Raw genomic sequence first — 230686 nt, 5'->3', positions numbered from 1 at the left:
CCGTCGCGACGAGCGAGATGCGCGCGACCGACGAGACGCGCCGCTCGATTCACGCGATCCGTCACGCGCTCGCCGCGCGCGACTACGCGGAAACGGTCAACTTCAGCTTCGTCGATGCCGAGTGGGAGCGCGACTTCGCCGGCAACGACAATCCGGTGCGTCTGCTGAACCCGATCGCGAGCCAGTTGTCGGTGATGCGCACGACGCTGTTCGGCAGCCTCGTCGGCGTGCTGCGCCACAACCTGAACCGCCGCGCCGATCGCGTGCGCGTGTTCGAGACGGGCCGCGTGTTCATCGCCGATCCGTCGGTGAAGGCGGGTGAACTCGCGGTCGAGGGCTATGCGCAGCCGAAGCGCTTCGGCGCGCTCGCGTACGGGCCGGTCATCGAAGAGCAATGGGGCGCGGCGACGCGCCAGGTCGACTACTTCGACGTGAAGGGCGATCTCGAGGCGCTGCTCGCGCCCGTCGTCGCGCGCTTCGTGAAGGCCGAGCACGCGGCGCTGCATCCGGGCCGCAGCGCGCGGATCGAAGTCGACGGCCGCGCGGTCGGCTGGATCGGCGAGCTGCATCCGCGCCTGATGCAGAAGTACGAGCTGCCGCATGCGCCCGTGATGTTCGAGATCGACGCGGACGCGCTCGTCGCGCGCACGCTGCCGGTTCCGTCGGAGGTGTCGAAGTTCCCGCCGGTGCGTCGCGACATCGCGGTCGTCGTCGATCAGAAGGTCGAAGTGCAGGCGCTTTTCGACGAAATGAAGAAGGCGCTCGCGGAAGACGCGTGCAAGTTCGTCCAGAAAGTTGCGCTCTTCGACGAATTTCGTGCAAAATCAAATACTTCCAGTGGGTTGTCAGCCCATGAGAAAAGCCTTGCGTTCCGCGTCACGTTGCAGGACCCGGCTGGAACCCTGCAGGACGAGATGGTCGACCAGGCGATTCAGACCCTCGTGGACCGCATGGCTCGAGTCTATGGCGCGCGTTTGCGCGGATAGGGCGCGAAAGTGGCGGATACCGCCGCTTTCGTCAGTGTTTTTGTCCAAGTTTGACGCGCTAGTTTTGCAGATATGAACGACATGAACTCGAGTGAATTCGAAGCCCTCCTGACGGCGCAACGCAGCGCCATGTCACGCGACGTTCCGGCGTCGCCGCCCGCCGGCGATACGCCGACGCTGACGAAGGCCGAGCTGGCCGAACTGCTGTTCGACAGCGTCGGCCTCAACAAGCGCGAGGCGAAGGACATGGTCGAGGCGTTTTTCGAGGTGATCCGCGATGCCCTCGAAAACGGCGAGAGCGTGAAGCTGTCGGGCTTCGGCAATTTCCAGCTGCGCGACAAGCCGCAGCGGCCGGGGCGCAATCCGAAGACGGGCGAGGCGATTCCGATCGCCGCGCGCCGTGTCGTGACGTTCCACGCGAGCCAGAAGCTGAAGGCGCTCGTCGAAAACGGCGACGAATCGGATCTCGTGCGTTAAACCGGCGCTTCGCCCCTGCGCGCGGCGCCCGCGCCCCTTACCGACGGTTAACTGACGATGACGTCGACGGTTGAGAAAGTCGTGTTGCCCCCGATCCCCGCGAAGCGCTACTTCACGATCGGGGAAGTGAGCGAATTGTGCGGCGTGAAGCCTCATGTGCTGCGGTATTGGGAACAGGAGTTCACGCAGTTGCGCCCGGTGAAACGGCGAGGGAACCGCCGCTACTATCAGCACCACGAGGTGCTGCTGATCCGGCGGATTCGCGAGCTGCTGTACGAGCAGGGGTTCACGATCAACGGCGCCCGCAACCGGCTCGACGCGGTCGGCAGCGAGCGGGGCGCGCCTCCGACGGCCGACGAGCTCGAACCGCACGCCGCGGAGCCGGTGCCGCGCGAGACGGTGGATGTCGCGCAGTTGCGCGGGGCGCTTCTCGACGTGATCGACGGTCTCAAGCGTAGCTGAACGCAGCGCCCCGGGCCGCGCCGAGCCGCGCGTTTTCCGGCGGACAGACAGTCGGAAAACGAAGACAAGCCCGTGCGAACGCCGGTTCGCGCGGGCTTTTTTCCGGGCGGTCCCGCCGGCGGCCGTGCTGCGCGTGCGGCGCGAATCACGGCGTGAGCGGATCCTTCTTGCCGACGTCGACGTCCAGTGTGCCGTCGTGCGCCATCCGCACCGAGCCGTGCGCGACCACGTCGCGGTAGTCGTAGAGATCGAAACGCACCCGCTGCTTCGACGTGTCTTGAACGAGAATGCGCATGTTCAGCACGAGCACGTTGAACATCTTCGTGTCGCCGCTTTCGAGCCACAGGTAGCTCTTCGGGATGTTTGCGGGCGGCCGCTGCACGGGCGCGTTCGGCGCCGAACGGAAGGTCAGGCGCAGACCGTCCGGCTCGACCGTCGCTTGCGACATGCGGCCGATCAGCATGGGCGGCGGGAACACCGTGTACTGGTCGAGCACGAGCGCATTGCCGCGCAGCTCGGCGCCGCGGCGCTTGAGCGGTGCGAGCGACGACAGCTCGATGCCGAGCGCGCGAAGCAGCTTTGCCTGCGGCACGCCGAGTACCGACACCTTCGTCGGCGTGAACGCGAGATGGCGTTCGTCGAGCAGCGTCAGCGTGCCTTTCATGTCGGCCGGCAGCCAGACGCCGGGCGGCACCTGGTTCCACAGTTTGAGGCCGCCCTGCACGTGCAGCTGGTCGCCGTCGGCACTCAGCTTCAGGTCGTTCAGCGAGCGCGGCGAATAGTCGAGCAGATGCCGGTTGAAGAGATCGGACATCGCGTCCCACGGCGCGAGCACCGAGCCGCTCAGGATGCGGATGTCGTACTGATTCGGATCGTCGAGGTCGACGGGCTCGCCCGCGCGTTTCGCGACGAGCTGAACGACGAGGTCGTCGACGCGAAAGCCGATGTTACCGGCGATGTAGAAGTCCGCGTTGTGCAGGTGGATCGTCGTCGTGCCGTTCGATATGTGGCGCGGGCCGAACGCCGTCACGTCGCCGCCGTGCTTCGCGGCCACCTTGCGGAAGTCGGATCGCGGCGCGCCGTCGCTCGGCGCGACCGCAAACGCCTCCCATTGGCGGCGTGCTTCGTTCAGACTCGACTGCTGCGCCGCGATCAGGCTGTCGTTCAACCGTGCGGACGCGCTGCCGACGCTCGGCGCGGCGGGGCGCGCGACCTGCGAATATGACGGCATCAGGATCGACAGCGCGCCGCTCGGCTCGAAGTTGAAATAGCCGGCGACGAGCTGGTCGCGATAGTGATACATGTCGAACACGAACGCGTCATCCGGCGCGGACTCGCGCGGCGGATAGATCACGATGTCCGCGTTCATCGGCATCGCGCGCATGAATTTCACGTCGCCGCCGCGCAGATAAATCGCGTGCTTCGGCGCGTTCTCGGGCATCGTGAAGCCCGCCTTCGTGCCGTCGTCGAGCACGAGGTCGAGACCGGCGCGCGTCAACTTCAGCGCGACGATGTTGATCTTCAGATGGGGCGGCGGCAGCAGCTTGTCGACATTCAGCACGAGATCGTTGCCGTTCAGCCGCACGATCGGCGTGTCGATCTTCAGCAGATCCGATACCTGCACCTTCGCGGCACGCATCACGGGACCCGCGTCGATGCCCGATACGTGCACGTCGACCGGACGGAAGACGAGCGTCGAGCCGTCGCGAACCTCAAGCTTGCCCTTCAGCAAGAACGGCACCCAGCCGTCGCGCTGCATTTCGCCTTGGATGTCGAGGACGCCGTCGCCCGCCGTCACGCGCACGTGCCGCAGCGGCGCGTTGTGGTAGCCGAAGATGTAGCCGCCGAAGAGCGCGTTGAGCTTCGTGTTGTCGAGCGTCACGGTGCCGCGGTGCACGGCGATGTCGAAGCTCGTCGGGTCGTCGAAGACGGTGGGCGCGCCGGGATGCGTCGGCACGAGCGTCGCCGATAGCTCATGGACGAGGAAGCCGAGGTCGCCGACGATGCGGAAGTCGACTTCGCGCAGGAACGCGAGCGTGCCGTTCTGCCCGGAGTCGCGCAGCGTGAGCGGGCGCGGCTGCGTGAGCTTGATCGACGCGAGCGCCGGCACGGTCCGCGCGATCTGCTGCTCGCGCGCGAGGCGGTCGGCCTTCGTGCGTTCGATCGTCGTCGATGCGGCACCGTCGCTGCCGACCTTCGGCGTCGATTCCGCGCATCCCGCGCTCAGGACGGCGAGCGTGACCGCCGTTCCCGCGCACGAGCGCAGGAACCAGCGCGAAGCCGAAACGGCGGTGCGTATGGCGTGCCACGCGTCAGGCGCGCGATGAAATGGCGTGCGATGGACGTGCTGGACCGGTGTCCGCATCGTTGATGTCTCCCTATCTTTGTCGTGACTGGCGCGCGAGCGCGCGCGTCGGCTGGCGCCGATGATTTGGCGCAGTTTGGCATAGCCGCGCTAGAGGAGCGGCACCAAACGTCGGCGCGTCGTGCTGCGGTGCAAGGAGGCGCATTGCAGCGGGAAGGACGCGACGACGATGATACGAATCAAACGCCCGTATAAACGCTCGTATAACGTGCGCATGGCGGTCCGGTCGGCGAGAAGCGGGGCGTGCGTTCGGCGAGAAGCGCCGTTTCAGGGGATACCCGGGCGGTATCGGGCGGATCGTGCGCGCTGCGGCAAACGCTCGGCGGGTGCGGGAGAGCGGCGGAACGGCGCCGCTGCCCGCGACGGCCGGATCGCGCGCCGTTCACCGGGGGCACGCGATGCGATCGACGTTCGAGCATTGGGATCGCCGCGGGAACGGGCGATGCGCGCTCGGCGTCCCGCCGCGGAGCGGGCCGGGCGAGACAACTGCCGGCTCCGTCGTCCGCGGCTGCGTCGTTCGCGCAATCGGTTTCCGCGATGGCGCGTTTTGCTTGCGCCGGGCGCTCGGCGAGGCGCTACGATCGTCCTGTTAATCGTCTCGATCGATCGGAGAATTCGCATGACAACGCACGCATCCGGCAAAAGGGTCGCGCTCGTGACGGGCGCGTCGTCGGGGATGGGCAAGGCGTTCGCAAAGGCGTTGCTCGCCGAGGGGATGACGGTCTATGCGGCAGCGCGCCGAGTCGAGCAGATGGCCGATCTGGCCGCGCTCGGCGCGACCGTCCTGAAGATGGACGTCACGCGCGAAGCGGACTTGCGGGCGGCCGTCGAGCGAATCGAGCGAGAGACGAACGGCGCCGACGTGCTGATCAACAACGCCGGATTCGGAATGTTCGGCGCGATGGAGGAGACGAGGATCGACGACGCGCGCTACCAGTTCGAAGTCAACCTGTTCGGCATGGCGCGGCTGACACAGCTCGTGCTGCCGTCGATGCGTGCGAAGCGTGCGGGGCGCATCGTCAACATCTCGTCGATGGGCGGCAAGATTTATTCGCCGCTCGGCAGTTGGTATCACGCGACGAAGCACGCGATCGAGGGCTGGTCCGATTGTCTGCGGCTCGAACTGCAGCCGTTCGGCATCGACGTCGTGATCGTCGAGCCGGGCGCGATCGTCACCGAGTTCGGCGACGTGATGCTCGCGCCGATGCTCGAGCGTTCGGGCAACGGGCCGTACGCGAAGATGGCAGCCGCGGTTGCCGCTGCGACGAAGATGCTCTATCAGGACGGCCGCGGCTCCGATCCGCAAGTGATCGTCGATGTGATCGTTCGTGCGGTGCGCGCCCGGCGGCCGAAGACGCGCTACGTCGCCGGCAGGTTCGCGAGGCCGACGATGTTTGCGCGCACGTGGCTCGGCGATCGCATCTTCGACAAGCTGGTGATGCTGGCGATGAAGCGGGCGTGAGCGATGAACGAATACGAATGCATCGGTGCACGATCGTGGTGGCATGGCATCGAATGGAATTTGCATCTCGACAGTTCTATTTGCTCAAAGTGTCTGTTATACTTTCACGCTTTCGGGGCGTAGCGCAGCCTGGTAGCGTACCTGCATGGGGTGCAGGTGGTCGGAGGTTCAAATCCTCTCGCCCCGACCAGGATCGAACCCGCGTCAGTCTAGGCTGGCGCGGGTTTTTCTTTTGCGCGTGAGTTTTCAGGGCAAGCCTGGCGCCGTCGACGTCCGATATCGCGTGACGACGTGATTCACATGCGGCGTGTCGAATGCCGCGCAACGTCTCTTGTCAAAGCCGAGCCGAATGTCACGATCGGGGCGCACGTCGTTTCCAACGAGCGCCGTCGTCCAGACCTTTCACGCGCTTCTTCAGTTTCCGGTCCTATGCGATGAATGCGATGAGCACGCGGCTGGCGCGACGAGCAGGATGGCGGGAATGACCATGTGCGAGCGCCCGCGCTAGAACGCATAGTATGGCCCGGGTCCCGCAGGCGTCGGCCGCGTTTCGATCGCGGCATAGACGCTGCGTCCATAGAAGAACGGCAGTCCCAGATCGACGACGTTGCCGATCGGACCGGCAAGATCGTCGAACGCGAAATTGAACGTCGAGAACAGCACTTGCGAGCTGGCGACCTGGAACGTCGTCGCTTTCGTCGACGCGCCGTTGCCGCTGCTGAGCGCGATGCCGAAGGTCTGCGTGCTGCCCGGACAAAACCACGATCCGCATTGCGGCAGCGACGCATCCGCGAAGAAGATCCCGTTCGAGCCGCTGTCGAAGAACGTGCGCATGTTGGTGTTGCCGTTCAGTACGCTCGTCACGTAGGCGCCCGACGAGATCGTCGCGAGCGGCGTCGCCGAGCCGAGTCCGTTGTTCGCCTGCGTGCCGATGCCGAAGATCAGCGAGCCGTTGACCGTCGCCGAGCCGGTTGCCGGAATCGCCGGCAGCACGATCACCGAGCCGTTGTTGTCGCTCGTGAACGCGCCGACCGGATTCGCGATCTGCTGCGCAATCGGCTGCGCCGCGTTCGAGCATGCGCCGCTCGTCGTGCACGCGTAATACCAGCCGGACAACGCGGTATTCGCACACGCGGACCCGCAGTCGGTGACGAAGAGGCCGATGCCGAGAATGCCGTTCGCACGCAGCGTTCCTTGCGTTTGCATCGGCCCGGCGCTTTGCGTGCAGTCTGCAGGCGTGTTCGGCGTGCTTGGATCGGCGATCACCTGGATCGGAACGTTCGGCGCGACTTCGCCTGCGATCTTCACGTCGGCGCGGCGCACGGCGCCCCACGTGAAGCCGGTGCCGAACACCGCGCATGCGCCCGTGATCGGCGCGCCCGCGGCCGGCACGATCGGCAGCGCGACGCTCGACGGCAGTGCCGACGCGAGGATGCGCAAGCCATCCGAGCCGGTGTCGACCTGCACGTTGTCGATCGTCTGACATTGGCTCGTGTTCGGCACGCAGACGGTGACGGTCGTCATCAGCATGTTCGCGGCGCCCGTGACGCCCGCCGACACGGTGACGGGCTGCACGTTCGCCGCGGTGGACGGCGCGACCCCGTTTCCGTTCGTGTTCGGCGTCGTCGAGCCGCCGTCGCCGCCGCCGCCGCATCCGGCGAGCATTGCCGCGAGTGCGGCGATGCACCTCGCGATCTTGATGGTCATGGCCGCCTCCTTACTGCAGATCGTCGATCGACACGCCGGACGGCACCGCGCCGGGCAGCCACGCACGGCCGACGTACGCGCGCATGCGACCGCCGGCTTCGACGACGAAATCCGATTGCGCGACGCGCCCGGCATGGAGTCCCGTGCGGGCGCGCGCGTCCGTCGAGACGGCGTGGCTTTGGTAGGTCGCGAAGCGTTCGCCGAGAAGCTGCCGCAGGTTGGGCGACGTCGGGCCGTCCCACGTGTACGCGAAGACCAGTCCGGTGCGCGTCGCGTACTCGCGAATCGTCGTGCCGCCCGCGTCGACGTGGCTGCGCATCGTGACGGCGCCGCTGAACAGCGGGGGCGACGTTTGCGCGAACGTGCGGGCGGACGAGTTCGGGGCAGTGCTGCCGAGTTGCGATTGCGCGGCGGCGGGCGCGAGCGCGACGGCGGCGGCAACGAGAAGGACGCGCGCCAGGCGGCGCCGCGTGGGGGGGAACGACTTCTTGTTGTTCATGCGACTGCCCTCCGCAGGTGGATACGGTTGGGGTCACTGTCCAATCAATGATAGTGAGTCCCCGTGCGCGCAGAGGCTCGATTTTCGGAAATCGGATGCTCGTTATCCCTAGTCGGCAACGTGAATCGTCGCGGATCGATTCGACGTCGGCATGCGTGGCAGGGCGCGCGCGAGCAAGCGAAGAACGCGGCCGCACAAATAAGACCGTGCGCTTTTTGCACGGTCTGCCGCCGGACCGGTAAAATAGAAAGTTGACTCACGGAAAAGTCGCCGTGACCTAGTGGAAGGATTCCCTGAACATGACTGATCTTCGTCTTACCAAGCGGTTCGCAGCACTGCTTGCAACCGGCGTGTTCGTCGCCGGCTGCAGTTCGCCGTCGCCTACGAAAATCGACTACAAGAGCGATTCGAAATCGAAGGAGGTGTCGCTCGCGGTGCCGCCCAACATGCTCGACGAGACGCCGGATCAGCGTTCGCTGCCGCCGCAGGGCGGAGCGACCTCGCTTTCCAGCCTGCAGCAGGTCCAGCAGGCCGCGCCGCCCGCCGAGGCGGTCGCGCCCGCCGTGCCCGGCATGCGCATCCAGCGCGACGGCACCGAAAGCTGGCTCGTGATCGACGACAAGGTGCCTGCGCAAGTCTGGCCCCAGGTGCGTCGTTTCTGGCAGGAGCAGGGCTTCCTGCTCGTCGTCGAGCAGCGCGACAAGGGCGTGATGGAAACCGACTGGAACGAAACGCATCCGCAGATCAACGACGGCCTGATCCGCGGCGTGATTTCGAAGGCGATGGGCAACTCGTACGTGACGGCGGAGCGCAACAAGTACCGCACGCGCCTCGACGCGGCGCCGAACGGCGGCACGTACATCTTCATCAGCCAGAAGGGGATGCGCGAGGCGCTGACGGGCGCGAACAACGATTCGAGCAAGTGGGAGCCGAAGCCGAACGATCCCGGTCTCGAAACCGAATACCTGAAGCGCCTGATGGCCGTGCTCGCGCAGAACGATGCGCGCGTGAAGGCGGGCGGCGTGCCGATCACGGACGATGCGGCGCCCGCGAGCGGCGCGAAGGCGTCGAGCAGCAAGAGCAGGGATGCGGCGGCGGCGATCGCTGCGCAGAACGTCGCAAGCGCGTCGACGTCGCGCGGTCCGAGCGAAGCGGCGGTGCCCGACGTGCCGCCCGAAGTGACGCTTGCCGAGCCGTACGACCGTTCGTGGCTGCACGTCGGCCTCGCGCTCGATCGCGCGAACTTCACGGTCGACGATCGCGACCGCACGAAGGGCGTGTACTACGTCCGCTACGTCGATCCGAAGGATCTGAGCGTCGAGGAGCAGGGCTTCTGGAGCCAGTTGTTCCACGGCAAGAAGGAAAAGAAGGCGAAGCAGTACCTCGTCAACGTGAAGGCCGTGACCGAGGATCAGACTCGCGTCGCGATCGTCGACGACAAGGGCAATGTCGATGCGTCGGCACCCGCGCGGCAGATCATGTCGCTCCTCGTCAATCAGCTGCGCTGACGCTGCTGCCCGCGGCATTCGCCGCCCAGCCTGCGAAGCCCGCCTTTCGGCGGGCTTTTTTTCGCCCGCGCGGCCCGTTGCCGCAGATTCGAGCGTATGTGCGCGCACCTGTCGCACGCCCTGCGTGTTACGTAACGTCACCCCGTAACGAACGGAAGGAATGCGCGTTTTTGCCGAGTATTTGAGAATTAATCGTTAAAAATCAAATGCTTGCGGATTTGTTCTCGCTTGGCACGGAAGCTGCTCTGTCTATCGTCAACCAAGCAATCAGGGAGGACGCCGGAAAACAGCCCGGTTCGACTACGCGTGCCTCCCACCTAGTGTGGATGTCGACGTTTCAGGCAGTCGCCGTTACCGGCGAGCCGCCGTACTGGACGATGACCCGTGCATTCGCGCGGGTCTCGGTGGCCCCGTCGCCTATCCTCGTAGGGCGACGGTTTTGCCCGCGCTTCTCGTGAAGCGCGGGCTATTTTTTTTGCGGCGGTCGAGCGGGGATTCGCGGAAGCTCGTCTGCGCCGATTCGCGTATGCTGAGCCCTTTGTCACGCAGCAAAGGATGTCTGTATGTCCGAAGTCGCCGTCGTCGCGATCATCGTCGCAAAGCCGGGTGCGGAAGCGAAGCTGTTGGAACAGCTCGAGGGAATCGTCGGACCGACGCGCAAAGAAGCGGGCGCGTTGCAGTACGATCTGCACCGCGATCTTCAGGAGCCACGCCGTTTCATCTTCATCGAGCGCTGGACGAGCGAAGCCGCGCTCGCTGCCCATGCGCGATCCGCGCATATCGACGCGTACAAGCGTGCTGCGGCGGACTGGATCGAGAGTGCGGAGATTCGCGTCGCGTCGAAGATTGCGTAGCGAAGAGGGCGGGCCGCGCGACGCGCGGCCCGGCGACAAGCATCGGCGATCAGTGCGATGCGTTCGGGACGTCGAGGATCAGGATGATCGTCCAGTCGGCGTCGCCGTCGTGGTGGTACTGTCGCTCCGCGACGATGAACGGCTGCTGCTTGCCTTGCGGACCGAGGAAAAGCACGTCGCCTTCCATCGGCAGGCATTCGATCGGCGGCAGCGCGAGGAACGCGTCATCGGAGGCGCGCGGCATCAATTGCTTGATCTTGCGGGTCGCGGCCTCGGTCCATTCGATGTCCAGTTGGATGTTGCTCATTCGGTCCTCCGCACCGGAGTGCGCACGGTTGGAAAAGTTCGGTGCGCGACTTTAGCACAATGCGCGGCGCGCTCATTGCGGCGCGCCAATGAAAAAGCCGAACCCGGCAGATCCGGATTCGGCTTTCGCGCAAGCGGGGCGTGCCGCGCTTATTCGCTGGCGGCGCTCGCCGGAGCTGCCTTGGCGGCCTTCTTCGCGCCTTTGTGAGCAGCCTTCTTCGGGTGATGCTTGTGTTCGTGCATCGGCTTCGCTTCGGCGGCCGGCTCGGCAGCCTGTTGCTGCTGCAGCGCTTGTGCGCGTTGCTCGATTTCGGCGATCTTCGCCGGATCGGTGATCGTCTTGATTTCCGTGCTCTCTTGCGCATGGGCCGCGCCAGCCAGAGCCGACACCGAAACCAGGATAGCCATGGTCATCTTCTTCATTGCTTACCTCCGCTAAGTGGTGATGGACCCGAGTGTTGCCGATTTGTCTGGCGTCTGCAATCGAGTGAGCCGAGTTTATCAAAAGTGACGGATCAGTGCATTCGATTGCGTCATGGCGGTTGGCCGCGTGGATCGAGCGCAACAGTGAGGCAATCCGTCATCCTTGCGCAATCCACGTGCGCGGAACCGGTATCGGCGGCGGGGAGGCCGCGACGATCGGGCGCGCCGAAAACCGCGTGCGCCGCTAGAACCAGCCGAGACGGCGATACACATGGAATTGCGCAATGCCGAGGATTTCGTGCAGCGCCTGCTCGGCGTTGACAAGGTTGCCGGTGCGCGGCAGCCAGCCGAGCTGCGCGACCCGGCGGTTCGCGTAGACGGGCTGCGGCGCGATCCCGAACCGCGCGAAATCGAGGAGCGCGCGCCGCATCTGGTAAGACGAAGTGACGAGAATCAGATCATCGTAATGTTGGGCGCGTAATATGGCAGCAGTGAAGCGCGCGTTTTCGTAGGTCGTGTGGCTGCGCTGCTCGCGGATCAGGTCGCCGTTCGCAACGCCGCGTGCGAGCAGATAGCGCGCATACGTGTCTGCTTCGGTGATGCCGCGGAACTGCGGATCGCCGCCCGACACGACGACCGTGCAGCGCGCCGCCGTTCGTTGGCATGCCGAATAGAGTTCGGCGGTCTTGTCGATGCGGGCGAGCGCGTCGTGCGTCGGCGCCGCGACGCCGTCGCGGCGCTTGATGCCCGCGCCGAGCATCACGATTGCGGTGTTGCCCGTCATCGTCGGACGGGCGACCGGCCGTACGCCCGATTCCGCGAGCGCGACGAGCGGCGCGGCGAGCCAGCCGGACGCGATCAGCCACAAGAGCGCGACGCCCGCGACGAGTATCGCGATCGCGCCGCGGCGTTTGCGGCAGAGCAGAAAAACGACGAAGAGAAGTCCAAATGTGTTAAACAGAATCAATTTGATTGGGGTAAGGTAGCTTTTTGGGCACGGTTGACGATCTGTCCCCGCGTTGCGCGAACGAAGCGTCGGGGAGCGGGTCGGAAGGAGTGGAGGGATTATAAGGACCCCTCTTGAGCTGCGTGGCGGCGCCGGCGGGCGGAGACCCAGGCCGGCGGGGCCGCTTTGCAATGTCGCCGCACTTTAAGAAAGAATCGAGATGGCCACGTATTCCAACGAAGCAGTGCTCGACGCGCTGAGGCGTGTCCAGTACCGTCAGGTTCCTTGGGCGAGGCGTCCGGGTGTGTTCGAATACCTGCGTGCGCTCGGCTTGATGGATACGGTTCGGCAGAAGACTGTCGCACCTGCGCCCGGTTTCCACGCACCCGTCGATATCGCCGTTTTGACGGACAACGGCCGAGTCGAATTTGCACGGCTCGAGCGAGACGAGAGGCAGCCCGATTGGGATGCGCGTCGGACCGAAGATTACGCGCTTAGCGAAGCGAGCGCCGTGTCGATTCTCGAAAGTCGCTTGTAGCGCCGCGCGCGGCGCCGCATCCTCCGCACGAAAAAAAGCCCGTATCGCGAGGATACGGGCGGTACCGGGTACATTGCTGCTGCCACGCTGTGCTCATGGCAAAACTCTGACTCGGCGAGTGCCGAGCAGTTCCCGAGCATGCGGATTTTTCCCTTTGCCGCTTCAGTGATGGTTCGAATAGCTCGGCGGACGCTGCGCGTCATTGCGCGCGCGCGCATTGCTGGCGATGTCGCCGCGCAGGTCGCCGCGCGGCACGTTCGGTCGTGCGCCGGGTGCGGTTGCGCCCGCTTGCGAACGGGCGACTCGTTCCCGCTGTTCGTGCTGCTTCGGAGGAAATTGGTCGGCGTGCGAAGGAGCGGCGAGCGCCAGCGAAACGACAATGCCGCATGCCTTGAGAAGTGACATGGGTTTCATCGTTGGGAGCTCCCTTTTCAAGCCGTCGGACGGCTCGTTGATATATACCGGTAAGGTAAGCGGGGGAGCGAAGGCGCGCTGTAAATATTAGTAAATAGATGTATCGCTTGATCGCATCGTCAGGAGTCCGTGCGAAAAGACGGCCGTGCGCCGCGGCGGCGGGCGCCGAAAATGATTCTGGGCGGTCGGTGCCGCCCAGAAATCGAATTCATGCCATCTTGACGGGAGCGCGCCAGGATTCCGGATTGGTCCAGAACGCGCCGCGCAGACGATCGCGGCTCGGCGGTGCGGGCGGTTTCACCGCGCTCGCGCCGATGCGTCCGCGCAGCGAGATCTGGCGGCCGCTCGAGCCGAGGCGCTTCACCACTTCGGCGAGCGTGCCGTCGGCCTGCCATTCGTCGAAGCGTCGACGGCAGGTCGGCGGCGACGGATAGCGGCCGGGCAGCTTCGACCAGCCTTCGCCCGTCGACAGCACCCAAAGAACGGCGTTCACCACCGAGCGCGCTTCCACGCGGGGACGACCGCGGCGCTCACTGCGTGCGGGCTCGGAGCAGAAGAGTCCCTCGAGCAGCGCCCATTCGTTGTCTCTCAAATCGTCGAACAGCATCATGTCCTCACCTCAGCGAAGCTAACTCCGGTGCGCCGCCCTGCGCCGCGCACTCGTCGAGCACTCGATGCAACGAGTGCCGGGGGAGGCATCGGCTCCATGCAGCGGCGGACGTTGCGCGATCCGCCGCGAGAAGCCCGAAAGCCCGCAGCCCTGTGCGCCTGCTAATGCATGAAGCGTGCCACGTTGGCGACGACCACCCCAAAGCCGCCTGGCAGCGAGCTGACAGCCGCGTCAGCTAGGGGCGTATAAGACGCCAAAAAGACCGTCGAGCAAATAAGGACAATCACCAATCTTGTGCAGTCTGGCCCGTGAGACGTGCGTTTCAACCGTGTGCTGCACCGCACCGACACACGGCACGACATCGCGAGGACGCAATACAATCGCGCATCGATGCGTCCGATTGATGAGGGAATCCCATGAATATCACGCTCAGGCAGTTGCGCGTGTTCATCGAAGTCGCGCGGCTCAAGAGCTTCAGTCGGGCCGGCGACGAGATCGGTCTCACGCAGTCGGCCGTGAGCCGGTCCGTGCGCGAGCTGGAAGGCGAGATCGGGCTCAAGCTGATCGACCGCACGACGCGCGACGTGCAGCTGACCGACGTCGGCACGAATTTGATCGCGAGCGTGTCGCGCCTGCTCGGCGACCTCGACGACACCTTGCGCGAGATCCGCGAGATCGGCGAGCAGCGTCGCGGGCGCGTGATCGTCGCGGCGAGCCCGACGATCGCGTGTCGGCTGATGCCGCGCGTCGTCGCCGCGTGCGAGCAGCGCTTTCCGTTCGTCGCGCTCGGCCTGCGCGACGACGTGCAGAGCGACGTGCTGCGCAAGGTAAAGTCGGGGGAGGTCGATTTCGGCGTCGTGATCGGGCCGCTTGCGACGAACGACTTGATCGACGAACCGTTGATGACCGATTCGTTCTGCCTCGTCGTGCGCGCCGATCATCCGCTTGCCGCGCGCGATCGCGTGCCGTGGACGGCGCTCGCGGGTGAGCGGCTGGTGCTGCTCGACTACGCGTCGGGCAGCCGGCCGCTGATCGACGCGGCGCTCGCGACGCATCGGGTCGCGGCGAGCGTCGTGCAGGAGCTCGGCCATTCGGCGACGGTGTTCGGCCTCATCGAGGCGGGCGTCGGCGTGAGCGTGCTGCCGTGGCTGTCGTTGCCGTTGCCGGCCGGCTCGTCGCTCGTCGCGCGGCCGTTGACGCCGCGCGCGGAGCGTACCGTCGAGCTCGTGCGGCGGCGCGACCGCTCGCTGTCGCCGGCGGCGGACGCGGTCTGGGGGCTCGTGAAGGAGATGCCGGCGCGCGTCGAGGATCTGAACTGACGGTGCGCCGCGCTGCCGATTCGGCGTCTGGCGGGGGCCGGTCGTCGCAACGTTCGCCGCTGAGTCTGGATTGGGGGCGGATCGCCGTTCTCGCGCGCGGGCGCTCCGTCGGCGACTGTTTTCGCCGCCGCCGCCGCGCCGGAGATATGTCTTTTGCCGTACGTTCTTTGTCTTTACGCACCGGGTAATTTTGCGTAAGATGGCGCTCAGTCACGCGGTTCCCACTTGGTGCCGCGCTGTTCCGTCCGGTTTGGGTTGGGCTTGAGAGTAGGTTCGCCGCCCCCGGTTCGTGCTCCCATCAATATGACCGATCAGAATCGGGCGAGCGCGTCTTCCGTTCCTTTCGTCTGTTCGATTGATCCGGTTCGCTTGACCACAGGGTCTGACCTAGCTGCATGAATACCCAAGAGGCGAAAATCGTCCTCGAGACTGCTTTGATCTGCGCGCAGGAACCGCTGAAGCTCGGCGATTTGCGCAAGCTCTTTGCCGACGGCATGTCGGCGGACACAGTCCGAACACTGCTCGAAGATCTGAAACAGGAATGGACCGGGCGCGGCGTCGAACTCATCGCGCTCGCGTCGGGCTGGCGCTTCCAGAGCAAGCCGGCGATGCGTGCGTACCTCGACCGGCTGCATCCGGAGAAGCCGCCGAAGTATTCGCGGGCCGTGCTGGAGACGCTCGCGATCATCGCGTACCGGCAGCCGGTCACGCGTGGCGACATCGAGGAAATCCGCGGCGTCACGGTGAACACGCAGGTCGTCAAGCAGCTCGAGGACCGCGGCTGGATCGAGGTGATCGGCCATCGCGACGTGCCGGGCCGTCCGGCGCTCTACGCGACGACGAAGCAGTTCCTCGACGATCTCGGGCTGAAGGCGCTCGACGATCTGCCAGCGCTCGAGGAGCCGGCCGCGCATCTGGAGGCAAGCCTTCTCGCGCAGCAGGCGATCGACTTTCCCGACGATGCGCGGGGCGACGGCGGAGCGGTGGCGGGCGCATCCGATGTGGATGCGGGCGAGGCGGCCGCGCATGCTGCGGATCCGGCGGTTCGGCCGGACGAAGCCGTGGCGCCGGCTGACGTCGAGGCGGTGGACGCCGCGGCACGCGCGCCCGACGCGTCGTCCGAAGGCGTTGACGGCTCGACGGCACGGATTGCCGATCCGACCGATAATGACGAACGAGCCGATGTCGATGCGAGCGGCGATGCGGCGCAAGCTTCCGACGATGCCGATGCGTCGCAGCGAGTCGGCGGCGATGGCGGTGCATCCGAGCACGCTGCCGGCCGCATCGAAGCCGGCAAAGCCGTCGATTCGGCATCGGTCGCTGACGAAGACGTACCCGCGTCGCATGAGCATGTGGCGGCGCATGGCAATGCGCAGGATGCAGCGGACGCCGCCACGGCGCCGCATGCCGAGTCGGCCGGCCACGCCGTCGGCGAGCGCGCCGAATCGCCCGTGCCGGCGAACGAATACGCACACCCTGTCGCGCGGGCGGACGCAGCTCCGGCCGACGCGGCAAATGCAGCAAGCCGCGAGGCGGCCACCGATCCGGCGGCGGACCGAGCGATGAAGGAAGGCCAACGCGCGATCGGCGGCATCCCGCACGATGCCGAGCCGGTCCCAGCGCAGGCGGAGGAGGCGTTGGACGACACGTCCGACAGTCTCGCCGACGCCGTGCGCAGTGCAAGCGAGGCGGCCCCCGAGCGCGAGCTGCAGGACGACGACGAAGAGCCTGCGAAGCGTCGCGCCTGAGACGGGCGACCGAACCCTAGCCGTGCCCGCGACGGGCGCGAGACCTGACATTTGAGGTTGTTTTGACTGATACCCACGACATCGATTCGTCCGAATCCGCGCATGCCGTCGCGACGGCGCGCGCCGACGGCGCACCCGAGCAGTCCGCTCAGGATGCGGGCGGCGAAGACCGCCCGCGCCGCGGCTTGCGGCGCGGCCCGCGCAGCTTGATCGCACGCCGCCGCGCGGCAGCGAAGTCGAAGAACACCGACAACGCGGAGAGCGCCGAGGCGGCCGCGACCGGCGACGCCGATGCGGGCGCCGATGCCGCGAAGGCGCCGACGCGCGCGCCGCGCGGCAAGGACGCCGCGGCGAAGACGCCCCGCAAGCCGGCGGCCGGCAAGCGCGAGGGCGCGGCGCGGCAAGGCCAGGCGAAGCGCGGCGCGGCGGCTCCGGCGGCCGAGGCGGCTGCGCCCGCCGAGACCGGCCAGGACGATCTGTTCGCTTATGTGATTTCGCCGGCGTTCGACGCCGACAACAATGCGTCGGGCGGCGGCGTGCGCGCGCCGATGCTGCGCCGTGGCCGCCAGGCCCAGCCGAAGCGCGTGCTGTCGCCGGACGACGACGCGCCGAAGCTGCACAAGGTGCTCGCCGAAGCCGGGATGGGCTCGCGGCGCGAGATGGAGGAGCTGATCATCGCCGGCCGCGTGTCGGTGAACGGCGAGCCGGCGCACATCGGCCAGCGGATCATGCCGACCGATCAGGTCCGGATCAACGGCAAGCCGGTCAAGCGCAAGCTGCCGAACAAGCCGCCGCGCGTGCTGCTGTATCACAAGCCGACGGGCGAGATCGTGAGCCACGCGGATCCGGAGGGCCGCCCGTCGGTGTTCGACCGGCTGCCGACGATGAAGACCGCGAAGTGGCTCGCGGTCGGCCGGCTCGACTTCAACACCGAAGGCCTGCTGATGCTGACGACGTCGGGCGACCTCGCGAACCGCTTCATGCATCCGCGCTACAGCGTCGAGCGCGAGTACGCGGTGCGCGTCGTCGGCGAGCTCCCCGAGGCGTCGCGCCAGAAGCTGCTGCACGGCGTCGAGCTCGACGACGGTCCGGCGAACTTCCTGCGCATCCGCGACGGCGGGGGCGAGGGCACGAATCACTGGTATCACGTTGCGCTCGCCGAAGGGCGCAACCGCGAAGTGCGGCGGATGTTCGAGGCGGTCGGCCTGATGGTGAGCCGCCTGATCCGCACGCGCCACGGCCCGATCCCGCTGCCGCGCGGCCTGAAGCGCGGCCGCTGGGAGGAGCTCGACGAAGCTCAGGTGCGTCGTCTGATGGCGGCCGTCGGCCTGAAGGCGCCGACCGAGGAGAAGGGCAAGCGCGGCGGCGTGACCGAGCGCCGCCAGCCCGATCCGATGCAGACGTCGATGGGCTTCATCAATCGCGAGCCGGTGCTGACGACCCACGGCCAGCTCGACCAGCCGCGGCGCGGCCGTCGCGGTCCGGCGGGCGGCGGCTTCGGCGCCGGCGCGGGCGGCTACGCCGGCCTGCCGGGCTACGGTGGCGGCGGCGCGCGCCAGGGCGGCCGCGACGTCGACGGCAATCGCGCGTCCTACGGCGCGGGCGGCAACAAGCGCGGCGCCGGCAAGGGCGGCCGCAGCGGCAGTGGCAACGGCAATCGCGCCGAAGGCAACGCGGGCGGCGCACGCGGCGGCCAGCGCACGCCGCCGCAGCGCAATCGTACGCGGGGCCGCTGAGCGACGCGAAACGGCATTCGCAACTGCGCTCGCGTGTTGCGAATGCCCCGCGAAATCGCCGTTTCGGGCCGATTTCGCGGGGTGAAGCTTTGCGTTCGGGCCAAAAATCGCTATAATCGCGAAGTCGCTGGGCGTACGGATTCGATGTGTAGCTCAGGTGCGACCACCGGTAACAAGATGGGCGTTGCGCCCATTTTTTTTTGCCGAAACGGTTGGGCATCTCGGGTAGCGCTTCCTGCGCCGGCTAAGGCGCGCGTCTGCGGGTGAATCGCGAGGGGCGGGCGCGGACACCTGAGAGGACACTGTGCAACTGACGGAACTGATAGAAACAACGGTCACTGGGCTCGGCTACGAGCTCGTCGATCTCGAGCGCACCGGGCGCGGCATGGTCTGCGTCTATATCGATCAGCCCGCCGGCATTACGATCGACGATTGCGAGAAGGTCACGCGTCAGCTCCAGCACGTACTGACGGTCGAAAACATCGATTATGAACGGCTCGAGGTTTCGTCACCGGGGCTCGACCGGCCGTTGAAGAAGCTGGCTGACTTCACGCGTTTCGCGGGCAGCGAGGCCGTCATCACCCTGAAAAAGCCGCTGGACGGGCGCAAGACGTACCGGGGCATTCTGTACGCGCCGAACGGCGAGACGATCGGTTTGGAATTTGAGAGGAAGAAGGGCGAGGCGGCCATGCTGGATTTCACGCTGGCTGACATCGACAAGGCCCGCCTGATTCCGCACGTTGACTTTAGGAGCCGCAAACAATGAGTCGCGAAGTGTTGATGTTGGTGGATGCGCTGGCGCGCGAGAAGAACGTCGACAAGGACGTCGTGCTGGGCGCGCTCGAAGCAGCCCTCGCGTCGGCATCCAAGAAGCTGTTCGACGAAGGCGCCGAGATCCGCGTACATATCGATCGCGAGAGCGGTGAACACGAGACGTTCCGTCGCTGGCTCGTCGTGCCCGACGAAGCCGGCCTGCAGGAGCCGGATCGCGAGATCCTGCTGTTCGAGGCGCGCGAGCAGAAGCCGGATGTCGAGATCGGCGACTATATCGAGGAGCCGGTGCCGTCGATCGAGTTCGGCCGGATCGGCGCACAGGCGGCGAAGCAGGTGATCCTGCAGAAGGTCCGCGACGCGGAGCGCGAGCAGATCCTGAACGACTACCTCGAGCGCGGCGAGAAGATCATGACCGGCACGGTGAAGCGCCTCGACAAGGGCAACTTCATCGTCGAATCGGGCCGTGTCGAGGCGCTGCTGCGCCGCGATCAACTGGTTCCGAAGGAAAACCTGCGTGTCGGCGACCGCGTGCGCGCGTACATCGCGAAGGTCGACCGCACCGCGCGCGGCCCGCAGATCGAGCTGTCGCGCACGGCGCCCGAGTTCCTGATGAAGCTCTTCGAGATGGAAGTGCCGGAGATCGAGCAGGGCCTCCTCGAGATCAAGGCGGCTGCGCGCGATCCCGGCGTGCGCGCGAAGATCGGCGTCGTCGCGTACGACAAGCGGATCGACCCGATCGGCACCTGCGTCGGCATCCGCGGTTCGCGCGTGCAGGCCGTGCGCAACGAGCTCGGTGGCGAAAACATCGACATCGTGCTATGGTCGGAAGATCCCGCACAGTTCGTGATCGGCGCGCTCGCGCCGGCGGCCGTTCAGTCGATCGTCGTCGATGAAGAAAAGCATTCGATGGACGTCGTCGTCGACGAGAACGAGCTGGCTGTCGCGATCGGCCGCAGCGGCCAGAACGTTCGTTTGGCCAGCGAACTGACCGGCTGGCAGATCAACATCATGACGCCGGACGAATCCGCCCTGAAGCAGAACGAAGAGCGCGATGCGCTGCGCGGTCTCTTCATTGCGCGCCTCGACGTCGACGAGGAAGTCGCGGACATCCTGATCGACGAGGGCTTCACGAGCCTCGAAGAGATCGCCTACGTGCCGCTGAACGAAATGCTCGAGATCGAGGCGTTCGACGAAGACACCGTCCACGAGCTGCGCAACCGCTCGCGCGACGCGCTGCTCACGATGGCGATCGCGAACGAGGAGAAGGTCGAGACGGCCGCACTCGATCTGAAGAGCCTCGACGGCGTCACGTCCGAACTGCTCGCGAAGCTCGCGGAGCAGGGCGTGCAGACGCGCGACGATCTCGCGGAGCTTGCCGTGGACGAGCTGGTCGACATGACCGGCATGGACGAGGAATCCGCGAAGGCGCTGATCATGAAGGCGCGCGAACACTGGTTCCAGTGAGAAATGACCATGGCGCAATGATTTGCTGGCGGCCGGAAGGCCTGACCCGATGCTAACCGCAAGGAATTGGTCCTTGCACTAAGAGGAATGAATGGCGAGTAACAACGTAGCCCAATTTGCCGCGGAACTGAAAATGCCTGCTGGTGTGCTGCTCGAACAGCTGCAGGCGGCGGGCGTCCAGAAAGCGAGCGAGGACGATGCGCTGTCGGAGACGGACAAGGCGCGTCTGCTCGATCATTTGCGCAAGTCGCACGGCGCGACCGATGGCGACAAGCGCAAGATCACGCTGACTCGCCGGCACACGTCGGAGATCAAGCAGGCCGACGCGACGGGTAAGGCTCGCACCATTCAGGTCGAGGTGCGCAAGAAGCGCACGTTCGTCAAGCGTGACGACGTGAGCGAGACGGGCACCGACCAAGCACAGGCGCAGGCCGACGAGCAAGCCGATGCGGATCTGAAGCGGCGTGAGGAAGAAGCGCGCCGCGAGGCCGAGCTGCTCGAGAAGCAGGCTCAGGAGCTGCGCGAGCGTCAGGAGCGCCTCGAGCGCGAGGAAGCCGAGCGCCGTGCGCGCGAAGAGGCTGCCGAAGCCGAGCGTCGCCGCGCGGAAGAGGACGCCGCGACGAAGCGCGCGGCGGCCGCCGCGCAGGCCGAGGCCGTGCAGCAGGCCGCGGCCGCGCGCGAGGAAGCGCAGCGCGCGCAGACCCAGACCGAGCAGTCGACTCAGGAAGAGGCGCGCGCGGCCGCCGAGCGTGCCGCGCAGCGCGAAGCGGCGAAGAAGGCCGAGGATGCCGCACGCGAAGCCGCCGACAAGGCGCGCGCCGAGCAGGAAGAGATCCGCAAGCGCCGCGAAGCCGCCGAGGCGGAAGCGCGCGCGATCCGCGAAATGATGAACACGCCGCGCCGGGCGCAGGTGAAGGCGGTCGAACCGCCGAAGCCCGCGGAACAGCCGGCTGCGAAGGCGGCCGAGGCGAAGGGCACGCTGCACAAGCCGGCGAAGCCTGCCGGCGAGGCGGCGGCCCGTCCCGCGCCGAAGAAGCCGGCGGGCGCCGCACCGGCGCCCGCCGCTGCGCCCGCGGGCGATCGCGCCAAGAAGCCGGGCACCGGCAAGAGCGGCTGGCAGGACGACGCAGCGAAGCGCCGCGGAATCAAGACGCGCGGCGATTCGAGCGGCGGCGTCGATCGCGGCTGGCGCGGCGGGCCGAAGGGTCGCGGCAAGCATCAGGATAGCGCGTCGTCGTTCCAGGCGCCGACCGAGCCGATCGTGCGTGAAGTGCACGTGCCGGAGACCGTCTCCGTCGCGGATCTCGCGCACAAGATGGCGGTGAAGGCTTCGGAAGTCATCAAGGTGATGATGAAGCTCGGCCAGATGGTCACGATCAACCAGGTGCTCGACCAGGAAACCGCGATGATCGTCGTCGAGGAGCTCGGCCACCGTGCGGTCGCCGCGAAGCTCGACGATCCAGAAGCGCTGCTCGTCGAAGGCGAGACCAGCAGCGATGCGGAGCAACTGCCGCGTCCGCCCGTCGTCACCGTCATGGGTCACGTCGACCACGGCAAGACGTCGCTCCTCGACCACATCCGTCGCGCGAAGGTTGCGGCGGGCGAGGCGGGCGGCATTACGCAGCATATCGGCGCATACCACGTCGAAACGCCGCGCGGCGTCGTCACGTTCCTCGATACCCCGGGTCATGAGGCGTTCACGGCCATGCGTGCGCGCGGCGCGAAGGCGACCGACATCGTCATTCTGGTGGTGGCGGCCGACGACGGCGTCATGCCGCAGACGAAGGAAGCGATCTCGCACGCGAAGGCGGGCGGGGTGCCGATCGTCGTCGCGATCAACAAGATCGACAAGCCGGAAGCGAATCCGGATCGCGTCAAGCAGGAGCTCGTCGCGGAAGGCGTCGTGCCGGAAGAGTACGGCGGCGATTCGCCGTTCGTGCCGGTGTCGGCGAAGACGGGCGTCGGCATCGACGACCTGCTCGAGAACGTGCTGCTGCAGGCGGAAGTGCTGGAGCTGAAAGCACCCGTCGACGCGCCGGCGAAGGGCATCGTGATCGAAGCGAAGCTCGACAAGGGCAAGGGGCCGGTCGCGACGGTGCTCGTGCAGTCCGGTACGCTGAATCGCGGCGACGTGGTGCTCGCAGGCTCCGCCTACGGCCGCGTGCGCGCGATGCTCGACGAGAACGGCAAGCCGACGAAGGAAGCCGGCCCGTCGATCCCGGTCGAGATCCAGGGCCTGTCCGAAGTGCCGGGCGCGGGCGAGGAAGTCATCGTGCTGCCGGACGAGCGCAAGGCGCGCGAAATCGCGCTGTTCCGTCAAGGCAAGTTCCGCGACGTCAAGCTCGCGAAGCAGCAGGCGGCGAAGCTCGAAAGCATGCTCGAACAGATGGGCGAAGGCGAAGTGCAGAACCTGCCGCTCATCATCAAGGCGGACGTGCAGGGCTCGCAGGAAGCGCTCGTGCAGTCGCTGCTCAAGCTGTCGACCGATGAAGTGCGCGTGCAGATCGTGCACAGCGCGGTGGGCGGCATCAGCGAAAGCGACGTCAACCTCGCGACCGCGTCGAAGGCCGTCATCATCGGCTTCAACACGCGTGCGGACGCTCAGGCTCGCAAGCTCGCCGAGGCGAACGGCATCGACATTCGCTACTACAACATCATCTACGACGCAGTGGATGAGGTGAAGGCGGCGATGTCGGGCATGCTCGCGCCGGAGAAGCGCGAAGTCGTGACGGGCATGGTCGAGGTGCGCCAGGTGTTCAAGGTGCCGAAGGTCGGCGCGGTCGCGGGCTGTATGGTCACGGACGGCGTCGTCAAGCGCACGTCGTCGGTGCGCGTGCTGCGCAACAACGTCGTGATCTTCACGGGCGAGCTCGATTCGCTGAAGCGCTTCAAGGACGACGTGAAGGAAGTGAAGCAGGGCTTCGAATGCGGTATGTCGATCAAGAACTTCAACGATATCGTCGAAGGCGATCAGTTCGAAGTGTTCGAGGTCACGGAAGTCGCGCGTACGCTGTAACGTCAGCGTGACGGCTTGAATGGGCGGGTCGGGCTTGGGCCCGTCCCGCCCATTTTCATGAACGGTGTCGCGCGCAGCGCCGATCAACCGGATGACGGAATTACCATGTCTAAAAAACGCAGTTCTCCCAATCGCAACGTGCAGATCGCCGATCAGATCCAGCGTGATCTGTCGGAGCTCATCATGCGCGAGGTCAAGGACCCGCGCATCGGGATCGTGACGATCCAGTCGGTCGAGCTCACGCCCGACTATGCGCACGCGAAGGTCTATTTCACCGCGCTCACGGGCAATCCCGCGGACACGCAGGACGCGCTCAATCACGCGGCCGGCCATCTGCACAATCTGCTCTTCAAGCGCCTGCACATTCATACGGTGCCGACGCTCCATTTCCATTACGACCAGACGATCGAGAAGGCCGTCGCGATGTCGCGCCTCATCGACGAGGCAAACGCGACGCGCGCGAAGGACGACTGAGCATCGCACGAGCTTTTGCGCGCAGACCACATGACGACTGTTTCGCCTCGCCCCCGGATTCCGCGCCGCACGCTCGACGGCGTGCTGCTGCTCGACAAGCCGATCGGGCTTTCGAGCAACGACGCGCTGATGCGCGCCAAGCGCCTGTATCTTGCGAAGAAAGCGGGCCACACGGGCACGCTCGATCCGCTCGCATCGGGACTGCTGCCGATTTGCTTCGGCGAAGCGACGAAGTTCTCGCAGGATCTGCTCGACGCCGACAAGACCTATGAAGCGACGATGCGCGTCGGCGTGCGCACGACGACGGGCGACGCCGAAGGCGACGTGCTCGACACGCGCGACGTGGCCTGCGACGAGGCCGCGGTCGCTGCGGCGCTCGCGCGCTTCATCGGCGATATCGTGCAGGTGCCGCCGATGTATTCGGCATTGAAGCGCGACGGCAAGCCGCTTTACGAATATGCGCGCGCCGGCCAGACGGTCGAGCGCGAAGGGCGCACGGTGACGATTCGCTCGCTCGAGTGCCTGTCGTGCGCGCTGCCAGACGTGACGTTTCGCGTCACGTGCAGCAAGGGCACCTATGTGCGCACGCTCGCCGAGGACATCGGCGAAGTGCTCGGCTGCGGTGCGCATCTGACGATGCTGCGTCGTACCGGCGTCGGTTCGCTGACGCTCGAGCATGCGGTGACGCTCGATGCGCTCGATGCCGCGACGCAGGACGAGCGCGACGCACGGCTTGCGCCCGTCGACGCGCTGCTGTCGACGTTCCCGCTCGTGAAGCTCGATGCGGCGCTCACGAAGCGTTTCCTGCACGGCCAGCGCCTGAAGCTATCCGAGCTGGTCGCGCGGCCCGAGACGGACGAAGGCGCGCGCGTGCGCGTCTACGACGGCGGCGACCGGCTGCTCGGCGTCGCGCGTGCGATGGAAGGCGTGCTCGCGCCGGAACGGCTCGTCGTGACGGGCGCGTAGGCGCTAGGCGTGTAAGCGGTGGGGCCGGCCAGCGCCGCCCCGCACGCAAGGCGATGTGCGATACCGCGGGCGGACGACGGATACGCCGCCGCGCCACGCCGCATACGGGGACATGGCGCGCGATGTCAGCGAGATCGATGCATCGATACGACATCGGCCAAACGAAACGCCCGGCTCGAAGGCCGGGCGTTCCGTCTGGTGCGGCGCAAGCGGCGCGAGGCGCCGCTCAGTGCGCGGCCGACGCCGCCGCGCTCGAATCGCCGCCGCCCGCACGCTCGGGCTTCGTGATCCAGATGAGCGCGATCAGCAGCACGAAGATCGCGGCCGAGATGTAGAACAGGTCGTTCACGCCCAGCTGCGCGGCCTGCTGCGTCGCGAGGTTGTTGATGAGCCCGTGCGCCTGATCCGGCGTGAGGCCGAGCTGGCCCATCTGCGTGACCGCTTGATTGAACGTTGGGTTGTACGGATTCGCCTGTTCGACGAGCTGCGCGTGGTGGAAGTTGTTCCGGTGGTCCCACGCGGTCTGGAAGATCGACGTCCCGATGCCGCCGCACATGATCCGCACGAAGTTCGACAGGCCCGACGCCGCCGGAATCCGGTGGGCGGGCAGGCCGGACAGCGTGATCGACACGAGCGGAATGAAGAAGCCCGCCATCGCGATGCCTTGCACGAATGTCGGCGCCATCAGCGACCATTCGTCGACGCCCGTCGTATAGCGCGAGCGCATCCAGAAGCACAGTGCGAACGTCAGGAACGCGGCCGTCGCGATGTAGCGCGGATCGGTGCGCGACAGGAACTTGCCCGTGAGCGGCGACAGCAGGATCGCGAAGAAGCCGACGGGCGCCATCACGAGCCCCGCGTCGGTCGCCGTGTAGCCGATCTGCGTCTGCAGCCACAGCGGCAGCAGCACGAGATTGCCGAAGTAGAGCCCGTAACCGACCGACAGCGCGATCGTGCCGCCCGTGAAGTTGCGCATCTTGAACAGCGACAGGTCGACGACCGGGTGCTCGGCCGTCAATTCCCAGACGACGAAGAACGCGAACGCGATCAGCGCGGTGAGCGCGAGCACGACGATCGTCGTGGACGCGAACCAGTCGAGGTCCTTGCCCTTGTCGAGCATGACCTGCAGCGAGCCGACCCAGATCACGAGGAGCGCGAGCCCGACGCCGTCGATCGGCGCCTTGCGGACCGCCGACTCGCGACTGCGATAGATCATCCACGTGACGGCCGCGGCGGCGAAGCCGACCGGAATGTTCACGTAGAAGATCCACGGCCACGAGTAGTTGTCCGAGATCCAGCCGCCGAGGATCGGGCCGGCCACGGGCGCGATCAGTGTCGTCATCGACCACAGCGCGAGCGCCATCGGCGCTTTCGCGCGCGGATAGCTCGACAGCAGCAGCGCTTGCGACAGCGGGATCATCGGCCCGGCGACCGCGCCTTGCAGCACCCGCGACGCGAGCAGGAACGGCAGCGTCGGCGCGAGGCCGCACATCCACGACGAGATCACGAACAGGATGATCGACGCGAGGAAGAGGCGAACCTGGCCGATGCGCTCGGTGAGCCAGCCCGTGAGCGGCACCGAGATCGCGTTCGCGACCGCGAACGACGTGATGACCCAGGTGCCCTGGTCGGACGACACGCCGAGGTCGCCCGAGATCGTCGGGATCGCGACGTTGGCAATCGACGTGTCGAGCACGTTCATGAACACGGCGAGCGATACCGCGATCGTGCCGAGTATGAGCTGTCCGCCGGTGAGCGGAGGAAGGGGAGCTTGTGGCTGTGCCATGCTTCGTGGTCCGGCCGAATGGCGCTTACATCAGGTTCGACGTGCGGCCGGCGACCTTCGCGGCCGGCGTCGATCCGCTCGGGCCCCCCGAGTTCGCCGCGATGATGCGTGCGATTTCCGCAGTCGCTTCGTCGCCGTACTTCGCGAACACGTCGGTCTCGTAGACGGTGTTCCGCACGTTGCCGAGCTGGTTGCCGCTTTCGTCCTTGATGTCGACGTCGACTTGCATCGACAGGCCGATCCGCAGCGGATGGTCCTTCAGATCCTTCGGATCGATCTCGACGCGCACGGGCAGACGCTGGACGACCTTGATCCAGTTGCCCGTCGCGTTCTGCGCCGGCAGCAGCGAGAACGCGGCGCCCGTGCCGGCCGAGAAGCCGATCACCTTGCCGTGATACTTGATCGACGAGCCGTAGATGTCGGCCGTCAGCTCGACCGGCTGGCCGATCCGCATGTGCTTGAGCTGCACTTCCTTGAAATTCGCGTCGACCCACACGGCGGAGAGCGGCACGACCGACATCAGCGGCGTGCCCGGCGACACGCGCTGTCCGACCTGCACCGAGCGCTTCGCGACGTAGCCGGTGACAGGCGCGGGCAGCGTGTTGCGCGCGTTGCTCAGGTACGCGTCGCGGACCTTCGCGGCGGCGGCGAGCACATTCGGATGATCGGCGATCGTCGTGTTCGCGGTGAGCGCGCGATTCGACGCGAGCTGCTGCTTGGCGGTGTCGAGCGACGCCTGCGCGGCCTTCACCGCGTCGCGCGCATGCGAGATCTCTTCCTGCGACACGGCGCCCGTCTGCGCGACGGCGAGCCGGCGGCGCAGGTCGTCCTGCGCTTTCGACAGGTCCGACTGGCGCAGCGCGACCTGCGCGCGGTACTGGTCGTCGTTGACATAGAGGCCGCGCACCTGGCGCACCGTCTGAGCGAGGTTCGCCTCGGCCTGCTGCAGCGCGACCTGCGAATCGGCCGGATCGAGCACGACGAGCGGGTCGCCCGCCTTCACGGTCTGCGTGTCGTCCGCCTTCACCGCGATCACGGTGCCCGTCACCTGCGGCGTGATCTGCACGACGTTGCCGTTCACATATGCGTCGTCGGTGGATTCGTGGAAGCGTGCGACGAGCAGGTAATAGAGGCCGTACGCGATCGCGGCGATCGCGATCACCGCGACGAGCAGCGTCATCATCCGTTTGCGCTTGCCGTTGCTCTGCGGCTGCGCGGCCGCTGCGTTTTGTTGAGGGTCGCTCATGGCGAGTTTCTCCGTCTGCTATCTAAGGCGATTAAAGCAAGGGTCCGGATGTGTCCGGGAATTCAGTTCGACGCGTGCTGCGCGGAGGCGTCCGGCGCCGACGCGGGAGCCGGCGCGGCGAGCCGCGTGCCGGTCGCGTCGAAGCCGCCGCCGAGCGCCTTCACGAGGCCGATCTGCAGGTCGCGGCGGCGCATCTTCAGGTTCGTCACCGTCTGCTCGGCGACGAGCCGGTTGCTGTCCGCATTCAGTACCTGCAGTTGCGGCGACAGGCCCGCCTTGTAGCGGATCACCGCGAGCTCGTACGCGCGCGTCGACGCGTCGAGCGCGCGCTGCGCGTCGCCCATCTGCGTGTCGATCGAGCGGATCGACGCGACTTGCGTCGCGACGTCGTTCAGCGCATTGATCAGCGCCTGGTTGTAGTTCGCGACGGACAGGTCGAAGTCGGCGTAGCGGCCCTTCAACTGCGCGCGCAACGCGCCGCCGTCGAAGATCGGCAGATGGATCGCCGGGCCGAATTGCGCCTGGCGGCTCGCGAAGTTCAGGAATTTGCCCCAGCCGAACGCATCGAAGCCGAAGCCCGCCGCGAGGTTGATGTCCGGGAAGAACTCGGCTTTCGCTTCCTTCACGTCGTGCATCGCCGCCTCGACCTGCCAGCGCGCGGCGACGATATCCGGGCGGCGCGACACGAGATCGGCGGGCAGGTTCTCCGGCAGCGCGACCGCGGCGCCCGGGCTCAGCACGGGCGCCGCGATCCGCAGCCCGCGGTCGGGGCCCTTGCCGAGCAGCGCGGCGAGCTGATAGCGCACGTTCGTGATCTGGCCGTCGAGGTCGGACAGCGTCGACTGGCTCGTCGCGATGTTGCCGCGCGCGGTCTGGCGCTCGACGTTGGTGTCGAGACCCGCGCCGACGCGGCCGTCGGTGATCTTGCCGACCGTCTGCCGGTTCGAGATCTCGCGCTCGGCGATGTCGCGCAGCGCGTAGAGCTGCGCGAGCTGGTTGTAGGTGCGCGCGACCGACGTCGCGAGCGTCACGCGCGCCTGCTGCATGTCGGCTTCGGCGGCCTTTTCCTGCGACACGGCCGCATGGAGGCGCGCGCGGTTCTTGCCCCACAGGTCGAGCTCCCACGACGCGCTCGCGAGCGCGTTGTTCTCGCTGTACCACTGGCCGCCGAACGGCGGCGGGAAGAGGGCGTTGCCCGAATACAGCTCGCGGGTCCACGAATACTTCGCGTCCGCCTGCGGCAGGAGCGTCGAGCGCGACGATTCGATGTACGACGATGCCTTCGCGATCCGCGCCTGCGCCTGCGCGATCGTCGGATTGCCCTCGAGCGCCTCGTCGATCAGCTTCGGCAACTGCGGGTCGCCGAACTGGTTCGCCCAGTCGAGCGACGGCCACTGGCCGCCTTGCGCCGGCAGGCTCTGCGCGCTTTCGAACTGCGTCGCGGGCGCCATCGCCTTGTCGCTCTTGATGCCGAAATAGTTCGCGCATCCCGCGAGCGCGAGCGCGGCGACCGCGACGGCCGTGGCGGTCCGGCAGGCGGACAACGGGAAGGTTTTCATCGCTGGGTATCCTGACTCGGAATCTGACTCGGAATGAATAGTGGACACTGCAAGGATTTCCTTACATTTATCTGTCTAAATTACTTGTTGTGGCAATATTTACGATGAGCTGCCGCTCGCACCCGGACATTCGCCCGAATTGACGAGAATGCGACGCAGCATGCTCTTGAGGAAGCCGACTTCCTCGGGCGTGAAGCCGTCGAGCACCTGATCGAGCACGCTGCGGAAGATGGCCGGCATGCGCCTCGTGAGGTCGCGTCCCTCGTCGGTCAGCTCGAGCCGCACGACGCGCCGGTCCTCGCTGCTGCGCACCCGCTGCAACAGGCCGCGCTTCTCGACGCGATCGAGCAGGCGCGTGATCGCGCTCGCGTCGATGCCGTATTCGCGCGCGAGCTCGGCCGCCGTCGAGCATTTGCCGACGGCGAGCATGAACAGCATGGTCGCCTGCGTGCCGGTGATGCCGAGCTCCGTCTGCGTGCGCTGCGTGACCATGTTCGTCATCAGCGATTTCACGCGCGACATCAGATAGCCGACGCTGTCGTTGATCTGGTACAGGGACAGATCCAGATCATGCTGCGAAGAAGAGGGATCCGACATAAATTCTCTGAGGCTGCAATAGTTGACTAGGCAGCAGTATAGGCGCGATTAGTTGCTGCGGCAAATGTTAATTGAAGCTCGATTTGAATGCAGAACTGCAAAAATGGCCCTGACGCGAGTGGGCCCATCGGCGGCCGGGCGCATGGTGGCGCCGATGCCGCGCTGCAACGGAAGGCCCAGCCCGCGACATCTTGACGTGCTATAATTTGAGGCTTTCCAAGCTGCAAACTGCGCGCGCATCGGGCAACGGTGCGCGCGCGTTTGCGCGTTCCATCCGTTTTCAGGTTTCTATGACCCGCGCCCTTCGCAACATCGCCATCATCGCCCACGTCGACCACGGCAAGACGACGCTCGTCGACCAACTGCTTCGCCAGTCCGGCACCTTCCGCGAGAACCAGCAGGTCGCCGAGCGGGTGATGGATTCGAACGACATCGAAAAGGAGCGCGGGATCACGATTCTCGCGAAGAACTGCGCGGTCGAGTACGAAGGCACGCACATCAACATCGTCGACACGCCGGGACACGCGGACTTCGGCGGTGAAGTGGAGCGCGTGCTGTCGATGGTCGACTCGGTGCTGCTCCTCGTCGACGCGGTCGAAGGCCCGATGCCGCAGACCCGCTTCGTGACGAAGAAGGCGCTCGCGCTCGGTCTCAAGCCGATCGTCGTCGTCAACAAGATCGACCGTCCGGGCGCGCGGATCGACTGGGTGATCAACCAGACGTTCGACCTGTTCGACAAGCTCGGCGCGACCGAGGAGCAGCTCGACTTCCCGATCGTCTACGCGTCGGGCCTGAACGGCTACGCATCGCTCGATCCGGCCGCGCGCGACGGCGACATGCGCCCGCTGTTCGAGGCGATCCTCGAGCACGTGCCGGTGCGTCCGGCCGATCCGGAGGCGCCGCTGCAGCTGCAGATCACGTCGCTCGACTATTCGACGTACGTCGGCCGGATCGGCGTCGGCCGCATCACGCGCGGGCGCATCAAGCCCGGCATGCCGGTCGTGATGCGCTTCGGCCCGGAAGGCGACGTGCTGAGCCGCAAGATCAACCAGGTGCTGTCGTTCGAGGGCCTCGAGCGCGTGCAGGTCGAGTCGGCCGAGGCGGGCGACATCGTGCTCATCAACGGCATCGAGGACGTCGGCATCGGCGCGACGATCTGCGCGGCCGACACGCCTGAAGCGCTGCCGATGATCACCGTCGATGAGCCGACGCTGACGATGAACTTCCTCGTCAATTCGTCGCCGCTCGCTGGCCGCGAAGGCAAGTTCGTGACGAGCCGCCAGATCCGCGACCGCCTGATGAAGGAACTGAATCACAACGTCGCGCTGCGCGTGAAGGACACGGGCGACGAAACGGTGTTCGAAGTGTCGGGCCGCGGCGAGCTGCACCTGACGATCCTGGTCGAGAACATGCGCCGCGAAGGCTACGAGCTCGCGGTGTCGCGTCCGCGCGTCGTGATGCAGGAAATCGACGGCGTCAAGCACGAGCCGTACGAACTCCTGACGGTCGACCTCGAGGACGAGCACCAGGGCGGCGTGATGGAGGAGCTCGGCCGCCGCAAGGGCGAGATGCTCGACATGGTGTCGGACGGGCGCGGCCGCACGCGTCTCGAATACCGGATTCCGGCGCGCGGCCTGATCGGCTTCCAGGGCGAATTCCTGACGCTCACGCGCGGCACGGGCCTGATGAGCCACATCTTCGATGCGTACGCGCCGGTCAGGGAAGGCTCGGTCGGCGAGCGCCGCAACGGCGTGCTGATCTCGCAGGACGACGGCGCGGCGGTTGCCTATGCGCTGTGGAAGCTGCAGGATCGCGGCCGCATGTTCGTGAAGCCGGGCGACGCGCTCTATGAGGGCATGATCATCGGCATTCACAGCCGCGACAACGACCTGGTCGTCAACCCGATCAAGGGCAAGCAGCTGACCAACGTGCGCGCGTCGGGCACCGACGAAGCGGTGCGCCTCGTGCCGCCGATCCAGATGTCGCTCGAATACGCGGTCGAGTTCATCGATGACGACGAGCTCGTCGAAGTGACGCCGCAGTCGATCCGCCTGCGCAAGCGTCACCTGAAGGAGCACGAGCGTCGCCGCGCGAGCCGCGAGGCCGAGGCCGGCTGAGCGTTCGCCGGGCGTTGCCCGCGCGTCGCGCCGCCTTCCGCGACGCATCGAAAAGCCGCCTTCGGGCGGCTTTTTCACATGCGCGGAAAGAGGGTGGGCGCGCCGTTTGAAAAACAGTGTTGCAAGCCGCCGCAGGAATGATCGCGAACCGCGCGAAAGCCCGCCGGGACGGGCTTTCAGGGCGCTATCGCCGCGCTCGCCGCAGGGCTTTCTGTGATATGCTGCGCGCACGCAAGTTTTAGGTCCTTCCAAGCAAGACTTGATTCGCGCAATCCGCTAAACGGTCAGGCCGTGTCGCGGAAGGTTGAGCAACCCGCTATTTCTCGAGAAGCTCGAAGAAAGGTGAGCGTCAAATGTCAGATGTAATGAAGCAGTTCCAGCTGAACTCGTATTTGTTCGGCGGCAACGCTTCGTATGTTGAAGAACTATACGAAGCCTATTTGGATAATCCGGCGTCGGTGCCGGAAAACTGGCGCGAATATTTCGACGCACTGCAGAACGTTCCCGCGACCGACGGTTCCAACGCGAGCGACGTGGCCCACAATCCGATCGTCGAGTCGTTCGCGCAGCGCGCGAAAGCCAACGCTTTCATCCCGCGCGAAAGCGGCAGCAACCTCGCTACCGCCCGCAAGCAAGTTCACGTTCAGTCGCTCATCAGCGCTTATCGCTTCCTCGGCTCGCAATGGGCCAATCTCGATCCCCTGAAGCGCCGCGAGCGTCCCGCGATTCCCGAGCTGGAACCCGCGTTCTACGATTTCTCCGAAGCCGACCTCGACCAGACGTTCAGCGCGAGCAACCTGTATTTCGGTTTCGAGCAGGCATCGCTGCGCGACATCGTCAAGGGTCTGCGCGACACGTATTGCGGCACGATCGGCGCCGAGTTCATGTACATCGGCGATCCGGAGCAGAAGCGCTGGTGGCAGGATCGTCTCGAGACGATCCGCGCGACGCCGAATTTCTCGGCCGACAAGAAGAAGCACATCCTGAACCGCCTGACGGCCGCCGAAGGCCTCGAGCGCTACCTGCACACGAAGTACGTCGGCCAGAAGCGCTTCTCGCTCGAAGGCGGCGAGAGCTTCATCGCGTCGATGGACGAAGTCGTCCAGCACGCGGGCTCGAAGGGCGTGCAGGAAATCGTCATCGGCATGGCGCACCGCGGCCGTCTGAACGTGCTCGTGAACACGCTCGGCAAGATGCCGGCCGATCTCTTCGCCGAATTCGAAGGCAAGCACGTCGACGACCTGCCGGCAGGCGACGTGAAGTATCACAAGGGCTTCTCGTCGGACGTCTCGACGGAAGGCGGCCCGGTCCACCTGTCGCTCGCGTTCAACCCGTCGCACCTCGAAATCGTCAACCCGGTGGTCGAGGGTTCCGCGAAGGCGCGGATGGACCGCCGCGGCGACGCAGACGGCCTGCAGGTGCTGCCCGTGCAGATCCACGGCGACGCGGCGTTCGCGGGCCAGGGCGTCGTGATGGAAACGCTGAACCTCGCGCAGACGCGCGGCTACGGCACGCACGGCACGCTGCACATCGTCATCAACAACCAGATCGGCTTCACGACGTCGGACCCGCGCGACTCGCGCTCGACGCTGTACTGTACCGACGTCGTCAAGATGATCGAGGCGCCGGTGCTGCACGTGAACGGCGACGATCCGGAAGCGGTCGTGCTCGCGACGCAGATCGCGATCGACTACCGGATGCAGTTCCACAAGGATGTCGTGATCGACATCGTCTGCTTCCGCAAGCTCGGCCACAACGAGCAGGACACGCCGGCCGTCACGCAGCCGCTGATGTACAAGAAGATCGCGCAGCACCCGGGCACCCGTGCGCTGTATGCGGAGAAGCTCGTCCAGCAGGGCGTGATCACGGCTGAAGAAGGCGACGGCTTCGTGAAGGCGTACCGCAAGGCGATGGACGACGGCCATCACACGGTCGATCCGGTGCTGTCGAACTACAAGAGCAAGTACGCGGTCGACTGGATGCCGTTCCTGAACCGCAAGTGGACCGACGCGGCCGACACCGCGGTGCCGCTCGCCGAGCTGAAGCGCCTCGGCGAGCGCATCACGACGGTGCCCGAGAACTTCAAGGTCCACCCGCTCGTCGAGCGCGTGATCAACGACCGTCGCGCGATGGCGCGCGGCGATCAGCCGCTCGACTGGGGCATGGGCGAGCACCTCGCGTTCGCATCGCTCGTCGCGTCGGGCTACGCCGTGCGACTGACCGGCCAGGACTCGGGCCGCGGCACGTTCACGCACCGTCACGCGGTGCTGCACGACCAGAACCGCGAGCGCTGGAACGACGGCACCTACGTGCCGCTGCAGAACATCGCCGAAGGCCAGGCGAAGTTCACGGTGATCGACTCGGTGCTGTCGGAAGAGGCGGTGCTGGGCTTCGAATACGGCTACTCGACCGCCGAGCCGAACACGCTCGTCGCGTGGGAAGCGCAGTTCGGCGACTTCGTCAACGGCGCGCAGGTCGTGATCGACCAGTTCATCTCGTCGGGCGAAGTGAAGTGGGGCCGCGTGTCGGGCCTGACGATGCTGCTGCCGCACGGCTACGAAGGCCAGGGTCCGGAGCACTCGTCGACTCGCATCGAGCGTTTCCTGCAGCTCTGCGCGGATCACAACATGCAAGTGGTGCAGCCGACGACGCCGGCACAGATTTTCCATCTGCTGCGCCGTCAGATGATCCGCCTGTTCCGCAAGCCGCTCGTCGTGGCGACGCCGAAGTCGCTGCTGCGCCACAAGGAGGCGGTGTCGGACCTGTCGGAGCTGGCGAAGGGTTCGTTCCAGCCGGTGCTGGGCGAAGTCGACGGCGGCATCGACGCGAAGAAGGTCAAGCGCGTGCTGGTCTGCTCGGGCCGCGTGTACTACGACCTCGTTGCGCATCGCCGCGAAGCGAAGGCGAACGATGTCGCGATCGTCCGGATCGAGCAGCTCTATCCGTTCGCGCACAAGCAGTTCGAAGCGGAGATGAAGAAGTTCGAGAACGCGACGGAAGTGGTCTGGGTGCAGGACGAGCCGCAAAATCAGGGGCCGTGGTTCTACGTCGAACACCACCTGAAGGAAGGCATGAAGGAAGGGCAGAAGCTCGCGTACAGCGGCCGCCCGGCTTCCGCCTCGCCGGCCGTCGGCTATTACGCGAAGCACTACGAGCAGCAGAAGGCCCTCATCGAAGGCGCATTCGGCCGCTTGAAGAGCGCATCGATCGCGAAATAAAGAGACGTAGCGAAGCGGGAAGGCGCGGTGCGCTTTCCCGCGCGCGTTCGATCGCAGGCGCCGCGCGCCGCGATTCCCGACCGCGCATGCAGACGTCTCGTCGTTACCCAGATTAAGCATCCAGGAAATTCAAATGGCTATCGTAGAAGTCAAAGTCCCCCAGCTCTCCGAATCGGTTTCGGAAGCGACCATGCTGCAGTGGAAGAAGAAGCCCGGCGAAGCCGTCGCGCAAGACGAAATCCTGATCGAGCTCGAGACCGACAAGGTCGTCCTCGAAGTGCCGGCGCCCGCCGCGGGCGTGCTCGCGCAAGTGCTGCAGAACGACGGTGACACGGTCGTCGCCGACCAGCTGATCGCGACGATCGACACCGAAGCGAAGGCGGGCGCCGCCGCCGCCGCGGCAGGCGCCGCCGAAGTCCAGCCGGCCGCCGCGCCCGCGCCCGCCGCGCAACCCGCCGCTGCCGCTGCGTCGAGCGCGGCTTCCGCCTCGCCCGCCGCGTCGAAGCTGATGGCGGAGAAGGGTCTCGCCGCCGGCGACGTCGCCGGCTCGGGCCGCGACGGCCGCATCACGAAGGGCGACGTGCTGTCCGCGGGCGGCGCGCCGAAGGCCGCGCCGGCCGCCGCGCCGGCGAAGGCCGCCGCGAAGCCGGCGCTGCCGGAGGTTAAGGTGCCGGCGTCGGCGACGACGTGGCTCAACGACCGTCCGGAACAGCGCGTGCCGATGTCGCGTCTGCGTGCGCGCATCGCCGAGCGTCTGCTCGAGTCGCAGCAGACGAACGCGATCCTGACGACGTTCAACGAAGTGAACATGCAGCCCGTCATGGACCTGCGTGCGAAGTACAAGGACAAGTTCGAGAAGGAGCACGGCGTGAAGCTCGGCTTCATGTCGTTCTTCGTGAAGGCCGCGGTCCACGCGCTGAAGAAGTTCCCGCTCGTGAACGCGTCGATCGACGGCAACGACATCGTCTACCACGGCTACTTCGACATCGGCATCGCGGTCGGTTCGCCGCGCGGCCTCGTCGTGCCGATCCTGCGCAACGCGGATCAGCTGAGCCTCGCCGAGATCGAGAAGAAGATCGCCGAATTCGGCCAGAAGGCGAAGGACGGCAAGCTGTCGATCGACGAAATGACGGGCGGTACGTTCTCGATCTCGAACGGCGGCGTGTTCGGCTCGATGCTGTCGACCCCGATCATCAACCCGCCGCAGTCGGCCATCCTCGGCGTGCATGCGACGAAGGAGCGCCCGGTCGTCGAGAACGGCCAGATCGTGATCCGTCCGATCAACTATCTCGCGCTGTCGTACGACCACCGGATCATCGATGGCCGCGAAGCGGTGCTGTCGCTCGTCGCGATGAAGGACGCGCTCGAAGATCCGGCGCGCCTGCTGCTCGACCTGTAAGCACGCTTTTCCCGCATCGAACCGCTGCGGCGGGCCGCGCGGGCGCTCCTTTCCGGGCGCCCGTTCGGCGCGCCGCAGCCAAATCAAAGGATTGTCATGTCGAAGGAATTTGACGTCGTCGTGATCGGCGCCGGCCCTGGCGGCTACATCGCCGCGATCCGCGCCGCTCAGTTGGGCAAAACGGTTGCCTGTATCGAAAAATGGAAGAACCCGGCGGGCGCGCTGAAGTTGGGCGGCACGTGCCTGAACGTCGGCTGCATCCCGTCGAAGGCGCTCCTCGCCTCGTCGGAAGAGTTCGAGAAGGCGTCGCATCACCTCGCCGACCACGGCATCAGCGTCGGCGACGTGAAGATGGACGTCGCGAAGATGATCGGCCGCAAGGATGCGATCGTCGAGAAGATGACGGGCGGGATCGAATTCCTGTTCAAGAAGAACAAGATCACGTGGCTGAAGGGCCACGGCAAGTTCACCGGCAAGACCGACGCCGGCGTGCAGATCGAAGTGAGCGGCGAAGGCGAAACCGAAGTCGTCACCGCGAAGAACGTGATCATCGCGACGGGCTCGAAGGCGCGCCATCTGCCGAACGTGCCGGTCGACAACAAGATCGTCGCGGACAACGAAGGCGCGCTGACGTTCGACACGGTGCCGAAGAAGCTCGCCGTGATCGGCGCGGGCGTGATCGGCCTCGAGCTCGGCTCGGTGTGGCGCCGCCTCGGCGCCGAAGTGACGGTGCTCGAAGCGCTGCCGGCGTTCCTCGGCGCGGCCGACGAAGCGCTCGCGAAGGAAGCGGCGAAGCTGTTCAAGAAGCAAGGCCTCGACATCAACCTCGGTGTGAAGATCGCCGAAGTGAAGACGGGCGCGAACGGCGTGTCGATCGCATACACCGACAAGGACGGCAACGCGAAGACGCTCGAAGCGGATCGCCTGATCGTATCGATCGGCCGCATGCCGAACACCGACAATCTCGGCCTCGAGGCGATCGGCCTGAAGGCGAACGAGCGCGGCTTCATCGACGTCGACGACCACTGCCGCACCGCGGTGCCGAACGTCTACGCGATCGGCGACGTCGTGCGCGGCCCGATGCTCGCGCACAAGGCGGAAGACGAAGGCGTGCTCGTCGCGGAAGTGATCGACGGCCAGAAGCCGCACATCGACTACAACTGCATTCCGTGGGTGATCTACACCGAGCCGGAAATCGCGTGGGTCGGCAAGACCGAGCAGCAGCTGAAGGCGGAAGGCCGCGAGATCAAGTCGGGCAAGTTCCCGTTCTCGATCAACGGCCGCGCGCTCGGCATGGGCCGTTCGGACGGTTTCGTGAAGATGATCGCCGACGCGAAGACGGACGAGCTGCTCGGCGTGCACGTGATCTCGCCGAATGCGTCGGACCTGATCGCCGAAGCCGTGGTCGCGATGGAATTCAAGGCGGCGTCGGAAGACATCGCCCGAATCTGCCATCCGCATCCGTCGTTGTCCGAAGTGATGCGCGAAGCGGCGCTCGCCGTCGACAAGCGCTCGCTCAACAGCTAAGCGCGAAAACGCAGCACCGCGCGCCGGCCTTCGCGGCCGGCGCCGCAGTTTCTCGGCGAAGGCGGGCGGGTTTTCCCGCTCGCCTTCGTTTTTGCCGGTTTGCATGATGAACGTCACCGAATACTACGAGCACGAGCTGAAGACGCGCGGCTATCAGTCCGATGCCGCGCAGCGCGCCGCGGTCGAACGCCTGCAGCGCTGTTATGGCGAATGGGCTGCCTACAAGGCGCGTCGCTCGAATGCGTTCAAGAAACTCGTCATTCGCCCGGATCTGCCGCGCGGCGTCTATATGTGGGGCGGCGTCGGGCGCGGCAAGAGTTTCCTGATGGACAGCTTCTATGCGGTCGTGCCGGTGCAGCGCAAGACGCGGCTGCATTTCCACGAGTTCATGCGCGAAGTGCATCGCGAGCTCGAGGAGCTGAAAGGGCAGGCCGATCCGCTCGACGAACTCGCGCGCCGCATCGCGAAGCGCTATCGGCTCATCTGCTTCGACGAATTCCACGTGTCGGACATCGCCGACGCGATGATCCTGTATCGGCTGCTCGACCGGCTGTTCTCGAACGGCGTGCAGTTCGTGATGACGTCCAATTACGATCCGGACGATCTGTACCCCGACGGATTGCATCGCGACCGCATGCTGCCCGCGATCGCGCTCCTGAAGGACAAGCTCGACGTGCTGAACGTCGACGCAGGCGTCGACTACCGGCAGCGCACGCTCACGCAGGTGCGGATGTATCACACGCCGCTCGGCGCGGAAGCCGATCGCGCGCTGCGCCATGCGTTCGCGCAGCTCGCCGCGGTGCCCGACGAGAGCCCGATCCTGCACATCGAAAAGCGCGAGATCAAGGCGCTGCGCCGCGCGGACGGCGTCGTCTGGTTCGATTTCGCGACGCTCTGCGGCGGCCCGCGCTCGCAGAACGACTACCTCGAGCTCGCGAGCCGCTTCCATGCGATCGTGCTGTCGGAGGTGCCGCAGATGTCGCCGCGGATGGCGTCCGAGGCGCGCCGCTTCACGTGGCTCATCGACGTGCTGTACGACCACAAGGTGAAGCTGCTGATGTCGGCCGCGGTGCCCGCGGAAGATCTGTACGTCGAAGGGCCGATGGCGAACGAATTCAGCCGGACGGTCTCGCGCATCGTCGAGATGCAGTCGAAGGAGTATCTCGAGACGCCGCGGCGCCTGATCGACACGTCGCTGACCTGATCCGACCCGACGGGCCGGCGGCCGCGTATTGCGCGGTGCGAACCCCTAACGACCCGACCCGAATTCGAAAAAGCGCGCCAGACGGTTAACTTCGGTTAATTCGGTATTAACTATTCTTAAATCGGCGCGCGCGTCGTATCCAATGCCGATTCGTCTCGATATCGTTGCGTCATGTTCTTCACGAACGGAGAGACACATGACGCCGTATCGCGATATTAATGACGAGGAGTGGCAGCGCGTCGCTCCGCTGCTGCCCGAGCTGCGTCCGCGCAAGGAATTGCGCGGCAGACCGCTCGCGGATACGCGCGCGGTGCTGAACGGCGTGCTGTGGGTGATCTACAGCGGTGCGAACTGGTCGGCGATGCCGCGCCGTTTTCCCGCGTATCAGACGTGTCACCGACGCTTCAAGGCGTGGCACGAGTCCGGCGCGTTGAAGCGCGTGCTGGTCGAGCTGTTCGGCGCGGAGAGCGACGATCTGTGCGAGCTGATGGCGATGCGCATGCGCACGCATACGCGCTCGAAAGCGGCGGAAGCGCGCAGCGGCGGAGCATCGACGACGTCGACCGCGCCTTGTCACGATCACGCGCTCGAGCACGTGATCTGACGCGACGCGCGCGGCGTATCGCGCGCATGAAAAAACCGGCCTGGCGCAAACGCACAGGCCGGTTTTGTTTTGCCGCCGGCGTTCGCGAAACGCGCAACGCGAGCGGCGGCAAGCCGCGCCAGTCGACGTCAAACGGGCTTATTGCGCGGCACGCATCCAGGTCTGCGAGCGACCGAGCAGCGACACGCCGATGTAGCCGCGCACGACGAGCTTCTGGCCGCCTTCCTCGAGCTTCATCTTGCACTTGTAGACCTTGCCGTTTTCCGGGTCGAGGATGTTGCCGCCGTCCCAGCCGTCGCCTTCCTTCTTCATCGCCTTGATGATCGTCATGCCCTTGATCAGCTGATCCTTGCGTTCGTCGGTGCACGCGGTGCAGCGGCGATCCGGCGTGTCGTTCTCGCCGAGGCCCTTGAGGACCTTGCCCGACAGTTCGCCGCTCGAGTCTGCGCTGATTTGCACGAGCGCCTTCGGCTTGCCCGTGTGGTCGTCGATCGTCTGCCACGTGCCGATCGGGCTGTCCGCTTGAGCGAATGCGCTCGCAGCGCATGCGAGGAGCGCGCCTGCAACGGTGATCGAGCGCAGTGAACGGGTCATTTGAAACATGTCTTCCTCCGTGGATCGCACAATGTCTTTTTCATCGGGCTCGCGGGCCGTTTGCGTCGAACGGCGATGCATGCGAGCTTTGCGCAGAATACGTGAATCTGCGCGCCGCGTTTGATACAAGTGCTTCTAATCGAAGTGACGATGTGAAGTGAAAACAGAAGCGGCCCGTCGCATGACGGGCCGCGTGCGTGAAGCGAAGCGGGGAAGGACGCGAACGCGTCAGTAGAGCTGATAGGAGAACGACGCATTCACGCGCGGGCTGCGCGACGCGCTCTCGATTGGTGAGTCGCCGACGGGCTTCGCGATCGACACGTCGAGGTTGTAGAAGCGGCTGTCGGTCAACCGCACGCCGAGCCCGACCGACGACAGCCGGCGCGGCACCGGCGTGCCCGAATGCAGATACACGCGCGCCATGTCGTACAGGACGTACGGCGTGATGTTCTTCAGATACGTGAAGCCCGGCGCGAATGCGCGATTGAGCTCGAGCGACGCGCCCCAGCCCGAATCACCCGACGTCTCGCCCGGCTGATAGCCGAGCGCGAAGCGCTGTGCGCCGAACGAGATCTGCTCGGTGGTCGGCAGCGAATCGGGGCTGTACTGGCCGGTGAGCTGCACGGTCGAGCCGATCTTGAACGGCCACTCGTTCGTCTGCACGAACGTCGCGCCCGTGCGCACGAACGTCGTCGATGCGGGATTCGTCGCCGTGACGCCCGGAATGTTCGTGAAGCCCGACTTCGATGCGCCGAGAATGTCGAACGCCTTTGCGACGTTGAAGCTCAGCTTCTGCACCTGTTTCGGCTGCACGCGCGTGTAGTCGAGCTGCATCTGCAGCACGCGCACCTGCGAGCGCATGCCGATCAGCGCGCCCGTGCTCTGGTTCTGATAGCGATCCTCGCTGTGCGACGCGTAGCCCGACACCGTGCCGAGCAGGCTGCGCTGGTTGCTCAGCATCAGCGGATAGGACGCGGACAAGCCGAGCTTGTCGTTGATGACGGTGCGCTGGACGTTCGGCAGCGCGGTCTGGTCGACGGACGGATTGCCGCGATAATGGCTCGCGTCGAGACGCGTGACGAGGCCGTTGCTGCCGATCGGCACGGCGCCGCTGAACGACACGTACGTCTGGTTGTTCGGGCCTTTCGGGAAGAGGGCGGAGATGCTCATCTGCTCGCCGAGCGACGTGAGGCCGTTCTCTGTCACCGTGAAGAGCCCCTGCAAGCCCGGGTTGTTCGTGTTGAGCCCCGCGCTCACGTTGAACGGCTTGCGGTCGACGTTGAGTTCGAGCGTCGTCGCGCCGTCGGTGTTCTGCGGCGGCGGCACGTTCGCCTTCACCGCCACGCCGGGCAGCAGGCCGAACGTGTTCACGTAGCGCTCGAACGTCGCGCGGCGCAGCGGCCGATCGTCCATGATGTGCGCGGCGATCGCGCGAACCTTCGGTTCCATCGCGCCGGGCCGGCCGGTGATCTTCACGTTCGCGACGTAGCCCTCGACGACCGTCACGCGCACGACGCCGCCCTCGAACGTCTGCGCGGGGATGAACGCGAACGACAACGCGTAGCCGCGCTCCTGATACAGCTTCGTCACGCCGTTCGCCATTTCGATCAACTGGCCGATCGTGATGTCCTTGCCGACGAGCGGCGTGAAGCGCTGCGAGATCTCTTCGAACGGAATCGACTTGACGCCTTCGACCTGGAACGAGGTCGGCGTCAGATGGCGGGCGAGCAGCGCCTGCACCTGGACTTCCTGCGGCGCGACCTGCACGGTCACGCTCGGCCGCTGCGGCGTGTTGATCTGCGGCAGCGCCTCGAGCGGGTTGCCGCCCGAACGGCTTTGCGCATGGGCGGCACCGGCGGCCGCGACGAGCGCGAGCAACAGCATCCAAGATTCGTGTCTGGATTTCATTGTGATTCCTCGTGGGCCTCTTTGTGCTTCTGATCTTCTAATGTCGATGCGCGGCGTTATCGTGCGCCGCGCATCGTGGTCTTCGGTTGTTCTAATCCGACTGCCGCCGCGCCGCGCGCTCCTCGCCGGAAGGAGCGCGCGGTGCTTCGCATCACTTACCAAAGCTGCCCAGCGTGCCGAGCGTGTTCGTCACCGGAGCGAGGAGTCCCGTCGAGCCGCTCGCGGTCGACGACGACGTCGCGCCGGAGAGCGTGCCCGTGACAGTATTCAGCAAACCGGTGATGGGCGCGAGCGGGTTTGTACTAGCCCCCGTGCCGCCGCTCGCGAGGCTCGTGACCGGTGCAAGCGGATTGCTCGCGCCGCCCGACACCGCGCTGCCGCCGAGCGCGCCGGTGGGCAGCGCGCCGCCGCCGAGGCTCGATAGCAGGCCGTTCAGCGGGCTGCCGAGCGTCGATCCCGAGCTCGAGCCGGTGGCGACCGTCGCCGTCGAACCGCCGACGAGACTCGTGATGAGGCCGGGGATCGGCGCCGCGCCGTTCGGTGCGGCCGGATTGACGAGGCCGCCCGTGTTCGTCACGGTGTTGCCGACCGCGGACACGAGCTGGCCGACGTCGCCGACGAGCGGCTGCGACGACGTGCCCGCGATCTGCCGGCCGGCCGAGCTGATCGCGCCGCCGACTTGCTGCAGCAGGCCCGACACCGGCTGGCCGACGCCCGTCGTCGTGCCGACCGTCTGGGTGACCTGGCCCGCGGTGATGACGAGCGGCGTCACGGCCGAGCTGATCGGCTGCGTGATTTGCTGGACGGGGCCCGTCGACAGCGCGTTGCCGAGCATCGTGCCGGCCGCGTTCACGCCGTTCGCCGCCGTCGCGAGCGCGCCTGCGACGGGCGTCGTGACGGGAGAGAGCGGTGCGAGCGGGCCGGTGCCGAGCGCCTGCACGGTCTGGCTCAAGCCCTGCACGGTGTTGCTCGTCGCGCTCACGACGTTGCCGAGGCCGGCGACCGTCGTGCCGACCGGATTCTGCGTCGAGCCGATCTGGCCGAGACCGTTGCTCAACGCGTCCGCCGCGGCGTTGATGATGCCGCCCGTGCTGCCGACCGTCGCGCCGACGCCTTGCGTGACGCCGCTGCCGAGGCCCGGCACGCTCGTCGAGCCGATCGTGTTGCCGAGATCGGTCGCGGTCTTGCCGAGCGTGTTGACGACGCCGGACGTGCCGGTCGTGGTCGTCTGCGGGGTGTTCGGGTTGGTCGGCGTCGTGTTCCCGCCGTTGCCGCTGTTGCCGGCGGACGGCGGCGCGGCGATGTCGCTGCCGCCGCACGCGGCGAGCACGCATGCGGTCGCGAGCGCGGTGAGCGGAACGCGCCACGCCTTGAGCGCGGGCGACCGGACGAAACGTTGCTGATTCATGATGCTGCTCCTCGCTGTCTTTTCTGATGCTGGACGGGCGCCGGCCCTGTTTACTTCTTGATGCCGCCGAGCAGGCCGCCGACGAGCGACGTGATGGGCGACAGCAGGTTGGTCGACCCGCTCGTGCCGCTGCTCGTGCCGGTCAGCGGTGCGGTGAGGCTCGCGACCGGGTTCGTTGCGGTGGTCGTGGAGCTCGTGGCCGGCGCCGTCGTCGCGCCGCCGAGCGCGCCCGTCGCGGTCGACACGAGGTTCGTGACGGGGGCGAGCGGGCTGGTCGACGTCGCGCCGCCGGTAGCGCCCGTGAGCGCGCCCGTGACGGTCGACACGAGGCCCGTGACGGGGGCGAGCGGGTTGCTCGTCGACGTGCCGCCCGCCGCGCCCGTCAGTGCGCCCGTCACCGTCGACACGATGTTCGTGAGCGGCGCGAGCGGCGTCCCTGCGGTCGAGCCGCTGACGCCGCTCAGCGTGCCCGTCAGGCCGCCGACCGCGGCCGTGATCGGCGCAAGCGGATTCGTCGAGCCGGTGCTGCCCGTCAGCAGGCCGCCGACCGACGTGATCGTGTTGCCGGTTGCCGACACGGTCTGGCCGAGGCCCGTCGTGACCGGGTTGTTGCCCGTCTTCGTGATCAGCGCGCCGGCCTGGTTGAGACCGCCGCCGATCGTGCCGAGCAGCGTGTTGACGGGCGCGCCGAGGCCCGTCACGGTGCCGACCGTCTGCGTCGTGCCCGTGACCATCGACGTGATCGGCGTGATCGCCGAGCTGACCGTCTGCGTCAATTGCTGGACGGGGCCCGTCGACAGCGCGGTGGTGAGCGTCGTGCCGCCCGCGGTGATCGTGTTGCCGAGCGTGCTGACCGCGCCGCCGAGCGGCGACGTGAGGGGCGACAGCGGCGCGAGCGGGCCGGTGCCGAGACTCGTGACGAGGTTGCCCGTCTGCGTGACGGCGCCACCCAGTTCGCTGACCACGTTGCCCGTGCTCGCGACGGTCGTGCCGATCGGGTTCGTCGACGCGCCGAGCTGGCCGATGCCGCTCGTGATGCCGGAACCGAGTGCGGTGACGGCGCCGCCGAGGTCCTGGACGATGCCGCCGAGCGCTTGCGTCGTCTGCGAGTTCACGCCGGGCAGCGTCTGGCTGCCGACGACCGTGCCGAGGCCCGACACGGTCGAGCCGGCGCCGCCGATGATGCCGCCCGTGTTGCCGGCGATCGTGCCGAGTGCGTTGATGCTCGACGAGGTCGACGTGCCGCCGCCCGACGTGGAACCGCCGCCGGAGGTCGAGCCGCCGCCGGAGGTCGAGCCGCCGCCCGACAGGCCGCCCGTCGAGCCGGAGCCGCCGCCCGAACCCGAGCCGTCGCCCGTCGTGGAAATCGCGTTGCCGCTACCGGAGCCCGAGCCGTCGAGCCCCTTGCTGATCGAGCCGGAGCCGCCGCAAGCGGAGAGGGAGAGCATGGCTGCCACGGTGGCCGCGATCAAAGTCGTCCGGAGCGTGCCATGGGAAATCGTCTGGGTGTTCATATCGTCCTCGCATTGGTGTGTTGTCTGATGATTGGTGTGCTGCACTTGCGGACGATTACTCTGCAACTGGCGTGCCATTTTGCTGGACGATCTTTTCGATGCGCGCGATGACATCCCGCAAACCCTTGTCGGAAAAGGGTTGGCGGGAAGCGGGACGTTGCTCGAAAAGGGGCGGAAGATACGCGCGGCGGCCGAGTTTTTATGCGTTCGTAACGTAACGCCGCGCGCTTTGCGTTACGCGTGCGGCGTAACGTGCGATCCATCCGCGGGATGGATCATCGATATTTGAATCGATCGTTTTACTGATGGATTAGGTATGTAGATCTAACCTATCGTAAGTCCTTATGTGTAAGGCCTACCGGTAAGTCGTAAAAATAAGCGTGCGCGCGGTCATAATGTCTGAGCAAAATTAACAAAAATGTGGAACAAAAAAAGGTTCGGATATAAGATTCGCTCGTGCGCTATTTGTATGGTCTGGTACATCAGGGAATACGAGGAGGACGCCGCCGACATGAATGTTAACTTGTATCAAATTGTTAGAAGCTCTTGAAAAAAGAGTTATAACGAAACCGCCCGATCCGGCATTAAGGTCGAATGGCGGGGCAAGGTCGGCCGATAGCGAAAAGCAAGGCCAATGAAGACTCAAGGCACGAGGATCAACATGAAACAACTGATGAATCGCTTCCTCACGGAGGAGGCAGGGGTAACCGCGATCGAATACGGGTTGATCGCGGGTCTCATCGCGGTGGCCATCGCGACGACGGTCGGCACGCTCGGTACCGACCTGAGTAACCTGTTCAGCACGATCGCCGGTAAATTGCCGGCGGCATAACGTTTACTTCCAATTACGCGTTACCACGAATTGCGGATTGCTTCGGCAATCCGCAACACGTCGCCGGGCGGCTGGGGCTGAAATGATTCATTTATTCAGTATTGGGTTCTTTTTCGCCTGGACTGCGGCTGTTGCAATTGCTGATTGTCGCGATCGCCGTATTCCCAACGAATTGGTACTCGCTGGTCTTGCTGCCGTTATCATTTTTACAGTCTGCCGACAAAACCCATTCGAAACGACATTGGCCGGCGCATTGATCGGCGGGATAGTCGGTCTCGTTTCTCTTTTTCCGTTTTTCGCACTGCGCGTGATGGGCGCCGCCGACGTCAAAGTATTCGCGGTGCTCGGCGCCTGGTGCGGCCTGTCGGCGCTGCCTTGGCTGTGGATCGTCGCGAGTATCGCGGCGGGCATTCACGCGCTCGGCCTCATGCTGCTGAGCCGCACGTCGTTCGGCTCGCTCGGGCGCCACGGCGCGCCCGCGTTCGCGCTCGGCGCGCGCCGCTCCGCGCCTTATGCGGCGTTTCTCGCCGCGCCCGCCGCGGCATGGCTCGCCTATCTGATTCATACCGGAGGCACGCGATGAAGCGCGCGCTCGGACGGTTGCGGCCGCGGCGCTTCCAGCGCGGCGCGACCGCGATCGAATTCGCGATCCTGTTCCCCGTCTTCTTCATGGTCCTCTACGGAATCGTCACGTACGGCATGATCTTCGCCGCGCAGCAGAGCCTGACGCTCGCCGCGACCGAGGGCGCGCGCGCGGCGCTCAACTACCAGGTCGCGCAGACGCAGTCGGCGGCGCTCGGCCTGCGCGCCGCGGCAGCATGCACGGCCGCGAGCAATCTGACGGGCTGGCTGACGGGCGCGACGTGCTCGACCTCGCAGAATTTCACGTGCTCGTACGATTCGACGATGTACTGCATCCAGGTGACGGTCACGTATCCGTATGCGGCCAATCCGCTCGTGCCGACGGTCGCGCTCTTCAACGCCGTGCTGCCGACGACGCTGACGAGCCAGGCGACGGTGCAGATCAACCCGACGAACATCATATGAACGTGATCGACTAGGCCGGGCCGCCGCGCCGCCAGCCGGCGCGGCTTTCTTCCACGACTTCTTTCGCCGCTGCACTGATAACAACCATGGCCAATCATCTGACCAAGATCATCGCGGGGTTGCTGATCGGGATCGCGATCCTGCTCGGCATTTACGCGTGGCTGCTCGGGCGCAAGCCGGCGCCCGCCGCGCCGAGCGCCGCGACCGCCGTCGCGACGGCGGTGGTGCCCGTCGTCGTCGCGACGCGCGCGCTGCCGACGGGGCAGCCGATTCCAGCCGACGCGCTGAAGGTGCAGCAGATGCCGGCGTCGATCGCCGGCGCGTTCTCGAATCCGGCGCTCGTCACGGGCCGCATCCCGGCGAGCGACATCGTCGCGCAGGCGCCTGTGCTCGAAAACGAACTGATGTCGGGGCTCGCCGACCAGATCGCGCCGGGCGAGCGCGCGGTCGCGATCAAGGTCGACGACACGAACGCGGTCGGCAACCGGCTGCGTCCCGGCAACTTCGTCGACGTGTTCGTGAACATGAAGCGCGAAAGCAGCTTCGGCACGACCGGCTCGGAAATCTCGCAATCGCAGGCGCGGCTGCTGCTGTCGCGGGTGCGCGTGCTGTCGTTCGGCGACGCGACGGCCGATCGCGACGGCACGCCGGGCCCGACGGGCGCGGGCGCGCGCACCGCGGTGCTGGCGGTGCCGACCGCGCAGGTCGACGCGCTGACGCTCGCCGAAGCGAGCGGACGGCTCGTGCTCGCGCTGCGCAGCCCGCGCGACGAAGACGTCGCCGCGCAGACGGTCGCCGTGCGCGCATCCGGCGGCGCGGGGCCGTCGAACCAGGCGGCGGCGGGGCTCGTGCTGAGCGAGCTGTCGGGCAGCGGCGGCGCGCCGGCGCCGGGGCCGCGTGCGGCCGCGCCGCGGGGCGCGCAGGTGGCGGCCGCGCCGCGCGCAGGAGGCAGCATCGAAGTGATCCGGGGCGGGCGAGCCGAAACGGTCGCCTATTGACCGACAAGTTGATTCGAACAATGACGGCAGGGAGAGGGCCGGCTCGCGCCGGTTTCCGACACGATGAAAAATAGACTGATTGCATTGGCGATGGCGTTCGGCGTGTTGCTGTCGTTCGCCGCGCGGGCGGCGGAGATGGGGACGATCGAGCTCGCGACGGGCGCGCAGCGGCAGGTTTCGGTCGGCCGCAACGTGCAGCGGGTCGCGGTCGGCGATCCGAACGTCGCCGACGTGCTCGTCGTGAAGGGCGGGCGCGGAAGCGTGCTGCTCGTCGCGAAGGCGGCCGGCTCGACGAGCCTGATGGTGTGGGAGCGCGGCCGCGACGAGCCGGCCGTCTACACGGTCAACGTCGTGAGCGGCGCCGCGCGCGCGCTGCTCGACGGCGGCTCGCCGAGCGTGAAGGCGTACGGCGGCACGGCGGTCGTGTCCGGCTCGGCCGCGACGCTCGACGCGCATGCGCGCGCGCTCGCGCTCGGCAAGGGGATGGCGGGCAAGGACGGCGGCGTCGTCGACGCGTCGACGGTCGGCGGCAAGAACGTCGTGCAGGTCGACGTGCGCGTCGTCGAATTCAGCCGCTCGGTGCTCAAGCAGGCGGGCCTCAACTTCTTCAAGCAGAACAACGGCTTCACGTTCGGCGCGTTCGCGCCGAGCGGCCTCGCGTCGGTGACGGGCGGAGCGACGCCGTCGATGTCGGTGTCGGCGAACATCCCGATCTCGTCCGCGTTCAATCTCGTCGTCGGCTCGGCGACGCGCGGCCTCTTCGCCGACCTGTCGATCCTCGAGGCGAACAACCTCGCGCGCGTGCTCGCGCAGCCGACGCTCGTCGCGCTGTCCGGGCAGAGCGCGAGCTTCCTCGCGGGCGGCGAGATTCCTGTGCCGGTGCCGCAGTCGCTCGGCACGATCTCGATCGACTGGAAGCCGTACGGCGTCGGCCTCACGCTGACGCCGACCGTGCTGAGCCCGCGCCGGATCGCGCTCAAGGTCGCGCCGGAATCGAGTCAGCTCGACTTCGTCCATTCGATCACGATCAACGGCGTGACGGTGCCCGCGCTCACGACGCGCCGCGCGGACACGACGGTCGAGCTCGGCGACGGCGAGAGCTTCGTGATCGGCGGCCTGATCGATCGCGAGACGACGTCGAACGTCGACAAGGTGCCGTTCCTCGGCGATCTGCCGATCATCGGCACGTTCTTCAAGCACCTCAGTTATCAGCAGAACGACAAGGAGCTCGTGATCATCGTGACGCCGCATCTCGTCGCGCCGATCGCGAAGAACGCGTCGCTGCCCGCGACGCCCGGCGAGCTGTCCGAGCAGCGCGACGGGCCCGTATGGCGGTCGTATCTCGGCGGCGCGCTGTCGCCGGACGCGGGACCGGGGTTCTCGAAATGAGCGTGTGCCGCATCGACAGCGCGAGCGCCGCGACGCGGCGCGCAACCGGAACGCTTCAATATGAACGCGAGAACACAATCTTTGGCTGAGCCCGCCGTCACCGACTACTTCGTCTGCGCGTCGCCTCTCGGCGAACACGTGGGCTGGCTCGCGCAGACGCTCGTCTCGGCGGGCGCCGTCGAGGCCGCGCCGCTCGAACCGACCGCGCTCGCGCAGCGGATCGCCGGGCTCAATCCGGTGCTCGTCTTCGTCGACTTCTCGGGCGGCCACGCGCAGGCGGCGAGCGCCGCGGCGGCCGCGGTGCGCCTGTCGCATCCCGGGCTGCCGATCGTCGCGCTCGGCTCGATCGCGGAGCCGGAGAGCGCGCTCGCCGCGCTGCGCGCGGGCGTGCGCGACTTCATCGACTTTTCCGCGCCCGCCGAGGACGCGCTGCGGATCACGCGCGGGCTCCTCGATCACGTCGGCGAGCAGCCGAGCCGCCACGGCAAGCTGATCGCGCTCCTCGGCGCGCGCGCCGGGATGGGCGCGAGCACGCTCGCCGCGAACCTGTCGGTGCTGCTGCAGAAGCGCTCGGCCACGCAGGGACGGCAGACGGCGCTCGTCGATCTCGGGCTGCCGGCGGGCGACGGCGCGCTGTACCTGAACACGCGCTGCGAAGTCGATTTCGTCGAGGCGGTGCGCAACCTGCGCCGCTTCGACCGGACCTTCGTCAACACGGCGCTCGCGCGCCATTCGAGCGGCGTCGCGCTGACGTCGCTGCCGCCGAATCTCGCCGGGCTGCGCGACGTGTCGTACGCGTCTTGCGTTGGTCTGCTGAACCGCCTGCGCGCGTTCTTCGACTATCAGATCATCGACCTGGGCGGCTTCTCGAACCGCGACTTCGTCGCGCAGACCGCGTGCGCGGCCGACGAATCGTGGCTCCTGTGCGACCAGGGCGTCGCGTCCGTCGTGTCGGCGGTCGAGCTGCTCGAGTCGCTGCGCGACGCGGGCGTCGACACGGGCAACGTGCGTCTCGTCGTCAACCAATACGATCCGGCGCTCGGCTTGTCGCCCGCGCAGATCGCCGAGCGCCTCGGCCTCGGGCTCGCCGCGACGTTGCCGTCGCGGCGCGTGCCGATCGGGCATGCGGCCAATCAGGGCAAGCTGATCGTGGACGTTGCCGAGCGCGACCCGTACGTGCGCGCGCTCGAGCCGCTCGTCGAACGCGTGTCGGGCGGCACGGGGGCCGCCGGGTCGCGCGCGGCGGGCGGTCTTTCCGCGCTCAGGCGCTTCATTCAACCCACCTCCAAGCGGTCGTAAGAGATGGCACACGACATTCAATTTGCCGACGGGGCGACGCCGTTCTCGCAAACGCAGCAGTTTCACGACATCAAGAACGCTGCGCACGAGCATCTTCTGACGCGCATCGAGGAGCTGGGCGCGGAGTTCGGGCGCTGGTCGCGGCAGGCGATCAACCAGTTCGTCGATCTCGAGATCGACAGCTTCGTGCGGCTGCGCCGCATTCCGCTCAACGAAAACGAAGTGCGGGCGATCGCGGAGGCGCTGACGAAGGAGCTCGCGGGCTTCGGGCCGATCGAGGACCTGCTTGCCGATCCGCACGTCGAGGACATCCTGATCAACGGCTACAGCGACGTATACGTGTCGAAGCACGGGATCCTGACGAAGCTGCCGGTGCGCTTCACCGACAACGCGCATCTGCTGCGGATCGTGCGGCGCATTCTCGCGCCGATCGGCCGCCGTCTCGACGAGTCGAATCCGATGGTCGACGCGCGGCTGCCGGACGGCGGGCGCGTGAACGTCGTGATCGAGCCGCTGTCGATCGACGGCCCGGTCGTGTCGATCCGCAAGTTCCGCAAGGACCCGCTCAAGCCCGCCGACCTGCTCGCGAACGGCACGTTCAGCGAGGAGGTCGGCACGCTGCTCGAGGCCGCGGTCGCCGCGCGCTGCAACATCCTCGTGTCGGGCGGCACGAGCTCCGGCAAGACGTCGCTCCTCAACGCGCTCGCGTTCCACATTCCCGAAATCGAGCGCGTCGTCACGATCGAGGACACGGCCGAGCTGTCGCTCAACCATCCGCACGTCGTGCGGCTCGAGAGCCGGCCGGGCGGCTTCGACGGCACGGGCGTCGTGTCGATCCGCGACCTGCTGCGCAACACGCTGCGGATGCGGCCGGACCGGATCATCGTCGGCGAAGTGCGCGGCGGCGAAGTGCTCGAGATGATGCAGGCGATGAACACCGGCCACGACGGTTCGATGGGCACGATTCACGCGAGCTCGCCGCGCGAATGCCTGTATCGCCTCGAAATGCTGGCCGGCTTCGCGGGCTTCCAGGGCACCGAATCGAGCCTGCGCCGGCAGATCTCCAACGCGGTCGACTTCATCGTGCAGATCGGGCGGCTGTCGAACGGGCGGCGGCGAATCCTGTCGGTCACCGAAGTGACGGGACTGTCGGACAACATCATCGCGACGCAGGAGCTCTATCGCTACGAGCCGCGCGTGAACGCGGACGGCGAAGAGATCGACGCGTGGGAATCGCTCGGCATCCATCCGCATTCGCCGAAGCTCGCGCGCTTCAGGCAGACGCTCGCAGGCGGCGGCTTCGGCGGCGAGCCGTTCGGCCGCGGCGGGGGCTTCAATGTCTAGCGCGGCGCTCTGGGCGCTCGCTCTCGCGCTCTTGTGCGCGGCGGCGGCGCTCGCGCTGTGGCGGCGCGGCGAGGCGACCCGGGAGCGCGTGCACGCGGCGCGCTACATCGACAGCCGGCTCGAGCCCGGCGCGCGCCCGGGCGCGCAGCCGAAGGCGCCGCTCGCGGGCGAGTCGACGCGCGCGGCCGCGTCTGCGTCCGCCGCGGGCACGGCAGGCGGCGCGCCGGGCGCGAAGCCTGCCGATCGTTTCGCGCGGTGGCGCGAGCGCGCGGCCGACGCGTGGCTCAACATATCGAACCGCGCGGGCGTGCCCGAGATTCGCACCCCGCTGATCCTGCTCGCCGCGGCGACGTTCGTCGCGACGCTGTGGACGGGCCTGCGCGGCGGCATGCTCGCCGCCGTCGCGACGCTCGTCGCGGGGGCGACGCTCGCGCTGTTCTGGCTCGCGTCGCGGACGCAGAAGCGGCGCCTGCAGATCGTCCGGCAACTGCCGTCGTTCCTCGACGGCATCGTGCGGCTCGTCACGCTCGGCAACAGCGTGCCCGCCGCGTTCCAGGCGACGCTGCAGACGACCGAGGCGCCGCTGCGCGGCTGCCTCGATCACGTGTCGCGGATGCTGCGCTCGGGCGTCGAGATCGATCGCGCGATGGTCTACATCGCGGAGCTCTACCGGATCAAGGAATTCGAGCTCGTCGGCTCGGTGCTGCGGCTGTCGGTCAAGTACGGCGGCCGTGCGGACGTGATGCTCGACCGGATGGCCGTCTTCATGCGCGACCTCGAGCAGGCGGAGCGCGAGCTCGCCGCGATGTCGGCGGAGACGCGGCTGTCGGCATGGGTGCTCGGCGCGCTGCCCGTCGGCATCGGCAGCTTCGTGATCGCGACGAATCCGAAGTACTTCAGCGCGATGTGGCTCGACCCGACGGGGCGCCAGCTCGTGTATCTCGCGTTCATTCTGCAAGTCGCCGGCGGCTACTGGCTGTACCGGCTCGCCCGATTGAGGTGACGACGATGGATCCCAGCCGCCTCGGCGCAATCGCGCTCGCACTCGGCGCACTCGGCGTGCTGATGCTCGCCGTGCTCGCGATCATGCGGATCGTGCTCGCGCAGCGCACCGGCCGCACGCTCGCCGACGCGCTCGACCAGCGCGCGGCCGCGCTGGAAGCGGCCGCCGCGCGGGCGACGGCGGGCGCCGCGGCCGCGACCGGCGCGGCGCGTCCGCCCGCCGCGGATGCGGCGCCCGCCGAGCGCCGGCCGCGCTTCGCCACGTTGCTCGACCGCGCGGGCAAGCTCGGGATGCGATTGCTGGATACGCGGCTCGGCAAGCAGATCGTCGCCGACGAGGACCGGATGCTGCTCGAGCAGTGCGGGTACGTCGACGCGCACACGCGCGGCATTTTCCTGAGCGCGCGGATCGCGTGCGGGATCGCGCTGCCGGCCGCCGTCGCGATCGTCGGCGACGAGACGGTCGCCACGCATCTGAGCGCGTGGGTCGCGCTGTCCGTCATCGTCGGCTTCATGCTGCCGAAGATCTACGTGCGCCGCCGCGCGGCCGCGCGCCGCCAGTCCGTCGTCGACGAGATGCCGCTCCTCGTCGACATGCTGCGGCTCTTGCAGGGCGTCGGGCTGTCGCTCGACCAGAGCATCCAGGTCGTCACGAACGACTTCAAGGGGATGCTGCCCGTGCTGTCGTCGGAACTCGGGATCGCGCAGCGGCAGTTCGTCGCGGGCCGCACGCGCGAGCAGTCGCTGCAGCGCCTCGCGACGAGCTTCGACAACGAGGATCTGCGCGCGATCGTGCGCCTGCTGATCCAGGTCGACAAGCACGGCGGCGCGGTGCAGGAGCCGCTCAAGCAGTTCGGCGACCGGCTGCGCGAAGTGCGGCGCGCGATGCTGCGCGAGCGGATCGGCCGCCTCACCGTGAAGATGACGGGCGTGATGATCGTCACGCTGCTGCCCGCGCTCTTCATCGTGACGGCGGGGCCGGGAATGCTCGCCGTGGCGCACGCGCTCACGGCCGCGCGCCGTTAGCCGGCGCGCAACGAAGGAAGGAACGACATGAGACGAAGCAGCTTTTCTCCGATGACGGCGGCGGCGCTCGCGATGCTTGCGCTGTCGCTTGCCGCGTGCGGCTCGTTCAAGGAGTCGGGATACGGAATCGGCGCGCAGGCCGAGCGCGCGGCGCTGATGCAGGCCGCGGCCGACAAGAACGCGCCGCCCGACACGCCCGGCATGTATCTCGGGCTGATCGGCCGGATGCAGTCGCAAGGGCTCTATTACGCATCGCTCGCGCACATCGATGCGTACGAGAAGCAGTACGGCGCGTCGCCGGACACGATCCTGCTGCGTGCGGACGCGCTGCGCGCGACCGATCAGGCGGCTGCGAGCACGGTTGCGTACAGGCAGTTGCTGAACACGCCGCTCGCCGCGCGCGGCTATCGCGGGCTCGGCCTGCTGTCCGGCGCGTCGGGCGATTTCGACGCCGCGTCGCAGGCGCTCACGCAGGCGACGGCGCTTGCGCCGACCGATTCGCTGACGCTGTCCGATCTCGCCTATGCGCGGATGCGCAGCGGCGACGTCGCGGGCGCGCGCGTGCCGCTGATGAAGGCGGCCGAGCTCGACCAGAACAATCCGAAGATCCTGAGCAACCTCGCGCTCTTCCTGCTCGCGACGGGGCAGACGCGCGACGCGCTCGGCCTGATGAATCAGCTGAAGCTCGCGCCCGCGGTGCGCACGGAAATTCGCAACGACGCGACGAAGATCGCGGCCGCGTCGCGCGTGCGGCAGCGCGCGCTCGCGCGTCCGGGCGCGCCGAACGCGACCGGCCCGGCGAGCGCGGCGGGCGGCGCCAATATGGCGGGGATCGGCGCCGGGACGTTGGGCGCGACAAGTGCGACAAGTGCGACAAGTGCGACAAGTGCGACAAGTTCGATTGGCGCGGCCGGCGGCAAGGGCGCAACGGCCGTCGCGGGGACGCCCGCGCCCGTGGCGTCCGCATCCGCGTCGAGCTTCGAGCCGACGGTGCCGCTCTTGCAGCGATTCTCGCAATGACAGATGTGACACGGAGCCGACATGACGACGCATGACCACACCAAGACCGCCGCGGCCCGACCTGGACGCAGCCGCGCGCTTTGCGCAACGCTCGCGCTGGCGGGGGCGCTCGCGGGCGCGGCGGGGGCCGCCCGCGCGCAATCGCCGCAAGGCGCGACGCCCCCCGCATCGGAAATCGGCCATGCGACGCACACGTGGCTCGAATGGCAGGCGAGCAACCGCGACGCGGGGCCGTCGCAGCCGATGATCGGCGAGGCGGCGTCGATCGCGTACGCGCGCTATCTCGATTCGTTCAAGACGAAGATCCCGGCGTTCTATGGATCGGCGGCGAGCATGAGCGGCGGCGGCAGCGGCGGGGCGGACTTCCTCCTCACGCCGGCGTCGCGTTCTCAGTGAGGCTCGCATGCCGTTAGCTCGCCGTTGCGCCGATCGCCGACCGTTCGCGCGCGAACGCCGGACGATCGCGCGCGAACGCGGTTCGTTCGCCGTCGTCGCGGCGATCTGGATGCTCGTCGCGATCGCCGCGCTCGGCGCGGTCGACATCGGCAACGTGTTCTTCGCGCGCCGCGACTTGCAGCGGGTCGCCGACATGGCGGCGCTCGCCGCCGCGCAGAAGATGGACGACCAGTGCACGCAGCCTGCCGCCGCCGCGAACGCGAACGCGCGCTCGAACGGCTTCGATCCGGCGAAGAGCGGCAACACGCTCACGCTTTCGTGCGGGCGCTGGGACACGCAGAGCAACGCGGGGCCGAGCTATTTCAACACGGCGTCGACGCCGCTGAACGCGGTGCAGGTGACGGCGACGCAGAGCGTGCCGTACTTCTTCCTCGGCCCGTCGCGCACGGTGAGCGCGACGTCGACCGCGAAGGCGACCAACATCGATCAGTTCACGGTCGGCACGACGCTCGCGAGCCTGCAGGGCGGCCTCGTGAACAACGTGCTGAACGCGCTGCTCGGCGCGAATCTGAGCTTGAGCGTGCTGTCGTACCAGGCGCTCGCGTCGACGCAGATCAAGCTCGGCGACCTGATGGCGGCCGCGAACGTGCTGACGGTCAACGAACTGCTGTCGACGCAGGTGACGGCGGGTCAGTTCGCGCAACTGACGCTGACCGCGCTGTCGCGCACCCAGGTCGTGAACGCGAACCTTCAGGCGAGCGTCGCCGCGCTGCAGACGATCGTCGGCGCGAATCTGGGCGGCGGGAAATTCAGCATCGGCAGCCAGTCGGGCGGGCCCGGCGTGTTCGCGCTCGGCTTGTCCGACACGCAGGCGGCCGCCGACGCGAAGATCAACGTGTTCGACGCGCTGATGGTCGCGGCGGAAGTCGCGGCGGCCGGCAAGCCCGCGGTGGATGTCGCGACGGGCCTGCAGCTCGCCGGGCAGGGCGCGACGCTCAAGTTGCAGATCATCGAGCCGCCGTCGATCGCGATCGGCGAGTCGGGCATGGATCCGAAGACGGGGGCGTGGCGCACGCAGGCTAACAATGCGCAGATTCGCTTGTATGTGAATGTGAGTCTCGGCACGGCAAATCTGTCGCCCACCGGCGTGCTGTTTCCGCTAGCGCCACTCGTGAGCCTCATCAACGGCCTCATCCAGGTCAATCTGAACTTGCCGCTCACGCTGCAGGTCGCGACGGGCTCCGCGTGGCTGCAATCGACGAGCTGCGCGGCGACCGCCGCGTCGAGCCGCGCGGCGATCGTCGTGCAGCCGGGCCTCGCGAACCTGTGCGTCGGTGACGTGCCGACGGATCTCCCCGCGCAGCAGACGTTCGCGTGCAACGTGCCCGCTACGCTCGCGACGGTCGGCGTGCTGAGCGCGCCGCTGCTGCAGATCAAGTCGGCGCTCGCGCTGCCCGTCGTGGTGCCGCAGTCCAATGCGGCGACGCTGACGTTCAACGGCGTGACGGGCGACGCCGACGACTATCAGACGACGAATTCGAACGCGGTGGGCTCGGTGCTCGCGAACGCGCTGTCGGGCGCCGCGCAATCGCTGACGGGGCCGAACGGCCTCACGCTCTACGTGCTTGGCGTGTCGGTGTCGGTCGGCAGCACGCTCAATCCGGTGGTGACGGTTCTCCTGAACCTGCTCGGCCCCGTGCTGAGCTCGCTCGACCAGGTCGTCGTGCCGCTTTTGAATCTGCTCGGCGTGCAGGTCGGCGCGGCCACGGTCCACAACGAGGCGCTGACCTGCGGCACCGCGCAAACGGTTTATTGAAGAAGTCACGATAACGATGAGAAACACGAACGCAATCGAAGGACTCGACCTGTACGTCTGGGAGGGCAAGGCCGACATCGTCGACCGGGTCGCGCGCTGCATGTCGAGCTTCGAAGTCGAGGTGATCCGCGCCGACAACGAGGTGCTGTCGCCCGAGCGGACCGCGATGCGGCCGTCGCTCGCGATCATCAGCGTCACGATGATCGAAAGCGGCGCGGCGTTCCTTCGCAGCTGGCAGTCGGACTTCGGCATGCCGGTCGTCTGGGTCGGCGCGGCGCGCGATCACGATCCGTCGCTGTACCCGCCCGAGTATTCGCATGTCCTGCCGCTCGACTTCACGTGCGCGGAGTTGCGCGGGATGATCTCGAAGCTCGCGGTCCAACTGCGCGCGCATGCGGCGAAGACGCTCGAGTCGAGCGCGCTCGTCGCGCATTCCGAGTGCATGCAGGCGCTGCTGCAGGAAGTCGACACGTTCGCCGACTGCGACACGAACGTGCTGCTGCACGGCGAGACGGGCGTCGGCAAGGAGCGGATCGCGCAGCTGCTGCACGAGAAGCACTCGCGCTACTGCATGGGCGAATTCGTGCCGGTCAACTGCGGCGCGATTCCGGACGGCCTGTTCGAATCGCTGTTCTTCGGGCACGCGAAGGGCTCGTTTACGGGCGCGGTCGGCACGCACAAGGGCTATTTCGAGCAGGCCGCGGGCGGCACGCTCTTTCTCGACGAAGTCGGCGACCTGCCGCTCTATCAGCAGGTCAAGCTGCTGCGCGTGCTCGAGGACGGCGCGGTGCTGCGGGTCGGCGCAACGGCGTCCGTCAAGGTCGACTTCCGGCTCGTCGCGGCGAGCAACAAGAAACTGCCGCAGCTCGTCAAGGACGGCCTCTTTCGCGCGGACCTATACTACCGGCTCGCGGTGATCGAGCTCAGCATCCCGTCGCTCGAGGAGCGCGGTCCCGTCGACAAGATCGCGCTCTTCAAGTCGTTCGTCGCGTCGGTCGTCGGCGAGGATCGACTCGCGGCGCTGCCGGAGCTGCCTTACTGGCTCGCCGAAGCGGTCGCCGATTCGTACTTCCCCGGCAACGTGCGCGAATTGCGCAATCTGGCCGAACGGGTCGGCGTGACGGTCAGGCAGACGGGCGGCTGGGACACGGCGCGGCTGCAGCGGCTCGTTGCGCACGCGCGCAGCGCCGCGCAGCCGGTGCCGGCCGAGAGCGCGCCCGACGTGTTCGTCGATCGCAGCAAGTGGGACATGGCCGAGCGCAGCCGCGTGATCGCCGCGCTTGACGCAAACGGTTGGCGTCGGCAGGATACCGCGCAGCATCTCGGGATCAGCCGCAAGGTGCTGTGGGAAAAGATGCGTAAATACCAGATTTTCGACGAGGAGCCTGAAGCACGGGAAAGCGAGTGAAGAGCGGCTGCGAAGCGGCCGGCAAACATGCATTCGAAAAACTACAACACATCGAAGCAGGAAAAACACAATGAGCCACATACGGGGAATGGGGCGCGTCTTCGTCGCGATCGCGGCGGCGGGCGGCCTCTGCGGCGCGCATGCGCAGGCATTGGATGGCGACGGCGGCGCGTTGACGGCGTCCGCCGCGCCGGCGGCATCGGCCGTTTCGGCGCCGGCCGTCGTCAATCTGTCGGCGCCGAGCGCGCCGACGGCCGCGAGTGTCGACGCGAACGGGCAGAGCACGATCGACGAACTGCAGCGGCAGATCCAGGCGCGCGAGCTGACCGAAATGCGCACGACGTACAACGGCAGCTACGGCGCGAGCCTGCTGCTCAATGTCAAGGAAGGCACGTACTTCGTCGCGCTGTTCCAGCAGAAGGCATTCTGGCGCGTGATCAAGACGGCGAACGATGCGCGCGCGGAAGCGGTCTACCGCGATTTCGCGAAGCAGTCCGAGAATCTCGCCGTGAGCGAGCTTCAGGCGGCGAAGCTCGAGTCGCAGAAGGCGCAGACGGACCGGCAGATCGCTGCCGCGCAGGAGCGGGCGAACCGGCTGCAGGCGGATCTGAACATTGCGCGCGAGCAGCGGGCGGCCGTCGCGAGCCGGCAGAAGGACAAGCTCGACGAGGCCGCCGCGCTGCAGGCGCAGAAGAACGAGCTGCAGGATCAGCTGCGCAAGCTGCAGCATCAGGTGCGCTCGCTGCAAAGGCAGGCTGACGCCGGATTGCCGAGAGTACGGTGATCACAAATGGGGCGGGGCGGGACCGGACGGCCCCGCTACGGGCAAGCGCCGGCTTGCGCCGCGACGCGCGCGCTCCCGAAGCGCGATGAGAAAAGGGCAAGCCGTTCACCGGCTTGCCCTTTTCGTATGGACGGAGGCGCTTATTGGCCGTCGGTCGGACCGAGCGAGCGGCGGCGGCGCGTGACGATCACGGGGCCGTTGCCGTTGCGCTCCTGCGTGCCGGACGGCGTCGACACACCGTCTTGCGGCTCGCGCGGCGCGCCGTACGATTCACGGGGCTCGCGCGGTTCACGCGGCTCGCGCGCGCCGTAGCCATCGCCGCGGGGTTCGCGGGAGCCATAGCCGCCGCCGTCGCGGGATTCGCGGGAGCCATAGCCGCCGCCGTCGCCGCGCGGCTCCCGCGAGCCGCCGTGCGAGCCGTACGGACCGTGGCCGCCGCCTTCGCGCCCGCCGGAGCGGCCGCCGCCGCCGTGCGGGCCGCCCGGACGCGGACCGCGCGGGCCGCCCGGACGGGAGCCGCCCGTGTCGAGCTGGATTGTCGAGATGGCGCGTTTATAGATGCCTTGCAGGCCGACGGGCGTGCGCAGCATCACCAGGTACTGGTCGAACGACTCAATGCACCCCGTCAGGCGAATACCGTTGACGAGATAGATTTCGACGCGCTTGCGTTCCTTGCGCGCGGCATTGATGAAGTCGTTTTGCGGATGGGATTCTGCAGGATTGGCCATTAAAAAGCGGCAGGTGCCGGCGTCAATTAAGAGTTATGCGTTTCGCCGCATGCGAACTTACACAGCGTTTTGCGGGATTTTACCCTGTTCGAACCCGATGCGCGCGCGAGCGTTTGTGTCCAACCGTTACCCACTATAGACGCTCTCGTGCATTTGCGCGATCCGTCCGATCGGCTAAAGCGCGTTTGGCCGCACTTTCGTTACGTCGGGTTACAGCTCTCGCACGGCCGTTGCACCTGCTGCCGCGCAGGTCCGCTAGAGTGCGTTCACGAAGCCGGCCGGGCCGGCGAAACGAGGTGACGAACATGAAAAAAATGCTGACGATCACGATGCTGGGCGTCGCGGCGCTCGCCGCATCGGGCGCCGCGACGGCGGGCGGCGTCGACCTGTCGATCGGGCTCGGCGTGCCGGTCGCGCCTGTCTATGTGGCGCCGCAGCCCGTCTACGTCGCGCCCCAACCGGCGATCGTCGGGTATCCGGCGTACGGTGGATACGAATGGCGCGGCGACGACGATGAAGACCGCTGGGAGCGCCACCGGCACGAGCGACGGTGGCGCCGCCATCACGACGACGACTGATCGAGTCGATTGCGTGACGGTTGGCCGCCTCGGCCGGCCGAAGCGCCGCCGCAGCGAAATGCCGCGCGAGCCGGAAGGCCGCGCGGCTTTTTTTGCGTCGATTGCTCGTCGCCGTTCATGACGAAACGATGACGGATCAGAACTTGTAATCGGGATTCTTCGGATCGAACGCCGTTTCGTCGAACGACTTCGGCGTGATCTTCTCGAACACGATCCGCTCGAACACGCGCCCGTCGTTGTCGAACGATTCGACGGTGCGGAAGTACGGCTGCCGCAGATCGAGCCCGAGCGTTTCCTTCTTCGCGTAGAACTGCGGCCGGCCGCCGGGCGTTTCGTAGGTGAGCGCGACGACGCGCACGCCCTTGATCGTCTTCGCCTCGACGTGCGCCGGCTTCAGCACGCCGGCCTCGCGGTATTTCTTCGCTTCGCTCAGATAGAGGTTCGCGATGAACTCGGTGCCGAGATCGCGCGCCTGATGGTTCGACTGCGCGCGGGCGAGGGCGCCGTCGAGCGACGTCCACATCGGCACCTTGCCGAGCAGGCCGCCCAGGTGGCCGTACATCTCGTCGGCGCGCTTCGTCGAGTCGTAGATCACCTCCTGGCCCGAATGCGCGCCGTCCGGCAGCCACTTCGCGTAGACGCGCAGCGGCCCGCGCGTCACCTTGATGAACATGTGGTCGGGCGTATCCGACCATTTGCCGCTGATGCGCTCCTGGCGCAGCATCGTGAATTCGTACGACGGATAGCCGATCGGTCCCGCCGCGACGTAATCGGGCACCGTCTGCGGATCGAGCGACTTGAAGAGCGCGGTGAGCGTCGCATCGTCGAGCTTCTCGAGCGCGCCCTGGCGCGCGCTCGCGCGCAACCAGCGTACCTGCTGGTCGACGGGCAGCTTCGCGACCTTCGCGAGCTCGGGCGGAAGCGCGGCATCCGCCGCGCCGGATTCGACGGCGGCGGGCGCTTCGGCGTTGGCCTGCGCGTGCGCGGCGCCGTTGGCGAGCACGAGCGCGAGCGCGCCCAAGGCCGAGGCGGTGGCGAGGCAGCGCCGCGCGAACCGTGTTCGCGAAGACGAGGGCTGGTATTGCAGCGAAGCGTACGACATGCATTCCTCCCAGGAAGCGGTCCAGAAATCGTGTAGTGGCGTTTTCGTTTTAGTATCAGTGCTTCGCCGACGGATTCGCCGGCGCGTTCGCGAGCTTCGCGAGTTCCTCGTCGCGCAGCGCGCGGCGCAGGATCTTGCCGACGTTGGTCTGCGGCAGCGCGTCGCGGAACTCGACCGCCTTCGGCATTTTGTAGCCCGTCAGGTTCTTGCGGCAGTGCGCGAGCACTGCTTCGACCGTCAGCGACGGATCGCGCGGCACGACGAACACCTTGATGCGCTCGCCGTGCACGGGATCGGGAATGCCGATCGCCGCCGCCTCGCGGATGCCCGGATGCGACACGAGCACGTCTTCGATCTCGTTCGGATATACGTTGAAGCCCGACACGAGAATCATGTCCTTCTTGCGGTCGATCAGGCGGATGAAGCCTTTTTCGTCCATCACGCCGATGTCGCCTGTCGCGAGCCAGCCGTCGGCGTCGATCACCTTCGCGGTCTCGTCGGCGCGCTGCCAGTAGCCGCGCATCACCTGCGGGCCGTGCACGCACAGCTCGCCCGGCTCGCCGACGTTCGCCCACCCGCCGTCCTCCTTGCGAAAGCGCACGAGCGTCGACGGCGCGGGCAGCCCGATCGAGCCGCTGAACGAGCGCTTCTCGTTCGCGTCGTACGGATTCATCGTGACGATCGGCGAGCACTCGGTGAGCCCGTAGCCTTCGACGATCGGGCAGCCGGTCACTTGCTCGAAGCGTTCGGCGACCGCGCGCTGCATCGCCATGCCGCCCGCCATCGCGAGCTTGAGCTTCGAGAAGTCGCGCTTGCGGAATTCCTCGTTGTCGAGGAACGCGTTGTAGAGCGTGTTGATGCCGGTGATGCCCGTGAAGGTCTCGTGGCGCAGGATCTTCATCATCGTCTTCGTGTCGCGCGGGTTCGCGATCAGGATGTTGCGCCCGCCGAGGCCGAGGAAGATGAACGCATTCACCGTCAGCGAATAGATGTGATAGAGCGGCAGCGGCGTGAGCACCGTCTCGACGTCGCCGGTGAGCTGATCCTCGATCCACGCCTTCGCCTGCAGCAGGTTCGCGATCAGATTGCCGTGCGTGAGCATCGCGCCTTTGGCGACGCCCGTCGTGCCGCCCGTGTACTGCAGGAACGCGAGGTCGTCGTGCCCGAGCGCGACGGGCGTCGGCGCGCGGCGCGCGCCTGCCGCGAGCGCCGCGCGCAGACGCACGGCCTGCGGCAGCCGGTACGGCGGCACGAGCTTCTTCACGTGCTTGAGCACGAAGTTGATCAGACGGCCTTTCGGATTGAGGCCGTCGGCGAGCAGGTCGCCGAGCGCGGTCACGACGACGTGCTTGATCTGCGTTTCGGGCAGTGCTTCCTGCAGCGTCTTCGCGAAGTTCTCGAACACGACGATCGTCTGCGCGCCGCTGTCCTTCAACTGATGCGCGAGCTCGCGCACCGTGTAGAGCGGATTCACGTTGACGACGATCGCGCCCACCTTCAGCGCGCCGAACAGCGTGACCGGATACTGGAACGTGTTCGGCAGCATGATCGCGACGCGGTCGCCGGGCTTCACGCCGAGGCTCTGCAGATACGACGCGAACGCGGCCGCCTTGCGCGCGAGCGTCGCGTAGGTCATGCGCGCGCCCGCGCTGATGAATGCGACGCGGTCCGCGTAGCGCGTCGTGCAATCGTCGAAGTACTGGGCAAGCGATCGGTATTGCGCGACGTCGATGTCGTGCGTCACGCCGGCGGGGTACGACGCGTACCAGATGCCATCGGTGTTCGGCGCTTGGGCGTGGGCGTGGGCGGGCGCAACGGGGGCGGTCATCGCTTGTCTCCTGAATCGTTGTGATGGGCCGACGCGCGGGCGTCGGCGGCGCGGCGCTTGACGCGCCGCGCGATGCGTTGCTGGGGTGTGCGACGGAAGCGGCGCGTCGGATCGCGACGGACCCGGCGCCGCCGCGATCGGCCGCGCGCCGCTCGGCCGTGACGCGCTGCGCGCGACCTCAGGTCGCGTGGGATTCGTGCGCGGCCGCGACGACCGGCTCGGCCGCGACCGCTTCGGTGCGCGGTGTCGCCGGCATCGGCGCGACGGACGCCGGGGCGACGGACGCCGGCGGCGCGATGTCCGCCGCGGGCGCCGAAACGGAGACCGGTGCGATCGCGGGCGCGACAGCGGGCGCCGACGGCGCGGAAACGACTGGCGCCGAAACGACAGACGGCGCGATTGCCGCGAGCGGCTCGGCCGGCTGTGTCGCGCCGGCTGCGGCCGCTGCGCCGTCGAGCACCGACGCGAAGATCGTGAGCTGCGTCGCGTCGGGCATCGGCGCCCTCAACGCGGCGACGATCAGCGACGACAGCCGCGCGATCATCTGCACGTCGTTCATCGTGCGGCCTTGCGTGAATTCGTCGATGAGGCTTTCGGTCTCCGCGCCCGCGAGCGCGCCCGACAGCGCGCCGATCGCGTAGTGCAGCCGCCAGCCGAGCTCCGCGCGCGGCAGGTTCGGCAGCGCGCGCTGGAACGCGTCGAAGAAGCGGCCGGCGACGGTCGCGTAGTGCGCGGTCAGGAAATTGCGCACGAACGCCGACGGATCGGTGTACGCGCGGCCGATAAGCCTGAGGAATGCGCGGCCGCCGCGTTGCGGATCGCGCGACGCCTGCAGCGCCGGAATGAACATCGCGCCCAGCACGTGCTCGCACGTGACGTGCGCGCCGAGTTGCGCATCGAACCGGTCGAGGATGCGCAGGCGCTCCTCGTTCAGTTGATCGAGGCGCCGCGACAACATCGCGTGGATGAGCGCTTCCTTGCTGCCGAAGTGATAGTTGACCGCGGCAAGATTCACCGCTGCGCGCGATGTGATTTGCCGCATCGACATCGCTTCGAAGCCATGCTCGATGAAAAGATCTTCGGCCGCATCGAGGATGCGCGCCTTCGTCCCGCCGGATTGCCGGCTGGCCTGTCGAACTGCCATGTTCCGCCTCCCTTGCCGGTTTCCCGGTACGCGAACAAGCGATTCAAATGTGTAATTGAAACAGCCGTTTTCATTAAGATAAAAAGCGGCACGGGGTGGCGGCAAGCGTTCTTTGTGGACAAACTCCTCTAGAGCGTTCAGTGCGATGCAGCATGAACGACGCGCTGCGCACTGTCCGACGCGCGCTTGCGCGATGGTGCGCCGCCGCGTTCCGGGCTATCCCGTCGTCGGGCTCATCGCGGCCGCCTGCGTCATGTCGATTCCGCGTCGCTCGCGGCTGAACACAATTAAAACGCAGATGACGACGGCGACGATGCCCGCGACCGTCGCGAGCGCCATGCTGTAATCGTTGCCGTGATTGACCGCGAGCTGCGCCTGCATCGTCGCGTTGCCCGATGCGAGCAGATTGCCGAGCTGGTAGACGAAGCCCGGGAACGTCGCGCGAATCTCGTCCGGCGAGATCTCGTTCAGATGCACGGGGATCACGCCCCATGCGCCTTGCACCGAGATCTGCATCAGGAACGCGCCCGCGGCCAGCGCGAGCGCGCCGGTCGAGAACGCCCACAGCGGCAGCACGGGCAGCGCGATCATCGCGGCGATGAAGATCGCGCGGCGGCGGCCGATCCGCTCGGACAGCCAGCCGAACGTGAGGCCGCCGACGATCGCGCCGATGTTCAGCACGATCGTGATCCACGACACCGTGTGCGGGTCGAAATGATGCTGCTCGCGCAGGAAGGTCGGATAGAGATCCTGCGTGCCGTGCGAGAAGAAGTTGAACGCGGTCATCAGGACGACTGCATAGATCGACAGCTTCCAGTTCTGCTTGAGCGTCGCGACGAGGCTCGGGCGCACGCGCTTTTCCATCTGCTTCCACGCGGGCGACTCGGGCACTTTCGCGCGCACGTACAGCACGAGGAGCGCGGGCAGCACGCCGATCATGAACATCCCGCGCCAGCCGATGTACTGGTAGAAGAGGCCGAAGACGACCGATGCGAGCAGATAGCCGCTCGGGTAGCCCGCCTGCAGCAGGCCCGATACGGCGCCGCGCGCGCGCGTCGGAATCGTCTCCATCGTCAGTGCGGAGCCGACGCCCCATTCGCCGCCCATCGCGATGCCGAACAGCGTGCGCAGCACGAGGAGCGCGGCCAGGCTCGGCGCGAAGCCGGACGCGAGCTCGAGCAGCGAGTAGCACGCGATGTTGATCATCAGCGTCGGCCGGCGGCCGAAGTGGTCGGCGAGGCGGCCGAAGATCAGCGCGCCGATCGGGCGCGCGGCAAGCGTCAGCGTGATGGCGAACGCGACGGCGGGAATTTTCGTGTTGAACTCGGCGGCGATGTCCTTCAGCACGAAAACCATCAGGAAGAAATCGAATGCGTCGAGCGTCCAGCCGAGATAGGCGGCGATCGTGACGTTGCGTTGTTCCCGCGTCCAGCTTAGGGTCATGGCGGCGGTCTCCTCGAGAGGGAAGCGCCGTGGTCGCTTGCACCGTCCGGGCTGGCGCTGTGCGCAGGCGGTAACGCGAGTGTACGCCGCTCATCGCGCGCGTGAAGGCTCCGAGCGATCCGATCCGGATTTATCCCTATGAAATACATTGTTGCGCGGCAAGCAATCGATGCGTTTGCCGATGCGTCTGCGTCGACGCATCGCGCCGCGTTGCTTCATGCGATGTCACGCGAGGTTGCGCGAGGTTGCGTTGCGTCGTGCGAGTCGACGGGATTCGCACCGGTTTCCGCGATGCGGCGAGCGATGCTAAGGTGGCGCCGTCTTCTTTTTTTCACGTGCTTACAGATGGATTCGGATTCGCAAGCTCGTCCGGCGCTGCCGATTTTCGAAACCGGCCGCTTGTGGCTGCGCCCGCGCGTGCTCGCCGATCTCGACGCATGCATCGCGATGGATCGCGATCCGGACGTGACGCGTCACATCGCCGGTCCATGGGACGATCCCGCCGAGCACCGCCGTTTCGTCGAGCACCGGATCACGCGTGCGTATCCGCCCGGGCTCGGCTACTGGTCGATCTTCGAGAAGGCGCGTCCGGACCGGTTCGTCGGATGGACGCTGCTGATTCCCGATTACGTCGACGGCGGCCGCGACGTCGAGATCGGCTGGCGCCTCATGCGCGCCGCGTGGGGGCGCGGGATCGCGAGCGAAGCCGCGCAGTGCGTCGTCGGGCACGCGTTCGGGACGGTCAGGCTGCCGCGCATCGTCGCCGATATCGCCGCGGCGAACGACGCGTCGCTGAACGTCGCGCGCAAGCTCGGGATGCGGCGCGTGGGCGTCGTGCAGGACGGCATCCCGTACATTCGCCACCGGCTCGAGCGCGCGGATCTGACGGCTCGCCGCTGATGCGCCGGCGCGCGGCCGATGGCGGCGCGCGCGCCGCGCATCGTGCGGCGGTGCGGCAGCGCGCCTTGCGCAAGTCTCGGGGGCAATGCGCTATTAACGCGGACGCCGATCCCATGTATCGTTGCCGAAATCGATTTCGGGAGCCCCATCATGACGATCGGCCAGGACGTGCATCTCATTTCCGCCAAGCTCGACGCGCTGCGCCCGACTCAGATCACGGTCGGCTATCGCGAAGTGAAGGCGAAGCGCAAGCATTGGAAGTCGCTCGGCAAGAAGGCGCGCAAGGCGGCGATCGAGTCGCACTGGTTTCCGGCCGTGCTCGGGCCGGGCGGCGAGTACTTCATCACCGATCATCATCATCTCGGGCTCGCGCTCATCGAAGAGGGCGTGAGCGAGGTGAGGGCGATGCTGCTGAAGGACTTGTCGTGGCTCGGCGAGACGATCTTCTGGCGGATGATGGAGCACAACCAGTGGGTGCATCCGTTCGGCGCGAACGGCGCGCGCCACGACTACGCCCGTCTGCCGAAGACGCTCGTCGGCCTGAAGGACGATCCTTACCGCAGCCTTGCGGGCGAGCTGCGCACGGCGGGCGGCTATGCGAAGGACGCGACGCCGTTCAGCGAATTCCTGTGGGCCGATTTCCTGCGCCCGAAAATCGCGTTGACGGAAATCCGCAAGGATTTCGAGAAGGCGCTCGAAGCGGCGCTCGCTCACGCCCATGCGCAAGAGGCGCGCTATCTGCCGGGCTGGTCCGGCGTGATCGCGGCGCCGCGCTGAGCGCCGCGTTTTCGGCCGAGCCACGGGTCACCACCACGGAACGCGCATGGACCGTCATTCGAACCGTCTCGATGCGCCGCCGCAGCACGCCGCGCATTTCGCCGCGCTCGACGAGCCGCCCACGCCGCGCGGCCGGCGCACGGTGCTCGATGCGCTCGCCGGACTGTCGATCGCGGGCCTGCTGATTCCCGAGGCGGTCGCGTACGCGGGGCTCGCGAACCTGCCGCCGCAGGCGGGCCTCATCGCGCTCCTGGCCGGGCTCGTCGCCTACGCGATCGCGGGCAGCAGCCGCTTCGCGATCGTGTCGGCGACGTCGTCGTCGGCCGTCGTGCTCGCGGCGACCGTGATCTCCGAAGCAGGGCCGAACGTCGCCGCGCAGCTCCTGCTCGCGGCCGCGCTCGTCGCGACGACGGGCGTCCTGTTCATCCTCGCGGGCGCCGCGCGCCTGGGCGGCATGTCGGACTTCATCGCGCGCCCGGTGCTGCGCGGCTTCACGTTCGGCCTCGCGCTCACGATCGTCATCAAGCAGTTGCCGAAGATTCTCGACGTGCCGATCCATCACAGCGATACGCTGCGCGTCGTGCTCGACCTGTTGCTCGGGATTCCGAATTGCAACGTGCACAGCGCGGCGCTCGGCGCGACGGCGCTCGCGATCCTGTTCGCGCTCGGACGGCGCTCGCGCGTGCCGGCTACGCTCGTCGTCATCGTGCTCGGCATCGCGGCCGGCTATTGGATCGACTGGCATCGCTACGGTATCGCGATCGTCGGCACGATCGACCTGCAGAACCTCGCGGTCGGGATGCCGGCGCTCGGCCGCTCCGCATGGATGCAGACGGCCGAGTTCGGCTTCGCGCTGATGCTGATCCTGTACGCGGAGTCGTATGGGTCGATACGCAACTTCGCGCTGAAGCACGGCGACACGATATCGCCGAACCGCGATCTCGTCGCGCTCGGCTGCGCGAATCTCGTGTCGGGGCTGCTGCACGGGATGCCCGTCGGCGCCGGCTATTCGGCGACGTCGGCGAACGAGGCCGCGGGCGCGCAGACGCGCATGGCGGGCCTCTTCGCGGCAGCCGTGATCGCAATGATCGTCTGGCTGCTGCTGCCGCAGCTCGCGCGCATCCCGGAGCCCGTGCTCGCCGCGATCGTGATCTTCGCGGTCAGCCATTCGCTGCATCCCGAAGTGTTCCGGCCATACTGGATGTGGCATCGCGACCGGATCGTCGTGATCGCCGCGCTGTCGGCCGTGATCGTGCTGGGTGTGCTGCACGGCCTGCTCGCCGCGATCGGCGTGAGCCTGCTGCTGACGCTGCGGCAACTGTCCGAGCCGAACGTGAGCGTGCTCGGGCGGCTGCGCGAGAGCCACGATTTCGTCGACGTGTCGATGCACGAGGACGCGAAGCCGATTCCGGGCGTGCTGATCGTGCGGCCCGAGGCGCAACTGTTCTTCGCGAACGCGGAGCGCGTGCTGAACATGGTGCGGCATCTCGCGCGCGACGCGCAGCCGCCCGTGCACACGGTGATGCTGAGTCTCGAAGAGTCGCCCGACATCGACGGCACGACGATCGAAGCGCTGAAGACGTTCGCCGCCGAATGCGATGCGCGCGGCTGGCGTCTCGTGTTCGTGCGCCTGAAGCCGAGCGTGCTGCGCGTGCTGCAGCGCGCGGCCGACGGGGCGCTGCGGGCGGGCGCGCTGTCGGAGCTGAGCGTCGACGAGAGTCTGCAACTGCTGGCGGCGGGCGAGTCGGCGGGCGCGTGACGCGTCGGCATCGGTCGCCGCTGCGCGTTCGTGCCCGGCGCGCGCGGCGGCTGGCCAGCGCGACGACGGGCTGCGCCGGTTCGTTCCGCTTGCGCTTTCCCGATGCCCGTTCGACCCGTTCGCTCGCACGCCGTCACGCCACGCGCGCCGGTCCGCGCGCGTCACGGCGTCGCCGCGCGCATCCCCGGCTGCACCGCGCGCAACTCGGAGAAGGGCACGCGCGACAGATCGAGCAGCGTCTGCGTCGTCGCCGCGATTTCGCGACGCAGACGCGCGTAGTCGATCTTGTCCGCGGTCGTCACGCCGTAGTTGAGGAGATACGTCGGGCCTGTGATGAAGTTGATCGTCGGCACGTGCCCGCGGCCCCAGAAGTACTGTCCTTCGCCGGGCCAGACCGCATCGTTGGGGCTGCCGCTGCCGCTCGGGTTCAGCGGCGGCATCACGAACGCCGGCGCCGCGTCCGCGCGGCGCACCAGTGCGTCGGCCGCGTCGACGAGCGCCGGGACGGTCGGCATGAACAGCGCCGTCGGCTCGGCCTTGCCGGTCGGCACGAGCGCGCCGCGCGCGTTCGGCAGCCATTCCTGCGCGCCCAGATGCTCGATCGTGACGACGCACGCGATCCGTGCGACGAGGCCGTCGTGCGCATGGCGAGCGAGGAAATCCTCGACCCCGACGCCGCCCGCGAAATGCCCGCTCGACAGCATGATCATGATCGTGCGCGGCAGCGCCTCACGCGGCACGCGGCTCAGATACTGCGCGATCGCGACGATCGCGTTCGGGCCGTTGTCTTCGATCCCGTTCGTGCCGTCCGTATGGCTGTTGACGACGGTCAGCTCGTCGGTCGCGCCGGGAATGATGCCGATCAGGTTGCGGGTCCGCACGCGCTCGATGCTCGCATCGAGCGATAGCCTGAGCGTCGCGCGGCGCTCCGCGAGCGCCGCGAGCTTCGCGCCCGTCGCGCGATCGACGAAGAGGCCGGGCACGCGGCGCAACTGGCCGTCGTACGGCGCGTAGAGATCGGTCGCCTCGGCGACGGACGTGTCGGCGACGATCGCGACGCCGGCCGCGCCCGCGGCCTGCAGCTTGTCGAGCATCGCGGTGAGCGGGCCGATCATGTAGCTCGTGCGCACGTAGGGCGCCGACGGCGGAAACGCATTGTCCGGATCGAAGATGCGCAGCGCGCGCTCGTGGAAGAACGCGCCCGACAATGGCACGTCGGGCAATTCGACGACGGCGATCTTGCCCGCGATGTCCGCGTCGGGCGCTTGTCCCGGCGCGAGATACCGGATCGGCGCGACGACGCCTTCGCGGCCGGTATCGCCGGAATACGGGATGTAGCCGGCGACGTCGATGCGTTCGGGCGGCGCGCCGTCGACGACGTCGAGCCGCCAGTGGCGCGCGGTCCAGCGCGTCATCGTCACCGCTTCGGTATAGAGCTGCGGCACGCCGGCGCGCGCGAGACGGCGGCGCAGCGCGTCGATGTAGCGTTCGTGCGCGGGCGAGCCGGTCGACCGCAGTCCGCGGCGGTCGAGGTCGATCTGCCAGCGCACGAGCTGAGCCGGCGGCAGGAACTGCGACGCATCCACTTCGACGGCCGCTCGATCCGGCAACGCGGCTGTCGGCCAGGCGTCTGGCTTCGGATCGGCGTGCGCCGCTTCGGCGATCGGCAGCGCGAGCAACAGCGCGCATCCGGAAGCGCCGAGCAACCGGCGCGTCCATGACATGAGCCGAGTCATTCGAATCTCCTCGAGAAGCAGATCGCAGGGCGGCCGATCTGCGATGCGACGTGGGCCTCGGTGGCGCCCTCGTCGGACGATATGAAACGAACGTAGCAACGAATCGATGCGCGATCGCGTGGGGCGGCGCGTCGACATCGAAGCGCCTCGTGACCTCGAAGCGCCTCGTGACGTCGAGGCTCGCGTGTCTCGGCCTTCGCGCATCGGCCGGCGTTTCGACGCACGTCCGGCGCGCGAGACGTCACGCTTGCCGCCCCGTGCAGCGTTCGACGTCCTGACACGGTTGCGGCGAATGCATGTCGGCTTCGGCGATGTGGCTCGTGGCCGGCGGCGTGCTGCGGGTGATGCGAAGAACCCACCTGGCGATGCTGTTCGACGCGGCTGAAGGCGAACGCACGACGGCTGCATCGCACACGCATCGTCGCGGACACGCCGAACGCCACGGCGCGCCGCTTCGCACCTACGCGTGGCGCTTGGTGATGGGCCTCACTCAGCCTCGCATGCCGCCGCGCAAGCCAGCGCAAGCCAGCGCATGACAGCGCATGACAGCGCATGACAGCGCATGACAGCGCATGACGCCGCGCCCCCGCGCTCAGCGTCGTCGCTTGCGCTGCGGCGGTTGCCGTTGCTGCAGTCGCTGCTGCTGCCGCTGACGGTGCTGGCTCCATGCGGCGCCGCGATCGCGGATGAAGTTCGACAGCTCGGCGGTCGACGCGAGCGGCGCCTCGGCTTCCTCGTAATAGCCTTTCTCGTTGCGCAGCGGCAGCGCGGCGACGCGCGCCGCATGGATCTTGTCGAGCCTCGAAGGCCTCGCCGCGTTCGGATGGAGCAGCGTCGACACGGGCACGATCACGCCGCTCAGCGGATCGTCGGCGGCGGCGCGCGGGGTCGCGAGCATGAGCACGTCGCCGAGCGACGGAGCGGCTTGGTCGCGCGCCGTCAGCGGCGCCGTTCCGAAGCGCTCGCTGATCGTCTTCAGCACCGACGTGTGATCGATCGTGCCCGTCGCGCTTCGGAACACGGTGCCCGCCGCGATGAGCGGCGAGACGAGCACGGCGGGCACGCGCACGCCGAAGCGCGTGAAATCGAAGCCGAATTCGCCGACGGTGCCGTCGCCGGGCGGCGCCGCGCCCGACGGCGGCGGGACGTGGTCGTAGTTGCCGCCGTGCTCGTCGTACGTGATGACGAGGAGCGTGCTGTTCCACGCCGGGCCGTTGCGCAGCGTGTAGTAGACGTCGTGAATCAGCTGCTCGCCCGCGGCGACGTCGTAGTTCGGATGCTGGCTGTTGCCGTTCGCGTCCCAGCTCGGCTCGATGAACGTGAACGCGGGCAGCGTGCCGTTCGCCGCGCGCGCCTGGAAGTCGCGGAAGTGGCCGAAGTGGCTGTCGTCGGCGTTCTGCGTGTCGGGAAAATCGTGACGCGTGAGCGGATCGCGGTTGTAGCCGAAGATCGCCCAGTCGACGCCCCGGTCCGACAGCCGCCCGAAGATGCTCGGACACGTGAAGATCTTCACGTGATCGTCGAGATGGCCTTGCGACGTGCCGGCGAGCGCGAACGCGCGGTTCGGCATCGTCATCGTCGGCGCCGACGCGAACCAGCGGTCGCACACCGCGTAGCCTTTCGCGAGCCCCGACAGCACGGGCAGCAGTTCGGGCGTGTACATGCCCATGATCTGCGCGGGCGTCGTGCCGGGCAGCGCGTCTTTCTCGTGTCGCGATTGATCGGTCGCGATCGCCGACTTGAAGTTGACGACGAAGCCTTGATTGGTCGGCACCGCGCCGGGTGCGGGATTGTCGTCGGAGAACAGTTGATAGTTGGTGTTCTGAAAGCCTTCGCCGGGATCGGCGCCCGGCATCAGGTACGGATGCGGATCGGTCGCCCGGATCCGGTAGACGCCGACGGGGCGGCCGAGATCGTCGGGATTCGATTCGTTGCCGGTCAGTCCGTCGAAGGGCTGGCCGGCGGGCGACTGGTTGCCGTTGTCGGAATAGAGAAAGCCGAGCATCTGATCGAACGAGCGGTTTTCGAGCATCAGATGGACGATGTGTTCGATTTTGTCGAGCTGATTCGCCAAGAGTTGACTCCGGTCGGGATGCATCCGTCGAGCGCTCGGGCGGCCGCGCATGGCGGAGGCGAAGGGCTTTCCGGCTTGCGCCGGGCCTTGGATTTGTGTGCTGAAAGTGCGTAGGGCACGTGATCGTTATACGAATGCCGGCGTAGAAGTTCAAATGCGATGCGTCGGAACGGCGGCGTGGGGCGCTTTCGGCGCCGCGCGACCGTGTGATTCGGTCCGCGTGCGCGCGAGGCGGACGGACGATTCGAACGCGCTGCATCGGAGCGTTCGCGCTGGACGATGTGCGAGCGCAGCATGCGTTCGTCAGGAAGGCGTTCTGTCGGTCGCCCCGAGCGGAGCTGCGCGGTGGGCGGGCCTGGGCAGGCTCCCGGATCGCGTGACGAGCGCGCGGCCGGGCGGATGGATCGACGGCAGTCGCAATGACGGCGTATGCGCGGGGTGCGCCGTGCTGACGCGTGACGCGGACGAGCGGGACAGCTCGCGCGAAAAACAAAAAACCCCGTACGCGATGCGTTACGGGGTTCGTTGTGTTGCTCGAGAAGAGATGGTGCCCAGGAGAGGACTCGAACCTCCACGGTGTTGCCACCGCTAGGACCTGAACCTAGTGCGTCTACCAATTCCGCCACCTGGGCACTGCTGCATCGAGCAAGACCGCTATTTTAGACGTCTCATGAATTCTGTCAATAGAAATTTGGGGTGAGACCAAAAATTCATGAAGACAGTGTTCAACGAGGCGCATGCAGCCTCACACCAAAAGAAAAAAGCCAGCTTGCGCTGGCTTTGAATCTGGTGCCCAAGAGAGGACTCGAACCTCCACGGTGTTGCCACCGCTAGGACCTGAACCTAGTGCGTCTACCAATTTCGCCACCTGGGCAGGTGTGTGCTGCAAAGACCGCCATTATAGACGGCCGATCGAGCCTGTCAACACTTTTTCATTGTCCGCGCGAGCTGCGGCGAGCGCGGCGCAATACGCGGCGCGCGGTCCGTTTGTCGCAGCGGCGGGTGTTAGAATGGGGCGGCATGAGCGGCGCGCCCGTTCGGCTCCGCTTGCCGCGGTCGCGCAAGCCAAACGCAACGAGAAAAATCATCGACAAGCCCTTGAGCAAGTATCCGTATCCCATTCCGAGCCGCGAAGAGATTCTCGGCGTGCTGCGCACGAGCGACGCGCCGCTTGCGGCGAACGACATCGCCGAAGCGCTGTCGATCAAGCGTCAGGAGCGCGAAGGATTTTTTCGGCGCGTCGCCGCGATGGAGCGCGACGGCCAGATCCGGCTCGACAAGCGCGGCCATTATCAGCTGACGCATCCGTCCAACTTCGTCGCGGGCCGCGTGCAGGGCCATCGCGACGGCTACGGCTTCGTGATCCGCGACGACGGCCAGGACGACCTGTTCCTGCCGAACGCCGAGATGCAGAAGGTGATGCACAACGATCGCGTGCTTGCGCGGATCGTCGGCTACGACCGGCGCGGCCGGCCGGAAGGGCATGTCGTCGAGGTGACCGAGCGCGCGAACAAGCGCGTGATCGGGCGTCTGCTCAACGAGAACGGCGCGCTCATCGTCGCGCCCGAGGACAAGCGGATCGGCCACGACATTCTCGTCGCGCAGAACGCGAAGAAGGCGAAGGTCGGGCAGGTCGTCGTCGTCGAGCTCACCGATTTCCCGAGCCGTCATTCGCAGCCGCTCGGCCGCGTCGTCGAGGTGCTCGGCGACATCGACGATCCCGGCATGGAGATCGAGATCGCGGTGCGCAAGTACGGCGTGCCGCACGAGTTCGGCCCGGACGCGCTCGGCGAGGCCGCGGCGCTGCCGGACAAGGTGCGGCCCGGGGATCTGCGCTATCGCGTCGATCTGCGCGACGTGCCGCTCGTCACGATCGACGGCGAGGACGCGCGCGACTTCGACGACGCCGTATATTGCGAGCCGATCGCGGTCGGCCGCGGCGAGGGCTTCCGCCTCATCGTCGCGATCGCGGACGTGTCGCACTACGTGGAGCCGGGCAGCGCTCTCGACGCCGACGCGGTCGAGCGCAGCACGTCCGTCTACTTCCCGCGCCGCGTGATTCCGATGCTGCCCGAGAAGCTGTCGAACGGGCTCTGCTCGCTGAATCCGCAGGTCGACCGCTGCGTGCTCGCGTGCGACATCATCATCACCGCGCGCGGCGACATCAAGGCGTATCAGTTCTATCCGGCCGTGATCCATTCGGCCGCGCGCCTCACGTACACCGAAGTGGCCGCGGTGCTCTCGAACACGAAGGGGCCGGAGGCCGCGCGCCGCGCCGAGCTGATGCCGCACCTGCAGAACCTGTACGGCGTCTACAAGGCGCTTTTCGTCGCGCGGCAAAAACGCGGCGCGATCGATTTCGACACGACCGAGACGTACATCGTCTGCAACGCGCAAGGCAAGATCGAGCAGATCCTGCCGCGCCAGCGCAACGAAGCGCATCGTCTGATCGAGGAATGCATGCTTGCCGCGAACGTCTGCGCGGCGGATTTCCTCAAGCGCAACAAGCATCCGGGCCTCTACCGCGTGCACGCGGGGCCGACGCAGGAAAAGCTCGAGAACCTGCGCGCGTTCCTGCGTGACATGGGGCTCACGCTGGGCGGCGGCGACACGCCGCACGCGAGCGACTACGCGGCGCTGATGGCGCACATCCGCGACCGGCCCGACGCGCAGATGCTGCAGCCGATGCTGCTGCGCTCGATGCAGCAGGCGGTCTACAGCCCGGACAACATCGGCCACTTCGGTCTCGCGTACGACGCGTATGCGCACTTCACGAGCCCGATCCGCCGCTATCCCGATCTGCTCACGCACCGTGCGATCTACGCGATCCTGTCCGGCAGGAAGTACACGCCGAAGTCGCCGGAAGGCATCGAGCTGAACACCGCGCTGTCGCCGCGCGCCCGCGCGATGCAGCGCGAGGACGACGAAGCGCGCGGGCGCGCGCGTTCGAACACGGCGATCTGGGAAGAGCTGGGGCTCCACTGCTCGGCGAACGAGCGGCGCGCGGACGAGGCGTCGCGCGACGTCGAGGCGTGGCTCAAGTGCTATTTCATGCGCGACAAGCTCGGCGAGGAGTACGGCGGGATGGTGAACGGCGTGACGTCGTTCGGCATCTTCGTGCAGCTCGACGCGCTCTTCATCGAAGGCCTCGTGCACGTGACGGAGCTGGGCGCCGACTACTTCCAGTACGACGAAGTCAAGAACGAGCTGCGCGGCGAGCGCACGGGCATCCGCTATCGGCTGTCCGATCGCGTGCGCGTGCAGGTGAGCCGCGTGGATCTCGACGCGCGCAAGATCGATTTCCGGCTCGTGCGCGAGACGCCCGTCAAGGCGCCGCGCCCGGCGGCGTCGGCTGCCGCGGTGGAGCCGGGCGGTCCGCGTGTGCGCTCGCTGCCGCCCGCTGATGCGCCGGCGCGCCGCAACAAGACCGTGAGCGCGCCGAGCGCAGCGGTGAAGGAAGCGCGCGCGGCGCGCAAGAAGGGCGCGGCGTCGAAGCCGGCCGCGAAGAAGGCGCGTTCGCGCAAGAAGTACTGATCGAGCGCGTCGCCGTCGAGCGGCGACGCCGATTGACCGAGACGCCGCGCACCCGGATGGGCGCGCGGCGCTTTCCATTTTCAATGCGGCCGTGCGATGCGCGGCCGCGCGTTTTGATCGAAGGTTGTTCCAGCCATGTCACGTCTGAAGGTTCTCTACGGTTTTCATGCGGTGACCGCACGCATGCGGCACGATGCGTCGACGGTCGCGGAGGTGTTCTACGATCAGACGCGCCGCGACCGCCGTATGCAGGATTTCCTGCATACGGCGAAAGAGGCGGGCGTGCGTCTCATCGCCGCCGACGAGACGCGGCTCTGGGGGCTCGCGCATACCGAGCGCCACCAGGGCGTCGTCGCGCGCGTCGAGGATCTGCCGCTTGCGCAGAACCTCGCCGAGCTGCTGGATGGCATCTCCGGGCCGGCGCTGCTGCTCGTGCTCGACGGCGTGACCGATCCGCACAACCTGGGCGCATGCCTGCGCGTCGCCGACGCGGCGGGCGCGCACGCGATCATCGCGCCGCGCGACCGTGCGGCCGGGCTCAACGCCACCGCCGCAAAGGTCGCGAGCGGCGCGGCCGATACGGTGCCGTACATCACGGTGACGAATCTCGCGCGGGCGCTGCGCGAGCTGAAGGACGCGGGCGTATGGGTGATCGGCACGTCCGACGACGCGACGGCGAGCCTCTACGACACGAAGCTCGACGGCCCGGTCGCGCTCGTGATGGGTGCGGAAGGCGAGGGAATGCGGCGCTTGACGCGCGACACGTGCGACGAAGTGATGTTCATTCCGATGGTGGGGAGCGTCGAGAGCCTGAACGTGTCGGTCGCGAGCGGCGTGTGCCTGTACGAGGCGGTTCGGCAGCGGGGCGCGAAGCGGTAGGCCCGCGCGTGTGCGTTTGCCGCCGGATTCGAACGGCGGGCGAGCGCAGCATTGTCCACGGCGCTCGACGGCGCGCATGCGGCGGCTTGCGTTGCGGATGCGTTCGCGTGCGTCGTTGTCGAAGCGAATCGAATCGCGACGCGGCGGTTTTCATCGACCAAGGCGCTAATGCGCATCAGATTGCTGACGAACCCCACGTTTTCGGAATGTGGGGTTTTGTGTTTTAGGCGAACGCGATTTCGGCGTGGCGTGAAGCGAGACGGTCCGGATGGGGCTGCGCGCCAATGCGCTTTTTTGTTGCGATAGGGCTGCCGCCTTGACGCATCGTCCGTCGCTCGCACAAAACATACACAAAACGTGCAGGAATGCGATCGACGAAGCGTCTAGAATGAGGCGCTCATGTCGGGGCGGCCTCGTCCCGGCGACCGCAGATTTACCGAGCACCGTCATCATGAAATTCCCTTTCCGCCACGCGTTTCTCGCGAGCCTCAGCCTGCTCGCCGCCTGTACGACGCCCACGCTCGTCAATCACGGCGACTATTACGCCGATACGAGCCGCCCCGCGCGCAGCGTCGATTCGCGCATCCGTTTCCTCGTCATGCATTACACCGAGATCGGCGAGGCGCAGTCGCTGCGCGTGCTGACGCAGGAAAACGTCAGCGCCCATTACGTCGTGCCCGACCAGCCGAGCCTCGAGCGGGGCGTTCCCGTCGTCTATCAGCTCGTCCCGGAAAGCGAGCGCGCGTGGCACGCGGGCGTGAGCTCGTGGCAGGGCGCGACCGAGTTGAACGGTGTGTCGATCGGCATCGAGAACGTGAATCGCGGCCCGATCGATACGCCGCAGGGCCGCATGTGGGCGCCGTATCCGCCCGCGCAGGTCGACGCGATCGTTCGGCTTGCGAAGGATATCGTCAGCCGCTACCAGATTCCGCCGACGCGCGTCGTCGGCCACAGCGACATCGCGCCGCAGCGCAAGACCGATCCCGGCCCGCTGTTCCCGTGGCGCGCGCTCGCGAAGGCGGGCGTCGGCGCGTGGCCCGACGACGAGACGGTGGCCGCGCGTCTCGCGGGGCGGCCGCCGAAGTCGCTTGTCGACGTGCGCGAGCTGCAGCTGAAGCTCGCGCGCTACGGCTACGACGTCGCGACGGACGGCGTGCTCGACGATCGCACGCGGCGCGTGATCGCCGCGTTCCAGATGCATTTCCGGCCGACCGATTACGTCGGCAATCCGGATGCGGAAACCGACGCGATCGCGCAAGCGCTGCTCGACAAGTACATGCCCTCGCAGCCGGCGCCCGAGCGCGACGCGGCGGCCGACGTGGCAAGTGCGGCTGCGGCGCCGTGAACGCGTCTGGCGGTCGGGCGACGAAGCGATCGAGCCGCTAAGCGGCTGAATGGTTCCGACAAAATGAATCGCGGGGGCTGTTAACCCGCATCGCGCTCTGTTAACCTCTTCGTTGTTTCGCTGACGAGAAGGCTATGGCAAAACCGATTGTGGTTACTGATCCAACCACTTCTGCCTGCGCCGAAGCCACGCCGGACGCGATACCCGGGGCGCAAGCCGCTCGACGATCGCGCCGTGCTGACCGGCATCCTGTTCGTGCTGCAATCCGGCATTCCGTGGGAGATGCTTCCGCAGGAAATGGGTTGCGGCGCACTCAATAAGGAAGCCGAAGCAGCAAAGCAACGTGAAATTTCAACGGTCCTGTCGGATATCCGTGAGGCTGTCTTGAGATATGAAATCAGACCCGAGCAAATTTTCCCGAATTGGGCGAGACTGCGCTCGCCCGACAAGCGGCGGGGCCCGCTTTCCCCAAAATATCGGAATCCAATGACGGGGGAGACGTGGAACGGTCGGGGACGAGCGCCGAAATGGCTGGTCGGCGCTGTCGCGCGACGATTTTCTCATCGCCCGGCCAATGCAGTGAGCGATTGAGCCCGACGCGAGGGGCGAGCGGCTTTTCAAATCGCTGAATCCACAGCGATTTTGAATTCTCGACCAGTCAGCCGATTTTTAACTCAAGCCCTCGTCCAGCTCTGCGCTCGAAATTGGATTTGCACGAGTGGGCGGAGGCTGACTCATTGGCGAGTTCGGTTTCGCTGCCGCGGACGCTCCGGCAGACGCTCGGCTCATCGCTGCACGGATTTGACCTGTTAATTCTGACGGATCTCGCGTCATTTCATCCAATGGCGCCATCTGCGGAGCGATCGTGAACCTTCGTTAATTTGTCAGGCTTTTCCCCCGACCTTGCTAAAATCGACGCGCCGTGAGGAATGCGTCAATCGCCTCGAAAATCGATACTCCTTCAATTCAAAATCAATCGGCGGCCGAACGGCACGGCGACGATCGTGATGCTGAGCCTCCCCGACGCAGAAGCAGCCAGACGCGAGTCCCTTCCGATAAGGGACCCGTATGCGCGGCGTGATTCGCATCGGTGACTCGACTTCGCGCGGCGGCCGCGTCGAAACCGGCCGCGAGAACTCGACCGTGATGGGCGGGCGGTCGCCGGTGTCGGCGATCGCTGTGCCTGCCCGATGGATGGTCACGAACGTTGCGTGATCGTGGAGGGGGATGAAAACGTCCGCATCGACGGTCGCGCAGTCGCATTCGGCGGACACAAAACCGCGTGCGGAGCCACACTGGTCTCGTCTATTTCAATTTCGGGGCGCGCGTGACGCGCCTCGTCAAATGTGCCGCGGCGACCATTTTCCCAAAATCGAAATCCCAAAATCGGAAGCCGCCGGAGAGCGGTGCTGGCGAGCGGCCGAAAGACCAAGCAGCCAAGCGGCCAAACGATAGCCGATCCAAACGGCCAAGCGTCGCCGCCGCGATGCGTTGCGTTGCCTTGCCGCTGCCGTCGCATCGAAAAAAAACGTCGAGCGGAGCGTCTCCGGTAAACTTGCGTTTTTCGCACTTCGATTGCTTGACGCTTCTCATGACACAAGACGAACTCAAACGCCTCGTCGGCGAGGCCGCTGCCCAATACGTGATCGACAACGTGCCGGAACGCGCGGTGATCGGCGTCGGCACAGGCTCGACCGCCAACTGCTTCATCGATGCGCTCGCGGCCGTCAAGGACCGCTATCGCGGCGCGGTGTCGAGCTCGGTGGCGACGACCGAGCGCCTGAAGTCGCATGGCATCAAGGTCTTCGACCTGAACGAGATCGAGTCGCTGCAGGTGTACGTTGACGGCGCCGACGAGATCGACGGCGGCGGCGCAATGATCAAGGGCGGCGGCGGCGCGCTGACGCGCGAGAAGATCGTCGCTTCGGTCGCCGAAACGTTTGTCTGCATCGCCGACGCGAGCAAGCGCGTCGCGGTGCTCGGCCAGTTCCCGCTGCCCGTCGAGGTCGTGCCGATGGCGCGCACCGCGATCGGCCGCCGGCTCGCCGCGCTCGGCGGCGTGCCCGTGCTGCGCGTGAAGCAGGACGGCACGCCGTACGTCACCGACAACGGCAACGAGATCCTCGACGTGAAGGGCCTGCGCATCCAAGATCCTCGCGCGCTCGAAGCGACGATCAACGGCTGGCCCGGCATCGTGACGGTCGGCCTGTTCGCCGAGCGCGGCGCGGACCTGTGCCTGCTCGGCACCGAACACGGCGTCGAGACGCTCCGCTACGTCAAGCGTTAAATAAATCATTCAAGAGTGAATTCGATGCGCGAAGGCAATTAAGTCGGTCAAATCAATCATAAGAATTTTGATCGCCGACGCTTTCGGCACCCCTTCAATCCGAGGTCCGGCGAGCTTGCAACAAGCTTGCTGGACCTATTTTTTTGGGGTCGTTTTTTTCTGGATATAGTAAGAGGGATTACCCTGTCAGGTGTTTTCCAGATAGCGGAATTGCGACGAACTCAGCAACGTATCGATCATAAGAACAAAGCTGAAAGTCACGTCATTTCGATACAGAGGGCCGGCGAGACTGCGAGGGCATTGTGCCAACACAGGTGATGTTCGGGGAGAGGTCTCATGGAGCAGGGAAAGGACCGGTCACTGGTCAGTAAAGTGATGGATGGGCTTGTCACGGGAATCGTCGAGGACAAGTATGGCGGCATTTTGCCGCCGCAGGACGTGCTGTCGAAGGAGTTCGACGTCAGTCGCACCGTGATGCGCGAAGCGCTCTCGATGCTGCTGGCCCGCGACATGCTGGACGTGCGTCCGAAGGTCGGCACGCGCGTGCGGCCGATGAGCCACTGGAGGATGATCGACGAAGACGTCGTGAACTGGCGTTTCCGGGCAAAGCCGGATCGGCAGTTCATGCGCGACGTGATCGAGTTTCGGACATTGATCGAGCCGCGCGCGACCGCGCAGGCGGCAAGCCGCGCGACCGCGGCCGAGATCGCGGGCATACGGGAGGCATTCGAGCTGTTCAAATTGGCCGAGCCGGGGACACCGGCATATGACGAGGCGGATGAACTGCTGCATACGCGGATCGTGCATGCGAGCGGTAATCAGTTCTTCCAACAAATGGCGGCGATCATTCGCGGCGCGCTGCGCGTCGTGAATCCGCGGATGAGCCGGCGCGACGACATCCGTGCGCTCGCGCTCAAGTCGCACGGGCGGGTGGTCGAGGCGATCGAACGGCGCGATGCGCGCGAGGCGGAAGCGGCCGCGCTCGAGCTGATCGACTACACGGCCGAGGAGATGCGCGATTTCGCAGTCGAGGTGCCCGAACGCAATTGAGGGCCGTGCCGTGTCGCATGCCGGATGCCGGCCGTTTATCATGACGGCCGGCCGGGCTGCGCGCCCGACGCCGGACTTCCTCAGCGACACGGAATTGACTCGATGACCGATTATCAACCGACGCCGATTCGCTTCGGCATCGTCGGCGCGGGCAGCATCGCGCGCCGGTTCGCACAGAGCATCGCGCACGTGCGCGGCGCCGCGCTCGCGCACGTGTGGGCGCGCCGCGCCGATGCGGCCGCCGCGTTCTGCGGCGCGCACGGCGGCGCGCCTTGCGCAAGCTTCGACGCGCTCCTCGCATCCGAAATCGATGCGGTCTACATCGCGACGCTGAACGACAGCCACGCGCCCTACGCGCGCGCGGCGCTCGCGGCCGGCAAGGCGGTGCTTTGCGAAAAGCCCGCGACCGTCAACGCGCGCGAGCTCGAAGAGGTGCTCGCCGTCGCGCACGCGCAGAAGCGTCTGTTCATGGAGGCGATGAAGCCGCCGTTCTATCCGCTGTACCGGAAGCTGCGCGCGCATCTCGAGCGCGATCCGATCGGTGACGTCGCGCTCGTGCGTGCGGGCTGCGCGTCGTCGACGGTGCCGGCCGATCATCCCGTCTACCGCTTCGAGCAGGCGGGCGGCGCGCTGCTCGACATCGGCATCTACGAGATGTTTCTGGCGGTCGACTGGCTCGGCGCGCCGCTCGACGTGCAGACGCTCGGCCGCGTCGGCGCGACGGGCGTCGACGTGTTCGCGAGCGTCAACGCGCGGCACGAGCGCGGTGTGTCGCAGCTATTCTGCGGGCTCGACGTGATGGGGCGCGGCGACGCGCTTCTCGCGGCGGCGGGCGGCTACGTGACGATTCACGAGAATTGGTGGAATCCGGCGCGAGCGACGGTCCGCTACGCGGACGGCCGCGTCGTCGAGCTCGACGAGCCGTTCGAGGGCGGCGGCCTCAACTACGAGACCGCGCACTTCTGCGAGCTGCTGCGCGCGGGAGCGCTCGAGAGCCCGGTGATGACGCACGATCATTCGCGGCGAATGATCGCGATGACGGACGCGGCGCGCGCGGCGCTCGGCATACGCTATCCGATGGATTGAACGGCGACGCGGGCGTGCCGGCCCGCGTTATGCGCGCGTGGGCGCAACGCTCCGATCAATGTCGGCTCGGCAGCGCGAGCCGCCGCTCGTACCAGCGCTGCACCCATTCGAGGAGCTGGCACAGCACCCAGTAGACGGCCGCCGCGGCGAGATAGAGCGGCAGCGGCTGATAGGTCGACGCGATGATTTCCTGCGCGCTGCGCAGCAGCTCGGTGACGGTGATCACCGACACGAGCGACGTGTCCTTGATCAGGCTGATGAGACTGTTCGACAGGCTCGGCACCGCGATCCGCAGCGCCTGCGGGCCGATCACGTAGCGCAGCGTCTGCCGCCACGACAGCCCGAGGCTGTAGGCCGCGAGCCATTGCCCCTTGTCGATCCCGTTGATCGCGCCGCGCATGCTTTCGGACATGTAAGCGGCGACGTTCGCGGACAGCGCGATCACGCCGGCGGGCGTCGGATCGAGCGAGATGCCGAGGCTCGGCAGTCCGTAATAGATGACGAAGATCTGCACGAGGAGCGGCGTGCCGCGCATCACGCTCACGTACGCGCGCGCGAGGCCGGCGAGGACCGCGCTGCGGCCGATGCCCATCAGCGCGAGCGCGACGGCGCCGACGAGGCCGAGCACCATCGACAGCACGGCGAACTTGACGGTCAGGAGCGCACCCTGGAGCAGGACCGGGAGCGATTGGGCGAGGAGGGAAGTGATCGGCATGTGAAGCGGGGACGAGGCTTGCGCGAAAGCGCAATCATAAACCGGACGCGCAATGCAAAGGGCGGCACCGCTGCGGATGCCGCCCTCGTTCGCCGCCGGATGGGTGCGGCAAGACTACGAGGCTACGCGCTCACTTGACGGGCTTCGTCACGTCGATGCCGAACCACTTGTCCGAGATCTTCGTGAACGTGCCGTCGGCTTCGAGCTGCGTCATCGCTTCGGCGATCGCCTTCGCGAACTTCGGATTGCCTTTCTTGAACGGAATGCCCGACGGGTTCGCCGAACCGACGTTCGAGCCCGGGCGCAGCGGAAGCTGCGAGTTCTTCGTCAGATACGCGAGCATCAGACGGTCGTTGAGCGCCGCATCCAGCCGGCCGGCCGCGAGGTCGCGCAGGTATTCGGGCGCGCCCGGATACGTCTTCACGTCGATGCCCGGCACCGACTTCGCCATGTCCATGTAGTTCGTGCCGAGCGCGACGCCGAGCTTCTTGCCCTTCAGGTCCTCGAGCGACTTGAACTGGCGCGTGTCGTCCTTGCGCTGGATCAGTTGCGCGGACGAGAACGTGTACGCCGGCGAGAAGTCGAGCGTTTCGCGGCGCTTGTCGGTGATGCCGACCTGGTTGACGATCACGTCGAACTTGCCCGCCTGCAGGCCGGCGATGATGCCGCTCCATTCGGTCGTGACGAATTCGGGCTTCACGCCGAGCTTCGCCGCGATCGCCTTCGCGATGTCGACGTCGAAGCCGACGAGCTCGCCTTGCGGGTTCTTCGAGTTGAACGGGGGGAACGTGCCTTCGAGGCCGATCCGCAGCGTGCCGCGTTGCTTGACTTCGTCGAGCAGGTCCGCGGCGTGCGCGGTGGCGGCGACGAACGACGCGCCGATCAGGCCGGTGACCAGAAGCTTCTTCAGCGACGCAATTTTCATCGTGTTGTTTCCTTGCCTGGGATGAGACCTTCGATGAGGCCTTGAGATCGATCGCGCAATGATAGCGAAATAACAATCGATATCTAAATATCGTTTGTTTATTTCTATATCACCGCGCGCGCTCGCGAGCGACCGCCTTCACGCACTCGGCGACGAGCGCCGGACCGCGATAGATGAAGCCCGTGTACAACTGCACGAGCGACGCACCCGCCGCGAGTTTCGCACGCGCGTCCTCGCCGGAGAAGATTCCGCCCACGCCGATGATGGGTACCGCGTCGCCGAGTTCCGCATGCAGCTTGCGGATCACCGCGTTCGACGCGTCGAACACCGGCCGCCCGGACAGCCCGCCCGCCTCGTCGGCGTGCGGCAGGCCCTTCACAGCTTCGCGCGACAGCGTCGTGTTGGTCGCGATCACGCCTTCGATCTTGTGGCGCAAGAGCGTCGCGGCGATTTCCTTTACCTGCCCGTCGTCGAGATCGGGCGCGATCTTCAGCGCGAGCGGCACGAGCTTGCCGTGCAGGTCGGCGAGGCGCTGCTGCTTGTCCTTCAGCGCGGCGAGGAGGGCGTCGAGCTCGCCCGCGCCCTGCAGCTGGCGCAGGTTCTTCGTGTTCGGCGACGAGATGTTGATCGTCACGTAGCTCGCGAACGGGTAGACGCGCTCGAGGCAGTACAGGTAGTCGTCGGCCGCGCGCTCGATCGGCGTGTCGGCGTTCTTGCCGATGTTCAGGCCGAGCACGCCGCGGTAGCGCGCCGCCTGGACGTTCTTCACGAACTGGTCGACGCCGCTGTTGTTGAAGCCCATCCGGTTGATGAGCGCCTGCGCATCGGGCAGCCGGAACATCCGCGGGCGCGGGTTGCCGGGCTGCGCCCGCGGCGTGACCGTGCCGACCTCGATGAAGCCGAAGCCGAGCGCGGCGAGGCCGTCGATCGCCGCGCCGTCCTTGTCGAGACCGGCCGCGAGCCCGACCGGGTTGCGGAACGTGAGCCCCATCACGGTGCGCGGCGCGTCGGGCACGCGCGCGGCGAGCGCGCACGCGAGGCCGGTGCGGCCCGCGGCGCCGAGCATGCGCAGGGTCAGATGGTGGGCGTCTTCCGCATCCATCTTGAAGAGGGATGCGCGGGCAAGCGGATAGAGGGAGCTGAACACGGAAGAGACGGCGGCAGCCGAAAAATTGACAACCCGTTATTTTAGCCGAGAAGCGCCGTCGCGCCTTCCGCAGGCGGCGCGGCGCGGGCGCTGCTCAGGCCGTCAGCGCGTGCCTGAATGGCCGCCCGGCAGCGGCGCGCGTCCGAGCGCGGCATCGACGGGCGGCAGATCGACGAGCGTCGGATCGAGCACTTTCCAGCGGCCGTCGACGAGCCCTTCGAGCGGATGAAAGTTCGCCTTGTAGGCCATCTTCGGGCTCTCGCGAATCCAGTAGCCGAGGTAGACGTACGGCAGGCGCAGACTCTTCGCCTGTTCGATCTGCCAGAGGATGTTGTAGGTGCCGTAGCTCGCGTGCGGCTCGTCCGGATCGAAGAACGTGTAGACGGACGACAGGCCGTCGCCGAGGATGTCGATCATGCTGACCATCCGCAGCGGGCTCGCCCCGTTCTCGGGCGGCTCGAGATCGCGGAACTCGACGAGCCGCGAGTTGATCCGGCTCTGCAGCAGGAATTGCTCGTATTGATCGCGGCTGTCGCGGTCCATGCCGCCGCCCGCGTGGCGCGCCGACTGGTAGCGCATGTAGAGCGCGTAGTGCTCCTCGTCGTAGTGGAGCGGCGAGACGGTCGCGACGAGCGCGCGATGGCGCTTCCACATGCGCCGCTGCGTGCGGTTCGGCGTGAACGCGTCGACCGGCACGCGCACCGGCACGCACGCGCGGCAGCCGTCGCAATAAGGGCGGTACGTGAACACGCCGGAGCGACGGAAGCCCGCCTTCACGAGCTCGGTGTAGATGTCGGAATTGATCAGATGACTCGGCGTCGCGACTTGCGAGCGCGCGATGCGCCCGTCCAGATAACTGCACGGGTAGGGGGCCGTCGCATAGAATTGCAACGCCGAAAGCGGTGAAAGCGGCAGCTCAGTGGGATGAGTCATGGGCAGCTCTCGATGTATTGATGTTTTGCCGCGCTAACGATCCAACGTATCCGTTGCCGAAGCGGCATGGCCGAGCAGCCCGGCGACGACGGCCTTGTCGAACCGCCACGGTATCGCCGGCTCGCCGACGGCGCGGCGCACGTGCGCGACGAACGCCTTGCGCGCGATCTCGCGGCCGCCGAGCGACGCCAGATGCGACGTGTTCTGCTGGCAGTCTATCATTTCTACCCTGTGCTCGCGCAGGTGCGCGACGAGCGCGGCGAACGCGATTTTCGACGCGTCGCTCACGTCCGCGTACATCGATTCGCCGAAGAACATCCGGCCGAACGACACGCCGTAGAGGCCGCCCACGCGCCGGCCGTCGAGCCAGGTCTCGATGCTGTGCGCGTCGCCCGCGCGGTGCAGCGACGAATACGCGTCGATGATCTCCGCGGTGATCCACGTGCCGCGCTGCCCGCGTCGCGGCGCCTGCGCGCACGCGCGCATCACGCCGGCGAAGTCGCAATCGACGCGAATCTCCCAGCGCGGCTCGCGCAGCACGCGCTTGAGCGTCTTCCTGAACGTCGCCGAGATCTTGAATTCGGTCGGCGCGAGGATCATCCGCGGATCGGGGCTCCACCACAGCACCGGCTGGCCGTCCGAATACCACGGGAAGATGCCGCGCCGGTACGCGTCGATCAGGCGCGACGGCAGGAGGTCCGCGCTCGCGGCCAGGAGGCCGGGCGCGCCGCTCGCCGCGCCGAGCGCGCGCTCGACGCTCGGAAACGGATCGTCGGGACCGAGCCAGGGGACCATGCGCGCGCGCCTAGCCGTTGCGCAGCGAGCGGAAGATGTCGCCCGTATGGACGCCGTAGTCGCCCGCCTCGCGGTCGGCGAAGAAGAATCGCAGCGTCTGGCTGACGGTCGGGAACGCGATCTCGTCCCACGGGATGTCGGGCTCGTCGAAGAGCCGCACCTCGAGACTTTCCTCGCCCGCCTCGAACGACGGATCGACGAGGCGCGCGAGATAGAACAGATGCACTTGATGAACGTGCGGCACGTTCAGCAGCGTGAAGAGATTCTGCACCTCGACGCGCGCGCCCGCTTCCTCGAGCGTCTCGCGCGCGGCGGCTTCGGCCGTCGTCTCTCCCATCTCCATGAAGCCCGCGGGCAGCGTCCAGTAGCCGTAGCGCGGCTCGATCGCGCGCCGGCACAGCAGCACCTGATCGCCCCAGACGGGGATCGTGCCCACGACGTTGCGCGGGTTCTGATAGTGGATCGTGCCGCAATGGTCGCAGACGAAGCGCTCGCGATTGTCTCCCGGCGGGATGCGCGCAATGACTTCGTGACCGCAAACGGAACAGAATTTCATAGGAAGGGGATGGGAAATGGTGATGCGAGTGTATCACCGGGCGACGGCATTCTCGAACGCTCGCGGTCGGGCGCGACGCCGAATGGGCGGGCGCGGCGGCGCGGTACGCCGCCTGCGTTCCGCGCCGCCGCGATTTCCGTTCGCACGCTTCGCGCCGGCGATGCGCGATGGCGCTTGGATGCAGATCGGCGACGCAATCGAGCAGACGCCGAAAAAGCAGAAAGCCCACCGTGGAGGGCGGGCTTTCTGATCGGTTTCGACGAGGATTCGTCCGTTCTCGCATGCTCGTGCGCGTTGAGCGCCGCTTGCGAAATCTGGCTTGGTTGCGGGGGTAGGATTTGAACCTACGACCTTCGGGTTATGAGCCCGACGAGCTGCCAGACTGCTCCACCCCGCGTCCGTCGAAAGATGAAATTATAAGGAGTTACCCGAGGAATTGCAATCCCTTGTCGACGATTTCTATTCGCCGCCGTGCTCGAACGGTTCGAAAGCGGTGCTGCGCTAGAATCGGACGGTTTCGTCGGCCGCGCCGCACGGGCCGCGCAGCGCGTCTGCCGTCCGGAGCGGGCGGCCTTTCCCTTTCCGTATTTTCGCTATCGTTCGCACACACGCTTCATGGACATCGCCCTCGATCTGCAGTCGATCGCCATACAGGAAAAGACCCTCGTGTTCCCGCAGTTCGACGCCGCACGCGCATGGGCGCTCGGCTCGCAGCTGCGCGAGTTCGCACTCGCGCGCGGCCACGCGGTCGCGATCGACGTGCGCACGTTCGGTCAGCCGCTCTTCTTCGCGCTGCTCGACGGCGCGACGCCCGACAACGTCGACTGGGCGCGCCGCAAAGGCAACGTCGTCGCGCATTTCCGGCGCAGCTCGTATGCGGTCGGCCTGCGGATGCAGCAGGCGGGCGCGACGCTCGCCGACAAGCACGGGCTGCCCGTCGCCGAATACGCGTCGCACGGCGGCGCGTTTCCGCTGACGGTCGCGGGGGCGGGCGTGATCGGCTCGGTCACCGTATCGGGGCTGCCGCAGCGCGGCGACCACGAGCTCGTCGTCGAGGCGCTGTGCGCGCAGCTCGGCCACGCGTACGACGCGCTTGCGCTCGCGAGGAGCTGACGCGATGCAGCTGCCCGGTTACGCATGGCTCGCGATCGCGATCGTCGCCGAGGTGATCGGCACGTCGGCGCTGCGCGCGGCCGAAGGCTTCACGCGGCTTTGGCCGACGCTCGTCGTCGCCGCGGGCTACGGCACCGCGTTCTATTGCCTGTCGCTGACGCTCAAGAGCATGCCCGTCGGCATCGTGTACGCGATCTGGTCGGGCGCGGGCATCGTGCTCATCACGCTCGTCGCGGTCGTCCTCTATCGGCAGGTGCCGGACTGGCCCGCGGTCGTCGGGCTCGCGCTCATCGTCTCGGGCGTCGCGGTGCTCAATCTCTTTTCGAAGATGCAGGCGCACTGACGATCGCGCCCGTCCACGTCACTCTCCATTGCCATGAACGCTTCCCGCAACGATTCTCCGCAAGCCGACGTCCGCGCGCATGTCGCGAACCGCATCGGCTTTCTCGAACTGAACCGTCCGCAGGCGCTCAACGCGCTGTCGACCGAGATGATCCGCGCGCTGCATCGCGCGCTCGACGCGTGGCGCGACGATCCCGACGTGCTCGCGGTCGTGATCCACAGCCCGCATCCGCGCGCATTCTGCGCGGGCGGCGACGTGCGCTTCTTCTACGATGCGCACCGGCGCGGCGATCAATCGTCGATCGACACGTTCTTCATCGAAGAGTATTCGCTGAACCACGCGATCTTCACGTATCCGAAGCCGTACATCGCGCTGATGCACGGCGTCGTGATGGGCGGCGGGATGGGCATCTCGCAGGCGGCGAAGCGCACGGGCGGGCTGCGCGTCGTGACCGACTCGACGAAGATGGCGATGCCGGAAACGCGCATCGGTCTCTTTCCGGACGTCGGCATGAGCTGGTTCCTCGCGCGCACGCCGGGCGCGCTCGGCCGCTATCTCGCCGTCACGGGCGCGACGCTCGACGCGGCGGGCGCGCTGTACGCGGGGCTCGCCGACACGTATCTGCCTGATGCGGCGCTGCCCGCGCTGCTCGACGCGTTGCGCGCCGAGCGCTTCGACGACGGCGCGGCGGTGACGGCGCGCGTCGCGGCCGAGGCCGCGCGGCACGCGGTGACGCCTGCGCCAAACGCGTCGGCGCTCGCGGCCGCGCGCGCGTCGATCGACAAGCATTTCGCGCGTGCCGACGTCGCCGCGATCGCCGCGTCGCTCGACGCCGAGCGCGACGACGCGGTGCGCGCCGCGTGGGTCGACAAGGCGCGCGACGCGATGCGCGGCGGTTCGCTGTCGCCGCTGTCGATGGCGGTGTCGGTCGAAGTCGTCGAACGCGCGCGCGGGGCGACGATGGCCGATTGCCTGCGGCGCGACCTCGACCTGACGCGCTCGACGTTCGCGCGCGGCGATGTAATCGAGGGCGTGCGTGCGGTGATCGTCGACAAGGATCACGCGCCGAAGTGGCGTTATCCGACGATTCCGGACGTGACCGCTGAGGCGGTCGCGGAGATGTTCGAGAGCCCGTGGCGCGCGGACGAGCATCCGCTCATGGGTTTGCGCGACTGATGGCGTCGCGGCGCGCGTAGGGGCGCCGCGGGCACGGGCGGACGACGTGCCCGCCGCGCTCGATCGTCGCCGGGGCGCGCGCTTCGCATGCTCGCATGCGAACGGCGCCGCGCGTCGTACGACATCGCGCGTCCGACGGCCGGTGCCGGATCGACGCGCGACAAACGCTCGGCCGATCGGTCTCGACGATGACCGGACGGTAACCCGGCGACACGATGCCGGAGCGTCGTTTCGGCGGCGACTGCGCCGATCCGCGCCGGCGGCCGCACGATCATCCGATGAGAGACGTTCGCGTCACGTTCCGGCGGCGACGATGGAGCGCCGAGCCCGGCGGGCGACGCTCACGCGTCGTCGCCGCCGTCATCCGACATGAACGCGCGCATGAACACGAGCGCGCCCCAGCCCCAGGCCGCGTTCGCGACGAAGCCGACGACGAGCGGCGGCAGCATGTTGCCGGCGGGCCAGATGCCGCGCAGCGGATCGATCGCGAACACGCGCGCGGCGGTGAGCACGACGCCGCCGAACACGAGCGACGGCACCCATGGCGCCGCGCGCTCGGGCGACACGCGCAGCAGCCACGCCATCAGGATCGCCCAGCACGCGCTCATGATCGCGTTCGCGACGAATTCAGGAATGCCGAGCGGTGCGAACGGCGCGGTCGAGAAGCCCGTCGCCTCGATGAGGCCGGCCGTATGCAAAAGTGCGAGCGTCGCCTCACGGAAGAAGAGAGCGGCGAGGAAGCCGGACAGAAACGGCAGGATCACTTTCTGCATCGAGAGCGCCACGTGAGGGCGCGGCGCCGTGCGGCGCGCGCCGGGTTGTCAGGGACTTGGTGCGACATTATAGGGGCCCGTGCGTTCATATTCGCTGCAGCAGCACGCAAAGCACGAAAGCGGAAAACCTAAGCTCAAAAAAATCGTTCCTATACGAAACCGCGCTCCCTAGACTGATTTCCCTGAGACGGCCAAGCCGCCTCCCGCGCGAAAGCGCGCGCACGCCGCTCGATCCGCTGCGGCATGTGTTCCCCAACTCATCCGCGAGCGTCGCGCGTGCTGCGTCCGTCCGCGCATCGTCGCGTCGCCGTCGCCCATTTTTTGCACGATCAGTCAGGCAGGAGCATCGCATGAATGTGTTTTGGTTCATCCCCACGCACGGCGACAGCCGCTATCTCGGCACGGCCGAGGGCGCGCGCGCCGCGGACTATGATTACTTCCGGCAGGTCGCCGTCGCGGCCGACACGCTCGGCTACGACGGCGTGCTGCTGCCGACGGGCCGCTCGTGCGAGGATGCGTGGGTCGTCGCGTCGAGCCTCATTCCGGCGACGAAGCGGCTGAAGTTCCTCGTCGCGATCCGGCCGGGGCTGTCGTCGCCGGGGCTGTCCGCGCGGATGGCGTCGACGTTCGACCGGCTCTCCGACGGGCGTCTCCTCATCAACGTCGTGACGGGCGGCGATTCGGCCGAGCTCGAGGGCGACGGCCTCTTCGCCGATCACGACGCGCGCTACGCGATCACCGACGACTTCCTGCACATCTGGCGCAAGCTGCTCGCCGAATCGCACGAGAACGGCAGCGTCGATTTCGACGGCGAGCATCTGCAGGCGAAGGGCGGCAAGCTGCTGTATCCGCCCGTCCAGCATCCGCATCCGCCGCTGTGGTTCGGCGGCTCGTCGCCCGCCGCGCACGCGATCGCGGCCGATCACATCGATACCTACCTGACCTGGGGCGAGCCGCCCGCGGCGGTCGAGAAGAAGATCGCCGACATCCGCGCACGCGCGGCCGGGCGCGGGCGCAAGATCAAGTTCGGGATCCGCCTGCACGTGATCGTGCGCGAGACCGAGGAAGAAGCGTGGCGCGACGCCGACCGTCTCATCAGCCGGCTCGACGACGACACGATCGCGCGCGCGCAGCAGGCGTTCGCGAAGATGGATTCCGAAGGGCAGCGCCGGATGGCCGCGCTGCACGGCGGCAAGCGCGGCTCGCGCCAGGAGCTCGAGATCTATCCGAATCTGTGGGCGGGCGTCGGCCTCGTTCGCGGCGGCGCGGGCACGGCACTCGTCGGGAATCCGGAACAAGTCGCCGCGCGGATGCGCGAATACACGGAGCTCGGCATCGAGACGTTCATCCTGTCCGGCTATCCGCACCTCGAAGAGTCGTACCGCTTCGCCGAACTCGTGTTCCCGCTCGTCAAGGGCGGCGGCAACGCGCGGCGCGCGGGGCCGCTGTCGGGGCCGTTCGGCGAAGTCGTCGGCAATCAGTATCTGCCGAAGGCGAGCCAGAGCTGAGCGAGGAGGACATCGACATGGCAACGACGCGCTCCAGCTCAGGCTTCGCGACCCGCCGCGCCGGCCAGGCGGCGCGCGCGATCGCGCCGTGGCTCGTGCCGCTCGTGCTCGCGCTCGCGTGGGAGCTCGGCGCGCGCTCGGGCGCGCTGTCGAACCGCGTGCTGCCCGAGCCGCTCGCCGTCGTGCGCGCCGCGTGGGCGCTCGTCGAATCGGGCGACATGTGGGCGAACGTGAAGGTCAGCACGTGGCGCGCGCTCGTCGGCTTTGCGATCGGCGGCGGCGTCGGGCTCGCGCTCGGCCTCGCGACGGGACTCTCGAAGGCGGCCGAAGTCGCGCTCGATTCGACGATCCAGATGATCCGCAACATCCCGGCGCTCGCGATGATCCCGCTCGTGATCCTGTGGTTCGGCATCGACGAGAAGGCGAAGCTGTTCCTCGTCGCGCTCGGCGTGTTCTTTCCGATCTACATCAACACGTATCACGGGATCCGTTCGGTCGACGCGGGCCTCGTCGAGATGGCGAGGAGCTATGGCGTGAAGGGCTTCGCGCTCTATCGCGACGTGATCCTGCCGGGCGCGCTGCCGTCGATTCTCGTCGGCGTGCGGTTCGCGCTCGGGCTGATGTGGGTGATGCTGATCGTCGCCGAAACGATCTCCGCGCAATCGGGCATCGGCTACATGACGATGAACGCGCGCGAATTCTTGCAAACCGACGTGGTGGTGGTCGGCATCCTGCTGTACGCGGCACTCGGCAAGCTCGCCGACGTGCTCGCGAAGTGGCTCGAGCGCGCGACGCTGCGCTGGCACCCCGCGTATCAACCGGGAGCCCAGGCATGACTGGAACCACGTTGGCCGCCACCTACGGCCCGATTGCGGGCGCGGATCTCGAAGCCGAGCTCGCGCAGCCGCGCACCGCGGATGGCGACGCCCAGGACGCCGCGGTGCTCGAGCGCGACGGCGGCGCGCACGTGCTGCCGTTCGCGTCGGGCGGCGAGCTGCGCCGCGCGCCGCCCGACGACGACGCTCGCGACGCCGCGGCCGATGCTTCGGTGCGCCTGCAGCGGGTAAGCAAGCGCTACGGCGAGCGGACCGTGCTCGCCGACGTCGATCTGTCGATCGAGCGCGGCAGCTTCGTTGCGATCGTCGGCCGAAGCGGCTGCGGCAAGTCCACGCTGCTGCGGCTTGTCGCGGAGCTCGAGACGCCGAGCGCCGGCGCGCTCACCAAGCGCGGCGACGGCGGCGACGCGCTCGACACGCGGATCATGTATCAGGACGCGCGTCTGCTGCCGTGGAAGACCGTGCTGCAGAACGTGATGCTCGGCCTCGGGCGGCGCGCGAAGGACGATGCGCGCGCGGTGCTCGACGAAGTCGGGCTGCTCGCGCGTGCGAACGACTGGCCCGCGCAGCTATCGGGCGGCCAGCGGCAGCGCGTCGCGCTCGCGCGGGCGCTCGTTCATCGGCCGCAACTGCTGCTGCTCGACGAGCCGCTCGGCGCGCTCGATGCGCTCACGCGCATCGAGATGCATGCGCTGATCGAGCGCCTGTGGCGCGAGCATCGCTTCACCGCGCTGCTCGTCACGCACGACGTGCAGGAAGCGGTCGCGCTCGCCGACCGGATCCTGCTCATCGAGGCGGGCAGGATCGCGTTCGATCAGCCGGTGCCGCTCGGCCGGCCGCGCGCGCGGGCGTCGGCGGCGTTCGCCGCGCTCGAGGATCGCGTGCTGCAACGCGTGCTGACGGGCACGGATGCGGCGGGGGCGGCGTCGCCGGCCGCGGCGGATCAGGGCGGCATGCGCGGTCGCGCGAAGGCGGCGGGCGGGCTGCGCTGGGCGGTATGACGGGCGTGCGCCGAAGCGCGGCCCACGCGATCGGACCGATCGCATCGATCAATCAGACGAACCATTCGGAGCGAATACCCGATGAGCATCACGGCAATCAACGTACGCAATCAATTCCGGGGCAAGGTGAAAGAGATCATCCGCGGGCCCGTCGTGTCCGAGGTCGACGTCGACACGCCGTTCGGCATCGTCACGTCGGTCATCACGACGCGCTCGATCGACGAACTGGAGCTGAAGGTCGGCACCGAGGTGGTGGCGCTCGTCAAGTCGACGGAGGTGTCGATCGCGCGCCTGTGAGCGGGCGGTTGCGTTGAAGCGTCGCCCGGCGCGGGGCGGTCTCTCGCGCCGGCCGGGCACCGGCTTCGCCGTTCTTCCCGGCACTTGTGAAAGTGCTAGGATGCAATGAAACCGACGGCGGAGGCGGGCCATGTTTCCTATCCTGAGTCCCGAAGCGATCGAAGCGCTGAAGTGGATCGACCAGTTCGGTGCCGGTCGGCCGTTGCCGGCGGGTTTCCGGCTGCCGCTCGAGGAGCTTCTGAACGACGGCTTCGTCTATCTGAGCGGGCCCGACCGGGTCGACATCACCGACGACGGCAAGGCTTACCTATCTGAAGCGTACGATTGACGGAGACGGCAGACGCCGGGCGCAGGGTTTGCCCGTATGCGCCGGCGCACGGTCCGTCCGGATCGGGGAGGCGACAAAATGGAACCGAAAGGCAATGACATCGGCGACTTCGGCGAGTCTTACAAGGGCTACGACATCGAAGTGAAGACCGAGCAGCTCTGGGCGGGCGAGAAAGCCCATTACCGGGTGCTGCAGGGCGGCGCGGTCGTGATCGACTGGCGCCTCGTGCATATCGACGGGCTGCTGCTCAGCGAGCGCAGGGTAATCGAGCAGACGCTCGCCGTCGCGCGATCGACGGTCGATCGGGAACTGCTGGGGGCGGGGGTCGTTTGACGGGCTTTGTCCGTACTCGGTTGCGCCGGCGATCCGCGCGCGGATCGTGCGGGAGCGAGGCGCGAATCGATTGGGCGCGGCATCGGATTCGAGGCGGTGCATCGTCGGTGTCGCAGGGCTGTCGACGCACCTTCGATGGCGGTATTCGCATCGATCCATCCGATTGGATCGGTTCTCGCACGCGACCGCTTGAATAGCGATACAAATATTCACAAAGAATCGGCGTGCCGCGCGGCGCGCGTCGAATATACTGGTTCAAGCATCTTCTCCTCGTGCCAAAGGATCTGATGCGAAAGAAAGCCCCGGCTGCGTCATGCGGTCGGGGCTTTCGCATTTGGGAATCGGCAAGCGCGAACGGCGCGCCGCGCGTCCCGCGAACCTGTCCTTCGGTCGCATTGCGGTAAAATGCGCGGTTGTCCACGCGCCGCCGCGCTTTTCCGTACTGCCTATGTCTGCCTCGTCTTCGTTCAGTCCACGCCGAGTGTCCGTCGCCCCGATGATGGACTGGACCGATCGCCACTGCCGTTCGTTTCATCGGACGATCTCGCGCCACACGTGGCTTTACACGGAGATGGTGACGACGGGCGCGCTGGTCCACGGCGACGTCGCGCGCCACCTGGCGTTCACGCCCGGCGAAGCGCCCGTCGCGCTGCAGCTCGGCGGCAGCGAGCCCGCGGATCTCGCGCATTCCGCGAAGCTCGGCGAGCGCTGGGGCTACGACGAAATCAACCTGAATTGCGGCTGTCCATCCGAGCGCGTGCAGCGCGGCGCGTTCGGCGCGTGCCTGATGAACGAGCCGCAACTCGTCGCCGATTGCGTGAAGGCGATGTGCGACGCGGTGTCGATTCCGGTGACGGTCAAGCATCGGATCGGCGTGGACGCGGTCGAGGACTACGCGTTCGTGCGCGACTTCGTCGGCACGGTCGCCGCGGCTGGCTGCGACGTGTTCATCGTGCATGCGCGCAACGCGATCCTGAAGGGCTTGTCGCCGAAAGAGAACCGCGAGATTCCGCCGCTCAAGTACGACTACGCGTATCGGCTGAAGCAGGATTTTCCTCAGCTCGAGATCATCGTCAACGGCGGCATCACGACGCTCGACGAAGTCGAGCGGCACCTGCAGCACGTCGACGGCGTGATGCTCGGCCGCGAGGCTTATCACAATCCGTACGTGCTTGCCGACGTCGACGCGCGCTTCTACGGCGCGGCCACGCCGGCGCCGACGCGCGAGGCAGTGGAGGCGCAACTCGTCGAATACTGTGCGACCGAACTCGCGCGCGGCACATATCTCGGCGCGATCGTCCGGCATGCGCTCGGTCTGTATCGCGGCGTCGCGGGCGCGCGCGGCTGGCGCCGCGTGCTGTCGGACAGCAAGCGTCTTGCGCGCGGCGATCTGTCGATCTTCGACGAGGCGCGCGCGCACCTGACGACTCCGGAAGATTTTTTTGAAGAAAAGGCTTTGCAAAGTTAAACGGCCTTTGTATAATCTCGCTTCTTCATTGATGAGCCAACTGCGGCGAATCAAGCGGGGAAAAATAGTGGTGGCTGTAGCTCAGTTGGTAGAGTCCAGGATTGTGATTCCTGTCGTCGTGGGTTCGAGTCCCATCAGCCACCCCAGAATTCTCAGACAAAACAGGCACTTAGGTGCCTGTTTTGCTTTCCGCGATGTGAATTTCGGAACGGAAACCCGGATTTCGGAATTTACTCTGTCGCGTTCGCGGCTTTTATCTTCCGTTTATCGTAGTGTCGGTGTGTTGTGGCTCGGGTTCGAGTGCGCCGCGAAATCGTAGGCGTCAGCCGCTCGATTCTCGAGTTTCGTCGTAATCGGGCAGGGCGAATGTCCAACAGCGAGAAGTAGTCGGCGTGCTTCGTTAGCATCAACTCCATGCCACCTCTGACCGGCCGGTTGATTCGGTTCGCGATTCGCTGCGCCGCCTCGCGCATCTTCTTCACCTCGAACTCCTTCGCGATCTCAGCATCGTACGCGCCGATGTAGGCGTACATCGCGACATCGCGTCCTGCCACACTGACGCCCATCCGCTCTTCGAGTACATCTGCCCCTTCCGGTTCGGGAAGAGGAACAGGCTGTCGACTTTCCGGCCGCGTTTCGCGCGCTCGACGACGGCGTGCAGCCGCGGCGACCAGTGGCAGCCGCTATGTGTCGCGGGTATTTGGCGGGCGTGGAAGGAGCTGGGCAGTGGCGAGGTGCTCGCAATGGCGATGCTGACGGTGAACGCCGACGAGCATCCAGTGATGATGCACATGCACCGATTGGGAGACGAGAAGCGTTCAGTCGTCATCCTGCGGCCGGCCGATTACGACGAGTGGCTGCACACGAAGAATACCGACGTGGCGCGCTTGATGCATCAGACCTATCCAGCCACTGAAATGCTCGCAGTGCCAACATAATTTGTGGATGTGGAAGATGACCATATTGTCGTTGCCTCGGCCAGTAACAGTCCTCCATGACGACGTTGTGGGCGCCTGCTTCTCACCGTCTAGCAGACATTCGTGGATGGCCGATCACTGATCTACGATCAAATCGAACCGCGCCAAATTCAGTGCGACGAGACATAAGCCGTATCAGCGAATACTGCCGGTGTAGAGGCTAGATAGAGATGTCCGTACATGGACGCCCCCGGCTTGCCAAGCATTCAGTTCATGACGACATGAAGGTAGATTGCAACCGTACATTCGGACTTTGGTTGCGGCGATGCCGCTGTCCCTGATGGGTTCCGCTGGTCGGTTCCCCGTCGCTTTGGCGCACTCGCAGGTGCTCGGACATTTTCGGGTTCTACCGACCACGGTCTGACCTGTTTGCCATCACGTCATGACTGCCTGAGCAATCGGTGGTTGGTTTTCCTGCCGTACTTCCTGTACCGAATCGGCCGGACTGGTTACGCAGCAGCACCAGCGGATGGATAACCGGCCCGGTATTCTCTGTCGTGCGCCCAGAGCGCCCATACGGTCCGGGCGATTTTGTTTGCCAACGCAACGGCGGCTACATTGTGGTTACGGCGGCGGATCAGCTCGTGCACCCAGCCCTCACAATTGCCTTTTCGTCTGGAAGCAAAAATCACCGAACGCGCGCAGTGAATCAGCAATGTTCGCAAATAGGAATCGCCTCGCTTGCTGATGCCCAGCAGGTTTTGTTTCCCGCCACTCGAGTGCTGTCGCGGCACCAATCCGAGCCACGTCGCAAGCTGCCGTCCGTTCTCGAAGTGTTTGGCGTCACCGATGGTGGCCACCAGCGCGGTGGCCGTAACTGGACCGATGCCAGGTATCTTTTCCAACTTTTTCGCCAGATCGCTATTGCGATGCCACGCCTTGATTTGAGCGTCGATCTCGGTCACTTGTTGGTGAAGCACCTTCAGATGGGCCATCAGGCGCAGAACCAGTTGCCGGAACACGCCGGGCAAATCGTTCGACGCATCTTCAATAACGTCGAATACCTGGATCATATGAGCCATGCCCTGCGGGATCGAATATCCGTATTCGCCGAGCAATCCACGGATCTGATTTGCCTGCGCCGTGCGAGCACAAACGAAACCCTGCCGTGCACGATGCAAGGCAAGCACTGCCTGTTGCTCAACGTTCTTGATAGGCACGAAGCGCATGTTGGGCCGTATCACCGCTTCGGAAATCGCTTCAGCGTCGGCCGCATCGTTCTTGTTTGTCTTGACGTAGGGTTTGACGAACTGCGGTGCCATCAACCTGACGACATGTCCCATGCTCTGCAGCTTGCGAGCCCAAAAATGCGCACTGCTACAGGCTTCCATTCCGATCAGCGCTCTCGGAATGTTCGCAAAGAACGACGCCATCTGCTCTCGTTTGATCTGCTTTCTCAGCACCACCCTGCCGTGCTCGTTGACGCCATGCAGCTGGAAGACATTCTTTGCCAGATCGATGCCAATAACCGTAGCCGTCATGATGGAAGCTCCTGTTCGTGGACGTGGGGCACACACAACCCCACTTTGGCACGACCGCGACGTTTCGGGTGGGGGCGTCCATCCCATTGCTTTTCGACCCATCGTAAGCTGACCGGCCGCCGGGTGCCCGGCGCCGGAGGCTTCGATGGCTGCAACGGAGCGGATCACGATGACGATGCGCGAGCTGGACAGGTTCAAGGTCATTCAGGACGTAGCCGACGGCAAGCTCAAGCCATGGCGTGCGGCCGAACGGCTGGAGTTGAGGACACGGCAGATTCGGCGGCCGGCCGCCCGGCTGCGTGAGCACGATCCGGCGGGATTGGTGTCGGGACATCGAGCGAAGCCCGGTACCACCGTTTCGACGGACGGCTGATGACCGCCGAGGCGGAGAATCTGTCGAAAACCGTATCCCGCGGCGTCGGGGGCGAACGATATGATGCTTGCCCGAAGTGAAAGTCCGTTGGCAATGTGAAGCAGCCCCTTGTTCGTGACACATCGAACGAAGGCACAGGGTCGGGTAGCGCCCGCCCGAGGAGGCGCACACTCAATCTCCTTTCGCTTGAAAGGAGATTGTCATGGAATCCGAGAATGCCGTCGTCAGCCAACGTGTGCCGTGAAACTCATCGGGCAGAAGCCGCCGTTAAAGCTCCGGGAAATCTGGGCGATTCGGACGAGGCTTCAGATGGCGTCGAACGTTCATGAGCTCGCGATGTTCAATCTTGCTGCAATAGATAGCAAGCTTCGAGCGTGCGATCTTACTCGGTTGCAGGTGCAGGACGTCCGTCACGGAATCCATGTGGCCGCCAGGGCCGCAGTCATGCAGCAAGAGATGCAACGGCCGGTCCGATTCGAAATCACGGAACAGACCCGTGAGAGCCTCGAAGCCTGGATCGAAGCGCGAGGGCTGAAGGCGGCGGATTTTCTGTTCCCAAGCCGGTTGCATACCTCGCCGCATCTGTCGACGCGGCAATATGCCCGGATGGTACACCGCTGGATCGCGTCGATTGGCCTCGACGATACCGCATACGGCGCGCACACGATGCGCCGCACAAAAGCTTCGCTAATCTACCGGCGAACGAAGAGCCTTCGAGCGGTGCAACTGCTGCTCGGACACACGAAGCTGGAAAGCACGGTTCGCTATCTCGGCATTGAGGTCGACGATGCCCTCGAGATGGCGGAGCAGACCGAAGTATGATGACCTGAAGGCCGGCGCGCGGTCGCTTGCCGGCCATGAGCCGTCGTTCGCTCGTACCTTCACTTGGACGTTCAGACGTCGGCTCCTCCCAGCAAGCAGCCACTCGGATTGCGACGACGAACGTTGCTTTGTCGGCCATGGCTGACGTTCGGGTATCGGCGTGCGAGGGGCGGCTTCAGGGTGCGTTCCGAACGTTCGTCCCTCGGCAGTTGCGAATGTCCGGTTTAACCGCAAGCAGAGCCACCCCGCCCGGCTTTGCGCATTTACTGCGACACGGTGATGGTATATGTGACGTTCTGCGTGAAATTGAAAGAAGGGATGCTGCCTCTAAACGTGACAGTGTGCTTCCCTGGAGGCAGCGGCTTGAGCATGACCCAGTATCCGTCGCTGACTGACATGCCGGGCCCGCCTTTCGAACCGAGGATATTATTGCTTGGCGTCGTAAAATTGAAAAACGGCGATTCGGCCCGAAAGTTCTGAGTAGGGGGATTAAGCAGCGATATGCCATCGACCGAGGCGGTCAAACTACTCGGGTCAATGAGATTCGCGAAACTTTCCGCACACCGGCGGCACGACGCCGCATCGGTGCAGTGAAACGGAGGCTGGTCTTGGGTGGAACATTCAACATTGATGAGCGGAAAAAGAAAAGACGTTGTTGTGGAAATGTTGCTCGAGCACGTGCGGTTGACGGCCGTTCCTGAACCGCTACCGGTGAGGAATAATACCGGCGCCGTTTGATTAATGCTGCAATTGACTGAGCCTGAACCTTGGTCCTGCGGGTTTTGGTCGGTTCCCGGTCCGGTCGGTATCGCAAACAGCCATTGCCACCACGCTGCGGACAAATCGCCATAGCTCAGTCCTATAGCCGTCGTACCCGGCGGATAGACCGCAGAGCTTTGAGCAAAGGCGGGCGGTGCAGCTGAAATACCAAGAAGAACGGCGGTTGCTGCCAGCACCAATGAGCGACTGTACTTCAGCTTTTTCATCATGGACTCCTTATGCCATCGTTCGAGACGGCCCCAAAAAAGGCAACTGCCCAGAATAACTGTATGCACATGCAACACGAGCTACGGTGCTTTACTGCGCTTGTCGTACTGCTTACTACCGGTGCGATATCCGTCGATTCGACACACTGGACACCGTCAAACCAGTGCATAAAGTCGAAGCCATCCAATGACTCGGTAAGGTGCTTCTGGGCTGCAGTTCTGGCGAAATGATGTTTCGCGCCACGTCGGCCTAGGACTCCTGCCAACTTGGCAAGACCCGAGCAGCAAGCATGCCATCCACAAAACAGACGTCACGCTGGCGCGAGCGAAGAAGGACGGAGTATTCGTCAGCGAAAATTCTTGAAAATAGTTTCATTTCCAAACAGCCTATTAATGCACCAGATAGCAGCGAAAACCGTCTCGGGTCCCAAAGTGGTGCAAGAGTAGTTTTTTAAACACCTACGTGCGCTGTCTTGTAGCCTAATAATTCGAGCATTTTAGCGCTTGCTAACTCTATTATGCGGTTTGTAGAAATCATCTATAAAATACACCGCGGGATATGTCTGATGTCGACGGGCGGTGCGCCTCGCGTCATAAAACGTTTCTCGGTTGATACGAATTTTTATTGTCAAACAGCGGGAGGGCGGCGCAATGTGCCACGTTCTTCTGGATTGCGCATCGGGGATTTTGCGGACCGCTGGCAGGACGCATAGAAGTGCCGGGTTGCCGCAGAGGTGGCCGCTTACGTGCCGGATTTGAAAAGCGGTTCATTTGCGACCCGTGGCAGTGCGGTACCAAGTCAGCTGACCGTAGGAGGTTCCTGTCCGCTCATCGCTAACGCAGCAAGGGGGCAGTCCGCAACACGCCTCGATGTGCTCCGCAAGCCTCGCTAAGAGACGGTTTCAAAAAGGCCAAGTGGGGCTGTTAACTTTCGCGGCGAGCTGTTAACCTCAGGCACCGGAACAACCGAGACCGAGGAGATGGCCAAACCGATCATCGACGATGAATTGTGGACACTGATCGAGCCGTTACTGCCGCCACCCAAGCCACGGCGCGAGAAGAACCCGGGCCGCCTGCCTGTTTCGAATCGCGCCGCGCTGACTGGCATCCTGTTCGTTCTCAAGACCGGACTGCGCTGGCGCGATCTGCCGGCCGAGATGGGATGCGGCTCGGGCGTGACATGCTGGCGACGGCCGCGCGATTGGCAAGCAGCCGGCGTGTGGGATCGCTTGCACGAGCTACTGCTCGCAAAGCTGCGCGCAGCGGACCAGATCGACTTCTCACGAGCCGCCGTCGATTCATCATCGATTCGCGCCGTTGGGGCAGGCGAAAAACTGGGCCAAACCCTACCGATCGCGCGCGACCCGGTTCCAAGCACCACATCGTCACCGACGCCAACGGCACCCCGCTCGCCGCGATCCTGACCGGGGCGAACGTCAACGACGTCACGCAATTGCTGCCGCTGATCGACGCGATTCCGCCGATTCGCGGATTGCGCGGCCACCCACTGCGCAGACCGCGCGTGGTCTACGCCGATCGCGGTTACGACTCCGAGCGACATCGACGAGCGTTGCGCAATCGCGGCATCGAGCCGGTAATTGCCAAACGCCGCACCGAACATGGCAGCGGCCTGGGCAAATATCGGTGGGTTGTCGAACGCACGCATGCTTGGCTGCACCACTTCCGTCGCCTCCGTATTCGTTTCGAGCGCCGCGCCGACATTCACGGTGCACTCCTCAAACTCGGTTGCTGCTTGATCTGCTGGAACACCTTGCAGCGGAATCAGCAGTCTTTATGAAACCGTCTCTAAGGCGTTGATAATGGCTGTTTGGTCTGCAACGCTGCCATTGCGTGGTGGATGCCTCGGACGGCCGTACAGGGTCGGTTACGGAAGTTCATCGTGGGACCGATTCTGGCCAGGAGCCGCCGGTCGAGGCGTCTATCCAATTTGCATGGCCGAGGTTTCGTCCGTCCCCGCGCAATGGCCGGTTTCCGGCGAGCAAATTGACTGTAGTATTGCCTCGAGGCGGCAATGAGCTGCCGCTCGCCCGTAGGTTCAGATGGACTCTCCAATGTCGCCTCCGCTAAGAAGCGCTAACAGAATGATTTTTGAAGGTGTCGCCAGCAGATGATGCAGGCGGCGATTTTCATGAACGCCTCGTGTATGGAGGCAAGGCGCTCGAATCGAATGCGCAGGCGTCTGAAGTTGTGCAGCCACGCGAAGGTGCGCTCGACAACCCACCGGGTCTTGCCGAGGCCGCTGCCGTGGGGCTCACCACGGCGTGCGATCTGCGTGGCGATACCGGCAGCGTGCAAGGGCTTACGATATTTGTCGTGGTCGTAACCGCGATCGGCCTGCACAACGAGGGGCTTTGACAGAGGCCTCCCGCGCTTGCCACGAATGGGCGGAATGGCCTCGATCAGAGGCAGCAGTTGGGTGACGTCGTTGCGATTGGCACCCGTGAGGATCAGCGCGAACGGGATGCCCTGCGCTTCGGTAACGAGATAGTGCTTTGAACCGGGTCGCGCCCGATCGGTGGGATTGGGTCCTGTTTTTGACCCGATCCCACTGCACGAATGGAGGACGAATCGATAACCACACGCGACCAGTCGATGCGATCGGCTGCACGAAGTTTGGCCAGCAATACTTCGTGCAGCCGGTCCCAGACACCCGCCTGTTGCCAGTCGCGTAGTCTGCGCCAGCAGCTCATGCCCGAGCCGCAGCCCATTTCCTGCGGAAGCATTTCCCAGGGAATACCGGATTGCAGCACGAACAGGATGCCGGTCAGCACGGCGCGATCGTCGAGCGGCTTGCGGCCCGGGTATCGCGTACGGCGTGGCTTCGGTGGAGGCAGCAGTGGTTGGATCAGTGACCACAGTTCGTCATCGAGTATTGGTTTAGCCATGGCCTCCTCATCAGCGAAACAACGAAGAGGTTAACAAAATGCGCGGCGGGTTAACAGCCCCCGACACTCATTTTGTTAGAGCTTTTTAGGCGATCAATGCGTTTTCACACAGCCTCGACCCAACTCGGTCGCTCACCGACAATATCTGAAGGACCGCTTTGCGGCGATTTGCGCGAGCGGCGTCCGGGTCGCAGCGGTTCAGCCGAGCATGGCTAAAGCAGTCGTCAGAACGGCACGTTTGAATTTCTTGGCGTGCCGCGGTAAGGAAGAGAACGGACTCAGCACATGGCTATAGGCGACAGTTTTGCTGATGCCATTGGCGAGCATCGTGAACATGATGTCGGGATCCTGCCGCGAAATCTCACCTGCGTCGATCGCATCGATGAGCAACGGTACGAACGCGTCACGAAACGGCCGCACCACCCGCTCGATCAGCAGGTCAAGGCGCTCTCCAGTTTCGGTTGCGGCAGTCGAAAAAAACATGCCAACGTCTGGCGTCAGAAACACCTGGTCGATCAGTATCGACACGGCGCTCTCGACGCGCGCTCGCGGTCCTGGACCTGAACTCTCCCGTAAGGCGGCGATCTTCGCGACCATGGGAGCCGCTTCGTCGGCGATCTGGTCCACCACGGCGATCCATAGCGCTTCTTTCGAGCCGTAGTGATGCGCGACCAGCGCGGGGTCGACACCCGACGCCCTGGCGATTTCGCGCACGCTTGCCGCCTCATAGCCGCTCCTGGCGAACGCCCCTCGGGCGCTGCGAAGCAATGCGTCAGCGCCGCCCGCGTCGCTGCACGCTGGACGGCCGCGCGATCGACGCGGCGTGGGATTCGTCGTGGCGCACTGGGCTTGATCGGTAGGGTGTTTCATCGGCGACGGTAGATCGTGTTCAAGGAGAGCTCAGAATTTTAACGGGTGCCGCACCGCGAATATCGGTGGCGCCGGTTTGACATGAACCCAGCGAAACCGTAGCATCGCATTAATTCATCACTCGTAGAATATTTCGCAATGCACCAGACCACCCGGATCGTCATCGTCGGCGGCGGTATCGCTGGACTTCTGCTCGCGACCAGGCTGGGCGACGCACTTGGCCGCAGCGGCCGCGCTCAGGTCACGTTGATCGACAAAAGCGCAACCCATATCTGGAAGCCCATGCTGCACACGATCGCGGCAGGCACTCGCGATGTCCAGCAGCAGCAGGTCATCTATCTCGCCCACGCCCGCGACCACGGCTTCAACTACCAGCCAGGCGAAATGGAAGGCCTGGATCGCAATGCGCGCGTCGTGAAGCTGGCTGAACTGCGTTCGCCTTCGGGTGAGATCGTGATCGGCCCACGCACGGTCGAATACGATGTGCTGATTCTCGCGTTAGGCAGTCGCGCCAACGACTTCCGCACGCCAGGCGTACTCGATCATTGCCATTTCATCGACAGCCAGGCGCAGGCCGAAGTCTTCAACGAAGCATTGCGTATCCGCATATTCCAGAGCGTTGTGACAAATAGCCCGTTGCGCGTGTCGATCGTCGGCGCTGGCGCGACCGGCGTCGAACTGGCGGCAGAATTGAGCCGCCTGCTCGAGGTGGCCGCGAGCTATGGCGACCCCCACATCCGCTCACGCCTGAACCTCACCCTTTATGAAAGCGCACCGCGCGTACTGACGGCGTTTCCGCCGGCGGTGTCGGAATCCAGCGAGGCACAGTTGCGGCATATTGGTTTCACGGTGCGAACGGGCACGCGAGTGACCGCCGCCGAACCCGATGGACTCCGGTTGGGCGACGGCAGCCAGCAGCCGGCGGATTTGATGGTATGGGCGGCGGGCGTCAAGGCCCCTGATTTTCTGAGCAAACTGGATGGGATCGAGAGCAATCGTTCCAATCAGATCACTGTCAGGCCAACCCTGCAGTCGCAGGACGACGACACACTATTCGCTCTCGGCGATTGCTCGACGTTGACGCTCGCCGGCAATGAACGTCCTCTCGCACCCACGGCGCAGGTCGCCACGCAACAGGCACAACATCTCGCAAAGCACTTGCCGGCCTGGCTCGGCGGCGGCTCATTGCCCGACTTTGCATTCCAAGACTTCGGCGCGCTGGTATCGCTGAGCGACTACAACGCTTTTGGGACGCTCGGGCAGTTCGGGTTCTTCCGTGGCGGGTTTATCAAGGGCCGATTCGCGCAGCTCAGTCACGCCATGCTCTACCGGCAACATCAGCAGGCTTTGCACGGTTTCGGCAAGGCCATGACGCTGTGGACCGCCGAGCGGATCAACGGCCTCGTACGGCCGAAGATACGGCTGAGCTAAACGCCACCTCACTTTTGAGGGGAGTACCCATGGATCAATACGTGACGGCCGACATTGCATGGCAGCGCACTGTCGGCCAACTCGATGCGGGATGCGCGCATCAATTGATGGCTCGAGTCAGGCATATAGTCGATTCGCACGGATCGAGCCGTCTGCCGAGCAGGAATGGCGACGTTGCGATCGCGCTGCTCGATCGACCCAGTCCACGAACGGCCACCGTATCGTGGAGCGACTCCCGAGGTTGCAGGTACGGCGAACAGGTTTGGCGCCTTGCTACAGCCAAACGATCGGGTATATGCGCCTTGAGCGGACAGGACATCGCCGCGGGGGAAGCGATCTACCGCCCCACCAAGGTCGAGCCGCCTCCTGCCAACGCGGCTGCCATGATGCTTGCAACAGTAGTCGAGCTGGCCTTTACCGATCCATGTTGTTAGTTTTGGCAGGCGTGTTTCGATGTTGATTCTGCCCAGATCGGCACGGCGCGACAGCGCGGTGCGCAGTCGCTGCGGGCAGTGCCGATCAGTTGACTTGTATCTTCGAGCTACGGACAGGACGTCGCCGAAGCGCGCGAATGTCGCGTAACAGGTGTGCAAGGGACGTTTGCGAATCTTGTGCGACCGACTCAAAGTGGCCGATTGGGTGAGGTCGCCAACGGCCGCTTACTGGCATTCCAGTCCGCAAACTTGAAATTGGCCGACTGACCGGTTTGGAGCACGTTGTCTGACCGGAGTGGGTCGGTTACGGAAGTTCATCGTGGGACCGATTCCGGCCAGAAACGGTCGCTCAAAGTGGGCGACCCACGCCACGTTTTCGCCAACTCGCGGCTAAAGATCGTCCGTCGTGTGCCGTTAAACACAATGATGCTGTGTCAGCGTGCGAGGAACGTAAAGAAAATGGACGGCTCGCGAGAGTTGGGTTTCGACAGGCTTTTTTGCACGATGGTGTCCGCATTTCACGAAACTCGAATCAAATCAGTCCTCGCATTTACGCGATGAAGGAGGCAAGCCAGTGCTTTTGAATCGCTGCAAATTTTCAAGTGAAATTGCACCAGTGGCGTCCGCCTATCATGCCTGAGAAATTCGTTGCCGTTGACTTTGAAACAGCAAATGCTGATCTTGCCAGCATTTGTCAGGTAGGCTTGGTTACGTTTGAGGATGGAAGTATCGTTGAAAGTTGGGGCTCTTTGGTAAATCCGCAGGACTACTTCGACTGGATTAACATCGATATTCACGGAATCGATGAAACTACAGTCAAAGACGCGCCCACATTCCAACAAATCTACGCTGCGATGCTGGACCGCCTGCGAGATCAAGTCGTGGTAAGTCATACGTCATTTGATCGAACGGCGTTGTTCCAGGCCATCGCGAAGCACAATCTCACTGCCGTTTCCTGCCAGTGGCTTGATTCGGCCCGCGTTGTCCGCCGCGCGTGGGCGCAGTGGTCGCGTGCGGGGTACGGGCTAACCAACGTGTGCAATACGTTGGGGATATCCTTCACCGCCCATGATGCCGTTGAGGATGCGCGGGCTGCCGGGGAGGTCCTTCTCCAGGCAATCAGAACAACAGGCGTTGGGCTTGATACTTGGATGACTCGCGTTCATCAGCCAATCGATGCAAGCTCAGCCAAGCCAATCGCGATGAAGGGCAATCCTGATGGCGTGCTTGCGGGAGAAGAAATGGTATTCACCGGAACGCTCACGCTGCTACGCCGCGAGGCCGCAGCGCTTGCGGCCATGGCCGGATGTGATGTTGTGGCGAGCGTACGGAAAACAACAACACTTCTAGTCGTTGGTGACTGGAGCGGCCCCCTGAATCACCGGACACAGTCTCCCACTTAAAATAGCGGGTAGGCACACGACTGTGTTTTTGACTAACAACAAGCAAGAAGTGATGGAAGTGTTGACGGGGCCGGAGCGCCGGCGGCGGTGGTCAGCGGAAGAGAAGCTGGCGATGGTGCGAGAGAGTTTCGAGCCGAACAAGTCGGTCTCGATGGTTGCACGCCAGCACGGCGTCAATCCGAATCAGCTGTTTCACTGGCGCAAGCTATATCAGGACGGCAGCCTGTCGGCTGTCAGTGCCGGCGAGGAAGTCGTGCCGGCGTCGGAGCTGAGCGACGCACTCAAACAAATCAGGGAGCTTCAGCGACTGCTCGGAAAGAAGACCATGGAGAACGAGATTCTTCGTGAGGCGGTGGAGGTGGCGAAGTCGCGAAAATGGATTGCGCGCTCACCCTCATTGCCAGGGGACGACCAGTGAAGCGGGTCTGTGACGTTCTCGGTGTAGCGCGCTCGAATGTGGCGGACAGGCTGGCACGGCCGGCAGACTGGCGAGACGGGCGTACGGCCAGAAGGACCGACGACGCCGGTCTGGTCGAAGAAATTCGGCTGAGCGTCGCTGACCTGCCGAGCTACGGCTACCGTCGTGTGTGGGGCCTGTTACGTCGGCAGCGGGAGAACCAGAGCGCGGCCCCCGTCAATGCCAAACGGGTGTACCGGGTAATGCGCGTTCACGGCCTGCTGCTACAGCCCAAAGCGCTCCCTCCACGCCCGCAGCGCCGACATGATGGCAAGGTCGCGGTGGCGAAGAGCAACCAGCGCTGGTGCTCGGACGGCTTCGAGTTTCGTTGCGACAACGGTGAGCCGCTGCGTGTCACGTTCGCTTTGGATTGCTGTGACCGTGAGGCGATGAGCTGGGTGGCGACAACCGGTGGCCACAGTGGCGATGTGGTGCGCGACGTCATGCTGGCAGCCGTCGAAAAGCGCTTTGGCAACGTCCCGAAGGCCCCGGCTGAAATTGAATGGCTGACGGACAACGGCTCGGGTTATACGGCGGAGAAAACCAGGACCTTTGCATCTGACATTGGTTTGAAACCATTGACCACACCGGTGTGCAGCCCGCAAAGTAACGGCATGGCGGAAAGCTTCGTGAAAACGATGAAGCGTGACTATGTCGCCTTCATGCCGAAGCCAGATGCAGCAACCGCAGCGCGCAATCTCGCCGTCGCTTTCGAGCATTACAACGAGCAGCACCCTCATAGCGCGCTGAAGTACCGCTCGCCACGCGAGTTCAGGCGCAGCACCGATTCATCAACTCAAGTGTGAGGCGGTGTCCGGAGGTACAGGGGCAAATCCAGTGACCAAGATATTCAACGGTTGGCGGGACACGAGAAAAGTCTCAAGCACCAAAAGGCTGAAGAATTGATAGCCAAAGGCCAGGCAATTCGAATCTTAAAGGAAAGCGATTTCCTTCGTATCGTCAATTTTTCGGGATAAACGCCGTGCTTTCGAGTGGGATTTTCCATCATGCTGACTGACACCCCTGACGTTTACGCTATCCGGCGCCTCCTGGAAAATACGGAGCTGAAAATCGTCCTGGATTCTCCAGAGAATAACTATCGCATCGAATATTTCACGACGTCCGTCAAAGATCGCGGGACTGGTGAGTCACACCGAACTCGAACTTATCGACTCCTCGATCTTATAAGGGGGGGCGTCACTCCTGAGCCTTGGGATACCTTCGACGTTGATAAGCAAGTGACGCTGGTAGCAAACCTCATGAGAGTAAGTCGCTACCGGATAACGAAAGTTATCTGTGGGTGGGAGGCAACCTGTCCGGTATGTGGACACAATATGCGCGGCAAGATATGGGATTCAGTCCCCAAGTCGTGCCCTGCCCAAAACCCACGGAAATGTCGCACGACAATCGGTGACGAAAGCATCAGTGAAGTCCTGTTCGCAGACGCCGCCGCGGTACCGGTTGCCGAGAGATTGGCGTGAAGGGCTGACACCAAGAGTCACGTTCCGCACCGAAACTTTTGTGAACGACCGTTAAAGAGAGTTGCGACCGTCTCTTGTGGGGCGATTGCGGTCGGCCGTCATCTCACGTGCCGACGATTGCTGCGAGGGTGCGGCACACGAAAAACGTCGATTCAATTCGCGCGATGTGATGCTACAGCTCTATTCGGCCGACGACATGTCAACTGAGCCGCTGCCGCGGTCAACCTTTGGACGAACGGCTGGACCGTCCGCGCAAGGCTGATAGAATCCACGGCATTCCTCTGGAGAAATCCATATGGCGAAATGCGCGAGCTTCTATCAGGCGTTCAAGTCCAACATGGAGGCGCTTGGGTTACCAGCGCCCGCGAGCCTATTCGGAACGCTGCAGACGGCTACTGGTACGCTGACAACGATCCTCGGTACGCTGAAGGCACTCGGCCCCGGGGCGACGGTCGCCGAACTGATCGGCGCCACAACGGGGCTTGAGATGCTTGCCGTCGTGTCGGCGTGCGGCGGCGCGTTTTACGCCGGCGCGGTCGTCGGTAGCCTGATCGTCGCGACCGACGCGTCAATTACGTGCAGCAACAAGGTCGCGGCGACATCGTCCGTGCGCCAATGGGCAGCGCGGAAGGGCGTGTCGCTGCCGCCAAGCGTATATCGCGCGATCCAGACGCACCCCGAGGTGCTTTGGCCAGTCCCGGGCGCACGCGCGTTCGCGTTTCGCACGCAGGTTGTAGGGAGAGCAGCAGCATGAGCTGGCTGACCGATAGATTGGCGCTGATCGCCTTCGCCATCGTGATTGCCGCGGTCGCATGGGCGCTGCTCCATTACTCCGGCGAGTGGTTCTTTCCAGTCGCGACGCTGATTGCTCTCGCGCTGCTCGTAATTCAGAACCAGAAGCTTAAGAAGCGCATTAAGGACCTCGGCGACGACAGCGGAAGCAGAAAATAGAGCGTAGGGTCATTCGGCGCGATGTTCCCTCTAAACAGCCAACAGCAGGCTTCTGTCACCTTGACAAAATCTTGACGAGAATCGTCGCGAAAAGGCAAGAATAGGCACCGGAAGCGCAGCGAATAGGTGGTGGTGATCGCTGCATTTCTTTGATTTTGTTGTTGTTCCGTTGGTGTCAATTTTCAAACTGCCGTTCTTCTAAGCTGTAGGTCGCTCGCTCGAATCGTTTGGGGGCTTATGGCTTCCGCCATTTGTCGCGCCCCTCAGTAGTGGTGTTCCGTAAGCGCGAAATTCTCCGCACCTAGGCTGCGCTGCCGAATCGATCCACGATTGCGTCCGCAGACTTGAATTGCGGACGCAGATGATGACCGACACTGACTTTGACGTTCTCCCTCTGCGCGTGACCCGGACGTGCGCGGATGGCAAGCATCGATACGATCCGGAGGGCAAGCGTAAGTTGATCGAAGCCTGCCGCCGGCCGGGCGCGTCATTGGCTGGTCTGGCGCTGAAGTCTGGGGTCAATGCGAACCAGTTGCGCAAATGGGTGCAACTGGAAGAGCGACGGGAAGTTGCCGGCGTTTCACATGATGCTATCGCGCAAGCACCGTCAGCCTTCGTGCCGGTCGTCTTGATCGACGAGTCACCGGCATCGACTCCTGCGGACACAGCACTACCAGCCCCGCAGCCGTTGCTGCAACGAGATCCGCCCCGTCCGTCGCCGCGAGCTGCACCACTGGCGCGCTTGTCGGCGACACTGCCTAACGGTGTCGTGCTCGAGCTCGAATGCTCTGGGCGAGACACCTCGCTGGTCACTGCGATGATTGCCGCGCTGGGAGCGGGCTGATGTTCCGCTTCGACAACGACCTGCGGATCTACCTGCATCGCGAGCCGATCGACTTCCGCGCTGGACTGAATACGCTGGTGACGATAGTCGAACAGTCGATGCAGCTCGATCCGCTCGCACGAGCCGTCTTCGGATTCCACAACCGGAAACGGGATCGGGTAAAGCTGTTGCTCTATGACCGTGCCGGCTTCTGGCTGATGTTGAAACGGCTCGAGGTGGATCGTTTCGCCTGGCCCCGTCGTCAGCAGGCCGTGATCGAGCTCACGGTCGACCAGCTCCATCTGCTGCTCGACGGCGTCGATCTCGACGCGCTGCGTCCACATCCCGCACGACAGTACTGCTTCACGAGTTGAGGAGCGGTATCGCGAACGTCGTTGGCGAACAACGGCCGTCCCGGCTGTTACACATCTCCGTAAACCTGTGCGACGCCGCGCTTCGCTATCGTGAAGCGCATGAAAGCCGATCTCGCCCGATTGCCGCAGGCCGCCAAGGTCTATATCCACGAACTCGAAGCAGGTCTCGCCGAGCGCGATGCCAGGATCGACGAACTGACCAAGCGCCTCGACGCGTTGGAAGAGCAATATCGTCTCGCACTGGCCCGACAGTACGCGCCAAAGAGCGAAAAGCGCAAGGACCGCGTGTTCAACGAGGCCGAAGATGCCGCCGACGCCGATCCAGACGGCGCAGACGACAGTGACGTGCCTTCGCTGCCGGACACCGGATTACCGGAGCTCGACAAGCCCGAGCCCCGTAAGCGCGGCCGCAAGCCGCTGCCTGCGGATCTGCCGCGCGAGCGCATCGAGCACGATCTGCCCGAAGACCAGAAGACCTGCCCGTGCTGCGGCAAGGCACTGCACCGCATGGGCGAGGACGTCAGCGAGCAACTGCACATGGAGGTCAAGGTGTCCGTGCTGCAGCACGCGCGTGCCAAATATGCGTGCCGACACTGCGAACGCCATGGCGTGCGCACGCCGATCGTGGTCGCGCCGATGCCGGCGCAGCCCCTGCCGGGCAGCCATGCCAGTCCGTCGATGATCGCAGCCGTCACGGCAGGCAAGTACGTCGACGGCACGCCGCTGTATCGGATGGAGGATGTGTTCGCGCGCTCGAACATTGCGGTCAGCCGCGGCACGCTGGCGAACTGGATCATCCGCCCGGCCGAGCTGCATTACAAACGGATCTACGATGCCCTCAAGCAGATTCTGCGCGGCCAGTGGTTGATCCACGGCGATGAGACCACGGTCCAAGTGCTCAAGGAACAGAATCGAAAGGCGCAGGACACCTCGTATATGTGGGTATACCGGAGCGCGGCGGATAGCGATCAGCCGGTCGTGCTGTTCGAGTATCAACCTGGGCGTGGTGGGGAGCATCCGCGTGCCTTCCTCGGCGACTACGCGGGCACGCTGATGACGGGCGGCTGGCCCGCCTGGCGCACGATCAAGACAGCGAAGCACCTCGGATGCCTCGCGCACGCGAGGAGGCTGTTTACAGACGCGCTCAAGGGCCAGAAGAACAAGCCGAGCCCCCGCATCACGAAAGCCCTCGAGTTCTTCCAGGCGCTGTATCAGGTCGAGGCGCTCGCGAAACAGACGTTGCCTGAAGGCGAAATGCTGACCGATTACCGATATCGCCTGCGACAGCAGCACAGCGTGCCGCTGCTGACCGCCTTCAAGGCATGGCTCGATGAGCTGGCGCCGAAGGTTCTGCCGCAGAGTCTGCTCGGCGAGGCGATTGGGTACTGCTGCCGACAGTGGCAGTATCTGATCCGCTACGTAGACGACGGCCGTCTGCCGCTCGATAACAACGTAATCGAGCGCGACATCAGGCCGTTTGCCACTGCGAGAAAATCGTGGTTGTTCAGCGACACGGTCGCCGGCGCGAAGGCGAGCGCGGTGGTCTACAGCTTGATGCTTACATGCCGCGCCTGCGGCGTCGAACCGCACGCCTGGTTGTTGCACGTGTTGACCGAATTGCCGCAGCGCGCCACAGACGCGGACATCAGCGACCTGCTGCCGTTCAACTACGCGAAGCGGCAAGCCGAGGCAAGCGTGAGCTGACGTACCGAGTGCGCTTCGACCGCCACGTCGGCGCGCACTACCGAAACCCAGACGTGGACATCGTCGGTCGATCCCGACCATCGCGATGCGGCTACGCTCGCCCGTCAGCTGCAAATGATTCTCCATTCGGTGTGCTAAATCTACCGCTTACGGTATAGGTATTGGTATAGGTATAGAACACCGCGGAAAAGCAAGGGCCTCCGTAACGCAGCCGAAATGGGTGACCAGAATGCTTGGACGTTGGTTGTGCCCAACGAGAGACGCACAACCTAAAGCGATAATATAGTTAATCAATCTTTATATTATTTCTATATAAGCAACATTGATTGGTGTGTTGCGCGAATTATCGTGTTTATGCTTTGACAATCTAAAATTCAAGCCTAGTCTTTTAAGTGGTTCCTACGAGGAGCCCTGCTGCTCGATTTGATTTGATTGGGTTTGAGTGAAAATTACTTTGGAGCGTAAAATGTCTGATTACAAGAAATCTCAGCAAACACCGAATTTTTCTGTGCCTCCGTCTGCAGAGGAAAGCGGTGCGTATCAGATCATCGCACGAAGGGCTCTAGAAAATCACGTGACGCTTGCTGATCAAAACCAAGGCGCGGCATTGCGTGATGCAAGTGCTAATTCGCTGTCGGAGACTGTCTCGACATCACAGTTTTCTCTTGCCTCGGCCTTTATTCACACTTGGGTTTATTCAAACCCAACGATTAATTATTCGAACGGAAGTAAGGTGAAGTTCAATGGAGAGGCTTGGGGGCTTGCGCTTGGTGGGGGAGTAATATGGCTTTCTGGTTGGATGGCGCCGCCGGAGCAAGCAATTGGTGACGTAGATTTCACTCTAGTCACATCGCCCGCGACAACGGAAATATGGTTGCGTAAGAATGGCAACACGATTGGCATGTTGCTTGGCGGCGGGATAAATGTCCAGGCTGGTACCGTAAACGGCAGTGGAACGATCGCATCGGCTTAGCGTGCGCGATGAACGTCGAAGACGCCGTCTCGTGCTGATGCTCGCTCGGGCCCACGAGACGGCTGCGGGGCCTGCGGCGAACGAGTCTGGGGAGGAATTCAGGGAGGAATAGGCGCCGGCATCTTGTGGCAGGTGCGCCATGTAGATCTGCTTCAGGGTGCCGGAGCTTGTGAAGAGGGATGGCGCTGTGCGGTCGTTAAATTGGGAAATGAACTCGTGCGCAATCTCATCCCGAAACAGAGGCGTCTTCAGTTCGACAAGATCGACGTCGACGCGATTTCCTTCTGCCGTCCATTCAGAGAAGGATCGGCTCGAAGGTCTCGACGCGGAGTATGAGTCCGCGGTCGCCATGGCAATGTGCGAAACGCGTTGGTTATGGCAGCAGAAGATAATGTCCCCGGTCTTGATCTTGGCGACGTTGTCCCAGTGATCCAAGTGCTGAACTTTACCCGACTGTGTCACGGTGTGTTCCGGTGCCCAGAGAAAGCTACCGCTGAGAACTTCATTGATTGTCAGCTCGACATTTACCCAGTAGAACTCCATTGCCCCGTAGCCCAGATTGTTGTGTTCGTGAGACGTTACCTTTGTTTCCACAGAAGTGGAAGGGGCAGATCGGACGAGTGGGAGCGACAGTGCGCGCCTGCTCCCCGGGGACAATTTCGGGGACAACTGCGGGCATTCAGGGGGTATCGATCACATTCGAAATATATGAATCATAGAAAAATCAAAGGTATACATCCCCGGCAACCCCCTTTACGCCCCTCCTAATTGGGTTCGAGTCCCATCAGCCACCCCAGAGATTTCATTGCAAAACGGGCGCTTCGGCGCCTGTTTTGCCTTCTGCGATCTGAATTTCGGAGCGCAATCCCGGTTTCCCGAATTCGTGCCATTGCGTTTGCCGCTTTCGCCTGTCGGATCACCGACGCGTTGCGCCCGGGTTCGTGTGTACCCCGAAGTCGTAGGGGTCGGCAGAGCGGCGCGGGGGGGCTTCATCGTGATCGCGGCGGAGCGAATGTCCCGAAGAGAGAAATCCCTGGGGCTTCGTCAGTGTCGATTCATCTCGCCCTCGGGTGCAGATTGCGCACGCGTCGAGCGTCGCGTGGCGAGTGCTGAGCGTGCTTCGCGCGCCTACTTCACATCGAATTTCCACTTGGTTTCCGGATCGCGCTTACCGACATGGGCGTACATCGCATCCAGTCGTCTCGATCCCCATCCGCTCTTCGCCTATGCCCGGCTCTTCCAACTCGAGAATCCGCGGGATGGTGCGCGCCTGGCCGTGCTCGACGTGCCACTCGGTCGGGCGTCATGGGCGCCGGATCGACTTGCAACCGGCGACCGAAGCTCGAAGCCCGTGTGCGGATTTCGCCGGCGGCATCGAGCGGCCGTGCATTGCCGCCCTCTGCGATTGTCCGGCGAGCGCCGGTGGTATGCGCGCAGCATCCGGCTCCGTCGGCATAGACGCCGGTGCCGCCACCTACGCCGACTTCGACTCCGATTTCGCGATTGTGACGCGCCTTTTCAGGATTGCCGAAAACGATCGACACGAGTTCGGCTAGCGGGCGGCGGCGCAGGCACACCTATGCGCGCGGTGCTGCGGCCGGGCGCACCCGGCCACAGCCGACCGGAACTGCTGATTTTCCTCGGAGGCGGGCCATGACGGTACCGAATCAGCCGCTCTCACACGGCCGCCACCCCTACACCCGCTCCGTTGTCCGCTGCGGCTCGAGTGACGCCGCGCCGCCGTCGGAGCCGGCATCGTCGCGCGGGTCGTCGAGCTGGCCTTCCCACTTCGCGACCACGGCGGCCGCAATCGAGTTGCCGACCGCATTGGTCGCCGAGCGGCCCATATCGAGGAACATGTCGACGCCCATGATCAGCAGCAAGCCTGCTTCCGGCAGGTTGAACTGGTTGAGCGTCGCCGCGATCACGACGAGCGACGCCCTGGGCACGCCGGCCATGCCCTTCGACGTCAGCATCAGCAGAAGCAGCATCGTGATTTGCGTGCCGAGCGGCAGATCGATGCCGTATACCTGCGCGATGAACAGTACGGCGAACGTGCAGTACATCATCGAGCCGTCGAGGTTGAACGAATAGCCGATCGGCAACACGAAGCTCGAAATCTTGCGGTTCACGCCGAAACGGTCGAGCGCGTCGAGCAGCTTCGGATACGCGGCTTCCGAGCTCGCGGTCGCGAACGACAGCAGGAACGGTTCGCGGATCAGGCGAATCAGCGAGAACGTGCGCTTGCCGAGGAACACGAGGCCCGCGAGCGTGAGCACGCACCACAGCAGCGCGAGTGCGAGATAGAAGCTGCCCATGAACTTCGCGAACGTGAGCAGGATGCCGAGGCCTTCCGTCGTGATCGTCGATGCGAGCGCCGCGAACACCGCCACGGGCGCGAACCACATGACCGCGCCGGTGACCTTCAACATCACTTGTGCGAGATCCTCGATCACGCCGGTCAGGCGCTTGCCTGCGTCGCCGAGCGCGGACAGCGCAGTGCCGAAGAAGATCGAGAACACGACGATCTGAAGGATCTCGTTGTTCGCCATCGCCTCTGCGATCGACTTCGGCACCAGGTGGGTCACGAAGTCCTTCAGCGTGAACGAGCCGGTCTTCAGGTTGAGGGCGGCATCGGTGGCGGGCAGGGGCAGGCTCAGATGGCTGCCCGGCTGCAGTACCGTCGCGGCCAGCAGGCCGAGCAGCAGCGACGTGAACGACGCGATGAAAAACCAGCCGAGCGCCTTCACGCCGACCCGGCCGACCGCGCCGGTATCGCCCATGTGCGCAATGCCGACCGTCAGCGTCGCGAACACCAGCGGCGCGATGATCATCTTGATGAGACGCAGGAACACGTCGGACAGCAGCGATACGTAGCCGGCGATTTCCTTCGCGACGTGCGGATCCGGGAACGCGCTATGGCAGCCATAACCGACGGCGATGCCGAGGATCATCGCGATCACGATGTACGAGGTGATGTTGCGTCTTTTCTTCATGAGGAGTCCAAATTGCACAGCGGGTGTTGCAAATGACGGCGCGTCGCCGGCGTGCAAGCAGTGGACTTGTAACCTGAGCTGTTCGCGCGCCTTTCGGTACGGCGTGCACCAGGCAATTCTTGCTGGATGCGCATGACGAGACGCGATCGCTCAATGCAAGAAGCGATATGTTACCCCAATCGGCGAGATTGCTTTCAAAATTGAAAGAATCGAGGCGGTGTCGTGCTGGAGACGCGGGTGCCGTGGTCGTTCGACGGGTTGCTTCGCGCGGATCGGCAGCGGCAGCGCCGAGGCCGTTGATTCGGCAGTTTGCGGCGCAAGCCGAGTGCGCCCAGGCAGGATCGGCGGCATGTGCGGGAGCGCGTGCATGCCTGTCGCCAGATCGTTTCTGCGCGTCGCATTCGGTTATTGGGGAGCGGGCGGCGCGGCCTCCGCAACAGTCCAGGCGGGACACTCAGTTTCCCTTAGCCCTCTGGGCCGAGGCCGAGCGATCGGCGCGCTTGCGTGCCGGACTTGGGCCGACCGGAGCGGCCGCAGCGGCGCCCCAATCCTTGGAATCGATCGCCGCACTCGGATTGCACTGCGCTCGCACAGATTGTGCGCAGTGCCGCTTCGATCGACGGCGCGAAGCCGGGCATCTTGCGAATGCGCCTCGTGACGGCGGATGACGAGCGGACTTTCTTGTGTTGGAAGCCGGGAAGAGGGAGGATGCTCGCGTTGCCCGAATCCGGACTCGAACTCGATCGACGCACGTGCGCTTGTGACGGAGCGACGATGCCGTCGCGCGATGCCCGAAGCAGCGCCGAGTTCGACTCGCCCCGACCATAGCGGCGGAAGATCGGCGAATCGTCGGCGGTCGCGGTGCGAGATCGAATGCGCATTGCCCGTCTGCGACAGGCGCACGTCTACCGATCCGAATCGCTGTCGGAACGCGCGGACCACTCGCGCGCGAGCATCGCGAAGATTACGTCGTCGACCCACTCGCCGCACAGACAGTAGCTTTCGATGTGATGCGCCTCTTGCCGGAAGCCGAGCGCCCGAAATAGCGCCATGCTCGCGGTGTTGCGAGGATCGACGGACGCGACGAGTCTGCGATGACCCCATTGTCGAAAAGCGAGGTCGATGCAGGCCGTCATGACTTCGCGCGCGTACCCTTTGCGCTGGTGCGCGGGACTCAGCGAGATGCCGAATTCGACCGGCTCCGTATCGCTTGCGGGAAAATGCACGCCGAGGTCGCCGATCAATTCGCGCGTCGGCTTGCTGCGAATCGCGAGCTGGCACCACGCGCCGGCCTCGCCGAATGCGACGCCCGATTGACGTGCGATGAAATCGCGGGAATCCGCGACGCTGGCCGGACGCCAGCCCTGATATCTCCACACTTCGGGATTGCCGCGATAGTCGAACAGACTTTCGGCGTCTCGTTGATCGAGCGCGTCGAGTACCAATCGCGCCGTTTCGATCGCGGCGCTCGGCTTTCGTGTCATTTCGATATTCCTCCTGGGCGGATTTTGTGGAACGCCGTCGGCAGGCGCGGCGGCGTTGCAGGGCAACATGGTCAACGGTCGAATATATTGCTTGATGTTCGAGTGACCGTTGCCACGCGCGCATAGACAATCATGGCGACCGGCCGTCGAATCCATCTGGTTGCCGAACGAAAGGAGATTCGATTGCGCGGACATCCTTCGCGTGCGCGGTCATGATTCGCAGCCGAACCGTTGCGTTTTGCGTGATGCGCGTCGATCATCGCGGGCGTCGTGGATCTCGATCGACGGAGGCCGATGCAGTGGGCGCGCGCGGTCGCGATCGTCCGCGCTTCGGAAGCGGAGGGCGGTCCGTTGCCCAAGATGCCGGCTGCCGCGACCGGAACGACAGCGGTCGAATTCGGATCGACGCGAGCCGCGAAACGGCGTGACGAACCGGGCGGTATGCCGGGTTCCGCGAGCGCGATCCCTATGCGGCAGGCATCCCGTGGCGACGCGACGCACGTCAACCGCGCCGCGCTTGCTCGCGCGCGTTCAGCCCGGCGCGGCGGTTCCATCGCCGTGCTTCATCGAGCGTGTGCCGCCCGTCGTCATCCGACCTCGTCCACTTGCCGCTCGATCCAGCCGGGCCCGGGCAGCGGCTCGACGTCCTGCGGATCGATCGGCTCCCCGCACTCGGAGCACACCATCACCGGATGCATCACGTGCCCGCATGTCCGGTGTCGCAGCACGACGGGCGGCCCGTTGCCGTCGTCCTTCCACCGATCGCCCCACGCGGCGAGCGCGAGCAGCACCGGATAGAGATCGCGGCCTTTCTGCGACAGTCGGTACTCGAAGCGCGGCGGCCGGTCTTGATACGCGCACTTCGTGAAGATTCCTTCGTCGACGAGCCGCGCGAGCCGCTCCGCGAGCACGTGGCGCGTGAGCCCCAGTTGCGTCTGGAACGCTTCGAAGCGGCGATGGCCGAGAAACGCATTGCGCAGGATCAGCATCGTCCAGCGGTCGCCGAGCACGGCGAGCGTGCGCGCGACCGAACACGGCATCGAGCCGATGTCGTCCCATTTCATGATCGTTTTCCGTGAAAACAGGGGGAAGTGCGTTCGATTATAGAACGCACGCTCGAATCGGCCGCGTCGCTCGCGTGTTGACAGCCGGTGAGCGCGTGCGAATAATGGTCGCCATAGTAAGTTCTTTTTTGGAACTAATCGGCGCGCGACGCGCCGCGTTCCGTATCACTGCGAGGAGTGTGTCGATGAATCCGCTGTCCATGTCCGGTCTCGAACTGCTGCGCGCCGCAGCGGCGGGTGAAGTGCCCGCAGCGACGATTGCCGAGACGATCCCGATGCGGCCCGAGCGCGTCGAGCTCGGCTACGTGAAGATGATCGCGCGCGCCGACGGGCGCCATCTGAATCCGCTCGGCGGCGTGCACGGCGGCTTCGCCGCGACGGTGCTCGATTCGGTCACGGGCTGCGCGGTGCATACGATGCTCGATCCGGGCGTCGGCTACGGCACCGTCGATCTGCACGTGAAGATGCTGCGTCCGGTGCCGCGTGATGTCGATCTCGTCGCCGAGGGGCGCGTGATCCATCTGTCGAGAAGCCTCGGCGTCGCCGAAGGGACCCTGAAGACGCCGGACGACAAGGTGGTCGCGCACGCATCGGCCACATGCTTCATCCAGCGGCCGGCGTGAGCGGCGCATCGGCGGTCGGCGCTCGGCGTCAGACATCGGGCGAGCATTGAGCCGCCGCGGATGCGGGGGCCGAATGATGCGGGGCCGAATGCGAATGCATCGCCGGCGCGCCGACGCCGCGAGCGACGGCCCAGCAGCGCTCGGCGGCTTGCGTCCTGATGCAATCGTTTCGATGTGTTAGCTTCGGGTCTTTGCACCCGAAGCGACAGGAACCGCAGCATGGAATACCGCACACTCGGCGATTCAGGCGTCGAAGTCAGCTTGATCGGTCTCGGCACGATGACCTGGGGCGAGCAGAACACCGAAAGCGATGCGCACGCGCAGCTCGATTACGCGATCGATCAGGGCGTCACGCTGATCGACACCGCCGAGATGTATCCGGTGCCGCCGAAGGCGGAGACGCAGGGCCGCACCGAAGCGTATCTCGGCGCCTGGCTCGCGAAGTGCCCGACGCTGCGCGACAAGCTGACGATCGCGACGAAGATCGCCGGCCCCGCGCGCCAGCCGCACAATCCGACGCACATTCGCGGTGCGGGCAACCAGTTCGACCGCAAGAACCTGACCGAGGCGCTCGACGGCAGCCTGAGGCGCCTGCGCACCGATTACGTCGACCTGTATCAGCTGCACTGGCCGGACCGCAGCACGACGACGTTCGGCCGCCCCGCGTATCCGTGGATCGACGATCCGTACACGGTGCCGATCGAAGAGACGCTCGCCGTCCTCGGCGACTTCGTGAAGGCGGGCAAGGTGCGCCATGTCGGCGTGTCGAACGAGACGCCGTGGGGCGTCGCGCAATTCCTGCGCGCGGCCGAGAAGCTCAGCCTGCCGCGCATCGTCAGCATCCAGAATCCGTACAGCCTGCTGAATCGCACGTTCGAGAACGGCTTGTCGGAGTTCAGCCATCGCGAGCGCATCGGGCTGCTCGCGTATTCGCCGCTCGCGTTCGGCTGGCTGTCCGGCAAGTACGAAGAGGGCGCGCGTCCCGCCGGCGCGCGCATCACGCTGTTCGAGCGCTTCCAGCGCTACAGCAGGCCGCACGCGGTGCAGGCGACGTCGCGCTACGTCGCGCTCGCGAAGCGGCATGGCCTGTCGCCGGCGCAGCTCGCGCTCGCGTTCGTCAACAGCCGGCCGTTCGTGACGAGCAATCTGATCGGCGCGACGTCGCTCGAGCAGCTGCGCGAGAACATTGCGAGCGTCGACGCGAAGCTGCCGCCCGAGATCCTCGCCGAAATCGACGCGCTCCACGAACAGCAGCCGAATCCCGCGCCGTAACGGCGGCCGCGACGCGGCCCGGCCGATGCGTCGCGCGTCGCCGGGCCTTGCTCCGCCGGGCGTGCGGCGTCCGCCGCCGCATATGCCCGGATCGGAGAATCGCGCGCCGCGTGCGATAATCCCGGCTTTCCGTTATCGGTCCGGTTCGTCCGAACCGGGCGTTTGATTCCGCATCCGAAATCGAGGCGTTGATGAGCCGCCATCCGCCGCGCCGTGCCGCGATGCGGCATGCGTCCGTTTCCGGCGTTTCGCTTCGATGCGCAACAACGCTCAATCACACGCATTCACGGCGACCAGCATGAACAGTTCCCGTTCCTACACCCCCCATCCGGCGCTCGGCCTCGCGACGTTCGTCCTGCTGACCGTCGCGGGCCTCTTCTATGTGAAGTGGTTTCCGTACTATCACAAGGCGTTCGTCGCGGCCGAGCATCATTCGATCGGCCAGTCGATCCTGATGGGCGCGGCGGCGCGCGCGCCCGAGCCGTCGCTGCAGGCGGCGCTCGACTACGCGTGGGCGTACGGCAAGGCGATCTGGCAGGCGATGGTGCTGGGCCTCCTGCTCGGCTCGGCGGTGCAGGCGCTCCTGCCCGCGCATTGGGTCGCGCGCGCGCTCGGCGGCAGGGGCTTCGGCAGTGTCGCGGCGGGCGGGCTGCTCGCGCTGCCGGGCATGATGTGCACGTGCTGCGCGGCGCCCGTCGTCGCGGGCCTGCGCGAGCGCGACGCGTCGCCGGGCGGCGCGGTCGCGTTCTGGCTCGGCAACACGGTGCTCAATCCCGCCGCGCTCGTGTTCATGGGCTTCGTGCTCGGCTGGCACTGGAGCGCGCTGCGGCTCGTGCTCGGCGTCGCGTTGGTGTTCGGCGTCGGCTATCTGCTCAACCGTCTCGCCGGGGAGCAGACGCGCGTCGTCGACGACGCGCTGCGCGCGAAGCTCGTCGCCGAGCAGGCGGCGGCCGGCAACGCGTTCGTGCGCTGGATGAAGATCTTCGTGCGGATGACGGTGCGCCTCGTGCCCGAATATCTGGTGCTCGTGCTGTTGCTCGGCGCCGCGCGCGCGTGGTTGTTCCCGCACATCGGGCCGGACGTCGGCAACGGGATCGGCTGGATCGTCGCGTTCGCGATTGCGGGCATGCTGTTCGTGATCCCGACCGCGGGAGAGGTGCCGATCATCCAGGCGATGCTGTCGCTCGGCATGGGCGTCGGGCCGGCGGGCGCGCTGCTGATGACGCTGCCGCCTGTCAGCGTGCCGTCGCTCGCGATGCTCGCGCGCGCGTTCAAGCCGACGACGCTTGCACTCGTCGCGGCGCTCGTCGTCGCGTTCGGGGTGATCGGCGGGCTGGCGGCGGTTGCGCTCGGGTTCTGAGCGCGGCGAGTCCGGAGGCGATCGGCCGGGAAAATGCGATTAGGGCGCTCGGTCGACATGCATCGGCCACGGGCGCGCCTGCGGCGATGCCGGGCCGGATCACGCAATCGGGCTCGGAGATCGGCGGCAGCGGCGATTGGCGATTTCCATTCGGGCGCGACGAGCGGCGACTGACGGCAACCGCCCGGCGATTCCAGCACGACGGATTCGACCGCATCGCCGACACGCCGGCAGTCCGCGCGCACGTTATCGGGCCGGTCTCGGAATCGAGGCCGGCCGTCATTTTCAGAAGCAGAAGCAATCAGGAAAACGCATGACGAAACACAAGGTACATCCCCGCCTCGAACAGGCGCTGACGCGCGGCGATCTCGCGATTCGCCAGGCCAACTCCACGCGTGCGACCGCCGTGCTGAACGCGCTCGGCAAGATGATCGTCGAGGCGTCGGCGACGATCGGCGTCGATGCGAGCATCGACATTCCGCAGGGCGAGCGCGTCTACGATCCGGTCAACGGACTGTGGCCGCAGAAAATGCTCGTGTCGTTCGACGGCCCCGTCGAGGATGCCGACCCGGAGGAATTGCGCACCGTGTATCTGCTCGCCGACGATCCGGGCACGGTGTTCCGCGTCGAATGGCACCGCGCGGACGGCAAGCTCGGCCGGCAGGAGGGCGGGCCGCTCGCGACCGTCGCGTTCCTGACCGACGTCGAGATGCCTTGGAGCGACGACGACGAATGATCGTCGCGCTGGCGGCCGCGCGGCGCGTGGCCGCGGCGCGGCCGAAGGGCCGCACGTTCGGCATTCGGCTCGCGCGCGCCCGGCGTCGCGAGCCTGCCGGGCGGCCCGGTTTCGTCAGCGCATCATCCGACGCCTGAACAGGCGCGCGCACACGAAGAATCCGCCCACCGCGTACGCGGCGAGTATCGCAACGTGGATCGCGACATCGGTCGCCGGACGGCCGAGCATCGCCGGGCGGATCAGATCGACCGCATTCGCGAGCGGCAGCGCGTGCGCGACGCGCTGCGCGAACTCCGGCAACTGCGTGAGCGGGAAGAACACGCCGGACAAGAGCAGCATCGGCGTCAGCGCGAGCGTCTGATAGAACATGAAGAAATCGTAGGACGGCGCGAGCGCGGTGACGATCATCGCGAGGCTCGCGAACGCGAGGCCGGCGAGCGCGATCACCGGCAGGGCGACCAGCATCGACGGAAACTTCGCATAGCCGAGCACGCCGGCGACGAGCATGATCGCCGCGCCCGACAGGATCGCCTTGCTCGCTGCCCAGACGATCTCGCCGAGCACGATGTCGCCGAGCGACAGCGGCGTGTGCATGATCGCTTCCCAGGTGCGCTGCACGTGCATTCGTGAGAAGCCCGAATACATCGATTCGAAGCTCGCCGACATCATCACGCTCGAGCCGACCGTGCCGGCCGCAAGGAACGCGATGTACGACACGCCTTCGACGTGCCCGACCATCAGCCCGAGGCCGAGCCCGAGGCCGAACAGGTAGATCATCGGATCGGCGAGATTGCCGAACATCGACGCGATCGCGAGTTTTTGCCAGACGAGATAATTGCGCCGCCAGACGGCGATCCAGTTGGTCGCGTTCGCGGGCAGCGCGAGCGCGAACGCGGATTCGCGCTCACGGGGCGCGACGGCCGGCTGCGACGTGTAGTGGCGAGTGTCCATTGTTTCAGTCCTGCATCTCGCGGCCGGTCAGCCGCAGGAATACGTCTTCGAGATTCGCGGGGCGGTGCAGATAGCGCAGGCCCGTGCGGCCCTTCAGGCGTGCGTTGATCGGCTCCGGATCGTCGACGTAGCAAAAGAGCGTTTCGCCGCTGATCTCGGTGCGCTTGGCGAGCGGCGCGAGCTCGTCGCGCAGTTGCACGGGATCGGGCCCGTAGATCTCGATCACGTCGCAGCCGATTTCCGTTTCGATCAGCGCGCGCGGCGCGCCTTCCGCGATCTTGCGGCCTTCCTCGATCACGCACAGGCGGTGGCACAGGCGCTCCGCCTCTTCCATGAAGTGCGTGGTCAGCAGAATCGTCTTGCCGCGCCCGAGGAGCGAGCGCAGCCGTTCCCACATCAGATGCCGGGCCTGCGGATCGAGGCCCGTCGTCGGCTCGTCGAGCACGAGCACGTCGGGATCGTTGACGAGCGCGCGGGCCAGCGTGAGCCGCCGCTTCATGCCGCCCGACAGTTCGCTCACCCTCGCGTCGGCCTTGTTCTCGAGCTTCGCGAACGCGAGCAGCGACGGCACGAGCGAGCGCGCCTCGTGTGCGGAGAGCCCGAAGTAGCGGGCGAATACAATCAGGTTCTCGCGGACGGTGAAGTCGGGATCGAGGTTGTCGAACTGCGGCACCACGCCGACGCGGCGCCGCGCATGCCGCGCGCGAGACGGCACGGACTCGCCGCACAGGCTGATCGAGCCCGCGTCCGGATACGTGATGCCGAGCAGCATCTTGAGCGTCGTGGTCTTGCCGGCGCCGTTCGGGCCGAGCAGGCCGAAGCATTCGCCGGGCTGCACGTGAAAGGACAAGCCGTTGACGACGAGCTTGCCGTCGTAGCGTTTCTCGACTGCCTGAAAATCGATCGGTGCGACGGACATGGGCAAGTGAATATCGATTGGAATCGTGCAATACGAACGGGCCATTCTAGTGCATCGATCGCATTGCTTCAGCGCGCTTGCCTCGTCACGGCGCACATTGCTCGACTTCGTGCATCGCATCATCGCGCGTTCGCGGCGCGGGGCGAATCAGCGTTTTCCTGCGCTTGCATCTGGAATTGCGGCGCAGCATGATGGGTTCCATGCGCCGGTCGCGCATTAGGGAGGCCAAGATGGCTAGCTATAAAAAAATACTGTTGTGCTACGACGGCACGCTCGAGGGCCGCAAGGCATTGAGATGCGGCGCCGATCTGGCACGCGATCTGAAAGCCGAAGCACACTTGCTGTCGGTCGTCGATATGCGATCGAGCATCGCGCAAAGCGCCGGCCTGCTGACCGATGTCGCCTGCAGCCGCTTCGAGGAAACCGCACGCGAGATCCTGCAAGAGGGCGTCGACTGGCTGACCGAGCACGGTGTGCAGGCGCAGGGGCATTTCGCGTTCGGCTACCCGATCGACGAGATCGCGAATCTCGCGACCAAGCTCAACGTCGATCTCGTCGTGGTCGGCCATCGCTGCCGTAGCGGTTTGTCGCGGTGGTGGATGGGGTCGGGCAACACGCAACTGCTCGATCGCGTGTCGTGCAGCATTCTGGTCGCGTGCTCGTCGCCGGCGGAGCAGAAGGCTGAAAGCGCGAAGGAAGCAACCGCGGCGGCAGCCGGACGCTGACTACGCCACCGACGCACATCGGCGCGTGGCGCTACGGAGCATGAATCGGCTGCGCGGGGGGCAGCCGATATTCGCCGCTTCGCCTGATCGCCGATGGCCATCATCGGGTAATCTCGCCATCGGTTTTCGCCATCGGTTGATCGGGCAAACGAATCGAACCGGTTCCAGCCGATTTGCAAAGCCGCGCGGCGGGCGGGTCCGGCGGCTCGTCTCGCATCGTTTGAAATCGCCCCGGCCCTCTGCCGTTTCCGTGCGCATGCGCCGGGCCCGGCATTCACGCTTGCTTCATGCGGCATGCGGCCGACGGGCCGATTCAAATTCACTCGCCGTGCAAATCGACCGCCGATAATTTCCAGCCGAGGATTCCGCTGCGACGAAAGATCGCGGCATAGCGCGCGCTGCCGTCGTCGCGGCGATACGTGACGATGAATTCATCGAAGCTCCGGTAGGCGGCGCTCGTCTGCGGCGATGTGCCGGATGGCGAACTTGCGGCGGCGGACGGCGTGCCGGATGCGGGCAACGGCGCGGCTTGCGCCGCCGTGTCGCTCGCGGCAGGCGTCGCGTCGCTTGACGCGGCAACTGAATGGCCGGGGCCACCCGACGACGCACCCGCCGCAGGCGCCACGGCCGCTGCCTGGCTCGCCGCTTGATCGCCGGGCCGGCTCAACTCCGGCGGCCGTTGCCCGGACTGCGCGCGCGGCGGCAAGCCGTTCATCAGCGCGGCGACGCCTTCGGGCGTCGCGTAAGCATCGACGAGCGGGCCGACAAGCGCCGAGCCGATCAGCGCGCCGATGATCGCGATCGGATTGTCGCGTTTTTGCGCGTCGATGCGCCGCATCAATTCGTCGGCGAGCTGCTGCTTCAGGCTGATCCGCAAAGCGGGGAAATCGACATAGGTGCTGATCGCCTGCGCATCGCGCGCATCGATCGCCAGCTTCAGCTGCCTGAGCGCGAGATAGGGCGACGCATACGCATAGACGATCACCGCCGCGGCGACGACAAGCGCCACGACGATCGAAACCGGCTTCAGGAATCGCCTTTGCAGGCGCATGGCAGAATTCAAACGGCCTCCACGACGAGACGGGCGCACGGGCTCCGCAGATCAGAGACCTTGTTGCGTCAGCGAACGTTCCTCGGCGATGCAGCGATCGATCATCCGGCAGATCGCATCGACCGTGCCGACCATGATGAATCGCGACGGCCCATGATAGACGCGCACCGGCGCGCGCCGCTCGGGTTCCGCGTGATGGAGCGAACCGTTCAGCGACACGCGCGCGAATGCCGGCAGTGCGGACGGCAGCAGCGACGGCTGCGCGTCGTGCTCGCCGCGCGGCTGGGCGGCGACGAGCGGCGCGCATGGCGTGCGTCCGCGCAGATGGCGCAGGCGGCCGAATTGGCGGAAGGGCAGCAGGCGGGCGAGGCGTTCCATAGGGTTCTCCAGATCCAGTCGAATGGCGGGATAGACGGGCGTTGCCGCGGGCGGGCTGCGGGGCGGTCAGAACTCGCCCGGGCGGATCAGCCCGACGGCGATGCCTTCGAGCGCGAATTCCGCGCTGCCGGCCTTCACGAAGATGTTCTCGTAATCGGGGTTCTCGGCGATCAACTCGACGCCGCCGGGCCGGCGCTTCAGGCGCTTGACCGTGACGTCGTCGCCGAGCCGCGCGACGATGATCTGGCCGTCCTTCGCCTCGGTCCGCTTCTGCACGGCGAGCAGATCGCCGTCGAGGATGCCGGCGTCGCGCATCGACAGGCCGCGCACCTTCAGCAGGTAGTCCGGCTTGCTCGAGAAGAGTGCGGGATCGCATGCGTAGTGCTGCGAGATGTGCTCCTGCGCGAGGATCGGGCTACCCGCCGCGACGCGGCCGACGAGCGGCAGCGACAGCTGCATCAGCGCCGCGTGCGGCAGCGTCAGCTGGTGCGGCGAATCCTCGATGCCGATCAGGCGAATGCCGCGCGACGCGCCCGCCGCCAGCTCGATCACGCCCTTGCGTGCGAGCGCCCGCAAGTGCTCCTCGGCCGCGTTCGGCGAGCTGAAGCCCAGCTCGGCGGCGATTTCCGCGCGAGTGGGCGGAAAGCCGGAGCGCTCGATCGCGCGACGGATCAAATCGAACACTTGCTGCTGACGGGCGGTGAGTTTGATCATGGCATGACTGTATGGATAGACAGTGAGCTGTATTTTTATACAGTGCTCGGGGAAATTCAAGCGTTACTTGAAGTTCGGCGCTATCACGGCGATTTCGCCGCGATCCGGCTGCGTCGCAGCGCCGCTTCGGCCGCGATAGCCGTCGATCGGGCGGTCGTTACCACTTTTGAGTATTAAAAAATGAGGAACGATTATTTTTAATGATGAAACCTGTTCGTTAGACTGGCCCGACATCACAACCCATGACCCACACGGAGAACAACGGATGGTCAAGCGCAACACGGGGCTGGCGGGCGGCGCACGTCGTCTCATCGCATCACTCGCGCTCGGCGCGGCGGCGGCGCTCGGCGCGCTCACGCCGGCGCTCGCGGACACGACGTTCCTGAACGTCTCGTACGATCCGACGCGCGAGCTCTATCAGGACGTCAATCAGGCGTTCGGCAAGGAGTGGAAGGCGAAGACGGGCGAGACGGTGAACTTCAAGCAGTCGCACGGCGGCTCGGGCGCGCAGGCGCGCTCGGTGCTCGACGGCCTGCAGGCCGACGTCGTGACGCTCGCGCTTGCATACGACATCGACGCGCTCGCGAACAAGGGCCTCATCGACAAGGATTGGCAAAAGCGCTTGCCGGACAACGCGTCGCCGTACACGTCGACGATCGTGTTCCTCGTGCGCAAGGGCAATCCGAAGGGCATCAAGGACTGGGACGACCTCGCGAAGCCGGGCGTGTCGATCGTCACGCCGAACCCGAAGACGTCGGGCGGCGCGCGCTGGAACTACCTCGCCGCCTGGGCGTACGCGCAGCACAAGCCGGGCGGCAATGCGCAGACGGCGAAGGATTTCGTCTCGAAGCTGTACAGGAACGCGGGCGTGCTCGATTCGGGCGCGCGCGGCGCGACGACGAGCTTCGTGCAGCGCGGGATCGGCGACGTGCTGATCGCGTGGGAGAACGAGGCGTTCCTGTCGATCAAGGAGTTCGGCGCCGACAAGTTCGAGATCGTCGTGCCGTCGGCGAGCATTCTCGCGGAGCCGCCCGTCGCGGTCGTCGACAAGGTGGTCGACAAGAAGGGCACGCGCAAGCTCGCGGACGCGTATCTGAACTTCCTGTACAGCAAGGAAGGGCAGGAGATCGCCGCGCGCAATTACTACCGGCCGCGCTCGAAGGACGTGCCGGCCGCGCTCACGAAGCAGTTCCCGAAGCTGAAGCTGTATACGGTCGACGACACGTTCGGCGGCTGGACCCATGCGCAGAAGACGCATTTCGCCGACGGCGGCGTGTTCGATTCGATCTACAAGCCGCAATGAGCGACGACGGGCGGCGCGCCGCGATCGGCGCGCCGTTCCGCAACACAACGACATCGGCTTGACGGACGCGCCGGCAACGCGCGTCCGTCAAGCCGTCGAACCCATGTGCATCACCCTGGAAGAGCATTCCGCATGACGACGTTCACCTTCCGCAAGCCGAGCGCGCTGCCCGGATTCGGCGTGACGCTCGGCATCACGCTGGCCTACCTGAGCCTCGTGGTGCTGATTCCGCTCGCCGCCACTTTCCTGAAGACGGCCACGCTCACCTGGGATCAGTTCGTCGCCGCGACGACGTCGCCGCGCGTGCTCGCGTCGTACCGGCTGACGTTCTCGGCCGCGTTGGGCGGCGCGCTCGTCAACGCGGTGTTCGGCTTTCTCGTCGCGTGGGTGCTCGTGCGCTACTCGTTTCCGTTCAAGCGGCTCGTCGACGCGATCGTCGATCTGCCGTTCGCGCTGCCGACGTCGGTCGCCGGCATCTCGCTCGCGGCCGTCTACGCGCAGAACGGCTGGATCGGCAGCTATCTCGCGCCGCTCGGCATCAAGATCGCGTTCACGCCGTTCGGCGTGCTCGTCGCGCTGACGTTCATCGGCCTGCCGTTCGTCGTACGCACCGTGCAGCCGGTGCTCGAGGATTTCGAGCGCGAGCAGGAGGAAGCGGCCGCGTGCCTCGGCGCGTCGCGCTGGCTCGCGTTCCGGCGCGTCGTGCTGCCCGCCGTGACGCCCGCGCTCCTGACGGGCTTCGCGCTTGCGTTCGCGCGCGCGCTCGGCGAATACGGCTCGGTGATCTTCATCGCGGGCAACGTGCCGATGAAGTCGGAGATCACATCGCTCCTCATCATCACGAAGCTCGAGCAGTACGACTATGCGGGCGCGACGGCGCTCGCCGTCGTGATGCTCGTCGTGTCGTTCGTGATGCTGCTCCTCATCAATACGCTGCAGTGGTATCTGCAGCGCCGCACCAGCCGCGGCGCAAGCGGCCCGGCGCCGACGGCGCACGCGGCGACCGCCCTCGGAGGCGCGCAATGAGCCACGACGCCGTTCAATCACGCGCCGTCGCGGCGCCCGCCGATGCGCGCCGCGCCGCCGCCGACGCGAGTGCGCGCGCCCGGCGCCTCGATCCCGTCAGCGAGCCGCGCGCGGTGCGCTGGCTGCTCACGGGCACGGCGCTCGTGTTCCTCGCGCTCTTTCTCGTCGTGCCGCTCGCCGCGGTGTTCTTCGAGGCGCTGCGCAAGGGCCTCGATTTCTATCTCGAATCGCTCGCCGACCCGGATGCATGGTCGGCGATCAAGCTGACGCTGACCGTCGCCGCGATCGCGGTGCCGCTCAATCTCGTGTTCGGCGTGTGCGCGTCGTGGGCGATCGCGAAGTTCGAATTCAAGGGGAAGGCGCTCCTGACGACGCTCATCGACCTGCCGTTCTCGGTGTCGCCCGTGATCTCGGGCCTCGTCTACGTGCTGCTGTTCGGCGCGCAGGGCTGGTTCGGGCCCTGGCTGCAGGCGCACGACGTGCAGATCATCTTCGCGGTGCCGGGCATCGTGCTCGCGACGATCTTCGTCACGTTCCCGTTCGTCGCGCGCGAGCTGATCCCGCTGATGCAGGCGCAGGGCTCCGACGAGGAGGAGGCCGCGCGCGTGCTCGGCGCGTCCGGCTGGCAGATCTTCCGCCGCGTGACGCTGCCGAACGTGAAGTGGGGCCTGCTGTACGGCGTGATCCTCTGCAACGCGCGCGCGATGGGCGAGTTCGGCGCGGTGTCGGTCGTGTCCGGCCACATCCGCGGCCAGACCGACACGATGCCGCTGCACGTCGAGATTCTCTACAACGAGTACAACTTCGCGGCCGCGTTCGCGGTGGCGTCGGTGCTCGCGCTCCTCGCGCTCGTCACGCTCGCGCTCAAGCTCTTCGCCGAGCGACGGCTGTCCGCCGAACTCGCGGGCGGCCGCGACGCCGCGCCCGCCGCGCATCCGAGCGCCGCCGTCACTTCGTCGATTTCATAAAGAGGCAAACCAGATGGGCATCATCGTTCGTAACCTGCACAAGCGTTTCGGCGACTTCACCGCGCTCGACGACGTCACGCTCGACTTTCCGGCGGGCGAGCTCGTCGCGCTCCTCGGGCCGTCCGGCTGCGGCAAGACGACGCTCCTGCGCGTGATCGCGGGCCTCGAGCACGCGGATTCGGGGCAGGTTGTGCTGCAAGGGCTCGACGTCGCATCGGTCGGCGCGCGCGAGCGGCAGGTCGGCTTCGTGTTCCAGCACTACGCGCTGTTCCGGCATATGACGGTGTTCGAGAACGTCGCGTTCGGGCTGCGCGTGAAGCCGCGCCGCGAGCGGCCGAGCGAGGCCGCGATCCGCGACAAGGTGCACGAATTGCTGTCGCTCGTGCAGCTCGACTGGCTCGCGCAGCGCTATCCGTCCGAGCTGTCGGGCGGCCAGCGGCAGCGGATCGCGCTTGCGCGCGCGCTCGCCGTCGAGCCGAAGGTGCTGCTGCTCGACGAGCCGTTCGGCGCGCTCGACGCGAAGGTGCGCAAGGAGCTGCGCAGCTGGCTGCGCCGGCTGCACGACGACTTGCACATCTCGACGATCTTCGTCACGCACGATCAGGAGGAGGCGCTCGAAGTGGCCGACCGGATCGTCGTGCTCGATCACGGCCGCGTCGAGCAGGTCGGCAGCCCGCAGGACGTCTACGACCATCCGCGGAGCGCGTTCGTCTACGAGTTCCTCGGCGCGGCGAACCGGCTCGACGGCACCGTGAACGGCACGGGCTTCGTCGCGAACGGCGCGGCCGGGGCGATCGCCGTCGACGCGGATTTCGCGGGCCCGGCGCGCGCATACGTGCGGCCGCACGACCTGGCGCTCGTCGCGCCGGGCGCGCGCGCGGACGGCATCGCGGCCGACGTGCGGCGCGTCGTGCCGCTCGGCGGCTCGGTGCGCGTCGAGCTCGCCGTGCGCGCGGGCGGCGTGCTCGAAGCGGAGCTCGATCGCAACGCATGGCGCGCGCTCGCGCTCGACGTCGGCGACGCGCTGACGGCCGTTCCGCGCGCGGTGCGCGTGTTCCCGGCGCGCTGAGCGCCCGCGCGCGGATCGATTGCGGACGATCGATTTCAAACCAACAAAGACATCGCCTGAGAGGCTACCCATGAACTTTCAACAGTTGCGCTTCGTGCGCGAGGCCGTGCGGCAGAACATGAACCTGACGGAAGTCGCGAACGTGCTGTATACGTCGCAGTCGGGGGTTTCGAAGCAGATCAAGGATCTGGAGGACGAGCTCGGCGTCGACATCTTCATTCGCCGCGGCAAGCGCCTCACGGGCCTCACGGAGCCGGGCAAGGCCGTCCATCAGCTGATCGAGCGGATGCTGCTCGACGCGGAGAATCTGCGCCGCGTCGCGCGCCAGTATGCGGACCAGGACAGCGGCCACCTCGTCGTCGCGACGACCCACACGCAGGCGCGCTACGCGCTGCCGAAGGTGATCCGCCAGTTCACCGACGTTTATCCGAAGGTGCATCTCGCGCTGCGCCAGGGCAGCCCGCAGCAGATCGCGCAGATGATCCTGAGCGGCGAGGCGGACATCGGCATCTCGACCGAGGCGCTCGACCGCTATCCGGACATCGTCACGTTCCCGTGCTATTCGTGGCACCACGTCGTCGTCGTGCCGAAGGGGCATCCGCTCGTCGGCCGCGAGAAGGTGACGCTCGACGACATCGCCGAGTATCCGATCATCACGTACGACCAGGATTTCACCGGCCGCTCGCACATCGACCAGGCGTTCGCGAACGCGGGCGCGGTGCCGGACGTCGTGTTGACGGCGATCGACGCGGACGTGATCAAGACCTACGTCGAGCTCGGGATGGGGATCGGCGTCGTCGCCGCGATGGCGTACGACGCGCAGCGCGACACGGGGCTCGTCGCGCTCGACACGCAGCACCTGTTCGAGGCGAGCACGACGCGCGTCGGGTTGCGCCGCGGCGCGTTCCTGCGCGCGTACGCATACCGGCTGATCGAGATGTTCGCGCCGCATCTGTCCGAAGGCGAGATCGCCGGGCAATTGCGGGAAGCGGCCTGAGTCCGGGCGAGCGCGAGCGGTTCGAGGCGGTTGCGGCGGCGGAATGCGCGGCGGCGATTCGGCTGCCGTGCGAAGCCGTCGCGCTGTGCCGCCCGATTTTCTGATTTCCCGGCCTCGATGCCGCGATGCGTCGATCGCGCGCCGCCGGATCGGCGTCCTTGGCTTCGGCCCCGGCCGCGCGCCCGGGGCCGGCGTCAAGTCGAACGCTTCGCCGTTGCCGGACGGTTGGCCGGATGCCGTCATCGAGCCGCCATCGCAACCCCGTCCGTTCGGTGCGCCGATTCCCGCCGCCGCCGCGCCGCGGCCGGTCCTTCGCATGGCCGCCGCCGCCGCGCCGCCTGTCGTTTTCCTTTCCGCACGTTCTCCGAACAAACCCTTAAACGCCCGAATCGGCGTTGCGTAATACGAAGAAAAAGCTGACGATAGGCGCTCCCGATATGAAGAAAAAGGACCGGGATGCGCAGTTTGCGCGGCCAACCGGACGCAGGCAGTCTCTTCCGACGTATTCCCTTCGTGGCGCAGAGGTTCGAAACGCCCAAGTCGATTTGGTTTGCGCAAACGTTTGCTCGTCGTCAAAACGACACTCGGTCCGCCCGGGACAACAACCACTGCCAGGAGAGTCGCATGGATGTCAGCCTCCGCCGCCGCGTGCTAGTCGCCGCGGCCGTTTGCGTCGCCGTCGCCGCTGCCGGGCCGTTCTCGGTCGCACGGGCCGAGACCGCGCACAAGCCGAAGGTCGCCCTCGTGATGAAGTCGCTCGCGAACGAGTTCTTCCTCACGATGGAAAACGGCGCGAAGGAGTATCAGAAACACAACGCGAGCCAGTTCGATCTCGTCACGAACGGCATCAAGGATGAAACCGACACCGCGAGCCAGATCCGCATCGTCGAGCAGATGATCGTGTCCAAGGTCGACGCGATCGTGCTCGCGCCCGCCGATTCGAAGGCGCTCGTGCCCGTCGTGAAAAAGGCCGTCGACGCGGGGATCATCGTCGTCAACATCGACAACCGGCTCGATCCGGACGTGCTCAAGTCGAAGAACCTGAAAGTGCCGTTCGTCGGCCCGGACAACCGCAAGGGCGCGCGGATGGTCGGCGACTATCTCGCGAAGCGGCTGAAGGCGGGCGATGCGGTCGGCATCGTCGAGGGCGTGCCGACGACGACCAACGCGCAGCAGCGCACCGCGGGCTTCCAGGACGCGATGAAGGCGGCCGGCGCGAAGGTCGTGTCGGTCCAGTCGGGCGAATGGGGGATCGACAAGGGCAATGCGGTCGCGTCCGCGATGCTCAACGAATATCCGAACCTGAAGGCGCTCCTGTGCGGCAACGACAACATGGCGATCGGCGCCGTGTCCGCGGTGCGCGCGGCGGGCCGCCAGGGCAAGGTGTACGTCGTCGGCTACGACAACATCAACGCGATCAAGCCGATGCTGAAGGACGGCCGCGTGCTCGCGACCGCCGACCAGTACGCGGCGAAGCAGGCCGTGTTCGGCATCGACACCGCGCTGAAGGCGCTCGCCGAGCACCGCAAGCAGGCCGACATGACGGGCGTCGTCGCGACCCCGGTCGATCTCGTGACGAAGCCGTAACCCGGCGCGGCGGCGCCCGGCGCGCCGCTCAAGATCGCCGCGAGGCGGCCGTTATCACGTCGGAGCGTGACCCAGGCCGCCTCGCGTCCTCGTCCGCGCGGCTGCGCGGATCGCGTGAACCGCATTTCTTCAGGACCGCGATGGATTCGACCGACCCAGATTCGACGCATAACGCGCCGACGCTCGTCGTGACCGGCATCGGCAAGACATATGCCGAGCCCGTGCTCGCCGACGTGTCGCTGTCGCTGCATCCGGGCGAGGCGCTCGCGCTGACGGGCGAGAACGGCGCGGGCAAGAGCACGCTGTCGAAGATCGTCGCCGGGCTCGTCGCGCCGACGGCCGGCGCGATGCGGCTCGCGGGCGCGCCGTATGCGCCTCGCAGCCGCGCGCACGCGGAGGCGCTCGGCGTGCGGATGGTGATGCAGGAGCTCAACCTCGTCCCGACGCTCACCGTCGCCGAAAACCTGTTTCTCGACCGCTTGCCGCACCGGTTCGGCGTGATCGACCGCCGGCGGCTCGCCGACGACGCGCGCGCGGCGATGGCGCGCGTCGGGCTCGACGCGCTCGATCCGGACACGCCCGTCGGCGCGCTCGGGATCGGCCATCAGCAGATGGTCGAGATCGCGCGCAGTCTCGCGGGCGACTGCCGCGTGCTGATCCTCGACGAGCCGACCGCGATGCTGACCGCGCGCGAAGTCGAGCTGCTGTTCGATCAGATCGCGCGGCTGAAGGCCGAAGGCGTCGCGCTCGTCTACATCTCGCACCGGCTCGAGGAGCTCGCGCGGGTCGCGGAGCGGGTCGCCGTGCTGCGCGACGGCCGGCTCGTGCACGTCGACGGGATCGACGCGCAGCCGACCGAGCGGCTCGTCGCGCTGATGGCCGGGCGCGAGATCGCCGAGCAGGCGGTGCACGGCGCGCGCACGCCGGGCGCGCCGCGCCTGAGGGTCGAGCGCCTGTCGCGCGGCGACGCGGTGCGCGACGTGTCGTTCGACGTGCGCGCGGGCGAGATCTTCGGCATTTCCGGGCTGATCGGCGCCGGACGCACCGAACTCTTGCGGCTCATCTACGGCGCGGATGCGGCCGATGACGGCGCCGTGTCGATCGGCGATCCGCCGCGGCCCGCCGCGATCCGCTCGCCCGCCGACGCGGTGCGTCACGGAATCGCGCTCGTGAGCGAAGACCGCAAGGGCGAAGGGCTGCTGCTGCCGCAGTCGATCGCGGCGAACCTGTCGCTCGGGCAGCTCACGCGCGTCGCGCGCGGCGGGATCGTCGACGCGCAGCGCGAAAACGCGCTCGCGGCGCGGCAGATCGACGCACTGCGGATCCGCGCGCGCGGCCCGGCGCAGGCGGTGTCGGAACTGTCGGGCGGCAACCAGCAGAAGGTTGCGATCGGACGCTGGCTCGGGCGCGACATGGGCGTGCTGCTGTTCGACGAGCCGACCCGCGGGATCGACGTCGGCGCGAAGTTCGACATCTACGCGCTCCTCGACGCGCTCGCGCGCGAAGGCCGCGCGATCGTCGTCGTGTCGAGCGACCTGCGCGAGCTGATGCTGATCTGCGACCGGATCGGCGTGATGTCGGCGGGGCGCATGGACGCCGTATTCGCGCGCGGCGCGTGGACGCAGGATGCGCTTCTCGCCGCGGCCTTCGCCGGCTACGCGCGCCGCGACGCGGCATCGCATCCGCTCGACGACAGCCGGCCCGCCGCGTGACCGGGAGCCCGGCGCGGCGAACCCGGCTCGCGCCCGACGCGCCACTCAATCCACCGAGACAGCAACACACAGGACTTCCACGATGAACGACCGATCCATCGACCGAAACGCCAATGCCCCGTCCGGGCAGGCGGCCGCCGTCGCGACGAAGCGGGCCGGCGTGCGGCTCGGCCTGTCGAACTACGTCGGACTCGCGCTCGCGCTCCTTGCGCTGATCGCGCTTTTCTCGACGCTCAGCTCGCACTTCCTGACGTACGACACGTTCAGCACGATCGCGAACCAGATTCCCGATCTCGTCGTGCTGTCGGTCGGCATGACCTTCGTCCTCATCATCGCGGGGATCGACCTGTCGGTCGGCTCCGTGCTCGCGCTCGCGGCGTCGGTCGTGAGCGTCGCCGCGCTGCGCTGGCAGTGGCCGCCGCTCGCCGCCGCGCTCGTCGGCGTCGCGGCGGCCGCCGCGACGGGCACGCTGACGGGCGCCGTCACGGTCGGCTGGCGGATCCCGTCGTTCATCGTGTCGCTCGGCGTGCTGGAGGCGGCGCGCGGCGTCGCGTACCAACTGACGAATTCGCGCACCGCGTACATCGGCGACGCATTCGACTTCCTGTCGAATCCGATCGCGCTCGGCATCTCGCCCGCGTTCCTGATCGCGGTCGCGGTGATGGTCGTCGCGCAATTCGTGCTCGCGCGCACGGTGTTCGGCCGCTATCTCGTCGGTATCGGCACGAACGAGGAAGCGGTGCGACTGGCCGGGGTTAACCCGCGCCCGTATAAAATCATCGTTTTCGCGCTGATGGGCGCGCTTGCGGGGCTCGCCGCGCTGTTCCAGATCTCCCGGCTCGAAGCCGCCGATCCGAACGCGGGCGCGGGCCTCGAGCTGCAGGTGATCGCGGCCGTCGTGATCGGCGGCACGAGCCTGATGGGCGGTCGCGGCTCGGTCGTCAGCACGTTCTTCGGCGTGTTGATCATCTCGGTGCTCGCGGCGGGGCTCGCGCAGATCGGCGCGAACGAGCCGACCAAGCGCATCATCACCGGCGCCGTGATCGTCGTGGCCGTCGTGCTCGACACGTATCGCAGCCGGCGCGCGCGGGGATAGCAAGAACAACGAACCAGAGAGAAACGGAATGGCGACGATCAAGGATGTGGCGGCCATCGCCGGCGTGTCGTTTACGACGGTGTCGCACGTGGTCAACAATTCGCGGCCCGTGTCGGCCGACGTGCGGGCCAAGGTCGAGCGGGCGATCCGCGAGCTCAACTACGTGCCGTCGGCCGTCGCGCGCTCGCTGAAGGCGCGCTCGACGGCCACCATCGGCCTCGTGGTGCCGAACAGCACGAACCCGTATTTCGCCGAGCTCGCGCGCGGCATCGAGGATCAATGCGCGCTGTCCGGCTACTGCGTGTTCCTGTGCAACTCGGACGACGATCCGGAAAAGCAGCGCAACTACCTGCGCGTGCTGCAGGAAAAGCGCATCGACGGGCTCATCATCGCGTCGGCGGGCGACGACGCGGTGCTCGCGCAGACGCTCGCCGACACGCGCGAGCCGCTCGTCGTGGTCGACCGGAACATCGAGGGGCTCGCCGCGGATCTCGTGCAGATCGACCACGAGCGCGGCGCGTATCTCGCGACGCGGCATCTGCTCGAGCTCGGCCACGCGAAGATCGGCTGCATCACGGGCGCCGTGTCGACCGCGGTGAGCGCGATGCGCGTGCACGGCTTCATTCGCGCGATGGCCGAGCGCGGCATCGACATCGTGCCGGGCGCGATCGCCGAAAGCGATTTTTCGTGCATCGGCGGCTATCACGCGGCCGTGCGCCTCTTCGACACCGTGCGTCCGAGCGCGATCTTCGCGGGCAACGACCTGATGGGGCTCGGCGCGCTGCGCGCGGCCGCCGAGCGCGGGATCCGCGTGCCGGCCGACTGCTCGATCATCGGCTTCGACGACATCGAGCTGTCGCGCTACACGTACCCGGCGCTGTCGACGGTCGGCCAGTCGGTGCGCGCATTGGGCGAAATGGCCGCGCAGACGCTGATCGAGCGGATCGGCTGCGGCGCGTCGGGCGCGCCGCAGCGCCGGCGCGTCGTGTCGCCGCGCCTCGTGCTGCGCGAATCGACGACCGTCTACGTGGAGCCGGCCGACGCCGGGTATCGCGGATGACGGCGGCGCCCGAACGTGCGGCGGAACGCGCCGCGCCTGCACGCGGCGGCAGGGTGATGGTCGTCGGCAGTCTCAACGTGGATCTCGTCGTGCGCTCGCCGCGGCTGCCGCAGCCGGGCGAGACGCTCGCCGGCCGCTCGTTCGCGCAGGCGGCGGGCGGCAAGGGCGGCAACCAGGCGGTCGCGGCCGCGCGGCTCGGCGCGCAGGTCGCGATGCTCGGGCGCGTCGGCGCCGACGAGCACGGCGCCGCGCTGCGCGCGGGGCTCGTCGCCGAAGGGATCGATTGCGGCGCGCTGTCGGTCAGCGCGACGGCGACGACGGGCGTCGCGCTCATCGTCGTCGACGATGCGAGCCAGAACGCGATCGTGATCGTCGCGGGCAGCAATGGCGAAGTGACGCCCGACTCGATCGCCGGGCATGAGGCGGCGCTCGCGGCCGCGGACGTGCTGATCTGCCAGCTGGAGACGCCCGAGGATGCGGTCCGTGCGGCGCTTGCCGCCGGCCGCCGGCTCGGCAAGACGGTCGTGCTGAATCCGGCGCCCGCCTCCCGTCCGCTGCCCGCCGGCTGGCTGCCGCTCGTCGATTACCTGATCCCGAACGAAGTCGAAGCCGCCGCGCTGACCGGGCTGCCGGTGCGCGATCCGGCGAGCGCCGAGGCGGCCGCGCGTGCGCTCGCGGCGGCGGGCGCGCGCAATGTGATCGTCACGCTCGGCGGGCAGGGCGCGGTCGCGCTGACGGCCGACGGCGCGGCGCGCCACTATCCGGCGCCGCGCGTCACCCCCGTCGACACGACGGCGGCGGGCGACACGTTCATCGGCGGCTTCGCCGCGCGGCTCGCCGCGGGCGCCGCGCCGCACGACGCGATCCTGTTCGCGCAGCGCGCGGCGGCGCTGTCGGTCACGCGCGCGGGCGCGCAGCCGTCGATTCCGACGCTCGCCGAGCTCGACGCGTTCGTGCCGGACCGGGCATGACGCAGGCCACGCCGCACCGGCGCTCGTAAGTAAAAAGAAAGAAAATATCGAGCCGGTGCGCGTGGCGAACAAGATTTCCTTCAGATCGATTGCTGCGCGGATCAAGACTTCCTGTCGAGCGCCGTAAACCAAGCCAGGCGGAGCAAACGTTTCGCTGCCGCGGGCTGCGTCGGGCGGCCCCGTCGTCTTCACGATGCGTTACAGGAAGAACCATGCTGCTGAAGAACCTCACGATCAGGACGCGCCTCGCCGTCACGATGGCGCTCCTTTCCGTTCTGCTGTGCGTCGTCGGCGCGCTCGGCCTGTTCGGAATGAGCCGGGCCAACGACGCCAATTACGAGACCTTCTCGAACCAGATGCCGAGCGCGATCGACGTCGCGAACGCCGAGCTGTTCGCCGCGCGCGAGCGGCTCGTGCTCGATCGCGCGGCGATGCTCGCGGGCACGCCCGACGCGACGCCGACGATCGAGCGCGCGCGCCAGATGCGCGGGATTTCCGATTCGTGGTGGAAGAAATACCTCGACCTGCCGCGCAGCGCGGAAGAGGATCGCCTCGCACAGGACGTCGCGGCGAAACGGCAGGTGCTGCAGCGCGAGCTCGACGCATTCGTCGACCTCGTCAACGCGAATGACCACGACAAGATTCTCGCCGCCGCGAAACGGATGCAGACGGTCTTCAACGACTTCGCGGTCGCGGGCGAGACGCTGCGCACGTTCCAGCTCAAGCAGGCGAGCATCAATTTCAACGATGCGCAAAGCGTATATGCGGCGAGCCGGATCGCGAGCATCGTGTCGCTCCTGGCCGGCCTCGCGATCGCGTTCTACTGCTTCCTGAGCCTGCGCGCGGCGATCGCGCGGCCGCTCGCCGACGCGCTCGGCCATTTCGACGCGATCGCGGCGGGTGAACTGCGTCGTTCGATCGTCGTCGAGCGGCGCGACGAGATGGGGCTTCTGCTCGAAGGGCTCGCGAAGATGCAGACGAGCCTCGCGGACACGGTGCGCTCGGTGCGCGCCGGCGGCGAATCGATCGCGACGGCGGCCAAGCAGATCGCCGCGGGCAACATCGACCTGTCCTCGCGGACCGAGGAGCAGGCGGCGGCGCTCGAAGAGACGGCGTCGAGCATGGAGGAGCTGACGGGCACGGTGCGGCGCAACGCGGACAGCGCGCGGCAGGCGAGCGCGCTCGCCGCGAGCGCGTCGGAGATCGCGAACAAGGGCAACGCCGTCGTCGGCCAGGTGGTCGGCACGATGGGCGACATCAACCAGAGCTCCGCGAAGATCGCCGACATCATCTCGATCATCGAGGGAATCGCGTTCCAGACCAACATCCTCGCGCTGAATGCGGCCGTCGAGGCGGCGCGCGCGGGCGAGGAAGGGCGCGGCTTCGCGGTCGTCGCGGGCGAGGTGCGCAGCCTCGCGCAGCGCTCGTCGTCGGCCGCGAAGGAGATCAAGGAGCTGATCGACACGTCGGTCGAGCGCGTGCGCACGGGTTCGACGCTCGTCGACGAGGCGGGCCGCACGATGAGCGAAGTGATCGGCGCGGTGCGGCGCGTGACCGACATCATGGGCGAGATCGCGGCCGCGTCGGAGGAGCAGAGCAGCGGGATCGACCAGGTGTCGCGCGCGGTGTCGCAGATGGACGAGGTCACGCAGCAGAACGCGGCGCTCGTCGAAGAGGCCGCGGCGGCCGCGCAATCGCTCGACGAGCAGGCGGCGCGGCTGCGCACGACCGTCTCGGTGTTCCGGGTCGACGACGGCGGCGCGCGCGACGTCGCCTCGCACGCGCCGATGCGGCCGGCGTCCGGCGTCGCGCACAAGGCGGCGAGCGTCGCCGCGCCGATCCGGCCTGCCGCGTCGTCCGGTGCGCCGAGCGTGGCGGCAGCGGCGCACAAGCCCGCGCCGTCCGTGTCGCCCGCGAAGCCTGCGTACGCCGCTGCGGCGGCGAAGCCCAAGCCCGCGCCGCGCACAGCGGCGGCGGCCGCCACGCCTGCCGCGAGCGATGGCGATTGGGAGACCTTCTGATTCGAGAGAGAAATCGCATCGGACAACGATCTACCCCCAATTTGACGAAACGACGACGCCCGCCGCCAGCGGGCGTTTTCGCATCGAAAGCGATCGTTCGTCCGCGCGTTCGTCGCGCGTGGGCGATGCGCGTTTTCCGGCGTGCGAGCCTGCGACGTCCGCTGAGGGCGGCATCGGCGCGTCGGCGTTCGGCGTCGAAACGCGCATGTCGAAGATGGGCATCGAGCGAACGCGCGTCCGCGATGACAAGCGCATGACCGACGCGCGTTCGGCTGCGTGCCGACTCGCGCAATCGTCCGCGTCGACGTCAGGGGCATCGCACTGTTGCGCGCGCCGCAAAAAAAAATTGTAACGGCGCATTTGCGCCGTCGACGCAAACGACGCGTCGCGCGTATATGAAAAGAAGCGGGAAGGCGGTTCGGCGAGCGGGGCGAGCGTCAACGGACGAGACGATCCGCTGCCTGAATGGAGAGCGCCGATGCTGCGTTGGCGCGATGCGGGAAGACCATTCTAGAGCAGCAAAAAGTGCTTTCCAAGCAGCGTTTTCCGCAATGTTGAAAACCGCGGCGAGGCCGTTGAAGTAGTTCGTGAAAAAAAAAGTAAATGGGTTTAGGATGAAATCGAACGGTCCTGCTTCGACATGATCTATACGAAGGCAAGATCGTCTTCAGACTCAGGCGAGGAGGTAGCATGGATATTTACAGCAGCTTCGCGAACCGCTTCGAAAAAACGCGAGAGGAAGAGTTCTCGCTGGAGGAGTATCTCGCGCTCTGCAAAAACGATCCATCGGCGTACGCGACTGCCGGCGAACGCATGCTGGCGGCCATCGGGGAGCCGGAACAGGTCGACACGCGCAACGATCCGCGCTTGTCGCGGATTTTCGCGAATAAGGTGATCAAGGTATACCCCGCGTTTCGCGAGTTCTACGGCATGGAGGAGGTGATCGAGCAGGTCGTCGCCTACTTCCGCCATGCGGCGCAAGGGCTCGAGGAAAAGAAGCAGATTCTCTACCTGCTCGGTCCGGTGGGCGGCGGCAAGTCGTCGATCGCCGAGCGCCTGAAGCAACTGATGGAGCGTGTGTCGTTCTATTCGCTCAAGGGCTCGCCCGTCAACGAATCGCCGCTCGGCTTGTTCGACTACGACGAAGACGGTCCGATTCTCGAAGAGCAGTACGGCATTCCGCGCCGCTACCTGAAGAGCATCCTGAGTCCGTGGGCGGTCAAGCGCCTGCACGAGTACAACGGCGACATCCGGCGCTTTCGCATCGTGCGCCGCTATCCGTCGATCCTGCGGCAGATCGGCATCGCGAAGACCGAGCCCGGCGACGAGAACAATCAGGACATTTCGTCGCTCGTCGGCAAGGTCGACATCCGCAAGCTCGAGCAATACGCGCAGGACGACGCCGACGCGTACAGCTATTCCGGCGGCCTGTGCCTCGCGAACCAGGGCCTCCTGGAATTCGTCGAAATGTTCAAGGCGCCGATCAAGGTGCTGCACCCGCTCCTGACCGCGACGCAGGAAGGCAACTTCAAGGGCACCGAAGGATTCGGCGCGATCCCGTTCGACGGCATCATCCTCGCGCACTCGAACGAGTCCGAGTGGAAGGCGTTCCGCAACAACCGGAACAACGAGGCGCTGCTCGACCGGATCTTCGTCGTCAAGGTGCCGTACTGCCTGCGCGTGTCGGAAGAGATCAAGATCTACGAGAAGCTGATCCGCAACTCGTCGCTCGCCGAGGCCGTGTGCGCACCCGGCACGCTGAAGATGATGGCGCAGTTCTCGGTGCTCACGCGTCTGCACGAGCCGGAGAACTCAAGCCTCTTCTCGAAGATGCAGGTGTACGACGGCGAGAATCTGAAGGACACCGATCCGAAGGCGAAGTCGTATCAGGAGTATCGCGACTACGCGGGCGTCGACGAAGGGATGACGGGCGTGTCGACGCGCTTCGCGTTCAAGATCATGTCGCGCGTGTTCAACTTCGATTCGACCGAAGTCGCGGCGAACCCGGTGCACCTGATGTACGTGCTCGAACAGCAGATCGAGCGCGAGCAGTTCCCGCCGGAAACCGAGCAGAAGTATCTGTCGTACGTGAAGGATCTGCTCGCGTCGCGCTACGCGGAGTTCATCGGCAAGGAGATCCAGACCGCGTACCTCGAGTCGTATTCGGAATACGGTCAGAACATCTTCGATCGCTACGTCACGTACGCGGACTTCTGGATCCAGGATCAGGAATTCCGCGATCACGACACGGGCGAGAGCTTCGACCGCGCAGCGCTCAATGCCGAGCTCGAGAAGATCGAGAAGCCGGCGGGCATCAGCAATCCGAAGGATTTCCGCAACGAGATCGTGAACTTCGTGTTGCGCGCGCGGGCCGCGAACGGCGGCAAGAATCCGGCGTGGGTCAGCTACGAAAAGCTGCGCGTCGTGATCGAAAAGAAGATGTTCTCGAACACGGAGGAATTGTTGCCGGTCATTTCGTTCAACGCGAAGGGCTCGGCGGAGGAACAGCGCAAACACGAAGATTTTGTCAACCGGATGGTCGCGAAGGGCTATACGCCGAAGCAGGTGCGGCTCCTGTGCGACTGGTATCTGCGCGTGCGCAAGTCGTCATGACGCGCGCGACGCGACGCCCGCGCGGCCGCGCGCGGGCACCTTGAGAGACGCCGCCCGCATCGCGGCAGCCCCGCGTGCGCGGCGTGCGTCCCGGCGTATCGACATTCGAGCGGGAGACAGGGCGTGCTTCATCAAATCATCGACCGCAGACTGGCCGGCAAGAACAAGAGCATTGCAAACCGTGAGCGCTTCCTGCGCCGCGTAAAGAACTACATTCGTCGCGCGGTGTCCGACGCGGTGCGCGATCGCAGCATCAAGGACATCCAGAGCACGCAGAGCATCACGATTCCCCGCAAGGACATCGCGGAGCCGACGTTCCGGCACGGGCCGGGCGGCCGGCGCGAGATCGTGCATCCGGGCAACGCCGACTACGTGCGCGGCGACAAGATTCCGCGGCCGCCGGGCGGCGCCGGAGGCGGCGGCAGCCAGGCGAGCAACGAAGGCGAAGGTCAGGACGACTTCGTGTTCGAGCTGTCCCGCGAGGAATTCATGCAGTACTTCTTCGACGATCTCGAACTGCCGCGCCTCGTCAAGACCCATCTGCTGACCGTGCCGAGCTGGAAGAACGTCCGCGCGGGCTGGGCGGCCGAGGGCACGCCGAACAACATCGACGTCGTGCGTTCGCTCAGGAGCGCGCTCGGCCGGCGCATCGCGCTCGGCTCGCCGCTCGTCAACGAACTGCACGAGCTCGAGGAAAAGCTCGCCGCGCTGAAGGAGGAGTCGGGCGATCATCGCGTCGAGATCGCGCAGCTCGAGGACGCGATCCATCACCTGAAGGGCCGCATCTGGCGCATTCCGTTCATCGATCCGTTCGACCTGCGCTACGTGAACCGCGTGAAGATGCCGCAGCCGTCGAGCCAGGCGGTGATGTTCTGCCTGATGGACGTGTCGGGCTCGATGGACGAGCAGCGCAAGGATCTCGCGAAGCGCTTCTTCATCCTGCTGTACCTGTTCCTGAAGCGCAACTACGAGCGGATCGAAGTCGTGTTCATCCGCCATCACACGCGCGCGGAGGAGGTCGACGAGGACACGTTCTTCCATTCGACCGAAAGCGGCGGCACGGTCGTGTCGAGCGCGCTCGAACTGATGCGCAAGGTGATGGACGAGCGCTATTCGCCGACCGAGTGGAACATCTACGGCGCGCAGGCGTCGGACGGCGACAACTGGACGGACGATTCGCCGAAGTGCCGCAAGATCCTCGACGAGGACATCCTCTCGAAGGTGCGTTACTTCGCATATATCCAGGTGACGCCCGAAGAGCAGAACCTGTGGCTCGAGTACGCGCAACTGGCGTTGTCGCAACCGCATCTCGCGATGAAGAAAGTGGAATCGGCTGCCGACATTTATCCCGTGTTTCGCGAACTCTTTGAAAAGCACGTGGAAACCTGATGACGACACGCCATCTGCACAACGAAGCGCGCGGCTACGAGCCGCGCCGCAAGAGCGACGACGCATCATCGGAACCCGCCGCAAACGAGCGCGGCGCATCGCCCGACGCGGCGGAGCAGCACCCAGGAGCAGAAGCGCCCGCGAGCGGGCTCAAGGAAGCGCGTATGAACGTTGCCGACCGCAAACCGCTGCCGTGTCCGTCCGATTGGACCTTCGAGCTGATCGAGGAGTACGACACCCACATCTCTCAGGTCGCGGAGCAGTACGAGCTCGACATCTATCCGATCCAGCTCGAGCTGATCAGCGCCGAGCAGATGATGGACGCGTACGCGTCGGTCGGCATGCCCGTCAACTACCGTCACTGGTCGTTCGGCAAGCACTTCCTGTCGACCGAGAAGAGCTACCGTCGCGGGCAGATGGGGCTCGCGTACGAGATCGTCATCAATTCGAACCCGTGCATCGCGTATCTGATGGAAGAGAACACGATGACGATGCAGGCGCTCGTCATCGCGCACGCGGCGTACGGGCACAACTCGTTCTTCAAGGGCAACTACCTGTTCCGCTTGTGGACCGACGCGCACGCGATCGTCGACTACCTCGTCTATGCGAAGAACTACGTCGCCGAATGCGAGGAGCGCTACGGGCTCGACCGCGTCGAGGAACTGCTCGACTCGTGCCATGCGCTGATGAATTATGGCGTCGACCGCTACAAGCGGCCGCAGAAGCCGTCGCTCGCGAAGGAATCGGAGCTGCGGCGCGAGCGCGAGGCGTATCTGCAGTCGCAGGTCAACGAGCTGTGGCGCACGCTGCCCGGCAAGAAGCCCGAGCTCGCCGAGGAGCAGGAGGGGCGCTATCCGCCGGAGCCGCAGGAGAACCTGCTGTATTTCGCGGAGAAGAACGCGCCGTTCCTCGAGCCGTGGGAGCGCGAGGTGATCCGGATCGTCCGCAAGATCGGCCAGTACTTCTATCCGCAGCGGCAGACGCAGGTGATGAACGAAGGCTGGGCGACGTTCTGGCATTACACGCTGCTCAACACGATGTACAACCAGGGCAAGCTCGCCGACGGCTTCATGATGGAGTTCCTCCATTCGCACAGCAACGTGATCTACCAGCCGCCCGTGACGAAGCCGTACTACAGCGGGATCAATCCATACGCGCTCGGGTTTTCGATGATGAGCGACATCCGCCGGATCTGCGAGTCGCCGACCGAGGAAGACAGCCAGTGGTTTCCGGAGCTCGCGGGCAGCCCGTGGCTGCCGGCAATGCACTACGCGATGCGCAACTTCAAGGACGAGAGCTTCATCGCGCAATATCTGTCGCCGCACCTGATTCGCGAGATGCGCCTGTTCTCGGTGCTCGACGACGACATGCGCGACGCGCTCGAGGTGTCGGCGATCCACGACGACAGCGGCTACCAGTACGTGCGGCAGGCGCTGTCGCGGCAGTACGACATCCATCACCGCGAGCCGAACATCCAGGTGTGGTCGGTCAATACGCGTGGCGACCGCAGTCTCACGCTGCGCCATTTCATGACCGACAACCGCCATCTGTCGAACGACAGCGACGAGGTGCTCAAGCATATGGCGCGGCTCTGGCAGTTCGACGTGTTTATCGAAAGCGTCGACGAGGCGGGGACGGTTCGCAAGCGCTACGAATGCCGCTACACGGCGCCGGAAATCCGGCTTTGACGGCGCGCGCACGTCGCCGACGTCGTCGTTGACGCCATTGACGCCATTGACGCCGTTCATGTCGTTCACACTCCGCCCGCCGCCGCCGCGGCGCGCGCGGCCCTGAGCCTTGCACGAAACGCGAGCCATCCGGCTCGCGTTTTCGCTGGATGAGCGATCGACCGGAAATTATTTTTCGACATCCGGGCGATCCCGGGCAGCCAGTTACATTACATTTCGCTAAAATCGCGGCCACGCCAAGGTGGAACCGGTATCACCGCGTGCGTCGAACAAGAAGGCGGCAGTTCATCCCCGCCAGGCCATTCAAGAGAACCTCAAGGAAAAGACCATCCATGAATGATCAGATCGTCGTCGCCGCCGTCACGCGGCAAGACGTCCGGCGCCGCGTACTCGCGATCGTCGGCGCATCGTCGGGCAACCTCGTCGAGTGGTTCGACTTCTACATCTACTCGTTCTGCGCGCTGTATTTCGCGCCGGCGTTCTTCCCGAGCGGCAACACGACGACGCAACTGCTCAACACGGCGGGCGTATTCGCGGCGGGCTTCCTGATGCGCCCGATCGGCGGCTGGCTGTTCGGCCGGATCGCCGACAAGCACGGCCGCCGCGCCGCGATGATGATCTCGGTGCTGATGATGTGCGGCGGCTCGCTCGTGATCGCGGTGCTGCCGACCTACGCGCAGATCGGCGCGTTCGCGCCGTTCCTGCTGCTCGTCGCGCGGCTGTTCCAGGGGCTGTCCGTCGGCGGCGAATACGGCACGAGCGCGACCTACATGAGCGAGGTCGCGCTCAAGGGCCGCCGCGGCTTCTTCGCGTCGTTCCAGTACGTGACGCTGATCGGCGGCCAGCTCTGCGCGCTCCTCGTGCTCGTGATCCTGCAGCAGACGCTGTCGACGGCCGAACTGAAGGCGTGGGGCTGGCGGATTCCGTTCGTCGTCGGCGCGGCGGCCGCGCTGATCTCGCTGTATCTGCGGAAGTCGCTCGACGAGACCTCGACGAGTGAATCGCGCAAGGCGAAGGACGCCGGCACGATCCGCGGCGTGTGGCAGCACAAGGGTGCGTTCCTGACGGTGATCGGCTTCACCGCCGGCGGCTCGCTGATCTTCTACACGTTCACGACGTACATGCAGAAGTACCTCGTCAACACGGCGGGCATGCACGCGAAGACGGCGAGCAGCGTGATGACGGCCGCGCTCTTCGTCTACATGCTGATGCAGCCGGTGTTCGGCGCGCTGTCGGACAAGATCGGCCGCCGGATGTCGATGATCCTGTTCGGCACGGGCGCCGTGATCGGCACGGTGCCGCTGATGCACGCGCTGGGCGGCGTGACGAGCCCGTTTGCGGCGTTCGTCCTCATCGTCGTCGCGCTCGCGATCGTCAGCTTCTATACGTCGATCAGCGGTCTCATCAAGGCCGAGATGTTCCCGCCCGAAGTGCGCGCGATGGGCGTCGGCCTGTCGTACGCGGTCGCGAACGCAATCTTCGGCGGCTCGGCCGAGTACGTCGCGCTGTGGTTCAAGTCGGTCGGCAGCGAATCGAGCTTCTACTGGTACGTGACCGTGCTGTGCGCGATCTCGCTCGTCGTGTCGTGGCGGATGCGCGATCCGAGCAAGGAAGGATATCTGCGCCACGAGCCCTGATCGCGGCTCGGCCGCGCGGCGGGGGCCGTCCGGTTCGGCGAGCGCCGCGCGATTCGATTCGATTCGATTCGGGCGGCGGCGCGTCGGGGAACTCGTGCCGCGCGCGTGCAAACGGCGTTTCGCGTCATCGCGAAGCGCCGTTTTTTCATGCGCGCGCCGTTATCGCCTCAGCCGATAAGCGTAGCGGATTTGCTTCGTTGACCCGTGCGCGCGAGCGCCCCTAGATTCGCTGTCTCGACGGAATTCATGGAGTCGTCATGACACGCGCATCGTTTTTCGGCCGACGTTCGCTCGCGGCCTTGCTGGCCGCCGCGCTCGCCGCCGCAGCGGTTTTCGCCGCGCCCGCGGCCCGCGCCGAAGGGCGCATCCGGATCGCCGAGCAGTTCGGCATCGTCTATCTGCTGCTGAACGTCGCGCGCGACCAGCGCCTGATCGAGCAGGCGGGGCACGCCGAAGGCGTCGCGATCGACGTCGACTGGGTGAAGCTGTCGGGCGGCGCGGCGATCAACGACGCACTCTTGTCCGGCTCGATCGACGTCGCGGGCGCGGGCGTCGGGCCGCTCCTGACGATCTGGGACCGCACGCGCGGCCGGCAGAACGTGAAAGGCGTCGCGTCGCTCGGCAACCTGCCGTACTACCTCGTCAGCAACAATCCGCGCGTGAAGACGATCGCCGACTTCACCGGGCGCGACCGCATCGCGGTGCCTGCGGTGACGGTGTCGGTGCAGTCGCGCGTGCTGCAGTTCGCCGCCGCGCAGCGCTGGGGCGACCGCGCGTACGATCGGCTCGACAAGCTGACGCAGGCGGTCCCGCATCCGGACGCGGCGGCCGCGGTCATCGCGGGCGGCACCGAGATCAGCGCGCACTTCGGCAATCCGCCGTTCCAGGAGCAGGAGCTCGCAGGCAATCCGAACGCGCACGTCGTGCTGAGTTCGTATGACGTGCTCGGCGGACCGAGTTCGTCGACGGTGCTGTATGCGACCGAGAAATTCCGCCGCGACAATCCGAAGACGTACCGCGCGTTCGTGGCCGCGCTCGAGCAGGCGGCGCGCTACGTGCAGGCGAATCCGGACGGCGCGGTCGACGCGTATCTGCGCGTGAACCGCTCGAAGGCCGATCGCGCGTTGCTGCTGAAGATCGTCAAGGATCCGCAGGTGCAGTTCAAGATCGCGCCGCAGAACACGTTCGCGCTCGCGCAGTTCATGCATCGCGTCGGCGCGATCCGCAACGAGCCGAAGACCTGGCGCGATTATTTCTTCGACGATCCCGCGACCGCGCAGGGCGGTTAGCGGCGGGCGTCGAGCGTCGAGCATGTCGCGGTCGCGCGTCGCGCGCGAGAGGGAAAGCGCGAGACGGAAAGCGCGCTCGCGCAGCCGGCGAGGCGCGTCAATGCGACGCACGCGATATCGATATCGAAAATGCTTCGTTGTGCACAGCGCCCACGAGCCTTACTCTGAACCCGTAGTTCGTGTGACACCTCCTTGACTGGGATTCTCGCCCGCTTTCGCAGCGGGCATTTTTTTTGATCGTCCCGGCGGGACGCGATGGAGTGCGACGCATGGCGGCAGAACCGTCAACCCTGTTTGCAAATCCGGCCGACGCGGCGAGCGGGCGGGCGACGAGCGGCAAGCTGCTCGCCGTCGATCGCGTGACGCTCGAATACCGCAGCCGCGAGCGCGTCGTGCGCGCGACGCAGCAGGTGAGCTTCGACGTCTACGGCGCGGATCGCTTCGTGCTGCTGGGGCCGTCCGGCTGCGGCAAGTCGACGTTGCTGAAGGCGATCGCGGGCTTCGTCGCGCCCGCCGGGGGCGGGATCGCGCTCGCGGGCGAACCGGTGCGCGGACCGGGCGCCGACCGCATCGTCGTGTTCCAGGAGTTCGATCAATTGCCGCCGTGGAAGACGGTGCTGGAGAACGTCATGTTTCCGCTGCGTGCGGCGAAGAAGCTGCCGCGCGCCGAGGCCGCGGAGCGCGCACGCTCGGCGCTCGACAAGGTGGGCCTGAGCGCGTTCGCCGATGCGTATCCGCACACGCTGTCGGGCGGGATGAAGCAGCGCGTCGCGATCGCACGCGCGCTCGCGATGGAGCCGCGCGTGCTGCTGATGGACGAGCCGTTCGCCGCGCTCGACGCGCTCACGCGCCGGCGGATGCAGCACGAGCTGCTGCGGCTGTGGGACGACGCGCGCTTCACGCTGCTGTTCGTCACGCATTCGATCGAAGAGGCGCTCGTGATCGGCAACCGGATTCTGCTGCTGTCGCCGCATCCGGGACGCGTGCGCGCGGAGCTCAACAGCCATCATTTCGACGAAAGCAGCATCGGGCGCGCGGATTTTCAGCGGACGGCGGAGCGGATCCATCGGCTGCTGTTCGAAGAACACGGGACGCATGCATGAGGACGAGCACGCGTATCGCGCCGCCCGTGCGCGACGAGTACGAGGTCGCGCTCGCGCCGACTGCGCCGGCCGGCTCCGTTTCGACGCTCGATCCGTCCGCCGCCGGCGGGCGCGGCATCGGCTCGGCGCCGCTCGCGAGGCCGTCGGCGTTCGCGCGTCTGCGCGAGGCGGGATGGCTGCGCAAGACGCTGATCGCGCTCGTGCTGATCGCCGGATGGGAATTCGCCGCGCGCGCGATCGACAACGATCTGCTGCTGCCGAGCTTCAGCGCGACCGCGCTTGCCTTCGCGCACGACGTCGCGAACGGCGAACTGCCGGCGAAGATCGCGGCGTCGCTGTCGGTGCTGCTGCGCGGCTACGCGCTCGGCGTCGCCTGTGCGTTCGCGCTGACCACGCTGGCGGTGACGACGCGCGCCGGCCGCGATCTGCTGACGATGCTGACCGCGATGTTCAATCCGCTGCCGTCGATCGCGCTGCTGCCGCTCGCCTTGCTGTGGTTCGGCCTCGGCACGGGCAGCCTGCTGTTCGTGCTCGTGCACGCGGTGCTCTGGCCGCTCGCGCTCAACACGTTCGCGGGCTTTCAGGCGGTGCCCGCGACGCTCAGGATGGTCGGCCGCAATTACGGGCTGACGGGCTTGCGTCACGTCGTCGCGATCCTGATTCCAGCCGCGCTGCCGTCGATCCTCGCGGGCTTGCGAGTCGGCTGGGCGTTCGCGTGGCGCACGCTGATCGCGGCCGAGCTCGTGTTCGGCGCGAGCGCGGGCGGCGGCGGGCTCGGCTGGTACATCTTCCGGAATCGCAACGAGCTCTATACGGACCGCGTGTTCGCGGGGCTTGCCGCGGTGATCGTGATCGGACTGATCGTCGAGCACGGCGTGTTCGACGCGCTCGAGCGCGCGACCGTCAAGCGCTGGGGCGCGCAACATTGAGCGCCGCGCGCATTTGCTTCGCGCACCCGCACGCGATAGCAAGAAAACTGCTGAGGTCAGCAGCATTTCTTGGTTCGAAAATGGTGCATGCGCTGATACGGTGACGGACTCGCGGCGCTTCACGCTGCGTCGCTCATCCGGCCGGACGCGTCGCGCGCCGGCTTCACGACAAAACAAGAGATCAAGAGATCGCCAATGAAACTCAAGCCTCTCGCTACCTGGCTCATCGGTTTTTCGCTCGTCGCCGCGCATGCGGCCGCGCACGCGGACCGCCTCGACGACATCAAGAAAGCGGGCGTGCTGCGCGTCGCGACGTTCGACAGCAATCCGCCGTTCGGCTTCGTCGATCCGAAGACGAACCGCATCGTCGGCCTCGACGTCGACTATGCGCAGGCGCTCGCCGACAAGCTCGGCGTCAAGCTGAAGCTGCAGCCGACCAATCCCGCGAACCGCATTCCGTTCCTGACGTCGGGCAAGGTCGATCTCGTGCTCGCGAACTTCACGATCACCGACGAGCGTGCGAAGCAGGTCGACTTCAGCATTCCGTACTTCGCGTCGGGCCAGCAGTTCCTCGCGAAGAAGGGCGTGCTGAAATCGGCCGACCAGTTGAGCGGCCTGCGCATCGGCGCGGACAAGGGCACGACGAACGAGGTCACGTTGCGCGACAAGTATCCGAAGGCGACGATCGTCGCATACGACGACACGCCGTTCGCGTTCGCCGCGCTGCGCGCGGGCAACGTGCAGGCGATCACGCAGGACGGCCCGAAGCTGATCGGCCTGCTCGCGAACGTGCCGGACAAGCAGAACTACGAGATCCCGGCGTTCACGATCTCGAACGACTACATGGGCGTCGGCGTGCCGAAGGGCGAGACGCGGCTCGTCGCATTCGTCGACGACACGCTGAAGGGCCTCGAAGCGGACGGCCGCGCGGGCAGGATCTACGACGCGTGGTTCGGGCCGAGCACGAAGACGCCGCTCACGCGGATCTTCAGGATCGGTGACAAGCGTTGAACAAGCGCTGAACAAGCACCGAAGACGCGCAGCGATGCGCGGGCGCCGGGCGCGCGATCCGCGCCCGGCGCACATGCGTGCGAGGTCGGGCGTGCGTACGACGCGCGCATTCGACGTCGCGCAGAGGTCGGCACGGGCCGCATGCAGACCGCATGCGGCCCGCACCCGCACAGGACGTGAGCCGCACGCGGGCGCGCACGGCCGACGCAACCCCGAGACGCAAACGCGGCCGCCGTACCGGCGGCCCCAAGCAGACAAGATGGACGCCTGGCTCGCTCCCAAGTATCTGATGTGGTTATGGCAGGGCTTCCTGCTGACGCTCGGCCTGTCGCTCGCGGCGGCCGTCGCGGCGACGTTCGCTGGCTTCGCGCTCGCGATCGCGCGTCATGCGAAGCGCGCGTGGCCGAGGCGCGCGGCCGCCGCGTATGTCGTCGCGTTTCGCAACACGCCGCTCGTCGTGCAACTCCTGTTCTGGTATTTCGGCGTCGCGTCGCTGCTGCCGGAGCCCGTGATGACGTGGCTCAACGCGCGCCACGCGATCGCGGTGGGCGGCGTCGAGCTGCATTGGCCGTCGTTCGAATTCGTTGCCGGCTGGGTCGGCTTGAGCTGCTACACGAGCGCGTTCGTCGCCGAGGAATTCCACGCGGGGCTGCGCGGCGTGCCGGCCGGCCAGTATCACGCGGCGAGCGCGCTCGGCCTTGCGCCGCTGCAGACGTTGCGCTTCGTCGTGCTGCCGCAGGCGGTGCGGATCGCGTTGCCGCCGCTGTTCGGCCAATACATGAACCTGATCAAGAACTCGTCGCTGACGATGGCGATCGGCGTCGCCGAGCTGTCGTACGCGTCGCGCCAGGTCGAGACCGAAACCTTCAGGACCTTCGCCGCGTTCGGCGTGTCGACCGTGCTGTACATCGCGGCGGTCGCGGTCGTCGAGGCGCTCGCGCAGTGGACGGTCCGGCGTCGCGATCGCACGTTCGCGGGGCGTTGACGATGGATCTGTCGATACTCGCGAGCAACCTGCCGTACCTGCTCGTCGGCGCGTTTCCCGACGGCCCGCTCGGCGGCGCCGCGCTGTCGCTCGCGCTCGCGCTCGCATCGGCGCTCGCGTCGGCCGCGCTGGGTGTCGCGGGCGGCGTCGCGCTCGCGCTCGCCACGGGCGCGCTGCGCAGCGCGCTCATCGTCGTGATCGGGTTTTTTCGCGCGATTCCGGTGCTGATGCTGATCTTCTGGACGTACTTCCTGCTGCCCGTGCTGCTGCATGCCGACGTGCCGGGGCTTGCGGCCGTCGTGTGCGCGCTGTCGCTCGTCGGCGGCGCGTATCTCGCGCATTCGGTGCACGCGGGGATTCGCGCGGCGGGCGCGGGGCAGTGGCAGGCGGGCCTGTCGCTCGGGCTCACGCGCTGGCAGACGGTGCGCTACGTGCTGCTGCCGCAGGCGGTGAAAATCATGACGCCGTCGTTCGTCAACCAGTGGGTGTCGCTCGTGAAGGACACGTCGCTCGCGTATATCGTCGGCGTGCCGGAGCTGTCGTTCGTCGCGACGCAGGTCAACAATCGGCTGATGGTGTATCCCGCGCAGGTCTTTCTGTTCGTCGGCGTCATCTATCTGATTCTCTGCACCGCGCTCGACGTCGCGGCGACGTGGCTGCTCGCGCGCCATCGGCGCGGATCGCCGCAAGGCGGCGAGACATCGGGCGCGGCGGCCGCGCAGCCGGCGTCGAGCGGGCAGCGATAGCATCGTCCGGTGGAGGCGGTGCGGGCGCGGGGCGTGCTCCCGCCGCGGGGGGGCGTTCGCTCGGGAGTCTCGGCCCATCGTCGTATCGCGCACGATGCGCGCGGCGGATCGCACGACGGCGCAAGCATCTGCCGAAGCCGGCGCGACCGCTCGAATCTCCCGAGTCGAAGCGCCGCGCGCCGATGCGCACGCGGCTTGCGCGCTACCGCATCGTCACGACGACGCGTAGTGCGTGTTGAAGATCGCGCGCAGCGTCGACGTATCGGTCGCGAACTCGGCCCACAGCGGCGCGTCGACCTGCGCGAAGCCGAGCGGCCGCGCGCCGCTCGATGCGAGCCGGAAGCGCGCTTCGCTCGCGACGCGCCGGAACGCGTCGAGCTGCATCGCCGACAGCGTGTTCTGCGCGTCGGCGAGCGCGACGAGCGGATTGACCGGCTGATCGTCGACGCGGACCTCGAAATGCAGATGCGGGCCCGTCGCCGCGCCCGTCGAGCCGACCGCGCCGATCCGCTGTCCCTGCGCGACCGTCATCCCGGCCTCGAGCCCCGGCGCGAACGCCGACAGGTGCGCGTAGTAGGTCGACGTGCGATCCGGATGATCGATCACGACGTACTTGCCGTAGCCGCCCGGATCGTAACCGGCGAACGACACGACGCCTGCCGCCGCCGCGTCGACGCGCGTGCCGGTCGGCGCGGCGAGGTCGACGCCCGTGTGCATCTGCAGGATGTGCGACAGCGGATGAATGCGCTCGCCGAAATACGAGCTGATTCGCGTGCTGACGACGGGCATCGTGAGCGCGGGCGCGTCGAGTGGCTGGCCGTCGAACGCGTAGTACGCGCCGCCCGCCGCGCCCGGCGGCTTGAACCAGATCGCGCCGAACTTGCGGCCCGCGACGCGCAGCTCGAGCGCGGTCACGCGCGGCTTGCCCGAGGCGGCGTCGAATGCGATCCGGTAGCGATCGCCCGGCTGCGCGTTCGCGTGCGACTGCACGCGATTGGAGATCAGGTCGCCGATCTGGATCCGCACTTCGGGCGGGATGTCGAGCTGATTGAGCGTGTCGGCGAGCGTCTGCTCGATCGCTCCCGAGCGCACGCCGCTGTCCGTCCGCGCGAGCACGGAATCCGCGAGCGAGAACGCGCGGCCGTCGTAGCCGAGCAGTGCGTTGCGATGCTCGGCGAGCGAGGCGAAGAGGCCGGGCCGCGCCAGGCCCGGCGCGGCCCGGCCCGGCGTCGAGTCGGCGCCCGCCGGATCGGCTCGGCCGGCGTTCGCCTGCAACGGATCGGCGTGCGGCGCCTGCTCGGCGATCATGCGCTCGAGTTCGTTTGTGACGAAGCGCTGCGCGCTCGGAAACGGCGCGTCGGCGAGCACGCGCTGCGGCGTGCGTGCGGCGTTCGCGGTCGACGCATCAGGCGACTTCGACATGGCGGGCAGCGCCGCGAGACCGAATGCGATCAGCGCGGCGAGCGCGCTCGCCGCGGGCAGCTTGCGTTTGAACGAGCGGGGGGAGGCGGCTTGGGCCGGCGATTCGGCGGCGGACGCGGGATCGCCGGAAAAAACGGAAACGGTATGCGCGAATGGCTTGGCCAACGGTGTCCACATCCTTGAAAAAGGCGGTTCGAAACGAAAGGGTGCGGGCGGGCGGCTGCGGAAAGGCTCGCGTCGGAGCGGGCGGCAGCGCCTGGGCGTTCAACGCAGCGGGGCGCGATCACGACCGGACCGCGCCCCGCTGCGCACCGTTCGGCCCAACGACGCGGACGACGTCCGCTCCGAACGGCGATTCGACTCTCGAGGGTTCAAACCCATATGATGAATCGACGCCAACTAAAATGACCGCGCGGCGCGCGCAATTGTTCCGCACATTTGACGATTTTATGTAGGGGCGGATAGTTGGCGCGCTCAGTGCGCGATTGCGCGCGCCGGCTCGCGTGCCGTGCAATCCTTGGCGAGCCGCAGCGCGGGCGACACGCGCAGCGCATCGACGCCCGCGTCGAGCATCGCTTCGGCATCGCCCCAGCGGTCGCCGCGCAGCCGCGTCGTCCAGATCATCGAGCCGAAGATGCCTTCGAGCAGCGACAGGAAATGGACGCCCGCGAGATGCACGTCGAGCGACGCGTCGAGTTCGCCCGCGAGGACCGCGCGGCGCAGCAGTGCCTTCGTGATCCGCAGCGCCTGCAATTCGTAGAGCGCGCGGCGGCGCAGCAGCCGCGCGTTTTCTTCGCTCTGCTCACATTTCATGTAGAGGATCTCGAGCACGCGTTGCATCGAGCCGGGCTCGCCGCATTGATGCAGGTAGTGCGACGCGGCGAGGCGCAGCGTCGCGAGCGCGGGGCGCTCGTCGGACAGCTCGAACCCCTCGACCGCGCGCGAGAACGCGCGGTCGCACATCGCGACGCACACTTCGATCTTGCCCTTGAAATGTCCGTAGACCGCGCCGCGCGACATGCCGGCCGCTTCCGCGATATCGGCCATCGCGGTCTGGCCGACGCCTTTTTCGAGCAGCACGAGCTCGGCGGCGTCGAGGATCCGGTTCTTCGTGTTCAACGATTCTTCGCGCGTCTTGCGGGCCATGTGGGTCGATTCTCCCTTTCGATTGCTTGTCGCTTTCTTACGACATTCTATCAAGCGACTCTATTTAATCAGTCGTGACTGATTATAATCGATCGCCCTGACCGGCCCCAAGTTCGTCCCGGGCCGCACGAATCGCGAGGAAAACAATGAAATACGAATGGGCACGCATGCGCCGCTTGTGGGCGGCGCTCGCCGTCGCGGCGTTCGCCGCCGCCGGCTGCGGCAAGGGCGACGGCGGCGGCGAGGCGGCCGCGCCGCGCCAGGCGACCGTCGTCACGGCGAAGACGGCGGCGGTGCCGCTCTCGGTCGAATTGCCTGGCCGGCTCGACGCCTACCGGCAAGCCGAGGTGCGCGCGCGGGTCGCGGGCATCGTGACCGCGCGCACGTACGAAGAAGGACAGGAAGTGAAGCGCGGCGCGGTGCTGTTCAAGATCGATCCCGCGCCGTTCAAGGCGGCGCGCGATGCGGCCGCGGGCGCGCTCGAGAAGGCGCAGGCCGCGTATCTCGCGGCGCTCGACAAGCGCCGCCGCTACGACGAGCTGGTGCGCGACCGGGCGGTCAGCGAGCGCGATCACACCGAGGCGCTCGCCGACGAGCGGCAGGCGCGCGCGGCCGTCGCGCAGGCGCGCGCGGAGCTCGCGCGTGCGCAGTTGCAGCTCGACTACGCGACCGTTACCGCGCCGATCGACGGCCGCGCGCGCCGCGCGCTCGTGACGGAAGGCGCGCTCGTCGGCCAGGACCAGGCGACGCCGCTCACGACCGTCGAGCAGCTCGATCCGATCTACGTGAACTTCTCGCAGCCGGCCGCCGACGTCGAGTCGCTGCGGCGCGCGGTGAAGAGCGGCCGCGCGGCGGGCATCGCGCAGCAGGACGTCGAGGTGACGCTCGTGCGCCCGGACGGCAGCACGTATGCGCGCAAGGGCAAGCTGCTGTTCGCGGATCTCGCGGTCGATCCGTCGACCGACACGGTCGCGATGCGCGCGCTCTTTCCGAATCCGGAGCGCGAGCTGCTGCCGGGCGCATACGTGCGGATCACGCTCGATCGCGCGATCGCGCGCGACGCGTTCCTCGTGCCGCGCGACGCACTGCTGCGCACCGCCGACAGCGCGACCGTCAAGGTCGTCGACAAGAACGGAAAGATACGCGACGTGACGGTCGAGGCCTCGCAGATGAAAGGCCGCGACTGGATCGTCACGCGCGGGCTTCACGGCGGCGAGCGCATCGTCGTCGACGACGCCGCGCAATTCGAAGCGGGCGCGACCGTGAAGGCGGTCGAGCGCGGCGCGGCCGCGCAACCGGCCTCCGGGCCGGCTGCGGCCGCCGCGCCCGCGCCGCGCCAAACCTGACAAGCACAACTCGATCATGGCTCGTTTCTTCATCGATCGCCCGGTGTTCGCCTGGGTGATCTCGCTGTTCATCATGCTGGGCGGCATCTTCGCGATCCGCGCGCTGCCCGTCGCGCAGTATCCGGACATCGCGCCACCCGTCGTCAGCATCTACGCGACGTATCCGGGCGCGTCCGCGCAGGTCATCGAGGAATCGGTCACGGCCGTGATCGAGCGCGAGATGAACGGCGTGCCCGGTCTCTTGTATACGTCGGCGACGAGCAGCGCCGGCCAGGCGTCGCTGTACCTGACGTTCAAGCAGGGCGTGAGCGCCGATCTCGCGGCCGTCGACGTGCAGAACCGGCTGAAGACCGTCGAGGCGCGGCTGCCCGAGCCCGTGCGGCGCGACGGCATTTCCGTCGAGAAGGCGGCCGACAACATCCAGCTCGTCGTGTCGCTCACGTCGGAAGACGGACGGATGTCGGCCGTGCAGCTCGGCGAATACGCGTCGGCGAACGTCGTGCAGGCGCTGCGGCGCGTCGAAGGCGTCGGCAAGGTGCAGTTCTGGGGCGCCGAATATGCGATGCGGATCTGGCCGGACCCGGTCAAGCTGGCGGCGCTCAATCTGACGGCATCCGACATCGCGACGGCCGTGCGCGCGCACAACGCGCGCGTGACGATCGGCGACATCGGCCGCAGCGCGGTGCCGGACAGCGCGCCGATCGCGGCGACCGTGCTCGCCGACGCGCCGCTGTCGACGCCCGACGCGTTCGGCGCGATCGCGCTGCGCGCGCGCGCCGACGGCTCGACGCTCTATCTGCGCGACGTCGCGAAAATCGAGTTCGGCGGCAACGACTACAACTATCCGTCGTTCGTGAACGGCAAGACGGCGACCGGCATGGGCATCAAGCTCGCGGCGGGCTCGAACGCGGTCGCGACCGAAAAGCGCGTGCGCGCGACGATGGACGAGCTGTCGAAGTTCTTCCCGCCGGGCGTCACGTACCAGATTCCGTACGAGACGTCGTCGTTCGTGCGCGTGTCGATGCAAAAGGTCGTGACGACGCTGATCGAGGCGGGCGTGCTCGTGTTCGCTGTGATGTTCCTCTTCATGCAGAACTTCCGCGCGACGCTGATTCCGACGCTCGTCGTGCCCGTCGCGCTGCTCGGCACGTTCGGCGCGATGCTCGCCGCGGGCTTCTCGATCAACGTGCTGACGATGTTCGGGATGGTGCTCGCGATCGGCATCCTCGTCGACGATGCGATCGTCGTCGTCGAGAACGTCGAGCGGCTGATGGTCGAGGAGAAGCTGCCGCCGTACGAGGCGACCGTGAAGGCAATGAAGCAGATCAGCGGCGCGATCGTCGGGATCACCGTCGTGCTGACGTCGGTGTTCGTGCCGATGGCGTTCTTCGGCGGCGCGGTCGGCAACATCTACCGGCAGTTCGCGCTCGCGCTCGCGGTGTCGATCGGCTTCTCGGCGTTCCTCGCGCTGTCGCTGACGCCCGCGCTGTGCGCGACGCTGCTCAAGCCCGTCGCCGACGACCATCACGAGAAGCGCGGCTTCTTCGGCTGGTTCAACCGCTTCGTCGCGCGCGCGACGAACCGCTACACGCGGCGCGTCGGCCAGGTGCTCAAGCGTCCGCTGCGCTGGCTCGTCGTGTACGGCGCGCTGACGGCGGGCGCCGCGCTGCTGCTCACGAAGCTGCCGACCGCGTTCCTGCCGGACGAGGACCAGGGCAACTTCATGGTGATGGTGATCCGCCCGCAGGGCACGCCGCTCGCGGAGACGATGCAGAGCGTGCGGCGCGTCGAGGAATACGTGCGCAAGAAGGAGCCGAGCGCGTACACGTTCGCGCTCGGCGGCTTCAACCTGTACGGCGAAGGGCCGAACGGCGGGATGATCTTCGTCACGCTGAAGGACTGGAAGGAGCGCAAGCGCGCGCACGACCAGGTGCAGGCGATCGTCGCGCGGATCAACGAACACTTCGCGGGCACGCCGAACACGACGGTGTTCGCGATGAATTCGCCCGCATTGCCCGATCTCGGCTCGACGGGCGGCTTCGACTTCCGTCTGCAGGATCGCGGCGGGCTCGGCTACGCGGCGCTCGTCGCCGCGCGAGAGAAGCTGCTCGCCGAGGGGCACGCGAACGCCGTGCTGACCGATCTGATGTTCGCCGGCACGCAGGACGCGCCGCAGCTCAAGCTCGACATCGATCGCGCGAAGGCGTCGGCGCTCGGCGTGTCGATGGACGAGATCAACGCGACGCTCGCGGTGATGTTCGGCTCCGACTACATCGGCGACTTCATGCACGGCGCGCAGGTGCGCCGCGTGATCGTACAGGCGGACGGGCTGCACCGGCTCGATCCCGGCGACGTGACGAAGCTGCGCGTGCGCAACGCGAAGGGCGAGATGGTGCCGCTGTCCGCGTTCGCGACGCTGCACTGGACGATGGGCCCGCCGCAGTTGACGCGCTACAACGGCTTTCCGTCGTTCACGATCAACGGCTCGGCCGCGGCGGGGCACAGCAGCGGCGAGGCGATGGCGGCGATCGAGCGGATCGCGTCGACGCTGCCGGCGGGCGTCGGCTATGCGTGGTCCGGGCAGTCGTTCGAAGAGCGGCTGTCGGGCGCGCAGGCGCCGATGCTGTTCGCGCTGTCGGTGCTCGTCGTGTTCCTCGCGCTCGCGGCGCTGTACGAGAGCTGGTCGATTCCGTTCGCGGTGATGCTCGTCGTGCCGCTCGGCGTGATCGGCGCGGTGGCGGGCGTGACGCTGCGCGGGATGCCTAACGATATTTACTTCAAGGTGGGGCTGATCGCGACGATCGGGCTGTCGGCGAAGAACGCGATCCTGATCGTCGAGGTCGCGAAGGATCTGGTTGCGCAACGTATGTCGCTCGCCGACGCCGCGCTCGAAGCCGCGCGGCTGCGGCTGCGGCCGATCGTGATGACGTCGCTCGCATTCGGCGTCGGCGTGCTGCCGCTCGCGTTCGCGACGGGCGCGGCGTCCGGCGCGCAGGTCGCGATCGGCACGGGCGTGCTCGGCGGCGTGGTCAGCGCGACGCTGTTCGCGATCTTCCTCGTCCCGCTCTTTTTCGTGTGCGTCGGCCGCGTGTTCGACGTCGGACCGCGCCGGCGCGGCGGCGCGCACGCGGCACTGGAGATCAAGTGATGATGAAACGTCTGTCCTTGCAGGGCGAGCGACGCCGCCTGCGGCAGCCGGATGGACTGCGGGCGTGGCCGATTGCGCTCGCGGCGGCGCTCGTCGCGGGCTGCACGCTCGCGCCGCGCTACGAGCGGCCGGCCGCGCCCGTGCCCGCGAGCTACGCGCCCGCGGCGGCGGGCGCGCCGCGGGGCGCGGACGCGACGGCATCGGATGCGGCGGCGGCCGGGCGCGGAGGGCGTGATGCGCGCGATGCCGGCGATGCGCGCGAAACGGCCGGCACGCACGACACGCACGACACGCGCCTCGACGACTGGCGCGCGTACTTCACCGATCCGTCGCTGCGCGCGCTGATCGACACGGCGCTCGCGAACAACCGCGATCTGCGGATCGCGACGCTGCGCATTCAGGAAGCACGCGGCCTCTACGGCGTCGCGCGCGCGGACCGGCTGCCGTCGATCGACGGCAATCTCGGCTACGAGCGCACGCGCCAGTACGACCCGGTGCTGCGCGAGAGCGCGACGAGCACGCTGTATCGCGCGGGCGTCGGCGTGAGCGCATTCGAGATCGATCTGTTCGGCCGCGTGAAGAGCCTGTCCGACGCGGCGCTCGCCGAATACTTCGCGACGGCCGAAGGGCGGCGCGCGGCGCGCATCAGCCTGATTGCCGAAGTCGCGTCCGCGTACGTGACCGAACGCGCGCTCGTCGATCAGCTGAAGCTCGCCGAGCGCACGCTCGCCGCGCGCGACGCGACGTATGCGCTGACGCGGCGCCGCTATGCGGCCGGCACCAGCACGGCGATCGAGCTGCGCACGGCCGAGATGCTCGTCGCTTCGGCGCGCGCGTCGAAGGCGGCGCTCGAGCGCGAGCACACGCAGGCGACAAGTGCGCTGAAGCTGCTCGCGGGCGACTTCAGGACGACGCTGCCCGCCGATGCGCCCGCGCTCGACGCGCTTGCGGTCGCGGCGGTGTCGCCGGGGTTGTCGTCGGATCTGCTCGAGCAGCGGCCGGACATCCGGCAGGCCGAGCAGCGGCTCGTCGCGGCGAATGCGAACATCGGCGCCGCGCGCGCCGCGTTCTTTCCGCGCATCGCGCTCACGACGGAGCTCGGCGCGGTCAGCGACGCGTTCTCGGGACTCTTCTCGGGCGGCTCGAGCGTGTGGACGTTCGCGCCGCGGCTTACGCTGCCGATCTTCGCGGGCGGGCGCAATCGCGCGAACCTCGACGTCGCCGACGCGCGCAAGCACATCGCGGTCGCGGAATACGAGAAGACGATCCAGACCGCGTTCCGCGAAGTCGCCGACGCGCTCGCGGCCCGCGACCAGATCGACGCGCAGCTCGACGCGCAGCAGGCGGTCTACGGCGCGGACGCCGAGCGGCTGAGGCTCGCGGAGCGGCGCTACGGCAGCGGCGTCGCGAGCTATCTCGAACTGCTCGACGCGCAGCGCAGCACGTTCGAGTCCGGGCAGGAGCTGATTCGCCTGAAGCAGTTGCGGCTCACGAACGCGATCACGCTGTATCGCGCGCTCGGCGGAGGGTGGTCGCGCGCCGCGTGCGGCGGCGACGACGCCTGCGCGTGAGTGCGAACGCGAACGCGAACGCGCGGCGCACGCCTGTTCGCTTCAATAGGCGTTTTCGCCGGGGCCGGTAGGGCGGCGCGCGCGACATCGTCCGCGCGCGATGCCGGATCGGCCGGCTGACGCCGCGGCAGCGGCGGTCGGGCCGTTCGGACGAGCGGGCTCGACTCACCGATTCACCGATTCGATGCGTCATGCGCCGATGCGCAATGGATGCGCGCGCGTCGCGTTCGCCGAACCGGCCGTGAAGCGTCGCCGCAACGCGGAACGCATCGCTTCGCACGGCACCGCACAGCGGTTCCGTTGCGCCGTTTCCATTGCCTCGATTTCCGTTGCACCGATGACGATCCCCGAGATGCGACGCCCGTCCGTCTAGCGGCCTCGACCGCTCCATATTGCCCGCTGGCCCCGCGCTCGCGAGCCGCCGCGGGTTCCGTCGCGCAAATCAATAAATCACTCGACCTCGCGACGCGCGACGCGCTCGCGTGGACGAGTTGCCTCTCCGCCGCCCGGCATCGACGGAAAGCGCGCGACGCATTCTCGCCGCGATCGCTTCCCGCGGCGCCCGCGACGCCGCTCGAATGCACGAATGCACGCAAGCCGACCGGTATCGGCGCCGTCGAATGCGATCGTGCCGCCAGGCAGCCATCCCGCAGGCAAGCGCGGCAATCGAATCGATTCGACGGCCGCCGACGCAGCGCCGACCAATCACATTCGCCGACCATCGAGGCTGTCCGGTTCGAACGGCGGGCGAGGGCGGTACCCGACCGAATCCGCCGGCCTTTTTGTCCGATGTCCATCTGCAAACGTTTCCTTACGTTCATTTCCGACTGGCAAACGATTGCGCGCGCATGAAATCGGGAATTTTCTTATCTCGTAAATATGAATTTGCATTTGAATTGTCAAATAAATTCAAATTAATGAATATTCACATGATTGCACGGGATGGAAATATGTGAGTTGAACGATTGCATAAGCACGCAAACGATTGCGTAATGAATTATTAATGAGACTGATATCTCAAAATGAATTGAGGGGAATGTTTTGGTGTTGTGATTTGACAACCATTACGAGAGCGTCAGAAAAAAGTCACTTTTTTGACACTTCGCGGGGAGGTCGCGGGCCGCTCGCCGCGAGCAAGCCGAGCGGTTCTTTGGAACTGGTTTGCATCAATTAAAACAATGGCTTGCGTTCCATCCAATAAATATGCCGTGCTCCGTAAAGTGCGGGAAATCGTCTCGCCAGCGATCTTTGCGGAAGCCGCTGGAAAATCGGATGTAAGTCAATTGTCTGACAATTATTTACAAAATGCTTTCCGATTCATTCTGATAATGCGATCCGTCGCGGCGAGCCAAGACCAGCGCATTGCGATGCATTTCCCCGCATTGCGAATACGTCCGACAAATCGTCAAACCCCATTAGTCACGTTACGGAATTAGCCATGAAAAAAGCACTCCTGTCCGCCGTCGCCTGCGCCGCGCTGTCCACGTCGGCGTTCGCCGCCGGCACCGGCACCATCAACTTCACGGGCGAGATCGTCGCGGGGGCATGCGGCATCGACGCGGGTTCGGTGGACCAGACCGTGCGTCTCGGCTTCGTCCCGGCGAACACGTTCAAGGCAGCCGGCGACAAGTCGACCCCGCAGAAGTTCGACATCAAGCTGGTCGACTGCGACACGAGCGTCGCGCAGAACGCGTACTTCACGTTCACGGGCACGTCGAACGCAACGCAGCCGAAGCTGATCGCGACGGTCGGCTCGGCGAAGAACGTCGGCATCCGCCTGCAATCGGCGTCGGGCGAATACCTCGACAACGGCGCGGAGCAGAAGGGCCCGGTCGTGCTGAGCAACGGCACGAGCGTCGCGCGCTTCGCCGCGATGTACGAATCGACCGCCGCGGGCGTCACGCCGGGCACGGCCGACGGCGTCGCGAACTTCACGGTCCGCTACCAGTAAGCCGGCGCGGCTCGTCGAGCCGCACCGCGAGGAAAGGGCGCGCGTCTTTTCCTCGCGCGAATCCCCTTCGCTTTCCCGCTTTTCCCGCGATCCCCATCCCGTTACGGTTTCAGTCAGTCGGCGTGCGAATCAGACCTTCCTTCTTCTGCGTGTCCATGCTGGTCGCCGGCAGCCATGTCCAGGCGACGGAGTTCAATTCGTCGTTCCTGAGCATCGACGGCGCGAGCGACGTCGACCTGTCGCAGTTCTCGCAGGCGGACTTCACGCTGCCGGGCGCGTATCTGCTCGACGTGCAGGTCAACGAGGTGTTCTACGGCCTCCAGCAGGTCGAATTCGTCGCGCAGCACGAAGGGGAAGGCGCGCGCGCGTGCATCGCGCCCGCGCTCGTCGCGCAGTTCGGCCTGAAGAAGTCGCTCGTCAACGACATGCCTCGCTTCATGGGCGGCCGCTGCGCGGATCTCGCCGCGATCGAAGGCGTGACGATCCGCTATCAGAAGGGCGAAGGGCGCCTGAAGATCACGATTCCGCAAGCCGCGCTCCAATTCGCCGACGCGTCGTATCTGCCGCCCGAGCGCTGGAGCGAAGGCGTCGACGGCGCGATGCTCGACTATCGCGTGCTCGCGAACGCGAATCACGCGTTCGGCAGCGGCGCGCAGCAGAACAACTCGGTGCAGGCGTACGGCACGATCGGCGCGAACTGGGGCGCGTGGCGCTTTCGCGGCGACTATCAGGCGCAGACGAACGCGGGCGGCTCCGTCTACGCGGACCGCACGTTCCGCTTCAATCAGCTCTATGCGTATCGCGCGCTGCCGTCGCTGCAGTCGACGCTGTCGTTCGGCGAGATCTACGTCGATTCGGACATCTTCAGCACGTTCTCGATGTCGGGCGTGGCGCTCAAGAGCGACGACCGGATGCTGCCGCCGTCGATGCGCGGCTACGCGCCGCTCGTCGCGGGCGTCGCGCGCACGAACGCGATCGTCAAGGTGATGCAGGACGGTCGCGTGCTGTACATGACGAAGGTGTCGCCCGGCGCGTTCGCGCTGTCGAATCTCAACACGAGCGTGCAGGGCACGCTCGACGTCGTCGTCGAGGAAGAGGACGGCTCCGTCCAGCGCTTCCAGGTCGCGACCGCATCGGTGCCGTTTCTCGCGCGCGAAGGCCAGTTGCGCTACAAGACCGCGATCGGCAAGCCGCGCACGTTCGGCGGCGCGGGCATCACGCCGTGGTTCGGCTTCGCCGAGGCCGCGTACGGGCTGCCGTTCGACGTGACCGTGTACGGCGGCCTCATCGCGGCGTCCGGCTATACGTCGGTCGCGTTCGGCATCGGCCGCGACTTCGGCCGCTTCGGCGCGCTGTCGGCCGACGTCACGCATGCGCGCGCGACGCTCTGGTGGAACGGCCAGACGAAGCACGGCAACTCGTATCGCATCAACTACTCGAAGCACTTCGACGCGCTCGACGCCGACGTGCGCTTCTTCGGCTATCGCTTCTCGGAGCGCGACTACACGAATTTCCAGCAGTTCTCGGGCGACCCGACCGCATCCGGCCTCGCGAACGGCAAGCAGCGCTATTCGGCGATGCTGTCGAAGCGCTTCGGCGATACGTCGACCTATTTCTCTTACGACCAGACGACCTACTGGTCGCGTCCGTCCGATCAGCGGATCGGCGTGACGCTCACGCGCGCGTTCTCGCTCGGTGGGCTGAAGAGCGTGAACATGAGCTTCTCCGCGTTCCGCACGCAAGGCGCGGGCGGCGCCGGCAACCAGGTGTCGCTGACCGCGACGCTGCCGCTCGGCGAGCGCCAGACGCTCACGTCGAGCGTGTCGGCGGGCCAGGGCGGCACGAGCGTGAACGCGGGCTACATCTACGACGGCATGAACGGCCGCACCTATCAGCTGTACGGCGGCACGACCGACGGCCGCGCGTCCGCGAACGCGAGCTTCCGCCAGCGCACGCCGTCTTACCAGTTGACCGCGCAGGCGTCGACGGTCGCGAACGCGTACGCGTCGGCGTCGCTCGAGGTCGACGGCTCGCTCGTCGCGACGCGCTACGGCGTGACCGCGCACGCGAATGGCAACGCGGGCGACACGCGCCTGCTCGTGTCGACCGACGGCGTGCCCGGCGTGCCGCTGTCCGGCTCGTACGCACGCACCGACTCGCGCGGCTATGCGGTGATCGACGGCGTGTCGCCGTACAACGTGTACGACGCGACCGTGAGCGTCGACAAGCTCGGCCTCGACACCGAAGTGACGAACCCGATCCAGCGCACCGTGCTGACGGACGGCGCGATCGGCTACATCAAGTTCAACGCGGCGCGCGGACGCAACGTGTTTGTCACGCTGACGGGCGACGACGGCGCGCCGGTGCCGTTCGGCGCGTCGGTGCAGGACGCCGAGACGGGCAAGGAGCTCGGCATCGTCGGCGAGGCGGGCGCCGCGTACCTGACGCAGGTGCAGCCGCGCGCGAAGCTCGTCGTGCGCGCCGGCCCGAAGACGGTCTGCACGCCCGCCGCGCTCCCCGACACGCTGCAGCTCGACGGCACGCCCGTGCCCGTCGCCTGTGAATCCGCGACGCGGCACGCGTCGCGCTGACCGATCCGACCGACTCGATCCGATGATGAATATGACCACACGACTCTTTTCCGTTTCGAACGCGCGGCGCGCAGCCGCCGCGCTCCTCGCCGCGCTCGCGGGCGCCGCGCATGCGGCGATCGTGCCGGACCGCACCCGCGTGATTCTCAATGAAGGCGAGCAGGCCGCGATCGTGACGATGTCGAACAAGAGCGATTCGTATCCGTATCTCGTGCAGTCGTGGCTCGAAGACGAGCACGGCAACAGGATCACGACGCCGCTGATGGTCGTGCCGCCGCTGCAGCGCGTCGAGCCGAACGAGCGCAACGTGCTGCGGATCGCGCGGATGCCGGGCGCCGCGCTGCCGGCCGACCGCGAATCGGTGTTCTATCTGAACATCCGCGAGGTGCCGCCGAAGACCGACACGCCGAACGCGCTGCAGATCGCGCTGCACACGCAGATGAAGCTGTTCTACCGGCCGGCGGGCGTACAGCCCGCGCGCGACGAGGACCCGACGCTGCCGATGACGCTGCGCGTCGATCCGGCCGCGCACAGGCTCGTGCTCGACAACCCGACGCCGTACCACGTCACGGTCGTCGCGCTCGCGGCGGGCGCGAACAAGACGTCGCTGCCGCTCGATCCGGTGATGGTGAATCCGAAGGGCACGGCGAGCGTGCCGTTCTCGGCGTCGGCGGGCGGCGGTCTCCACGTCACGCACGTCGACGACTACGGCGGCCAGGTGACGGTCGAGTACGCATGCGACGGCAATGCGTGCCGGAGCGTGAAGCGATGAGCTCGCTCGCCCGTCTTCTGCCGCGGCGCACGCCGGGCTGGCTCGCGTGGGCGTGCGCGGCGCTCCTCGTCGCGCTCGCGCAGCCCGCGTGGGCGGTGCGCTGCCTGACGAACAGCGGCCAGACCTCGCTCACCGAGCCGATCGGCAACGTCGCGTCGTATCCGACCGACGCGCCCGACGGCTACGTGATCTGGATTTCTTCGCCGCGCACGACGGACGGCTATTGCTACAAGGATCTCGGCGGCGCGGGCAATCTGAACATCGTCGACAACATCTACTTCTACGCGAATCCGGACGGCAAGAACCCGGCCGCGTGGGGGCTCGAGATCGGCATCCGCTATCAGGGCGTCGACCACTTCGGCGCCGGCAGCCGTCCCGGCACCGGCGTGCCGACGGGCTTCGCGGTGCCGCCGTGCTCGCAGGCGGACTTCAACGCGAAGCGGTGCCCGAAGATTCCGATCAGCATCACGTACCAGGTGGTCGTGCGCAAGAAGGGCACGTGGGTGCAGCCGCCGGGCGACGTCTACACGGTGTTCCAGTTCGACGGCGAGAAAGGCCTGAACAACACGAACCCGAGCTTCCAGTACCGGCTGAGCGGCCTGCAGAACCTGAAGCCGACGCCGTGCATGGTCGACGTGACGGTGACGCCCGAGCCGGGGATCGTGAAGTTCGGGCAGATCCAGTCGTCCGGCAACGGCTTTTCGCCGGCGGTGCCGCGCAAGCAGTTCAGTTTGGCGTTGACGAAGAAATGCAGCATACCGGTGCGCGTCGACGGCTACTTCGAGACGTCGCAGACCGTGCGCAACGGCCTGCTCGTGCCGCGGAGCGACAGCAATTTCGGGATCGGCATCGAGGACAGGAACGGCAACGCGATCCCGTTCAACCAGCAGTTCGTGCTCACGCAGATGCCAAGCAACGTGTCGTATCAGAACATCGTGCTCGATGCGGTGCTGAAGTCGTTCGGCGCGCCGAAGATCGGGCCGTTCACCGGGACGGCGACGATTCGGTTGTTCATCTACTGAACCTCGTTCGCTTGCGTCCGTGTCCGCGTCCGCGCGATTGTATGCGCGAGCGCCGTTGCGGCGCACGCGGACGTTCGCCCATCATGCCTTCGCGTCGGCGGGCTCGGGCTGGCGGCGCCAGAACGTCCGGTATTCGTCGCACGTGTCGACGAGGCGCCGGTGCGGCCCCGCCGCGACGAGCCGCCCGCCGGACAGGAACAGCACCTGGTCGGCCGCCTCGACGTTCGCGATCCGGTGGGTGATCAGCACGAGCGTCGTCCGCTTGCCGAGGCGCTCGCGCAGCATCGCGATGCCGAGCGCGTCGCTGTGCGGGTCGAGCCCCGACGTCGTTTCGTCGAGGACGATCGCGGGAACGTCGACGCCCATCAGCCTGACGAGCTCGACCTTCTGCACCTGGCCGCCCGACAGGCGCGCGCCGCCTTCGCCGACGTCGCCGTCGAGATCGATGCGCCGGCCGTCCTTGTGGAACGCGAGGCGCTCGAGCAGCCGGGTCGCGTCGTCGTCGGACAGCGTCGACGGGTAGTAGCGGACGTTCTCCCGCAGCGAGCGGTTCAGGAGCGCGACGTCCTGTGGCACGTACAGCGCGAAGTGGTGGCGCGCGTCGTCGTCGACGCCGTACAGGTCGACGTCGCCATACGCGACGACGCCTTCGTCGGGCGGCAGCAGCCCGGCGACGATCTTCGCGAGCGTCGACTTGCCCGAGCCGTTGTGCCCGACGATCGCCGTGTAGCTGCCCGCCGGCAGATCGAACGACATCGGCTCGATCGCGAAGCGATCCGCGCGGCGAAACGCTAGCCGGCGAACCGCGACGTGCGCGGCCGAGCCGCCCGGCTGCCGATGGGCGTCGACGGCGGCGGCCGGGCGCGGCGCGATCTCGAGCGCTTCGCGCACGTTCGCGAGCGCCGCGCCCGCCTGGCGCAGCACGAATCCGTATGCGCCGAGCGGCAGCGCGAACTGCAGCACGTACGTCTGCAGCAGCATGAAATCGCCGAGCGTGATCCGGCCGGCCGCGATGTCGCGCACGCACAGCACGAACATCGCCGCCATGCCGAGCGCGATGATGCCGTACTGATAGGCGGCCGCGCGCGTGAGCAGCCACGAGCGCCGCCAGTCGACGTCGAGCCGCGCGCCGGCTCGCGCCGCGACGTAATCGATTTCCCGCGCGAGCGCGCCGTTGTAGACGACGCGCGGCGCATTCGCGAGCACGTCGCCGAGCGCGGCCGACAGCGCGCCCGCGGCCTCGTTCGTCGTCGCCGCGCTCTTTTCGTATTGCTCGGCCGACAGGTGGGAAAACACGAAGTAGGCGGCCAGCACGGCGAACAGGATCGCCGCGTATCGGAGCGGCACGAGCAGCGCGATCAGCACGAGCGCGACGACGAGCTGGAGCGCGACGGGCGCGATCTTCCACAGCACGCCTTCGATGATCACCTGCAGGCTGTACGGCAAGCGTTCGAGGAGGCCTTGCACGTAGCCGCTATCGCTCGACGCGCGGTTCGCGAGCGCCGGAAGCTGCGCATGCAGTGCGCGGCGCAGCAGCGTATTCGACGTGGCGTGCACGATCCTGCCGGTATACGCGAGCAGCGCGATCGACGAGATCGCGGACGCGGACCACAGCACGGCGAACAGCACGATGTCGACCGACGCCTTCGCGGCGTCGAACCGCGCGCGCGACATCTCGTCGACCGCGAGCTTCAACGCGATCGGGCCGAGCAGCATGCAAGCCGACGTCAGCGCCTCGACCAGCACGCCGGCGACGATCAGCTTTCTCGCGTGCGTTTCCTTGTCGAGCATCAGGCGGATGACGTCCGCCAACGAGCGTAGTGCGGCGAGCTTCATGTCGATTCGCGATCGTGCCGGAAAGCCGGCGTTGCGGATGAGAGGAACCCGGCTCCGGCGCGCGGCGGGACCGGATGCGGCCGCGCGCGCGCCGTCGGGGGCGCGGCGAAACGGTTCGTCAGCATATCGCAGCGGGTCGATTCGTCATGAAATTCTGCCAGGACGCGCAGAAGATTTCCACGCATCCGACGAGCGCGAGGCTGATCGCGGCCGCGTTCTGTCCGACGCGCACCGCCTTGAGCGCGCGCTCGAGCTCGGCCTCGTCGATCTTGCCGCTGCGCATCAGCACGCCGTCGCGGATCAGTTCGCGAAACGCGTCGTAGTGCGACACGATGCCTTTCACGAAGCCGATGCCGAACGATCCCTTGGTTCTGCGCCACAGCACGTCGACAGGCGTATGCGCCGCCGCGATCTCGCGCAGCACGATCCGGTCGTTGCGGTGATCGAAGCTGTCGTAGCTGCGCAGGCCGAAGGTCGCCTCGACGACCGGCTGCGCGAGATACGGATTGAGCCGGTTCGTGTACGCGGCGTCGGTGACGGGCGTCATGATCGACACGAACCGGTCGAGCACCGAGACCGACTCGTCGAGCGGCGCGCCCGCGCGCCGGATGCGCGCCGGCCCGGCCGCCGCGCGCGGCGCGTGCGACGCGAACAGCTTCGACATCGTCTGCTGCGACGCCGGCGCGTCCTGTCCGAACAGCCGTCTTCGCAGCGCGATCTTCGCCGCCATCAGCAGGATGCGCGGAATCGAATCGTTGTGCAGCATCGCGAGCTTCTCCGCCGTGCGCAGCGCGAACGACCAGCCCTTGCCGCGAAGCGCGTCGAGCACCGCGCTCGCATCGGGCACCGCCTTGAACAGCAGATCGCCGCCCTGGCCCTCGAGCAGCACCGACGACGCGCCGATCGCGCTCGACACCGCCCGGTCGATGCCGAGAAACAGCATGTCCTGGCTCAGCGTGGCGGGCGGGGTCGGTGCGATTCGCTCGGAGAACGGCAAATGACGGTCGATGTCGATGCAGATGAGCTCCGCGCCGATCGAATCGGCGACGCGCGCCGCCATGTCGCGCTCGTAGCAGTCGGGCGACGACGTGGAGAACAGATGGACGGCGGCGAGCGGCGCTTCCGCGCCGAGCGCCTTGCGCAGGAAGATCGCGCCCGCGGACGAATCGACGCCGCCCGACAGCGCGGCGCACACGTTCGGATGGCTGCGCGCGAAGCGCGAATAGACGTCGTCGAGCGCCGCCGCGCACGACGCGCGGATGTCGTCGGCGGCGCTCGCGCGCGGAAGCCACGCGCGCTCGATCGCGCACCGCCCGTCGGCGTCGACGACGAGCGCGCATCCGGGCGGCACGGCGCGAACCGAAGCGAAAGGCGTTTCGTCGAGCGGACCGAACTGCGTGCACGCGAATTCGATCAGGTAGTCGAGGTTCCAGTCGATCGACGCGCCGTCAAGCAGGTTCGCCGCCTGCGGATCGACGTCGACGCGACCGTTCTCGCCCGTCCGGTAATGGAGCCGCACCGAATGCAACGGATCGGGCAGGAACAGCCGGCGACCGGTCGCGGCTTCGTCGAGCACGGCGATGTAGGCGCCCCAGACGAAGCGCGTGACGACGTCGCGCGCGTCGGACAGCGTGCGGGCGCGCGCGAGCGAGCGATCGACGCTCGTGTGCGCGTCGCGCAGGTAGGCGCGGCCGCGGCCGCCCGCTTCGAGCAGCGTCACGCCGATCGGCCGATCGGGGCCGGCCGCGCGGGACAGCAGGCCGCGATGGCCGGCTGCGTCCGTCCACGCGCGCCGTTCAAGCCGCCAGCCCGAACGGGGAGGCGCGTTCGTCGCGTCGAGGCGTTCGATAGATTTCGCCATAGCTCTTTTTCAGGTCCGGTTCGTCGCCGCACACGCGCCCGTCGACTTCGACCCATGCATGGGCGACGAACGGCATCGGCCTCACGCCGATCACGAGTTGAGCGGGCACGTTCTCCCGCCTCAGATGCGTGGCGAGCGCGAGCGACATTTGCACGCACGTGATGCGAAAGGGCGACCAGATCGACGCGCGCAGATAGCGCTCGACCGTGTGCGACGCGTCATCGCCGCGCGCCGGCGCGCCGTTCGCGGGACGGGCGTCGAGCCGATCGAGCACCGAGAGCGCGTGAAAGCCGCGCATCTTGAGCGACGCCGCGCTGCGCACGATGCGCCAGAAGGGCAGCCATTCGAAGCGGGAAGCATTCCGCTTGCCGAGCATCCGGCTTGCCCATATGCCGGAGTCGAATGCGTCGAAGCCCCAGCCGCGGTAATCGGCGATGCGGCTTCGCGCGGCCGCCGGCGATTCGGCGACGAGGATTCGGTCGGATATCAACGGTTTCAATGCGCGCGTCGCGTCGATCGGCTTGAGATCCAGATAATGGTCGGCGAAATCCTTCGCGCATGCGTCGTCATAAAGAAAATAGCGCGACCGTCGTATGTCGAGCGCGACGATCGCCTGATCGAATACCGCGATATGACAATGGCGGGCTGGCATCATGGTTATTTATTGCGGTGGGGCAAAATGCCCCACCTGCTTCATGAAATGCTACTTAATTGAACCCGAAGCGCGAAATGACGCGAGCGTCCGGCGTTTGGAAGCCCGGAGTGCCATGAGTCGAGGAAACCGCGTCAAGGCTGACACCGTTGGAGCCGTGGATCGTCGAACGAAGCAGCTTCGCCAAAAATCGAACCATTTTAATCTCCTAAAAGATATCAAGTGAGCCGGCCGCCTTTCAGGATAGTAAGGCTGCCGGCGTTAGGTTTATAGCATTGCCCGGAAGGAAATTCAATCGGAACATTCTTTTCACGCGCCTACTGATTTTCTGTCCGTCAATTCGGGAATTTATCTTGATAAGGTGATTTATCTTTGACGAAAAAATGAAATCGCGATTTGTCGACTTAATTCGGGAATTTGGAGGCGGAATAAATCCCGCATTGTTTCAGTGGGGCGCATTTTCGCGAAGGCGGCGATCGGCGTGTCGGGCGCCATCGGCGGCGATACCGCCGGACGGCCGGGCGGCCGGAGCTTGGGCGATGCGCCGCCACGCCGCCGCGCACGCGCGAGACCTGCTGCTTCGCACCAAATTTGACGCATCCGGCGTCCGCATTCGTCCGAATTCAAAAAAATATCGGTCCGGTGTCTGATTTTTAGTGGCCGGCCGGATGGCCGGCGACTATCGTTCGCACTACACAAGACGAACGGCGGGGCGCTGCCGGGCGCTCCGACATATCGGAGGAGCGGCGCGCGCGCCGTGGTCTGGAGAACAGGAGGAGCGTGTGCAGCCCGATCTCGAAGTCGTCGACGTGCGCCGCGGCGAGTCGTTCAAGGCGTGGTCGCATGGCTATCCGTACCGCACGGTGCGGTGGCACTTTCATCCGGAGTTCGAAGTGCATCTGATCGTCGAGACGACGGGGCAGATGTTCGTCGGCGATTATGTCGGCGGCTTCGGCCCCGGCAATCTGGTGCTGATGGGGCCGAACCTGCCGCACAACTGGGTGAGCGACGTGCCGGAAGGCAAGACGGTCGCCGAGCGCAATCTCGTCGTGCAGTTCGGCCAGGCGTTCGTGTCGCGCTGCGAGGACAGCTTCACCGAATGGCGGCACGTCGAGACGCTCCTCGCCGACGCGCGCCGCGGCGTGCAGTTCGGCCCGCGCACGAGCGAGGCGATCAAGCCGCTCTTCGCCGAGCTGATCCACGCGCGCGGGCTGCGGCGCATCGTGCTGTTCCTGTCGATGCTGCAGATCCTCGTCGACGCGACCGACCGCGAACTGCTCGCGAGTCCCGCGTACGAAGCCGATCCGTCGACCTTCGCGTCGACCCGCATCAACCACGCGCTCGCGTACATCGGCAAGAACCTCGCGAACGAATTGCGCGAGACCGATCTCGCGCGGCTCGCCGGGCAGAGCGTGAGCGCGTTCTCGCATTACTTCCGGCGGCACACCGGCTTGCCGTTCGTCCAGTACGTGAACCGGATGCGCATCAATCTGGCCTGCCAACTGCTGATGGACGGCGACGCGAGCGTCACCGACATCTGCTTCAGGAGCGGCTTCAACAATCTGTCGAACTTCAATCGCCAGTTCCTCGCGGTGAAGGGCATGTCGCCGTCGCGCTTTCGCCGCTATCAGGCGCTGAACGACGCGAGCCGCGATGCGTCGGAGGCGGCCGCGAAGCGCGGCGCGGGCATCGCCGGCGCGCCGGCGATCGTGCCCGCCGCGCAGGCGCGCGGCGAGGCCCGTCCGATCCCCGAAGTCCTGCTGTCCGGCTGAGCCGGCCCGCGTTCCCGAGCAACCCAGCAAGTCACGCGTCTTCCGGCGCGCCGCTTCCGCGGCGCGCAGGGCGCGCTCATACCTAGAAAACGGAGACAACCATGATGCTTACCGCTTCTTCGACGCCGGCTTCCGGCAACCCGGCCGCGCGCGCGCTGCGCGCCGCGGCGTTCGCGATCGCGCTCGGCGGCGCATGCGTCGCGCACGCGGCGCCGCTCAGGATCGGCATGACGTTCCAGGAGCTCAACAACCCGTACTTCGTGACGATGCAAAAGGCGCTCAACGAGGCGGCCGCGTCGATCGGCGCGCAGGTGATCGTGACCGACGCGCATCACGACGTCAGCAAGCAGGTGAGCGACGTCGAGGACATGCTGCAGAAGAAGATCGACATCCTGCTCGTGAACCCGACCGATTCGACGGGCATCCAGTCGGCCGTCGTGTCGGCGAAGAAGGCGGGCGCGGTCGTCGTCGCGGTCGACGCGAACGCGAACGGCCCGGTCGATTCGTTCGTCGGCTCGAAGAATTTCGATGCGGGCGCGATGTCGTGCGAGTACCTCGCGAAGGCGATCGGCGGCGGCGGCGAAGTCGCGATCCTCGACGGCATTCCGGTCGTGCCGATCCTCGAGCGCGTGCGCGGCTGCCGCGCGGCGCTCGCGAAATTCCCGAACGTGAAGATCGTCGACGTGCAGAACGGCAAGCAGGAGCGCGCGACCGCGCTCACCGTGACCGAGAACATGATCCAGGCGCATCCGAAGCTGAAGGGCGTCTTCAGCGTCAACGACGGCGGCTCGATGGGCGCGCTGTCCGCGATCGAGGCGTCGGGCAAGGACATCAGGCTGACGAGCGTCGACGGCGCGCCCGAGGCGGTCGCCGCGATCCAGAAGCCGAACTCGAAGTTCATCGAAACGTCCGCGCAGTTCCCGCGCGACCAGATCCGCCTCGCGATCGGCATCGGGCTCGCGAAGAAGTGGGGCGCCAATGTGCCGAAGGCGATTCCGGTCGACGTGAAGCTGATCGACAAGGGCAACGCGAAGACCTTCAGCTGGTGAGCGGGCGCTGCGACGAGGCCGACGACATGGATGAAACCATGAGCGGCGCGCGCCGGGCCGCGGTGCCGGACGAGTCCGCGCGCGCGGACGGCGGCGCGGCGCGCGCGCATGACGAAGCGAGCGAGGAAGCGATGGACACGATACTGGCGCTCACCGGCATCACGAAGCGGTTTCCCGGCGTCGTCGCGCTGCAGGGGATCGATCTGCGCGTCGCGCGCGGCGAGATTCACGCGCTGCTCGGCGAGAACGGCGCGGGCAAGTCGACGCTGATGAAGATCCTCTGCGGCATCTACCGGCCGGACGACGGCGCGATCACGATCGACGGCGAGGCGCGGCATTTCGCGAACTATCACGATGCGATCGCGGCCGGCGTCGGCATCGTGTTCCAGGAGTTCAGCCTGATTCCGGATCTGAACGCGGTCGACAACCTGTTCCTCGGCCGCGAGTGGCGCGACCGGTTCGGGCTGCGCGACCGCGCGCGGATGCGCGGCGCGGCGGCGGACATCTTCGCGCGGCTGCGCGTCGCGATCGATCTGTCGATGCCGGTGCGCGCGCTGTCGGTCGCGCAGCAGCAGTTCGTCGAGATCGGCAAGGCGCTGTCGCTTAACGCGCGGATCCTGATCCTCGACGAGCCGACCGCGACGCTCACGCCCGCCGAAGCCGCGCATCTGTTCGGCGTGATGCGCGAGCTGAAGCGGCAGGGCGTCGCGATGATCTTCATCTCGCACCATCTCGACGAGATCTTCGAGGTGTGCGACCGGATCACCGTGCTGCGCGACGGGCAGTACGTCGGCACGACGGACGTCGCGCGCACCGATGTCGGCGCGCTCGTCGAGATGATGGTCGGCCGGCGGATCGAGAACAGCTTTCCGCCGAAGCCGCCCGCGGCGCGCGACGCCGCGCCCGTGCTCGACGTCGACGCGCTGCAGGTGCGCGAGAACGGCCCCGTCAACCGCTTCACGCTGCGCGAAGGCGAGATCCTCGGCTTCGCGGGCCTCGTCGGTTCGGGACGCACGTCGGCCGCGCTCGCGCTGATCGGCGCGAAGCCCGCGCGCGTGCGGCAGATGCGCGTGCGCGGCCGCGCGGTGCGCCTCGCGGACCCCGCCGACGCGCTCGCCGCGGGCATCGGCCTCCTGCCCGAGAGCCGCAAGACGGACGGGCTCGTCACCGCGTTCTCGATCCGCCACAACGTGTCGATCAACAACCTCGGCAAGCACCGCAGCCTGCGCTGGTTCGTCGACGCGGCGGCCGAGACGCGCACGACGCTCGGGCTGATGAAGCGGCTCGGCGTGAAGGCGCCGACGCCGGAGGCGCGCGTCGACACGCTGTCGGGCGGCAACCAGCAGAAGGTCGTGATCGCGCGCTGGCTCAACCATCACGCGCGCATCCTGATCTTCGACGAGCCGACGCGCGGCATCGACATCGGCGCGAAGGCGGAGATCTACCAGCTGATGCGCGAGCTGACCGCGCGCGGCTACGCGATCGTGCTGATCTCGAGCGAGCTGCCGGAGATCGTCGGGATGTGCGACCGCGTCGCGGTGTTCCGGCAGGGACGCATCGAGGCGCTGCTCGAAGGCGATGCGATCGAGCCGAACACGGTGATGACCTATGCGACTTCAGACGTACGCGGAGCGAATCATGAACATGCATGACCGGACGGCCGCGCCGTCGCCTTCTTCTCCCGCGCCCGCCGCCGCGGGCGCCGCGCAGGCCGCGGGCCCGGGCGCGCCGCCGCCCGCCCGCGCGCGCGCGGGGCACGCGGTCGCCGCGCTCAGGCGCTCGACGACGTTCTATCCGCTCGTCGGGCTCGTCGTCGTGTGCATCGCGATGGTGTTCGCGAGCGACAGCTTCCTGAGCGCCGCGAACCTCGAGAACGTGCTGCGGCAGGTGTCGATCAACGCGATCATCGGCGTCGGGATGACCTGCGTGATCCTGACGGGCGGCATCGACCTGTCGGTCGGCTCGGTGATGGCGCTGTCCGGCACGCTGACGGCGGGCCTGCTCGTCGCCGGCATCAACGGTGCGGCGGCGCTCGCAGCGGGCGTCGGCGTCGGGCTCGCGCTCGGCGCGGCGAACGGCTTGTTCGTCGCGTTCGCCGGGATGCCGCCCATCATCGTCACGCTCGCGACGATGGGCATCGCGCGCGGCTTCGCGCTCATCTACACGGGCGGCTATCCGATCGACGGGTTGCCCGACTGGATCCGCTTCTTCGGCAGCGGCAAGGTGCTCGGCGTGCAGATGCCCGTGCTGACGATGCTCGTCGTCTACGCGCTCGCGTGGCTGCTGCTCGAACGCATGCCGTTCGGCCGCTACGTGTACGCGATCGGCGGCAACGAGCACGCGACGCGGCTCTCCGGCGTGCGTGTCGCGCGCGTGAAGCTCGTCGTCTACACGTTCGCCGGGCTCACGTCCGCGCTCGCCGCGCTCGTGCTGACCGGGCGCCTGATGAGCGGGCAGCCGAACGCGGGCGTCGGCTTCGAGCTCGACGCGATCGCGGCCGTCGTGATGGGCGGCACGTCGATCGCGGGCGGCCGCGGCTCGATCGTCGGCACGCTGATCGGCGCGCTCCTGCTCGGCGTGCTGAACAACGGCCTCAACATGATCGGCGTGAATCCGTACGTGCAGAACGTGATCAAGGGCGGAATCATCCTGCTCGCGATCTATATCGGCCGCGAGCGGCGCAAGTGACGAACGTGACGAGCGTGACGCAAGCAGCGGCGGCGCGCGCACCGCACGTCGTGCCCGTCATGCGCCGCGTCGCGGCGAGCGGCGGCAAATGCGGCTCGCGCGACGTAAGTGACGTAAGCGACATGAGCGACATGAGCGGCGGACGTGGCGCACGCGCGTCGCCCGTTCGCCGGCCGCCTCGTCCGGCATCCCTTTTTCATCGAACCCAGCCAGGCAAACCGAAACCATGACGAATCGAGACAACGAAACGGGCAACGATACGCAGCAGATGACGGCGATCGTCTGCCACGCTCCCGAGGACTATCGGGTCGAGCGCGTGACGAAGCCGCGCGCGGCCGCGCGCGAGCTCGTGATCCGCATCGGCGCGTGCGGGATCTGCGCGAGCGACTGCAAGTGCCATTCCGGCGCGAAGATGTTCTGGGGCGGCCCGAGCCCGTGGGTCAAGGCGCCCGTGATTCCCGGCCACGAGTTCTTCGGCTACGTCGAGGAGCTGGGCGAAGGCGCGGCCGAGCACTTCGGCGTCGCGCTCGGCGAGCGCGTGATCGCCGAGCAGATCGTGCCGTGCGGCAAGTGCCGCTACTGCAAGTCGGGCCAGTACTGGATGTGCGAGGTCCACGACATCTTCGGCTTCCAGCGCGAGGTCGCCGACGGCGGGATGGCCGAATACATGCGGATTCCGCCGACCGCGATCGTCCACAAGATCCCGCTCGGCATCTCGCTCGAGGACGCGGCGATCATCGAGCCGCTCGCGTGCGCGATCCACACGGTCAATCGCGGCGACCTCCAGCTCGACGACGTCGTCGTGATCGCGGGCGCGGGGCCGCTCGGCCTCATGATGACGCAGGTCGCGAAGCTGAAGACGCCGAAGCGGCTCGTCGTGATCGATCTCGTCGCCGAGCGGCTCGCGCTCGCGCGCGAATACGGCGCGGACGTGACGATCGATCCGACGCGCGACGACGCGCTCGCGATCGTCCGCGACCTGACGGGCGGCTACGGCTGCGACGTCTACATCGAGACGACCGGCGTGCCGGCGGGCGTCACGCAAGGGATGGACCTGATCCGCAAGCTCGGCCGCTTCGTCGAGTTCTCGGTGTTCGGCAAGGACACGACGGTCGACTGGTCGATCATCGGCGATCGCAAGGAACTCGACGTGCGCGGCGCGCATCTCGGTCCATATTGCTATCCTGTCGCGATCGATCTGCTTGCGCGCGGGCTCGTCACGTCGAAGGGAATCGTCACGCACGGCTTCTCGCTCGACGAATGGGACGAGGCGATCCGGGTCGCGAATTCGCTCGACTCGATCAAGGTGCTGCTGAAGCCGCGCCGCTGACCGCAAGTCGCTAACGGAATCGCGGAGGCGGCATGGAATGCGTGATTGGTGTCGACATCGGCACCCAGAGCACGAAGGCGATCCTGGTCGGCGTGGACGGCGCGATCGTCGCGCAGCGCGCGGCGGCGTACCGGCCGGATACGCCGAAGCCGTTGTGGGCCGAGCAGTGGCCGGCCGTGTGGTTCGACGCGGTGCGCGAGTGCATCGCGCACTGCGTCGCCGATGCGCGCGCGGCGGGCGTCGACGCCGCGTCGATCAAGGCGCTCTGCGTGAGCAGCCTGTACGGCGGCTCGGGGATTCCGGTCGATCGCGGGATGCGGCCGCTCCACCCGTGCCTCATCTGGATGGACCGGCGCGCGACCGGCGAAGTCGACTGGGTGCGCGCGAACGTCGACGTCGAGCGGCTGTTGGCGATCACGGGCAACGGCGTCGACAGTTACTACGGCTACACGAAGATGCTGTGGCTGCGCGACAAGCGGCCCGACGTATGGGCGAACATCCGCTATTTCGTGCCGCCGAACGCGTACGTCGCGTATCGGCTGACGGGCGAGCTCGCGGTCGACCACAGCGCCGCGGGCAACATCGGCGGCGTGTACGACCTGGATCGCCGCGACTGGTCCGACGAAGCGCTCGACATGCTCGGCATCCCGGCGACGATGATGCCGGAGCGGCTCGTCGATTCCGACGCGGCGGTGGGCGGGCTCCTCGCGCGATGGGCGGACGAGCTCGGGCTGCGGGCGGGCACGCCGGTCGTCGCGGGCGGCGTCGATGCGGCGGTCGCGACGTTCGCGGCGGGCGCGACGCGGCGCGGCCAGCACGTCGCGATGATCGGCACGAGCATGTGCTGGGGCTACATCGCGGAGACGACCGACGCGCGGCGCGGGCTCGTCAGCATGCCGCACGTGTTCGACGGCCGCCGCGATCTGTACGTGTTCGGCGGCGCGATCACGGCGGGCGCGTCGGTGTCGTGGTTTCGCGAGCAGTTCTGCCATGCGGAGGTCGAAGCCGCGCGCGCGACGCCTAGCGGCGACGCGCATCGCCTGCTCGAGGCGGCCGCCTCGCAAGTGCCGGCAGGCAGCGACGGCGTGATGTTCCTGCCGTACCTGATGGGCGAGCGCAGCCCGGTGTGGGACGCGAAGGCGAGCGGCGCGTTCGTCGGCCTGTCGCTCTATCACACGCGCGCGCATCTGTATCGCGCGGTGCTCGAAGGCGTCACTTACGCGCTGCGGCACAACATCGCGGCGGGGGCGGCCGGCACGGGTGCGCTCGCGCTCGACGACCGGCTCGTCGTGGTCGGCGGCGCCGCGCATTCGGATCTGTGGATGCAGAGCGTCGCCGACATCACCGGCTACCCCGTATGCACGATCGCCGAGGACGTCGAAGCCGCGATGGGCGCGGCGCTCCTCGCGGCGGTCGGCGCGGGGCTCGTGTCGCGCGACGCCGCGCGGCGAGGCTGGGTCACGCTCGCCGAGCGCGCGCGTCCCGATGCGCGGCGCGCGGCGCTCCACGATGCGCGCTTCGCGCTCTACGCCGGGCTTTATCCGGCGCTCCAACCCTTCATGCACGGACTGCAGACATCATGAGCGCCGCATTCGATTTCAACGGCCGATCGATCCTCGTGACGGGCGCATCGGGCGGGATCGGCCGCGCGGCGGCCGTCGCGCTGCGCGGCTGCGGCGCGCGCGTCGTCGCCGCCGCGCGCAACGTGCGCGAGCTCGAGCGGCTCGCGCACGAGACGGGCTGCGAGCCGCTCGCACTCGACGTCGGCGACGAAGCGTCGGTGAGCGCGGCGCTCGGCGGCGAGCGGATGCGCGACGCGTTCGACGGGCTCGTCAACTGCGCGGGCGTGACGCGCCTCGCCGCGGCGATCGACACGAAGGGCGACGACTTCGATCGCGTGATGGCCGTCAACGCGCGCGGCGCGATGCTGGTCGCGCGGCACGTCGCGCGCGCGATGATCGATGCGGGGCGCGGCGGCAGCATCGTCAACGTGTCGAGCCAGGCGGCGCTCGTCGCGCTGCCGTCGCATCTGAGCTATTGCGCGTCGAAGGCGGCGCTCGATGCGATGACGCGCGTGCTGTGCGTCGAGCTCGGGCCGCACGGGATTCGCGTGAACAGCGTCAATCCGACCGTCACGCTGACGCCGATGGCCGAGCACGCGTGGAGCGATCCCGAGCTGAGCCGGCCGATGCTCGCGGCGATTCCACTCGGACGCTTCGCGAGCGTCGCGGACGTCGTCGCGCCGATCCTGTTCCTGCTGAGCGATGCGGCGGCGATGGTGAGCGGGGTGGCGTTGCCCGTCGACGGGGGGTATACGGCGCGTTAGCGCGGTGCGCGAGGGCGACGCGCGTCGCTGGGTGCTTCGCGCCTCGTGCTTGGTGGTTGGTGCTTCGTGCTTCGTGCTTCGTGCGGCGAGCGGTGTGCCGTGAGCAATGAACAATGAGATGTGAGCACTGAGCGGCGCGCAGCGGGCAGAGCCGGGCGAGAAGAGGGCGGGCCTGTCGGGGCCGCGACAGGCGTCATCCGGCCAGCGCTCGCAGCCGCTCTTCCGCAACCGACATCCTCGGCGCGGCGGAATCGACGGAACGCGCACGCGGAAAATACCGGTTTCGGCGCCGCGTGCGGCGGGACGCGCCGATGCTCGAACAGCGCGACGCTCATGCGTCCACGGCGATTCTGAACCGGGGCGCTGCGCGGCCGGCGCGTGCAGCGCCCGTCAGCGCAGCCGCGCGACGACGCTTGCGAGCGCAGCCTCCGGCACCGTCAAAGGCGGCGGTCCGAGCGTCACGTCCGGCGCGGCAATCGCCATCGACGTCTGAGCGAACGCGACGACGTCGAAGCCTTGCGCATACGCGGCGTCGGCCGCTTGCGCGAGCAATGCGCGGTAGCCGGCCGCATCGCCCGCGCGAAAGCGCGTCCACGCATCCGGGACGATCCACACCTCCATCTGCGCGCCCGCGGCGCGCGCTTCCTCTTCGAACAACCGGCGAGTCGGCCGCTCGGTGCTCGGCGCCGCGCACAGCACGGCGACGCGCCGGCCGGCCTGCGCGCACGCGCGAGCGAGCGCCGCGTCCGCGCGCACGATCGGCTTCGGATGCGCGGCGAGCGCATCGACGCTCGGCCCGAGCGTCGAGCAATTGAGCAGCACCGCATCGGCGTCGCGCGCGAGCGCGACGAGCGCCGCCCGGGTTTGCCCGGCAATCGGGGCGGGCAGGCCGGAACCGGTCGCGGCCGCGCGCTCCGCGGCGGCGAGCAGTTCGGGCCGCACGCAATGCGCGAGCGATCCGGGCGCAAGGCCGAGCGCGGCGGCCGCGCGCTCGAAGAGCGGCACGTTGCTGTCGGCGGTATGCAGGCAGGCGATGAGCGGCATCGGAAAAGGGCGCGACGAGCGCGGCGGAGGGGGCGAACGCTGCATCGTAGCGTCATCGTTTCATTGCCGGCAACGACCGGCAGGCGAAATCCCGCAAAACGACAAATCCCGCGTGATTATCAGGTTATCAATAAATCAGATTGAGAACGATTCGCGTTTACGTTAGATTGCCGTCATTGAGCAAAACATCTGGAGAATCCATGGCGGAAGTGCTCGCTCGGCCGGCGCCGGCAAAACCGTTACCGATCCTCGATTCGACCGCCGCGTTCCCGTCCGGCCCGCGCGCGGCGTCCGCTCCCGCGCACGGCGCGCTCGTCGACGTGCTCGTCGCGAACCGGCCGATGCTCGTGAAGCTCGCGCGCGGCTTCGTCGGCTGCGCGAGCCGGGCCGAGGACGTCGTCCACGACGTGTTCGTCAAGCTCGTGGATTTTCCGAACCAGGATGCGATCAGGCAGCCCGTCGCGTACGTGACGCGAATGGTGCGCAATGCGTCGATCGACGCGTGCCGCCGCCAGACGCTCGAGAACACCTATCACGCGGACGAGGACGACGGCCTCGACGTGCCGTCGCCGGAGCTGTCGCCCGAGGCCGCGCTCGTCGTGCGCGACACGCTGCGCCACGTGTACGACGCGCTCGCGCAGTTGCCGGCGCGCAGCCGCGCCGCGTTCGAGATGGTGCGGCTGCGCGAGGAGACGCTGCAAAGCGCGGCGCGCGCGCTGAACGTGTCGCAGACGCTCGTGCATTTCATGGTCCGCGACGCCGAGCGGCACTGCGTCGCGTGCGTCGATGCAGCCGCGCGCGGGCTCGCATGCCCGGCGTTCTGCGACGGCCGCGCGCGCAGCCGGTAAAAAAATGCGTGCGCGATTCGTCTATCGAGTAGACGCGGCGCGCGCCGTGCGCCGCCTTCCCAACTTTTCCAGCGAGCTTCCTCGACCATGACGCAAGCCCAGCAACCCTCGAACCCGCCGGCCGCCGCGGCCGCCGACGCCGACGACATCGTCTACACGGTCGTCGTCAACGACGAAGAGCAGTACTCGATCTGGCCGACGTTCCGCGCGGTGCCGGCCGGCTGGCGCGAAACCGGCGTGCGCGGCCCGAAGGCCGACTGCCTCGCGCACATCGAGACCGTGTGGACCGACATGCGTCCCGCGAGCCTGCGCCGCCATCTGGACGCGGCGAACGCGTCGTAATTCCGGCGCGTATCGCGTCCGTATCGCAAGAGGATTCCCGGATGACTCAGCTTTCGATGCCGGCCGTTGCGGCCCGCCCGACGCTCGACGACCTGCGCGTCGAGCCTGGTTTGCCGACCGTCGTGTCGCCGCGCGAAGGCGCGGACATCGCGCTCCACGAAGCCGCGCCGCTGTTGCGCGAGATCGCCGGCGACGTCGTCGAGCGCGCGGGCGGCGTGCTTTTCACCGGCTTTCACGTCGCGTCGATCGAGACGTTCCAGCGCTTCGCGGCCGATTTCGGCGATCCGCTGATCGGCTACGAGTTCGCGTCGACGCCGCGCAGCCAGGTCGAGGGCGCGGTGTACACGTCGACCGAATACCCGCCGCACCGCTCGATCCCGCTGCACAACGAGCAGTCGTACACGCGCGAGTGGCCGCTGCGGATCTGGTTCCACTGCGCGCTCGCCGCGCGCACGGGCGGCGCGACGCCGATCGCCGACAGCCGTGCGATCCACCGCGCGCTCGATCCGGCGCTCGTCGCGCGCTTCGCCGAACGCGAGCTGCTGTACGTGCGCAACTTCGGGCAGGGACTCGATTTGCCGTGGCAGCAGGCGTTCGGCACCGACGATCCGCGCGAAGTCGAGCGCATCTGCGCGGCGCGCGGAATCGACTGCGAATGGCGCGAAGGCGACGACGAACCGCTGCTGCGCACGCGCGAACGCTGCCAGGCGGTCGTGCGCCATCCGCGCACGGGCGAGCTCGTGTGGTTCAACCAGGCGCATCTCTTTCACCTGTCGGCGCTCGACGAGGACATGCAGGAAGCGCTCGTCGACGCGGTCGGCATCGAGAACGTGCCGCGCAACGTCTATTACGGCGATGGCGCGCCGCTCGAAGCCGACGCGCTCACGGAGATCCGCGGCGTGCTCGAACGGCAGCGGATCGTGTTCCCGTGGCGAACGGGCGACGTGCTGATGCTCGACAACATGCTGACCGCGCACGCGCGCGATCCGTTCGAAGGGCCGCGCAAGGTGGTGGTCGCGATGGCGCGGAGCCACCGCGAACAGAAGGGCGGTTAGCGGATGAAGAAACGATGAAAGACGAAACGGTGGCGGCGCTCGCGGCGCGCGCGCTGAGCGTCGGCTACCGGGATCATCTGGTGCTCGACGGCCTCGATCTGTCGATCGCGGCGGGGCGGGTGACCGCGCTATGCGGTCCGAACGGCTGCGGCAAGAGCACGCTGTTGCGTACGCTCGCCGGGCTGCAGCCCGCGCTGTCCGGCGACGTCGAAATAAACGGCGCGCCGCTCGGTTCGTACCGGCGGCGCGCGCTCGCGCGCACGCTGACGATGCTCGCGCAATTCAACCAGATTCCCTCGGGGCTCACGGTGCGCGAGCTCGTCGCGTACGGCCGCTACGCGCACGGCGGGTGGCTGCGCGGGCTGTCGCGCGCCGATCGCGACGCGATCGACGAAGCGCTCGCGACGACGGGCTTGGCCGACGACGCGGCGCGCGACGTCGCGGCGCTGTCGGGCGGCGAGCGGCAGCGCGCGTGGATCGCGATGGCGCTCGCGCAGCAGGCGCCCATCGTGCTGCTCGACGAGCCGACCACGTATCTCGACATCCATCACCAGCTCGACATCCTGCGCGAACTGCGGCGGCTCAACCGCGCGCGCGGCCTGACGATCGTCTGGGTGCTGCACGACCTCAACCAGGCGGCCGCGTACAGCGACGAGATCGTGCTGATGCGCGCGGGCCGGATCGTCGCGCAGGGCACGCCCGACGCGATGCTCGAGCCGCATCCTCTGCAGGCGGCGTTCGGCGTCGCGATGCTGAAGACCGCGCATCCGCTCACCGGTGCGCCGATGTGCGTGCCCGCATACGAGGGCGTGCTCGACGTCGAATCGACGACGGCCGTCGGTGCGGGCGACGCGGACGGCGAATCCGGCGTGCGCCGCGCCGACGCTCGCGCGCAACGGGATCTCGCCGCATGACGACGCTCGCCGTCCGCAAGCGCCTGTGCCGCGGCGCGCTCGCGTCGGAAGCATCGCGCGCGGTCGCGACGAGCCGCGTCGGCGCAATCGCCGGCGCGCTCGCCGCGTTGATCGTCGCCGTCGCCGCGATGCGGCTCGCGCCCGAATGGCGCGCGTGGCTCGCCGCGCCGGCGGGCAGCGACGCCGCGCAGCTCGCGCACATCATGCTGTTCGACCTCGCCGCGCCGCGCGTCGCCGCGGCGCTCGTCGCGGGCGGCTGCCTCGCGGTCGCGGGCGCGCTGTTCCAGGCGCTCACGCGCAATCCGCTCGCCGCGCCCGATCTGCTCGGCATCACGGGCGGCGCGCAGCTCGGCCTGATCGCCGCGATGCTCGTGCCGGCGCTCGCCGGCCACGCGTCGGTGCCGCTCCTGTTCGTCTGCGGGCTCGCCGCCGCCGGCTGCGTGTCGGCCGCGGCGGGCGGCTGGCGCGCGACGCCGTTGCGGCTGATTCTCGCGGGCAGCGTGTGCATGCTGCTGTTCTCGGCGATCACGACGCTCTTGCTCGCGTTCTTCGAAGAGACGGTCGTGGGCGCGTCGCTGTGGGCGAGCGGCAGCCTCTATCAACCGGGCGCGGCCGGGCTGCGCGACGCGCTCGCGTGGCTCGTCGCGCCGCTCGTCGCGCTGCCGCTCGTGATCCGGCCGCTTGATCCGCTCGCGCTCGGCGACGATGCGGCGGCCGCGGCCGGCGTGCGCGTCGACGCGACGCGGCTCGCGGCGACGACGGTCGCGGTCGGCTTCGCGAGCGTCGCGGTCAGCATCGCGGGGCCGCTGTCGTACGTCGGGCTGATCGCGCCGAACCTGATGCGGCAGGTGCGCGGCGCGAAAGCGTCGAAGCTCGGCGCGCTCGTGCCGCTCGCCGCGCTCGCGGGCGGCGCGCTCGTGCTCGTCACCGACAGCGCGGTGCTCGCGCTCGGACTCGATTCGACGCTGTCGACGGGCGTCGCGATCGCGTTCGCCGGCACGCCGCTGATGCTCGCGATGATCCGTCGCGGCGCCGCGTGGTCCGGCGCGGCGCAGCAGGCGACGCAGGCGCAGGCGAACACGCGCGGCGGCGCTCGCGTCGTCCGTGCGCTCGCCGCGCTGCCGTGGCCGGCCGTCGCGTCGCTGCTGCTCCTGATGGCGGGCGCGGTGCTCGTGGTCGGCGCGTCGTTCGGCCCGGCGTGGCTCGGCCCCGGACGCTGGCTCGCCGCGCTCGCGCAGCGCGACGACCTCGCGCGGATGGTGCTCGACCTGCGCGCGCCGCGGCTGCTGTGCGCGCTGCTCGCGGGCGCGCTGCTCGGCGCTGCCGGCGTGCTGATGCAGAGCATCGTGCGCAATCCGCTCGCCGGGCCGGAAGTGCTCGGCGTCACGCAAGGCGCGGGATTCGCGACGCTTGCGACGCTCGTCGCATGGCCGCTCGCCGCGCACGGGACGCTCGTCGCCGCATCGCTCGCGGGCGGCGGCGCGACGCTCGCGCTGACGCTCCTGCTCAATCGCCGGCATCGCTACGCGCCGCTCGCCGTCGCGCTGACGGGCATCGTGATCGGCACGCTGTGGACGACGCTCGCGCAATGGCTGATCACGCAGGAGAGCGTGCAGCCCGCGCGCTTCGTCGTCTGGCTCGTCGGCGGCACGTATGGGCGCAGCTGGGGCGAGGTCGTCGCGCTGCTGCCGTGGTGCGTGCTCGCGCTGCCGACGCTCGTGCTGCTCGCGAAGCCGCTCGATCTGCTCGCGCTCGGCGACGATCAGGCGGCCGCGCTCGGCCTGCCGATCGCGGTGCTGCGCCCGCTCGTGCTGACGATCGCGACGCTCGCCGCGTGCGCGGCGGTCGCGGCGGTCGGTCCGGTCGGCTTCATCGGGCTGATGGCGCCGCATCTCGCGGCGATGCTCGGCGCGCGCACGCATGCGACGCGCCTGTGGGTCGCCGCCGCGTGCGGCGCGCTCGTGCTCGCCGCCGCCGACGTCGCCGCGCGCACGCTGCTCGCGCCGCGCGAGATTCCGGCGGGCGTGCTGACCGCATTGATCGGTGCGCCGTACCTGCTCGCGCTGTTGATCGCCGAAGCGCGGCGCGAGCGGCGGGGCGGGCGGTGACGGCGTACGTTCGCGCGACGCGCTTTTCGACGTTCGCGCCGGCATCGATCGCGCATTATCTCGAGCACGTATGGCTCGGCGCGCCCGATGCGCACGACGAGCCCGCGCTCGGCATCGATCGCGGCGAGCCGCCGGACGTGATCCCGGCCGCGGCGCTCGCGAGCCGGCGCGATGCGCTCGTCGGCGCGATGGCCGCGCTGTACGGCGGCGATGCCGGCGTGCATGCGCGCGCGCTGCTGTCGCAATGGAGCAAGTACTACTTCAACCTGGCCGCGTCGGCGGGCCTCGCCGCCGCGCTGCTGCTCGGCCGGCCGCTCGACATGACGCCGTCGCGGATGCGTGTCGCGCTGCGCGCCGGGATGCCGATCGCGCTGATCTTCGAGCCCGATGCGCTGCGCCCCGCGCAATCCGAACCCGCGCCGCGTTACGCGGCGCTCGTCGATCATCTGCGCGCGACGATCGATGCGCTCGGCGCGCTCGCCAAGCTGTCGCCGCGCGTGCTGTGGGCCAACGCGGGCAACCTGCTCGACTATCTGTTCGAGCAATGCGCGCACGTGCCGCGCGCCGCCGCCGACGCCGCGTGGCTGTTCGGTCCCGTCGACGCGCACGGCGACGCGAACCCGCTGCGGCTGCCGGTGCGCCGCGTGAAGCCGTGCTCGGCACGGCTGCCCGATCCGTTCCGCGCGCGCCGCGTGTGCTGCCTGCGCAATGAAATTCCTGGGGAAGACCAACTGTGTGGAAGCTGTCCGCTGCTGTTGACGATGTGCGACGACGAGCTCGCGAAGCAGGACGCCGCGCATTGACGGCGCGCGGGCTGCGATTCATGGGGCTGCCGGTCGATGCCGGCGTCGCGGCAATGGCGAGAGCGATATCTCGCTTGGGGTTCGTGAGGTTCGTGAGGTTCCCGCGGCTGCCGGTCGAGACGGGCAAGATGCTGCCGACGCGAGCGACGCACGTTGCGCGACGGCTGCGGTTGTCGGCCGGCGCATGCGCGACGCGGCGGGCGCACGCGCCGGGCCGTGCGTGGCGCGCACGGTCGTCGGCCGCCATGGCCGCGGCGTTCGTCGCCGGCATCGCGTGCTCGGCGCAACCGGCGCGCGCGAGCGAGCCGCCCGCCGTCTGCAGGCCGCTCGCCGACGATCCGGCCGTGTCCCAATTCAGCCGCGCGCTGCCCGCACGACCGGTGCGGATCGTCGTGCTCGAATTCATGTTCGCCGAGGATCTCGCCGCGCTCGGCATCACGCCGGCCGGCATGGCCGATCCCGCGTACTACCCGGTCTGGATCGGCTACGACGACGCGCGGCTCGCGCGCGTGCCGGACGTCGGCACGCGGCAGGAGCCGAGCCTCGAGGCAATCGCGGCCGCGAAGCCCGATCTGATCCTGGGCGTCGGGCTGCGGCATGCGCCGATCTTCGATGCGCTGTCGCGGATCGCGCCGACGGTGCTGTTCAAGTACAGCCCGAACTACGTGCAGGACGGGCGGCAGGTCACGCAGTTCGACTGGGCGCGGGCGATCCTGCGCACGATCGGCTGCCTGACGGGCCGCGAGCAACAGGCGCGTGCGGTTGAAGTGCAGGTCGACGCGGGCCTCGCGCGCGACGCGCGGCGCATCGCGGCGGCGGGACGCGCGGGCGAGCGCGTCGCGTGGCTGCAGGAGCTGGGGTTGCCGGATCGCTACTGGGCGTTCACGGGCAACAGCGCGTCGGCGGGCGTCGCGCGCGCGCTCGGCCTCGAACCGTGGCCGGGCGAGCCGACGCGCGAAGGCACGGCGTATGTGACGTCGGAGGATCTGCTGAAGCAGCCCGACGTGGCGGTGCTGTTCGTCAGCGCGACGGAGCCGGGCGTGCCGCTCGACGCGAAGCTCGATTCGAAGATCTGGCGGTTCGTACCGGCGCGACGGGCAGGGCGGGTCGCGCTCGTCGAGCGGAATATCTGGGGGTTCGGCGGGCCGATGTCGGCGCTGCGGCTGGCCGACGAGATGACGGACCGGCTGCTGGCGATGCCGAAGCCGAAGCCGAAGCCGAAGCCGGATGCGCGCCGGTAGCCTCGTCGTCGCGGCCTCAGTCTTGCGGCGTCGTCCCGGGCCGGAGGTACGCGAGCATGTGCGGCACGTAGTCCGCCTTGCCCAGTTCGACGCCGTGATTCCGCAAAATGGCATAGGCGGCGATCAAGTGGAAATAGAACTGCGGCAATGCCCAGTCGCGAGCGTATTGCTCGCCTGTCATGTCGAACGCCACGCCATTGGGCAGTTCGAGCGCGATCGGACGATCCGCGCCTTCGTCGAGCGCGCCGGGCGCGAGTCCGCCGAGAAAGGAAATCGCGTCGGCGATGTGCGTTTGCGCATCGCTCAACGAGCCCGGCTGCGCATCCGCATTCCACCCTTCGCGCCGCACATCCGTGAGCGCCGGCGGAAGCGACTCGCCGCGAAGACGGTAAATCGGCTCCTGAGCCTGAAAGCACGCAAACCGGATTTGGGCGGCGAGCGGAAACATGTCGGCGGCGAGTCGTCGCGACAGCAGCGCATCCGGTTCGCCGCCTGATGCCCGTTGATGGGCGACGGCCTTGTCGAGCCAGGCCGATAGCCCGCGCAGCATCTGTGTGAAAGAAGGAATGAGAAGAGTGGTCGGCGACACGAGGAGCCTCCGGAGGAAGTGACGCATGCCACGATACCAGCGAGAGGCGATACGTCGCAAACGCGCGGCGCTCGTCCCGCGGAGCGCCGGGTTTCGAGACGCGTCGCGTGCGGCGGGAATCGCGAGCGGAATATCTGGGGGGACGGCGCGAAGCGACGGGAGGTGTTGGCGGCGAGCGGGCGGGATGCCGTCGAAGCCGCCGTCAGCTCTACAACTGTACCTTCATCCCGGCCGAGCTAACCAGGTTCGACGTCCGCTGCATACCGAAACGAGTCGGCAGCGCGCCGCAGGCCGGGCGGAGCTCGCGGCCGCGACGATCGAGCGCCTACTCCTCCGAACCGGCCCCCGCGCATGGCGCGATGTGGCCTTGGCGCAGGAGCTCGCTGGCTCGCGCGGCGCCCACCGCTTCGCTGAAACGGAAGCCTTGCGCGTTCGTCGCCCGATTCGTTGCCGCCAGCAGCGCACGCTGCTGCTCGGTCTCCACGCCCTGGGCAATCACCCCGATCCCGATATCGTGCGCCAAGGCGACGATGGCGCGGATCGTCGCCGCACTCTCGGGATCGAGGGTGGAGCGTCGGACGAGGGATTGCGCGATCTTGAGATGGTTTACGCGATAGGCTTTGACATAGTCGAACGACGCGAACTCGCTGCCGAAATCGTCGATGGCGATCTTCGCGCCGAGTTCATGCAACTGCGCGAGTACGTCGGACTGTGCCCACGCCAGTCTGGCGAGCGTCGTCTCGGTCACGTCGAACTCCAGATCGGAGGGGGCGAGACGCCACTTCGCGGCGGTTTCGGCGACATCGCGCACGAACGCTCGAGCGCTCTTGAGCTCGAACAGAGACAGATTGATCGCGATCATCAGCGGGGCCACTCCCTCGTCGCGCCACGCTCGCATTTGCCGGCACGCCTGGTCCAGCACCCAGCGCCCGAGCGCCGCCATGGTGCCGTCCCTCTCGGCGATCGGAATGAAAACGCCGGGGGAAACGAGGCCCCGCGTCGGATGATGCCAGCGAACCAATCCTTCCATTCCTAAAATATTTCCGGATGACAACTCGACCTCGGGCTGGTACTGAAGCTCCAACTCGCCGCGATCAATCGCCCCCTTCAAATCCTCGGCGAGTGCGACACGTTCGAGCACCGCCCGGTCGAGCTCGTCGGAATGAAAGCGATGCCGGCTGCCGCCCATGTGCTTCGCGCGGAGAAGCGCCAGTTCGGCCTGCGCCAGCATGGCGTCCGCCTCCGCGTCGCCCTGGACGTACGGACGAACGCCAATGCTTGCCGAGATACGCACGTCGTTGCCGTTGAGCAGATACGGAGAGGCGAGCGCCGTTTGAAGTTTCGCAGCCAGCACCCCGGCGTCCGCCGGCTCGCCCATCTCGCCCTGCAGCACGGCAAACGCGTCGTCGCTCAGCCGGGCAACCAGGTCGCTCGCGCGCGTGCAGTTCCTGAGACGCGCCGCCGCCTCTCGAAGCAGCAGGTCGCCGATCGGGTAGCCCAGCCGGTCATTGACCAGCTGGAAGCGGTCGAGATCGACAAGGAAGATCGCGAACGGCGTGCCGCCATGCTGGGCTGCGGCCAAAGCCTGCCACAGCCGCGCGAGGAAGCTGGCCCGATTCGCCAAGCCCGTGAGCGCGTCGGTGCGAGCGAGCTGCGCGATCTTTTCCTCCGCTGCCTTGCGCTCGGTGATGTCGATGACGATCCCTTCGACTTCGATCAGCCGTCCGCTCTCGTCGCGGACCGGGACGTAGCGGTTCTCGACGCGACGGCAAGCGCCGTCGCCGGTGCGCAAGCGGATCTCGATCGAGACGTCGTCGGCGTCCTTCTCCAGCACGCGCGCCAGCGCCGCATCGACCTTGGCCTGGTCGTCCGGATCGACGAGCTCGCGGGCCCACGCCGGCGAGGCCAGCAAGGCAGCGCGGTCGTGGCCGAATCGGATGATGTCATGCGATATGTAGACGAGCGGAAACGAAGGCTCGCCACGCAGACGGTAAAGGATGACCGGACTGTTCCGGACGAAGATGTCGGCTTCGGCAAGCGCTTTGGTTCTTTCCTCGACCGCCTCTTCCAGGCCGCTCGTCTTGAAGGCCGCCTCTTGGGCCGTCTGCCACTTCGTGGTCAGCACGCAGGCCGCCTGGCGGATCTCGATGTTGTCCAACGGCTTCTTGAGAATGAGCACGCGGTGGTCTGCGCCGAGGCGCCTCGTCAACGTCCCCCGGGGGTAATCGGACTGCGAGCTGCACAGCGCGAATTGCAACTGCGGGTCCACTTGCCAGAGCCGTTCGATGGTCCGAAGGCTGTCCCGGCCGGGCCGCATGTGCATGTCGATGAAGGCCATCGCATAGGGCTTGTTCTCCGCCAGCGCGCGCACGACCCGTTCCAGCGCTTCCTGGCCCTGATACGCGGAATCGACCTGAAACGCTTCGCGAGCGGCTGGAATCTCGCCGGAAAAGGGCGTCCGGGTGGCGGCCGGCGCGGTTTCACTGCCCGCGAGAATCCTGCGGAAATCCTGGTGAGTCGCGTCGTTGGCGTTGATCACCAGCACGCGGCGATTGATCATGCCGATCTGCTCGGCTGCGCGATGCCTTTCACCGGCCCAGTGATGGTTCCTGGACAAATGCCACGCGCCGGCCGAGGCGGTTGCCGTGCGTCTGGCGGGCCGTGTCCCCCTTGGCGGCCAAAGCGGTTCGACGGAAGGCCAGGACCAACCCGGTTCGTGATGAGGCCTCGATTGAAAGCGCATGCCAGGTTCCCCCCGGAATCCCGATCCCGCTGTCGGTTGCCGCTGCAACGAACTGACCCCTTGGGCGCGCCGCCGGCAAAAAACGGGCGCCGAACACGTAAAGAGGGCGCATTGATTCCGCCCATCGCGATCGCAGCCGTACCGAGCCGACCGGCTGCACGAGGTCGCTCGCGGACCGCGCGGCGTCGGATCAGGCCGCAGACATTCGATTGCTCTGCACGGGTTGGACGTTTCGGGTTGCTCCGCGCTGGCGGCGACTTGGGGTTCAATGCGTCAACGTCGGCTTACCGGGTCGCCTCATGCATCGGGCTGCGCATGCGTTGTGATCAGGTTGCGCCCATGGATCGGGCCAATCTCGTCGGACGATAAAAGTATAGTCGCGCGTATCCATCTGACAAACCTCGGTCGTCGAGAACGTCACTCGCGCTCCGATGGCGAATGGAGGGCCGGACGTGGCGTTGTCAGGTTGCAGGGCGGTCGCGTGGATGATCGGCGCTCGACGGTCCGCAGCCGGAGCACGAACGGGCGCTCGAATGTCCGCGATCGGGCGGTCGACGGCTGCAGCGGCCGGCACCCGCGCGACGCGATCGGGCCGCGGCCGCCCCGTTTCAGCCACTCGGGTTCGCGCAGTCACCTTGACTGTTTGCGCGATGACAGGGGCCACTCGGTTGGCCGCGCCGTCCCCCGACGCTTGGACCGGACTTTCGCGTTTCCGCCGTGGAGGCCCGTCGCAGGTTTCCGAGCGCGCGCCGGCTATGGTGGGTATCGTTCGGCATTCGGACTGCGTGAATCAAGCGCGTGTTCGCGCTCTTGCAGGACGCGAGCGACCGTTCGCCGGAGATTGGCCAACCCCATCCTGACGCAGCTTGTCGAGCACACGCTGTGTCGCATCCTCGCAATCCTCGCCCTCTGTCCGGTTCGCGATCTCGTCGATGAGGGCGAGCAGGTGGCGCTTGCTCTGTGCCAAATGCTGCTCGAGCAATTCGATCTCGTCGATCTTGTGCCGAAAGGCCTGAAGCAGTGCTTCGTGAGGCCACGCATTCAGATCGGGCGGCAGGACCGCGCGGATTTCTTCCAGAGAAAACCCCGCGCCCTGCGCACGATTGATGATTTCCAGCCGGGTCAATGTGTCCGGACCATATTCACGGTACCCGTTGGCTTGCCGCTGCGCGGGCTGAAGCAGACCGTGCGCTTCGTAGAACCGGATTCGCGAGGCGGTAATGCCGCTCAGCCTCGCCAGCTCGCCAATCTTCATCCCCGTCTCCCGGCGCTTGACATTGAAGTTGACTTTAAGGTTAACGTCGATCTGTCGTCAATCGAGGATATGCCGATGAAGCTGTTCACGCCCCTTGCCCTGCCCAATGGCGCGATGATTTCGAACCGTTTGGCCAAGGCGGCCATGGAAGAGAACATGGCGGATGCGGACCATGCGCCGTCCGATGCGCTGTTGCGCCTGTACGATGCCTGGGCCGGGGGCGGAGCCGGCCTGATCCTGACCGGCAACGTCATGGTGGACAGCCGTGCAATGACCGGACCGAACGGCGTGGTCCTGGAGGACGACGCTCGTCTCGACCGCTTTCGCCGTTGGGCGCGGATCGCGCGCGCGCATGGCGCGCATGTCTGGATGCAGATCAATCACCCCGGCCGTCAGATGCAGGCCGCGCTCGGCCAGACCACGCTTGCGCCATCCGCGGTCGCACTGGAGCTCGGCGCGTTGTCCAGGCAGTTTCCCGTGCCGAGAGAAATGACCGAGCAGGACATCGCCGACGTGCAGCGGCGCTTCACGCGCAGCGCGCAGCTCGCGGAACAAAGCGGCTTCACAGGCGTACAGATTCACGCGGCGCACGGCTATCTGCTGAGCCAGTTCCTTTCTCCGATAACGAACAAGCGACAGGACAAGTGGGGCGGCGGCATCGAGAATCGCGCACGCCTGCTCGTCGAAATCGTCCGGTCGGTGCGAAGCGCGGTCGCGCCCGGGTTCGTGGTCGCCGTCAAGCTGAATTCGGCGGATTTCCAGCGCGGCGGCTTCAGTTCCGACGATGCGAAGCGCGTGGTCGAGATGCTCAATCCGCTCGGTGTCGATCTCGTGGAGCTTTCCGGGGGAAGCTATGAGGTTCCGGCCATGCAGGGACAAGCCCGCGATGGCCGCACGCTCGCGCGCGAAGCGTACTTCCTGGAATTCGCGCGCGATATCGTGGCGGCCGCGCACATGCCCTTGATGGTCACGGGCGGCATCCGCCGCCGCGCGGTGGCCGAGGCGGTGATCGACAGCGGCATCGCGATGGTTGGCATCGCAACGGCGTTATCGATCGATCCGAATCTGCCGCGCGACTGGCGGGATGGCAAGGACAACGCGCCGATGCTGCGGCCGATCGTCTGGAAGAACAAGGCGCTGGGCTCGCTGGCCAATATGGCGGTCGTCAAGTTTCAGCTCAAGCGGCTCAGCGAGGGACGCGCGGCCGATCCGGACGTCTCGCCGCTCAAGGCCCTGATGTTTCAGCAGCTCGCCGCCGCATGCCAGACACGGCGTTACCGCCGATGGGTGGTCCGGAGAACGCCCCGTTAGCGTCATGGGCGTCCGTGCCGTTTTTCGCCGGTCGAGCGGACGCGACGTCGGCGGAAAAATGGTTCCGGCTCTAAGGGGAATGCCGCGGCCGTGCCGGCGTTCGTCTGCGGGTGGTTGCGTTGACCGAACGCTCGGCGTTCGCCTTTGCGAATCGAAAGGCCGGTCATGGCGGCGAGTCGCCTTCCGAGCATCGACGAAGCAGCATGGCCGAGCGATGCTTGCCGGCCGAACTGCATCGCGGCTCTTTTCGACGCACTGAATTTGAAGCCATTCAGCGGCTACCCGGCCGACGCCAGACCAAAGCGGCATTCGTCGCCGTCTCCGGCGCCGGACGTGGATTGCAAGCGCGTGGCGGGCTAACGTCGGCCTGGCGATATCGCGCGATTCGCCTTGATTGTCGCGAAGACGAATGCCCGCGAGACCGCGAAGAGAAAGCCCGCAAGTGGCAATGCTTGGCGCGCGCTGCCGCTCGAACGAGCGACGCGTGCGCGCAGGCGCGAGCGCGGGGCCGTCGATGACCGCCCCGCGCATACCGATTCCGTTGCGAATCAGCCTACCGTCCCATTCGCCAGCGCCGCCCGCTCGGCCCCATACGTCTCGCTGATGATCTTTCCGTTATCGAGCTTCAGCACCCGATCCGCGATCGGGAAGTACCGGTCGTCGTGGCTGATCACGATCACCGTCTTGCCGCGCGCGCGCAGCTCCGGCAGCAGTTGCTCGTAGAACACCGCCTTGAACGCCGGGTCCTGATCCGCCGCCCACTCGTCGAACAGATACAGCGGCCGATCCTCGAGATACGCGACGACGAGCGCAAGCCGCTTGCGCTGCCCGGTCGACAGCGCGCGCGTCGAGAACGCGCCGTCGACGACCTGCACCTTGTGATCGAGCGAGAGCTTCGCGACGAGCGCGTTCGCGCGCGCGTCGGCCTGCGCGCGGGCCGCGTCGTTCGGATCGACGATGCCGAGCAGCGCGTCGAACAGGTGGAAGTCGTTGAACACCGCCGAGAAGCGCTCGCGGTACGCGGCGCGCTCGGCGAGGCCGATCGGCCTGCCGTCGAGCTCGATCGCGCCGCTTTCGGGCTCGTAGAGGCCCGTCAGCACCTTCGCGAGCGTCGTCTTGCCGCTGCCGTTGCCGCCGACGATGAACACGAGCTCGCCCGGCTTCAGCGTCAGGTCGATCGGGCCGACGCGGAACATCCGCTCGTCGCGCTCGTGGAAGTACGAATGCGTGACGCCGCGCAGCGCGAGCGTGTCGAACGGCGCGTGCGATGCGCGCTCGTCGGGCGGCGGCGCCGTGCGCAGCGCGCCGAACTGCGCCATCAGCTTCTCGATCCGCTCGAGCGACACGCGCGCCGCGTTCAGCGTCGGCACGTTGTTCAGGAGCCCGTCGAGCGGCAGCAGCATGAACAGGAACACGACCACGTAGCCGGATGCGGCGGGGCCGTCGCCGCGCACGCCGAGCGCGGGCCAGAACGCCGCGACGCCGAGGAACACGTAGAACAGGAACACGATCCAGCCGACGCCGATCGCGTACGCGCTGAACGCGCGGCGGCGATGGTCGCGCACTTCGGCGATCGCGGCGCCCAGTTGGCCGTCGACGAACTGGCGCGAGCGCGCCTGATGCAGCTTCAGCTCCTTCGCGCCCGAAAAGAGCGCGCCGAGATAGCCGAACAGCTTGTCCTGCGAGCGGCCGGCATCCTCGAGCCATGCGATCGCGCGCTTGTCGCCCGCGTGGTAGCCAACCGAGCCGACGAGGATCGCCGCGACCGCGAGCAGGCACACGGGCCACGACAGCCACGCGAGATAGCCCAGGCAGCCGAACACGATCGAGCCGTGCATCACGAGGTTCGGCAGCGCGAAGAACAGCATCGACACGTTGGTCGCGTCGTCGGTCAGCACCGACTGGACGGGCGCCGCGCCGATCCGCTCGACGTCCTGCAGCTCGGCCGCCGCGACGCGCCGCGCGACGTGCTCGCGCAGTTGCGCCATCGTGTCCTGCGACAGGCGGGCGAACAGCACGCCGGTGACGATCCGGGTCACGAGCGCGATCACCGCGCAGAGGCCGAAGCGCCACGCGAGCGTGACGTCGGCCGCCTCGGGCTGCGACAGCGCGCGGCTCAGCGTCGCGACGAGCAGCACGCTCGACGCGCCGTTCAGCACGCACGCGGCGAGCGCGATCGCGAACGCGCCGCGGGAGCGCTTCAGGAGCGCGAGGATCAGGCGCCGCGCGTACTTCGCGGCGGGTCCGGAATCGGTCGGGGGCGGGGCGTCGAGGCGCCCGGTGGCAGCGGTCATCGGCAGGTTACGAGTCAAGTGAAGATCGGGACGGCGCTTCGATGCGCGAAGCGGACGGCGAGGCGCGTGCGCGCCCTCTGACTGCTAGACGAACGGGCGGGCGCAATGTTTACCCGCGGCCTTCGCGCTGGCGGGCGTCGATGCCGGCGGCGACGGCGTCCGGGCGCGCCTGCGGAGCCGTCGCGGCGCGCGCCGGCAACGTGCCGGCCGCCGCGCCGGGTAAACGGCGCGGTAAAAAATTTCACGCGTGATTCGTCTCACTGTTGAAGCGGCCCTCTTGCGGCCGGCGACATGAACGAACGGCCGAGGCGGCCGGATCCAACGGACTTCACGCCCTATGACGAGCTTTCCGACTGCGCTGCATCAACGAATCCACGCGCTCGCGCGACTCGATCCCGACGCGCCCGCGCTTGCGTCGTTTTCGCCCGACACCGTGCGCCTGTCGCGCGGCGAACTCGACGACCGCGCGGCGCGCCTCGCCGCGCAACTGCGCGCGGCGGGCGTGACGACGGAAGTGCGGGTGGGCGTCTGCGTCGCGCGCTCGTGCGACCTGTTCGTCGCGCTGCTCGCGGTGATGAAGGCGGGCGGCGTGTTCGTCGCGCTCGATCCGCGCCATCCGGCCGCGCGGCTCGATTGGGTCGCGCGCGATGCGGGGCTCGCGCACGGGATCGTCGACGCGTCGGCCGACGCCGCGATGCGCGCGCGCTTTGCACAATGCTTCGACGTCGCGAGCGTCGCGCGGCCGGACCCGGCCGCGCCGCGCGTGCACGGCGGCGAGGCGGACGACGGGTGCACGGACGTCGCGGTGCATCCGCGCGCGGCCGCCTACATGATCTATACGTCCGGCTCGACGGGCACGCCGAAGGCGGTCGTCGTCGAGCACGGCCCGCTCGCCGCGCACGGCGACGCGCTCGCCGAATCGCTGCCGATCGGGCCCGGCGATCGCGTGCTGCATTTCGCGTCGGTGAACTTCGACGTCGCGATCGAGGCGTGGCTCGTGCCGCTCGCGGTCGGCGGCAGCGTCGTCATTAGCGATCCGCCGCCGTTCCCGCCCGACGCCGCGCACGCGCTGATCGCGCGCGAGCGCGTGACGAACACGACGCTGCCGCCCGCGTACCTGCGCGAGTTCGCGGCGGTATGCGCGCGCGAAGGCGTGCCGCCGTCGCTGCGCGTGCTGCTGTTCGGCGGCGAGGCGATGTCGCAGGACACGTTCGACGAGATCCGCCGCGTGTTTCCGTCGATCCGTCTCGTCAACGGCTACGGGCCGACCGAGACCGTGATCTCGCCGATGCTCTGGCCGGTCGATCCGGGCACGGCGCCCGCGCTCGAAGACGGCAACGGCTACGCGTCGCTGCCGATCGGCTGGCCGATCGGCCGGCGCGTCGCGCGCGTCGAGCAGGCGGACGGCTCGGTCGCGCACGGCGACGCGGGCGAGCTGCTGCTCGGCGGCGCGTGTCTCGCGCGCGGCTACCACGGCCGCCCGGCGCTGACCGCTGAGCGCTTCGCGCCGGACCCGACGGGCGAGCCCGGCGCGCGGATCTACCGGACGGGCGACCTCGCGCGCGAGCGCGCGGACGGCTCGTTCGACTATCTGGGCCGGATCGACGATCAGGTCCAGGTGCGCGGCGTGCGCGTCGAGCCGGGCGAGATCGCCGCGTGCCTGCTCGCGCATCCGGGCGTGCGCGACGCGGGCGTGCTCGCCGAGACGGCGGACGGGCGCACGCAGCTGATCGCGTGCGTCGCGCTGGCCGGGCCGCGGGCCGAGACGTCCGCCGGCGATTCCGCCTCCGATACGCGGCCGGACGACGACGCGCTGCGCGCCCACGTCGCCGCGCATCTGCCGGCCGCATGGCTGCCGCACCGGTTCGCGCGCTTCGACAAGCTGCCTTACACGCTGAACGGCAAGCTCGACCGCGCCGCGCTGCGCGACGCGGTCGCGGCGCTGCCCGTCGAGGCCGCCGCCGGTTTCGACGCGCCGCGCACGGACACCGAGCGCCGCGTCGCCGCGCTGTGGCGGCGCCTGCTGAACGATCCGGCACCGATCGGCCGCGTCGACCGCTTCTTCGTGCGCGGCGGCGATTCGCTCGCCGCGATGCAGTTGCAGGCCGCGATCCGGCTCGAATGGCGCGTCGATCTGCGGCTCGACGCGATTTTCGACGATGCGCCGCTTGCCGAGCTCGCCGCGCGGATCGACGGCGCGCGGCCGGGCGCGGATCGGCCGGTCGTGGCCGCCGCGCCGGCGCCGCGCGCCGATACGGACAACGCCGCCGGCGCCGTCGAGCGTCCCGCGTCGTTCGCGCAACAGCGCTTCTGGGTGCTCGCGCGCACGCAGGATGCGGGCGCCGCCTATCACGTGTCGTTCCACTGGGACGTCGACGGCGGGCTCGACCTCGACACGCTGCAGCGCGCGCTCGATGCGCTGATCGCGCGTCACGAGGCATGGCGCACGACGCTCGTCGAGAACGACGACGGGATCGTCGTGCAGCGAATCCACGCGATGCTGCCGGTGCGGATCGCGGCCGTCGATCTGCGCGGCGAGTTCGCGTCGTCGCGCGCCGCGCGCTTGGCCGAATTGACCGAGCGCCACGCGAGCGCGCCGTTCGACCTGTCCGACGGTCCGCTCGTGCGCGCGCTGCTCGTGACGCTCGCCGACGGCGCGCAGCGCTTCCTGCTGACGACGCACCACGCGGTCAGCGACGGCTGGAGCTCGCGTTGCGCGTTCGACGAGCTGACGACCGCGTACGCGGCGTTCGCCGAAGGCCGCGAGCCCGCGCTGCCGACGCTGCCGATCCAGTACGCGGACTACGCGCAATGGCAGCGCGACGCGCTCGATGCGGGCGAAACCGCGCGCCAGCTCGCCTACTGGCGCGCCGCGCTCGCCGACGCGCCCGCGCCGCTCGCGCTGCCGCTCGACCGGCCGCGCGCGGCCGAGCGCGACTATCGCGGCGGCCGGCTCGCGCTGCGTCTTTCGTCCGCCGTGTCGGGCGCGGTGCGCGATGCCGCGCGCCGGCTGCACGCGTCGCCGTTCACCGTGCTGCTCGCCGCGTTCGACGCATGGCTGTTCCGCCTGACGGGCGAGCGCGATCTCGCCGTCGCCGCGCCGATCGCGCAGCGCGCGCGTCCGGAGACCGCGCCGCTCGTCGGCCTGTTCCTCAACACGCTCGCGCTGCGCGCGCACGTGTCGCCCGCGCAGTCGTTCGAATCGCTCGCCGCATCGGTGCGCGACGCCGCGTTCGGCGCGTTCGCGCACCAGGACGTGCCGTTCGACAAGGTGGTCGACGCGGTGAAGCCGCCCGTGCGCCGCGGCGACGAGTGGCTGCGGGTCAAGTTCGCGCAGCAGTTCGATCTCGAATTGTCCGCGTCGCTGCCGGGCGCGTCGGTGCGGATGGCGCCGGGGCTCGATCCGGCCGCGCGCTTCGATTTCGCGCTCGATTTCACCGACGATCCGCGCGGCATCGAATTCGTCGCCGCGTATGCGCTCGACGGGCTCGACGAAGCGACCGCGCAAGCGTGGCTCGACAGCTTCGCGGCGCTCGTCGAAGACGCGATGCGCCATCCGCGGCGCGCGATCGCCGAGCTGGCGGTTGCCCAGGGCGGCGCGCCGCGCGCGCTGCTCGCCGGCCGGCCGCTCGCGACCGCGTCCGACGTGCTCGCGCTGTTCGCGCGCGAAGCGGCCGAGCATCCGCACCGGATCGCGCTCGCGGACGCGGACACGCAACTCACGTTCGCCGAGCTCGACGACGCGTCGAACCGCGTCGCGCTCGCGCTGCGCCGCGACGGCGCGCGCGCGGAGACGCCCGTCGCGATCTGCGTCGAGCGCTCGGCGCGCTTCGCGGTCGCGTTCGTCGGCGTGCTGAAGTCGGGCGCGGTCGCGGTGCCGCTCGATCCGGCGTCGCCGCGCGAGCGGATCGCGACCGCGCTCGCCGCGTGCGGCGCGCGCCGGATGCTCGCGGCGGGCGATCCCGGCGCGCTCGGCGACTTCGACGGCGTCGCCGTGCAGGACGTCGACGCGTGCGCGCACGACGCGTCGCTCGCGAACGCCGCCGCGCCGCGCGTGCCGCCGCTGCCCGAGCAGGCCGCGTATCTGATCTTCACGTCGGGCTCGACGGGCGCGCCGAAGGGCGTCGTCGTCTCGCATCGCGCGCTCGCCGACTACGTCGCCGGGATGCTCGACGAGCTCGCGTTCGCGCCGGACGCGTCGATGGCGATGGTGTCGACGGTCGCGGCCGACCTCGGCCACACGACGCTGTTCGGCGCGCTGTGCTCGGGCCGCACGCTGCATCTGCTGCCCGCGCACGCGGCCTTCGATCCGGACCGCTTCGCGCACGAAATGGCGACGCGCGACGTCGGCGTGCTGAAGATCGTGCCGAGCCACCTGCACGCGCTGCTCGACGCGCAGCGCGCGGCCGACGTGCTGCCCGCGCACGCGCTCGTCACGGGCGGCGAGGCGCTGCCGTGGACGCTCGTCGAGCGGATCGCCGCGCTCAGGCCCGGCTGCCGCGTGATCAATCACTACGGGCCGACCGAAGCGACCGTCGGCGCGCTCGTCTGCGACACGTCCGCGCCGGCCCAGGCGGACCTGCGCGGCGCGGCGGCGGCCGGCGCAGGCGCCGCGCCCGCGCGCGGCGTGCCGCTCGGCCGGCCGCTGCCGAACGCGCACGCGTGCGTGCTCGACGCGCACGGCGCGAGCGTGCCCGTCGGCGCGATCGGCGAGCTGCACCTCGGCGGCCCCGGCGTCGCGCGCGGCTATCTGGGCCGCGCGGCCGCGACCGCCGAGCGCTTCGTCCCGCATCCGCACGAAGCGGGCGCGCGCGTCTACCGGACGGGCGACCGCGTGCGGCTGCGCGCGGACGGCCGGCTCGACTTCCTCGGGCGTCTCGACGATCAGGTGAAGATCCGCGGCTATCGCGTCGAGCCGGGCGAGGTGAGCGCCGCGCTGCGCGCGCTGTCCGGCGTCGCGCAAGCCGAGACGCTCGCGGTCGAGCAGGACGCCCGGCTGCGCCTCGTCGCGTTCGCGACGCCCGAAGCCGGCGCGCGTCTTTCGGGCGATGCGCTGCGCGACGCGCTCGCCGCGCGCCTGCCCGACTACATGGTGCCCGCCGCGCTCGTCGTGCTCGACGCGCTGCCCGTGACCGCGAACGGCAAGATCGACCGCGCGGCGCTGCGCGCGCTCGCGGCGACGCCCGCGAGCGCGTCGGCCGCCGACGAGGACGCGCCGCAAGGCCGGATCGAAGAGACGCTCGCGGCCGTCTGGCGCGAGGTGCTGAAAGCGCCGCGCGTCGGCCGCCACGACAACTTCTTCGAGCTCGGCGGCGATTCGATCCTCGTGCTGCAGGTGATCGCGCGCTCGCGCAAGCGCGGCGTCAAGTTCACGCCGAAGCAGTTGTTCGACGGCCCGACGGTCGCCGAACTCGCGCGCGTCGCGGTTGCGATCGAAGCCGTCGCGCCGAAGGACGGTGCGGCGGCCAGCGCGAGCGCCGCCGCCGGGCAGCCGTCGTCCGCCGCGCGATCGGACGAAACGTGGCTCACGCCCGCGCAGCTTCGGTTCTTCGACCTCGACATCCCACGCCGCGGCCACTGGAACCAGTCGATCGAGCTCGACGTCGCCGGCGTATTCGATTTCGATGCGTTTGCGCGCGCGTTCGACGCGCTGCTGACCCATCATCCCGTGTTCCGCCAGCGCTTCGCGCGAACGGGCGCGAACGGCGCGTGGCGACTCGCCGACGCGCCGCGCGCATTCGACGCGCTGCCGCTCGCGGCCGCCGCCGCGCGCGACGAAGCGGACGCGCTCGCACAGTTCGACGCGCTGCAAAGCACGCTCGACGTGACGCGCGGCCCGCTCGCGTGCGCGTTCGCGGCCGCGCTGCCGAATGGGACAGCGGCGGGCGCGACGAAGCTGTATCTGGCGATCCATCACGTGATCGTCGACGGCGTGTCGTGGCGCGTGCTGCTCGACGATCTCGATTCCGCCTACCGCGCCGCGTGCGAGCGCCGCGCGGTGCGGCTCGGGCCGACGGGCGCGAGCGCGCCCGAATGGGCGGCCCGGCTCGCGCGCGCGGCCCGCGATCCGGCCGGGCCGTTCGCCGCCGAGCGGCCGTACTGGGCGGCGCTCGCCGCGCCGCACGACGACCTGCGGCTCGACCATCCGCACGCCATCGCGACCAACGCCGACGCCGACGTCGTGATCCAGACGCTCGATGCGGCGCTCACGCGCGACGTGCTGACCGAGGCGAACGCCGCGTACCGGACCCACGCGGTCGAACTGCTGATCGCGGCGCTCGTCGCCGCGCTCGGCCGTCATGCGGGCGCGGCGTCGTGCCGGCTCGAGCTCGAAGGGCACGGCCGCGAGGCGCTGTTCGACGACATCGACGCGAGCCGCACGCTCGGCTGGCTGACGAGCCACTATCCGGTCGCGTTCGCGGTCGACGCGACGCTCGCCGGCGTGAAGGACGCGTTGCGCGCGGTGCCGAACAAGGGCCTCGGCTTCGGCGTGCTGCGCCATTACGGTGACGACGCGACGCGCGCCGCGCTCGCCGCGGTCACGCGTCCGCGCGTGACGTTCAACTACCTCGGCCAGTTCGACGCGCCGCGCGACGCCGCGCTCGTGCCGCGCTTCGGCGGCGCGGGCCGCGAGCGCGACCCGGCGGGGCCGATCGGCAACGCGCTCGCGATCCACGCGTACGTCGACGCGAACGACGGGCGCGCGCTGAAGGTGCACTGGGTGTACGGCGCGACGCAGTTCGAGCGCGCGACGATCGACGCGCTCGCCGCGCGATTCGACGCCGCGCTGCGCGAACTCGCGGCGGCGTGCAAGGCGCGCATCGCCGAGCGCGGCGCCGGGGCCACGCCGGGCGACTATCCGCTCGCGCGCGCGGCGGGGCTCACGCAGGCGGCGCTCGACCGGCTGCCGTTCGATGCCCGCGCGATCGACGACCTCTATCCGCTGTCGCCGATGCAGCAGGGGATCCTGTTCCATTCGCTGTTCGCGCCGGAACGGGCGACGTACGTGAACCAGCTCGTCGCGACGCTCGTCGCCCCGGACGTCGAGCGGCTGCGCGCCGCGTTCGACGCGGCCGTCCCGCGCCACGACATCCTGCGCACCGGCTTTGCCGCGCACGAAGCGGCGCCGATGCAGGTCGTCCATCGTCATGCGCGGATGCCGGTCGAGATCGTCGACTGGCGCGGCGCGCATCCGGACGATGCGCGCGTCGAAGCGGCGCTCGACGCGTGGCTCGCCGACGACCGCGCGCGCGGCTTCGATCTCGCGACGCCACCGCTGATGCGCGTGACGCTGATCCGCACGGGCGAGACCGAGTGGCGTCTCGTCTGGACCCGCCATCACCTGCTGCTCGACGGCTGGAGCACCGCGCGCCTCTTCGCGGACGTGCTGCGCGACTACATCGAGCCGCCGCGCGCGAATCCGTTCGCCGCGCCGGCGCGCACGCGCTATCGCGATTTCATCGCGTGGCTCGCGCGGCGCGACGCCGGCGCCGACCGCGCGTTCTGGCTCGATCGGCTCGCGCGGCTCGACGAGCCGACGCACGTCGCCGAACGCGAGCGCGGCGCGAACGACGCGTCCGGCAACGGCGCGTCCGGCGACGGCGCAGCCGCTCGCGAGGCGACCGGCCGCGCGAACTGGCGCGCCGCGCTGTCCGCTGCCGACACCGCGCGCGTCGCCGACGCCGCGCGCCGGCTCAAGGTGACCGTCAACACGATCGTGCAGGGCGCCTGGGCGCTCGCGCTGCAGCGCACGACCCACCACGCGGCGGTCGCGTTCGGCGCGACGGTCGCCGGGCGCCCGGACGCGCTGCCTGACGTCGACACGGTGCTCGGCCTCTTCATCAACACGCTGCCGGTGATCACCGCGCCCGAGCCCCGGCTTGCCGCGCGCGAATGGCTCGCGCGCCTGCAGCGCGACAACGCGGCGGCGCTCGAGCACGCGCATACGCCGCTCTACGAGATCCAGCAATGGGCGGGCGCGGGCGGCGCGCTGTTCGACACGCTCGTCGTGTTCGAAAACTATCCGGTCGACGAAGCGTGGCACGGGCGCGATCCGCGCGCGCTGCAAAAGCGCGACCTGCGCAACATCGAGGCGACCGACTTCGCGGTGACGCTCGTGATCGAAGCGGGCGACACGCTGTCGATCGACTACGGCTACGATCCCGCGCGGATCGGGCAGGCGCGCGTCGAAGCGCTGCACCGCGCGTTCGCCGCGTGCATCGGCGGCCTGATCGCGAATCCGGATGCGCCGCTCGGCGCGATCTCGTGCGCCGACGCCGATGATCTCGCGCTGATCGCGCGATGCAACGCGACCGGCGTGCGCTGGCCCGACGCGCAGCGCGCGCCGCTCTTCGCGCAGTTCGAAGCGGCCGCGCGCGCGCGGCCCGACGCGATCGCGCTCGAATTCGCCGACGCAAGCGGCAGCGGTGCGATCGCGCGGATGCGCTACGCCGAGCTCGACGACAAGGCCGCCCGCGTCGCGGCGGCGCTCGCCGCGTCCGGCGTGCGGCCCGACTCGGTCGTCGCGCTGTGCGTCGAGCGCTCGTTCGACATGGTCGTCGCGCTCGTCGGCGCGATGAAGGCGGGCGCCGCGTATCTGCCCGTCGATCCGGACTATCCGGCCGAGCGGATCGCGTATCTGCTCGGCGACGCGAAGCCGCCCGTCGTGATCACGCAAGCGCATCTGCGTGCGCACGTCGACGCGGCGCTCGCGGGCGCCGCCGCGGTCGTCGTCACCGTCGACGAACTGATCGAACGCGCGCCGGCGGCGCTTCCCGCCGGGACGCCCGCCGCCGCTGCCGCCGCTGCCGCTGCCATTGCCCCCGACCAGCTCGCGTACCTGATCTACACGTCGGGCTCGACCGGCAAGCCGAAGGGCGCGGGCAACACGCACGGCGCGCTCGCGAACCGGATCGCGTGGATGCAGCACGCGTATCGCCTGACGCCCGACGACGTCGTGCTGCACAAGACGCCGTTCGGCTTCGACGTGTCGGTGTGGGAGTTCGTGTGGCCGCTTTCCGTCGGCGCGACGCTCGCGATCGCGGCGCCCGGCGACCATCGCGATCCGGCGCGGCTCGTCGATGCGATCGAAGCGCATCGCGTGACGACGCTGCATTTCGTGCCGTCGATGCTCGCCGCGTTCGTCGCGTATCTGGACGATTTCGGCGCGGCCGCGCGCTGCGCGAGCGTGAAAACGATCGTCGCGAGCGGCGAGGCGCTCGCGCCCGAGCTCGTCGCGCGCGTCGCCGCGCGGCTGCCGGGCGCGACGCTCCACAACCTGTACGGGCCGACCGAGGCGGCGATCGACGTGTCGCACTGGACCTGCACGGCCGGCGACGCGACCGGCGCCGCCGTGCCGATCGGCCATCCGATCGCGAACGTGCAGCTGCACGTGCTCGACGCGGCGCTGCACCCGGTGCCGGCCGGCGCGACGGGCGAGCTGTACCTGGGCGGCGCGGGGCTCGCGCGCGGCTACCTCGGCCGCGCGGCGCTGACGGCCGAGCGCTTCGTGCCCGATCCGTTCGCGGCGGGCGCGCGGCTCTACCGGACGGGCGACCTCGCGCGACGGCGCGCGGACGGCGCGCTCGTCTATCTCGGCCGGATCGACACGCAGGTGAAGCTGCGCGGCCAGCGGATCGAGCTGGGCGAGATCGAGGCGCTGCTGCGCGCGGGCGAAGGCGTCCATGACGCCGTCGTGATCGTGCGCGACGAGCGGCTCGTCGGCTACGTCGCGTGCGCCGCGCCCGCCGGATTCGACGGCGCCGCGCAGATCGAACGGCTGCGCGCGCAATTGCCCGCGTACATGGTGCCCGCGCAGCTCGTCGCGCTCGACGCGCTGCCCGTCACGCCGAACGGCAAGTGCGATCGCCGCGCGCTGCCCGCGCCCGTCTTCGACGAGCGGGTCGTCGACGCGCCGCGCACCGACACCGAGCGCGCGCTCGCGGCGATCTGGCGGCGCGTGCTGAAGCTGCCGGACATCGGCCGCGACGACGATTTCTTCATGCTCGGCGGCCATTCGCTGCTCGCCGCGCAAGCGAACGCGCAGGCGAACCTGCAGTGGGCGCTGACGCTGCCGCTGCGCACGATCTTCGACGAGCGCACGCTCGCGCGCTGCGCGGCGGCGATCGACCGCGCACACGACGCCGGCCGCGACCACGACGCCGCGAGCGCGATCGACGCGCTGCTCGGCGAGCTCGAAGCCCAGTAAGGAGCCCGCATGACCGCCACCCCCGATCTGCTGTCGCTCGCCGCGCGTTTCGCGCGGCTGCCCGGCACGCAGCGCAAGCAGTTCCTCGCGAAGCTCGGCGCCGCGGGGATCGATTTCCGGATGCTGCCGATCCCGCCGCGCGAGGACCGCGCGGCGAGCGCGCCGGCGTCGTTCGCGCAGACGCGCCTCTGGCTGCACGCGCGTCTGCTCGGCGAATCGGCCGCGTATCACATCACCGAGCGGCTGCGTCTTGACGGCGCGCTCGACGCGAACGCGCTGCGGCTGTCGTGCGACGCGCTGATCGCGCGCCACGAAGCGCTGCGCACGACGTTCGCCGAAGGCGCCGACGGCGTGCTGCAGACCGTGCACGCGCCGACGCGCTGCCCGTGGCGCTTCACGGATTTCGCCGACGCGCCCGCCGCGGAGCGCGACGCGCGCGCGGCGGCCGTCGCCGCACGCGACGAGGCCGAGCCGTTCGATCTCGCGCACGGCCCGCTGCTGCGCGCGCATCTGATCCGGCTCGACGCGTCGGTTCACTGGCTCGTGCTGACGACGCATCACATCGTGTCGGACGGCTGGTCGGCCGACGTGATGCTCGCGGAGCTGTCGTCGTTCTATCGGTCGTTCGCGACGGGCGACGCGGTGTCGCTCGCGCCGCTGCCGATCCAGTACGCCGACTACGCGCTCTGGCAGCGCCGCTGGCTCGACGCGGGCGAGGGCGAGCGCCAGCTCGCGTACTGGCGCGCGACGCTCGACGCGAGCCGCGACGTGCTGCTGCTGCCCGGCGCGGCGACGCGGCCCGCGCAGCGCAGCGCAAGCGGCGCGCGCCACACGTTCGACGTGCCGGCCGCGCTCGCGCAGCGGGCGCGCTCGCTCGCGCAGACGCGCCGCGCGACGCCGTTCGCGGTGCTGCTCGCCGCGCTCGCGACGCTGCTCGCGCGCGCGTCGGGCGAGCCGGAGATCCGGATCGGCGTGCCGTCGGCGAATCGCGAGCGCGGCGAGACCGTCGGGCTGATCGGTTTTTTCGTGAACACGCTCGCGCTCGCGGTCCGAACGCCCGCGACGCGCGCGTTCGAGACGCTCGTCGACGCGACGCAGCGCGGCCTCGTCGATGCGCAATCGCATCAGGACGTGCCGTTCGACCAGGTGGTCGACGCGCTCGGCGTCGCGCGCAGCGCGAGCCACCATCCGCTCTTTCAGGTGATGGCCGCGTACGGCGCGCACCGCGCGCTGCCGTCGTTTGCCGACGTGCGCGCGACCGAGCTGCCGTCCGGCATGCCGTACGCGAAATTCGACCTGACGCTGAGCTTCGACGAGCGCGACGACGGCGGGCTCGACGCGCGCTTCGTCTATGCGACCGACATTTTCGATGCCGATGCGATCGAGCGGCTTGCCGCACGCTATGTCGAGCTGCTCGCGCACGCGGTCGACGCGCCCGGCGCGGCGATAGGCGACCTGCAATGGCTGCCCGACGCGGAGCGCCGCGAGCTCGCCGCGTGGAACGGCGAGACGCACGGCGGCGCGGATCGCGAGCGCGGCGGGGCGTCCTCGGGGCGATCGCCGGTCGGCGAATCGTCCGGCGAACTTTCCGGCGTGTCTTTCGGCAAGCCGCCCGGCGGGCCGTTCGACGAACCGTTCGTCCCGGTCCACGACCGGATCGCCGAGCATGCACGCCGCCGTCCCGATGCGCGCGGCGTCGCCGACGTCGCGCGCGCGCTGACGCGCGGCGAGGTCGAGCGGCGCGCGACGCGGCTCGCGAAACGGCTCGTCGCGGCGGGCGTGCGCGCGGAAATGCGCGTCGGCGTCGCGCTGTCGCGGTCCGTCGACCTGCTCGTCGGCCTGATCGCCGCGCTCAAGTCGGGCGGCGCGTTCGTGCCGCTCGATCCGAGCCACCCGCGCGAGCGGCTGGCCCAAATGCTCGACGACGCGCAGATCGCGCACGTGATCACCGAGCGAGGCGGCGTCGACGCGCTGCCGCTCGCGGGCGCCGCGCGCGCATGGCTCGTCGACGACGAGATCCCCGACGCCGAGATCGACGGCGTCGCGCTGCCGGACGTATCGCCGCATCAGGCCGCGTACGTGATCTACACGTCGGGCTCGACGGGCAAGCCGAAGGGCGTCGTCGTCGATCACGGCGCGTTCGCGCGCCATTGCGACGCGATCGCCGCGCGCTACGGCGCGACCGAGCGCGACGTGTTCATGCTGTTCCAGTCGGTCAATTTCGACGGCGCGCACGAAGGCTGGTTCTCGCAATATCTGTCCGGCGCGGCGGTCGCGGTGACGGCCGACACGCTGTGGCCGCCCGCGCGGACCTGCGCGCTGATCGCGCGCGAAGGCGTGACGATGACCTACGTGCCGCCCGGCTGCGCGACGCAGCTCGCCGAATGGGCGCTCGAGCACGGCGCGCCGCCGACGCTGCGCTCGATCACGGTCGGCGGCGAGGCGACGTCGCGCGAAGCGTTCGCGCTGATGCGCCGCGCGTTTCCGAATGCGCGCGTCGTCAACGGCTACGGGCCGACCGAGACCGTGATCACGCCGATGCTGTGGATGTTCGAGCCGGGCGACGATCCGGCAAAGCTCGCCGACGCCGCGTATCTGCCGATCGGCACGCTCGTCGGCGCGCGCACCGCGCACGTGTTCGACGCGCGGCTGAACCCGCTGCCCGTCGGCGTGATCGGCGAGCTGTACCTGGGCGGCGAGGGGATCGGCGTCGCGCGCGGCTATCTGGGCCGCGCGGCGCTCACGGCCGAGCGCTTCGTGCCCGATCCGTACGGCGCGCCGGGCGCGCGGCTCTATCGCACGGGCGACCTCGTGCGCCGCCGCGCGGACGGCGTGTTCGATTTCATCGGCCGCATCGACCATCAGGTGAAGCTGCGCGGGCTGCGCATCGAGCTGGGCGAGATCGAGGCGCAGCTCGCCGCGCACGACGACGTGCGCGAGGCGGTCGCGGTCGTGTTCGGCAACGGAGCGCAGGCGCGGCTCGTCGCGTACGTCGAGCTGACGGGCGACGCCCGCGAGCGCGCGCGGTGCGCCGACGCGGCCGAGCTCGACGCGCACCTGCGCCGCACGCTGCCCGACTACATGGTGCCCGCGCATATCGTCGTGCTCGATGCGCTGCCGCGCAACGCGAACAGCAAGGTCGACCGCGCGGCGCTGCCCGAGCCGGCGCACGTCGCGCGCGCGTACGAGGCGCCCGTGAACGACGTCGAGGCGGCGCTCGCGGACATCTGGCGCGAAGTGCTCGGCGTCGAGCGGGTCGGCCGCGCCGATCATTTCTTCGAGCTGGGCGGCCATTCGCTCGCCGCGGTGCGCGTCGCGACCCGCGTCGCCGAGCGGCTCGCGCGCGATGTGCCGGTGCGCGCGCTGTTCGAGGCGCCGATTCTCGCGCCTTACGCGCAGCGCGTGTCCGCCGCGGCGCCCGCGGAAGCGGCGCGCGGCGCGGGCGGCGCGCCCGCCGCGGCATATGCGCCGGACGCCGACGGCGTGCTGCCGCTGTCCGCCGCGCAGCGCGGCCTGTGGTTCCTGTGGCGCGCGCAGCCGGACAGCGCCGCGTACAACATTCCGGTCGCGCTGCGGCTTCGGGGCGCGCTCGACGTCGACGCGCTCGCCGCCGCGTTCGCGCACGCGGCGGCCCGTCATCCGGCGCTGCGCACGCGGATCGTCGCGCGGGCGGACGGCGCGCCGGGCCAGCGGATCGCGCCGGCGCGGGACGTCGCATTGCCGGTCGTCGATCTCGGCGCGAGGCCGGAGCTGGCCGACGAGCCCGCGCGGCTCGCCGCCGCAGCAGCGCTGACCGACGCCGACGCGCTCGCGCCGTTCGATCTCGCCGCCGACGCGCCGCTGTGGCGCGTGCGCGTGGTCCGGCTCGGCGCGGCCGATCACGTGCTGTCGCTCGTCGTTCATCACATCGTGTCGGACGGCCAGTCGATCGATCTGTGGCTCGACGAGGTTCGCGCGGCCTACGTCGCGCGGCTGGCGGGCGGGCGCGCGGCCAAGCCGTCCGAAGCACCCGAAGCACCGCATGCGCCGGCGGCCGACGCGCTCGTGCTGCCGGCCGCCGCGCCGCACGCGCGCCTGTCGTTCTGGCGCGAAGCGCTCGCGGGCGCGCCGTCGCACGCGCTGCCGCCGCCGCGCACGGGCCGCGCCGTCGCGCCGCGCTGGGACGCGGGCCGTCTCGCGTTCGAGCTCGACGACGCGCTCGCGCGCCGCGCGCGCGCGATGGCGCTCGACGCGCACGCGACGCTGCCGATGCTGCTGCACGCGGCGCTCAACGCGGCGTTCTACCGCGCGACGGGCGCGACCGATCAGCCGGTCGGCGTGCTCGCGTCGACGCGCGAGCTGACGGGCGACGCCGCCGAGCGCTCGCTCGGGCTCTTCATCAACGCGGTCGTCGTGCGCACGCGGCTCGCGAGCGCCGATACGCCGACGACGCTCGTCGCCGCGGTGCGCGACGCGGCGCTCGCCGCCTATGCGCACGCGGACGCGCCGTTTTCCGACGTCGTCGCCGCGCTGCGCGCGCCGCGCGCGGTCAACGGCAATCCGCTGTTCCAGGTGATGTTCAACTACCTGCGGCCGGCGGGCGCCGCCGCGCGCGACTGGGCGGGGCTCGCGGTCGACGGGTTCAACGACGTCCGGCATCGCGTCGTGTTCGAGCTGGAGCTCGACGTCGTCGAGCATCCGGACGGCCGCGTGACGGGCGCGTTCTCGTATGCGACGGAACGCGTCGACGGCGCGTTCGTCGCCGCGCTCGCGGCCGACTATCTCGACGTCGTGCGTGGCTTCGTCGATGCGCCGGCGCGCGCGCTCGGCGCGTCCGCCGCGCGCTTTCCGCTCGCCGCGCACGATGGGCACGATGCGCTCGCCGCGATGCCGCCGCCGTCGCGCGCACCGAACGCCCGCGTGGACGCGCGGGCGGCCGACCGCTGCGCGCACGCGCTCGCCGGCGTGTGGCGCGCGTGCTTCGAGCGCGCCGCGCCCGCGCCGGACGGCGATCTGTTCGAAGCGGGCGCGACGTCGTTCGACGTCGTGCGCTTCGTCGACGCGGCGCAGGCGGCCGGCTTCGCGCTCGCGATCGCCGACGTGTTCGCCGCGCCGAGCTTCGCGGCGCTCGGCGCGCTCGCGATACGCGCGGCGCAGGCGGCCGGCCAGCCGGCGACGGAGGGGCGCGATGCCGATTGAGCGCCGCCTGGCGCATCGGCCCCACATCGACCGGATCGGCCGCATCGGCGATGCGCGCGATCCGCGTCACGTTTTTCTCCAGCCGGCGCCTTCAGCGCGCCGGTCACACCGTTAAGGGAATCAGACACATGCAGAGAGATACCGTATTCGACCTGATCGGCGTCGGTTTCGGGCCGTCGAACCTCGCGCTCGCCGTGCGCCTCGCGGAAGCGGGCGACGCGGCCGCGTTCGCGCATTGCTACGTCGAGCGCCAGCCGGAATTCGGCTGGCACCGCGGAATGCTGCTCGACGACTGCCGGATGCAGATCTCCTTCCTGAAGGATCTCGTCACGCTGCGCGATCCGACGAGCCGCTTCACGTTCGTCAACTACCTGTACGAGCACGGGCGCTTGAGCGAATTCGTCAACCTGAAGAACTTCTATCCGACGCGCGTCGAGTTCCACGATTACCTGAGCTGGGTCGCGGACGCGTTCGACGAGCGCGTCCATTACGGCGAGACGGTGACGGCGATCGAGCCCGTCGCGGCGCCGGGCGGAAGCGGCGAGATCGACGCGCTGCGCGTGTTCTCGCGCGACGGCGAAGGCCGCGAGCGGCAGCGCGTCGCACGCGCGCTGTCGGTCGGCGTCGGCGGCGCGCCGAGCGTGCCCGATGCGTTCGCCTCGCTCGGGCCGGACCTCGTCGTCCACTCGTCGAACTATCTGACGTCGATCGACCGGATCGTCGGCGCGCCCGCATCCGGCGCGTCCGATGCCAGTGCGAAAAAGCGCGTCGCGGTGATCGGCGCGGGGCAGAGCGCGGCCGAGGTGTTCGTCGATCTCGCGCGCCGCTTTGCGCACGTCGACGCGAGTCTCGTGATCCGCTCGGGCGCGCTGAAGCCCGCGGACGACAGCCCGTTCGTCAACGAGATCTTCAATCCGGCGTTCACGGACGTCGTCTACGCGCAGCCGGCGAGCGGCCGGCGCACGCTGATCGAGCGCTTTCGCGACACGAACTACGCGGTCGTCGACCGCCCGCTCATCGAGCAGATCTACGAAATGCTCTATCTGCAGCGCGTATCGGGCGCCACGGGCGCCGCGCCGCGCCATCGGCTGATCGCGAACGCCGCGATCGAGTCGGCCGCGCGCACGGCGAACGGACAGGTCGAGCTCACGCTGCGCGACCGCCTGACGGGCGATGCGCACACCGAGCGCTTCGACGCGCTCGTGCTCGCGACGGGCTACCGCCGCGACACGCATCTCGCGCTGCTCGACGGGCTCGCGCCGCATCTGGGCGACGCGCTCGCGGCGGGCGACGTCGCGCGCGACTACCGGCTCGCGACGCCCGCGCACTTCAAGCCGCGGATCTATCTGCAAGGTTGCTGCGAGGACAGCCACGGGCTGTCCGACACGCTGCTGTCGGTGCTCGCGCGACGCGCCGACGAAATCGCCGCATCGCTCGGGGAGCGCGCGCATGCGGCGGAACACGAAGAAGCCGTCCGGCCCGAAGGCCGCGCACGGTCACGACACGATAACAACGGGGTGAGCGGCGGCCGGCTGGCCTTCGCTCTTTGATGATGTGCGGCCTCTCGGCCGCTTTGCAACTTGGAGCAACGGAAGATGGAGTGGGCAACCAGCACGCGCGTGCGTGCGATCGCGGCCGCGGCAGGCGTGGCGTTTTACGCGGCGGCGGCGAGTCACGCGCAGGCACAGGCGGTGCAGCCGGCCGGGGACGGGAAGCCGCCGGGCAGTCAGGTGAAGCAGGACACCGCGTCGGGCGGCACGTTGCCCGCGATTTCGGTGTCGGCGGATGCGGAGCGCGACGCGAGCGTCGGTCTCGTCGCGCGGCGCAGCACGACCGGCACGAAGACCGATACGCCGATCGTCGAGATTCCGCAGACGATCAACGTCGTGACCGCGCAGCAGATCGAGGCGACGGGCGCGACCGACATCAACCAGGCATTCCGCTACATTCCGGGCTTCTCGACCTACGGGTCGGACAACCGGTCGGACTGGTACGCGGCGCTGCGCGGCTTCACGCCGACGGTGTTCGTCGACGGGCTGCAGGTGCCGAACACGCTGAACCTGTCGAGCTGGCGCGTCGATCCGTACATGATCGACAGCATCACCGTGCTGCGCGGGCCGACGTCGGTGCTGTACGGGCAGGGCGATCCGGGCGCGATCGTCGACGTGCAGAGCAAGCTCGCGAACGGCGAGCGGATTCGCGAGGCCGGCGTGCAGGTCGGCAACTACGCGCGCAAGCAGCTGATGTTCGACATCGGCGACAAGATCGACAAGGACGGCACGCTGTCGTACCGGATCGTCGGCGTCGGCCGCGACGGCAACTCGCAGTCGGGGCCGCTCGCCGATCAGCGCGTGTCGTTCGCGCCGTCGGTCAAATGGCAGCCGAACGCGGACACGTCGCTCACGCTGTCCGCGACGTACCTGCAGGACTGGAGCGGCACGTCGACCAACTTCCTGCCGGCGCAAGGGACGGTGCTGCCGAATCCGAACGGCACGATCTCGAACGACCTGTACACCGCCGACGCGAACTTCGACCACTACCGGAAAAAGCAATGGTCGCTCGGCTATCAGTTCGAGCACAGGCTGAACCCGGTGTGGACGTTCCGGCAGAACGTGCGCTGGATGCACCTGTCGCTCGACGACGCGTCCGTCTACGGCGGCGGCCTCGACGACGCCGATCCGACGATGGCGACGATGACCCGCTACGCGGGCCTGTTCCAGTTCAACTACAGCCGTTTCGACGTCGACAACCAGGCGCAGGCGAAATTCGCGACGGGCCCGCTCGCGCACACGGTGCTGTTCGGCTTCGACTACAACCGCCAGACGACGACGGACAGCGAATGGCTCGCGAAGGCGCCGAGCCTGAACATGTTCCGTCCGGTCTACGCGCCGATCACGACCGGCATCTTCAGCGGCCCGACCGCGTATCCGCGCACCGACACGAAGACGACGCTGAACGCGTTCGGCGTGTACGTGCAGGATCAGATCAAATGGCAGCGCTGGGTGCTGACGCTGGGCGGCCGGCACGACTGGACGAACACGACGCAGGACGACATCGCGAACTCGGCGAGCTTCAAGCAGAACGACCACGCGTTCAGCGGGCGCGTCGGCCTCACGTATCTCGGCGACTACGGCCTCGCGCCGTACCTCAGCTATTCGACGTCGTTCAACCCGCAGATCGGCCTGAAGCTGGCGGGCGGCGGGCTCGCGACGCCGACCAAGGGCCGCCAGATCGAGGCGGGCCTGCGCTGGCAGCCGCCCGGCAAGAACCTGATGCTGAACGCGGCGGTGTACCAGATCAACCAGACCAACGTCGCGATGAGCAACCCGAACGACTCGACGAGCAGCACGTTCGTGCAGGTGGGCGAGGTGCGCTCGCGCGGGGTCGAGCTGAGCGCGGTCGGCAATCTGTCGCGCGAGCTGTCGGTGATCGCCGCCTACGTCTATCAGGACGTGAAGAACGTGAAGGCGAACGACAACACGCTGAACAGGTGGCCCGTCGACGTGCCGCGTCCGCGCCAGATCGCGTCGCTGTGGGCCGACTGGACGTGGCGCAACGGGCCGCTGACGGGCTTCGGGGTCGGCGCGGGCGTGCGCTACATGAGCGCGGCGGCGGGCGCGGCCGACAATTCGCTGACGGTGCCGAGCTACACGCTGTTCGACGCGGCGCTGCACTACGAGCTGCGCAACTGGCGCTTCGCGATCAACGCGACGAATCTGTTCAACCGCCGCTACGTGAGCGGCTGCCAGTCGGAAGCCGTGTGCATGTACGGCAACGAGCGCACCGTGATCGCGACGGCGAAATACAACTGGTGAGCGCGGCGCATCGCCTCATCATCCCAAAGGGCGGCGCGGCGGCGCGCCGCCCGAACGAGAGGACAACACTGCGATGGCAAAGAAGAAACTCGTCTACATCTGGTCGCTGAGGAACGCCGCCGCCGACAAGGCGGGGCAGCAGGTCGACTACAAGGGCGGCAAGCGCTACATGAAGTCGGTGCTCGAATCGCTCGTCGACGCGCTGAACGACACCGGGCTCGGCGACGCGTACTCGCTCGAACGGGTGATCCACGACGACGACGCGGGTTCGCCGCTCGACCGCGAGAAGCTCGCCGAATACGGCTTTTCGCACCAGCCCGGCAAGCGCTGGTTCTATCCGCCCGAGCTGCGCGTGCAGGGCCGGCTCGTCAACGATCTGCTGCTCGCGATTCCGTCCGAATACCGTCGCGAGCCGTTCGATTCGCCCGCGCGGACGGCGGGCAAGCACGTGTTCGAGCAGCGCCTGCGCGAAGCGCTCGACGGGCTCGAAGCCGATCTCGTCGTGCTCGACGGGCTGCTCGTGATCCTCGACGAGCTCGTGCGGCCGGGCGCGCCGTATTGCCGGCGGATCGTCAACATCCATCCGGGCATCACGCGCGCGGAGTCGCCGTACGAGCGGCGCGGCGCATACGCGACGCTCGACGCGCTATACGGCGCGCGCGGGCAGAAGGTCGTCGACTGGACGACGAGGGCGACCGTGCCCGTCGAGCCGATCCGGATGACGGGCGCGTCGTTCCATTACGTCGACAACGGCGTCGATTCGGGCGAGGTGATCCATGACGTGCTGAACACGGAGATCGGCGAGCACGACACGATCCTCGAGCTGCGCTGGAACAACTTCAACCGCAGCCTCTTTCCGGCGCTGCACGAAGGGCTTGCGATCATGGCGGGGCTCGACGCGCGCGTGGCGTGAGCGGGCGGGGCGGACGACGCGCGGCGTAGTCTCGTCCCGCGGCGGCTACGGCGCGTCGCCCGTGAAAAGCGCCGCCGCCGCGGGCGGATTCGACGGCCAATACGCGTGGAAGTACGTCGCGACGATCGAACCGTGCCGGTAGACGGCTTCGCCCGCCGCGCCGTCGTCCGGGCGCGTCGCGGCCGCGACGGGCGCAAGCGGCGTCGCGAATCGCGAATAGTGGAACGTGTGCCCCGTCATCGCGCCGAAGCGCGTCGCGAGCGTCTGCATCCCGAGCGCGGCAAAGCGCCGCTGCATCGTCGCGTCGCCGGGCACGAGGCCGAGCATCGGCGTGCGCGCGCCGTCGACGTCCGTCAGCGAATCGCTCAGATACAGCATCCCGCCGCATTCGGCGACCACCGGCTTGCCCGCCGCGACGTGCGCGGCGATCGCGCGCGCGGTCGTCGCGTTCGCCGCGAGCCGCGCCGCATGCAGTTCCGGATAGCCGCCCGGCAGGTACAGCGCGTCGCAGCCGGCGGGCAGCGGCGCGTCGGCGAGCGGCGAGAAGAACGCGAGCTCGGCGCCGAGCGCTTCCAGTTGATCGAGATTCGCCGGATAGATGAACGAGAACGCCGCGTCGCGCGCGATCGCGATCCGCTTGCCGGCGAGGCTCGGCGTTTGCGTGGCGGCAGCCGATGCGACCGATGCGACCGATGCGCGATTGCGGTCGCCGGCGGCGTCCGACGTTGCAATCGTCTCGTGGTCGCCATCGACGGCGTTCGTCGCCGCGACCACGCCGTCGTCGTCTTCGGCATCGCTCGCCGTCGCCGGCGCGTCATGGCAGTCGTCCGTGGGGCCCGGTGTCGCAACCATCCCGTGGCCGTTTGCGTCAACGAACGCGAACTCGACGACGGGCGGCAGCTCGGCGAGCGCCGTGCGCGCGATCGCGTCGGCCGCGCGATCGATGCGCGCGTCGAGATCGGCGATGTCGTCCGGCTGATGCAGCCCGAGATGCCGCTCCGGCAGCGCGATCTGCGCGTCGCGCGGCAGATGGCCGAGCCAGCGGATCGATGCGGGCAGCGCGCCGCGCAGCAGCTGCGCGTGACGCTCGGAGCCGACGCGGTTCGCGAGCACGCCGTGAAACGGCACGCCGGGCCGGAAATGCGCGAGCCCGAACGCGAGCGCGGCGAAGGTCTGCGCCATCGACTGCGCGGAGATCACCGCGGCGACCGGCACGCGAAACGCCTGCGCGAGATCGGCGCTCGACGGCGTGCCGTCGAAAAGCCCCATCACGCCTTCGATCAGGATCACGTCCGCTTCGGCTGCGGCGCGCGCGAGGAGCGCGCGGCAGCCGCGCTCGCCGACCATCCCGAGATCGAGCGAATAGACGCTCGCGCCGCTCGCGCGCGCGAGCAGCATCGGATCCAGGAAATCCGGGCCGGTCTTGAACACCCGCACGCGCCGGCCGAGCCGCCGGTGATGGCGCGCGAGCGCCGCCGTCACCGACGTCTTGCCCTGGCCGGACGCGGCGGCGGCGACGAAGAGCGCGGGGCAGGCGGGCATCGCGTCAGAACTCCACGCCGCGCTGCGCCTTCACCCCTTGCTCCTTGTACGGATGCTTGACGATCCGCATCTCGGTGACGAGGTCGGCCGCGTCGACGAGCGCGTCGGGCGCGTGCCGGCCCGTCACGACGACGTGCAGCATCGGCGCGCGCGCGGCGATCGTCGCGAGCACCTCGTCGAGCGGCAGGTATTCGTACTTGAGCACCGTGTTCAGCTCGTCGAGGATCACCATCCGGTAGTCGCCGCTCTCGATCATCCGGCGCGCCTCGTCCCAGCCCTTGCGGGCAGTCGCGATGTCGGCGTCGCGATTCTGCGTGTTCCACGTGTAGCCGTCGCCCATCGTGACGAAGTCGCACTGCGCGTTCGCGCCGAGGAAATCGCGCTCGGACGTGTGCAGCGCGCCCTTGATGAACTGCACGACGCCGACCCGCATCCCGTGGCCGAGCATCCGCACGGCCATCCCGAACGCGGCCGTGCTCTTGCCCTTGCCGTTGCCGGTGTTGACGATCAGAAGGCCTTTCTCGACGGTCGCGGCCGCCTGTTTTTTCTCGTGGCCCGCGCGGCGGCGCTCGGTCATGCGTTGATGCGATTCGGCATCGGTTTTCATCGTCTGGAGTCCTGTGAGTCGGGTGATTCGTGTGGTTCGTGGATCGGAAGACGGGGCGCGGCGCGCGTCACAGCGGGCCGGCGAGCGCCGCCGTCACGCCGTCGAGCGCGAGCTTGCGCACGATGAGCGCGCCGTTCGGCGCGGCGAGCAGCGCGCACGGCTCGCAGACGCCGTCGACGCCGAACCGCTCGCGCGCGGCGGCCGACGGCGGCGTGCCGGCCGCAAGCGGCGTGTCGCGTGCGGCGCTCGCGATCTGCGCGGCGATCTCGTCGCGCGAGAACGCCGCGAGCGGCCAGCCGTGGCGCGCGCAGCATTCGACGAGGCCCGGCTCGTGCGCTTTCGCGTCGAGCGTCGCGACGACGCCGACGTCGGCGAGCGACGCATGCGGCAGATGCGCGAGCGCGGCGCGGATCGCGGCCTCGATCGCTTCGGCGGGCCGTCCCGCGCGGCAGCCGATGCCGAGCGCGACGCGCATCATCGGGCGGCCGCGCGCGAGGCGCGGGCGCGCGGGTTCCGGCGGCGTGAGTCGGATGGAATCATGTGGTCTCGGCAGTCGGCGGCCGGCTCGGGGGCCGGTGCGCCATGCGTTGCGCGCCCGGTTCCGTCCCCCGCGGGATCGGGCGTTCGGCGAGCGCGGCTCGCCCCTTGCGTCGGCCGGTATCCGGGCTGACCGCTTGCCATCCCGCCGCCTTCCCGTCCGTGGCGAGGACAGTGGCGCGATGGCGGAATGCGCGAACGCGGCGTGCGCGTCGCAGGCGGCGTACCGTTGCGAGGACAGCACAGGCTGCGCGGGCTGGCCGCTTCCTGTTTCCCGTTTGACTGAGCGCGCGATCGCGCGCTCGGGCACCGAACGCGCGCATACGATAGCACAGCGCCGACGGCGCGAGGGCGGCATGCCGACGGCGCGCGGCGAGGCGGGCAGTCGCGATTCGACGCATCCGCTGCGCGATGCCGTTCGATGCGGCGCAGATCGCCCGCGCCGCATCGATCGACATCCGCCGCCGGTCGGACGGTCGGGCGCCGGTCACGGGACATCCCGGCCGCCGCGCCGCGTCCGCGCCGCCTTTTGTCCGCCTTGACGCGCCGCGCCCGCGCGCCTACACTCGCTCGCGTTTTGGTGCTCGCGTGCGGGTTCTGTCGCACGCAGTTAAACGGGAAGCAGGGAGCGTCGCCGCGTCGCGGCCCGCCAACCTGCGCTGCCCCCGCAACGGTAAGCGAATGCATCGCGCAAGCGATGCGGCGCCGGCTTCTCCGCATGCCTGCCGGCATGCGCGGCCAACCACTGGACGCATCGCGTCCGGGAAGGTGAAGCGGCGTTTTCGTCAGCCCGGATACCGGCCGAGACACAGGGTCTGTTCGCCGATCGAGCGCATGCGCCGCGACGGCGAGCGGCCCCGGGGTTCAGCGCCGCGGGGATGCGGCGTGTCGTCCACGGCTTCATCGCGTCGCTCGCCGCCGCTGCGTGGCTCGTCCCCGTCCGATGCCGCGTGCTTCGGCCCGCGTCGCGCGCACGTCGTGAGCGCGCGCCGGCGCACAGTGCGCATGGGCGAACGGCGGGCCGGGCGGGCAGCACGAGCATCGCGCGCGATGTCGCGCGTGTTGGCATTCTTCTTGTTTGTCGACCGTTCGCAAAGGGAGCGCCATGCTCAGATCGTTTCTCCGTCTCTTCAACGACAGTCCCGCCGAGCTCCGCAGCAAGATCGCCGGCATCTACGCGCTGCTGATCGCGTTCAACGTCGGCGCGTGGGTCTGGGCGTTCGCCGCGTTCCACGGCCAGCCGGTGCTGCTCGGCACCGCGCTCCTCGCCTATACGTTCGGGCTGCGCCACGCGGTCGACGCCGACCACATCGCCGCGATCGACAACGTCACGCGCAAGCTGATGCACGAGCGCAAGAACCCGCTCGGCGCGGGGCTCTTCTTCTCGCTCGGCCATTCGACGGTCGTGATCCTGATGACGGTCGCGGTCGCGCTGACGGCGGCGACGCTCGCCGCGCGCTTCGAAGGGATGAAGGCATGGGGCGGCGTGATCGGCACGAGCGTGTCGGCGTTCTTCCTGCTCGTGCTCGCGTTCGCGAACCTGCTGATCCTGATCTCCGTGTACCGGACGTTCCGCGCGGTGCGGCGCGGCGAGCCGCTCGTCGAGCAGGATCTCGACATCCTGCTCAACCGGCGCGGCTTCTTCGCGCGGATCTTCCGGCCGCTGTTCGCGATCGTGTCGCGCAGCTGGCATCTTTATCCGATCGGCTTTCTGTTCGGCCTCGGGTTCGACACCGCGACCGAGATCGCGCTCTTCGGCATCTCGGCGACGCAGGCGCACGGCGGCCTGTCGTTCTGGTCCGTGATGGCGCTGCCGGTCCTCTTCACCGCGGGGATGACGCTCGTCGACACGACGGACGGCATCATGATGATGGGCGCGTACCGCTGGGCGTTCGTGCGGCCGATCCGCAAGATCTACTACAACATGACGATCACGTTCGTGTCGGTGCTCGTCGCGGTCGTGATCGGCGGAATCGAGGCGCTCGCGCTGATCGGCGACAAGCTCGCGCTCAAGGGCGGCCTGTGGGATGTCGCCGCGATGGCGGCCGAGCATTTCGGCATCCTCGGCTACTTCGTGATGGGGCTGTTCGTCGCGAGCTGGGCCGTGTCGGCGCTCATCTACCGGATCAAGCGCTACGACGACATCGACGTGACGATTTCCGCATGAGCCGCGCGCATCCGCGAGCGCTTCTCCATTGACCCGACACCGACCAACGGAATACCCATGCAAATGCGCAAAATCCCCGTGACGATCGTCACGGGCTTCCTCGGCAGCGGCAAAACGACGCTCTTGCGCCACATTCTCCAGAACGCGGGCGGCCGCCGGATCGTCGTGATCGTCAATGAGTTCGGCGAGCTCGGCATCGACGGCGAGATCCTCAAGGGCTGCGGGATCGGCTGCGACGACGCGGGCCGCGAAGCCGACGGCCAGCTCTACGAGCTCGCGAACGGGTGCCTGTGCTGCACCGTGCAGGAAGAGTTCTATCCGGTGATGGAAAAGCTCGTCGAGCGCCGCGCGGACATCGACCACGTGCTGATCGAGACGTCCGGCCTCGCGCTGCCGAAGCCGCTCGTGCAGGCGTTCAACTGGCCGTCGATCAAGAACAGCTTCACGGTCGATGCGGTGCTGACCGTCGTCGACGGGCCGGCCACGGCGCTCGGCCAGTTCGCCGAGAATCCGGTTGCCGTCGACGCGCAGCGCCGCGCCGACCCGAACCTCGATCACGAATCGCCGCTGCACGCGCTGTTCGCCGATCAGCTGTCGTCCGCCGATCTCGTGATCGTCAACAAGACCGATCTGCTCGACGACGGCGCGCTCGCGCGAGTCGAGACGGCGATCCGCGAAGAGATCCCGCCGCAGGTGAAGATCGTGCGCGCGCAGCGCGGCGAGCTCGATCTCGCGGCGCTGCTCGGCCTGAATGCCGCATCCGAGGAGACGATCCATCTGCGCCACGATCACCACGGCTCGGCCGACGATCCCGATCATCATCACGACGAGTTCGATTCGGTCGTCGTCGAGGCGCGCGTGGGCTCGCGCGAGGCCGCGCTCGACGTGCTCGCGGCGCTCGTCGAGGCGCACACGATCTATCGCGTGAAGGGCTTCGCCGCGCTGCCCGGCGCGCCGATGCGGCTCGTCGTCCAAGGCGTCGGGCGGCGCTTCGACAGCTATTTCGACCGCCGCCGGCGCGACGGCGAGGCGGACGTGAGCCGCTTCGTGCTGATCGGCGAGGACCTCGACGCAGCGGTGCTGCAGCGCGCGTTCGACGCGGCGCTCGCGGCCCGCGCGCAGGCCGCGTGACGTTGCGAAAGGCGGCATAGAGCGATGCATCTGTTGCGCACGACGCCGGGCGGTTTCGTCGACGATACGGCGGGCGTCGTCCGGATCGACCAGCGTCCGGCCGATATCGTCATCCTGAGCTCGGCCGACACGACGCTGTCGCTGCTCGCGAGCGTCGTGCCGAAGCTCGGCGGCGGCTTCCCGAGCGTGCGGCTCGCGAACGTGACGTTCCTGCGGCAGCCGGCATCGGTCGATTTCTATATCGACGACGTGCTGCGCCACGCGCGCGTCGTCGTGATCGACCATCTCGGCGGCGAGACGTACTGGCCGTACGGGATCGAGCAGGCGATCGCGCTCGCGGACCGCACGGGCCAAAGGCTCGCGATGTTCTCGGGCGACTTGCAGGAAGATCCGAACCTGATCGCGAAGAGCACCGTCGCGCCCGAGCTGTGCCGGCTGTGGTGGCGCTATCTGCGCGAGGGCGGGCCCGCGAACGCCGAGGGGCTGCTGCGCAGCATCGCGCATCACGCGCTCGGCGTCGGCGACGAGCCCGAGCCGCCGCGCCCGCTGCCCGCCGCCGCGCTCTATCATCCGGCGCAAGCGAGCCCGAGTCTCGACGACTGGCGCGCACGCTGGCGCGAGAGCGCGCCCGTCGTCGCGATCCTGTTCTACAAGGCGCACTGGCAGGCCGCGAACACCGCGGTGTTCGACGCGCTCGCCGACGCGCTCGCGCGCGTCGGGCTCAATCCGCTGCCGATCGCGGTGACGTCGCTCAAGGACGCGATGAGCCGCGCGGTCGTCGACACGCTGTGCGCCGATGCGAATGTCGCCCTCGTGCTGAACACGACCGCGTTCGCCGCGGGCGCGCCGGGCGCTGCCGAGCCGGAGGCGCTCGCTGGCGACGCGCCGGTGCTGCAGGTGATCCTGTCGGGCGGCAACCGCGACGCGTGGCTCGCCGATCCGCACGGCCTGAACGCGCGCGACATCGCGATGCACGTCGCGCTGCCCGAGGTCGACGGCCGGATCGTCACGCGCGCGGTGAGCTTCAAGGGGCTCGCGTACCGCTGC

The 230686-nt window shown here is 67.4% G+C and carries 188 protein-coding genes, 5 tRNA genes, 5 pseudogenes and 2 riboswitches (2 of these 200 running past the window's edge); of the genes and pseudogenes, 135 read left to right on the top strand and 63 right to left on the bottom strand.

All coding sequences use genetic code 11. From position 1 onward, the window contains the following. The 3 genes from pheT to BG90_RS17955 all read left to right on the top strand — a co-directional run. Positions 1-986, top strand: the 3' end of a protein-coding gene (gene pheT, locus BG90_RS17965) for a phenylalanine--tRNA ligase subunit beta (protein WP_010115709.1). Its footprint begins 1447 nt before the window's first position; only the last 986 of its 2433 coding nucleotides appear in the window; its start codon lies beyond the left edge, outside the window; it ends in the stop codon at positions 984-986. 72 nt (positions 987-1058) lie between these two features. Beyond that, on the top strand, positions 1059-1463 hold the full coding sequence (locus BG90_RS17960; protein WP_010104148.1) for an integration host factor subunit alpha: 405 nt from the start codon (positions 1059-1061) through the stop codon (positions 1461-1463). Between the two features lie 57 nt (positions 1464-1520). Continuing rightward, complete coding sequence (locus BG90_RS17955; protein WP_010104145.1) at positions 1521-1925, top strand: MerR family transcriptional regulator; 405 nt, start codon at positions 1521-1523, stop codon at positions 1923-1925. Positions 1926-2070: 145 nt separating this feature from the next. Here BG90_RS17955 and BG90_RS17950 read toward each other — a convergent pair whose 3' ends face one another. After that, complete coding sequence (locus BG90_RS17950) at positions 2071-4191, bottom strand: hypothetical protein (protein ID WP_025989842.1); 2121 nt, start codon at positions 4189-4191, stop codon at positions 2071-2073. Positions 4192-4909: 718 nt separating this feature from the next. On the opposite strand from BG90_RS17950, the gene BG90_RS17945 reads away from it, so the two are divergent. Both BG90_RS17945 and BG90_RS17940 read left to right on the top strand, forming a co-directional pair. Then, positions 4910-5752 carry an oxidoreductase gene (locus tag BG90_RS17945; protein ID WP_010104140.1) on the top strand — a complete coding sequence of 281 codons (843 nt, stop codon included), beginning with the start codon at positions 4910-4912 and terminating at the stop codon, positions 5750-5752. Positions 5753-5865: 113 nt separating this feature from the next. Continuing rightward, positions 5866-5942, top strand: a tRNA-Pro gene (locus tag BG90_RS17940). Positions 5943-6256: 314 nt separating this feature from the next. Here the strand turns inward: BG90_RS17940 and BG90_RS17935 are convergent. Then, entirely contained in the window at positions 6257-7459 is a 1203-nt protein-coding gene (locus BG90_RS17935; RefSeq protein WP_010115707.1) for a DUF3443 domain-containing protein, read from the bottom strand. A 10-nt stretch (positions 7460-7469) separates the two neighbouring features. After that, a complete protein-coding gene (locus tag BG90_RS17930) occupies positions 7470-7958 on the bottom strand; it encodes a DUF2844 domain-containing protein (protein WP_045568260.1) in 489 nt (162 codons plus the stop codon). A 299-nt stretch (positions 7959-8257) separates the two neighbouring features. On the opposite strand from BG90_RS17930, the gene bamC reads away from it, so the two are divergent. Further along, on the top strand, positions 8258-9466 hold the full coding sequence (gene bamC / locus BG90_RS17925; protein WP_025989841.1) for an outer membrane protein assembly factor BamC: 1209 nt from the start codon (positions 8258-8260) through the stop codon (positions 9464-9466). 563 nt (positions 9467-10029) lie between these two features. Beyond that, positions 10030-10320: a putative quinol monooxygenase gene (locus BG90_RS17915; RefSeq protein WP_010104130.1), complete on the top strand. Its 291-nt coding sequence runs from the start codon at positions 10030-10032 to the stop codon at positions 10318-10320. Between the two features lie 49 nt (positions 10321-10369). On the opposite strand, the gene BG90_RS17910 is transcribed toward BG90_RS17915, so the two are convergent. From BG90_RS17910 to BG90_RS17900, 3 genes are all read right to left on the bottom strand, one after another. After that, positions 10370-10627, bottom strand: a complete 258-nt coding sequence (locus tag BG90_RS17910; protein ID WP_010104128.1) for a hypothetical protein — start codon at positions 10625-10627, stop codon at positions 10370-10372. Between the two features lie 149 nt (positions 10628-10776). After that, the gene (locus BG90_RS17905) at positions 10777-11049 is read right to left on the bottom strand and encodes a hypothetical protein (RefSeq protein WP_010104126.1); all 273 of its coding nucleotides are present in this window, start codon (positions 11047-11049) and stop codon (positions 10777-10779) included. 244 nt (positions 11050-11293) lie between these two features. Further along, positions 11294-12016: a YdcF family protein gene (locus BG90_RS17900; protein WP_010115704.1), complete on the bottom strand. Its 723-nt coding sequence runs from the start codon at positions 12014-12016 to the stop codon at positions 11294-11296. A gap of 199 nt (positions 12017-12215) precedes the next feature. Between BG90_RS17900 and BG90_RS17895 the strand changes: the two genes are divergently transcribed. Then, a complete protein-coding gene (locus tag BG90_RS17895; RefSeq protein WP_010104120.1) occupies positions 12216-12533 on the top strand; it encodes a hypothetical protein in 318 nt (105 codons plus the stop codon). Positions 12534-12695: 162 nt separating this feature from the next. On the opposite strand, the gene BG90_RS17890 is transcribed toward BG90_RS17895, so the two are convergent. After that, the gene (locus BG90_RS17890; RefSeq protein ID WP_025989839.1) at positions 12696-12947 is read right to left on the bottom strand and encodes a hypothetical protein; all 252 of its coding nucleotides are present in this window, start codon (positions 12945-12947) and stop codon (positions 12696-12698) included. Positions 12948-13155: 208 nt separating this feature from the next. Then, positions 13156-13557, bottom strand: a complete 402-nt coding sequence (locus tag BG90_RS17885; protein WP_010104117.1) for a transposase — start codon at positions 13555-13557, stop codon at positions 13156-13158. Between the two features lie 416 nt (positions 13558-13973). Between BG90_RS17885 and BG90_RS17880 the strand changes: the two genes are divergently transcribed. The 8 genes from BG90_RS17880 (at position 13974) to truB (ending at position 25054) form a co-directional block, all read left to right on the top strand. After that, a complete protein-coding gene (locus BG90_RS17880; protein WP_010104116.1) occupies positions 13974-14876 on the top strand; it encodes a LysR family transcriptional regulator in 903 nt (300 codons plus the stop codon). Positions 14877-15271: 395 nt separating this feature from the next. After that, entirely contained in the window at positions 15272-16624 is a 1353-nt protein-coding gene (gene scpB / locus BG90_RS17875) for an SMC-Scp complex subunit ScpB (protein WP_025989838.1), read from the top strand. Between the two features lie 62 nt (positions 16625-16686). After that, complete coding sequence (gene rluB, locus BG90_RS17870) at positions 16687-18360, top strand: 23S rRNA pseudouridine(2605) synthase RluB (RefSeq protein ID WP_045568259.1); 1674 nt, start codon at positions 16687-16689, stop codon at positions 18358-18360. 304 nt (positions 18361-18664) lie between these two features. After that, complete coding sequence (gene rimP, locus BG90_RS17865) at positions 18665-19126, top strand: ribosome maturation factor RimP (RefSeq protein WP_010115699.1); 462 nt, start codon at positions 18665-18667, stop codon at positions 19124-19126. After that, on the top strand, positions 19123-20598 hold the full coding sequence (nusA, locus tag BG90_RS17860) for a transcription termination factor NusA (RefSeq protein WP_010115698.1): 1476 nt from the start codon (positions 19123-19125) through the stop codon (positions 20596-20598). Before rimP ends, nusA begins: the two co-directional genes overlap by 4 nt. Before the next feature lie 91 nt (positions 20599-20689). After that, a complete protein-coding gene (gene infB / locus BG90_RS17855) occupies positions 20690-23614 on the top strand; it encodes a translation initiation factor IF-2 (protein WP_025989837.1) in 2925 nt (974 codons plus the stop codon). Positions 23615-23719: 105 nt separating this feature from the next. Further along, the gene (gene rbfA, locus BG90_RS17850) at positions 23720-24088 is read left to right on the top strand and encodes a 30S ribosome-binding factor RbfA (RefSeq protein WP_010104092.1); all 369 of its coding nucleotides are present in this window, start codon (positions 23720-23722) and stop codon (positions 24086-24088) included. Between the two features lie 57 nt (positions 24089-24145). Beyond that, positions 24146-25054, top strand: a complete 909-nt coding sequence (gene truB / locus BG90_RS17845; protein WP_025989836.1) for a tRNA pseudouridine(55) synthase TruB — start codon at positions 24146-24148, stop codon at positions 25052-25054. A 226-nt stretch (positions 25055-25280) separates the two neighbouring features. On the opposite strand, the gene BG90_RS17840 is transcribed toward truB, so the two are convergent. From BG90_RS17840 to BG90_RS37390, 5 genes and pseudogenes are all read right to left on the bottom strand, one after another. Beyond that, positions 25281-26840 carry a DHA2 family efflux MFS transporter permease subunit gene (locus BG90_RS17840; RefSeq protein WP_025989835.1) on the bottom strand — a complete coding sequence of 520 codons (1560 nt, stop codon included), beginning with the start codon at positions 26838-26840 and terminating at the stop codon, positions 25281-25283. Positions 26841-26865: 25 nt separating this feature from the next. After that, complete coding sequence (locus BG90_RS17835; protein WP_010115695.1) at positions 26866-28086, bottom strand: HlyD/EmrA/EmrK family protein; 1221 nt, start codon at positions 28084-28086, stop codon at positions 26866-26868. 62 nt (positions 28087-28148) lie between these two features. Further along, complete coding sequence (locus BG90_RS17830) at positions 28149-29645, bottom strand: efflux transporter outer membrane subunit (RefSeq protein ID WP_010115694.1); 1497 nt, start codon at positions 29643-29645, stop codon at positions 28149-28151. A gap of 99 nt (positions 29646-29744) precedes the next feature. Next, complete coding sequence (locus tag BG90_RS17825) at positions 29745-30242, bottom strand: MarR family winged helix-turn-helix transcriptional regulator (RefSeq protein ID WP_010115693.1); 498 nt, start codon at positions 30240-30242, stop codon at positions 29745-29747. Positions 30243-30441: 199 nt separating this feature from the next. Next, positions 30442-30580 (bottom strand): annotated as a pseudogene (locus BG90_RS37390) (pyridoxal-dependent decarboxylase). Here BG90_RS37390 and typA point away from each other — a divergent pair. The 6 genes from typA to BG90_RS17795 all read left to right on the top strand — a co-directional run bounded on the left by typA (position 30533) and on the right by BG90_RS17795 (position 40311). After that, positions 30533-32359, top strand: a complete 1827-nt coding sequence (typA, locus tag BG90_RS17820; protein WP_010104085.1) for a translational GTPase TypA — start codon at positions 30533-30535, stop codon at positions 32357-32359. The pseudogene BG90_RS37390 and the gene typA overlap by 48 nt on opposite strands. A 353-nt stretch (positions 32360-32712) precedes the next feature. Further along, positions 32713-35577 carry a 2-oxoglutarate dehydrogenase E1 component gene (locus BG90_RS17815; RefSeq protein WP_010115692.1) on the top strand — a complete coding sequence of 955 codons (2865 nt, stop codon included), beginning with the start codon at positions 32713-32715 and terminating at the stop codon, positions 35575-35577. 133 nt (positions 35578-35710) lie between these two features. After that, positions 35711-36976, top strand: a complete 1266-nt coding sequence (gene odhB, locus BG90_RS17810) for a 2-oxoglutarate dehydrogenase complex dihydrolipoyllysine-residue succinyltransferase (RefSeq protein ID WP_038802575.1) — start codon at positions 35711-35713, stop codon at positions 36974-36976. 96 nt (positions 36977-37072) lie between these two features. Then, the gene (gene lpdA, locus BG90_RS17805; protein ID WP_010115689.1) at positions 37073-38503 is read left to right on the top strand and encodes a dihydrolipoyl dehydrogenase; all 1431 of its coding nucleotides are present in this window, start codon (positions 37073-37075) and stop codon (positions 38501-38503) included. Between the two features lie 106 nt (positions 38504-38609). Next, a complete protein-coding gene (gene zapE / locus BG90_RS17800; RefSeq protein ID WP_025989834.1) occupies positions 38610-39707 on the top strand; it encodes a cell division protein ZapE in 1098 nt (365 codons plus the stop codon). Positions 39708-39903: 196 nt separating this feature from the next. Then, a complete protein-coding gene (locus BG90_RS17795) occupies positions 39904-40311 on the top strand; it encodes a transposase (RefSeq protein ID WP_010115687.1) in 408 nt (135 codons plus the stop codon). A gap of 138 nt (positions 40312-40449) precedes the next feature. Here BG90_RS17795 and BG90_RS17790 read toward each other — a convergent pair whose 3' ends face one another. The 4 genes from BG90_RS17790 to BG90_RS17775 all read right to left on the bottom strand — a co-directional run bounded on the left by BG90_RS17790 (position 40450) and on the right by BG90_RS17775 (position 45735). After that, entirely contained in the window at positions 40450-40914 is a 465-nt protein-coding gene (locus tag BG90_RS17790; protein WP_010115686.1) for a DUF2147 domain-containing protein, read from the bottom strand. 219 nt (positions 40915-41133) lie between these two features. Beyond that, positions 41134-42789 carry a ShlB/FhaC/HecB family hemolysin secretion/activation protein gene (locus BG90_RS17785; protein WP_010115685.1) on the bottom strand — a complete coding sequence of 552 codons (1656 nt, stop codon included), beginning with the start codon at positions 42787-42789 and terminating at the stop codon, positions 41134-41136. Positions 42790-42964: 175 nt separating this feature from the next. After that, positions 42965-44221: a collagen-like triple helix repeat-containing protein gene (locus BG90_RS17780; RefSeq protein ID WP_010115684.1), complete on the bottom strand. Its 1257-nt coding sequence runs from the start codon at positions 44219-44221 to the stop codon at positions 42965-42967. Positions 44222-44271: 50 nt separating this feature from the next. Beyond that, positions 44272-45735: a collagen-like triple helix repeat-containing protein gene (locus tag BG90_RS17775; protein ID WP_025989833.1), complete on the bottom strand. Its 1464-nt coding sequence runs from the start codon at positions 45733-45735 to the stop codon at positions 44272-44274. 634 nt (positions 45736-46369) lie between these two features. On the opposite strand from BG90_RS17775, the gene BG90_RS17770 reads away from it, so the two are divergent. The 14 genes from BG90_RS17770 (at position 46370) to BG90_RS17705 (ending at position 60096) form a co-directional block, all read left to right on the top strand. After that, positions 46370-46567, top strand: a complete 198-nt coding sequence (locus BG90_RS17770) for a Flp family type IVb pilin (protein WP_010115682.1) — start codon at positions 46370-46372, stop codon at positions 46565-46567. An 82-nt stretch (positions 46568-46649) separates the two neighbouring features. Further along, positions 46650-47150: an A24 family peptidase gene (locus tag BG90_RS17765; protein WP_025989832.1), complete on the top strand. Its 501-nt coding sequence runs from the start codon at positions 46650-46652 to the stop codon at positions 47148-47150. Then, positions 47147-47614 (top strand): TadE/TadG family type IV pilus assembly protein, encoded by a 468-nt coding sequence (locus BG90_RS17760; RefSeq protein ID WP_010104056.1) that lies wholly within the window; start codon positions 47147-47149, stop codon positions 47612-47614. Before BG90_RS17765 ends, BG90_RS17760 begins: the two co-directional genes overlap by 4 nt. An 86-nt stretch (positions 47615-47700) precedes the next feature. Next, entirely contained in the window at positions 47701-48612 is a 912-nt protein-coding gene (gene cpaB, locus BG90_RS17755; RefSeq protein WP_045568258.1) for a Flp pilus assembly protein CpaB, read from the top strand. Between the two features lie 63 nt (positions 48613-48675). Beyond that, positions 48676-50001, top strand: a complete 1326-nt coding sequence (locus tag BG90_RS17750; RefSeq protein ID WP_025989831.1) for a type II and III secretion system protein family protein — start codon at positions 48676-48678, stop codon at positions 49999-50001. A 60-nt stretch (positions 50002-50061) separates the two neighbouring features. Next, a complete protein-coding gene (locus tag BG90_RS17745; RefSeq protein ID WP_010104044.1) occupies positions 50062-51300 on the top strand; it encodes a fimbrial protein in 1239 nt (412 codons plus the stop codon). Positions 51301-51303: 3 nt separating this feature from the next. Beyond that, positions 51304-52644, top strand: a complete 1341-nt coding sequence (locus BG90_RS17740; RefSeq protein WP_010115677.1) for a TadA family conjugal transfer-associated ATPase — start codon at positions 51304-51306, stop codon at positions 52642-52644. Further along, a complete protein-coding gene (locus BG90_RS17735) occupies positions 52637-53647 on the top strand; it encodes a type II secretion system F family protein (RefSeq protein ID WP_045568257.1) in 1011 nt (336 codons plus the stop codon). The genes BG90_RS17740 and BG90_RS17735 overlap by 8 nt, the downstream gene beginning before the upstream one ends. A gap of 5 nt (positions 53648-53652) precedes the next feature. Further along, a complete protein-coding gene (locus BG90_RS17730) occupies positions 53653-54672 on the top strand; it encodes a type II secretion system F family protein (RefSeq protein ID WP_045568336.1) in 1020 nt (339 codons plus the stop codon). A gap of 27 nt (positions 54673-54699) precedes the next feature. Beyond that, entirely contained in the window at positions 54700-55692 is a 993-nt protein-coding gene (locus BG90_RS17725; protein WP_025989830.1) for a tetratricopeptide repeat protein, read from the top strand. Positions 55693-55713: 21 nt separating this feature from the next. Then, positions 55714-56088 (top strand): DUF3613 domain-containing protein, encoded by a 375-nt coding sequence (locus BG90_RS17720; RefSeq protein WP_045568256.1) that lies wholly within the window; start codon positions 55714-55716, stop codon positions 56086-56088. 7 nt (positions 56089-56095) lie between these two features. Beyond that, positions 56096-57904, top strand: coding sequence for a TadG family pilus assembly protein (locus BG90_RS17715; protein ID WP_010115671.1), 1809 nt, complete (start codon positions 56096-56098; stop codon positions 57902-57904). 16 nt (positions 57905-57920) lie between these two features. Continuing rightward, positions 57921-59312, top strand: coding sequence for a sigma 54-interacting transcriptional regulator (locus BG90_RS17710; RefSeq protein ID WP_010104018.1), 1392 nt, complete (start codon positions 57921-57923; stop codon positions 59310-59312). An 88-nt stretch (positions 59313-59400) separates the two neighbouring features. Next, positions 59401-60096, top strand: a complete 696-nt coding sequence (locus BG90_RS17705; protein WP_010104017.1) for a DUF2968 domain-containing protein — start codon at positions 59401-59403, stop codon at positions 60094-60096. 140 nt (positions 60097-60236) lie between these two features. Here the strand turns inward: BG90_RS17705 and hfq are convergent, their stop codons facing one another. Next, the gene (gene hfq / locus BG90_RS17700) at positions 60237-60824 is read right to left on the bottom strand and encodes an RNA chaperone Hfq (protein ID WP_045568255.1); all 588 of its coding nucleotides are present in this window, start codon (positions 60822-60824) and stop codon (positions 60237-60239) included. Positions 60825-61129: 305 nt separating this feature from the next. On the opposite strand from hfq, the gene BG90_RS17695 reads away from it, so the two are divergent. Next, positions 61130-61402 (top strand): hypothetical protein, encoded by a 273-nt coding sequence (locus BG90_RS17695; protein WP_025989829.1) that lies wholly within the window; start codon positions 61130-61132, stop codon positions 61400-61402. Positions 61403-61538: 136 nt separating this feature from the next. Here the strand turns inward: BG90_RS17695 and BG90_RS17690 are convergent, their stop codons facing one another. The 4 genes from BG90_RS17690 to BG90_RS17675 all read right to left on the bottom strand — a co-directional run bounded on the left by BG90_RS17690 (position 61539) and on the right by BG90_RS17675 (position 66919). Beyond that, on the bottom strand, positions 61539-62504 hold the full coding sequence (locus BG90_RS17690) for a DUF1571 domain-containing protein (RefSeq protein ID WP_025989828.1): 966 nt from the start codon (positions 62502-62504) through the stop codon (positions 61539-61541). 55 nt (positions 62505-62559) lie between these two features. Further along, positions 62560-64332, bottom strand: coding sequence for an AMP-binding protein (locus tag BG90_RS17685; RefSeq protein ID WP_045568254.1), 1773 nt, complete (start codon positions 64330-64332; stop codon positions 62560-62562). Positions 64333-64510: 178 nt separating this feature from the next. After that, on the bottom strand, positions 64511-65476 hold the full coding sequence (locus BG90_RS17680) for a TetR/AcrR family transcriptional regulator (RefSeq protein ID WP_038802582.1): 966 nt from the start codon (positions 65474-65476) through the stop codon (positions 64511-64513). Between the two features lie 216 nt (positions 65477-65692). Further along, on the bottom strand, positions 65693-66919 hold the full coding sequence (locus BG90_RS17675) for an MFS transporter (protein ID WP_010103991.1): 1227 nt from the start codon (positions 66917-66919) through the stop codon (positions 65693-65695). A 345-nt stretch (positions 66920-67264) separates the two neighbouring features. Between BG90_RS17675 and BG90_RS17670 the strand changes: the two genes are divergently transcribed. From BG90_RS17670 to BG90_RS17660, 3 genes are all read left to right on the top strand, one after another. Then, on the top strand, positions 67265-67819 hold the full coding sequence (locus BG90_RS17670) for a GNAT family N-acetyltransferase (protein ID WP_010103989.1): 555 nt from the start codon (positions 67265-67267) through the stop codon (positions 67817-67819). A gap of 150 nt (positions 67820-67969) precedes the next feature. Further along, positions 67970-68596 (top strand): ParB-like protein, encoded by a 627-nt coding sequence (locus BG90_RS17665; RefSeq protein ID WP_010115663.1) that lies wholly within the window; start codon positions 67970-67972, stop codon positions 68594-68596. Between the two features lie 46 nt (positions 68597-68642). Further along, positions 68643-70355: a SulP family inorganic anion transporter gene (locus BG90_RS17660; protein WP_010115662.1), complete on the top strand. Its 1713-nt coding sequence runs from the start codon at positions 68643-68645 to the stop codon at positions 70353-70355. A gap of 161 nt (positions 70356-70516) precedes the next feature. Here the strand turns inward: BG90_RS17660 and BG90_RS17655 are convergent, their stop codons facing one another. Beyond that, complete coding sequence (locus BG90_RS17655) at positions 70517-72091, bottom strand: zinc-binding metallopeptidase family protein (protein ID WP_038800764.1); 1575 nt, start codon at positions 72089-72091, stop codon at positions 70517-70519. Positions 72092-72387: 296 nt separating this feature from the next. Here BG90_RS17655 and BG90_RS17650 point away from each other — a divergent pair, with 296 nt between their 5' ends. After that, positions 72388-72627 carry a hypothetical protein gene (locus BG90_RS17650; RefSeq protein WP_010115659.1) on the top strand — a complete coding sequence of 80 codons (240 nt, stop codon included), beginning with the start codon at positions 72388-72390 and terminating at the stop codon, positions 72625-72627. Positions 72628-72683: 56 nt separating this feature from the next. Here the strand turns inward: BG90_RS17650 and BG90_RS17645 are convergent, their stop codons facing one another. From BG90_RS17645 to BG90_RS17635, 3 genes are all read right to left on the bottom strand, one after another. Beyond that, positions 72684-74165 (bottom strand): alkaline phosphatase family protein, encoded by a 1482-nt coding sequence (locus BG90_RS17645; RefSeq protein ID WP_010115658.1) that lies wholly within the window; start codon positions 74163-74165, stop codon positions 72684-72686. A gap of 545 nt (positions 74166-74710) precedes the next feature. Continuing rightward, positions 74711-74797 (bottom strand) — tRNA-Leu (locus BG90_RS17640). A gap of 155 nt (positions 74798-74952) precedes the next feature. Then, positions 74953-75039 (bottom strand) — tRNA-Leu (locus BG90_RS17635). A 224-nt stretch (positions 75040-75263) separates the two neighbouring features. Here BG90_RS17635 and rnr point away from each other — a divergent pair. From rnr to BG90_RS33175, 6 genes and pseudogenes are all read left to right on the top strand, one after another. Next, on the top strand, positions 75264-77699 hold the full coding sequence (gene rnr, locus BG90_RS17630) for a ribonuclease R (protein ID WP_010103980.1): 2436 nt from the start codon (positions 75264-75266) through the stop codon (positions 77697-77699). Between the two features lie 135 nt (positions 77700-77834). Beyond that, entirely contained in the window at positions 77835-78578 is a 744-nt protein-coding gene (gene rlmB, locus BG90_RS17625; RefSeq protein WP_010103979.1) for a 23S rRNA (guanosine(2251)-2'-O)-methyltransferase RlmB, read from the top strand. Between the two features lie 451 nt (positions 78579-79029). Then, entirely contained in the window at positions 79030-79923 is an 894-nt protein-coding gene (locus BG90_RS17620) for an N-acetylmuramoyl-L-alanine amidase (protein ID WP_010115657.1), read from the top strand. Positions 79924-80043: 120 nt separating this feature from the next. Continuing rightward, positions 80044-80235 (top strand): annotated as a pseudogene (locus BG90_RS37025) (transposase); the annotation flags it as partial. After that, positions 80221-80506 (top strand): annotated as a pseudogene (locus tag BG90_RS37020) (H-NS histone family protein). The pseudogenes BG90_RS37025 and BG90_RS37020, both read left to right, overlap by 15 nt. 485 nt (positions 80507-80991) lie before the next feature. Next, a pseudogene (locus BG90_RS33175) lies at positions 80992-81254 on the top strand (PAAR domain-containing protein). On the opposite strand, the gene BG90_RS33170 reads toward BG90_RS33175, so the two are convergent. Continuing rightward, positions 81229-81516 carry a hypothetical protein gene (locus BG90_RS33170; RefSeq protein ID WP_081469771.1) on the bottom strand — a complete coding sequence of 96 codons (288 nt, stop codon included), beginning with the start codon at positions 81514-81516 and terminating at the stop codon, positions 81229-81231. The pseudogene BG90_RS33175 and the gene BG90_RS33170 overlap by 26 nt on opposite strands. Between BG90_RS33170 and rpiA the strand changes: the two genes are divergently transcribed. The 3 genes from rpiA to BG90_RS17605 all read left to right on the top strand — a co-directional run bounded on the left by rpiA (position 81515) and on the right by BG90_RS17605 (position 84346). Then, complete coding sequence (gene rpiA / locus BG90_RS17615) at positions 81515-82210, top strand: ribose-5-phosphate isomerase RpiA (protein ID WP_010103968.1); 696 nt, start codon at positions 81515-81517, stop codon at positions 82208-82210. The genes BG90_RS33170 and rpiA overlap by 2 nt on opposite strands. Positions 82211-82546: 336 nt before the next feature. Then, positions 82547-83260: a FadR/GntR family transcriptional regulator gene (locus BG90_RS17610; protein ID WP_010103964.1), complete on the top strand. Its 714-nt coding sequence runs from the start codon at positions 82547-82549 to the stop codon at positions 83258-83260. A 102-nt stretch (positions 83261-83362) separates the two neighbouring features. Next, positions 83363-84346 (top strand): Gfo/Idh/MocA family protein, encoded by a 984-nt coding sequence (locus BG90_RS17605; RefSeq protein WP_010103962.1) that lies wholly within the window; start codon positions 83363-83365, stop codon positions 84344-84346. 55 nt (positions 84347-84401) lie between these two features. Here BG90_RS17605 and BG90_RS17600 read toward each other — a convergent pair whose 3' ends face one another. The 7 genes from BG90_RS17600 to BG90_RS17570 all read right to left on the bottom strand — a co-directional run bounded on the left by BG90_RS17600 (position 84402) and on the right by BG90_RS17570 (position 89814). After that, positions 84402-85061, bottom strand: a complete 660-nt coding sequence (locus tag BG90_RS17600) for an amino acid ABC transporter permease (protein WP_010103961.1) — start codon at positions 85059-85061, stop codon at positions 84402-84404. 130 nt (positions 85062-85191) lie between these two features. Continuing rightward, the gene (locus BG90_RS17595) at positions 85192-85986 is read right to left on the bottom strand and encodes a cystine ABC transporter substrate-binding protein (protein WP_010115653.1); all 795 of its coding nucleotides are present in this window, start codon (positions 85984-85986) and stop codon (positions 85192-85194) included. Positions 85987-86095: 109 nt separating this feature from the next. Further along, complete coding sequence (locus BG90_RS17590; RefSeq protein WP_038802583.1) at positions 86096-87133, bottom strand: quinone-dependent dihydroorotate dehydrogenase; 1038 nt, start codon at positions 87131-87133, stop codon at positions 86096-86098. 102 nt (positions 87134-87235) lie between these two features. After that, the gene (locus BG90_RS17585) at positions 87236-88066 is read right to left on the bottom strand and encodes an arginyltransferase (RefSeq protein WP_010103948.1); all 831 of its coding nucleotides are present in this window, start codon (positions 88064-88066) and stop codon (positions 87236-87238) included. Positions 88067-88099: 33 nt separating this feature from the next. Continuing rightward, a complete protein-coding gene (aat, locus tag BG90_RS17580) occupies positions 88100-88861 on the bottom strand; it encodes a leucyl/phenylalanyl-tRNA--protein transferase (RefSeq protein ID WP_010103947.1) in 762 nt (253 codons plus the stop codon). 10 nt (positions 88862-88871) lie between these two features. After that, positions 88872-89417, bottom strand: coding sequence for an NUDIX hydrolase (locus BG90_RS17575; protein ID WP_010103946.1), 546 nt, complete (start codon positions 89415-89417; stop codon positions 88872-88874). Positions 89418-89737: 320 nt separating this feature from the next. After that, positions 89738-89814: transfer RNA gene (locus BG90_RS17570), tRNA-Met, on the bottom strand. Positions 89815-90032: 218 nt separating this feature from the next. Between BG90_RS17570 and BG90_RS17565 the strand changes: the two genes are divergently transcribed. Genes BG90_RS17565 through BG90_RS17555 form a run of 3 tightly spaced genes read left to right on the top strand, consistent with a single transcriptional unit; the run spans position 90033 to position 92049 of the window. Beyond that, positions 90033-90530: a heme-degrading domain-containing protein gene (locus BG90_RS17565; RefSeq protein ID WP_010103942.1), complete on the top strand. Its 498-nt coding sequence runs from the start codon at positions 90033-90035 to the stop codon at positions 90528-90530. A gap of 10 nt (positions 90531-90540) precedes the next feature. Then, positions 90541-90873 carry a DMT family transporter gene (locus BG90_RS17560; RefSeq protein WP_374189759.1) on the top strand — a complete coding sequence of 111 codons (333 nt, stop codon included), beginning with the start codon at positions 90541-90543 and terminating at the stop codon, positions 90871-90873. A 33-nt stretch (positions 90874-90906) separates the two neighbouring features. Beyond that, positions 90907-92049: an enoyl-CoA hydratase/isomerase family protein gene (locus BG90_RS17555; RefSeq protein WP_010115649.1), complete on the top strand. Its 1143-nt coding sequence runs from the start codon at positions 90907-90909 to the stop codon at positions 92047-92049. 341 nt (positions 92050-92390) lie between these two features. Here BG90_RS17555 and BG90_RS17550 read toward each other — a convergent pair whose 3' ends face one another. Continuing rightward, the gene (locus tag BG90_RS17550; protein ID WP_038800756.1) at positions 92391-92822 is read right to left on the bottom strand and encodes a hypothetical protein; all 432 of its coding nucleotides are present in this window, start codon (positions 92820-92822) and stop codon (positions 92391-92393) included. A gap of 350 nt (positions 92823-93172) precedes the next feature. On the opposite strand from BG90_RS17550, the gene ssuD reads away from it, so the two are divergent. The 8 genes from ssuD (at position 93173) to BG90_RS17510 (ending at position 98739) form a co-directional block, all read left to right on the top strand. Continuing rightward, positions 93173-94330: an FMNH2-dependent alkanesulfonate monooxygenase gene (gene ssuD, locus BG90_RS17545; protein ID WP_010115648.1), complete on the top strand. Its 1158-nt coding sequence runs from the start codon at positions 93173-93175 to the stop codon at positions 94328-94330. A gap of 17 nt (positions 94331-94347) precedes the next feature. Continuing rightward, positions 94348-95166, top strand: a complete 819-nt coding sequence (gene ssuC / locus BG90_RS17540; RefSeq protein ID WP_010103930.1) for an aliphatic sulfonate ABC transporter permease SsuC — start codon at positions 94348-94350, stop codon at positions 95164-95166. Then, positions 95163-96167, top strand: coding sequence for an ATP-binding cassette domain-containing protein (locus tag BG90_RS17535; RefSeq protein ID WP_025989826.1), 1005 nt, complete (start codon positions 95163-95165; stop codon positions 96165-96167). Before ssuC ends, BG90_RS17535 begins: the two co-directional genes overlap by 4 nt. Positions 96168-96248: 81 nt before the next feature. Beyond that, the gene (locus tag BG90_RS17530) at positions 96249-96464 is read left to right on the top strand and encodes a TOBE domain-containing protein (RefSeq protein ID WP_006026606.1); all 216 of its coding nucleotides are present in this window, start codon (positions 96249-96251) and stop codon (positions 96462-96464) included. A 130-nt stretch (positions 96465-96594) separates the two neighbouring features. Continuing rightward, complete coding sequence (locus tag BG90_RS17525) at positions 96595-96792, top strand: hypothetical protein (protein ID WP_010110042.1); 198 nt, start codon at positions 96595-96597, stop codon at positions 96790-96792. A 78-nt stretch (positions 96793-96870) separates the two neighbouring features. Next, entirely contained in the window at positions 96871-97125 is a 255-nt protein-coding gene (locus BG90_RS17520; protein ID WP_010110041.1) for a hypothetical protein, read from the top strand. 448 nt (positions 97126-97573) lie between these two features. Beyond that, complete coding sequence (dusA, locus tag BG90_RS17515) at positions 97574-98593, top strand: tRNA dihydrouridine(20/20a) synthase DusA (protein ID WP_010110040.1); 1020 nt, start codon at positions 97574-97576, stop codon at positions 98591-98593. 70 nt (positions 98594-98663) lie between these two features. Next, positions 98664-98739, top strand: a tRNA-His gene (locus tag BG90_RS17510). An 84-nt stretch (positions 98740-98823) separates the two neighbouring features. Here the strand turns inward: BG90_RS17510 and BG90_RS17505 are convergent. Then, positions 98824-99159 (bottom strand): hypothetical protein, encoded by a 336-nt coding sequence (locus BG90_RS17505; protein ID WP_010115646.1) that lies wholly within the window; start codon positions 99157-99159, stop codon positions 98824-98826. Between BG90_RS17505 and BG90_RS37865 the strand changes: the two genes are divergently transcribed. Beyond that, complete coding sequence (locus tag BG90_RS37865; RefSeq protein WP_081469770.1) at positions 99049-99531, top strand: SOS response-associated peptidase family protein; 483 nt, start codon at positions 99049-99051, stop codon at positions 99529-99531. The two genes, BG90_RS17505 and BG90_RS37865, sit on opposite strands and share 111 nt — an antisense overlap. A 488-nt stretch (positions 99532-100019) precedes the next feature. Here BG90_RS37865 and BG90_RS17495 read toward each other — a convergent pair whose 3' ends face one another. After that, on the bottom strand, positions 100020-101051 hold the full coding sequence (locus BG90_RS17495; RefSeq protein ID WP_010122425.1) for an IS110 family RNA-guided transposase: 1032 nt from the start codon (positions 101049-101051) through the stop codon (positions 100020-100022). A 145-nt stretch (positions 101052-101196) separates the two neighbouring features. Between BG90_RS17495 and BG90_RS17490 the strand changes: the two are divergent. Next, positions 101197-101397 (top strand): annotated as a pseudogene (locus BG90_RS17490) (ISNCY family transposase); the annotation flags it as partial. 267 nt (positions 101398-101664) lie between these two features. Further along, complete coding sequence (locus BG90_RS17485) at positions 101665-102246, top strand: tyrosine-type recombinase/integrase (protein WP_010121844.1); 582 nt, start codon at positions 101665-101667, stop codon at positions 102244-102246. A 263-nt stretch (positions 102247-102509) separates the two neighbouring features. Here the strand turns inward: BG90_RS17485 and BG90_RS35270 are convergent, their stop codons facing one another. Then, the gene (locus BG90_RS35270; protein WP_124072273.1) at positions 102510-103232 is read right to left on the bottom strand and encodes a hypothetical protein; all 723 of its coding nucleotides are present in this window, start codon (positions 103230-103232) and stop codon (positions 102510-102512) included. A gap of 980 nt (positions 103233-104212) precedes the next feature. On the opposite strand from BG90_RS35270, the gene BG90_RS33160 reads away from it, so the two are divergent. After that, positions 104213-105030, top strand: a protein-coding gene (locus BG90_RS33160; RefSeq protein WP_107950810.1) for an IS5 family transposase whose coding sequence is annotated in 2 segments (ribosomal slippage) — positions 104213-104561 and positions 104561-105030 — 819 coding nt in all. Because the reading frame shifts where the segments join, the coding sequence is not laid out codon by codon here. 296 nt (positions 105031-105326) lie between these two features. Here the strand turns inward: BG90_RS33160 and BG90_RS33155 are convergent. Next, positions 105327-106138 (bottom strand): IS5 family transposase gene (locus tag BG90_RS33155; protein WP_181911576.1). Its coding sequence is split into 2 segments (ribosomal slippage): positions 105327-105790 and positions 105790-106138, totalling 813 coding nucleotides; the frame shifts between segments, so codons are not numbered across the junction. Positions 106139-106336: 198 nt separating this feature from the next. Continuing rightward, the gene (locus BG90_RS17475; protein ID WP_025990429.1) at positions 106337-107008 is read right to left on the bottom strand and encodes a TetR/AcrR family transcriptional regulator; all 672 of its coding nucleotides are present in this window, start codon (positions 107006-107008) and stop codon (positions 106337-106339) included. Positions 107009-107146: 138 nt separating this feature from the next. Between BG90_RS17475 and BG90_RS17470 the strand changes: the two genes are divergently transcribed. The 11 genes from BG90_RS17470 (at position 107147) to BG90_RS35260 (ending at position 118595) form a co-directional block, all read left to right on the top strand. Then, positions 107147-108439, top strand: a complete 1293-nt coding sequence (locus BG90_RS17470) for an NAD(P)/FAD-dependent oxidoreductase (protein WP_010121077.1) — start codon at positions 107147-107149, stop codon at positions 108437-108439. Between the two features lie 29 nt (positions 108440-108468). Beyond that, positions 108469-108873 carry a DUF3331 domain-containing protein gene (locus BG90_RS33150; RefSeq protein WP_232288977.1) on the top strand — a complete coding sequence of 135 codons (405 nt, stop codon included), beginning with the start codon at positions 108469-108471 and terminating at the stop codon, positions 108871-108873. Between the two features lie 632 nt (positions 108874-109505). Further along, positions 109506-110276, top strand: coding sequence for an exonuclease domain-containing protein (locus tag BG90_RS17465; RefSeq protein ID WP_232355069.1), 771 nt, complete (start codon positions 109506-109508; stop codon positions 110274-110276). Between the two features lie 52 nt (positions 110277-110328). Beyond that, positions 110329-111539, top strand: a protein-coding gene (locus BG90_RS17455; protein ID WP_085970860.1) for an IS3 family transposase whose coding sequence is annotated in 2 segments (ribosomal slippage) — positions 110329-110635 and positions 110635-111539 — 1212 coding nt in all. Because the reading frame shifts where the segments join, the coding sequence is not laid out codon by codon here. 970 nt (positions 111540-112509) lie between these two features. Then, positions 112510-112968, top strand: coding sequence for a hypothetical protein (locus tag BG90_RS17450; RefSeq protein ID WP_010112230.1), 459 nt, complete (start codon positions 112510-112512; stop codon positions 112966-112968). Further along, positions 112965-113165: a hypothetical protein gene (locus tag BG90_RS17445; protein WP_010112228.1), complete on the top strand. Its 201-nt coding sequence runs from the start codon at positions 112965-112967 to the stop codon at positions 113163-113165. The genes BG90_RS17450 and BG90_RS17445 overlap by 4 nt, the downstream gene beginning before the upstream one ends. A 361-nt stretch (positions 113166-113526) precedes the next feature. Next, complete coding sequence (gene tnpA, locus BG90_RS33145; protein WP_414629721.1) at positions 113527-114009, top strand: IS66-like element accessory protein TnpA; 483 nt, start codon at positions 113527-113529, stop codon at positions 114007-114009. Next, complete coding sequence (gene tnpB / locus BG90_RS17440; RefSeq protein WP_010107948.1) at positions 114009-114362, top strand: IS66 family insertion sequence element accessory protein TnpB; 354 nt, start codon at positions 114009-114011, stop codon at positions 114360-114362. The genes tnpA and tnpB overlap by 1 nt, the downstream gene beginning before the upstream one ends. Before the next feature lie 99 nt (positions 114363-114461). After that, positions 114462-116066: an IS66 family transposase gene (gene tnpC / locus BG90_RS17435; protein WP_025989824.1), complete on the top strand. Its 1605-nt coding sequence runs from the start codon at positions 114462-114464 to the stop codon at positions 116064-116066. 466 nt (positions 116067-116532) lie between these two features. Continuing rightward, positions 116533-117039 carry a hypothetical protein gene (locus BG90_RS33140; protein WP_081464402.1) on the top strand — a complete coding sequence of 169 codons (507 nt, stop codon included), beginning with the start codon at positions 116533-116535 and terminating at the stop codon, positions 117037-117039. A gap of 1259 nt (positions 117040-118298) precedes the next feature. Beyond that, entirely contained in the window at positions 118299-118595 is a 297-nt protein-coding gene (locus BG90_RS35260) for a hypothetical protein (RefSeq protein WP_050814374.1), read from the top strand. Between the two features lie 138 nt (positions 118596-118733). On the opposite strand, the gene BG90_RS17430 is transcribed toward BG90_RS35260, so the two are convergent. The 3 genes from BG90_RS17430 to BG90_RS17415 all read right to left on the bottom strand — a co-directional run bounded on the left by BG90_RS17430 (position 118734) and on the right by BG90_RS17415 (position 122583). Then, positions 118734-120035, bottom strand: coding sequence for a dicarboxylate/amino acid:cation symporter (locus BG90_RS17430; RefSeq protein WP_010115640.1), 1302 nt, complete (start codon positions 120033-120035; stop codon positions 118734-118736). Between the two features lie 905 nt (positions 120036-120940). Continuing rightward, positions 120941-121714, bottom strand: coding sequence for a GNAT family N-acetyltransferase (locus BG90_RS17420; protein ID WP_232288879.1), 774 nt, complete (start codon positions 121712-121714; stop codon positions 120941-120943). Between the two features lie 392 nt (positions 121715-122106). Next, positions 122107-122583 carry a winged helix-turn-helix transcriptional regulator gene (locus BG90_RS17415; protein ID WP_010103920.1) on the bottom strand — a complete coding sequence of 159 codons (477 nt, stop codon included), beginning with the start codon at positions 122581-122583 and terminating at the stop codon, positions 122107-122109. A gap of 185 nt (positions 122584-122768) precedes the next feature. Between BG90_RS17415 and BG90_RS17410 the strand changes: the two genes are divergently transcribed. The 5 genes from BG90_RS17410 to BG90_RS36790 all read left to right on the top strand — a co-directional run bounded on the left by BG90_RS17410 (position 122769) and on the right by BG90_RS36790 (position 126711). Further along, complete coding sequence (locus tag BG90_RS17410; RefSeq protein ID WP_010115636.1) at positions 122769-123206, top strand: PaaI family thioesterase; 438 nt, start codon at positions 122769-122771, stop codon at positions 123204-123206. A 219-nt stretch (positions 123207-123425) separates the two neighbouring features. Next, positions 123426-124478: an NADP(H)-dependent aldo-keto reductase gene (locus BG90_RS17405; protein WP_010115635.1), complete on the top strand. Its 1053-nt coding sequence runs from the start codon at positions 123426-123428 to the stop codon at positions 124476-124478. Positions 124479-124776: 298 nt separating this feature from the next. Further along, positions 124777-125838, top strand: a complete 1062-nt coding sequence (locus tag BG90_RS17400; protein ID WP_025989822.1) for a permease — start codon at positions 124777-124779, stop codon at positions 125836-125838. 313 nt (positions 125839-126151) lie between these two features. After that, the gene (locus tag BG90_RS17390; RefSeq protein WP_010103912.1) at positions 126152-126574 is read left to right on the top strand and encodes a hypothetical protein; all 423 of its coding nucleotides are present in this window, start codon (positions 126152-126154) and stop codon (positions 126572-126574) included. Continuing rightward, positions 126571-126711, top strand: a complete 141-nt coding sequence (locus BG90_RS36790; protein ID WP_010115632.1) for a hypothetical protein — start codon at positions 126571-126573, stop codon at positions 126709-126711. Before BG90_RS17390 ends, BG90_RS36790 begins: the two co-directional genes overlap by 4 nt. Here the strand turns inward: BG90_RS36790 and BG90_RS17385 are convergent. Then, positions 126689-127525: an ABC transporter permease gene (locus BG90_RS17385; protein ID WP_010103910.1), complete on the bottom strand. Its 837-nt coding sequence runs from the start codon at positions 127523-127525 to the stop codon at positions 126689-126691. The two genes, BG90_RS36790 and BG90_RS17385, sit on opposite strands and share 23 nt — an antisense overlap. 4 nt (positions 127526-127529) lie before the next feature. Beyond that, complete coding sequence (gene nodI / locus BG90_RS17380; protein WP_010103909.1) at positions 127530-128444, bottom strand: nodulation factor ABC transporter ATP-binding protein NodI; 915 nt, start codon at positions 128442-128444, stop codon at positions 127530-127532. 230 nt (positions 128445-128674) lie between these two features. Here nodI and BG90_RS17375 point away from each other — a divergent pair, with 230 nt between their 5' ends. Beyond that, complete coding sequence (locus BG90_RS17375; protein WP_025989821.1) at positions 128675-129169, top strand: universal stress protein; 495 nt, start codon at positions 128675-128677, stop codon at positions 129167-129169. 319 nt (positions 129170-129488) lie between these two features. On the opposite strand, the gene BG90_RS17370 is transcribed toward BG90_RS17375, so the two are convergent. The 3 genes from BG90_RS17370 to lexA all read right to left on the bottom strand — a co-directional run bounded on the left by BG90_RS17370 (position 129489) and on the right by lexA (position 131312). After that, complete coding sequence (locus tag BG90_RS17370; RefSeq protein WP_025989820.1) at positions 129489-130232, bottom strand: DUF2939 domain-containing protein; 744 nt, start codon at positions 130230-130232, stop codon at positions 129489-129491. A 39-nt stretch (positions 130233-130271) separates the two neighbouring features. Continuing rightward, entirely contained in the window at positions 130272-130598 is a 327-nt protein-coding gene (locus BG90_RS17365; RefSeq protein WP_010103903.1) for a hypothetical protein, read from the bottom strand. A 66-nt stretch (positions 130599-130664) separates the two neighbouring features. Continuing rightward, entirely contained in the window at positions 130665-131312 is a 648-nt protein-coding gene (gene lexA / locus BG90_RS17360) for a transcriptional repressor LexA (protein WP_010103901.1), read from the bottom strand. 265 nt (positions 131313-131577) lie between these two features. Here lexA and BG90_RS17350 point away from each other — a divergent pair, with 265 nt between their 5' ends. From BG90_RS17350 to BG90_RS17300, 12 genes are all read left to right on the top strand, one after another. After that, positions 131578-132615 carry a sulfate ABC transporter substrate-binding protein gene (locus tag BG90_RS17350; protein ID WP_010115630.1) on the top strand — a complete coding sequence of 346 codons (1038 nt, stop codon included), beginning with the start codon at positions 131578-131580 and terminating at the stop codon, positions 132613-132615. A gap of 132 nt (positions 132616-132747) precedes the next feature. Then, positions 132748-133641: a sulfate ABC transporter permease subunit CysT gene (gene cysT, locus BG90_RS17345; protein WP_010103892.1), complete on the top strand. Its 894-nt coding sequence runs from the start codon at positions 132748-132750 to the stop codon at positions 133639-133641. After that, positions 133638-134609, top strand: coding sequence for a sulfate ABC transporter permease subunit CysW (gene cysW, locus BG90_RS17340; protein ID WP_010115626.1), 972 nt, complete (start codon positions 133638-133640; stop codon positions 134607-134609). Before cysT ends, cysW begins: the two co-directional genes overlap by 4 nt. A 13-nt stretch (positions 134610-134622) precedes the next feature. After that, positions 134623-135678, top strand: coding sequence for a sulfate/molybdate ABC transporter ATP-binding protein (locus BG90_RS17335; protein WP_010115625.1), 1056 nt, complete (start codon positions 134623-134625; stop codon positions 135676-135678). A 70-nt stretch (positions 135679-135748) separates the two neighbouring features. After that, positions 135749-136675: a CysB family HTH-type transcriptional regulator gene (locus BG90_RS17330; RefSeq protein WP_010103872.1), complete on the top strand. Its 927-nt coding sequence runs from the start codon at positions 135749-135751 to the stop codon at positions 136673-136675. A 43-nt stretch (positions 136676-136718) separates the two neighbouring features. Continuing rightward, positions 136719-137078 carry a hypothetical protein gene (locus BG90_RS35255; protein WP_124072272.1) on the top strand — a complete coding sequence of 120 codons (360 nt, stop codon included), beginning with the start codon at positions 136719-136721 and terminating at the stop codon, positions 137076-137078. Between the two features lie 221 nt (positions 137079-137299). Continuing rightward, positions 137300-138262 (top strand): sugar ABC transporter substrate-binding protein, encoded by a 963-nt coding sequence (locus BG90_RS17325; protein ID WP_010115623.1) that lies wholly within the window; start codon positions 137300-137302, stop codon positions 138260-138262. Between the two features lie 140 nt (positions 138263-138402). Next, complete coding sequence (locus tag BG90_RS17320; protein ID WP_010115621.1) at positions 138403-139974, top strand: sugar ABC transporter ATP-binding protein; 1572 nt, start codon at positions 138403-138405, stop codon at positions 139972-139974. A gap of 82 nt (positions 139975-140056) precedes the next feature. After that, positions 140057-141070, top strand: a complete 1014-nt coding sequence (locus BG90_RS17315) for an ABC transporter permease (RefSeq protein WP_010115619.1) — start codon at positions 140057-140059, stop codon at positions 141068-141070. A 28-nt stretch (positions 141071-141098) separates the two neighbouring features. Continuing rightward, entirely contained in the window at positions 141099-142130 is a 1032-nt protein-coding gene (locus tag BG90_RS17310; RefSeq protein ID WP_010115617.1) for a LacI family DNA-binding transcriptional regulator, read from the top strand. Then, on the top strand, positions 142127-143101 hold the full coding sequence (rbsK, locus tag BG90_RS17305; RefSeq protein ID WP_045568252.1) for a ribokinase: 975 nt from the start codon (positions 142127-142129) through the stop codon (positions 143099-143101). The genes BG90_RS17310 and rbsK overlap by 4 nt, the downstream gene beginning before the upstream one ends. 212 nt (positions 143102-143313) lie before the next feature. Further along, positions 143314-145122, top strand: a complete 1809-nt coding sequence (locus BG90_RS17300; RefSeq protein ID WP_045568251.1) for a methyl-accepting chemotaxis protein — start codon at positions 143314-143316, stop codon at positions 145120-145122. A gap of 30 nt (positions 145123-145152) precedes the next feature. Here the strand turns inward: BG90_RS17300 and BG90_RS36180 are convergent, their stop codons facing one another. Continuing rightward, positions 145153-145563: a hypothetical protein gene (locus BG90_RS36180; protein WP_158335900.1), complete on the bottom strand. Its 411-nt coding sequence runs from the start codon at positions 145561-145563 to the stop codon at positions 145153-145155. 249 nt (positions 145564-145812) lie between these two features. On the opposite strand from BG90_RS36180, the gene BG90_RS17290 reads away from it, so the two are divergent. The 10 genes from BG90_RS17290 (at position 145813) to BG90_RS17245 (ending at position 158512) form a co-directional block, all read left to right on the top strand. Then, positions 145813-147735 carry a PrkA family serine protein kinase gene (locus BG90_RS17290; protein ID WP_010103862.1) on the top strand — a complete coding sequence of 641 codons (1923 nt, stop codon included), beginning with the start codon at positions 145813-145815 and terminating at the stop codon, positions 147733-147735. A 123-nt stretch (positions 147736-147858) separates the two neighbouring features. Continuing rightward, complete coding sequence (locus tag BG90_RS17285; RefSeq protein ID WP_010103861.1) at positions 147859-149124, top strand: YeaH/YhbH family protein; 1266 nt, start codon at positions 147859-147861, stop codon at positions 149122-149124. After that, positions 149124-150812 (top strand): SpoVR family protein, encoded by a 1689-nt coding sequence (locus tag BG90_RS17280; protein ID WP_010103860.1) that lies wholly within the window; start codon positions 149124-149126, stop codon positions 150810-150812. The genes BG90_RS17285 and BG90_RS17280 overlap by 1 nt, the downstream gene beginning before the upstream one ends. Before the next feature lie 332 nt (positions 150813-151144). Then, positions 151145-152449, top strand: coding sequence for an MFS family transporter (locus BG90_RS17275; protein ID WP_010115603.1), 1305 nt, complete (start codon positions 151145-151147; stop codon positions 152447-152449). Between the two features lie 257 nt (positions 152450-152706). Beyond that, positions 152707-153738, top strand: coding sequence for an ABC transporter substrate-binding protein (locus tag BG90_RS17270; RefSeq protein WP_010115601.1), 1032 nt, complete (start codon positions 152707-152709; stop codon positions 153736-153738). 269 nt (positions 153739-154007) lie between these two features. Beyond that, the gene (locus BG90_RS17265; RefSeq protein WP_010115597.1) at positions 154008-154841 is read left to right on the top strand and encodes an ABC transporter ATP-binding protein; all 834 of its coding nucleotides are present in this window, start codon (positions 154008-154010) and stop codon (positions 154839-154841) included. Then, positions 154838-155770: an ABC transporter permease gene (locus BG90_RS17260; RefSeq protein ID WP_010115595.1), complete on the top strand. Its 933-nt coding sequence runs from the start codon at positions 154838-154840 to the stop codon at positions 155768-155770. Before BG90_RS17265 ends, BG90_RS17260 begins: the two co-directional genes overlap by 4 nt. A gap of 195 nt (positions 155771-155965) precedes the next feature. Continuing rightward, positions 155966-156781, top strand: a complete 816-nt coding sequence (locus BG90_RS17255) for an ABC transporter substrate-binding protein (protein ID WP_010103854.1) — start codon at positions 155966-155968, stop codon at positions 156779-156781. Between the two features lie 259 nt (positions 156782-157040). Then, positions 157041-157766, top strand: a complete 726-nt coding sequence (locus tag BG90_RS17250) for an amino acid ABC transporter permease (RefSeq protein WP_010115593.1) — start codon at positions 157041-157043, stop codon at positions 157764-157766. Positions 157767-157768: 2 nt separating this feature from the next. Next, positions 157769-158512 carry an amino acid ABC transporter permease gene (locus tag BG90_RS17245; protein ID WP_010115591.1) on the top strand — a complete coding sequence of 248 codons (744 nt, stop codon included), beginning with the start codon at positions 157769-157771 and terminating at the stop codon, positions 158510-158512. A 213-nt stretch (positions 158513-158725) separates the two neighbouring features. On the opposite strand, the gene BG90_RS17240 is transcribed toward BG90_RS17245, so the two are convergent. Together BG90_RS17240 and BG90_RS17235 are read right to left on the bottom strand one after the other, a co-directional pair. Continuing rightward, positions 158726-160099: a M23 family metallopeptidase gene (locus BG90_RS17240; protein WP_010115589.1), complete on the bottom strand. Its 1374-nt coding sequence runs from the start codon at positions 160097-160099 to the stop codon at positions 158726-158728. Positions 160100-160408: 309 nt separating this feature from the next. Continuing rightward, a complete protein-coding gene (locus BG90_RS17235; RefSeq protein ID WP_010115587.1) occupies positions 160409-161080 on the bottom strand; it encodes a TetR family transcriptional regulator in 672 nt (223 codons plus the stop codon). A gap of 146 nt (positions 161081-161226) precedes the next feature. Between BG90_RS17235 and BG90_RS17230 the strand changes: the two genes are divergently transcribed. From BG90_RS17230 to BG90_RS17195, 8 genes are all read left to right on the top strand, one after another. Further along, a complete protein-coding gene (locus BG90_RS17230; RefSeq protein ID WP_045568250.1) occupies positions 161227-162426 on the top strand; it encodes a MexX/AxyX family multidrug efflux RND transporter periplasmic adaptor subunit in 1200 nt (399 codons plus the stop codon). A gap of 16 nt (positions 162427-162442) precedes the next feature. After that, a complete protein-coding gene (locus BG90_RS17225) occupies positions 162443-165574 on the top strand; it encodes a multidrug efflux RND transporter permease subunit (RefSeq protein WP_010121202.1) in 3132 nt (1043 codons plus the stop codon). Then, on the top strand, positions 165574-167145 hold the full coding sequence (locus BG90_RS17220) for an efflux transporter outer membrane subunit (protein ID WP_045568249.1): 1572 nt from the start codon (positions 165574-165576) through the stop codon (positions 167143-167145). The genes BG90_RS17225 and BG90_RS17220 overlap by 1 nt, the downstream gene beginning before the upstream one ends. Positions 167146-167627: 482 nt before the next feature. Then, complete coding sequence (locus tag BG90_RS35250; RefSeq protein WP_124072270.1) at positions 167628-168101, top strand: hypothetical protein; 474 nt, start codon at positions 167628-167630, stop codon at positions 168099-168101. Positions 168102-168583: 482 nt separating this feature from the next. Then, positions 168584-169096: a fimbrial protein gene (locus tag BG90_RS17210; protein ID WP_010115580.1), complete on the top strand. Its 513-nt coding sequence runs from the start codon at positions 168584-168586 to the stop codon at positions 169094-169096. Between the two features lie 122 nt (positions 169097-169218). Continuing rightward, positions 169219-171687 carry a fimbria/pilus outer membrane usher protein gene (locus tag BG90_RS17205; RefSeq protein WP_081469766.1) on the top strand — a complete coding sequence of 823 codons (2469 nt, stop codon included), beginning with the start codon at positions 169219-169221 and terminating at the stop codon, positions 171685-171687. Between the two features lie 22 nt (positions 171688-171709). Then, positions 171710-172459, top strand: a complete 750-nt coding sequence (locus tag BG90_RS17200; RefSeq protein WP_010115576.1) for a fimbrial biogenesis chaperone — start codon at positions 171710-171712, stop codon at positions 172457-172459. Then, positions 172456-173481 (top strand): fimbrial protein, encoded by a 1026-nt coding sequence (locus BG90_RS17195; RefSeq protein ID WP_025989817.1) that lies wholly within the window; start codon positions 172456-172458, stop codon positions 173479-173481. The genes BG90_RS17200 and BG90_RS17195 overlap by 4 nt, the downstream gene beginning before the upstream one ends. Before the next feature lie 81 nt (positions 173482-173562). Here the strand turns inward: BG90_RS17195 and BG90_RS17190 are convergent, their stop codons facing one another. The 4 genes from BG90_RS17190 to capA all read right to left on the bottom strand — a co-directional run bounded on the left by BG90_RS17190 (position 173563) and on the right by capA (position 178029). Then, positions 173563-175317 (bottom strand): ATP-binding cassette domain-containing protein, encoded by a 1755-nt coding sequence (locus BG90_RS17190; RefSeq protein ID WP_010103817.1) that lies wholly within the window; start codon positions 175315-175317, stop codon positions 173563-173565. Between the two features lie 118 nt (positions 175318-175435). Continuing rightward, a complete protein-coding gene (locus BG90_RS17185) occupies positions 175436-177178 on the bottom strand; it encodes a lasso peptide isopeptide bond-forming cyclase (protein WP_107950806.1) in 1743 nt (580 codons plus the stop codon). Beyond that, positions 177114-177833, bottom strand: a complete 720-nt coding sequence (locus tag BG90_RS17180; protein ID WP_010115569.1) for a lasso peptide biosynthesis B2 protein — start codon at positions 177831-177833, stop codon at positions 177114-177116. The genes BG90_RS17185 and BG90_RS17180 overlap by 65 nt, the downstream gene beginning before the upstream one ends. Before the next feature lie 52 nt (positions 177834-177885). Next, on the bottom strand, positions 177886-178029 hold the full coding sequence (capA, locus tag BG90_RS35245; RefSeq protein ID WP_010103811.1) for a capistruin family lasso peptide: 144 nt from the start codon (positions 178027-178029) through the stop codon (positions 177886-177888). A 583-nt stretch (positions 178030-178612) separates the two neighbouring features. Here capA and BG90_RS17175 point away from each other — a divergent pair. The 7 genes from BG90_RS17175 (at position 178613) to BG90_RS17145 (ending at position 186995) form a co-directional block, all read left to right on the top strand. After that, positions 178613-179602, top strand: a complete 990-nt coding sequence (locus BG90_RS17175; protein WP_045568248.1) for an AraC family transcriptional regulator — start codon at positions 178613-178615, stop codon at positions 179600-179602. Positions 179603-179703: 101 nt separating this feature from the next. Beyond that, positions 179704-180651, top strand: coding sequence for a substrate-binding domain-containing protein (locus BG90_RS17170; protein WP_010115559.1), 948 nt, complete (start codon positions 179704-179706; stop codon positions 180649-180651). Further along, positions 180645-182303, top strand: a complete 1659-nt coding sequence (locus BG90_RS17165) for a sugar ABC transporter ATP-binding protein (protein WP_107950881.1) — start codon at positions 180645-180647, stop codon at positions 182301-182303. The genes BG90_RS17170 and BG90_RS17165 overlap by 7 nt, the downstream gene beginning before the upstream one ends. After that, positions 182296-183339, top strand: coding sequence for an ABC transporter permease (locus BG90_RS17160; protein WP_045568330.1), 1044 nt, complete (start codon positions 182296-182298; stop codon positions 183337-183339). Before BG90_RS17165 ends, BG90_RS17160 begins: the two co-directional genes overlap by 8 nt. Positions 183340-183565: 226 nt before the next feature. Beyond that, positions 183566-184669 (top strand): erythritol/L-threitol dehydrogenase, encoded by a 1104-nt coding sequence (locus BG90_RS17155; protein ID WP_010115548.1) that lies wholly within the window; start codon positions 183566-183568, stop codon positions 184667-184669. A gap of 32 nt (positions 184670-184701) precedes the next feature. Next, a complete protein-coding gene (locus BG90_RS17150; protein WP_045568247.1) occupies positions 184702-186252 on the top strand; it encodes an FGGY-family carbohydrate kinase in 1551 nt (516 codons plus the stop codon). Continuing rightward, a complete protein-coding gene (locus tag BG90_RS17145; protein ID WP_045568246.1) occupies positions 186249-186995 on the top strand; it encodes an SDR family oxidoreductase in 747 nt (248 codons plus the stop codon). The genes BG90_RS17150 and BG90_RS17145 overlap by 4 nt, the downstream gene beginning before the upstream one ends. Before the next feature lie 390 nt (positions 186996-187385). Here BG90_RS17145 and BG90_RS17140 read toward each other — a convergent pair whose 3' ends face one another. Next, a complete protein-coding gene (locus BG90_RS17140; protein ID WP_038802607.1) occupies positions 187386-188039 on the bottom strand; it encodes an aspartate/glutamate racemase family protein in 654 nt (217 codons plus the stop codon). Positions 188040-188239: 200 nt separating this feature from the next. Between BG90_RS17140 and BG90_RS17135 the strand changes: the two genes are divergently transcribed. The 7 genes from BG90_RS17135 to BG90_RS17105 all read left to right on the top strand — a co-directional run bounded on the left by BG90_RS17135 (position 188240) and on the right by BG90_RS17105 (position 195350). Continuing rightward, positions 188240-188887: an RNA polymerase factor sigma-70 gene (locus BG90_RS17135; protein ID WP_010115530.1), complete on the top strand. Its 648-nt coding sequence runs from the start codon at positions 188240-188242 to the stop codon at positions 188885-188887. Between the two features lie 87 nt (positions 188888-188974). After that, on the top strand, positions 188975-189229 hold the full coding sequence (locus tag BG90_RS17130) for an MbtH family protein (protein WP_010115529.1): 255 nt from the start codon (positions 188975-188977) through the stop codon (positions 189227-189229). Between the two features lie 41 nt (positions 189230-189270). Then, the gene (locus tag BG90_RS17125) at positions 189271-190284 is read left to right on the top strand and encodes a TauD/TfdA family dioxygenase (protein WP_025989814.1); all 1014 of its coding nucleotides are present in this window, start codon (positions 189271-189273) and stop codon (positions 190282-190284) included. Positions 190285-190298: 14 nt separating this feature from the next. Beyond that, the gene (locus BG90_RS17120) at positions 190299-191198 is read left to right on the top strand and encodes an ABC transporter ATP-binding protein (protein ID WP_010103777.1); all 900 of its coding nucleotides are present in this window, start codon (positions 190299-190301) and stop codon (positions 191196-191198) included. Next, positions 191195-193306: a Fe(3+)-hydroxamate ABC transporter permease FhuB gene (fhuB, locus tag BG90_RS17115; RefSeq protein ID WP_045568245.1), complete on the top strand. Its 2112-nt coding sequence runs from the start codon at positions 191195-191197 to the stop codon at positions 193304-193306. Before BG90_RS17120 ends, fhuB begins: the two co-directional genes overlap by 4 nt. Continuing rightward, entirely contained in the window at positions 193303-194109 is an 807-nt protein-coding gene (gene fhuF, locus BG90_RS17110) for a siderophore-iron reductase FhuF (protein ID WP_010115514.1), read from the top strand. The genes fhuB and fhuF overlap by 4 nt, the downstream gene beginning before the upstream one ends. A gap of 20 nt (positions 194110-194129) precedes the next feature. Further along, positions 194130-195350, top strand: a complete 1221-nt coding sequence (locus BG90_RS17105) for an ABC transporter substrate-binding protein (RefSeq protein ID WP_374189760.1) — start codon at positions 194130-194132, stop codon at positions 195348-195350. 16 nt (positions 195351-195366) lie between these two features. On the opposite strand, the gene BG90_RS17100 is transcribed toward BG90_RS17105, so the two are convergent. The 3 genes from BG90_RS17100 to BG90_RS17090 all read right to left on the bottom strand — a co-directional run bounded on the left by BG90_RS17100 (position 195367) and on the right by BG90_RS17090 (position 199937). Further along, entirely contained in the window at positions 195367-195939 is a 573-nt protein-coding gene (locus BG90_RS17100; RefSeq protein ID WP_010115510.1) for a DUF1993 domain-containing protein, read from the bottom strand. 325 nt (positions 195940-196264) lie between these two features. After that, positions 196265-198499: a putative bifunctional diguanylate cyclase/phosphodiesterase gene (locus BG90_RS17095; RefSeq protein ID WP_010115508.1), complete on the bottom strand. Its 2235-nt coding sequence runs from the start codon at positions 198497-198499 to the stop codon at positions 196265-196267. A gap of 973 nt (positions 198500-199472) precedes the next feature. Then, positions 199473-199937, bottom strand: a complete 465-nt coding sequence (locus BG90_RS17090) for a MerR family transcriptional regulator (protein ID WP_010103760.1) — start codon at positions 199935-199937, stop codon at positions 199473-199475. A 75-nt stretch (positions 199938-200012) separates the two neighbouring features. On the opposite strand from BG90_RS17090, the gene BG90_RS17085 reads away from it, so the two are divergent. Continuing rightward, complete coding sequence (locus BG90_RS17085; RefSeq protein WP_025989813.1) at positions 200013-201248, top strand: NADH:flavin oxidoreductase/NADH oxidase family protein; 1236 nt, start codon at positions 200013-200015, stop codon at positions 201246-201248. 548 nt (positions 201249-201796) lie between these two features. Here BG90_RS17085 and BG90_RS17080 read toward each other — a convergent pair. After that, positions 201797-203542: a cyclic peptide export ABC transporter gene (locus tag BG90_RS17080; RefSeq protein ID WP_010103756.1), complete on the bottom strand. Its 1746-nt coding sequence runs from the start codon at positions 203540-203542 to the stop codon at positions 201797-201799. Between the two features lie 337 nt (positions 203543-203879). Between BG90_RS17080 and mbaJ the strand changes: the two genes are divergently transcribed. The 5 genes from mbaJ to BG90_RS17055 all read left to right on the top strand — a co-directional run bounded on the left by mbaJ (position 203880) and on the right by BG90_RS17055 (position 223655). After that, on the top strand, positions 203880-213749 hold the full coding sequence (gene mbaJ / locus BG90_RS17075; protein WP_045568244.1) for a siderophore malleobactin non-ribosomal peptide synthetase MbaJ: 9870 nt from the start codon (positions 203880-203882) through the stop codon (positions 213747-213749). Between the two features lie 9 nt (positions 213750-213758). Beyond that, positions 213759-218927 carry a non-ribosomal peptide synthetase gene (locus BG90_RS17070; protein WP_045568243.1) on the top strand — a complete coding sequence of 1723 codons (5169 nt, stop codon included), beginning with the start codon at positions 213759-213761 and terminating at the stop codon, positions 218925-218927. Positions 218928-219055: 128 nt separating this feature from the next. After that, positions 219056-220477 (top strand): lysine N(6)-hydroxylase/L-ornithine N(5)-oxygenase family protein, encoded by a 1422-nt coding sequence (locus BG90_RS17065; RefSeq protein WP_010115459.1) that lies wholly within the window; start codon positions 219056-219058, stop codon positions 220475-220477. Between the two features lie 45 nt (positions 220478-220522). Next, the gene (locus BG90_RS17060; protein WP_010115458.1) at positions 220523-222742 is read left to right on the top strand and encodes a TonB-dependent siderophore receptor; all 2220 of its coding nucleotides are present in this window, start codon (positions 220523-220525) and stop codon (positions 222740-222742) included. Between the two features lie 73 nt (positions 222743-222815). Continuing rightward, complete coding sequence (locus BG90_RS17055) at positions 222816-223655, top strand: formyltransferase family protein (RefSeq protein ID WP_010115456.1); 840 nt, start codon at positions 222816-222818, stop codon at positions 223653-223655. A 45-nt stretch (positions 223656-223700) separates the two neighbouring features. On the opposite strand, the gene BG90_RS17050 is transcribed toward BG90_RS17055, so the two are convergent. The 3 genes from BG90_RS17050 to BG90_RS17040 all read right to left on the bottom strand — a co-directional run bounded on the left by BG90_RS17050 (position 223701) and on the right by BG90_RS17040 (position 226282). Beyond that, a complete protein-coding gene (locus BG90_RS17050) occupies positions 223701-225197 on the bottom strand; it encodes a cobyrinic acid a,c-diamide synthase CobB (RefSeq protein WP_010115454.1) in 1497 nt (498 codons plus the stop codon). Between the two features lie 4 nt (positions 225198-225201). Then, entirely contained in the window at positions 225202-225804 is a 603-nt protein-coding gene (gene cobO / locus BG90_RS17045; RefSeq protein ID WP_010115452.1) for a cob(I)yrinic acid a,c-diamide adenosyltransferase, read from the bottom strand. A gap of 67 nt (positions 225805-225871) precedes the next feature. Then, on the bottom strand, positions 225872-226282 hold the full coding sequence (locus tag BG90_RS17040; protein ID WP_038802611.1) for a cobalamin biosynthesis protein: 411 nt from the start codon (positions 226280-226282) through the stop codon (positions 225872-225874). 157 nt (positions 226283-226439) lie between these two features. Then, a riboswitch (cobalamin riboswitch) is annotated at positions 226440-226671 on the bottom strand. A gap of 231 nt (positions 226672-226902) precedes the next feature. Continuing rightward, a riboswitch (cobalamin riboswitch) is annotated at positions 226903-227161 on the top strand. A gap of 285 nt (positions 227162-227446) precedes the next feature. On the opposite strand from BG90_RS17040, the gene BG90_RS17030 reads away from it, so the two are divergent. The 3 genes in view from BG90_RS17030 to cobN are tightly spaced (at most 57 nt apart) and all read left to right on the top strand, a layout consistent with a single transcriptional unit that may run on beyond the window. Beyond that, a complete protein-coding gene (locus BG90_RS17030; protein ID WP_010115443.1) occupies positions 227447-228508 on the top strand; it encodes a HoxN/HupN/NixA family nickel/cobalt transporter in 1062 nt (353 codons plus the stop codon). A gap of 57 nt (positions 228509-228565) precedes the next feature. Continuing rightward, a complete protein-coding gene (gene cobW / locus BG90_RS17025) occupies positions 228566-229639 on the top strand; it encodes a cobalamin biosynthesis protein CobW (RefSeq protein ID WP_010115441.1) in 1074 nt (357 codons plus the stop codon). 24 nt (positions 229640-229663) lie between these two features. Then, a protein-coding gene (gene cobN / locus BG90_RS33105; protein ID WP_082094614.1) for a cobaltochelatase subunit CobN crosses the window boundary here: on the top strand, positions 229664-230686 show its 5' end (the start). The gene runs 3255 nt beyond the window's last position; 1023 of the gene's 4278 nt are visible here — the first part of the coding sequence; its start codon is at positions 229664-229666; its stop codon lies beyond the right edge, outside the window.

The organism is Burkholderia oklahomensis C6786, assembly GCF_000959365.1.
Taxonomy (GTDB): domain Bacteria; phylum Pseudomonadota; class Gammaproteobacteria; order Burkholderiales; family Burkholderiaceae; genus Burkholderia; species Burkholderia oklahomensis.
Note: the sequence above shows the minus strand (reverse complement) of the source record. Positions and strands in the feature narration are given on the sequence as shown.

Coding starts and splice junctions, on each gene's coding strand:
- BG90_RS17315 (WP_010115619.1), top strand. CDS start 140,057: ATGAACGACCGATCCATCGACCGAAACGCCAATGCCCCGTCCGGGCAG.
- nusA (WP_010115698.1), top strand. CDS start 19,123: ATGAGTCGCGAAGTGTTGATGTTGGTGGATGCGCTGGCGCGCGAGAAG.
- scpB (WP_025989838.1), top strand. CDS start 15,272: ATGAATACCCAAGAGGCGAAAATCGTCCTCGAGACTGCTTTGATCTGC.
- BG90_RS17375 (WP_025989821.1), top strand. CDS start 128,675: ATGGCTAGCTATAAAAAAATACTGTTGTGCTACGACGGCACGCTCGAG.
- BG90_RS17930 (WP_045568260.1), bottom strand. CDS start 7,958: ATGAACAACAAGAAGTCGTTCCCCCCCACGCGGCGCCGCCTGGCGCGC.
- BG90_RS17130 (WP_010115529.1), top strand. CDS start 188,975: ATGACGCAAGCCCAGCAACCCTCGAACCCGCCGGCCGCCGCGGCCGCC.
- BG90_RS17335 (WP_010115625.1), top strand. CDS start 134,623: ATGGGCATCATCGTTCGTAACCTGCACAAGCGTTTCGGCGACTTCACC.
- BG90_RS17210 (WP_010115580.1), top strand. CDS start 168,584: ATGAAAAAAGCACTCCTGTCCGCCGTCGCCTGCGCCGCGCTGTCCACG.
- ssuD (WP_010115648.1), top strand. CDS start 93,173: ATGAATGTGTTTTGGTTCATCCCCACGCACGGCGACAGCCGCTATCTC.
- BG90_RS17330 (WP_010103872.1), top strand. CDS start 135,749: ATGAACTTTCAACAGTTGCGCTTCGTGCGCGAGGCCGTGCGGCAGAAC.
- BG90_RS17655 (WP_038800764.1), bottom strand. CDS start 72,091: ATGACTCGGCTCATGTCATGGACGCGCCGGTTGCTCGGCGCTTCCGGA.
- BG90_RS17495 (WP_010122425.1), bottom strand. CDS start 101,051: ATGACGGCTACGGTTATTGGCATCGATCTGGCAAAGAATGTCTTCCAG.
- BG90_RS17255 (WP_010103854.1), top strand. CDS start 155,966: ATGAAACTCAAGCCTCTCGCTACCTGGCTCATCGGTTTTTCGCTCGTC.
- BG90_RS17735 (WP_045568257.1), top strand. CDS start 52,637: ATGTCTAGCGCGGCGCTCTGGGCGCTCGCTCTCGCGCTCTTGTGCGCG.
- BG90_RS17890 (WP_025989839.1), bottom strand. CDS start 12,947: ATGAAACCCATGTCACTTCTCAAGGCATGCGGCATTGTCGTTTCGCTG.
- BG90_RS17675 (WP_010103991.1), bottom strand. CDS start 66,919: ATGACCCTAAGCTGGACGCGGGAACAACGCAACGTCACGATCGCCGCC.
- BG90_RS17450 (WP_010112230.1), top strand. CDS start 112,510: ATGGCGAAATGCGCGAGCTTCTATCAGGCGTTCAAGTCCAACATGGAG.
- BG90_RS17085 (WP_025989813.1), top strand. CDS start 200,013: ATGAAGCTGTTCACGCCCCTTGCCCTGCCCAATGGCGCGATGATTTCG.
- BG90_RS17325 (WP_010115623.1), top strand. CDS start 137,300: ATGGATGTCAGCCTCCGCCGCCGCGTGCTAGTCGCCGCGGCCGTTTGC.
- BG90_RS17160 (WP_045568330.1), top strand. CDS start 182,296: ATGCATGACCGGACGGCCGCGCCGTCGCCTTCTTCTCCCGCGCCCGCC.
- hfq (WP_045568255.1), bottom strand. CDS start 60,824: ATGGCCAATCCTGCAGAATCCCATCCGCAAAACGACTTCATCAATGCC.
- BG90_RS35260 (WP_050814374.1), top strand. CDS start 118,299: ATGGTGCGCGCCTGGCCGTGCTCGACGTGCCACTCGGTCGGGCGTCAT.
- BG90_RS17835 (WP_010115695.1), bottom strand. CDS start 28,086: ATGAGCGACCCTCAACAAAACGCAGCGGCCGCGCAGCCGCAGAGCAAC.
- BG90_RS17575 (WP_010103946.1), bottom strand. CDS start 89,417: ATGAAATTCTGTTCCGTTTGCGGTCACGAAGTCATTGCGCGCATCCCG.
- cpaB (WP_045568258.1), top strand. CDS start 47,701: ATGGCCAATCATCTGACCAAGATCATCGCGGGGTTGCTGATCGGGATC.
- zapE (WP_025989834.1), top strand. CDS start 38,610: ATGAACGTCACCGAATACTACGAGCACGAGCTGAAGACGCGCGGCTAT.
- BG90_RS17135 (WP_010115530.1), top strand. CDS start 188,240: ATGGCGGAAGTGCTCGCTCGGCCGGCGCCGGCAAAACCGTTACCGATC.
- BG90_RS17410 (WP_010115636.1), top strand. CDS start 122,769: ATGAATCCGCTGTCCATGTCCGGTCTCGAACTGCTGCGCGCCGCAGCG.
- BG90_RS17080 (WP_010103756.1), bottom strand. CDS start 203,542: ATGACCGCTGCCACCGGGCGCCTCGACGCCCCGCCCCCGACCGATTCC.
- BG90_RS17825 (WP_010115693.1), bottom strand. CDS start 30,242: ATGTCGGATCCCTCTTCTTCGCAGCATGATCTGGATCTGTCCCTGTAC.
- BG90_RS17150 (WP_045568247.1), top strand. CDS start 184,702: ATGGAATGCGTGATTGGTGTCGACATCGGCACCCAGAGCACGAAGGCG.
- BG90_RS17320 (WP_010115621.1), top strand. CDS start 138,403: ATGGATTCGACCGACCCAGATTCGACGCATAACGCGCCGACGCTCGTC.
- BG90_RS17910 (WP_010104128.1), bottom strand. CDS start 10,627: ATGAGCAACATCCAACTGGACATCGAATGGACCGAGGCCGCGACCCGC.
- cobO (WP_010115452.1), bottom strand. CDS start 225,804: ATGAAAACCGATGCCGAATCGCATCAACGCATGACCGAGCGCCGCCGC.
- BG90_RS17670 (WP_010103989.1), top strand. CDS start 67,265: ATGGATTCGGATTCGCAAGCTCGTCCGGCGCTGCCGATTTTCGAAACC.
- BG90_RS17915 (WP_010104130.1), top strand. CDS start 10,030: ATGTCCGAAGTCGCCGTCGTCGCGATCATCGTCGCAAAGCCGGGTGCG.
- BG90_RS17760 (WP_010104056.1), top strand. CDS start 47,147: ATGAAGCGCGCGCTCGGACGGTTGCGGCCGCGGCGCTTCCAGCGCGGC.
- BG90_RS17280 (WP_010103860.1), top strand. CDS start 149,124: ATGACGACACGCCATCTGCACAACGAAGCGCGCGGCTACGAGCCGCGC.
- BG90_RS17710 (WP_010104018.1), top strand. CDS start 57,921: ATGAGAAACACGAACGCAATCGAAGGACTCGACCTGTACGTCTGGGAG.
- rbfA (WP_010104092.1), top strand. CDS start 23,720: ATGTCTAAAAAACGCAGTTCTCCCAATCGCAACGTGCAGATCGCCGAT.
- BG90_RS36790 (WP_010115632.1), top strand. CDS start 126,571: ATGATCGTCGCGCTGGCGGCCGCGCGGCGCGTGGCCGCGGCGCGGCCG.
- BG90_RS17470 (WP_010121077.1), top strand. CDS start 107,147: ATGCACCAGACCACCCGGATCGTCATCGTCGGCGGCGGTATCGCTGGA.
- BG90_RS17140 (WP_038802607.1), bottom strand. CDS start 188,039: ATGCCGCTCATCGCCTGCCTGCATACCGCCGACAGCAACGTGCCGCTC.
- cysT (WP_010103892.1), top strand. CDS start 132,748: ATGACGACGTTCACCTTCCGCAAGCCGAGCGCGCTGCCCGGATTCGGC.
- BG90_RS17715 (WP_010115671.1), top strand. CDS start 56,096: ATGCCGTTAGCTCGCCGTTGCGCCGATCGCCGACCGTTCGCGCGCGAA.
- BG90_RS17945 (WP_010104140.1), top strand. CDS start 4,910: ATGACAACGCACGCATCCGGCAAAAGGGTCGCGCTCGTGACGGGCGCG.
- lexA (WP_010103901.1), bottom strand. CDS start 131,312: ATGATCAAACTCACCGCCCGTCAGCAGCAAGTGTTCGATTTGATCCGT.
- BG90_RS17960 (WP_010104148.1), top strand. CDS start 1,059: ATGAACGACATGAACTCGAGTGAATTCGAAGCCCTCCTGACGGCGCAA.
- rlmB (WP_010103979.1), top strand. CDS start 77,835: ATGTCACGTCTGAAGGTTCTCTACGGTTTTCATGCGGTGACCGCACGC.
- typA (WP_010104085.1), top strand. CDS start 30,533: ATGACCCGCGCCCTTCGCAACATCGCCATCATCGCCCACGTCGACCAC.
- BG90_RS17830 (WP_010115694.1), bottom strand. CDS start 29,645: ATGAAAACCTTCCCGTTGTCCGCCTGCCGGACCGCCACGGCCGTCGCG.
- BG90_RS17725 (WP_025989830.1), top strand. CDS start 54,700: ATGAGACGAAGCAGCTTTTCTCCGATGACGGCGGCGGCGCTCGCGATG.
- BG90_RS33140 (WP_081464402.1), top strand. CDS start 116,533: ATGTCTGATTACAAGAAATCTCAGCAAACACCGAATTTTTCTGTGCCT.
- BG90_RS17265 (WP_010115597.1), top strand. CDS start 154,008: ATGGCGGCAGAACCGTCAACCCTGTTTGCAAATCCGGCCGACGCGGCG.
- BG90_RS17705 (WP_010104017.1), top strand. CDS start 59,401: ATGGGGCGCGTCTTCGTCGCGATCGCGGCGGCGGGCGGCCTCTGCGGC.
- BG90_RS17745 (WP_010104044.1), top strand. CDS start 50,062: ATGAACGCGAGAACACAATCTTTGGCTGAGCCCGCCGTCACCGACTAC.
- BG90_RS33170 (WP_081469771.1), bottom strand. CDS start 81,516: ATGAGAAGCGTCAAGCAATCGAAGTGCGAAAAACGCAAGTTTACCGGA.
- mbaJ (WP_045568244.1), top strand. CDS start 203,880: ATGACGAGCTTTCCGACTGCGCTGCATCAACGAATCCACGCGCTCGCG.
- BG90_RS17465 (WP_232355069.1), top strand. CDS start 109,506: ATGCCTGAGAAATTCGTTGCCGTTGACTTTGAAACAGCAAATGCTGAT.
- BG90_RS17620 (WP_010115657.1), top strand. CDS start 79,030: ATGAAATTCCCTTTCCGCCACGCGTTTCTCGCGAGCCTCAGCCTGCTC.
- tnpA (WP_414629721.1), top strand. CDS start 113,527: ATGATGACCGACACTGACTTTGACGTTCTCCCTCTGCGCGTGACCCGG.
- BG90_RS17445 (WP_010112228.1), top strand. CDS start 112,965: ATGAGCTGGCTGACCGATAGATTGGCGCTGATCGCCTTCGCCATCGTG.
- BG90_RS17750 (WP_025989831.1), top strand. CDS start 48,676: ATGAAAAATAGACTGATTGCATTGGCGATGGCGTTCGGCGTGTTGCTG.
- cysW (WP_010115626.1), top strand. CDS start 133,638: ATGAGCCACGACGCCGTTCAATCACGCGCCGTCGCGGCGCCCGCCGAT.
- BG90_RS33150 (WP_232288977.1), top strand. CDS start 108,469: ATGGATCAATACGTGACGGCCGACATTGCATGGCAGCGCACTGTCGGC.
- BG90_RS17935 (WP_010115707.1), bottom strand. CDS start 7,459: ATGACCATCAAGATCGCGAGGTGCATCGCCGCACTCGCGGCAATGCTC.
- BG90_RS17310 (WP_010115617.1), top strand. CDS start 141,099: ATGGCGACGATCAAGGATGTGGCGGCCATCGCCGGCGTGTCGTTTACG.
- BG90_RS17390 (WP_010103912.1), top strand. CDS start 126,152: ATGACGAAACACAAGGTACATCCCCGCCTCGAACAGGCGCTGACGCGC.
- BG90_RS17770 (WP_010115682.1), top strand. CDS start 46,370: ATGAAGACTCAAGGCACGAGGATCAACATGAAACAACTGATGAATCGC.
- odhB (WP_038802575.1), top strand. CDS start 35,711: ATGGCTATCGTAGAAGTCAAAGTCCCCCAGCTCTCCGAATCGGTTTCG.
- BG90_RS17530 (WP_006026606.1), top strand. CDS start 96,249: ATGAGCATCACGGCAATCAACGTACGCAATCAATTCCGGGGCAAGGTG.
- BG90_RS17400 (WP_025989822.1), top strand. CDS start 124,777: ATGAACAGTTCCCGTTCCTACACCCCCCATCCGGCGCTCGGCCTCGCG.
- BG90_RS17775 (WP_025989833.1), bottom strand. CDS start 45,735: ATGAACACCCAGACGATTTCCCATGGCACGCTCCGGACGACTTTGATC.
- BG90_RS17905 (WP_010104126.1), bottom strand. CDS start 11,049: ATGAAGAAGATGACCATGGCTATCCTGGTTTCGGTGTCGGCTCTGGCT.
- aat (WP_010103947.1), bottom strand. CDS start 88,861: ATGGTCCCCTGGCTCGGTCCCGACGATCCGTTTCCGAGCGTCGAGCGC.
- BG90_RS17475 (WP_025990429.1), bottom strand. CDS start 107,008: ATGAAACACCCTACCGATCAAGCCCAGTGCGCCACGACGAATCCCACG.
- rpiA (WP_010103968.1), top strand. CDS start 81,515: ATGACACAAGACGAACTCAAACGCCTCGTCGGCGAGGCCGCTGCCCAA.
- BG90_RS17600 (WP_010103961.1), bottom strand. CDS start 85,061: ATGCCGATCACTTCCCTCCTCGCCCAATCGCTCCCGGTCCTGCTCCAG.
- BG90_RS17365 (WP_010103903.1), bottom strand. CDS start 130,598: ATGGAACGCCTCGCCCGCCTGCTGCCCTTCCGCCAATTCGGCCGCCTG.
- BG90_RS17790 (WP_010115686.1), bottom strand. CDS start 40,914: ATGTTTCAAATGACCCGTTCACTGCGCTCGATCACCGTTGCAGGCGCG.
- BG90_RS17595 (WP_010115653.1), bottom strand. CDS start 85,986: ATGAAAATTGCGTCGCTGAAGAAGCTTCTGGTCACCGGCCTGATCGGC.
- BG90_RS17250 (WP_010115593.1), top strand. CDS start 157,041: ATGGACGCCTGGCTCGCTCCCAAGTATCTGATGTGGTTATGGCAGGGC.
- BG90_RS17420 (WP_232288879.1), bottom strand. CDS start 121,714: ATGTCCGCGCAATCGAATCTCCTTTCGTTCGGCAACCAGATGGATTCG.
- bamC (WP_025989841.1), top strand. CDS start 8,258: ATGACTGATCTTCGTCTTACCAAGCGGTTCGCAGCACTGCTTGCAACC.
- BG90_RS17650 (WP_010115659.1), top strand. CDS start 72,388: ATGTCGGCTTCGGCGATGTGGCTCGTGGCCGGCGGCGTGCTGCGGGTG.
- BG90_RS17145 (WP_045568246.1), top strand. CDS start 186,249: ATGAGCGCCGCATTCGATTTCAACGGCCGATCGATCCTCGTGACGGGC.
- BG90_RS17430 (WP_010115640.1), bottom strand. CDS start 120,035: ATGAAGAAAAGACGCAACATCACCTCGTACATCGTGATCGCGATGATC.
- BG90_RS17300 (WP_045568251.1), top strand. CDS start 143,314: ATGCTGCTGAAGAACCTCACGATCAGGACGCGCCTCGCCGTCACGATG.
- BG90_RS17225 (WP_010121202.1), top strand. CDS start 162,443: ATGGCTCGTTTCTTCATCGATCGCCCGGTGTTCGCCTGGGTGATCTCG.
- BG90_RS17695 (WP_025989829.1), top strand. CDS start 61,130: ATGAAAAAAATGCTGACGATCACGATGCTGGGCGTCGCGGCGCTCGCC.
- BG90_RS17415 (WP_010103920.1), bottom strand. CDS start 122,583: ATGAAATGGGACGACATCGGCTCGATGCCGTGTTCGGTCGCGCGCACG.
- BG90_RS17730 (WP_045568336.1), top strand. CDS start 53,653: ATGGATCCCAGCCGCCTCGGCGCAATCGCGCTCGCACTCGGCGCACTC.
- BG90_RS17405 (WP_010115635.1), top strand. CDS start 123,426: ATGGAATACCGCACACTCGGCGATTCAGGCGTCGAAGTCAGCTTGATC.
- BG90_RS17765 (WP_025989832.1), top strand. CDS start 46,650: ATGATTCATTTATTCAGTATTGGGTTCTTTTTCGCCTGGACTGCGGCT.
- BG90_RS17030 (WP_010115443.1), top strand. CDS start 227,447: ATGCTCAGATCGTTTCTCCGTCTCTTCAACGACAGTCCCGCCGAGCTC.
- BG90_RS17815 (WP_010115692.1), top strand. CDS start 32,713: ATGTCAGATGTAATGAAGCAGTTCCAGCTGAACTCGTATTTGTTCGGC.
- BG90_RS17565 (WP_010103942.1), top strand. CDS start 90,033: ATGGACATCGCCCTCGATCTGCAGTCGATCGCCATACAGGAAAAGACC.
- BG90_RS17610 (WP_010103964.1), top strand. CDS start 82,547: ATGGAGCAGGGAAAGGACCGGTCACTGGTCAGTAAAGTGATGGATGGG.
- BG90_RS17200 (WP_010115576.1), top strand. CDS start 171,710: ATGATGAATATGACCACACGACTCTTTTCCGTTTCGAACGCGCGGCGC.
- tnpB (WP_010107948.1), top strand. CDS start 114,009: ATGTTCCGCTTCGACAACGACCTGCGGATCTACCTGCATCGCGAGCCG.
- BG90_RS17955 (WP_010104145.1), top strand. CDS start 1,521: ATGACGTCGACGGTTGAGAAAGTCGTGTTGCCCCCGATCCCCGCGAAG.
- BG90_RS17260 (WP_010115595.1), top strand. CDS start 154,838: ATGAGGACGAGCACGCGTATCGCGCCGCCCGTGCGCGACGAGTACGAG.
- BG90_RS17105 (WP_374189760.1), top strand. CDS start 194,130: ATGGGGCTGCCGGTCGATGCCGGCGTCGCGGCAATGGCGAGAGCGATA.
- cobW (WP_010115441.1), top strand. CDS start 228,566: ATGCAAATGCGCAAAATCCCCGTGACGATCGTCACGGGCTTCCTCGGC.
- BG90_RS17055 (WP_010115456.1), top strand. CDS start 222,816: ATGGCAAAGAAGAAACTCGTCTACATCTGGTCGCTGAGGAACGCCGCC.
- capA (WP_010103811.1), bottom strand. CDS start 178,029: ATGGTTCGATTTTTGGCGAAGCTGCTTCGTTCGACGATCCACGGCTCC.
- BG90_RS17040 (WP_038802611.1), bottom strand. CDS start 226,282: ATGATGCGCGTCGCGCTCGGCATCGGCTGCCGCGCGGGACGGCCCGCC.
- BG90_RS17785 (WP_010115685.1), bottom strand. CDS start 42,789: ATGCTGTTGCTCGCGCTCGTCGCGGCCGCCGGTGCCGCCCATGCGCAA.
- BG90_RS17060 (WP_010115458.1), top strand. CDS start 220,523: ATGGAGTGGGCAACCAGCACGCGCGTGCGTGCGATCGCGGCCGCGGCA.
- BG90_RS17385 (WP_010103910.1), bottom strand. CDS start 127,525: ATGGACACTCGCCACTACACGTCGCAGCCGGCCGTCGCGCCCCGTGAG.
- BG90_RS35270 (WP_124072273.1), bottom strand. CDS start 103,232: ATGAAAAAGCTGAAGTACAGTCGCTCATTGGTGCTGGCAGCAACCGCC.
- BG90_RS17780 (WP_010115684.1), bottom strand. CDS start 44,221: ATGAATCAGCAACGTTTCGTCCGGTCGCCCGCGCTCAAGGCGTGGCGC.
- nodI (WP_010103909.1), bottom strand. CDS start 128,444: ATGTCCGTCGCACCGATCGATTTTCAGGCAGTCGAGAAACGCTACGAC.
- BG90_RS17505 (WP_010115646.1), bottom strand. CDS start 99,159: ATGGGCGTCAGTGTGGCAGGACGCGATGTCGCGATGTACGCCTACATC.
- infB (WP_025989837.1), top strand. CDS start 20,690: ATGGCGAGTAACAACGTAGCCCAATTTGCCGCGGAACTGAAAATGCCT.
- BG90_RS17740 (WP_010115677.1), top strand. CDS start 51,304: ATGGCACACGACATTCAATTTGCCGACGGGGCGACGCCGTTCTCGCAA.
- BG90_RS17070 (WP_045568243.1), top strand. CDS start 213,759: ATGACCGCCACCCCCGATCTGCTGTCGCTCGCCGCGCGTTTCGCGCGG.
- BG90_RS17125 (WP_025989814.1), top strand. CDS start 189,271: ATGACTCAGCTTTCGATGCCGGCCGTTGCGGCCCGCCCGACGCTCGAC.
- BG90_RS17350 (WP_010115630.1), top strand. CDS start 131,578: ATGGTCAAGCGCAACACGGGGCTGGCGGGCGGCGCACGTCGTCTCATC.
- BG90_RS17680 (WP_038802582.1), bottom strand. CDS start 65,476: ATGGCAGTTCGACAGGCCAGCCGGCAATCCGGCGGGACGAAGGCGCGC.
- lpdA (WP_010115689.1), top strand. CDS start 37,073: ATGTCGAAGGAATTTGACGTCGTCGTGATCGGCGCCGGCCCTGGCGGC.
- BG90_RS17235 (WP_010115587.1), bottom strand. CDS start 161,080: ATGGCCCGCAAGACGCGCGAAGAATCGTTGAACACGAAGAACCGGATC.
- BG90_RS17120 (WP_010103777.1), top strand. CDS start 190,299: ATGAAAGACGAAACGGTGGCGGCGCTCGCGGCGCGCGCGCTGAGCGTC.
- fhuB (WP_045568245.1), top strand. CDS start 191,195: ATGACGACGCTCGCCGTCCGCAAGCGCCTGTGCCGCGGCGCGCTCGCG.
- BG90_RS17275 (WP_010115603.1), top strand. CDS start 151,145: ATGAATGATCAGATCGTCGTCGCCGCCGTCACGCGGCAAGACGTCCGG.
- BG90_RS17665 (WP_010115663.1), top strand. CDS start 67,970: ATGACGATCGGCCAGGACGTGCATCTCATTTCCGCCAAGCTCGACGCG.
- BG90_RS17230 (WP_045568250.1), top strand. CDS start 161,227: ATGAAATACGAATGGGCACGCATGCGCCGCTTGTGGGCGGCGCTCGCC.
- BG90_RS17195 (WP_025989817.1), top strand. CDS start 172,456: ATGAGCTCGCTCGCCCGTCTTCTGCCGCGGCGCACGCCGGGCTGGCTC.
- BG90_RS17170 (WP_010115559.1), top strand. CDS start 179,704: ATGATGCTTACCGCTTCTTCGACGCCGGCTTCCGGCAACCCGGCCGCG.
- BG90_RS17270 (WP_010115601.1), top strand. CDS start 152,707: ATGACACGCGCATCGTTTTTCGGCCGACGTTCGCTCGCGGCCTTGCTG.
- BG90_RS17155 (WP_010115548.1), top strand. CDS start 183,566: ATGACGAATCGAGACAACGAAACGGGCAACGATACGCAGCAGATGACG.
- BG90_RS35255 (WP_124072272.1), top strand. CDS start 136,719: ATGCGCGGCGGCGATTCGGCTGCCGTGCGAAGCCGTCGCGCTGTGCCG.
- BG90_RS17880 (WP_010104116.1), top strand. CDS start 13,974: ATGAATATCACGCTCAGGCAGTTGCGCGTGTTCATCGAAGTCGCGCGG.
- BG90_RS17585 (WP_010103948.1), bottom strand. CDS start 88,066: ATGACTCATCCCACTGAGCTGCCGCTTTCACCGCTTTCGGCGTTGCAA.
- BG90_RS17090 (WP_010103760.1), bottom strand. CDS start 199,937: ATGAAGATTGGCGAGCTGGCGAGGCTGAGCGGCATTACCGCCTCGCGA.
- BG90_RS17685 (WP_045568254.1), bottom strand. CDS start 64,332: ATGACCGCCCCCGTTGCGCCCGCCCACGCCCACGCCCAAGCGCCGAAC.
- rbsK (WP_045568252.1), top strand. CDS start 142,127: ATGACGGCGGCGCCCGAACGTGCGGCGGAACGCGCCGCGCCTGCACGC.
- BG90_RS17185 (WP_107950806.1), bottom strand. CDS start 177,178: ATGGCGAAATCTATCGAACGCCTCGACGCGACGAACGCGCCTCCCCGT.
- BG90_RS17885 (WP_010104117.1), bottom strand. CDS start 13,557: ATGATGCTGTTCGACGATTTGAGAGACAACGAATGGGCGCTGCTCGAG.
- BG90_RS17095 (WP_010115508.1), bottom strand. CDS start 198,499: ATGATCAATCGCCGCGTGCTGGTGATCAACGCCAACGACGCGACTCAC.
- BG90_RS17895 (WP_010104120.1), top strand. CDS start 12,216: ATGGCCACGTATTCCAACGAAGCAGTGCTCGACGCGCTGAGGCGTGTC.
- BG90_RS17555 (WP_010115649.1), top strand. CDS start 90,907: ATGAACGCTTCCCGCAACGATTCTCCGCAAGCCGACGTCCGCGCGCAT.
- BG90_RS17840 (WP_025989835.1), bottom strand. CDS start 26,840: ATGGCACAGCCACAAGCTCCCCTTCCTCCGCTCACCGGCGGACAGCTC.
- dusA (WP_010110040.1), top strand. CDS start 97,574: ATGTCTGCCTCGTCTTCGTTCAGTCCACGCCGAGTGTCCGTCGCCCCG.
- ssuC (WP_010103930.1), top strand. CDS start 94,348: ATGGCAACGACGCGCTCCAGCTCAGGCTTCGCGACCCGCCGCGCCGGC.
- BG90_RS17605 (WP_010103962.1), top strand. CDS start 83,363: ATGACCGATTATCAACCGACGCCGATTCGCTTCGGCATCGTCGGCGCG.
- BG90_RS17795 (WP_010115687.1), top strand. CDS start 39,904: ATGACGCCGTATCGCGATATTAATGACGAGGAGTGGCAGCGCGTCGCT.
- BG90_RS17660 (WP_010115662.1), top strand. CDS start 68,643: ATGGACCGTCATTCGAACCGTCTCGATGCGCCGCCGCAGCACGCCGCG.
- BG90_RS17220 (WP_045568249.1), top strand. CDS start 165,574: ATGATGAAACGTCTGTCCTTGCAGGGCGAGCGACGCCGCCTGCGGCAG.
- BG90_RS17520 (WP_010110041.1), top strand. CDS start 96,871: ATGGAACCGAAAGGCAATGACATCGGCGACTTCGGCGAGTCTTACAAG.
- BG90_RS17720 (WP_045568256.1), top strand. CDS start 55,714: ATGACGACGCATGACCACACCAAGACCGCCGCGGCCCGACCTGGACGC.
- tnpC (WP_025989824.1), top strand. CDS start 114,462: ATGAAAGCCGATCTCGCCCGATTGCCGCAGGCCGCCAAGGTCTATATC.
- BG90_RS17290 (WP_010103862.1), top strand. CDS start 145,813: ATGGATATTTACAGCAGCTTCGCGAACCGCTTCGAAAAAACGCGAGAG.
- BG90_RS17535 (WP_025989826.1), top strand. CDS start 95,163: ATGACTGGAACCACGTTGGCCGCCACCTACGGCCCGATTGCGGGCGCG.
- BG90_RS17180 (WP_010115569.1), bottom strand. CDS start 177,833: ATGATGCCAGCCCGCCATTGTCATATCGCGGTATTCGATCAGGCGATC.
- BG90_RS17245 (WP_010115591.1), top strand. CDS start 157,769: ATGGATCTGTCGATACTCGCGAGCAACCTGCCGTACCTGCTCGTCGGC.
- BG90_RS17050 (WP_010115454.1), bottom strand. CDS start 225,197: ATGCCCGCCTGCCCCGCGCTCTTCGTCGCCGCCGCCGCGTCCGGCCAG.
- BG90_RS17190 (WP_010103817.1), bottom strand. CDS start 175,317: ATGAAGCTCGCCGCACTACGCTCGTTGGCGGACGTCATCCGCCTGATG.
- BG90_RS17550 (WP_038800756.1), bottom strand. CDS start 92,822: ATGCAGAAAGTGATCCTGCCGTTTCTGTCCGGCTTCCTCGCCGCTCTC.
- BG90_RS17525 (WP_010110042.1), top strand. CDS start 96,595: ATGTTTCCTATCCTGAGTCCCGAAGCGATCGAAGCGCTGAAGTGGATC.
- BG90_RS17065 (WP_010115459.1), top strand. CDS start 219,056: ATGCAGAGAGATACCGTATTCGACCTGATCGGCGTCGGTTTCGGGCCG.
- BG90_RS17690 (WP_025989828.1), bottom strand. CDS start 62,504: ATGTCGTACGCTTCGCTGCAATACCAGCCCTCGTCTTCGCGAACACGG.